This is a genomic window from Pseudomonas sp. MWU12-2037, assembly GCF_023242345.1.
Classification (GTDB): domain Bacteria; phylum Pseudomonadota; class Gammaproteobacteria; order Pseudomonadales; family Pseudomonadaceae; genus Aquipseudomonas; species Aquipseudomonas gingeri_D.
On sequence record NZ_JALLIZ010000013.1, the window covers coordinates 1 to 166669 of the forward strand.

General features: G+C 60.7%; 124 protein-coding genes, 1 tRNA gene and 3 pseudogenes. 78 read left to right on the plus strand and 50 right to left on the minus strand.

All coding sequences use genetic code 11. The features are described from left to right. The first annotated feature begins 73 nt into the window (after window positions 1–73). From M5B42_RS21840 to leuD, 11 genes are all read left to right on the plus strand, one after another. The gene (locus tag M5B42_RS21840; RefSeq protein ID WP_248746977.1) at window positions 74–6376 is read left to right on the plus strand and encodes a DUF637 domain-containing protein; all 6303 of its coding nucleotides are present in this window, start codon (window positions 74–76) and stop codon (window positions 6374–6376) included. 15 nt (window positions 6377–6391) lie between these two features. Then, window positions 6392–6631 (plus strand): hypothetical protein, encoded by a 240-nt coding sequence (locus tag M5B42_RS21845; protein ID WP_177145925.1) that lies wholly within the window; start codon window positions 6392–6394, stop codon window positions 6629–6631. A gap of 163 nt (window positions 6632–6794) precedes the next feature. Continuing rightward, the gene (locus M5B42_RS21850; protein ID WP_248746978.1) at window positions 6795–7319 is read left to right on the plus strand and encodes a hypothetical protein; all 525 of its coding nucleotides are present in this window, start codon (window positions 6795–6797) and stop codon (window positions 7317–7319) included. 242 nt (window positions 7320–7561) lie between these two features. Next, the gene (locus tag M5B42_RS21855; RefSeq protein WP_248746979.1) at window positions 7562–7864 is read left to right on the plus strand and encodes a hypothetical protein; all 303 of its coding nucleotides are present in this window, start codon (window positions 7562–7564) and stop codon (window positions 7862–7864) included. A 1020-nt stretch (window positions 7865–8884) separates the two neighbouring features. Continuing rightward, complete coding sequence (locus M5B42_RS21860; RefSeq protein WP_177101895.1) at window positions 8885–9568, plus strand: CsgG/HfaB family protein; 684 nt, start codon at window positions 8885–8887, stop codon at window positions 9566–9568. Between the two features lie 36 nt (window positions 9569–9604). Continuing rightward, window positions 9605–9976 (plus strand): DUF4810 domain-containing protein, encoded by a 372-nt coding sequence (locus tag M5B42_RS21865; RefSeq protein ID WP_103494755.1) that lies wholly within the window; start codon window positions 9605–9607, stop codon window positions 9974–9976. Next, window positions 9973–10632, plus strand: a complete 660-nt coding sequence (locus tag M5B42_RS21870) for a DUF799 domain-containing protein (RefSeq protein ID WP_177101898.1) — start codon at window positions 9973–9975, stop codon at window positions 10630–10632. The genes M5B42_RS21865 and M5B42_RS21870 overlap by 4 nt, the downstream gene beginning before the upstream one ends. A gap of 220 nt (window positions 10633–10852) precedes the next feature. After that, window positions 10853–11617, plus strand: coding sequence for an SDR family oxidoreductase (locus M5B42_RS21875; protein WP_103494757.1), 765 nt, complete (start codon window positions 10853–10855; stop codon window positions 11615–11617). Window positions 11618–11867: 250 nt separating this feature from the next. Continuing rightward, window positions 11868–12368: a hypothetical protein gene (locus M5B42_RS21880; RefSeq protein WP_152740272.1), complete on the plus strand. Its 501-nt coding sequence runs from the start codon at window positions 11868–11870 to the stop codon at window positions 12366–12368. A 198-nt stretch (window positions 12369–12566) separates the two neighbouring features. Then, window positions 12567–13988 (plus strand): 3-isopropylmalate dehydratase large subunit, encoded by a 1422-nt coding sequence (gene leuC / locus M5B42_RS21885; protein ID WP_177101902.1) that lies wholly within the window; start codon window positions 12567–12569, stop codon window positions 13986–13988. Continuing rightward, on the plus strand, window positions 13985–14599 hold the full coding sequence (gene leuD, locus M5B42_RS21890; protein WP_103494761.1) for a 3-isopropylmalate dehydratase small subunit: 615 nt from the start codon (window positions 13985–13987) through the stop codon (window positions 14597–14599). Before leuC ends, leuD begins: the two co-directional genes overlap by 4 nt. A gap of 67 nt (window positions 14600–14666) precedes the next feature. Here the strand turns inward: leuD and M5B42_RS21895 are convergent, their stop codons facing one another. The 5 genes from M5B42_RS21895 to M5B42_RS21915 form a co-directional block, all read right to left on the minus strand. Further along, window positions 14667–15581, minus strand: coding sequence for a LysR substrate-binding domain-containing protein (locus M5B42_RS21895; RefSeq protein WP_248746980.1), 915 nt, complete (start codon window positions 15579–15581; stop codon window positions 14667–14669). Window positions 15582–15652: 71 nt separating this feature from the next. Further along, the gene (locus tag M5B42_RS21900; RefSeq protein ID WP_248746981.1) at window positions 15653–16966 is read right to left on the minus strand and encodes a dicarboxylate/amino acid:cation symporter; all 1314 of its coding nucleotides are present in this window, start codon (window positions 16964–16966) and stop codon (window positions 15653–15655) included. 102 nt (window positions 16967–17068) lie between these two features. Then, on the minus strand, window positions 17069–17944 hold the full coding sequence (locus M5B42_RS21905) for an alpha/beta hydrolase (RefSeq protein WP_177101906.1): 876 nt from the start codon (window positions 17942–17944) through the stop codon (window positions 17069–17071). 198 nt (window positions 17945–18142) lie between these two features. Further along, window positions 18143–19084, minus strand: a complete 942-nt coding sequence (locus tag M5B42_RS21910) for a DUF3829 domain-containing protein (protein WP_248746982.1) — start codon at window positions 19082–19084, stop codon at window positions 18143–18145. Then, window positions 19084–20721: a J domain-containing protein gene (locus M5B42_RS21915; RefSeq protein WP_248746983.1), complete on the minus strand. Its 1638-nt coding sequence runs from the start codon at window positions 20719–20721 to the stop codon at window positions 19084–19086. The genes M5B42_RS21910 and M5B42_RS21915 overlap by 1 nt, the downstream gene beginning before the upstream one ends. Window positions 20722–20957: 236 nt before the next feature. On the opposite strand from M5B42_RS21915, the gene M5B42_RS21920 reads away from it, so the two are divergent. The 6 genes from M5B42_RS21920 to M5B42_RS21945 all read left to right on the plus strand — a co-directional run bounded on the left by M5B42_RS21920 (window position 20958) and on the right by M5B42_RS21945 (window position 27779). Further along, window positions 20958–21974, plus strand: coding sequence for an AraC family transcriptional regulator (locus M5B42_RS21920; protein ID WP_248746984.1), 1017 nt, complete (start codon window positions 20958–20960; stop codon window positions 21972–21974). 128 nt (window positions 21975–22102) lie between these two features. Then, window positions 22103–23749 (plus strand): AMP-binding protein, encoded by a 1647-nt coding sequence (locus M5B42_RS21925; protein ID WP_248746985.1) that lies wholly within the window; start codon window positions 22103–22105, stop codon window positions 23747–23749. Between the two features lie 135 nt (window positions 23750–23884). Next, window positions 23885–24652 (plus strand): SDR family NAD(P)-dependent oxidoreductase, encoded by a 768-nt coding sequence (locus tag M5B42_RS21930; RefSeq protein ID WP_248746986.1) that lies wholly within the window; start codon window positions 23885–23887, stop codon window positions 24650–24652. An 11-nt stretch (window positions 24653–24663) separates the two neighbouring features. Beyond that, complete coding sequence (locus tag M5B42_RS21935; RefSeq protein ID WP_103494770.1) at window positions 24664–25854, plus strand: acetyl-CoA C-acyltransferase; 1191 nt, start codon at window positions 24664–24666, stop codon at window positions 25852–25854. Window positions 25855–25862: 8 nt separating this feature from the next. Beyond that, entirely contained in the window at window positions 25863–26990 is a 1128-nt protein-coding gene (locus M5B42_RS21940; RefSeq protein WP_248746987.1) for an acyl-CoA dehydrogenase, read from the plus strand. 15 nt (window positions 26991–27005) lie between these two features. Continuing rightward, entirely contained in the window at window positions 27006–27779 is a 774-nt protein-coding gene (locus M5B42_RS21945) for an enoyl-CoA hydratase (protein WP_248746988.1), read from the plus strand. Between the two features lie 76 nt (window positions 27780–27855). On the opposite strand, the gene M5B42_RS21950 is transcribed toward M5B42_RS21945, so the two are convergent. Together M5B42_RS21950 and M5B42_RS21955 are read right to left on the minus strand one after the other, a co-directional pair. Further along, entirely contained in the window at window positions 27856–29007 is a 1152-nt protein-coding gene (locus tag M5B42_RS21950) for an acyl-CoA dehydrogenase family protein (RefSeq protein WP_248746989.1), read from the minus strand. 3 nt (window positions 29008–29010) lie between these two features. Beyond that, a complete protein-coding gene (locus tag M5B42_RS21955; protein WP_248746990.1) occupies window positions 29011–30117 on the minus strand; it encodes an enoyl-CoA hydratase/isomerase family protein in 1107 nt (368 codons plus the stop codon). Between the two features lie 279 nt (window positions 30118–30396). Between M5B42_RS21955 and M5B42_RS21960 the strand changes: the two genes are divergently transcribed. From M5B42_RS21960 to M5B42_RS21975, 4 genes are all read left to right on the plus strand, one after another. Next, window positions 30397–30876, plus strand: a complete 480-nt coding sequence (locus tag M5B42_RS21960) for an Lrp/AsnC family transcriptional regulator (protein ID WP_103494775.1) — start codon at window positions 30397–30399, stop codon at window positions 30874–30876. Window positions 30877–31132: 256 nt separating this feature from the next. Continuing rightward, window positions 31133–32416: a hypothetical protein gene (locus M5B42_RS21965; protein WP_248746991.1), complete on the plus strand. Its 1284-nt coding sequence runs from the start codon at window positions 31133–31135 to the stop codon at window positions 32414–32416. Between the two features lie 111 nt (window positions 32417–32527). Further along, window positions 32528–33031, plus strand: coding sequence for a hypothetical protein (locus M5B42_RS21970; protein WP_152740282.1), 504 nt, complete (start codon window positions 32528–32530; stop codon window positions 33029–33031). Window positions 33032–33129: 98 nt separating this feature from the next. Continuing rightward, complete coding sequence (locus M5B42_RS21975; RefSeq protein WP_248746992.1) at window positions 33130–34641, plus strand: tyrosinase family protein; 1512 nt, start codon at window positions 33130–33132, stop codon at window positions 34639–34641. A 41-nt stretch (window positions 34642–34682) separates the two neighbouring features. Here the strand turns inward: M5B42_RS21975 and M5B42_RS21980 are convergent, their stop codons facing one another. The 10 genes from M5B42_RS21980 to M5B42_RS22025 form a co-directional block, all read right to left on the minus strand. After that, window positions 34683–36638, minus strand: coding sequence for an acetoacetate--CoA ligase (locus tag M5B42_RS21980; protein ID WP_248746993.1), 1956 nt, complete (start codon window positions 36636–36638; stop codon window positions 34683–34685). 163 nt (window positions 36639–36801) lie between these two features. Then, a complete protein-coding gene (gene hbdH, locus M5B42_RS21985) occupies window positions 36802–37572 on the minus strand; it encodes a 3-hydroxybutyrate dehydrogenase (protein ID WP_248746994.1) in 771 nt (256 codons plus the stop codon). Window positions 37573–37582: 10 nt separating this feature from the next. Further along, the gene (locus M5B42_RS21990) at window positions 37583–38974 is read right to left on the minus strand and encodes a GntP family permease (protein WP_248746995.1); all 1392 of its coding nucleotides are present in this window, start codon (window positions 38972–38974) and stop codon (window positions 37583–37585) included. 298 nt (window positions 38975–39272) lie between these two features. Further along, window positions 39273–40688 (minus strand): sigma 54-interacting transcriptional regulator, encoded by a 1416-nt coding sequence (locus tag M5B42_RS21995; RefSeq protein ID WP_248746996.1) that lies wholly within the window; start codon window positions 40686–40688, stop codon window positions 39273–39275. Between the two features lie 35 nt (window positions 40689–40723). Further along, window positions 40724–42304, minus strand: coding sequence for an ABC transporter ATP-binding protein (locus M5B42_RS22000; RefSeq protein WP_248746997.1), 1581 nt, complete (start codon window positions 42302–42304; stop codon window positions 40724–40726). A gap of 14 nt (window positions 42305–42318) precedes the next feature. Beyond that, window positions 42319–43341, minus strand: a complete 1023-nt coding sequence (locus M5B42_RS22005) for an ABC transporter permease (RefSeq protein WP_248746998.1) — start codon at window positions 43339–43341, stop codon at window positions 42319–42321. Beyond that, window positions 43341–44408, minus strand: coding sequence for a microcin C ABC transporter permease YejB (locus M5B42_RS22010; protein ID WP_248746999.1), 1068 nt, complete (start codon window positions 44406–44408; stop codon window positions 43341–43343). Before M5B42_RS22010 ends, M5B42_RS22005 begins: the two co-directional genes overlap by 1 nt. After that, complete coding sequence (locus M5B42_RS22015) at window positions 44408–46273, minus strand: extracellular solute-binding protein (RefSeq protein ID WP_248747000.1); 1866 nt, start codon at window positions 46271–46273, stop codon at window positions 44408–44410. Before M5B42_RS22015 ends, M5B42_RS22010 begins: the two co-directional genes overlap by 1 nt. A gap of 87 nt (window positions 46274–46360) precedes the next feature. After that, a complete protein-coding gene (locus M5B42_RS22020) occupies window positions 46361–46642 on the minus strand; it encodes a peptidylprolyl isomerase (RefSeq protein WP_100939307.1) in 282 nt (93 codons plus the stop codon). A gap of 197 nt (window positions 46643–46839) precedes the next feature. Then, window positions 46840–47931, minus strand: coding sequence for a 3-deoxy-7-phosphoheptulonate synthase (locus tag M5B42_RS22025; protein ID WP_248747001.1), 1092 nt, complete (start codon window positions 47929–47931; stop codon window positions 46840–46842). Window positions 47932–48560: 629 nt separating this feature from the next. On the opposite strand from M5B42_RS22025, the gene M5B42_RS22030 reads away from it, so the two are divergent. Both M5B42_RS22030 and M5B42_RS22035 read left to right on the plus strand, forming a co-directional pair. Further along, entirely contained in the window at window positions 48561–49319 is a 759-nt protein-coding gene (locus M5B42_RS22030; RefSeq protein WP_248747002.1) for a carbon-nitrogen hydrolase family protein, read from the plus strand. Further along, a complete protein-coding gene (locus M5B42_RS22035) occupies window positions 49316–49774 on the plus strand; it encodes a GNAT family N-acetyltransferase (RefSeq protein ID WP_248747003.1) in 459 nt (152 codons plus the stop codon). Before M5B42_RS22030 ends, M5B42_RS22035 begins: the two co-directional genes overlap by 4 nt. Before the next feature lie 66 nt (window positions 49775–49840). Here M5B42_RS22035 and M5B42_RS22040 read toward each other — a convergent pair whose 3' ends face one another. After that, window positions 49841–50062 carry a DNA-binding protein gene (locus M5B42_RS22040; RefSeq protein ID WP_103495327.1) on the minus strand — a complete coding sequence of 74 codons (222 nt, stop codon included), beginning with the start codon at window positions 50060–50062 and terminating at the stop codon, window positions 49841–49843. A gap of 81 nt (window positions 50063–50143) precedes the next feature. On the opposite strand from M5B42_RS22040, the gene M5B42_RS22045 reads away from it, so the two are divergent. The 6 genes from M5B42_RS22045 to M5B42_RS22070 all read left to right on the plus strand — a co-directional run bounded on the left by M5B42_RS22045 (window position 50144) and on the right by M5B42_RS22070 (window position 54374). Further along, window positions 50144–50509 carry a helix-turn-helix transcriptional regulator gene (locus M5B42_RS22045; protein WP_103495340.1) on the plus strand — a complete coding sequence of 122 codons (366 nt, stop codon included), beginning with the start codon at window positions 50144–50146 and terminating at the stop codon, window positions 50507–50509. Between the two features lie 151 nt (window positions 50510–50660). Further along, a complete protein-coding gene (gene uvrY / locus M5B42_RS22050) occupies window positions 50661–51299 on the plus strand; it encodes a UvrY/SirA/GacA family response regulator transcription factor (protein WP_100939313.1) in 639 nt (212 codons plus the stop codon). Window positions 51300–51301: 2 nt separating this feature from the next. Next, the gene (gene uvrC / locus M5B42_RS22055; protein WP_248747004.1) at window positions 51302–53125 is read left to right on the plus strand and encodes an excinuclease ABC subunit UvrC; all 1824 of its coding nucleotides are present in this window, start codon (window positions 51302–51304) and stop codon (window positions 53123–53125) included. A 32-nt stretch (window positions 53126–53157) separates the two neighbouring features. Next, window positions 53158–53727, plus strand: coding sequence for a CDP-diacylglycerol--glycerol-3-phosphate 3-phosphatidyltransferase (gene pgsA, locus M5B42_RS22060; protein WP_103495325.1), 570 nt, complete (start codon window positions 53158–53160; stop codon window positions 53725–53727). A gap of 63 nt (window positions 53728–53790) precedes the next feature. Continuing rightward, a tRNA-Gly gene (locus M5B42_RS22065) sits at window positions 53791–53866 on the plus strand. Between the two features lie 214 nt (window positions 53867–54080). Next, a complete protein-coding gene (locus M5B42_RS22070; protein WP_248747005.1) occupies window positions 54081–54374 on the plus strand; it encodes an Arm DNA-binding domain-containing protein in 294 nt (97 codons plus the stop codon). Between the two features lie 187 nt (window positions 54375–54561). Here M5B42_RS22070 and M5B42_RS22075 read toward each other — a convergent pair whose 3' ends face one another. The 3 genes and pseudogenes from M5B42_RS22075 to M5B42_RS22085 form a co-directional block, all read right to left on the minus strand. Beyond that, window positions 54562–54918, minus strand: a complete 357-nt coding sequence (locus M5B42_RS22075) for a type II toxin-antitoxin system RelE/ParE family toxin (protein ID WP_248747006.1) — start codon at window positions 54916–54918, stop codon at window positions 54562–54564. A gap of 2 nt (window positions 54919–54920) precedes the next feature. After that, window positions 54921–55211, minus strand: coding sequence for a type II toxin-antitoxin system ParD family antitoxin (locus M5B42_RS22080; protein ID WP_248747007.1), 291 nt, complete (start codon window positions 55209–55211; stop codon window positions 54921–54923). A 61-nt stretch (window positions 55212–55272) separates the two neighbouring features. Then, window positions 55273–55446: pseudogene (locus M5B42_RS22085) on the minus strand (IS3 family transposase); the annotation flags it as partial. A gap of 911 nt (window positions 55447–56357) precedes the next feature. Here M5B42_RS22085 and M5B42_RS22090 point away from each other — a divergent pair. The 8 genes from M5B42_RS22090 (at window position 56358) to M5B42_RS22125 (ending at window position 74989) form a co-directional block, all read left to right on the plus strand. After that, complete coding sequence (locus M5B42_RS22090) at window positions 56358–57524, plus strand: hypothetical protein (protein ID WP_248747008.1); 1167 nt, start codon at window positions 56358–56360, stop codon at window positions 57522–57524. 33 nt (window positions 57525–57557) lie between these two features. Continuing rightward, the gene (locus tag M5B42_RS22095; RefSeq protein ID WP_248747009.1) at window positions 57558–58514 is read left to right on the plus strand and encodes a hypothetical protein; all 957 of its coding nucleotides are present in this window, start codon (window positions 57558–57560) and stop codon (window positions 58512–58514) included. Between the two features lie 80 nt (window positions 58515–58594). Next, window positions 58595–59986 carry a hypothetical protein gene (locus M5B42_RS22100; protein WP_248747010.1) on the plus strand — a complete coding sequence of 464 codons (1392 nt, stop codon included), beginning with the start codon at window positions 58595–58597 and terminating at the stop codon, window positions 59984–59986. Window positions 59987–59999: 13 nt separating this feature from the next. After that, window positions 60000–64499, plus strand: a complete 4500-nt coding sequence (locus tag M5B42_RS22105) for a DUF6603 domain-containing protein (protein ID WP_248747011.1) — start codon at window positions 60000–60002, stop codon at window positions 64497–64499. A gap of 23 nt (window positions 64500–64522) precedes the next feature. Further along, the gene (locus tag M5B42_RS22110) at window positions 64523–66997 is read left to right on the plus strand and encodes a hypothetical protein (protein ID WP_248747012.1); all 2475 of its coding nucleotides are present in this window, start codon (window positions 64523–64525) and stop codon (window positions 66995–66997) included. Continuing rightward, window positions 66997–71304 carry a hypothetical protein gene (locus tag M5B42_RS22115; RefSeq protein WP_248747013.1) on the plus strand — a complete coding sequence of 1436 codons (4308 nt, stop codon included), beginning with the start codon at window positions 66997–66999 and terminating at the stop codon, window positions 71302–71304. The genes M5B42_RS22110 and M5B42_RS22115 overlap by 1 nt, the downstream gene beginning before the upstream one ends. Before the next feature lie 28 nt (window positions 71305–71332). Further along, complete coding sequence (locus M5B42_RS22120) at window positions 71333–73657, plus strand: hypothetical protein (protein ID WP_248747014.1); 2325 nt, start codon at window positions 71333–71335, stop codon at window positions 73655–73657. Between the two features lie 786 nt (window positions 73658–74443). After that, a complete protein-coding gene (locus M5B42_RS22125; RefSeq protein WP_248747015.1) occupies window positions 74444–74989 on the plus strand; it encodes a hypothetical protein in 546 nt (181 codons plus the stop codon). Window positions 74990–75144: 155 nt separating this feature from the next. Here the strand turns inward: M5B42_RS22125 and M5B42_RS22130 are convergent. Further along, window positions 75145–75345, minus strand: a pseudogene (locus M5B42_RS22130) (DUF4400 domain-containing protein); the annotation flags it as partial. Window positions 75346–75605: 260 nt separating this feature from the next. Further along, window positions 75606–76061 carry an Hsp20 family protein gene (locus M5B42_RS22135; RefSeq protein WP_248747016.1) on the minus strand — a complete coding sequence of 152 codons (456 nt, stop codon included), beginning with the start codon at window positions 76059–76061 and terminating at the stop codon, window positions 75606–75608. A gap of 503 nt (window positions 76062–76564) precedes the next feature. Between M5B42_RS22135 and M5B42_RS22140 the strand changes: the two genes are divergently transcribed. Beyond that, window positions 76565–77182, plus strand: coding sequence for a TetR/AcrR family transcriptional regulator (locus M5B42_RS22140; protein ID WP_248747017.1), 618 nt, complete (start codon window positions 76565–76567; stop codon window positions 77180–77182). 219 nt (window positions 77183–77401) lie between these two features. On the opposite strand, the gene M5B42_RS22145 is transcribed toward M5B42_RS22140, so the two are convergent. Together M5B42_RS22145 and M5B42_RS22150 are read right to left on the minus strand one after the other, a co-directional pair. Beyond that, the gene (locus M5B42_RS22145; protein ID WP_248747018.1) at window positions 77402–78187 is read right to left on the minus strand and encodes an SDR family oxidoreductase; all 786 of its coding nucleotides are present in this window, start codon (window positions 78185–78187) and stop codon (window positions 77402–77404) included. Between the two features lie 65 nt (window positions 78188–78252). Continuing rightward, window positions 78253–79713 (minus strand): efflux transporter outer membrane subunit, encoded by a 1461-nt coding sequence (locus tag M5B42_RS22150; protein WP_248747019.1) that lies wholly within the window; start codon window positions 79711–79713, stop codon window positions 78253–78255. 224 nt (window positions 79714–79937) lie between these two features. Here M5B42_RS22150 and M5B42_RS22155 point away from each other — a divergent pair, with 224 nt between their 5' ends. Further along, window positions 79938–81047 carry an efflux RND transporter periplasmic adaptor subunit gene (locus M5B42_RS22155; RefSeq protein ID WP_248747020.1) on the plus strand — a complete coding sequence of 370 codons (1110 nt, stop codon included), beginning with the start codon at window positions 79938–79940 and terminating at the stop codon, window positions 81045–81047. Further along, window positions 81044–84106, plus strand: a complete 3063-nt coding sequence (locus M5B42_RS22160; RefSeq protein WP_248747021.1) for an efflux RND transporter permease subunit — start codon at window positions 81044–81046, stop codon at window positions 84104–84106. The genes M5B42_RS22155 and M5B42_RS22160 overlap by 4 nt, the downstream gene beginning before the upstream one ends. A gap of 104 nt (window positions 84107–84210) precedes the next feature. On the opposite strand, the gene M5B42_RS22165 is transcribed toward M5B42_RS22160, so the two are convergent. Genes M5B42_RS22165 through M5B42_RS22175 form a run of 3 tightly spaced genes read right to left on the minus strand, consistent with a single transcriptional unit; the run spans window position 84211 to window position 87257 of the window. Then, window positions 84211–84561, minus strand: coding sequence for a RidA family protein (locus M5B42_RS22165; protein ID WP_248747022.1), 351 nt, complete (start codon window positions 84559–84561; stop codon window positions 84211–84213). A 28-nt stretch (window positions 84562–84589) separates the two neighbouring features. Continuing rightward, window positions 84590–85834, minus strand: a complete 1245-nt coding sequence (locus M5B42_RS22170) for an FAD-dependent oxidoreductase (RefSeq protein ID WP_248747023.1) — start codon at window positions 85832–85834, stop codon at window positions 84590–84592. Window positions 85835–85838: 4 nt separating this feature from the next. Beyond that, entirely contained in the window at window positions 85839–87257 is a 1419-nt protein-coding gene (locus M5B42_RS22175) for a PLP-dependent aminotransferase family protein (RefSeq protein ID WP_103497295.1), read from the minus strand. A gap of 445 nt (window positions 87258–87702) precedes the next feature. Between M5B42_RS22175 and M5B42_RS22180 the strand changes: the two genes are divergently transcribed. Genes M5B42_RS22180 through M5B42_RS22195 form a run of 4 tightly spaced genes read left to right on the plus strand, consistent with a single transcriptional unit; the run spans window position 87703 to window position 90826 of the window. Beyond that, window positions 87703–88668 (plus strand): transporter substrate-binding domain-containing protein, encoded by a 966-nt coding sequence (locus M5B42_RS22180; RefSeq protein ID WP_248747024.1) that lies wholly within the window; start codon window positions 87703–87705, stop codon window positions 88666–88668. Window positions 88669–88716: 48 nt separating this feature from the next. After that, window positions 88717–89493 (plus strand): amino acid ABC transporter ATP-binding protein, encoded by a 777-nt coding sequence (locus M5B42_RS22185; RefSeq protein WP_248747025.1) that lies wholly within the window; start codon window positions 88717–88719, stop codon window positions 89491–89493. Window positions 89494–89496: 3 nt separating this feature from the next. Continuing rightward, window positions 89497–90177 carry an amino acid ABC transporter permease gene (locus M5B42_RS22190; RefSeq protein ID WP_103497292.1) on the plus strand — a complete coding sequence of 227 codons (681 nt, stop codon included), beginning with the start codon at window positions 89497–89499 and terminating at the stop codon, window positions 90175–90177. Between the two features lies 1 nt (window position 90178). After that, window positions 90179–90826 carry an amino acid ABC transporter permease gene (locus tag M5B42_RS22195; protein WP_248747026.1) on the plus strand — a complete coding sequence of 216 codons (648 nt, stop codon included), beginning with the start codon at window positions 90179–90181 and terminating at the stop codon, window positions 90824–90826. 66 nt (window positions 90827–90892) lie between these two features. Here the strand turns inward: M5B42_RS22195 and M5B42_RS22200 are convergent, their stop codons facing one another. Next, window positions 90893–91807 carry a LysR family transcriptional regulator gene (locus M5B42_RS22200; protein ID WP_103497290.1) on the minus strand — a complete coding sequence of 305 codons (915 nt, stop codon included), beginning with the start codon at window positions 91805–91807 and terminating at the stop codon, window positions 90893–90895. A gap of 109 nt (window positions 91808–91916) precedes the next feature. Here M5B42_RS22200 and M5B42_RS22205 point away from each other — a divergent pair, with 109 nt between their 5' ends. The 4 genes from M5B42_RS22205 to M5B42_RS22220 all read left to right on the plus strand — a co-directional run bounded on the left by M5B42_RS22205 (window position 91917) and on the right by M5B42_RS22220 (window position 95534). Then, on the plus strand, window positions 91917–92729 hold the full coding sequence (locus M5B42_RS22205) for a phytanoyl-CoA dioxygenase family protein (RefSeq protein WP_248747027.1): 813 nt from the start codon (window positions 91917–91919) through the stop codon (window positions 92727–92729). Window positions 92730–92816: 87 nt separating this feature from the next. Then, the gene (locus M5B42_RS22210; RefSeq protein ID WP_248747028.1) at window positions 92817–93785 is read left to right on the plus strand and encodes an ABC transporter substrate-binding protein; all 969 of its coding nucleotides are present in this window, start codon (window positions 92817–92819) and stop codon (window positions 93783–93785) included. Window positions 93786–93855: 70 nt separating this feature from the next. Then, a complete protein-coding gene (locus M5B42_RS22215) occupies window positions 93856–94707 on the plus strand; it encodes a proline/glycine betaine ABC transporter permease (RefSeq protein ID WP_248747029.1) in 852 nt (283 codons plus the stop codon). After that, window positions 94704–95534 (plus strand): glycine betaine/L-proline ABC transporter ATP-binding protein, encoded by an 831-nt coding sequence (locus M5B42_RS22220; protein WP_248747030.1) that lies wholly within the window; start codon window positions 94704–94706, stop codon window positions 95532–95534. The genes M5B42_RS22215 and M5B42_RS22220 overlap by 4 nt, the downstream gene beginning before the upstream one ends. A gap of 104 nt (window positions 95535–95638) precedes the next feature. Here M5B42_RS22220 and M5B42_RS22225 read toward each other — a convergent pair whose 3' ends face one another. Together M5B42_RS22225 and M5B42_RS22230 are read right to left on the minus strand one after the other, a co-directional pair. After that, window positions 95639–96361, minus strand: a complete 723-nt coding sequence (locus M5B42_RS22225) for a FadR/GntR family transcriptional regulator (protein ID WP_100943707.1) — start codon at window positions 96359–96361, stop codon at window positions 95639–95641. Window positions 96362–96408: 47 nt separating this feature from the next. Further along, complete coding sequence (locus tag M5B42_RS22230) at window positions 96409–98145, minus strand: IlvD/Edd family dehydratase (RefSeq protein ID WP_103499736.1); 1737 nt, start codon at window positions 98143–98145, stop codon at window positions 96409–96411. A gap of 191 nt (window positions 98146–98336) precedes the next feature. Here M5B42_RS22230 and M5B42_RS22235 point away from each other — a divergent pair, with 191 nt between their 5' ends. From M5B42_RS22235 to araH, 6 genes are all read left to right on the plus strand, one after another. After that, on the plus strand, window positions 98337–99659 hold the full coding sequence (locus tag M5B42_RS22235; protein ID WP_152740330.1) for an MFS transporter: 1323 nt from the start codon (window positions 98337–98339) through the stop codon (window positions 99657–99659). Between the two features lie 21 nt (window positions 99660–99680). Continuing rightward, a complete protein-coding gene (araD1, locus tag M5B42_RS22240) occupies window positions 99681–100673 on the plus strand; it encodes an AraD1 family protein (protein ID WP_248747031.1) in 993 nt (330 codons plus the stop codon). A gap of 10 nt (window positions 100674–100683) precedes the next feature. After that, the gene (locus M5B42_RS22245) at window positions 100684–102264 is read left to right on the plus strand and encodes an aldehyde dehydrogenase (NADP(+)) (protein WP_248747032.1); all 1581 of its coding nucleotides are present in this window, start codon (window positions 100684–100686) and stop codon (window positions 102262–102264) included. 80 nt (window positions 102265–102344) lie between these two features. Beyond that, window positions 102345–103349 (plus strand): substrate-binding domain-containing protein, encoded by a 1005-nt coding sequence (locus M5B42_RS22250; RefSeq protein WP_103499732.1) that lies wholly within the window; start codon window positions 102345–102347, stop codon window positions 103347–103349. Between the two features lie 63 nt (window positions 103350–103412). After that, window positions 103413–104954, plus strand: a complete 1542-nt coding sequence (araG, locus tag M5B42_RS22255; RefSeq protein ID WP_247263053.1) for an L-arabinose ABC transporter ATP-binding protein AraG — start codon at window positions 103413–103415, stop codon at window positions 104952–104954. A 9-nt stretch (window positions 104955–104963) separates the two neighbouring features. Further along, a complete protein-coding gene (gene araH / locus M5B42_RS22260) occupies window positions 104964–105932 on the plus strand; it encodes an L-arabinose ABC transporter permease AraH (protein WP_152740335.1) in 969 nt (322 codons plus the stop codon). Between the two features lie 189 nt (window positions 105933–106121). Here the strand turns inward: araH and M5B42_RS22265 are convergent, their stop codons facing one another. Then, the gene (locus M5B42_RS22265) at window positions 106122–107270 is read right to left on the minus strand and encodes an aldose epimerase family protein (RefSeq protein WP_248747033.1); all 1149 of its coding nucleotides are present in this window, start codon (window positions 107268–107270) and stop codon (window positions 106122–106124) included. A gap of 139 nt (window positions 107271–107409) precedes the next feature. Between M5B42_RS22265 and M5B42_RS22270 the strand changes: the two genes are divergently transcribed. Further along, window positions 107410–108192, plus strand: a complete 783-nt coding sequence (locus M5B42_RS22270) for an SDR family oxidoreductase (RefSeq protein WP_103494901.1) — start codon at window positions 107410–107412, stop codon at window positions 108190–108192. Here M5B42_RS22270 and M5B42_RS22275 read toward each other — a convergent pair. Next, window positions 108189–108293: pseudogene (locus tag M5B42_RS22275) on the minus strand (type I glyceraldehyde-3-phosphate dehydrogenase); the annotation flags it as partial. The gene M5B42_RS22270 and the pseudogene M5B42_RS22275 overlap by 4 nt on opposite strands. Before the next feature lie 127 nt (window positions 108294–108420). On the opposite strand from M5B42_RS22275, the gene M5B42_RS22280 reads away from it, so the two are divergent. The 13 genes from M5B42_RS22280 (at window position 108421) to M5B42_RS22340 (ending at window position 124496) form a co-directional block, all read left to right on the plus strand. Continuing rightward, window positions 108421–108747, plus strand: a complete 327-nt coding sequence (locus M5B42_RS22280) for a hypothetical protein (protein WP_177100641.1) — start codon at window positions 108421–108423, stop codon at window positions 108745–108747. 758 nt (window positions 108748–109505) lie between these two features. Then, complete coding sequence (locus tag M5B42_RS22285) at window positions 109506–111953, plus strand: TonB-dependent receptor (protein WP_248747034.1); 2448 nt, start codon at window positions 109506–109508, stop codon at window positions 111951–111953. 74 nt (window positions 111954–112027) lie between these two features. Next, complete coding sequence (locus M5B42_RS22290; protein ID WP_152740340.1) at window positions 112028–112999, plus strand: amino acid ABC transporter permease; 972 nt, start codon at window positions 112028–112030, stop codon at window positions 112997–112999. After that, on the plus strand, window positions 112992–113777 hold the full coding sequence (locus tag M5B42_RS22295; RefSeq protein WP_248747035.1) for an amino acid ABC transporter ATP-binding protein: 786 nt from the start codon (window positions 112992–112994) through the stop codon (window positions 113775–113777). The genes M5B42_RS22290 and M5B42_RS22295 overlap by 8 nt, the downstream gene beginning before the upstream one ends. Window positions 113778–113806: 29 nt before the next feature. Continuing rightward, on the plus strand, window positions 113807–114754 hold the full coding sequence (locus tag M5B42_RS22300; protein ID WP_248747036.1) for an ABC transporter substrate-binding protein: 948 nt from the start codon (window positions 113807–113809) through the stop codon (window positions 114752–114754). 22 nt (window positions 114755–114776) lie between these two features. Further along, window positions 114777–116360: an FAD-dependent oxidoreductase gene (locus tag M5B42_RS22305; RefSeq protein ID WP_248747037.1), complete on the plus strand. Its 1584-nt coding sequence runs from the start codon at window positions 114777–114779 to the stop codon at window positions 116358–116360. A gap of 23 nt (window positions 116361–116383) precedes the next feature. Then, window positions 116384–116818, plus strand: coding sequence for a RidA family protein (locus M5B42_RS22310; protein WP_248747038.1), 435 nt, complete (start codon window positions 116384–116386; stop codon window positions 116816–116818). Between the two features lie 232 nt (window positions 116819–117050). After that, window positions 117051–117989 (plus strand): aliphatic sulfonate ABC transporter substrate-binding protein, encoded by a 939-nt coding sequence (locus M5B42_RS22315; RefSeq protein ID WP_248747064.1) that lies wholly within the window; start codon window positions 117051–117053, stop codon window positions 117987–117989. Continuing rightward, window positions 117986–119311: an LLM class flavin-dependent oxidoreductase gene (locus M5B42_RS22320; protein ID WP_248747039.1), complete on the plus strand. Its 1326-nt coding sequence runs from the start codon at window positions 117986–117988 to the stop codon at window positions 119309–119311. Before M5B42_RS22315 ends, M5B42_RS22320 begins: the two co-directional genes overlap by 4 nt. A gap of 29 nt (window positions 119312–119340) precedes the next feature. Further along, entirely contained in the window at window positions 119341–120414 is a 1074-nt protein-coding gene (locus tag M5B42_RS22325; RefSeq protein ID WP_248747040.1) for an ABC transporter substrate-binding protein, read from the plus strand. Further along, window positions 120401–121399 (plus strand): ABC transporter permease subunit, encoded by a 999-nt coding sequence (locus M5B42_RS22330; RefSeq protein ID WP_248747041.1) that lies wholly within the window; start codon window positions 120401–120403, stop codon window positions 121397–121399. The genes M5B42_RS22325 and M5B42_RS22330 overlap by 14 nt, the downstream gene beginning before the upstream one ends. Continuing rightward, window positions 121393–122187 (plus strand): ABC transporter ATP-binding protein, encoded by a 795-nt coding sequence (locus M5B42_RS22335; protein ID WP_248747042.1) that lies wholly within the window; start codon window positions 121393–121395, stop codon window positions 122185–122187. The genes M5B42_RS22330 and M5B42_RS22335 overlap by 7 nt, the downstream gene beginning before the upstream one ends. Window positions 122188–122222: 35 nt before the next feature. Further along, complete coding sequence (locus M5B42_RS22340; RefSeq protein WP_248747043.1) at window positions 122223–124496, plus strand: molybdopterin guanine dinucleotide-containing S/N-oxide reductase; 2274 nt, start codon at window positions 122223–122225, stop codon at window positions 124494–124496. Between the two features lie 2 nt (window positions 124497–124498). Here M5B42_RS22340 and M5B42_RS22345 read toward each other — a convergent pair whose 3' ends face one another. The 8 genes from M5B42_RS22345 to M5B42_RS22380 form a co-directional block, all read right to left on the minus strand. After that, a complete protein-coding gene (locus tag M5B42_RS22345) occupies window positions 124499–126631 on the minus strand; it encodes a TonB-dependent receptor (RefSeq protein ID WP_248747044.1) in 2133 nt (710 codons plus the stop codon). Between the two features lie 415 nt (window positions 126632–127046). After that, entirely contained in the window at window positions 127047–128006 is a 960-nt protein-coding gene (locus tag M5B42_RS22350; protein ID WP_248747045.1) for a D-isomer specific 2-hydroxyacid dehydrogenase family protein, read from the minus strand. Continuing rightward, on the minus strand, window positions 128003–129190 hold the full coding sequence (locus M5B42_RS22355) for an acyl-CoA dehydrogenase family protein (protein WP_248747046.1): 1188 nt from the start codon (window positions 129188–129190) through the stop codon (window positions 128003–128005). Before M5B42_RS22355 ends, M5B42_RS22350 begins: the two co-directional genes overlap by 4 nt. 27 nt (window positions 129191–129217) lie before the next feature. Beyond that, window positions 129218–130222 (minus strand): ABC transporter substrate-binding protein, encoded by a 1005-nt coding sequence (locus tag M5B42_RS22360; RefSeq protein WP_103498426.1) that lies wholly within the window; start codon window positions 130220–130222, stop codon window positions 129218–129220. Window positions 130223–130224: 2 nt separating this feature from the next. Then, window positions 130225–131571, minus strand: a complete 1347-nt coding sequence (locus tag M5B42_RS22365) for an LLM class flavin-dependent oxidoreductase (RefSeq protein ID WP_152740770.1) — start codon at window positions 131569–131571, stop codon at window positions 130225–130227. A gap of 28 nt (window positions 131572–131599) precedes the next feature. Next, on the minus strand, window positions 131600–132568 hold the full coding sequence (locus M5B42_RS22370) for an ABC transporter substrate-binding protein (protein WP_248747047.1): 969 nt from the start codon (window positions 132566–132568) through the stop codon (window positions 131600–131602). A gap of 127 nt (window positions 132569–132695) precedes the next feature. Then, complete coding sequence (locus M5B42_RS22375) at window positions 132696–134279, minus strand: rhodanese homology domain-containing protein (protein ID WP_248747048.1); 1584 nt, start codon at window positions 134277–134279, stop codon at window positions 132696–132698. Next, window positions 134276–134884, minus strand: a complete 609-nt coding sequence (locus tag M5B42_RS22380; RefSeq protein ID WP_103498422.1) for a cysteine dioxygenase — start codon at window positions 134882–134884, stop codon at window positions 134276–134278. Before M5B42_RS22380 ends, M5B42_RS22375 begins: the two co-directional genes overlap by 4 nt. Window positions 134885–135102: 218 nt before the next feature. Between M5B42_RS22380 and M5B42_RS22385 the strand changes: the two genes are divergently transcribed. Together M5B42_RS22385 and M5B42_RS22390 are read left to right on the plus strand one after the other, a co-directional pair. Further along, a complete protein-coding gene (locus tag M5B42_RS22385; RefSeq protein ID WP_248747049.1) occupies window positions 135103–136008 on the plus strand; it encodes a LysR family transcriptional regulator in 906 nt (301 codons plus the stop codon). A 120-nt stretch (window positions 136009–136128) separates the two neighbouring features. After that, complete coding sequence (locus M5B42_RS22390) at window positions 136129–136923, plus strand: class II aldolase/adducin family protein (RefSeq protein WP_248747050.1); 795 nt, start codon at window positions 136129–136131, stop codon at window positions 136921–136923. A gap of 110 nt (window positions 136924–137033) precedes the next feature. Here M5B42_RS22390 and M5B42_RS22395 read toward each other — a convergent pair whose 3' ends face one another. Beyond that, complete coding sequence (locus M5B42_RS22395; protein WP_248747051.1) at window positions 137034–138122, minus strand: LLM class flavin-dependent oxidoreductase; 1089 nt, start codon at window positions 138120–138122, stop codon at window positions 137034–137036. Window positions 138123–138452: 330 nt separating this feature from the next. Between M5B42_RS22395 and M5B42_RS22400 the strand changes: the two genes are divergently transcribed. The 5 genes from M5B42_RS22400 to M5B42_RS22420 all read left to right on the plus strand — a co-directional run bounded on the left by M5B42_RS22400 (window position 138453) and on the right by M5B42_RS22420 (window position 145673). Next, on the plus strand, window positions 138453–139325 hold the full coding sequence (locus M5B42_RS22400; RefSeq protein ID WP_248747052.1) for an ABC transporter permease: 873 nt from the start codon (window positions 138453–138455) through the stop codon (window positions 139323–139325). Between the two features lies 1 nt (window position 139326). Next, the gene (locus M5B42_RS22405) at window positions 139327–140100 is read left to right on the plus strand and encodes an ABC transporter ATP-binding protein (RefSeq protein WP_152740776.1); all 774 of its coding nucleotides are present in this window, start codon (window positions 139327–139329) and stop codon (window positions 140098–140100) included. Beyond that, the gene (locus M5B42_RS22410) at window positions 140093–141109 is read left to right on the plus strand and encodes an ABC transporter substrate-binding protein (protein WP_248747053.1); all 1017 of its coding nucleotides are present in this window, start codon (window positions 140093–140095) and stop codon (window positions 141107–141109) included. The genes M5B42_RS22405 and M5B42_RS22410 overlap by 8 nt, the downstream gene beginning before the upstream one ends. A 383-nt stretch (window positions 141110–141492) precedes the next feature. Then, entirely contained in the window at window positions 141493–144423 is a 2931-nt protein-coding gene (locus M5B42_RS22415) for an EAL domain-containing protein (RefSeq protein WP_248747054.1), read from the plus strand. Window positions 144424–144536: 113 nt separating this feature from the next. Beyond that, a complete protein-coding gene (locus tag M5B42_RS22420; protein WP_248747055.1) occupies window positions 144537–145673 on the plus strand; it encodes an alpha/beta hydrolase in 1137 nt (378 codons plus the stop codon). A gap of 108 nt (window positions 145674–145781) precedes the next feature. On the opposite strand, the gene M5B42_RS22425 is transcribed toward M5B42_RS22420, so the two are convergent. The 4 genes from M5B42_RS22425 to M5B42_RS22440 all read right to left on the minus strand — a co-directional run bounded on the left by M5B42_RS22425 (window position 145782) and on the right by M5B42_RS22440 (window position 158595). Further along, window positions 145782–146939 carry an FAD-dependent monooxygenase gene (locus M5B42_RS22425; protein WP_248747056.1) on the minus strand — a complete coding sequence of 386 codons (1158 nt, stop codon included), beginning with the start codon at window positions 146937–146939 and terminating at the stop codon, window positions 145782–145784. Further along, window positions 146936–157522 (minus strand): non-ribosomal peptide synthetase, encoded by a 10587-nt coding sequence (locus M5B42_RS22430; protein WP_248747057.1) that lies wholly within the window; start codon window positions 157520–157522, stop codon window positions 146936–146938. Before M5B42_RS22430 ends, M5B42_RS22425 begins: the two co-directional genes overlap by 4 nt. Before the next feature lie 326 nt (window positions 157523–157848). Next, window positions 157849–158061, minus strand: coding sequence for a hypothetical protein (locus tag M5B42_RS22435; RefSeq protein WP_248747065.1), 213 nt, complete (start codon window positions 158059–158061; stop codon window positions 157849–157851). 72 nt (window positions 158062–158133) lie between these two features. After that, complete coding sequence (locus M5B42_RS22440; RefSeq protein ID WP_103498164.1) at window positions 158134–158595, minus strand: Lrp/AsnC family transcriptional regulator; 462 nt, start codon at window positions 158593–158595, stop codon at window positions 158134–158136. Between the two features lie 93 nt (window positions 158596–158688). Here M5B42_RS22440 and M5B42_RS22445 point away from each other — a divergent pair, with 93 nt between their 5' ends. From M5B42_RS22445 to glgP, 3 genes are all read left to right on the plus strand, one after another. Next, entirely contained in the window at window positions 158689–159297 is a 609-nt protein-coding gene (locus M5B42_RS22445) for a LysE family translocator (protein WP_248747059.1), read from the plus strand. 152 nt (window positions 159298–159449) lie between these two features. Further along, window positions 159450–160352, plus strand: coding sequence for a DUF808 domain-containing protein (locus M5B42_RS22450; protein ID WP_103498166.1), 903 nt, complete (start codon window positions 159450–159452; stop codon window positions 160350–160352). A gap of 168 nt (window positions 160353–160520) precedes the next feature. Further along, window positions 160521–163022 carry an alpha-glucan family phosphorylase gene (gene glgP / locus M5B42_RS22455; RefSeq protein WP_248747060.1) on the plus strand — a complete coding sequence of 834 codons (2502 nt, stop codon included), beginning with the start codon at window positions 160521–160523 and terminating at the stop codon, window positions 163020–163022. A 7-nt stretch (window positions 163023–163029) separates the two neighbouring features. Here glgP and M5B42_RS22460 read toward each other — a convergent pair whose 3' ends face one another. From M5B42_RS22460 to M5B42_RS22475, 4 genes are read right to left on the minus strand one after another with little or no spacing between them, the layout of a single operon-like run. Beyond that, window positions 163030–163908 (minus strand): F0F1 ATP synthase subunit gamma, encoded by an 879-nt coding sequence (locus tag M5B42_RS22460; protein WP_248747061.1) that lies wholly within the window; start codon window positions 163906–163908, stop codon window positions 163030–163032. After that, the gene (locus M5B42_RS22465) at window positions 163905–165452 is read right to left on the minus strand and encodes an alternate F1F0 ATPase, F1 subunit alpha (RefSeq protein ID WP_248747062.1); all 1548 of its coding nucleotides are present in this window, start codon (window positions 165450–165452) and stop codon (window positions 163905–163907) included. Before M5B42_RS22465 ends, M5B42_RS22460 begins: the two co-directional genes overlap by 4 nt. Beyond that, window positions 165442–166245, minus strand: coding sequence for a F0F1 ATP synthase subunit B (locus M5B42_RS22470; protein WP_248747063.1), 804 nt, complete (start codon window positions 166243–166245; stop codon window positions 165442–165444). Before M5B42_RS22470 ends, M5B42_RS22465 begins: the two co-directional genes overlap by 11 nt. A gap of 3 nt (window positions 166246–166248) precedes the next feature. Continuing rightward, window positions 166249–166530: a F0F1 ATP synthase subunit C gene (locus tag M5B42_RS22475; protein WP_100943204.1), complete on the minus strand. Its 282-nt coding sequence runs from the start codon at window positions 166528–166530 to the stop codon at window positions 166249–166251. Window positions 166531–166669: the final 139 nt, after the last annotated feature.

Genomic DNA, 166669 nt, shown 5'->3' on the forward strand with positions numbered 1-166669 from the left:
TGGTGGTCTTGTCAGTGCCAATGACAAGCTGCTGATCACCTCGACCGGGGTGGTACAGAACGGCAATGGCGGTTTGATCGCCAGCCGTAACGGCGACCTGCAACTGAGCGCCGCCAGCCTTGGCAACGGCAAGGGCTCGTTGCAAGGCAAGGGCGCGGTCAGCCTCGACGTCAGTGGCGATATCGACAACCAGAGCGGCAAGGTGATCGCCCAGGACGGCGACCTGTTCATCAAGGCGACCAACCTCGACAGCCGTGGTGGTCTGCTGTCGAGCATCAGTGGTGCACTGACAACCCGAGTCGTTGGTGTACTGAAAAACGGCTACGACCTGAACAACAACCGCCAGGGCGGCCTGATTCAGGCCCCGCGCCTGGACCTGCAAGCCTGGGGCGGACTCGATAACTACGGTGGCCGCATCGCCGCGCTAACGGGTGATGCGCTGGTCGATACCGGGGCAGGGGACTTCGACAACCGCAATGGCGCGATCCATGCCAATGGGCTGGTCCGGGTCTCGGGCAACAACTTCGATAACAGTGGTGATAACGACGGCCAGATCTCCGGTCGCCAGATCAATATGAAGCTCGCGGGCGCCCTGAACAACCGTTTGGGCATTATCGAGAGCGACAGCACTCTTTCGATCACTGCCGCCAGCCTGGATAACCAGACCGGCCAGCTACGTGCACTGGGCGGCAGCGGCAAGACCGAATTCCAGATCGGCGGGTTGTTTGACAACAGCAACGGCAAGCTGGAAACCGCCAACAGCGATCTGACCCTGGGCGTCGGCAGTTTCATGAACCAGGGTGGCAGCGTGCTGCACACCGGTACCGGCATCTTCGACACCGCCACGGTCAATCTCATCAGGGCCGGCGGTAGCTTGGTGACCCGTGGTGGCCTGACCTTGACGGCCGATGACTGGACCAACAGCAGTGTGATCCAGGTCGGGCGGCTGACGGTCAATGTCAAGAACCTGACCCAGACCGGCAGCGGGCAACTGCTTGCCACAGACAGCTTCACCGGCACTGGCGTCAACTGGAGCAATGATGGGTTGATTGCCAGCGATGGCGCGGCCAGTTTGACCCTGAGTGGCAACTACAGCGGTAACGGACGTTACACCAGCCTGAGTACTTTGGGGCTGAGTGCTGCGCAGGTGAGCTTGGGCAACACCGCCAGTATTGCCGGTGGTGGCAATACCACGATCAATGTCGGCGGTCAGTTGAATAACTACGGCCGCATCACATCGGCTGGCGGCTTGAGCGTCAATGCCGGCTCAATCAATAACTACGGAACCTTGGGTAGCAACGGCAACCTGTTGCTGAGCGCGCCCACCCTGTTGAACCAGGGCGGCCTGATCTTCAGCGGCGGCGACATGGCGTTGCAGGTCAACAGTTTCACCAACCATTCGGCCCAGCTCTACAGCTTTGGCGCGGTCAGTATCGACGGCTATGGCGGTGCGGCGCAGGCGACCGAGGTCATCAATATCTCCGGGGCGATGGAAAGCACCGGCAAGTTCAGCATCAATGCCGCCAACTTCGAGAACCGCACTGAGAGTTTCAGTATGGGGCGCACGTTGGTCTCGGGTGCCATCGCCTACAACTGCACCAAATGCTGGGGGCACGACTATATTTTCAGCACCGTCGTTCGTGAGGTTTACGAAGGGCAGGACAACGACACCAGTGCCTCCGCGTCGCTTTCGGCGGGCAGCGACTTTGTTTTTCGCGGTGGCAACTTTCTCAATAGCAAAAGCACCATCAGTGCCGGCGGCAATATTTCCATCCAGGCTGACAACCTGAAAAACGTCGGTGCGGTTGGCGGTACCATCGAACGAACCCGTAGCTATCAGGAAATAGAGCTCTGGCGTGGGTTCACCGTGCCATTCTTCGGTGAGGTGATTGCTTACAACCAAAGAAACAATCCCGACTTTCCGAACATCTACTACATCAATGGCTCCGGTGGCCTGAGTATCGCGATCCCGGAGAACTATCGCCATCGTGAAGGTGGGCGCGACGGTGAGACCATTGAGGAAGTCCGGTTCAAGGATTCTGTCACCGGCCAAGTAGTGACCGGCGTTGATTTCAGTTATGCATACCAGCAGATCCCAACTTCTCAGTATGACCGTAACAACCTGGCGCCGTTGCCTGATCGACTGCAATCCCTGGTTTTGCTCAGCGACGTCGAAGTCGCCAAGGATGGCGCCGGCTCGGGCCGCAGTGCCGTTATCCAGGCGGCTGGCAATGTCTCGATCAGCGCAACCCAGGATCTGAACAATAGCGTTATTCACCAGGACTACGGGTTCAGTGCGGGGGCCAATAAGGTCCAGGGTACCCAGGTGGCGGGCACAGGTGCGCCTGTTGCGGTCCGACTCAATGCTCAACTACCTCCGGACCTTGCCCAGCAGCAGGTGAACCCGCTCGCACTGCCGGGCTTCAGCTTGCCCACCGGGCAGAACGGTCTATTCCGCTTGAGCGGGCAGAGTGGTTCCGCTCAGCAAGGCGCCGTAGTGCCGGGCTGGAGCGTCGTGGGCACCTCCATCGGTATCGCCCAGCGTCAGGCAGGTACAACGGATGTTCAAGCACGTAGCGTCCCGCTATCCAGTGCTGATGGCGCGGTTGCCGCCAGCGGTGGCCAGAGCCTGGCACGTGTCCAGGGCTTGCCGGATACCTCGGGCAAGACCAGTCCGCAGAAGTACCTGATCGAAACCAACCCGGTGTTGACCGACCTCAAGCAGTTTATGAGCTCGGACTACCTGTTGGCTGGTTTGGGCTACAAGCCCGATGAAAGCGCCAAGCGCCTGGGCGATGGTTTCTATGAGCAGAAGCTGATTCAGCAGGCAGTGGTTGCGCGTACCGGGCAACGCTTTATCGACGGCCAGAGCTCGGATGAAAAGCTGTTCAAGTACCTGATGGACAACGCCATCAGCAGTAAGCAGCAGCTCAATCTGTCGGTTGGCGTGAGCTTGACTGCGCAGCAGGTCGCGGCCCTGACCCACGACATCGTCTGGATGGAAACGCAGGTCGTCAACGGTGAAGAAGTATTGGTGCCGGTGCTCTACCTGGCCCAGGCCACCAATCGCCTGGCGCCAAATGGCGCTTTGATTCAAGGCGCGGATGTCACCCTGATCGCCGGGGCTAATCTGGAAAACAGCGGGACTTTGCGTGCCAGCGACAACCTGTCGGCGGTGGCGGGCAAGGATCTGCTTAACACCGGCTTGGTTGAAGCGAGCAATCGTCTGGATGCATTGGCGAGTAACAACATCGTCAACAAGTCGGGCGGGATCATTGCCGGGCGCGATGTGGGTGTGACGGCCGTCACCGGCGATGTGCTCAACCAGCGCGATGTCACCGGTATCAACCAGGCTGCGGGTTTTGTCAGCACACACCGCGAATTGCTCGACAACGCCGCGCGTATCGAAGCGGCGAACAATCTTACCGTGAAGGCTGGGCGTGACGTCAGCAACAGCGGCAGTGTGCTGCGGAGCGGTGCTGATACTTCGATCAGTGCTGGGCGCGATATCAATATCGCGGCGACTGAGAGTCACACATCCACGAACTATGGCCGGGGGGCGAACGATAGTTCCGTTACCCAGACGGCGTCGACAGTCAATGCGGGGCGTGACCTGCAAATGACGGCTGGACGGGATCTCACGGTTGTCGCCGGTCAGATCGATGCCAAGCGCGATATCTCCATGGCAGCGACCGAGAACCTGACGCTGACCTCGGCGGCGGATGAGAGTCATTACTTATCCAAAAGCAGAAAGGAAACCACTCAGCGTGACCATGTCGCTCAGGTAGCAACGACTGTCCAGGCTGGGGGGGATGTCAATCTCAGTGCGGGTAAGGATCTGGGGCTGATCGCAAGCAAGGTCTCTGCGGGTAATGAGGCCTATCTGGTGGCGGGTGACAAGCTGGATCTGCTGTCCGCGCAAAACAGCGACTACTCGCTGTATGACATGAAGAAAAAGGGTAGTTGGGGCCGCAAGAAAACCCAGCACGATGAGGTCACCCAGGTGACCAATGTCGGGAGCGAGATCAAGACGGGGGGCGATCTGACGCTCAAAAGTGGCGACTCCCAACACTATCAGGTGGCCAAGCTTGAAAGTGGCAAGGATCTGACCATCGAGAGCGGTGGGGCTATTACCTTCGAAGGGCAGAAGGATCTTCATCAGGAGAGTCACGAGAAGAGCAACAACAATGCTTTCTGGGTTTCCTCCAAAGGCAGCGGCAAGACCGATGAAACCTTGCGTCAGACCCAGATGGTGGCCGCTGGCAACATCACTATCAAGGCTGTCGAAGGGCTGAAGATCGACCTCAAGCAGGTCAACCAGCAGTCAGTCAGCCAGACCATCGATGCGATGGTCAAGGCTGATCCGAAAATGGCCTGGCTCAAGGACGCCGAGAAGCGCGGTGACGTGGATTGGCACCTGGTGAAGGAGATTCACGACTCCTACAAATACAGTAACTCGGGTCTTGGGCCGGCTTCGCAGTTGATCATTGCTATTGTCATGGCGGCTGTTGTCGGGCCTGCCGCAATGGGGGCGATGGGCACCGCGACCTCGGCGGCGGTCAGCGCAGGGACGATCAGCGCAAGTACTGCGGGAGCTCTATCCGCAGCCGCGGGCGCTATAGCCACCGGTGCTGCAACAAACGCGGCCACCAGTTTTATCAACAATGGCGGAAACCTGGGCGCGGTATTCAAGGATGTCACCTCATCCGATGCCCTCAAGGGATATGTCATCTCGGGGCTGACGGCTGGGCTGACCGCGAAGTACTTCGATGGTTGGACGGGGACCAAGACTGATCCGATAACAGGGAAAATTATTGGTCCTCCTCTCAATACGTGGACGGGTGTTGGGCAATTTGCTGCGAACCAGACTCTGCAATCCAGCACCTCAACGTTGTTGAGTAAAGCCCTGGGGCAGGGCGGCGATATGGGCGATGCTCTACAGGGGGCGTTGTTCAATACCTTGGCGGCCGCCAGTTTTAAAGCTGTGGGTGATTACACGCTTGGCAAATACGCTGATGGCACGCCGCAGAAAGTAGTCATTCATGCGATGGTCGGTGGGCTATTGGCAGAGGCCACGGGTGGTGATTTCAAGACTGGTGCACTGGCCGCAGGGGCCAACGAGCTTCTGATCAATCATCTGAGCGATCTGGTTCACGGTGACAAAGGTCTATTGACCATGTCGTCGCAGATCGTGGGCGTCCTGGCGGCGGCAGGTCAAAGTGACACTGATGCCAGCAAGATGGAGAAAGGGGCCTGGATTGCAAAAAATGCAAGCCAGTACAACCGGCAGTTGCACGCGGATGAAGACAAATGGATTCGTGAGAACGCCAAGGCGTTTGCTGCCAGTCAGCACATCAGTGAGCAGGAAGCGACTGAACGGTTGAGCCAGCAGGCGTTGAAGGATGTCGATTATCTGTGGCGTGCTCTCTTGAGCGATGGCACTGATAACGACGCCGCGAAATTCTTGGCGAACAGCGGCAAGACGTTTACCAACGACTTGGGTGAGCAGCAGGCGTTGTTTACCGCAAAAGGCCAGCAGTTGTTCCGGCCCGAGATGTTTGCGGACACGGCTGATCCGCAGTTCTATCGCCAGTTCGTACAAAGCGGTATCAGCCGTCCCTTGAGCGAAGGTCTGATCAAGGAGATGAAGGACTCGGGTGTCGACCTGAAGAATGGTGCGGTGGATCTGGCCAGGTTTGCGGCTCAGAACCCAGGAACTGTGGTTCCTGGTATTTGGGAGGGCGTCAAAGGTGCGATCACCGGTATCCCTGATGGATTCAAGGACAGTGGCCATGCCATCGGCGAAGGGGCTGCGGCCATGTTCAATGATGACATTGCGGCCAAGCTCAACGCGATTTATGGGGTTGATGTCTCCACTGCTCAACAGGCTCTTTTCTTCATGCGTACTGTCGCAGCGGTGTCAGGCGCCGGTGCTACTGGAAAGGCAGGAGCTAAAGTTGCTGAGAAGGTCAGTGAGGCTGTTGGTAAAAAACTCGACGACATTCTTAAGGATGCGAGAGCTTTAAAAATACCGTCAAAGCTGCCTGAAAATCTAGATGGGCTTGCTAATCCTAAGGATATTAGATTTACTCAGGATAGTATAAAAAATATGTTCAAGGATGATAATTCTTTGCAGTCAACCATTGATGGTTTGAAGTCGGGGGCGATATCTCCAAACGATCTCCCACCAATTCGGGTTTTCGAAAAAGATGGATTGGTATATAGTTTGGATAATCGGAGGTTGCTCGCTGCTTCCCAAGCTAATGTGCCAATTAGAATTATCCCTGCAACGGCGGAAGAAATTACTAAAGAAGGGTGGAAGATGACGACGCCGAATGAGGGTAAAATTATTTGTGTTAGAGGTGTTTGTCAGTGAGATTAGAGGTGGGGCATGATAGATAAGATAGAGACGAAAGAAGATTTTGCAGAGTTTATTGGTAAGCTTAGGAGTGAGCTGTTGAATGCTCCTGAGGAGTGGGAAAATACGACGTTGGAAAGGTTTCTTGAATCAATGGAAGCATGGATAAAAGCTATAGATATGTATTCGAAAAATACAGGTGATACTGAGGTGCTGGTTCCTAGCTGGAATACGTTTGCGAAAATATTTTGTGCGGCGAAAATTTATGAGTAGATGGTTGTGGAGGTTGAGTCTGGAATTGTTGTTGAGTTGAAAAGTGGAGATCCGAAGAAGGGGTAAGGTTAATGAAGCGTCATTCAAATCTGTCCCCTTTTTATTCAAAAGCCTTTGAAGGAAGTGTTCCATAGTCGGTTCTTAATAGCTTAGGGTTGAACTGATGAATATTTGTCAGGGTAGTATTTCCAAGCAGTCGTTGAATCTGTTCGCTTCGGATATTGGTTCCGGGGAGTTCTTTTCATACGTAGGAAACTTGGTATCATTGGAGCAGGCAATTTCTGTTCTGGGTTTGCTTTCTCCTGACTTTATTGAGATTGATGGTCACGTTTTTTGGCTGCCTAACGCTCAACAATACGACCCGAAAAAATTTCCTTTGAAGGGGCTGGTCGAGGCTGGAATTGGTGTTTTGAAACAAAGTGAATCGAGTAGAGACGTCGAACGGTACAGAAATATTTTTTCAATAAATCAGTTTTTTTCAAAGTGGGAAGATGCGCCGGGTCGCCCCGTATTTAAGGTTGGCCTATCGGAAGAAGATTATCGTCTTTGTCATATATTTGCCGAACAGGTCATCAAGTATTGGAGGAACGCATTATCAGACTGCTTTCCGGAGAAGGTGTTTCAGTTTGAAATTGCTGATGATCTTCTCGATGAATATGGGGTTTGTCTGACATTTTGGCAGACTTAGCTGTAACCTCCCTTACGGTATCAGCTTGGCATCTAGGAAAAGGTGACACCCATTAGCCGGTCTCGAGTCAAAGCAGCGTTGAATGATCCTAATCAAACTGTGGGGCAGACGACAATAAAATTTAATCGGGTAGATCCTGGTTCGACGAGACCATGATACCATGGAGTTGACTCATACTATAGATGGAAAACTAAGACTTTATTCTTTGAGAATGAGGCTAATAAAATTCCTGGGGGTATTGAATGATTAGTAAAGATCTTGAGTTGGTGAAAGAGATTTTTGCTTTGGTTGAGTGCGGGATTGTGAATGGCTATGACTCTTTTCGTTATGAAGTTGAAGTTGGTGAGGGTTATATGGAAGCCGAGCTTACCGTTGAGAGTAATGGTGTTGAGGTGACAAATGCCGAAACCGATTTCAATGGTTCGGTTCTATATGGTTTGGTAAAAAAACTAAAGAACAGTGCAAAGGAATGCGGCGAGGACTGGACTTCGTTTGTGATTTCTTATAAGCGTGGTGAAAAGGTTGTGACTAACTTTAAATATTAAAGGAGAATGTGGGTGATGGCGCTTACTTAAAAGCTAAGTGCTTGAGTCGAAAGCAGAAAGTGAAGCAGGCAGGTCTTCGATAGAAGGGGCCGCTGAGCCCAACATGCCCACTTTTTCTTATAGCAATAAGTTGAAATATCGAGTGGCGTTCACGAAACGGGGGAGGCTTGCTCCCCGTCCCGGACCCGATGTGGTATCAGCCACTGACATCTGTCATACGTTTATCCAGCACCGAATCCACCCACAGTTGCGCCATTTATCGCATAACTCCCTAGTTTGATTGGAGCCGCCGCTGATCGCGACTAAACGATGGGGTGGCGGCCGCGCGCAGGTTAGTCGACCGGAAACTAGGGAACCGGCGCACCCTAAGGTGCCCTGCGCACGACCACCATAAAGTGCAGGCGATAAAAAAGCGCCCGTCTCAAGGTTGGCGCTGTGCGCCGTAGTTTCGCGGGCGACTAAACCCGATCACTGATGAGCAGTGACAAGGAGGAGACTAGCCAGCGGAATAGGCAGGCGCAAGCGAGTTGGATTTTCTAGGAAATTTCACTCAAGGGAAAGAGAGTTATCTTGGTTGGATAACCCGATCGCAGCCTCACTTACCTCTCCACATAAAAAGCTTGCGGAATATATCGTCGATATTCGGCGCAGAGGGCCTTGCGCGGCTTGTGCGCTTGGCCCGTATTCAGCCTTCCGATTTCTTGACGCGCTATTGTCACCACCTTATGATGCGGCCATTAAATTGATATCAAATGTTTCAAGGAATGAACATGTGTGTTTTCACCCTCGGGATGAGGTCCCCCGCGGCCATGCCGTGCCGTTACCCGAGTCTCTTCGTTTCTTCGAAATCTCCCCGTCCAAAACCCTGGAGCGCTTTCCGCAGCCTCCGGTGATAACCCCTTGACGATCACAGGTCCGGCTTTGCCCACGGTGAAGGTCGTTGCCTTGCTGTTCGCCTGAAATTTTTGTCCGCCCGTTTCCCAATATCCCCAGGTCCGATTTTCCCCAGGAGTGTGCTGCATGAAAAAAATCTCACAGGTCGCCATTTTCGGGATGGCAGCGATCACGCTGACCTCCATCGGTGGTTGTGCCACCGAGAGTTCCCGAGCCTTGCCGGTGCAGCAAGTGGAAACCGCCAACCAGGCCTACGCCGGTGTGCGTACCCCCATCGCTGTCGGCAAGTTCGATAACCGTTCCAGCTATATGCGCGGGATCTTTTCCGATGGTGTCGACCGTCTCGGCGGCCAGGCCAAGACCATCCTGATCACCCATTTGCAGCAGACCAACCGCTTCAGCGTGCTGGACCGCGACAACCTGGCGGAGATCCAGCAGGAAGCGAACATCAAGTCCCAGTCGCAGAAACTCAAGGGCGCGGATTTTGTGGTCACCGGCGACGTCACCGAGTTCGGCCGCAAGGAAACCGGCGATCGCCAGTTGTTCGGCATTCTCGGGCGCGGCAAGACCCAGGTGGCCTACGCCAAGGTCGCTCTGAATATCGTCAATATCGTCACCTCGGAAGTGGTGTATTCCAGCCAGGGCGCGGGTGAGTACGCGCTGTCCAACCGCGAAGTCATCGGTTTCGGCGGGACTGCCAGCTACGACTCGACCCTCAACGGCAAGGTCCTGGACCTGGCCATGCGTGAAGCCGTGAACAAGATGGTTCAGGCGATCGACAGCGGCACCTGGAAACCGGGCCGGCCATAAGTACCTCTACAACAAAAACAGGGAGCTTCACGCGTCATGGGTAAAAAGTTCGGTTTGCTAGGTTACATCGCGGCAATAGCAGCAGGCGGCGCCTTGTTGGCGGGCTGCGCTCCGCAGGTCAAGACGCTGTATCAGTGGGAAGGCTATCAGCCTCAGGTTTACCAGTACTTCAACGGTGAGGCCAAGGAGGCGCAAGTCGAGGCCCTGGAAGCCGACTTGCAGAAGATCAAGGCCACCAATCGAGCCGCGCCACCGGGTTATCACGCCCACCTGGGCATGCTCTACGGCAGCCTTGGCAAGGACGACCAGATGGTGCAGCAGTTCCAGACCGAGAAAGCATTGTTCCCTGAATCGACGGCTTACATGGACTTTTTGTTGAGCAACGCCAAGAAGGGGATCAAGCAATGAATTCGCGTTTTCTGAGTGCTCTGGCCGCTCTGCTGCTGGTGAGTCTGCTGGGTGGTTGCGCAGCCCCCAAGACGGTGGATTATTCGGCCTACAAGCAGGCTCGCCCAAGGACGATCCTGGTATTGCCACCCCTGAACGAATCTCCGGATATCAAGGCCACCTACAGCCTGTTGTCCCAGGTGACATTTCCGCTGGCGGAAGCCGGTTATTACGTCATGCCGGTGGCGCTGGTGGATGAAACTTTCCAGCAGAACGGCCTGAACACGCCAACCGATATCCACAACACTTCGCCGGCAAAGCTGAAGGAAATCTTCGGCGCGGATGCGGCCTTGTACATCACGGTGACCCAGTACGGTACGCAGTACCGGGTGATCAGCAGCGCGACCATCGTGACGGCCAGTGCCAGGCTGGTGGACCTCAAGACCGGGACCGCGCTCTGGACCGGTAGCGCCACGGCTTCCAGCGAGGAGGGGAATAATAACAGTGGCGGCGGTCTGGTCGGTGCGTTGATCACCGCAGCGGTCAAGCAGATCATCAACAGTGCCAACGACGTCAGCCATCCCATTGCCGGGATCACCAGCCAGCGGCTGTTGTCCGCCGGGCATCCGGCAGGTTTGTTGTATGGACCGCGCTCGCCGAAGTACGGCACGGACTGAGGCCAGCGGTAAATAAGGGGGCACGATTCAAGCCTGGCTTGGTCGTGCACAATGGTGCGCTGAAAGGCTCGAACTGCCCCCTTTTTAACATTTTGATCCTTATCGGGAGGGCGACAAGATGAAAGAGATCGCTGAATGTGACAGCAAGAAACGGATAGGTCGCAGAGCGCCGCGTCACTAGGCTGAGGTTCCGAAATGGAATTGATGCAAGGCTTGGAAAATGAAACAGTTATCAGGAAAAGTGGCAATTGTAACGGGTGCGAGTTCAGGCATTGGCTACGAGACGGCAAAGTTATTCGCGAAGGAGGGCGCGAAAGTCGTCGTAACGGCGCGCCGTCAAGTCGAGTTGGACTCACTTGTCGCCGAGATTGAAAATGGCGGAGGCGAAGCGATTGCCGTCGCAGGAAACATCAAAGACGAGAAACTCGCGCAAACATTGGTGGCGATCGCCGTCGGTCGTTTTGGCGGGCTCGATATTGCCTTCAACAACGCCGGTTCGACAGGGGAGAGTGCATCGGTTCCCGACATTTCAGCTGATGCCTGGAATGCCATTCTCGATACAAACCTGACCAGTGCGTTCCTGGGTGCGAAATATCAGATCCCAGCGATGCTAAAGCGCGGCGGCGGTTCCATCATATTTACATCGACCTTCGTTGGCCATACCGCCGGCTTCCCGGGAATGGGAGCCTATGCGGCCAGCAAGGCCGGGCTGATCGGCCTGATGCAAGTGATCGCTGTCGAGTATGGTTTGCATGGCATCCGAGCCAATGCCCTTCTACCGGGAGGCACGGATACTCCTATGGGACGCGCCGCCACCAATACCCCGCAAGCCCGTGCCTTCGTCGAAGGACTACATGCGCTAAAGCGCCTGGCACTGCCAGAGGAGATTGCGCGATCAGCGCTCTACCTCGCCTCTGCAGCATCGAGTTTCACCACGGGATCGAGTTTGATGGTCGATGGTGGCGTTTCCATTAATCGGACGTAATCAGCGCTTCCTGTTTCCACGGGCGCCTGCCGAGGTCCAGGCGTCCGTTGACGGTCTCAGGCCTCCCCACAATTCCAATACATCTTTTCGATGGGCGATCTGTAACAAAGATTGTATATTTGTACATTCATGTTACATGACTAAAATCATCTCTTTTCTCCCTCTTTGACAGGACACTGCATATGCTCGCCTTGAAAGGACCTCAGCAGCACGGCGACACCACCCGCGCCCGTATGGCCGGAGGTCGGGCATGAGCGGCGGATCAGTAGTCGCCTGGGCCACGGCGCTCAGCACCCGGGTCTTTGAGCGCAAGGCCTCCGATGCGAAGAACGCCAACCTGCAGGAAATCAAGAACAAGCAGGTGCTCAACAACATCCCGAGGGACCCGACCGCCCTCGACACCACGAAGATGCAGAAGGACAAGCTGCAGTCGCAGTTCCAGGGCTTCGACCCGAAATCGGTCACCCCGGATCAACTGGCCAAGTACAGCAGCATCCTCCAGGAAAATGGCCTGATCAGCGCCACCACCGCCGGCTTGCTGTCCAGCGCCGGGGCGAAAGGCAAGTCGGGCGAGAAATTCAATGCGCTGGACTATTTCGCCAGCCAGATCAGCACGCTGCAAAGCGGCAGCTCGAACGACCAGTTCTCCAACCATATGATCCCGGAATACAAGAAGGCGATTAACGTGCTGCTGAACCTGCAGCAGTTCGCCAGTTCCGGCGCCAGCATGTCGATCAATACGAAAGTCTGAAACCCTTGCGGTATTGATGGCCGTCTTCGTCGGCCAGGCGCTTGCACAACGCAAGCGCCGATCAAACACGATCCATGTTCCCAGCCATCACCCTCCCGCCATTGATGGTCCGTTCCCGCCGCCTATGATGACGGTGACGCCTGTCGGCCTGCCCGTGATCCGACAGCCTCGCGTACTTTCATTTCTGCGAGCGCCACCATGACTCAAACAAGAACCCTCTACGACAAGCACATCGATTCCCATACGGTGTGTCGCCTCGATGACCAGGGCCATGTCCTGCTGTATATCGACCGTCAGGTCATCAACGAATACACCAGCCCGCAAGCCTTCAGCGGCCTGCGCGAAGCCAGGCGCGGTGTCTGGCGCGCGGAAACCGCGCTGGCCGTGGTCGACCATGTCAACCCCACCGCGCCCAAGCGCGTCGCCGCCATGCCGGACGCCGGCGGTGCCCGCCAGGTCTCGTACCTGGCCGAAAACTGCGCCGACTTCGGTATCGAACTGTTCGATGTCCTCGACAAACGCCAGGGTATCGAGCATGTGATTGCTCCGGAGCAGGGGTTTATCCTGCCGGGCATGGTGGTCGCCGCCGGTGACAGCCACACCACCACCTATGGGGCCCTGGGGGCGTTCGGCTTCGGTATCGGTACTTCGGAGATCGAACATCTGCTGGCGTCGCAGACGCTGGTCTATAAGCGCCTGAAAACGATGCGAGTGACGGTCAGCGGCGAACTGGCGCCGGGCCTGACGTCCAAGGACGTGATCATGGCGCTGATCGGCAAGATCGGCGCTTCCGGGGCCACCGGTTATGCCATCGAGTTCCGCGGCTCGACCATTGATGCCCTGAGCGTCGAGGCGCGCATGACCATCTGCAATATGGCGGTGGAGGCGGGCGCGCGAGGGGCCTTTATGGCGCCCGACGAGAAAGTCTTCGCCTACCTCAAGGACAAACCCCGGGCACCCAAGGGCGCACTGTGGGAGCAGGCCGTGACCCGTTGGCGGGAGCTGCACACGGATGCCGGCGCGCAGTTCGACCGTGAAGTCGAACTGGATGCCAGCGCGCTGGAACCCATGGTCACCTGGGGCACCAGCCCGGACCAGGCCGCGCCCATCGGGGCGAACGTGCCGGACCCGCAAGATATCAGCGACCTGATCCTGCGCCAGGACATGCGCCGCGCCCTGAATTACATGGGGTTGGAAGCCGGCATGCCGCTGAACGAGATCGTGATCAGCCATGCGTTTATCGGTTCCTGCACCAATGCGCGGATCGAGGACCTGCGTGACGCGGCCCGTGTGGTGCGTGGTCAACACGTGGCCAAGCATGTGCGGGCGATGATCGTGCCGGGCTCGACCCAGGTGCGTGATCAGGCCGAGGCCGAAGGTTTGGCGGCGGTGTTTATCGACGCCGGCTTCGAGTGGCGGCAATCGGGTTGCTCGATGTGCCTGGCGATGAACGATGACGTGCTGGAGCCGGGCGACCGCTGCGCCTCCAGCACCAACCGCAATTTCGAAGGGCGCCAGGGTGCCGGGGCTCGTACGCATTTGATGAGCCCTGCGATGGTGGCCGCGGCAGCCATTGCCGGACATCTGACCGATATTCGCCATCTGGAGCCAAGGCCATGAGCATGCAGCCGTTTTCCCAAGTCACCGGCAAGGCCGCGCCGATGCTGGCGGCCAATATCGACACCGATGTGATCATGCCCAAGCAGTTCCTCAAGGGGATCGATCGCAACGGGTTGGACCGTGGTTTGTTCTTCGACCTGCGGGTGTTGCCGTCGGGTGAACCCAATCCTGAGTTCGTGCTGAATCAGCCGGCCTGGAAAGGTGCCAGCTTCATGGTGGTGGGGCCGAACTTCGGTTGCGGTTCCAGCCGTGAACATGCGGTGTGGGGTTTGAAGCAAGTGGGGATCCGGGCATTGATCGGCAGCAGTTTCGCCGGGATTTTCTACGATAACTGCCAGCGCAACGGGGTGCTGTTGATCACCCTGGACGAGGCGACGGCGCAGCGCCTGGGGCAGGTGGTGAGCCAGCCGCAGAGTGCCGAGATCACCATTGACCTTGAGAGTCAGCAGATCCGTTTGCAGGATGGCAGTGTGATCGAGTTCCAGATCGATACGTTGCGCAAGACGGCATTGATGCTGGGGTTGGATGCCATTGGCAGCACCTTGCAGCGCAGTGAGGAGATCAGGGCGTTCGAGCGGGCGCATTTGCAGGCCAATCCCTGGTTGAGCTGAGCCGGGGCCGGTTCACCGATTCAGGGGACTCATCACATGAGATTCATGTGGTGAGTCCCGACGGCAGCTAGATCGACAGCTGTCGAAAATGCTCCTGCAAGAACTCCACACACACCCGCAATTTCCCCGAATACGCCAGCCGTGTCGGGTACACCGCCCAGACATTCGCGCTCTGGGTGTAGTCGTGCAGCACCCGCACCAGTCGCCCCTGTTCCAGCAGCGGTTTGACGTCCCACAGCGAGCGCAGCAGGATGCCGCGTCCGTCCAGTGCCCATTGCAAGACAATCTCGCCGCTGTTGGACGACAACGGGCCGCGCACCCGCACGCTGTCCTGGCTGCCGTCGCGCTCCATATTCCAGATACCGAAGGCGTTGTCACGCTCCTTGAGCACCAGGCAATCGTGTTGCTCCAGGTCGCTCAACTGCTGCGGTGTGCCACGCCGTTCCAGGTAGGCCGGTGCCGCGCAGAGTACCCGGCGATTGCTCACCAGGCGCCGGCCGATATGCTGGCCGGGAATATCGTCGCCCACGCGGATCTCCAGGTCGAAACCTTCGCTGACGATGTCCACCACGCGGTCGAACAGGTCCAGGCGGATTTCCAGGTCCGGGTAACGCTCTGCCAGAAGCGACAGCGCCGGAGCCACATGATTGCGCCCGAAACCGAAGCTGCTGCACAGGTGCAGGCGGCCGCTGGGGCTGTCGTGGGCTTCGGAGAGTTCATCGTTGAGTTGCTGGAAATCTTCGAGAATACGCACGGCCCAGCGTTGCACTCGCTCGCCGTCCTCGGTCAGGGCGATACGTCGGCTGGTGCGGTGCAGCAGGCGGGTGGCGAGGGTGGTTTCGAGGATCTGGATACGTTTGCTGACGTAGGCGGGCGACAGTCCCAGTTCATCGGCGGCGGCGGCAAAGCCGGCCTTGCGGATAACGGTGAGGAATACGCGCAGGTCTTCGGGCAGGGGCACGGTGTCTTTCTTTTGGCTCATGGGAAAAGCAACGAACGCTGGCGGCAGGAGCCGCCAGAATAGCATTGGATGGCAAGTCGGCTTCTACAGGGCTATGCGCTCTGTTTGGCGGCATCGGCAGCCGCCTGGGCTTCGAGGGCCTTGCGCCCACGCTTGAGGGCGATCGGCGCCATCTTGCTGCGGTCCAGTTCGCCTTCCCAGGCGGCCACCACCAGCGAGGCGACGGCGTTGCCGATGATATTGGTCAGGGAGCGACACTCGGCCATAAAGCGGTCCACCCCGAGGATCAGCACCATCGCCGCCACCGGTACGGTCGGCACCACCGCCAGGCTCGCGGCCAGGGCGACAAACCCCGCACCGACCACCGCACCGGCGCCCTTGGAGGTGAGCATCGTCACCGCCAGCAGGGTCAGTTGCTGCTCCAGGGTCAGGTCGATATTGGTCGCCTGGGCCAGGAACATGACCGCCAGGGTCATGTAGATATTGGTGCCGTCGAGGTTGAAGGTGTAGCCGGTGGGCACCACGATACCCACCACGCCCTTGGAGCAACCCAGGCTTTCCAGCTTCTGGATCAGCTGCGGCAGGGCCGACTCCGACGAACTGGTGCCGAGCACGATCAGCAGTTCCGACTTGATGTAGCCCAGCAGGCGGAAGATGCTGAAACCGGCATAACGGGCGATGCTGCCCAGTACGCAGGTAATGAAGATGAAGGCGGTCAGGTAGAAGGTGCCGACCAGCTTCATCAGCGGCAGCAGCGAGCCCAGGCCGTATTTGCCGATGGTGAAGGCCATCGCGCCGAACGCGCCGATCGGTGCCACCCGGGCAATCATACCGACAATACGGAAGAACACCTCGCTGGCCTGGTGGATCACGCCGACCAGCGGACGGGCCTTTTCACCGACCATCACCAGCGCCAGGCCGAACAGGATCGAGACGAACAGCACCGGCAGGATCTCGCCCTGGGAGAAGGCGTCGAAGAAGGTGGTGGGGATCACATGCAGCAGGAAGCCGGTGATGCCTTCGCCATGCTGGGCCTGGCCGACAAAGTTGGCGATGGCCGAGGTGTCGAGGGTTTTTACGTCGACGTTGAAACCCGAGCCGGGATGCAGGGCATGGGCCGCCACCAGGCCGATCGCCAGGGCGAAGGTGGAGACGATTTCGAAATACAGCAGGGCCTTGCCGCCAACCCGCCCGACCTGTTTCACGTCGTGCATGCTGGTGATACCGGAGACCACGGTGCAGAAGATGATCGGGCCGATGATCATCTTGATCAGTTTGATGAAACCGTCGCCCAGGGGCTTGAGGTCGATGCCGGTCTGCGGCCAGTGGTTGCCGATCAGCACCCCCAGCACGATGGCGATGACCACCTGGATATACAGGGTTCCCAGCAGTTTGCGGATTGTCATTGTTATTATCTCGTCACAGTTTTTGGGCAAGCCGATCCCGTCCTGGGTCGTTGGCGGCGGCCCAGGGGGAAGGGGTGGATCAGGTTCTTTGCGTCAGGCTGTTCAGCGCAGGAAGGTCAGGACTTCGCCGAGCAGCTGTTCCGGGATTTCTTCAGCCAGGTAGTGCCCGCCGGGCAGGGCCTTGCCGCGTACGTCGGTAGCCACCTGCTGCCATTCGTGCAGCGGATTGAAGCAGCGACCGACAGTGCCTTCGGCGCCCCAGAGCGCCAGCAGCGGCATATTCAACTGGCGTCCGGCCTCGAGGTCGGCGCGGTCGTGTTCCAGGTCGACGGTGGCGCTGGCGCGGTAGTCTTCGCAGATGCCCCGGGCGCTACCGGGCAGGCTGATGCAGCGCAGGTATTCGCTGAAGGCTTCGCCGGTAAAGGGCTTGAGGCCGGCACTGCGGCTGCCCATCACGCTGCGCAGGTATTGTTCCGGGTTGGCTTCGATCAGGGTTTCCGGCAGCGGTGCCGGACGGATCAGGAAGAACCAATGCCAGTAGGCGCGGGCAAAGGCTTCGTCGGTCTGGGTGTACATCGACAGGGTCGGGGCGATATCCAGCAACACCATGCGTTGCACCACCTGGGGATGGTCGAGGGCCAGGCGATGGGCAACGCGGGCGCCGCGGTCGTGGGCGAGGACCGAGAACTCGCTGAAACCCAGGGAGTCCATCAGGGCCACGCCGTCGCGACCCATCTCGCGCTTGGAGTAGTTGAGGTGCTGTTCGTCGGCTGCTGGCCGGGCGCTGTCGCCATAGCCGCGCAGGTCGGCGGCGACCACGGTGAAGTGCTTGGCCAAGTCGCCTGCGATCTTGTGCCAGATGACATGCGTCTGCGGGTGGCCGTGCAGCAGGAGCAGGCCCGGTCCGCTGCCGCCGATGCGGTAGGCAATGTCCACACCGTTGACGTGGCGCTGGTCTTTCTGGAATCCGGCGAACATGGAGTGACTCCTTATGATTGTTGCGTACATCCTAAGACCCACAGCGCACGGGGCAAGGCGCAAAGCGTGGTGCACTTGTTCATGAAGTGTGTTGTTGGACCGGTTCATGTCATTGCGGGGCGATGATTTCCGGCTTTCATCCGAGGCGCCGCCACGCCGCCCGTCGCCTTGGTTGCTCTGGCGGTTTCGAACCGAGGGTTAGAAATCGATGTCCGCCTGTTTGTTGTAGCGGTCCAGCAGGACATCGTAGCGGTGGGTCACGTTCCAGAAATCGTCGCTTAGCACTTGCGGTTCGGCGTGATTGCGCCAGTCCGTCGCCAGTTGCTCCAGGGCGGCCTGGTAACGCTGTGCGGGCTGTTCCAGCGAGGACCACAGATCATGAACCGGGCCTTTGCGTTGATTGGTGGGGAGGCTGTCGCGATAGGTCTCGCCCGCTTGTCTGGCCTGGCGCACAGTCTCGGTGGTAGCGCTCAATAGGGGCAGGTCCAACTGCTGGCTATTGGCGGCTTCGGTCAGGCGGTTGACACTCTGCCGGGCCTGAATCATGTAGTTCAACAGGTGCCAGTGAAGGTCACGGCCCAATCGCAACTCCAACTGTTTGAGCTGTTTCGGGCGTAGCGCGAGATCGAGCCATTCGAGTTCGTGGCGCAGCGCATTGGAGGCCGGTAGAAACGCTTCGATCCTGCCATCATAGTAGTCGTCATGGAAGCTCCATCCCAGTTTAGCGCTCGCCGGAGAGGCGCGTTGTAGCTCCTGGTGACGTTCCAGTACATCGGCGAGTGTCGAGGTATAGCGATCCACCAGCGGCGTTATCTGCTGCGTACCTTTGAGCAGGCCGGCCTTTAAGGCGATGGCCGGCTTGCAGATGTCATGTCGTACCGCGTTGAGATCATGGCGTTGCAAGTAGAGGAAGTCACCGCTGTTGTTGGCGGCCTGAGGTACTCGGTCGAGCCGCCAGGGCACGTCGGCAACGTTGATGCATTTGATCAAGGGGCGCAGCGCATTGGCCTCGGCAATTTCCTCGCTGCTTTGGCGATCGAGCCAGAGGCCGAAGCGGCTCTGCTGCTGTTCGGTACCGATGGTCACATAGATCAGGCAGGTCAGCACCACGCCGAGGGTAAGAAACCAGCGCATGTCCATCAGTGGCGCTCCTTGCCGTACCATTGTTCCCGGGTCGCCGGTGGGCGGCAGTCTTCGACGCTGGCCGGTATTCGACTGCACAGGCGTTCGGGCCAAGGCTGCAGGCCCTGGTTGCGCCCGGCGACGGTCAGGCCGTGAGCGGCATACAGGGCCAGGGTGGCCAGTGAGATGATCAGGATCAGGCTCCAGGCCAGCCACCAGGAAGTCGGGTGGGCCGAGGTTGTTTTCGGCGCGGCGCGGCTTTTCTTGGGGCGGTCGAGCCAGGCCATCCCCAGCATCGCGCCACCGTAGGCAAGCAGAGGGATGATGCCGAGCCAGGTGCCAATGATGCCTGCCACCAGCCAGCAAGGCAGCAGCTCACGCAACACCAGTGGCGGTGGGCGGCGCGGGCTGAGTCTTGTCGAAAGACGCTGGCTCAGGCGTTGGTCGAGCGTCCAGAGGGTGTCGGCGATACCAGGCCAGTACAACAACAGGATGCCGTTCAGCCCGCACAGCAGCAGCGACCAGAGCGCAATGGCGCTGGCGGTTTCGTTCAGCTCGTTGCCCGGCAGCAGATGGCGCTGCACCGCCGCTACGCCGCAGGCCAGCATCACGGCGGCGAAGCCGAGCCAACCGGTGCCAGGGGACTCCCATTCGCGCCAGAAAAAGGCATCGGCGCCGGGCAGCAGGCTTTGCAGTCGTGGATGGTTGGCCTGTATCGATCGGGCCAGTTGATGGCAGGCCTGCCAGTCTTCTTTATGGAAGCGGCGAGAGAAGTCGCGGCGTTGGGCCAGTGTCATATCGGCAAACAACAGCTGCGCTACCCGGTTGTCGGGGGTGTCCGGTGGCAGGCCGAGACGGTGTTGCTGGTTGGACAGGAAAGTTTCGCTGCGGCTGCGCTCCAGCAGGCGTGTCCAGTAGGGTTCCGGGCAGTTTGGCGTTAGACTGCCGCTGTTCCAGTGATTGAGCTTGCAGACGGTGTTGAACAGCTTGGCCGACCAGAACGGGCTTTCCAGCAGCAACTTCGCCAGCAGCTCGTTGAGGCGCGCTCGCCGCTCCAGGCTCTTGAGCCAACCGAGCTGCTCCAGGTTGGAGTATTCGCGCCAGAATCCTTCGACATCCCCGCGCCCAAGCAGGCCCGCCAGGGGCTCTTCCAGGCTCTTGAACAGACGCTGATCGAGTTCGAGCAATGCTTGTTTCGGCAAGTCGGCGCGTTGCCAGGGGCTCAGCCACTGGAAATGCTCCAGCCCCCAGTGGGCGAGGGCCTGGAAGTCCTGCCCGGGCTCCAGGCTGCGCAGCAGCAGTTGTTCTTCGAACTCGCGCTGAGAGTAATAGAGGGTCGCCCGGGCAAAACGCTCGTCGAGCAAGGCCGGGGTGATGCCTTCGAGCAATTCTCTGGCAACCCGTTGTGCAGCGGTGGGGCCAGAGGGGAGGATAGGCAGGCCGGTTTCGGTAGAACGTAGGACCGCTTCGACGACAGGCGCCGGCTCCCACGCCTGCGGGTTCCAGTCGAGGGCCTGCTCGTAGGCTTCGCGTAGCCGCTGGAAGCCCTCCGGGTCGTCGTCCGGGCGGGTCTGTTTGAGCAGGGTCGCGTATTGGCGTTTGATGCTGCGGGTATCGGCGTCCGCTGACAGCCCGAGAATCTCCCAGCAACTCATCGAGCGGACACCGAGCCTGGTCTCGACGCAGGAAAGTTGCCGCTGTGCGACGCTGTTACCACGACCATATCGAATAAAACTCCCTGGAAATGCGACTCCGTACTGGCGACGAATCATAACAACGCCGAGTCTATCGACGCTACGGCGGGTTTTATGAAGGGATCACGCTGGCTTTTTGCTCGGTGCTGCCTAAGATGGCCGTCAAAAGGATCAGCACAGGGCTTGAGTGACGGCCAATGTCGGAAAAAGACACCATCTCCATCCATCTGGTGCACGAGGCACTGTTGCAGAGTTGCGCTCCCGGTGCGGACACCGTGCAGGTGCTGGACAAGGTCGGGATCGACTCGACGCTGCTGGAACAGCCTGAGGCCCGGGTGCCAGCCAGTGACTATGCGCGTTTGTGGCGCCTGTTGGCGCGGCGCAACGATGACGAATTCTTCGGCATGGACCCGCGCAAGCTGCGCGCCGGCAGTTTCGCCTACCTGTGCCGCGCCGGCATGGCGCAGCCGACGGTGACGGCCGGGCTGGACTCGGTGCTGGATTTCCTGTCGTTGATGCTTGAACGTCTGCCGGCTCAACTGGTGCGCCAGCAAAGCCTGGCGGAAATCGTCCTGCTGGAGCCGGAAGGCGAGGGGCGACGGCCGTTTACCTATTTCGCCTACTGGATGATCGTCCACGGCGTGGCCTGCTGGCTGGCCGGGCGGCGTATCCCGATCCTGGCCATCGAGCTGCGCTGCGCCGAACCGGATTACTGCGAGGACTATCGGGTGATGTTTTCCGAGAACCTGCGTTTTGACCGGCCGCGCACCCGGATGATCTTTTCCGCCGACTGCCTGGACCTGCCGATCAAGCGCAGTGCCGAGGAACTGCAACGCTTCCTGGCGCTGGCGCCGGCCAATATCCTGGTCAAGTACCGCGATGCCCAGAGCCTGGCCAGTCGGATCAAGCAGGGCCTGCGCCAACAGCCGGCTGAAGACTGGCCGGAAACCGAAGGGCTGGCCGTGCAATTGTGCATGTCGGCCTCGACCCTGCGCCGGCGGCTGGCGGAAGAAGGGCAGACTTACCAGGGCCTCAAGGACAGCGTGCGCAAGGAATGGGCGATTGCCTGGCTGGCGGAGCCGTCGATCAGCTTCGCCGAGATCGCCACCCGGCTGGGCTTCGCCGACGCCAGTTCGTTCTACAAGGCCTTTCGCAAATGGTCCGGGTCCAACCCGGGGCATTACCGCAGCCTGATCCTCAACGAGGTGCACTAGGCCGCTTATTGGCCAAACCAGTCAATCAGGTTGAAAGCTTTGACCATTGTCCCAAGTCCCTGACAGCGCGACTATTTCCAGGATTTTTCTACGGTTCCTTCCAATAACAAGACCGAGAGATTCTGGACATGCGCGACTATCAGACTGCCACTGCGGACTTCGATTATCAGCAAGCGGCCCAAGCGGGCCTGAAAGGGACTTTGACGGCGCTCAACGCCTGTGTCGAATGCTGCGACCGGTATGCCTTGCCAGGGCGCATCGCGCTGTTCTGGGAAGGCCGCGACGGCAGCAGTGCGATCTACACGTTCAGTGAATTACAGGACAAGGCCGCGCGTTTCGCCAATTTCCTGCTGACCCAGGGCGTGCGACGTGGCGACAAGGTTGCCGCGCTGTTGCCGCGCAATGTCGAACTCTTGATCACGCTGTTCGCCACCTGGCGCATCGGCGCCGTCTACCAGCCGCTGTTTACCGCTTTTGGCCCCAAGTCCATCGAGCACCGCCTGGGCGGCTCCGGGGCCAAGCTGGTGGTTACCGACGCTGCCAACCGCGACAAACTCAGCGAAGTCGCCGATTGCCCGGCTATTGTCACGGTCGGCGGCCCCAAGGGGCAGGGCATCGTGCGTGGTGATTTCAGCTTCTGGGCCGAACTGGACAACTACCCGGCTTACTGCGAACCGGTGCTGCTCACCGGCGAAGACCCATTTCTGCTGATGTTCACCTCGGGCACCACCGGCCCGGCGAAACCCCTGGAGGTGCCGCTCAAGGCGATCATCGCGTTCCAGAACTACACCCGCGATGCGGTCGGCCTGCGTCCTGAAGATGCGTTCTGGAATGTCGCCGATCCGGGTTGGGCCTACGGCCTGTATTTCGGCATCACCGGGCCGCTGGGCATGGGTCACCCGATCACCTTCTACGATGGCCCGTTCACGGTGGAAAGCACCTGCCGGATCATCGAGAAATACGGCATCACCAACCTCACCGGATCACCTACCGCCTACCGGTTGCTGATTGCCGCCGGCGAAGCGTTCGCCAGCAAGGTCAAGGGCCGCCTGCGGGTGGTCAGCAGCGCCGGCGAGCCGCTGAACCCGGAGGTGATCCGCTGGTTCGCCGATAATCTGGGGGTGACCATTCTCGACCATTACGGCCAGACCGAAATGGGCATGGTGCTGTGCAATCACCACGGCCTTGAGCATCCGGTGCATATCGGCTCGGCGGGGTTCGCGTCGCCCGGGCATCGCATCGTGGTGCTGGACGAGCAGCAGCGCGAGTTGGATGTCGGGCAGCCGGGAATTCTCGCGCTGGATCGTTCCCAATCGCCGATGTTCTGGTTCAACGGCTACCAGGGGTTCGAGACCAAGGCTTTCGTTGGCCAGTACTACCTCAGCGGTGACACCGTGGAACTGAATCCGGACGGCAGCATCAGCTTTGTCGGGCGTAGCGATGATGTGATTACCACTTCGGGCTATCGGGTCGGCCCGTTCGATGTCGAAAGCGCCCTGGTGGAGCACCCGGCGGTGGTGGAGGCGGCGGTGGTCGGCAAGCCTTGCCCGGAGCGCACCGAGGTGGTGAAGGCCTTTGTCGTGCTCAGTGCGCGCTACCGTGCCGAGCCGCAGCTGGCCGAGGAGTTGCGCCTGCATGTGCGCAAGCGCCTGGCGGCCCATGCCTATCCACGGGAAATCGAATTCGTCGACGAGCTGCCCAAGACCCCGAGCGGCAAGTTGCAGCGTTTTATCTTGCGCAATCAGGAAATCGCCAAGGCCCAGGCCGCGACCTGAATACAAGAACCCCTTGTGGGAGCTGGCTTGCCAGCGATGGCGGCCGGACAGGCGATGCAGGGCTTACGGGCCTCATCGCCGGCAAGCCGGCTCCCACAGGAGAGCTTATTTACGGTTTTAACGAAGGACACTGCAATGGACATTCAAGACAAGGCTTTCATGGTCAGCGGCGGGGCTTCCGGCCTCGGTGCGGCCACCGCTGAAATGCTGGTGGCCGCCGGCGCCAGGGTGATGCTGGTGGACCTCAATGCCGAGGCCGTCGCCGCCCAGGCAAAAAAGCTCGGTGCGCAAGCCCGTAGCGTGGTCGCGGACATCACCCTGGAAGCCCAGGCCCAGGCGGCGGTACAGGCTGCGGTCGAGGCTTTCGGCGGCTTGCATGGCCTGGTCAACTGCGCCGGTATCGTGCGCGGCGAGAAGATCCTCGGCAAGAACGGCCCGCACCTGCTGGAAAGCTTCAGCCAGGTGATCAATGTCAACCTGATCGGCAGCTTCAACCTGCTGCGCCTGGCTGCCGCGGCCATTGCCGAAACCGAGGCGAATGCCGACGGCGAGCGCGGGGTGATCATCAATACTGCCTCCGCCGCCGCCTATGACGGCCAGATCGGTCAAGCCGCCTACGCCGCGTCCAAGGGCGCCATTGTCAGCCTGACCCTGCCGGCGGCCCGTGAACTGGCACGTTTCGGCATCCGCGTCATGACCATCGCCCCAGGCATTTTCGAAACCCCGATGATGGCCGGCATGACCCCGGAAGTCCGCGCTTCGCTCGCGGCCGGCGTGCCGTTCCCGCCGCGCCTGGGCAAGCCCGGCGAGTATGCCGCACTGGTACGGCATATCATTGAAAACAGCATGCTCAATGGCGAGGTGATCCGTCTCGACGGTGCCTTGCGCATGGCCGCGAAATAGGAGAAACGATCATGACCAGCAACGATCCCATTGTTATCGTCAGTGCCGTACGCACCCCCATGGGCGGCTTCCAGGGCGACTTGAAAAGCCTCAGCGCGCCGCAACTGGGCGCCGCCGCGATCCGTGCCGCCGTCGAGCGCGCGGAACTGGCGTCGGACGAAGTCGAGCACGTGCTGTTCGGCTGCGTGCTGTCCGCCGGTCTCGGCCAGGCTCCGGCTCGCCAGGCGGCCCTCGGCGCCGGGCTGGACAAGTCGACCCGCTGCACCACCCTGAACAAGATGTGCGGTTCCGGCATGGAGGCGACCATCCTCGCCCACGACATGCTGGTGGCCGGCAGCGCCGAGGTGGTGGTGGCCGGCGGCATGGAAAGCATGTCCAACGCGCCGTACCTGCTGGACCGTGCCCGTAGCGGCTACCGCATGGGCCACGGCCAGGTGCTCGACCATATGTTCCTCGACGGACTGGAAGATGCCTACGACAAGGGTCGCCTGATGGGCACCTTCGCCGAGGACTGCGCCGAGACCCACGGTTTCAGCCGTGAAACCCAGGACGCCTTTGCCGTGGCCTCACTGACCCGTGCGCAAGCCGCGATCAGCGAGGGCCGTTTCCGCGCGGAAATCGTGCCGCTGACGGTTACCGTGGGCAAGGAGCAGCGGCTGATCAGCGACGACGAACAGCCGCCCAAGGCCAAGCTGGACAAGATCGCCAGCCTGAAGCCGGCGTTCCGTCCGGGCGGTACGGTCACGGCGGCGAACTCCAGTTCGATTTCCGACGGCGCGGCGGCGTTGGTGCTGATGCGTCAGTCCGAAGCGCAGAAACGTGGTCTCACGCCCTTGGCTGTGATTCGCGGGCATGCGGCGTTCGCTGATACCCCCGGGCTGTTCCCGGTGGCGCCGGTGGGTGCGATCCAGAAATTGATGAAAAAAACCGGCTGGTCCCTGGATCAGGTCGATCGCTTTGAAATCAACGAAGCCTTCGCCGTGGTCACCCTGGTGACCATGCAGAAGCTGGAACTGCACCACGACAAGGTCAACGTTCACGGCGGCGCCTGTGCCCTGGGCCATCCGATCGGTGCGTCCGGCGCGCGGATTCTGGTGAGCCTGCTCTCGGCCCTGCGCCAGAACGGCCTGAAGCGCGGGGTCGCGGCCATTTGCATCGGCGGCGGTGAAGCCACGGCCATGGCCGTCGAGTGCCTGTACTAGGAGTTCCCATGCTACCCACCGATGAACAACAACAGATCGCCGAAGCGGCTCGGGATTTTTCCCAGGAACGCCTGAAACCCTTCGCCGCCGAATGGGACCGCGAGCACCGCTTTCCGAAGGAGGCCATAGGCGAAATGGCCGGGTTGGGCTTTTTCGGCATGCTGGTCCCGGAGCAGTGGGGCGGCTGCGACACCGGCTACCTGGCCTATGCCATGGCCCTGGAAGAAATCGCCGCCGGCGACGGTGCCTGCTCGACCATCATGAGCGTGCACAATTCGGTCGGCTGCGTGCCGATCCTCAAGTTCGGTACCGAGGAACAGAAAGCCCGTTTCCTGCCACCACTGGCCAGCGGTGCCATGCTCGGTGCCTTCGCCCTGACCGAGCCGCAAGCGGGCTCCGATGCCAGCGGCCTGAAGACTCGCGCCAGGCTTGAGGGCGACCACTACGTGCTCAACGGCTGCAAGCAGTTCATCACCTCCGGGCAGAACGCCGGGGTGGTGATCGTCTTCGCCGTGACCGATCCGGCCGCGGGCAAGCGTGGTATCAGTGCCTTTATCGTGCCTACAGACTCGCCGGGCTATATCGTCGCCCGGGTCGAGGACAAGCTCGGCCAGCATGCCTCCGACACCTGCCAGATTCTTTTCGAAGACGTGAAGGTGCCCGTGGCCAATCGCCTGGGCGAGGAGGGCGAGGGGTACCGTATCGCCCTGGCCAATCTGGAAGGTGGCCGGGTCGGTATCGCCGCGCAATCGGTGGGCATGGCCCGGGCTGCCTTCGAGGCCGCCCGGGACTATGCCCGCGAGCGGGAAAGTTTCGGCAAGGCGCTGGTCGAGCACCAGGCCGTGGCCTTCCGCCTGGCGGACATGGCCACCCAGATCGCCGTGGCCCGGCAGATGGTGCATTACGCCGCCGCCCTGCGTGACAGCGGCAAGCCGGCGCTGGTGGAGGCCTCCATGGCCAAGCTGTTCGCCTCGGAAATGGCCGAGAAGGTCTGCTCCCAAGCCTTGCAAACCCTGGGTGGCTATGGCTATTTGAGCGACTTCCCGCTGGAGCGGATCTACCGTGACGTGCGGGTCTGCCAGATTTACGAAGGCACCAGTGACATTCAGCGCATGGTCATTTCGCGCAACCTGTGATCAAGGAATCTATCGATGAGTTATGAAACCATTCTGCTGGACATCAAGGACCGTGTCGGCCTGATTACCCTGAACCGCCCCCAGGCGCTCAACGCCCTGAACGCGCAGATCGTCAGCGAGCTGAACCAGGCGCTGGACACCCTGGAAGCCGATCCGAACATCGGTTGCATCGTCCTGACCGGCTCGAAAAAAGCCTTTGCGGCGGGTGCCGATATCAAGGAAATGGCCGAGCTGACCTACCCGCAGATCTACCTCGACGACCTGTTCAGCGACAGCGACCGGGTGGCCAACCGGCGCAAGCCGATTATCGCCGCGGTGTCCGGTTTTGCCCTGGGCGGCGGTTGCGAACTGGCCCTGATGTGCGACTTTATCCTGGCCGCTGACAACGCCAAGTTCGGCCAGCCGGAAATCAACCTCGGCGTGCTGCCGGGCATGGGCGGTACCCAGCGCCTGACCCGCGCGGTGGGCAAGGCCAAGGCCATGGACATGTGCCTGACCGGGCGCTTTATCGATGCGGTGGAAGCCGAACGTTGCGGGATCGTGGCGCGGATCGTGCCGACCGATGAACTGCTTGAGGAAGCGCTGAAGGTCGCGGCGCTGATTGCCAGCAAATCGGTGCCGATCAGCATGATGGTCAAGGAAAGCGTCAACCGCGCCTTCGAGGTCAGCCTGTCGGAAGGTGTGCGTTTCGAGCGCCGGGTATTCCACGCGGCGTTCGCCACCCAGGATCAGAAGGAAGGCATGGCGGCGTTTATCGCCAAGCGTGAGGCGCAGTTCAAGGACAGTTGAGTCGCAGGATGATTGGGTAGGGTGGATGAGTGTGGCGAGCGGGCTTGCCCGCTCGCCATAAGGCCGTGCTCTGCAGTTACACCAGGTAGTGCTTCAGTTCCCGTGCGATCAGCATCCGCTGAATCTCACTGGACCCTTCATAGATCTGGGTGATCCGCGCATCCCGGTAATAGCGCTCCACCGGATAATCTTCCAGATATCCGTACCCACCATGAATCTGCATGGCCGAGGAGCAGACCTTCTCGGCCATTTCCGAGGCGAACAGCTTGGCCTGTGAAGCTTCCGACAAACAGGGTTGCCCGGCACTGCGCAGGCGCGCCGCGTGCAGGATCAGCAGGCGTGAGGCATTGATCCGGGTGTGCATGTCGGCCAGCAGGTTGGCGATGCTCTGGTGCTCGATAATCGGCTTGTCGAACTGTACCCGTTCCCGGGCATAGGCCAGCGCCGCTTCGAATGCGGCCCGGGCAATGCCCAGCGCCTGGGCGGCGATACCGATACGACCGCCTTCCAGGTTCGACAGGGCAATGGCCAGGCCCTTGCCGCGTTCGCCCAGCAGGTTGGCTTCAGGCACGCGGCATTGGTTGAGGGTCACCGCGCAGGTATCGGAGGCGCGGATGCCCATCTTGTGTTCGGTACGATCGACGATAAAGCCCGGCGTATCGGTGGGCACCAAAAACGCCGAGAGGCCTTTCTTGCCCAACTCAGGATCAGTGACGGCAAATACAATCGCCAGCTCGGCGCGCTTGCCGTTGCTGACAAACTGTTTTGCGCCATTGATCACCCACTCGCCGTCCTTCAGTTCGGCACGGGTTCGCAGGTTGTGGGCCTCGGAGCCGGCCTGGGGTTCGGTGAGGCAGAAACAGCCGATGGCCTGGCCGGTGGCGAGGCGTTCCAGCCAGGTTTCTTTCTGGGCCTGGCTGCCGTAGTTGAGGACCGGTCCGCAGCCCACCGAGTTGTGAATGCTCATCAGGGCGCCGGTGGCACCGTCACCGGCGGAAATTTCTTCCACGGCCAGGGCGTAGGCCACGTAGTCGACATAGGTGCCGCCCCATTCCTCGGGCACCACCATGCCCAGCAGGCCCAACTCGCCCATCTTGGCGACCAGGCCGTCGTCGATCCAGCCGGCTTTTTCCCAGGCCTGGGCATGGGGCGCGATTTCACCACGGGCGAAGTCCCGGGCCATGTCGCGGATCATCACTTGTTCTTCGCTCAGTTCGATATCGTGCATGGTTCAGTTCCCGCTCGTCTCGAAGTCATGGAAAAAGCTGGCGACTTGTTCGGCATCCAGTTCGCGCAAGGTCGGTGGGTTCCAGCGGGGGGACTTGTCCTTGTCGATCAGCAGGGCGCGCACGCCTTCCATCAGGTCGCCACGGTCGAACCACTGGCGATCCAGGTGCAGTTCCAGGGCGAAACAGTCCTCCAGGCTCAGGTGGCGGCCACGGCGGAGCATTTCCAGGGTGACGGCCATGGCCAGGGGAGAGCGGCTCTCCAGCAGGTCGGCGGTTTCCCGAGCCCATTCATGGCTGTCGGCGACGGTCACTTCGCGCAGTTGCTCAACCATGCTCGGGACATCCGGCAGGGCGAAGAAGTGGTCGATGGCCGGGCGCAACGCGTCGAGCGGCGCATCGGGCAGGGTTTGCACGGCGAGTTTGGCCAGCAGGCCCTGGAGGTCCTTGAGCGGTGTTTCGTGCCACTGCAAGCGGTCGAGGCGTTCGTCCAGTTGGGCCAGTTTGTCGCTGGTCAGGTACCAGTCGGCCAGGTCGCAGTAGAGGGCGTCGGCGGCGCGGATCTGTACGCCGGCGACCCCCAGGTAGATGCCCAGTTCGCCGGGAATACGCGGCAGGAAATGACTGCCGCCGACATCCGGGAAATAGCCGATGGCGACTTCCGGCATGGCCAGGCGACTGCGCTCGGTGACCACCCGCAGGTCGGTGCCTTGTACCAGGCCCATGCCGCCACCGAGGACAAAGCCGTCCATCAGCGCCAGCACCGGTTTGCGGTAGCGGTGGATCGCCAGGTCCAGGGCGTACTCCTCGACGAAGAAATCTTCGTGCAGGCGCCCGCCGCTCTGGTAGCTGTCATACAGCGAACGGATATCGCCGCCGGCACAGAAGGCCCGCTCACCGGCACCGCGCAAGACCACCGCGTTCACCTCGGGGTCGTGGGCCCAGGCGTCGAGCTGCTGCTGCAGGGCGCGGATCATGTCCAGGGTCAGGGCGTTGAGGCCGGCGGGGCGGTTGAGGGTCAGGTGACCGATATGGTTGCGCACGTCGGCCAGGACATCGGCGCCGGTGGTGTCGAGGTCCGGGGTGGCGGAGGATGAAACCCGAGCAGTCATTGCTAACTCCCTGCTTTTATTGTCTTTTTTTGATGTGTTCGGCGGGCGAACGATACCCGATCGTAGCAGTGCAAATTTGCCGTGTACAACCCGAATATTCGCAGGTCGAATCTGCGTTTTTGCCTGGATCGATTCGGTGTGCAGATGCCGCCCCTAGACCTTAGTCGTGCCTGGGCTTCAACGCGAACAAGGCCGTACAATGCGCGGATGCAGGACCCCGCGCAAAGCAGACGACTGCAAGCGTTTCTCTCTGACCGTTTGAAGTGAGGCAAGCCATTTATGGCGGATGTTCGTGACCTGTCGATCATTCTGGATCGTATCGACCAGGCAATTATCGAGGTGCTGCGCCACGATGGGCGTATCACCTACCAGAAGCTCTCCGAACGTGTGCACCTGACCCCCCGACCTTGCCTGGAACGGGTGCGCAAGCTGGAGCAGTTGGGTGTGATCCGCGGCTATGGGGCGATTATCGACGAGAAGAAACTCTCGGCGGGGTTGTCGCTGCTGGTGCTGGTGGCGTTGTCGAACCAGAGCGGGCGGGCGGCGCAGAAGGCCTTCGAGGCCAAGACCCGAGACTGCCCTCAGGTGCTGGAGTGTCACTTGATCAGCGGTGCGTTCGACTACAGCCTGCGCATGCGTTGCCGCGACATGGAGCATTATCGGGTCCTGACGGAAACCTGGCTGGAAGACCCGGAGCTGCATATCGACAAATTGGTCAGTCATCCCGAGTTGGCCATGGTCAAGACTTCGATGGAATAGCGGGTGGTGCCTGGCGGGGGATTGCGTCGAAAAACCTGTCGATCAACCGTCATCTGCCAACCCTGTTCTTGGCCTGAAAATGTTTCGGATGCCCAGGGGAATGAAAAAGGGCTGCAAAGTCAGTGTTCTGGCTCGGAAAAGCGGTAGAACTGTCATTTCTGACAGTTGTGGGGCGCGGCGATGAACGATTGAATAGCCGGCAGCCCCACCTGCCGGCACGGTATGGAAGGGCGCCACTCCCAGGGAGGACCCGCTCATGATACTGGAGGGACTGCGAGGCTATCGACTTGGCCCGGCGGGCGAAGCGGATTCGACGTTTGGGCAGTCGGGTACGGTCAGGTTGCAGTTCCCCGGTTGTCTGTCGAGCCTGGCCAATGACGTAGTGGCCTGTGCCGATGGCAAGGTCCTGGTGGCACTCAAAGTGGGTTTTGCCGACGGTTGCCGTTTTGGTCTGGCCCGCCTGCATGAGGATGGTGCGCCGGACGCTTCCTTCGGTGACGGCGGTTTTGTCTGCGGTAGCTTCCAAGCCGGTATCGAGGCCATGGCCAGTAGCGTGCAGTTGCTCGCCGATGGACGCATCCTGCTGTTCGGCCTGCACTACCTGGACGACGAGCATACCTTGCCGGGCGTGGCGCGGTTTGACGCCGATGGACGCCTGGATCCGACCTTCGGCGACCAGGGCGTGAAGGTGCTGCGCTTGCCCGGCGGCCTCGCCGAGGGCCCGCGGGACGGCTGGTTACCACCAGGCCTGCCGGGCGTCGAGGCCTGCGCGGGCGTGGTGCAGGAGGACGGCAAGATCCTGCTGATCGCCAACCACACCTACACCTTCGCCGACTATGTCGGATTATTGATCCGTCTTCAGCCCGACGGCACCCTGGACCCGGCGTTCAACGGGCGGGGGTTTGTCGTGGTGCGGCATTTGTTGATGAACTCCTGGCTGAGCTGCGTCCGGGTCCAGGTCGACGGCAAGATCCTGGTGGGTGGCTCGGTGGGCTTTCCCCAGTTGGGACTGATGGTGCGCTACGAGGCCGACGGTCGTCTCGATCATGACTTTGGCGACCTGGGGTTTCTCTCGTTCGGCTTTGCCGGGGCCAGCTCCCTGGTAACAAACCTGGCGGTTGGCAATGAAGGGCGACTGCTCTGTGTCGGTAACCGTTTCAATCCCATGCGCGGTGCCTTGCAGGGGTTCAGCGCCCAAGGCGGCATGGACTTCGGTTTTAATGATACGGATGCGGCGATGCTTGAGCTCGATACCCCGGGCAGTCTTTGGGCCGACCTCGTGGTCCAGGCCGACGGATCGATTCTGGTGGCGGGCTCGACGCTGATGGGCTTTGGCTCGTACTTTGTACTGGCGCGTTACCTGGCCGACGGCCAACTGGACCGGGACTTCGCCGGTGGGCGCGGCTGGGTGCGCACGAGCCTGGGCCACAGCCTGGACACTGTCACCAGCCTGGCGGTGCAGGACGATGGGCGGATCCTGGTGGCCGGCCATTCGTTGTTCGGCAGTTTCAGGGCAGTGGTGTTGCGTTACCGGGGCTGATGGGCCTGCACGGGCACACGACCGTTGGGCTGCCGGATCGCTGCGCGGGCATGGGGGTGCCATAGTAAAGAGCAGCGGATGTAAAAAAACGCTCTGTTTTGGAAGGTGGGTATGTGGCGTTTCAGCCTGTTGTTTGGTGTGATCCTCGCGTTGTCTTCTACGGCTTGGGCGGACGATATGCTCTATGACGTTGTGCAGCCGGTCGAACTCGGCGTCGGAAGGACGCAGGTCGAATTGCAGGCATCGACGCCCACTGATCAAGGGTTGGCGTCCTGGATGGGGCGAGGGCCGTTGGTCCTGGCCTTGTCCGGTATCTGGGCGGCCGAGGCGCCGGCGGTCGCCTATCATCTCTACCTTGATTTGCCGCGGGACAGCATTCCCGGCGTTGATGATCCCGGCTACCTGGGGGGGCTGAATTTTTACGACACCCCCGACCGCTACGTGGCCGAGAATCCCAAACGGCTCAGCTTTCTGCTCGACCAGGCGCTGGTCCGCTTGCGCGATGCCGGGCGGTTGACGCAGCCGCCTACCTTGACCTTCATTCCTGTGCGCCCCGAAGAGCCGGGCTATTCGCCGCGGGTCGAGCATATTTCGATCATCATGACATCTGACTGATGTAAAGGTTCCCACTTTTCTGGAGGAAAACCCCTTCGCTGCTACTCTGAGCGTGCTGTTGATTGTGGAGATCAATTCGTACGGCTCAAGGAGTGAATATGACTGTCAGTCGAAGGAAGGTGCTGAAAGCAGGGCTGGTGGGCGGTGGGATGGCGATGCTGCCGTTCGGTCTTATGAAAAACGCCTGGGCGGCCCCAGGCAAGACCCTGGTGCGTTACAACGTGCTGTCCCAGGAAGGGCAGAAGATGTTGGCGATTTATGCCGATGCCGTGAAGAAGATGATGGCCAAGGATCCGAGGGATCCGCTGTCCTGGACCTTCCAGTGGTACACCCATGCCATGCCCGGCGATCGACCCAAGGCGGAGACCATCGAGAAGATGTACGGCCCCGGTAGCAGTCCGAACAAGGAGTTGGCGAAGGCCATGTGGTGGACCTGCGAGCCCCACGCCAGCAAGGGTGTCAATTCCAATGCCTTTCTGCCGTGGCACCGTATGTATGTGGTGTATTTCGAGCAGATTATCCGCGCTGTTTCGGGCCGGCCCGATTTCACACTGCCGTACTGGGACTATACCGGTCCCTACAGCGCCAGCGGCAACAACTACAGTGTCATGCCCAAGCAGTTTCTGCTGGAGAAGGACCCCGTCTGGGGGCCCCTGTATCGTCCCGATCGCAACCCGGGGTCGAATGCGGGTAAACCCGTGGTCGATGCGGGTAACCCGCTCGACTTGTCCTGCATGAAATGGCCCAACTACGCTGACAAGGGTACGGTGGCGGGGTTCTGTTCCAACATCAATGGCAACCCCCACGGCGCCCTGCATGGTGATGTCGGCAATCAGAAAGGCATGGGCCAGGTCCCTTGGGCGGCGAACGATCCGATTTTCTGGCTGCACCATGCCAATATCGACCGTATCTGGGCCAGTTGGAACAAGAGCGGCGGAAAGAACCCCAATGACAGTGCCTTCCTGAACGAGACCTGGGTCTTTGCCGATGGGGCGGGCAAGGGCATCAAGGTCAAGGTGTCGGAAGTGCTCGACACGACGACCCTGGCCTATCCCTACGTTTATGCGGAGTATGCCGAGCGTCCCAAGGGCAGCCTGCCGTTTCCCTCCGCTCAGAAAAACTTCCAGCTGCGTGCCGAGAGTGTCGCACCTGGCGCCACGGCCAAGGCGATCGCCTTGGGTGGAAAGGCCACCAGCGTGGCCTTGCAGGTGCCCGTCGCCGTCAATGCGCTCAAGCAATCCTTTGGTGCGCAGCTCAAGGCGCTGCCTTCCAACAGTGTCTACGCCTTGTCGTTCGATGCCATCGACGCGAACGGAGAGCCAGGCAACAACTACCTGGTCTATCTGGGGTTGCCGGCCGGGGCCGCGCCGACACCGGAGTATCTGGTGGGCGGCATCAGTATGTTCGGGGTGGGTATGCAGGGCATGCATGGCGGGCATCATGCCTCTTCCACGCGTGTAAGCTTCCTGGTCGGCGAGCGCATACACGGGCTGCTCGCCGCAGGGGGACTGGAGGCCGCGCCCACGGTGACCCTGGTGCCCATCGGTGAGCCAAATCCGGGCACCGAGCCGACGATTGGCAGCATCACATTGCAGTCCCTGGCGGTCTAGCACGTTGGCAGGAGCCGGTCAGCCGGCTCCTGTCGTATGCGTCAGGACTGGAGCTCCGTCCTATCTCTGAACTGCTCCAGCGCCTCGGGATTGGCCAGGGCGTCGGTGTTTTTCACCGCCAACCCGTGCACTACGTTACGCACCGCCAGTTCCACGATCTTGCCGCTGAGGGTGCGCGGAATGTCCGTGACCGCGAGGATCTTCGCCGGCACATGCCGGGGCGTGGTGTTGGCGCGGATCACCTGGCGGATCTGTTGCTCCAGGGCCTCGTCCAGTTCGACGCCCTCGCGCAGACGGACGAACAGCACCACCCGCACATCGCTCTGCCATTGCTGGCCGATGGCGATGCTCTCCAGCACCGGTTCAACCTTTTCCACCTGCCGATAGATTTCCGCGGTGCCGATGCGCACGCCGCCGGGGTTGAGCACGGCGTCGGAGCGACCATGGATCACCATCCCGCCGTCGGCGAATTCTTCAGCATAGTCGCCCTGGGCCCAGACTCCGGGAAACTGGCTGAAATAGGAGGCCTTGAGCTTCTCGCCCCGGGGGTCGTTCCACAAACCCACCGGTATGGCCGGAAAGTGCCGGGTGCAGACCAGCTCGCCTTTGGCATCGAGCACCGGCTGGCCGTTGTCGTCCCAGACCTCCACCGCCATGCCCAGGCTCTTGCTCTGCATCCGGCCACGCACCACGGGCAGTGTCGGGTTTCCGCTGACGAAGCAGGAAACGATATCGGTGCCGCCGGACATGGAGGACAGGCAGAGCTCCTCCTTGATCTGGCGATAGACGTAGTCGTAGCTGCGCAGCGACAACGGTGAGCCGGTGCACAGCAGGGTTTTCAAACTGTCCAGCCGATGGCTCTGGCGTGGTACGAGCCCGGCGTCCTCCAGGGCGGCGAGGTATTTGGGGCTGGTGCCGAAGGCACTGATGCCTTCGCTGTCGATCAGGTCCAGCAGGCGTTGCGGGCGGGGGTGGAACGGCGAGCCGTCGTAGAGCACCAGGGTGGCGCCGACCGCGAGGCCCGAGACCAGCCAGTTCCACATCATCCAGCCACAGGTGGTGTAGTAGAACAGGCAGTCGTCACGGCCCAGGTCGACATGCAGGCCGTGCTCCTTGAGGTGTTGCAGCAAAACCCCGCCGGTGCTGTGAACGATGCACTTGGGCACCCCGGTGGTGCCGCTGGAATAGAGGATGTAGAGCGGATGAGCAAACGGCACGGGAGTGAATTCGGGATCGCCGCCGGCCTGGTAGAAGTTGTTCCATAGCGCCACGTTGGCCTGGGTGCGGAAGTCTTCGGCGCGCGCTTCGGGACGGGCGTAAGGGACGATCACCAGTTGCTGCAAGCCGGGCAGGCGTTCGAGGATTTCGTTGAGCTTGGCGGTCTGGTCGATCAGCTTGCCGGCATAACGATAGCCGGCGCAGGTGATCAGCACCTTGGGTTCGATCTGGCCGAAGCGGTCGATCACGCCCTGGGTGCCGAAGTCCGGCGAGGAGCAGGACCAGATCGCCCCGAGGCTGGTGGTGGCGAGCATGCCCACCAGGGTTTGCCAGGTGTTGGGCATGCAGGCGGCGACCCGGTCGCCGAGGCCGACACCGGCGGCCCGCAGGCTTTTTTGCAAACCCGCGACCTGGGCGGCGAGTTCGCCGTGGGTCAGGGTCTCCCGGCGTCCGTCTTCGCTGACGGCGACCACGGCCAGGTGTTCGTCGCGGCGGCGCAGCAGGTGTTCGGCGAAGTTCAGGGTGGCCCCGGGGAACCACTGGGCGCTGGGCATCTGCGGGCCTTCGTGCAGTACCGCGCTGGCCGGGCTGTGGAATTCGACGTCGAAGAAGTCGACGATGGCCTGCCAGAAGTCCTCCCGGCGCTCGATGCTGAAGCGGTGCAGGGCGGGGTAGTCGTCCAGTTGCAGGTCGTGGCGATGATTGACGAAGCGCCGGAACGCTTCGATCCGGGTCTTGCTGACACGCTCGGCGTCGGGGCGCCAGAGGACTTCGGCCATGGTCTTTACCTTGTTTTTTTCGAACCGGTCTTTGGCAGCGCACGATCATTGTGGGAGCTGAGCTTGCTCGCGAAGGGGGCCGCGAGAACGCCAAAAGCTTCGCGGGCAAGCCCTGCTCCTACAGGTGTGGTGGTGTTTTCGAGAGCGGGTGTCAGGCAATCAACTATTGTGCCAACCAGCCACCATCGATATTCCACGCCGCGCCGCGCACCTGGCTACCGGCCTCGCTGCACAGGAACAGCACCAGCTCGCCCAGGTGCGCCGGGGTGACAAACTCCAGCGACGGCTGTTTCTCCGCCAGCAGATCGTGTTGCGCCTGTTGCGGATCGACCCCGCCGGCGGCACGGTCGTCGATCTGTTTCTGCACCAGCGGGGTGAGCACCCAGCCCGGGCAGATGGCATTGCAGGTGACATTACTCGTGGCGGTTTCCAGGCCCACCACCTTGGTCAGGCCGATCACCCCGTGCTTGGCCGCGACATAGGCGGCCTTGCCCACGGAACCGACCTGCCCATGCACCGAGGCGATATTGACGATCCGCCCCCAGCCCTTGGCGCGCATCCCCGGCAGCGCCAGGCGTGTACTGTGGAACACCGACGACAGGTTGATGGCGATAATCGCATCCCAGCGCTCCACCGGGAACTCTTCCACGGTGGCGACATGCTGGATGCCGGCATTGTTGACCAGGATATCCACCCCGCCGAACTCGCGCTCGGCGTAGGCGAACATCTCGGCGATCTGCGCCGGGTCGCTGACATCGGCCGGGTGATGGCCGACCCGGCCACCAAACTGCTGGACCTCGGCGATGATCGCGCCGGCATCACCGAAGCCGTTGAGCACCACGTCAGCCCCGGCCCGGGCCAGGCCCAGGGCGATACCCAGGCCGATGCCGCTGGTGGATCCGGTGACCAGGGCGGTTTTACCTTTGAGACTCATAGTCGATTCCTCACACGATGCCGGTGGCATAGAAGGTGGCGATCACCACGAAGACCGCCACGGTCTTGATCAGGGTAATGCAGAAAATATCTTTATAGGCTTCCCGGTGGGTCAGCCCGGTGACGGCCAGCAGGGTGATCACCGCGCCGTTATGGGGCAGGGTGTCCATGCCGCCGCTGGCCATGGCCGCGACCCGGTGCAGGACTTCCAGCGGGATATTCGCGGCATGGGCGGCGCTGATAAAACTGTCGGACATCGCCGCCAGGGCGATGCTCATGCCGCCGGAAGCCGAGCCGGTGATCCCGGCCAGCAGGGTGACGGTAATGGCTTCGTTGACCAGTGGATTGGGAATGCTCTTGAGCCAGTCGGCCAGCACCAGGAAACCCGGCAGCGAGGCGATGACCGCGCCGAAACCGTATTCCGAGGCGGTGTTCATCGCCGCCAGCAGGGCACCGCTCACCGCGCTTTTACTGCCTTCGGCGAGCTTGCCGCGAATGGTCCGGAAGCCGAAGATCAAGACCATGATGATGCCCACCAACAGAGCGGCCTGCACCGCCCAGATGGCGGTGATCTTGGCGATATCGGTCTGTACCGGCGTGGCCATGCCCGCCAGGCTGAGGGTGTGGGTCTTGCCGTACCAGAGCGGAATCCACTGGGTGAACAGCAGGTTCATGATGCCCACCAGCAACAGTGGCGAGAGGGCGATCCAGGGGTTGGGCAGGCGGATGTCCTCGGCGGTTTCCGGCTCGTTGCGCAGTTCGGTGCCGTAGCCTTCGCCGGCGCGCTGGGCCTTGTTGCGCTGGCGTTGAAGGAACAGCATGCCGGCGCAGAACACGAAGATCGTGCCGATCAGCCCCAGCCAGGGCGCGGCCCAGGCAGTGGTATTGAAGAAGGTGCTGGGAATGATGTTCTGGATCTGTGGCGTGCCGGGCAGGGCATCCATGGTGAAGGAGAACGCGCCGAGGGCAATGGTCGCCGGCATCAGGCGCTTGGGGATATTGCTCTGGCGGAACATCTCGGCGGCGAAGGGGTAGACCGCGAACACCACCACGAACAGCGAGACGCCGCCGTAGGTGAGCAGGGCGCAGACCAGCACGATCACCAGCATCGCCTGGCGGGTGCCGAACAGGCGGATGGCGGCGGCGACGATGGAGCGCGAGAAACCGGACAGCTCGATCAGCTTGCCGAATACGGCACCAAGCAGGAAGACCGGGAAGTAGAGTTTGACGAAACCGACCATCTTTTCCATGAACACCCCGGTAAAGGCGGGGGCGACGGCGGAAGGGTCGGTGAGCAGGACGGCGCCGAGGGCGGCGATGGGGGCAAACAGGATGACGCTGTAGCCACGGTAGGCGGCCAGCATCAGTAATGCCAGCGCCGCGAGGGCGATGATCACACTCATGGTGTGTCTCCAAATTGTTATTTTTGTAGGTTAGGTCTGAATCTCCTGTGGGGTTTGCGAGTTTTGTGCCATTTATTCAAGCTATTGAAATATATGGGGTTTTTAGTTTTTTTAGTGAGGGAGGTGGACTTTTGTCTCTATAGTGAGACGTTGGTGTGTTTGAGGGCCCCTTCGCTGGCAAGCCAGGCTCCTACAGGAGGGCGTCGAACACCCCTCTGAGGTACAACAAAATACTGTAGGAGCTTGGCTTGCCAGCGATAGAGTGCAGGGCACTCTCGCTAATGAGATGGATATCTCTCTATTGAGACTCGACAATCCCCAACGCCACCATCTTCTTGTACAGCGTCGACCGCCCCAGCCCCAATCGCTTTGCCGCCTCCACGACCTTTCCGGCACACTGCGCCAACGTCGCTTCAATCAATTGCCGATCAAAACGCTCCCGGGCCGCGCTGAACGTCTCGTTGCCCAGCGGCTCCATGGTCCGCTCCGGCGGCCGCTCCAACGGTTTGAACGTACCAATCGCCCCACGAATATCCGCCGCACCCAACACCTGTGCGTCACTCAACAGCGCCGCCCGCTCCAGCACATTGCGCAACTCGCGGACATTCCCCGGCCAGGCGTGCCGGCCCAGCAACTCCAGGGCCTCGGCCGCCAGCTCATGATGGCTGCGCAACTCTTCGAGAATCGCCTCGCTCAACGCCGGCAAATCTTCCAGACGCTCACGCAAAGGCGGCACCTGAATCGGCAGGACATTGAGCCGGTAATACAAATCCGCGCGAAACTCACCGCGCTGGATCGCCGCCTCAAGGTCAGTGGAGGTAGCGGCGATCACCCGCACATCGCTGCGCAGCACCTCGTTGGAACCCACCGGCTCGAACTCCTTCTCCTGCAACACCCGCAACAACTTGCTTTGCAGGGGCAGCGGCATATCACCGATCTCATCGAGAAACAGCGTGCCGCCCTGGGCGATCTGCAGCTTGCCGGGACGGCCCTTGCGATCCGCGCCGGTAAAGGCCCCTGGCGCGGTGCCAAAGAACTCGGCCTCCAGCAAGGTCTCCGGAATCGCCGCGCTGTTGATGCTGACAAAGGCCTTGTGCGCCCGTGGCGAAGCACTGTGGATGGCCTGGGCGAGCAGTTCCTTGCCGGTGCCGGTTTCCCCCAGCAGCAGGACCGGTGAGTCGCTGCTGGCGCCACGCCGGGCCCGGCGCTTGACCTCCAGGCTCGCGGCGCTGGTGCCGATAAAATGGGCAAAGTTGTATTTGGTCTGCCGCGAGCGCAGCAGCGAGCGTGTTGAAGCCAACTCGGCCTGCATGCCCTGGTAGCGCTTGAGCACGGGCGACAGGCTATGCAGCTCGTCGAACAGGGCGAAGCCGATGGCGCCGATCACCGTCCCGGCGGCATCGTGGATCGGCAGGCGCATGACCACCAGAGGCTCCTTGGGGGTGTCCTGCAGATCCAGCAGGATCGGTTGGCCGGTGCGCACCACCTCGCGCAGCAGGCTGCTCGGGATCACGCTTTCGCAAGCGCGGCCGATGGCTTCGCTGGCATTGGCCAGGCCGAAACGCCGGGCATAACGCTCGTTCATCCAGACGATATTGGCATCGCGGTCGACGATCACCGTGCCTTCGCTGGATTGCTCGATGATTTCGAACAGCGAACGAATCGCGAGCAGGCGAACCTGCTGGTAGTCCTTGAGGCTTTCGGTGTCGGTCATGGCAGGTTCGTCCATTGCCGGCGGGCGGCGATCGATCAGGTCGGGGTCAGCAGCGTAGCGGCGAGCAGTTCCCGAGTATAGGGATGCTGCGGCGCATCGAACACTGCGCAGGTGGCGCCGCGTTCGACCACCTGACCGTCCTTGATCACGATCAGGTCGTGGGCGAGGGCGCGTACCACCGACAGGTCGTGACTGATGAACAGGTAGGTCAGGCCGTGTTTTTCCTGGAGATCGCGGAGCAGGGCGACCACCTGTTTCTGCACCGTGCGGTCCAGCGCCGAGGTCGGTTCGTCCAGCAGGATCAGCGCCGGCTTGAGCACCAGGGCGCGGGCAATGGCGATGCGCTGGCGCTGGCCACCGGAAAACTCATGGGGGTAGCGGTGACGGCTTTGCGGATCGAGGCCGACTTCTTCCAGCGCACGGATCACCAGGGCGTCGCATTCAGCGGGGGTGTTGGCGCAGTGCACCTCCAGGCCCTCGCTGATGATCTGCGCCACCGACATGCGTGGGCTGAGGCTGCCGAACGGATCCTGGAAGACCACCTGCATCTGTTTGCGCCAGGGCCGCAGTTGCTTCTGGTTCAGTCCGTCGAGGGCCGTGCCCTGGAAACGGATGCTGCCCTTGGAATCCAGCAGACGCAGGATCGCCTGGCCGAGGGTCGACTTGCCGGAGCCGGACTCGCCGACAATGCCCAGGGTCTTGCCGCGCTGCACACTGAGACTGATGCCGTCCACCGCCTGCAGGTATTCCTTGCGTCGGAACAGTCCGCCGCCGACCTGGAAGCGCACGCGCATGCCCTCGGCCTGCAACACCACCTCGTTGTCGTCCAGCGGCAGTGGCTGGCCCGCCGGCTCGGCGTCCAGCAGCACGCGGCTGTAGGGATGCGCGGGGTGGCTGAACAGGGTTTCGCAGTCCGCCTGCTCGACAATTTCCCCAGCCTTCATCACGCAGACCCGCTGGGCGATGCTGCGCACCAGGTTGAGGTCGTGGCTGATCAGCAGCAGCGACATGCCCAGGCGCTGTTGCAGGGATTTGAGCAGCAGCAGGATCTTGCGCTGCACCGTCACGTCGAGGGCGGTGGTCGGTTCGTCGGCGATCAGCAGCTCCGGCTCGCAGGCCAGGGCCATGGCAATCATCACCCGCTGGCGTTGGCCGCCGGAGAGTTGATGGGGATAGGCCTTGAGACGTTCCCGGGGTTTCTGGATGCCCACCAGTTCCAGCAGTTCGAGAATCCGTGCCTGGGCCGCCTTGCCGCCCATGCCCTTGTGCAGCAGCAGGGTTTCGCCGATCTGCTTTTCCACGCTGTGCAACGGGTTGAGGGAGGTCATCGGCTCCTGGAAGATCATCGCGATGCGGTCGCCACGGATGCTGCGCAAGGTGCCATCATCGGCCCCCAGCAGTTCCTGGCCGCGATAACGCACGCTGCCGTCGGCCTGGCAGCCGCTGCGTGGCAGCAGTTGCAGGATCGAGTGCGCGGTGACCGATTTGCCCGAGCCGGACTCGCCCACCAGGGCCAGGCATTCGCCGGCGCGGATATCCAGGCACAGGTTGCGCACCGCCGGCTGGCCGTTGAAGGCAACATTGAGCTGGCGGATTTCAATCAGGTTGTCGGTCATCGCGGGCGCCTGGTTCATGAGCGGGGGTCGAAGGCATCGCGTAGCGCCTCGCCGATAAACACCAGCAGCGAGAGGATCAGCGCCAGGGTGAAGAAGGCGGTGAAACCGAGCCAGGGTGCTTGCAGGTTCTGTTTGCCCTGGCCGATCAATTCGCCCAGGGAGGCGCTGCCGGCAGGCATGCCGAAGCCGAGGAAATCCAGGGCCGTCAGGGTCGAAATCGCCCCGGTGAGGATAAACGGCAGGTAGCTCAGGGTGGCGTTCATGGCATTGGGCAGGATATGCCGCAGGATGATCTTGCGGTCGGTCAGGCCCAGGGCCCGGGCGGCCTTGACGTATTCCAGGTTGCGCCCACGGAGGAATTCGGCACGCACCACGTCCACCAGGGCCAGCCAGGAAAACAGCGCCATGATGCCGAGCAACCACCAGAAATTCGGTTCGACGAAGCCGGACAGGATGATCAGCAGGTACAGCACCGGCAGGCCCGACCAGACTTCCAGCAGGCGCTGGCCGAGCAAGTCGATCCAGCCGCCGTAGTAACCCTGCAGGGCACCGGCGGCAATGCCGATCAGGGCGCTGACGGCGGTCAGGGCAAGGGCGAAGAGAATCGACACCCGGGCACCGAAGATCACCCGCGCGAGCACGTCCCGGGCCTGGTCGTCGGTGCCTAGCCAGTTCACCGTGGTGGGTGGGCTGGGGGCCGGTTTGTTGAGGTCATAGTTGGGCGTGTCGGCACTGAAGGGGATCGGCGGGAACAGCATCCAGCCGCCATCCTTGGTGATCAGCTGGCGTACGTAGTCGCTGCGATAGTCGGCCTGGAAGGGCAGCTGGCCGCCGAATTCCTGTTCGGTGTGGCGCTTGAACACCGGGAAATACAGTGAACCCTGGTAGTTGAGCACCAGCGGCTTGTCGTTGGCGATCAGCTCGCCCCCCAGGCTCAGGACGAACAGCGCGGCGAACAGCCACAGCGACCACCAGCCCCGGCGATTGGCCTTGAAGCGGTCGAGCCGACGCCGGCTCACGGGCGAGAGTCTGAACATCAGGCGTTCCTCGCGGCGAAGTCGATACGCGGGTCGACCAGGGTGTAGCAGAGGTCGCCGACCAGTTTTATCAGCAGGCCGAACAGGGTGAAGATAAACAGCGAACCGAACACCACCGGATAGTCCCGCGACACCGCCGCTTCGTAGCTCATGCGGCCGAGGCCGTCGAGGGAGAAAATCACCTCGATCAGCAAGGAGCCGGCGAAGAACACGCTGATAAAGGCCTGGGGAATACCCGAGACCACCAGCAACATCGCGTTGCGGAACACATGGCCGTAGAGCACCCGGCGTTCGCTCAGGCCCTTGGCCCGAGCCGTGACCACGTACTGGCGGGTGATCTCATTGAGAAAGGAGTTCTTGGTCAGGATGGTCAGGGTGGCGAAGCCGCCGATCACCAGCGAAGTGACCGGCAACACCAGGTGCCAGAAGTAGTCGGCGACCTTGCCCAGGGTCGACAGCTGGTCGAAGTTTTCCGATACCAGTCCACGCACCGGGAACCAGTTCAGCGAGGTGCCGCCGGCGAAGGCGACGATCAACAGCATGGCGAACAGGAACGCCGGCATGGCGTAGCCGATGACGATGGCGGTGCTGCTCCAGACATCGAAGCGGCTGCCGTGGCGGGTCGCCTTGCGGATGCCCAGGGGAATCGACACCAGGTAGGTGATCAGCGTGGCCCAGAGCCCCAGGGAAATGGTCACCGGCATTTTTTCCAGGATCAGGTCGGTGACCTGGGCGCCGCGAAAGAAGCTCTTGCCGAAGTCCAGGCTGGCGTAGTGCTTGAGCATCAGCCAGAAGCGCTCGGGGGCCGGTTTGTCGAAACCGTACTGGCGCTCGATATCGGCGATCAGCTTGGGGTCCAGGCCACGGCTGGCCCGCGAGGCGCTTTGCACCGCATCGCCGCCACCGCCGAGGGCGCCGGCACCCGCGCCGCCGATGCCCTGCAAGCGGGCGATGGCCTGTTCCACCGGGCCGCCGGGCGCGGCCTGGACGATGACGAAGTTGACCAGCAGGATCATCATCAGCGTCGGAATGATCAGCAGCAAGCGCCGCAGGGTGTACGCCAGCATCAGTGCTGTCCTCCGGAACTGCCGCGCTTGATCAGCTCGGCGGTCATCTGTTCGTTGGTCAGCGGGGTCGTGCTGACTTCCCACCAGGTTTCCACGGCGGGGTCATTGCTGGCCTGCTGCTTGGGGTAACCGAAACGGTTCCACCAGACCGTCGAGGTGCCCGGCGGGTAATAGTTGGGAATCCAGTAGTAGTTCCATTGCAGCACCCGGTCCAGGGCATGGGCGTAGCTGAGCATCTGCGCCTGGGTATCGGCTTTGATCAGGCCGTTGATCAAGGTGTCCACGGCCGGGTTCTTCAGGGCCATGAAGTTGCTCGAGCCGGGGTCGTTGGCCGCCGCGGAGCCGAAGTAGTTGTACAGCTCGATGCCCGGCGAGGTGGTGACCGGGTAGCCGCTGACGATCATGTCGTAGTCGCGGGCCTTGAGGCGGTTGACGTACTGCGAGGCGTCGATGCGGCGGATATCCATGCGGATGCCGATCTGCGCCAGGTTGCGTTTATACGGCAACAGCAATCGCTCGATACCGTTCTGCGCGTTGAGAAAGGTGAAGGTCAGCGGTTCGCCCTGGGCGTTGACCAGGCGGTCGCCGTCGGGTTTCCAGCCGGCCTGTTCCAACAGGGCCAGGGCCTTTAGCTGTTTGTCCCGCAGATTGCCGCTGGCGTCGGTTTTCGGCGCTTCGAAGACCTGGGTGAAGACTTCGTCGGGAATCTGTCCGCGCAGCGGTTCGAGGATCGCCAGTTCCGCCTTGTCGGGCAACTGCCGCGCGGCCAGGGCGGTGTTGGAGAAGAAGCTCTGCTGGCGGATGTACATGTTGCGCATCATCTGCCGGTTGCTCCACTCGAAGTCCCAGAGCATGGCCAGGGCTTCGCGCACGCGGCGGTCCTGGAACATCGGCTTTTGCAGGTTGAACAGATAGCCCTGCGCGGCTTGCGGCGCTTCCTGGGCCAGGTGGGCCTTTTGCAGGCGGCCGTCGGTGAGGGCCGGGCTGTCGTAGCCGATGGAATAGCCGGTGGCGGAAAACTCGCGATTGTAGTCATAGGCGCCGCCGCGCAGGACCTGGCGGGCGACATCGGTGTCGCCGAAGTATTCGAGGGAGAAACGGTCGAAGTTGTAGAGGCCGCGGCTGACCGGCAGGTCCTTGCCCCACCAGTCGGGGTTGCGCTCGAAGGTGATGCTGCGCCCGGAGTCGATCTTGCTCACCTTGTAGGGGCCGCTGCCCAGGGGGGCTTCGTAGCCGCCGCCGTTGGCGAAGTCACGGGTTTTCCACCAGTGTTCCGGCAGCACCGGCAGGCTGGCGATATCCAGTGGCAGCGAGCGGTTGTCGTTGTTCTTGAAGTCGAAGCGGACCTGGGTCGGTGACTCGACCTCGACGTCTTTCACCGCTTCGAACTGCATGCGGTAGCTGAGGCTGCCCTGGGTCATCAGCAGGTTGTAGGTGTAGCGCACGTCTTCGGCGGTGATCGGCGTGCCGTCGGCGAAACGGGCCTTGGGGTTCAGGTAGAAGCGCAGGGACAGGCCGTCATCGCTGCGCTGCATTTTTTCCGCCACCAGGCCATAGACGGTGTAGGGCTCGTCGAGGGAACGCACGGCCAATGGCGAGTAGATCCAGCCGTCGACCTGGGTGACGCCGGTGCCTTTGTCGACATAGGGCAGGATATGGTCGTACTGGCCGATCTCGATAGCCGAGCGGCGCAGGCTGCCGCCTTTGGGCGCGCGGGGGTTGGCATAGTTGAAATGGCTGAAGCCGGCGGGGTATTTGGCCGGTTCGCCGTAGACGGTCAGCGCGTGCTGTGGCGGGGCGGCGTTGGCGGACAAGCCGGGAAGCAGGGTCAGGGCGGTAAGTAGCAGGGATAGGGCCAGTCGCATCTTCAGCCTTAGAAGCCGGTTCGGAGTATCAGCAGGAACATGCACCATGGCGAGGGGGCAAGCCCCTCGCCACAGGAGCGGGCAGGATCAGTCCTGACGACTGGTCACTTCCAGCAGGTGGTAACCGAACTGGGTTTTCACCGGGCCTTGCACGGTATTGACCGGGGCGCTGAAGACCACGGTGTCGAACTCCTTGACCATCTGGCCCGGACCGAACGAGCCCAGGTTGCCGCCGTCGCGGCTGGACGGGCAGGTGGAGTTCGCTTTGGCGATCTCGGCGAAATCGGCGCCGCCTTCGATCTGGGCCTTGAGTTCGTTGCACTTGGCTTCGCTGGCAACCAGGATGTGACGGGCAGTGGCTTTGGCCATGGGGTGATGCTCCTTTCTAGAAAGTGTCGAGATTACCGGAATCAGGCCAGATTTTCCTGGCAAAAGTTCCCGGCGGCGCGGTGTGTCGGATGAACCGCGTTATCGTTCATCGCCAGCAAGCCGGCTCCCACAACGGATCGCGTACTTCCGACGTATGCGATCATTGTGGGAGCTGGCTTGCCGGCGATGGCGGTCTCTCAGGCGCCGACAACCTCCGCTACCTGCGGCTCACGCAGCCGTTCGGCCGCCCCACGCAGTAATTCTTCGGTCGCGTCCCAGCCCAGGCAGCCATCGGTGATCGAAACGCCGTAGCGCAGGTTCGGGCTCAGTGCCTGGCAGCCTTCGAACAAATGACTCTCAATCATCATCCCGACCAGCGAACGATCGCCCCGCAAACGCTGCTCCAGCACATCGGCGAACACCGCCGGCTGGCGCAGCGGGTCCTTTCCGCTGTTGGCGTGGCTGCAATCGACCATGATCCGCGGCGCAATCGACTGCTTGGTCAGGCCGGCCCTTACCTGCGCCACACTATGGGCGTCGTAGTTCGGCCCGCGATGGCCGCCGCGCAGCACCAGGTGCGTATCCGGGTTGCCCGCCGTCTGGATGATCGCCGGGTGGCCCTGGCTGTCGACGCCGAAATGCCGATGGGCATGGGCCGCCGAACGCATCGCATCCGCCGCGATACCGACACTGCCGTCGGTGCCATTCTTGAACCCCACCGGCATCGCCAAACCGCTGGCCATTTCCCGGTGGATCTGCGACTCCGTGGTCCGCGCGCCAATGGCGACCCAGCTCAGCAGGTCATCGACATAACCGGCGGCCATGGGTTGCAGCAGTTCGGTGGCAATCGGCAGGCCCAGGCGCAGCATCTCGCGCATCAGTTCGCGGGACAGCGCCAGGCCGCCGGCCATGTCATCGCTACCATCCAGGTGCGGGTCGTAGGCCAGGCCTTTCCAGCCCACCGTGGTCCGGGGTTTCTCGATGTAGGCGCGCATCACCAGCAGCATCTGGTCGCTGACCTCGCTCGCCAGGTCGGCCAGCCGGCCGGCGTATTCCAGGGCCGATTGCGGATCATGGATCGAGCAGGGGCCGACGATCACCAGCAGGCGTGGGTCTTCACCGTTGAGGATGGCGCGCACGGCGCGGCGGTGGCGCTCGACCTGTTCGCCGAGGCTGGCATTGAGGGGCAGGTGCTGCTTGAGTTGCAACGCGCTGGGCAGGCGTTGGGTCAACGGCTCGTTGGCCGATGGCAGGACGGAGGACGGCAGGGCGCAGAGAGAAGAATTCATGTTCGGGCTTCCTGGGCTGGCGGCGGGTGCTTCCCGCGCGCGGCCCTACTGGGGTGTTCGACAATCAGCCGGACTGGCTGTGAGTGTGTGCGTGCCACCTGTGCGTGACCGTTCGGAGGCGGCGTGCTGTCCCGAGCGGAGGTTGCTAAATCGCCAGGCGCCGGTGATGTCGTAGCGGTAATAGGTGGAGTCGTTCATGTCGGTATTCCTTGATTTAAAAAGTCGGTTGCAAAATGTGGGAGCCTGAAAAAACAAAACCCCCGGTCGGGAGGCCGACCGGGGGTTGAGAATTCTCTGGTAGGCGACCCCTGTATTCAGTGGGCGCCGGTTGGGTATCAGGCGCGCCAGTGGCTAAACCAATACCCAAAATAAAAGCTTACGCGGGTGCCGACCGTGCTCATCCGGGCAGCCGAAACCGAGCGCGAGGCGCTGGCGGTGTGGCGATGGGCGGATTGAGTCAGGTGCATGGTGCAACTCCGTGTGAATGTCGCCGAGCTTACTAGAGCGGTATCGCCCTGTTCAATCAGAAAATTCTATGAGAGCCCGCGAGCAGGCTCTATCGCTTAAATACGCCAGGTGTTTATGACACACTCGACGGATATTTCCGATCTGATTGTCAGGACTGAATCATGAGCGTGTTTACCCTTGCCGCCGCCCAAGCCGTTTCGATTGCCGGAGATCTGCAGGCCAATATCGCTCGACACCTGGTGTTCATGCGCCAGGCCGCGGAGCGTGGCGTGGCGTTTCTGCTGTTCCCCGAATTGTCGTTGACCGGCTATGAACGCGGCCTCGCGGCCGAGTTGGCGATTACCCCGGACGACCCGGTACTGGCACCGTTGCGCGAGCTGGCCCGAGAGCTGAAGCTGGTGACCGTAGTAGGTATGCCGATACGCCTGTTCGCCGACGGCCCGGTGCTGATCGGGGCACTGACATTCGGTGCCGACGGTTCCTTGCAGGTCTACAGCAAGCAGCATCTACACGATGGTGAAGAAGTCGCATTTACCCCTGGAAGCGGCGGTGAGCTGTTGACAATCGTCGATGAGCGCATCGCTCTGGCGGTTTGTGCTGACTTTTCCCACGCTAGTCATCCGCTACAGGCCGCGCAATCTGCGGCTAACCTTTACGCCGCCAGTGTATTGATCACTGAGAACGGTTATGGACCCGATACGGCCTTGTTGCAGGGCTATGCCCGGGACCACGGCATGGCGGTGTTGATGGCCAACCATGGCGGTATGACGGGCGGCTGGCAGTCGGCGGGGCGGAGCGCGCTCTGGGCGGCTGGCGGGCAGCGGGTGGTGGTGACAGAGGGGGAAGGGGATGTGTTGGTGATCGGACGACGTGTCGCCGGCCAATGGTCCGGGGAGGTGGTGTCGGTGACGGGCTTGTGAGCGGGCACTGGCGTTTTCGCCCGGCCTTGGGCGCGGACCTGGCATTCGCCCGGGAGCTCACGCGCCAGAACATGATGGCTTACTACTGTGAGTACGATCTGCTTTGGTTGGACGAAGCCTTTGACCAGGCCTGGGCCGGGCGCCAGAACGAGCTGTTGTGTGATGGCGAGCAGGTGCTGGGTTTTGTCAGCTTCAGTCGCGATGCCCGGGCGTTGTACATCCGTGAGTTACAGCTGATCGAGGCGGGCCGAGGCCAGGGCCTGGGCGGTTGGCTGATCCAGCAGGCACGGGAAATCGCCTTCAGAGAGGGGCGTCGTGAGTTACGCCTGACCGTGTTCAAGAGCAACCCCGCGCAGCGGCTGTATCTGCGTCAGGGCCTGGCTGTAGTCGGTGAGGACGAGTGCTTTTTGCGCATGAGTCTCACTGCTTCAAGACCGGCGTCTGGTAATTACTGACGATAGTTTGAGAATTGTCCTATATATCGCCACACGAGGCGCATACTGGGCTTAAGAAGTCGGGAATTACTCACTCGACTTGTCGGTGTCGGATGGGATGATTCCATCCTTCATGCCCAATAGGACCGCGACCTTATGGGCTTCCCCACGCCGTCCCTTTTTTCGCCCAGCGAGCACTTGATAGGTGGTTGCCGGGTCGACGCCATGCTCGCGCGCAAACTCCTGAACCGATTTTCCTTGGTGTTCCAGCCAAGCCTTGGCTTGTGCAGCGGTGCGAATACCGGGCATAGTTCAAAACCGTTCAAATGTGTTTAATGCTTGTTGAGTATATCACCCCTAAGGGTGTTTAAAATGGGATCTTACATCCAAATGAGTGGAATTGGTTCGCGATTGCGGCAAGAGAGAGAGCGGCTGGGTTTGTCGCAGAAGGCTTTTGGTGAAATCGGAGGCGTTGAGGCCAACGCACAGGGCAAATACGAAAGCGGTGATCGGGCACCGAAGGCCGACTATTTGTCCCGTGTGGCCGCACGGGGCGTCGATGTGCTTTACGTCCTGACCGGGCAACCGACACCGATGCAACTGGACAACCTCAGCCAGGTAGAAGAAAAAGTATTGGGCAACTATCGGGTGCTGCAAAAGGAAGATCAGGACGCGATCCATCGACTGACCACTACCTTGGCTGAAACCGCCGGGCCTTATGGGCCAAACGGCCGTGCAGGCTCCAGTGACTCCTGAGTCATTTCATTTCTGACGAAACGCGCTTGCCGTCCGGCAAGCGCTTATAGCGCGTTGATACTCTTATGTGACGCTTGTAACTAGGTCAGGCCCGTGGTTTTTTGCTAAGGTGGTCAATAACCTGATAAGACCAAATTCGTGAGGTGTCTGCTTGATTAGGGTGCTAGTAGTCGATGACCATGATCTTGTGCGTACAGGCATTACGCGGATGTTGGCGGATATCGACGGTCTGCAGGTCGTGGGACAGGCGGAATCGGGAGAGGAGGCGTTGCTCAAGACGCGGGAGCTCAAACCCGATGTCGTCCTGATGGACGTCAAGATGCCTGGCATCGGCGGTTTGGAGGCCACGCGCAAATTGCTGCGCAGTCATCCCGACATCAAAGTGGTGGCGGTGACCGTCTGTGAAGAAGATCCGTTCCCGACCCGCTTGTTGCAGGCCGGAGCAGCCGGTTACCTGACCAAGGGCGCGGGCCTGGCGGAAATGGTCCAGGCGATTCGCCTGGTGTTTTCCGGGCAACGCTACATCAGCCCGCAGATTGCCCAGCAGTTGGCGCTCAAGTCGTTCCAGCCGGCCAGTGACTCGCCGTTTGACGCCTTGTCCGAGCGTGAAATCCAGATTGCGTTGATGATCGTCGGCTGCCAGAAAGTCCAGATCATCTCCGACAAACTGTGCCTGTCGCCGAAAACCGTGAATACCTACCGCTATCGGATTTTCGAGAAGCTGTCGGTCAGCAGTGATGTCGAGTTGACGCTTCTGGCGGTTCGCCACGGCATGGTCGATGCCGGCTGACAATGACTGACCTGTTCGATTCCAGTGCCTTCCTGTCGACCTGCAGTGGCCGCCCCGGCGTCTACCGCATGTTCGACGGCGACGCGCGCCTGCTTTATGTGGGCAAAGCCAAGAACCTGAAGAAGCGTCTGGCCAGTTACTTCCGCAAGACCGGCCTGGCGCCGAAGACGGCGGCATTGGTGGGGCGTATCGCCCAGGTGGAAACCACCATCACCGCCAATGAAACCGAGGCGCTGCTGCTGGAACAGACGCTGATCAAGGAGTGGCGGCCGCCCTACAACATCCTGCTGCGCGACGATAAATCCTATCCCTATGTTTTTCTCTCGGACGGCGACTACCCGCGGCTGAGCATTCATCGTGGGGCCAAGAAAGCCAAGGGCAAGTATTTCGGGCCTTACCCGAGCGCCGGGGCGATTCGTGAAAGCCTGAGCCTGCTGCAAAAGACCTTTCTAGTCCGCCAGTGCGAGGACAGCTACTACAAGAACCGCACCCGGCCCTGCCTGCAATACCAGATCAAGCGCTGCAAGGCGCCGTGTGTCGGGTTTGTGGAGCCCGAGGTGTATGCCGAGGATGTACGCCACTCGGTGATGTTCCTCGAAGGGCGCAGCAATGCCCTGACCGACGAATTGAACGCCGGCATGGAACAGGCGGCCAGCACCCTCGATTTCGAGCGGGCGGCGGAGCTGCGGGACCAGATCTCGTTGCTGCGCCGGGTTCAGGATCAGCAGAGCATGGAAGGGGGCACCGGCGATGTTGACGTGGTCGCGGCCTTTATCAACCCGGGCGGTGCCTGCGTGCACTTGATCAGCGTGCGCGGCGGGCGAGTGCTGGGCAGCAAGAACTTCTTCCCGCAGGTTGGTATCGAGGAAGATGTGTCCGAAGTGCTGATGGCGTTTCTTGGCCAGTACTTTATCGGCAGTCCCGAGCGCGACCTGCCGAGTGAACTGATCGTCAACGTGGTCCACGAAGACTTCCCGACCCTGATCGCCGCGATTGATGGGCTGCGCGGCCGAGAATTGGCCATCAGCCATCGGGTGCGCGGTACACGGGCGCGCTGGCAGCAATTGGCGGTGACCAATGCCGAACAGGCCCTGGGTGCGCGCCTGGCGGATCGTCAGCATATGGCCGCACGCTTCGAGGCCCTGGCCGAAGTGCTGAACCTGGACGAGCCGCCGCAGCGCCTGGAGTGTTATGACATCAGTCACTCCAGTGGCGAAGCGACGGTCGCATCCTGCGTGGTATTCGGCCCGGAAGGCCCGATCAAATCCGATTATCGCCGTTACAATATCGAAGGCGTTACGGCCGGCGACGATTACGCGGCGATGCACCAGGCGCTGACCCGGCGTTTCAGCAAGATCAAGGATGGCGAGGGCAAGTTGCCGGACATCCTCCTGGTGGACGGTGGCAAGGGCCAGTTGTCCATGGCGCGCGATGTGCTCGATGAGCTATCGGTACCGGACCTGATCCTGCTCGGCGTGGCCAAGGGGGCGACGCGCAAGGCCGGTTTCGAGACCTTGTACCTTAACGACGCGGCCCATGAATTCACCTTGAAAGGTGATTCGCCGGCCCTGCATTTGATCCAGCAGATCCGCGACGAAGCCCACCGTTTTGCTATTACCGGGCATCGGGCGCGGCGCGGCAAGACCCGCCGAACCTCAACCCTGGAAGGGGTGGCGGGGGTGGGGCCGAAGCGTCGCCGTGAACTATTGAAACATTTTGGTGGATTGCAGGAGCTGTCCCGTGCCAGCATCGACGAGATCGCCAAAGCACCCGGGATCAGTAAAAAGCTCGCTGAGTCGATTTATGCAAGCCTGCACAGCGAGTAGAATGCCTTTCAACCTCGTAGCCAGTTGTGCCGATGAATATCCCTAATCTGATCACCGTTCTACGCGTCGTACTCATTCCGATTTTCATTTTGCTGTTTTACCTGCCTTACCAGTGGAGCTACACGGCGGCCAGTTCGGTGTTTGCCTTTGCGGCGGCGACGGATTGGCTGGACGGCTACCTGGCCCGTCGCCTGGAGCAGAGCACGCCGTTCGGCGCGTTTCTCGACCCGGTAGCGGACAAGCTGATGGTGGCCGTGGCGCTGGTCTTGCTGGTGCAGGAGCATGGCAACCTGTGGTTGACCTTGCCGGCGGCGGTGATCATCGGTCGTGAGATCGTGGTCTCGGCCCTGCGCGAGTGGATGGCTGAAATCGGGGAGCGGGCGCAGGTCGCCGTTTCCAACATGGGCAAATGGAAAACCGCGGCGCAGATGCTGGCGTTGGTGATCCTGCTGGCCAACCCGTCGGACTTCAGCTTCTGGGTGCTGGTGGGCTATACCTTGCTGATGGCGGCGGCGGTGCTGACCCTGTGGTCGATGCTGCAGTATCTGCGGGCGGCGTGGCCGCATTTGAAGTTCAATTCGGAAAATCCTGAAAAGAAATAAAACTATTTTGAATCAAGGGGTTGACGGGGTGCGTAGATTCTATAGAATGCGCATCACCAATACGCGGGAATAGCTCAGTTGGTAGAGCACGACCTTGCCAAGGTCGGGGTCGCGAGTTCGAGTCTCGTTTCCCGCTCCAATTATTTTCCTATAGGCTTCCATTGAAGTATGTAGGAACCCAAAAAAGAGGCTTCGGCCTCTTTTTTCGTTCCAGTAATTTCTTCTAGAAAGTATTAGCAGCTACGATTTTTTAGTACATTAATTCGGCGCTTGGTAGATCACTTTTTTGTGGGACTGACCTCTCTAGAAACCGTACAAATCTCCTCTAATTCAAACGAGATGGAGATTGTACGATGGCTCTGACCGATTCGGCTGTCCGGCACGCCAAACCCTGTGCCAAGGACTACACTCTCGCTGATTACGACGGCCTCGCCCTTTTCGTGAATACGAAAGGCGCCAAGTGCTGGCACTTCCGCTTTTCCTGGGAGAATAAGCAGCCCCGTATTTCTACCTATCCTGAAATTAGCCTACGAGATGCTCGCGTTCTATGTGATGTTGCGAGGGCACTGGTCGCTAGGGGCATAGATTCGCGTGTCCATCGGCAGCTGGGGCGTGATGCTAGGCGCCTAGCCACGGAAAACGCCTAAGAAGCGGTTGTTCAGCATTGAAAGTGGAACGCAACGTTGAAAGCCGTGTTTCTGGCCGTGGGTCTCGATATTCCGGTCGGACCCAGAACCTCTCACTTCAATTGGCCGCCAAGTCGGCTGACAGCGAGGGAGCGGGGGCTTACCTTCGCTGTTCATGGTCAGTTAAGCCGTTGGGCCAGGTCGGTGATCAGTCGTTGGGCAGGTGCAGTTGCACTTCCATGGCGTCATGCAGGAGTCTGGCGACTTCGATCACGTCGTCGCTTGCCACGCGATAAAACATGATGTGGCGTGGGCTTTTGACCATTCCATGGGGGTGTATCGCTTGCTGGCGTGAAAAGATAAGGTGATAGCTGCGAAGGCCCGGTGCAAGCTCATCACGGTCGTGGCTGCCAATGCGATAAAGCGTGTCGGCAATCGCTTGCAGCGCAGCGAGGATCAGCGCCTGATACCGTCGGCGTGCGTGATCGCCGAACTGCGTCTGGGAGAGCTTGAGGACGTCGACAATGTCGGCGCGCGCCGCGTTGGAAATCCGATATTGCGGCACGCTCAGAGTTTCTCGCGCGCGGGGAGGGTTGCCTCCAGGCTCAAGCCCTCGAGGTAGTGCTCTAGATCCCCTTCGTTCACCTGAGTAAAGCGCCCGTATTCAAGGTCCATGATGCCGATCGAGGTCGCCTGACGCAGGGCCTCAATTTTGGCGGTATCTTCGGCGACGCGTTGCTTCAATAGCCGTAAGCCTTCTCGCATCACTTCGCTGGCATTCTGATAACGACCGGACTGCACCAGCTCCTGGATAACCTGTTCCTGGTGATGGGTGAGCACAACGTTTCGCGTCGCCATAATGAGCTCCAGTTCTGAGCAAGCCGGCGTTTTTCAAGGTAGTTGTCGCGTCACCGTCTAACTATGCCGCTCTTTTCTCGACCTGCGGCTCCCGATCAGGGTTCAACAGCACCGTACCCATCGGCTCCCAGTTTCGCGTCTGTCCAGACCAGCGTTCCGGGCTTTTCTCCCGGGCTTGCTCGTACAGCTCATGACGCCGAGCCAGGATCTGATGATCCTGGCCACGGTGCCGTTCCTATCCTGACACCGGGGGAAGCAGGTTCTTTCGGGTATTGGCATATTATGCCAAGTTGCCCGCGGGCACATTGTTTCGGATTTGTATCCGACGAACTGGGTCGTACGGGGGCACCCTTCGTGCCGAACAACGCGTGCTTGCTTCGGATGCGCACAGAGTCCAAAAAGGGTGATGCACGCGGGATGTTGGTCGATGCAACACACATAAGTTATATGCAAGCAGGAGGAGTTTTCAGATGAAGCAGAGACCTCGGATCCAGCCTAGCGTCGTGTGTTGCGTGTGCTCTTGGCACCTCTCGATCCGGCTATTGCAGTAAGGCGATGCAAAAGGCCATGGTTATGCGGCACGATGCGTCCGACTCATTCAGTAACCGGGGCTAGTCGAGCCGATTTTGCAAGCCCATTCCTCCTCCCTGTCGATTGTTATCCTCAGCGAGACATGTTCAGACGACCGGCGGTAGCAAACTAGGCCGAAAAAAATTAGACAGGGTGATGGCTCGTTGCTATACCCATTCAGCGGATACACCCGCCACACCGGTTATGGGAGGTTCAGACACCCCAACCGGGCATGAAAAGTTCTGATCTAGCATTCCAGCGTTAAGCAGTCGAGATTTTCAATCGCAATGGTTCTCTGCCACTCTGGCCGAGAGTTCGGATCGCTGACCTAGGCCAAGGAGGCCGATGATGCGTTTGCCAATGATTCGCTCGAACTCATTTCCCTTCCTGCAACACCTGTCGAACGCCGACCGGCGCACGCTCGCCGTTCGTGTCGAACGCTACCCAATACCTCGATACCCGTAGACCGTTGCAAGTCACCTGATGTGATGTTGCATGGATATAAGGTTTAACCAGCGCATCCATCTAAGTTGTCATTATTCCGACTATCACTTTTATAAAATGTGAGGCCTCATCATGGCTGTCAAAAATGATTTTCTGATTCGAAATAATCTGAGTGACACTGGTAAATTACCGCGCTCGGGGAGCTGGACCGGGAGCCCCGATATCCTGGTCGCTGGCCAAAGTGCGCTGACGACCCAGGAAATGGTTTCGAAGTATGGCCAGGCTTACGATCAGGACGTAAAAGAGTTCTTCAGCAATAACTTTTATGTCCGCGCGAAAAACGTCAGTGCCGCAAATGTCTCCCAAAACATTTATTTGTTTCAGGTGCCGCAGAATCTCTTCCTGGCGCCGAATGTCTGGTACAACCAAGACAGCCTGATGAACTATAACTCCGTCGTTCAGGATCCCAACAATCCGAAAAAAACCATTGAAGTGCGGCAGAACTATCAAACCCTCACTGCCGGGCCAGGGGAAGTGGTTGCCACCAATGCGTTCACCTGGAAGCCGCAAACCACCGAGCACCATTGCCTGATAGCGGTCGTCGCGGACAGTTTCGATGCGGTCAATGCGCAGTTCCCGCCGGGCATCAATTCCAGCGTCGATCAATACGCGGCGTGGATCTACGCCAACCGCAACCTGGGCTGGCACAACGTGAATATCCAGGCGGTCTCGGCATCGGATGTTTATGAGCAGCAGATCAGCATGAACCAGACTTGGGATGACGCGCTGTTCACCTGCTCTATCCAGATAACCAATGTGCCGGTCGGGGCGGTCGTCGGTTTCTCGTCAAACAACAACACCAAATGGGGCGACTCCATTGCCGTGGGGGACACCTCCGTACCGCAAAAACCCGGTGCTCCAGACCCCAACATCAACCCCAACTTTATCGTCGGCACCAATGTGAAAATCCAGGGTGGTTATGCCGGCAAAGTCACCTTCTATGTCAACTTCAAAGGCAAGCCAAAGCCTGCAAACTTCACCATGCAGTTTGTTGTGACCAATGCGCCTGAACTGTCGGCTGCAGTGCGTGCCAGCATCAGTGACTTGCTGGATGGGGATCAGAACCTGGAGAACCATTACAAGCGTTGCAACTTCGATGAACACAGCGTGTTTGTGGACTCGAAAAACGGCGAGCGGTACCTGGGCTACGAAGGCTACAGGACACTCCTGGATGTAGAGCCCACGCTGGTGACTATTGTCGGCTCCAATGGCGTTGTTCCCAACGGCGGTTTCCGTTAGGCCGAAACCTTTTCTTTTAAGGAGGAATGCAACATGTCTAATGACTACAACTGGCTATTCGTGCGTAACAACCTGGCCCAGACATCGCCAGGCAAGACGCCGCCGAACGACGCCTCGCCGGACCTCATCACCCGTAGTGCGCCTGCCAGCCCCGCGGACCTCAGCAGTTTCGTGGAGTGCTACGACCAGGGCTTTTCGCAGGCTGTCGATTATCACGGCACCAACTACGTTTATGTCCGGGCCAAAAACCTGAGTACGGATGTCACTAAGACGGCCGTCGGCAGCGTTCAGCTGTGGTATTGCAGCGCGGATAACATCAACAAGAAGCTGCAATGGGTCCGGTTGAACACCCAGGACCAGAGCAACGTTGTCAGCATCAACGCGCCAGGGCAGGGGGTGGCCGTCACCGACACGCCGTTCCTGTTCAGCAACGTGTCGCCACCCGTACAAGGTGCGCCGTACAACCTGATCGCCTTCATTACCGACGCCAACCATCCTGCACCTGCCGGCAGCGCGTTCATACCGCTGCAAGAGGCGATCGTGGAAGCGGGTAATGCGGCCTACGTTGCGCTGGCGATCCCGCCCAAACCGCCGACTCCTGCCACAGGCTTCGGCTGGTCGAGCACGGTTGCACTGAATAACGCCAACCCGGTGGATGTGACTGTGGCGTTGTCATCTTCCAAGTTTGATCCGGATGCCGAAATGTATTTCATCTTCGACACCCCGGATGCCAACGGCGAGATCATCTCGATCGGTAAGTCCCCGCTGGTCACAGGGCGAGTCTTTGCCACCAGTGCGACGTTGCCGGCCAACTACGTCAGCAAAGTCACCGCCTATTACAACGCCAAGGTTCCCGTCAGCGGCCAGCTCAGCGCAGATTTCGCGCTGCAGGTGATTCAGTCTCCCCCGCAGGGTGGCGGAGTACAGCCGTCGAAAGTGCTCGAGCAGTTCAAGGTATCGCTGACGCAACTCCTTGCTGTTGCCAAGTAAGGCCCTAGCCCAGCGCAGGGGACCGCGCAGTCGGTCTCCTGCAACAGCCACTCACTTGGACAACCGGGTCAGGAGTATTTATGGCGATTACCCTGCGCGTGAAAAGCAACTATGGCGGCAACCTGGTCAGTCAAAAATATCAGCCCATTGAAACCCCGGTACTCGAAGATACCGACCAGAGCGATTGCCTGGAGTTGGTCAACGACAGGATCGATGCATTGCGCGACGCGGGGAAGCTACCCCGGGCGCTGGACTTCTACACCAATGGCACCTCGGCCGCGATTCTACTCGCCGAAGACAATGCTGCGTCCCTGCCGCCGCTGGTCGTCATTTCAAGCAACCGCAGCGACTGGATTGCCTCAGGTTTCACGCGCGGTGCGGATCTTCTGCAAGACCTGGGGCAGACGCACTTCGCCAATGTGTCGGACCTGCAAGCCTTCAATTCACGTACCCGGCAAAACCCCAGTGGCCAAACCGTGCCGGACACGCGCCCGGTGCCGGCCTGGTATTACCCGGGGCGGGTCAATGATGCCAATCGGCGCATCTACGTCATTGTTCACGTTCTCGAATACCCGAAGTACTGGAAAGTCTTGCACACCGTTCCCAACCTGCATGTCATCGGTTGGTCGTTCCATAACGATTCCGGCTGGCTGCTGGGTGGGAACTATCCCTACGTCGGTTTCGGCGCCAGCCGTTACGCGGCCATCGAGTTTTGCAAATGGCTGCGGCGCAGCTCCAACAATCGCTGGAACTACGCCTGGCTGGTGGATGACAACGTCTATCACCTTAATGCCTTCCGGGGGCTGGCGGCCGCCGAAGGCGCGATGCTCGCCCGCGGTTTCATCGGGATGGGCTTTGGCAGCGAAACGGCCACCGACACCACCGACAGCATCATTGCCGATCGCCAGGCGCATCGACGGTTACTGGGCAGCCCGGGTGGGGACTACCTGAACTCGGTGTTCAGGAAAGACCGGATACTCCAGCAGGCGGTGCTGTGGAACATCGACTGGCTGGACCAGAACAACCTGAACTTCAGCCCGTATTTCATCGCCTCGGCCGAGGACACCAGCCTCACCAACTACCTCGACATCAAGGGGCACGCCTTTGGCATCACCACTGAGTCGACCATCCTCAAGCAGACGAACAGCTATTTCGACAGCGACGAGAAGGGCAAGGTCCTCAACAGCATCCGTTACAACTACGAACGCTGGTATGCGATCAGTGAAGGCACTAAGAGCGTCATCAATCAGGGCGCAGCCGCCACGCCTGTCTCGCTGAAGGACTTCATCGTCAACAGCGTGTTCCCCGTTTCGCAGATCGCTTCGCAGGCCGGGAATGCAGAAGCCCGCAACCGTGCCATCTGCCAGGCCGCGGAATCGATCATCGCTGTCGGGGTGAAGAAGGCCGGCTTTACCCCCGACAAGTTGTTCCAGCCCAACGGCAATAACCAACAAGTGACCAATATCACTTGAGCAGGAGTCGACCGTGGATATCAATAAACTGGCAAGCGACCTACGCAAGCAGGTAGCGGACAACGGTAAGGTGGTGCTCGACAACCTCCTGCTGAGCGATGAGCAGGTAGCGGACATCGCCACCGCGTTCTTGTTGGAAAAAGGTACCAAGCTGACGGTCGAGGGCCTGCAGAGCAGCGATGTCAGCGGGCCCGACCAAGGCGTCGTGCGGGTCAACACCGGGACCGCTGCGCTGCTCAAGGTCAGTGAAGTCGGCGTCCAACTGAGCTTTACCGCCAGTGATGACAAGGTGGCTGTACTTATCGATGCAACCTTGCCGCCGGGCTGGGGGCTTGCCTCCAGCTTTCCGGGGATGACGTTCTTCCCCTTCGGACTGTTGAAGCCGGCCAACCCGCGCTTCGTCTATACCTCGCTGGCACAGGCGACCTATCGCTGGTCAAAGGACGACGCGACTTCCATTTGCCTGGCCAAAGGACAGAACTTCCTGTCCACGATCGGGCTGGAGAACATCAGCGGTGTTGGCGCGATTCTCGGCGATCTGGTGGGCAATACGCCGTACAAGTTCTATGGGCCGTTTGCTCCGGCCGCAGATGCGCCGTACCCGGCCGGGCGGCTTGACGCCCCGGTTTCCGATGGCGTGTTTTTCATCGGGGTAGGGGACTGGCGGTTGAGCCTGGCTGCGCCAGCAGTCGGGGTGAGCGTCAGCGAGAAGGGCGATGATCCCCAGCAGATCGGCTTTACCGTCTCCTCGCTGTTCGACGGCAAACTCGACTGCGGCGTGGAGATCACCCAGAGCCTCGATTCGCTGGTGATTTTCGCGCAACCGGCACCGGGTGCAACGTTCAGCGCGTCGGACCTGATCAAGAGCCTGCCGGGCGGGCAACACTACGACGATTACATTCCACCGGTGCTCAGCAAGGTGTTCGAGAACATCAGCTTGACGTTCTATCGCATGGTGCTGGCGAACAAATCGGCACCGGTCAGTTCGGTCACGCTCGCCATCCATACAGAGGCGCCCTGGACACTGATACCCAGCGTGCTGTCGCTGGAGTCGCTGACGCTGATGGTCAGGCTGACCGAGCCCGCCGGGCCGAAGCCCACGACTAATGTCGAGATCCGGGCCTCGGCGCAGTTCCTGCCAACGATCTTCAACACCACGTTCGACTTTTCGATCTCGCTCGTCAAACAGGCGGCCGCTTGGAATATCGACCTGATCAGCGGGCAGATGACCGACAGCGTGTCGCTGGGCAGTATCGTCAAGGGTGTGGTCAGTGCGTCGGTGCCGGTGCCCGATGCGCTGAGCACCATCGTGTTCGACAGTTTCGGCGTGACAGTGGCAGGAGGCGAAAGCAATTATGCCTACACGGTGTTCGGGGTTGCCCGCACGGCGTTCACGCTCCTGGACACCAGCGTCGATGCGCAGATGTCGGTGCTGTTCAAAAAGACCGGTACGGAGGCATCGGTAGCGCTGACGGGCAGCTTCGTGATCGGGCAGCAGAACTTCAGTTTCGCCCTGACGTTCGATTCCGGCACCCAGCCCGGCCTGAAGATCCAGGCGAACTGGAAAGCCCAGGACAACGACTACCTGCAGTTCGAAGATATCGCCGGGGCGCTGGGTTTCTCCATTCCCGCCATTCCCGCGGAACTTGACCTGGCCCTGTCGCAGGCGAGCTTCGTCTATGACATGAGCAACAACACCGTGCTGCTGTCGGCGACTTCGGCCCATTACGGCACAGGCACTTTCGTGGCGCTGAAATCCCTGGACCCGAAAACCGGGACCAGTACCTCGAACTACGTGTTCCAGATGCTGCTCGGCTTTGAAGCGTCGCTGGCCGATCTGCCGCTCGTGGGCAAGATCTTCACCGACGATAATCTGGGCAGCATCAAGAACGTGCAGGCGCTGTTCGCCGCATCGCCCCTCAGCGCCGATGAGGTGCAAAAGCTCAACGCCTTGCTGACGCAGGCACAGGTGCCGTGCCGCTTGCCGTTACCTAAGGATGCCAAAGGCTCGACCACGGTCATTGCGGCAGGCTTCAACTTTGCCGCCGACATCGAACTGGGCGGCGTAGCGTTGCCGCTCTCGGCCGGTGGCGATACCGCACCAGTGAGCACGCAGACGGCGGCGGCCGTAGCGGCGAAGCCACCGGCGGGCAATGCCGCCTGGTTGACGGTGGGAAAATCCATCGGCCCGGTGTCTCTCGCCCGCGTCGGAGTACGTTACGAAGATGGCCGCGTTTGGCTGCTGATCGATGCCGGGTTCAGCCTGGCGATGTTGTCCTTCGATCTGCAGGGCCTGGGGCTCGGCTTTAAGATCCCTGATAGCAAGGGCTCAGATCTGGACATCTCGGCCCAACTGGATGGCATGAGCCTGGCGTTGCAGACCGGTCCGCTGAGCATCGCCGGTGGCTTCCTGCGCTTTGACAAAGACTACCTGGGGGAAGCGCGGGTCAATGTGGCGACGTTCTCGCTCACGGCCATCGGCGGCTATGCGCCCGATGAAAGCTCCTTCTTTATCTTCGTTCGGCTCCAGCAACCGCTGGGTGGGCCACCGTTTTTCTTCGTGACGGGGCTGGCTGGCGGTTTTGGCATCAACCGTAGCCTGGGGCTGCCGAGCATCGACCAACTGACCAGCTACCCGTTGCTGCCACAGAACAACAAGCTTCCGGAAAACAGCTTTCCCATCACCCTGGGTACGAGCAATCCTGGGCAAGTGTTGCAACAAACGCTGGTCAAGACTGCCGCGTACATTCATCCGCAGGCGGGCGAGTACTGGGTGGCGGCGGGCATCGATTTCACCTCGTTCGAAATGGTCGACGCCACCGCTTTGCTCACGGTGTCCTTCGGCGTTTCGCTGGAAGTGGCGCTGCTCGGGATCTGTCGAGTGACGGTGCCCAAGGGGGCGCCCAAGCCCATCGTCTACCTCGAAGTAGCGCTGGAGGCGCGTTTCGAGTCCAGCAGCGGCCTGATCGCCGTCGATGGCCGTCTGACCCCGGCGTCGTTCATCTACGCCGGGCTCTGCCACGTCAGTGGCGGGTTTGCGTTCTACACCTGGTTCGCCGGGGAGCACTCCGGGGAGTTTCTGGTCTCGATGGGCGGCTACAGCCCGCGGTTCAAGAAACCGGACTATTTCCCGACCGTGCCGCGCTTGCAGATGGTCTATGAAACCGGGCCGCTGGTGCTCAAGGGCGAATGCTACTTCGCGCTGCTCTCGCACACGCTGATGGCGGGCTTCACGGTCCAGGCCACTTGGGAATCGGGCCCGATCAGCGCCTGGTTCAGTGTGGGAATCGATTTTCTGCTGGGCTGGCGGCCGTTCCATTACGAAGCGGACGCCTATATTCACCTGGGCGCCTCGTTCAAGGCCAACCTGCTGTTTGTCACCGTCAAAATCACCATTCACGTTGGTGTCGACCTGAACATCTGGGGCCCCGAGTTCGGCGGTGTAGCCACGATTGACCTGGACATCATCAGCTTCAGCGTGCGCTTCGGCAGCGGCAGGGCCAAACCCGATCCCGTTACCTGGGAAGACTTCAAAACTTCGTTCCTGCCGGCGGCAAATGGCGACACAAAACGCCTGGAGATGTTCAGCCGCACCGACGCCGACAAGGCCGGTGACGTGCGGCCAACCCAACTGGTCAGGGGCATGGTCCAGCAGGGGTTGATCAGCGACCTCAAGGCCAAGGACAGCACGGCCTTCTTCGACTGGGTGCTCGACCCCAACCATTTCGGCATCGCCTCGAGCATGGTCATTCCCAGCAAGACGGCGCGGTTCAATGACTTCAAGGTCAATACGCCGTTCACCCCGGCGGGTGCGTTCACCTATGTCGGTAGCGGCACGGCCCCTGCGATGCCTACGCCCCATGGCGCGAATGACGATGGCGCGGGCTGGGCCGATGATTTCGGTGTGCTGCCCATGGCGCTGAAGGCCAGCCAGTTCATCGTCGACCATCAGTTGCAATTAACTCGCCTGCCGGCCGGCGAGGACTACACCAAACCTGAAAACTACAGCGTGCCGGTCAACGAAGTGGCGGTCGGCATCGCCTTGCAGAACGCCCAGTCGGCCCTGTGGGCCGCGCAGGACCCGGGGGTCAACGGGGCGCGGATGATCGCCAACACCCTGAGTGGCCTGGAACTCTCGCCAATGATCCGTCACCCGGCAATCACAGCGGACGCGGACCTTTGGGCGCTGCTTTTTGACACCACGAAGAAGATGCTCTGGCTGCTCGATACACCGACCGTCGCCACCAGCGACAGCTTCGCCGCCGTCATCAGCGAGGAGGGCACTGTGCTGACCTACACCCGTGCGACCGCCAGCATCCGCAACGTCGACTTCGAACTGGCCGACCTGGCGGCGGCAGCGGTCGACGCCGAACGCAAGAAGATGGTCGATAGCCTCGACTCGCTCGGTTTCAACTTTGACAGCGCCACACTCGATGTCAGCCGTCTGGCCCGTTACCCGCTCTGGGACTGGCCGCTGATTCGTGTGCTCGGCGAGGAAACGAGTGCAATTTGATCACTACGTGTTGGAGATAAGCAGTGACTGATAATCGAGAACACCCCATTCAAGGGACGGTCAAATTTATCCAGCACAACCTGCCCGGGCTGGAGGCGGGCGAGTACCAGTTCACGGTCTCCCAGCGCGTCTCGCAGGAGCAGCAGCACTACGCCAATCAGTATCACTTTGCGGTGCAGGCGCCACGTTTCACCCTCGACAGCAACGATATCCAGGCTGTGTTCCCGCCTGACCAGACCCAGGGCGAATACACCGATACGTTGGCGCATGTAGTGTTTACCAAGCAGACGTTGCCCTGGATGCGCCGCCCGAGCCTTGCTGAACCGGTGGTCAGCTTTCCCGACCAAGAGCACGATCACGATGTGCCCACCTGGATGGCTGTGCTGATCTTCGACGAAGATGACGAGCTGGCTTTCAAGCAACAGGGGTTCAGTGCCAGCCCGAGCGCCGGCAAGCTGCGCGACCTGTTCTTCAAGCGTCCGCAGACGCAGGTCGCGCAGGGCTATTCGTACTTCTACGCCGCTGCAGACCTGGACAGTTCAAGCGACGCGGCACGGCTGGAGAAGTATCTGGATTACGGCCAGCACGCGGACGATGCCTGCAACTACATTGATGTCCCATTGGGGTTGTTCTGGAGCGTTGCGCCGTCACTGGACGACTTGAAAATGATGGCCCACGTGCGCAATGTCGAGATCATCCGCAAGGCGACACAGAACGGCGTCCCGGCCTCGCGCAACGACCTTTCGAAAGTGCCGGGTACTTCCAACTTCGCCATCGTCACCGGTAGCCGCCTGCCGCAAACCGGCAAGCGTTGTATCGCACACCTGGTGTCGCTGGAGGCCATGGAACCGTTCCTGCCGATCGACCCGGCCACTTCGGACAACGGTAGCGAAGTCAGCCGGCCGCGTTCCGTGCAGGCCCCGAACGAACCGGGGTTTGCCATCGATGACAAAGGCTTCATGCGCCTGGTCTCGCTGAGGAGTTGGTCCTTCACCTCGATCGGTACGGGCAAGCGCTTCGAGCAGTTGCTGCTCGAACTCAAGCCGAAGAACCCGCTGGCAGGTCAGGCAACGCCTTCGACTGTCGCCGCCAACTTTGCCCTGGGCTTGCCGGTCGCGGTGGTGGAAGAGGGCGACACGGACGAAACCCGGCGGGCCAAGAATGCGCTGCAAATGGGCTATATGGCGCTCGAGCACCACACCCGCGATGCGGGCAATACCGTGTCGTGGTACCGCGGACCGCTGACGCCGTATCAGATCAAGACCAACACCGTGCCGCCGACCTGGACCTCCGCCGATGCCGCGACCCAGTACGACCCCGACACCGGGCTGTTCGATATCTCCTATGCGGCGGCATGGCAAATGGGCCAGTTGTTGGCCTTGCAGAACAAGCATTTCTCGGTGCTGCTCTACAATTGGCGCCGGAACAACCTGCGCGATGTCGTGGCGCAGATGGAGGCCATCGTGCTGCAGCAGTCACTTGATGAAATCCAGCAGCAATTGCAAAGCGACGCGCTGATCTATCCCTTGCTCAAGCCCTTCCTGCCAACCCCCGACGCACTTCTGGCCACTGGCAACCTGGCTGTTGCTCGCGCCGGACGGGTCAGGCACCAGCGGGAGGTGCTCTCGGACGCGACGCAGTTGCTCGCCATCGGCGACGCCCGGTTCAGCGTGCCGCTGGAGATCTACACCTGGCTGGCCAAGCTCAAGCTGCTCGATGGCGTCCCGTTCAACTACCTGGTGCCGGACGAGCGCATGCTGCCGCCAGAGTCGATACGCTTCTTCTATCTGGACGAGAACTGGATCCAGAGCTTGCTCGACGGTGCGCTGAGTATCGGCCGGGCCGTGACCGGCAATGCCGCCGACCCGTCCATCGCCCACGATGTCGCGATCAAGGCCAGGGTGAATTTGCACACCACCCGGCAAGCCTCGATCAGCCGCAGCATCGCGCTGGGGTTGAAAGACCAGGCTCAGGAAAAAACCGACATGGACGTGGTGAGCGGTTTCATCCTGCGCTCGGACGTGGTGCAGGGCTGGCCGGGGCTTGAAGTGAACGCCTATACCCCGGACGGCAAGGCGATGGACATTGTGCGCTTCGAGCGGTTGGCCCCCGGCGTGCTGTTGTGCCTGTTTGACCTCGACGGTCAGACGCTGGGCTCGGTGGACATCCATGAGCCCGCCGAAGGCTTGCACTTTGGCGTCGCGGCTACTGAGCCCAAAGCCATCAACCTGCGCTACAACTTCACTAACGCCACCCAAACGAATACAGCGGGCGAGCAGGTGCCTGGCGTGTTCCAGAGCGTACCGTTCCGGGATGCGAACGTGCAGCGGCTGCTGCGCCTTTACCGGCTGTCAAAGAACCTGCACGACCCCAAGTACGGCGATTACATCCAGGGTATCTACAGCGGCTTCGACCATCTGCCGTCCTCCGAATTTGCCTTGCAAATGGTCAAGGGTGTCGGTCTCGTTTCGTTCGACCTCAGCGCAGGATCTGAATAATGACCTTGATAATCCCCATCAATGTACAGGCACTGCGGGTCAGCCCGAACGACGCGAGCCTGGTGACCAAAAGCACTGAGCTGTTTTCCGGCGGCACGACCGCCTATGAGGGGCTGCCCTGGCGCGAACCGGGCCGTAACGGCGCCATCGTGCATACCGGCACCTGGACCAAGGCCAACGTCAGCAGCAACACCTACAACCCGCTGAGCCAGAACGTGATCGAGCAACTCAAGGAAGGCATCCACCTGCACTGGGCGCTGCCCGACACCATAGCCCAAGGGCGCCAGGCACCGGACGGCACGGTGGACTACCCGCCGGCACCCAACCGCTGGCTGGTGACGCGCATCCTCCAGGGGCAGCAGGGCACGCAAGTGAAACAGTGGGTGGTCGAGAGCGACTACCTGATGACGCCCGAGGAGTACGTCTCGGACTATTACCCGTTCAGCCAGCGCACCAGCATTTCCCTGCCGGTGGGTTGGGATGTACCACCTGGCTACGACATCGCCGGCAATGGTGGCGCCGCTTATTACCCGCCGTCGCGGCGCATGGGCCGGGTGTTCGAGCTGCAAAACTGGCAACCGGAGCCGGACTTGCCCGGTACCGCCCTGACGGATGTGCGCCACCTGTCAGCGTTCGTCCTGTCGGGTAGCAACTTCATGGCGCCTGGGCAAAGCCTGGGTGCGATCAGCGCGTTGGGCAACAGCGGGCCGACGTTCAGCGCCTATTACCCGGACTGTGCCAGCGCATTCGGCTTCCACGACACATTCCAGGATATAGGGCAGGGGTTCGACCTGGGCAATGCGCGTTTCGAGGTGTCGTACCAGGTCAGCGGCTGGCACAGCAGTGCGGCGGACGACCCCTTGCAGAGTGCAGCTTTCGAACAGGAGCTCGCCCAGGCCCGTGTCGACAACGGCAAGGCACCGCTCGACGAGCAACTGACCCCGGAGCAACTGCTCGCCCAGGTGGTGGAAGGGTTTTACCTGTGGCAGTACACGCCCATGTCCGCGCAGCTTCCCTCGCGCTGTGTCTACACGGCGCAGGTGGCGAACGTCCCTTGGAATACCACCGGTCAGAACCCGGTGCTCCCCAATGCGAAGCCGGGATTTCCCAAGTGCTACCTGGCACCCGTGACCGACCGCGACGAATCAGTGCGAGCCGCCATGGGCAGTTCTAGTTCGTCGGCATTGGCCGCGCTGATCAAGGAGCAATGGCGCAACAGAAAACCCCAGGACCCCGAGGGCCAGCTTGACGGCGCCGGCCAGGAGATCGAAGACAACCTGGAGTTTCTCCTGGATGCGCTGCAGATGGGTTTGCTGGAGCGGCTTGGCAGCTCGTTGACGCTGGTGCAGCTTGAGCAGGAAGTGCATCAGAACGGCTTCGGCGCCCTGCAATCGGGGCGCATCTGGATGATTCGGCAGAAGCAGACCGGTAGCGGCTCGCAGTACGCCGCGCCACAGGCGGTGCTGCCTGAGGATCACAATCGGTTGGGCGATAAGCTCAATGCACTCAACTTGTACCAGCAGCGCCTGGATGCGTTGCTCAATATCATCGTGTCCTGCCGTCAGCAGATCTTCATGGATTGGTACAAATACATCACCGGTCTCTACGACGATACCGGCTCGGTGCCTTTCGACGTCACGCAACTGAACACTTACCTGGCCCAGCAGATCCTCGATTTGTGGGCCAAGTTCGAGGCTGCCTTCGGCAAGGCTGCCGCCGCGTCCCCGGCCACCCAAAACATTCCGGTGTTTTACTGCGGGCCACAGAACTTTCTCAGTCAGGCCGCCGACGGCAGCTACGTCAGCAAGGCGTCGGCGCAAAGTCTGGTTGGGCAACTGGTGACGCAGGCCAATACGTTGGTGAGCCTGCTTGCCACCACCTACAGCCAGTTCGAATTGCAGGCCACCAACGCCGCGCGCTTCTGGCAGCCCAACGAGCCGGTGCTGGTGGTGACCGGCGACACGCTGCAACCGGCCCGACGCAACGGTAACGTCAAGCGCCTGCCGTGCCGGCTTGGCGCTCAACTGCTGAGCCAGGTCAGCGCCAATACCAGCGGCGCCAGCCTGACGGCCGCCGCCCTGCAAAGCGCGTTGACGCTCGGTGTGCCCAAGGTCAATCCGGCCGGCAGTCCTGAAGCGCGCGACCTGCAGCCGATTCTCGATGACCTGAGCCGTCTGCTGGGGGAAAAGTGCCTGCTCGACCCGTTGCTGGTGTCGCAGATCGCCGGGGCGCTCAAAGGGACGCCACAGACGGAAGTTGTGGCCGCACAGCAAGCGCTCGTCGCGCAGATCCAGCAAGCCTGGACGGAAAACGCGGCGGCCCCGTGGAAAACCCTGCCGATCATCGAAAACCCCAGCGAAACCAGCAACGGCCTCACGCTCACCTGGAGTGGGCAAGCACCGCAGGGGCTGGCGCTCAACCATGCGCTCGATTGGCAGGACCCGTTCCTGCCGCTGTTCCTGGTCTGGGAGGCGACCTACGTGCCTTTCGAGCACAGCACGAGCGGATCGCAGGACTATGAGGCCAGCTATATCACCGAGCAGTTCCAGCTGGATGAACGCGAGATCGAACTGGTCTTCGGCAAGGCCCCGCCGCAACCGGCCAAGGGTCGGGTGAAGCTGACCGACAGCATCCTGTTGTCGTCCAAGGTGGCCGAGCCGCTGATCGAACAGTTGCGCCGCTACCTGCAACACAACGACAACCCCGACCTGCAGGCGATCGTGCAGTACCTGGTGGACAAACCGCTGCTGGCGCAAGGGCTGGGCGGGGTCAATGCCGGGTTCATCACCCGTGCGGCGGGCTTGCAGCTCAATCCGTTCAACCCGTTCTACGACGAGGAGTCGACGCCGACAGCGTTGGTCGACAGCTTTGACAACACGCAGTACGTCAACAGCCTGACCCATTTCGTGGCTTGGGCGGCGGGCGAGCAGACCGGGCAGGTGCCGATCAGCCAGGAGAGTCTGTACAACCTAATGCGCGCCGGCTATTTCACCCTGTCGAAACTGCAACTTGTCGATGTGTTCGGGCGCAAACGCCTGCTGGTCGACACCGAGCAGTTCGAGGACAGCAAGAAGGTCTCGGTGTCCTGGCAGATGCAGGCGCCCGACGGTGTCACAGGTAAAGGCTACTTGGCGCCTCGCATTGCCCAGCCCAGTCGTTTGCTGTTCCGCTGGCTGAGTGCCGGGAACGACGAAGTGCAGATGAACCCGGTGCCCTCGACCTCCCCACTGTGTGGTTGGATCGTGCCGAACTACCTGGAAAACGCGCTGATGCTGTTCACCGGCACCGGCGAGGTATTGGGTTCACTTGGGGTGTTCGGTGCGCAGCAGACCGCTGCCTGGCATTCGGCGCCTGGTAACGCCGCCCGTTCGATGCAGGAAGACCTCGCCGACGCCAACCCGCACCTTGTGAAGTTGGCCACGTTCATCCTGGGTAAACCCAGGTCATTTTTTGCCACCTTGCTTGGCACCATCGAAAATGCGCACACCTACATCCTGCCAGACGACAAACAGGCTGCTCAGGCACAAGCAGTGCTGATGGGCCAGCCGCTGGCCTTGGTGCGCGCTGGCTTGCGTTGCGAGGTGCAGGGGCTGCCGGCGTTCGTGACCAGCAGCGACGAACTGGCGCGTTTGTTACCCGGCCAGAACGACAAGACTTATGACTGGACGCAACGCGACAGTGCCGACATACGCGGCATCGATATCCCGGTGCGCCTGGGCGATCGCGACCACCTCGAGGATGGACTGGTGGCGTACCTGCTCGACAGCGACATACCGTACACCACCCTCTATGCACCTGCAGCCCCCAGCCCGGGAGTTGCGGGGATCGAGCGGCCGACGGCGCAGACCATCACCCTGAATCTGCACGCCAACATTGATCCGCCGACACAACCTTACGCCGATGCCAAGGCGCAGATTGCCGATCTGCGAGATGTACGCATCCCCGCGCAGAAAACCCTGAGCCTGCTGGTCGACCCTCGGGCGATGGTGCATGCCACAACGGGCCTGTTGCCGGTGAAGGCCATCGGCATCCCACCGGACATCACGGCGGCGGCGCTGCGCAACATCGAAATGACCTTTTTTACCCATCCGATCCTGCGCAGCCAGCAGCGATTGAGCCTGCCGGTACCGCCGGAGTCGGGATTCGTCTGGGAATGGACCACTAGCGTGTTGCGGGACGGCAAGCAGGTTCCGCAGGACGAGCCGTTACCGGCCAGTCAGGTGGGGGATCGGGCCGCGTTTTCCTATACACCGCAAACGGCCGAGGACGGCTGGCTCAAGCTGACGCCTGCGCCGCAAACCAAGTAGATACCGGGTAAACCAAAGGAGCCATGACATGGCTGTCAGCGCGACATTTTTGAACGACTCGACTCAAAAGCCCGAAATCTACATCGGGCGCTCGGACCTGGGTAGCTACACGCTAACGCTGCGTAGCCCCTCGACGCTCACGGCCGTTGATATTCGCCTGCAGTTCCCCGGCACCATGTTCAATGCCTCGGATGTGGCGCAGATCAAGGTGCTCACTACCGGCTGGACAGCGACAGTGCAGGGCAACATGCTGGTGCTCAAGGGGAGCCAGCTAATCGAGGCGGACGGCACTCTCGTCATCAAGCTTGGCAGTGTTGTTTCAAGCCTCACCAGTCAGACCAACGCCGATCTCGGTGTACGCGTAAACGGGCAGAACATCTCGCCGCCGTACAAGATCTTCCTGCTGCGTTACCCCGAGTTTGCCGGCGATCTGCGCCAGAACATGACCGTGCAACTGTTGCCTGACAGCAGCGTTTATGTCACCCCGCTGGACAACGTCACCATCGAAAACCTGCTGGTGTTGCAGTTAACCAACCTCAAGCCCAGCGAGGACCTGGTCACCAAACCCTGGGTGGACACGCCGACCGTACTGCTGTCCTTCGTCTATGGTGACAGCATCGGGGCGCTGACCCCGTCGGACCCCAAAGACCCGTTCTCGGCCTGGAACATCAAGGCGTCGGTCGAGGCCACGTATCACGATGGCCATCAGACCTACGAATGGGATGCGACCAACCCCGATTCGGGTGCCGGTGCCAACGACCCGGTCTGGACGCTCAAACCGGTCAACACTAACCGGGCCGTGCTGGGGCCCGCCAGCGGCGCGACGGCCGCTTTTGTCGTTGAGAAAATCACCACCCAGGCGCCTCGCGGGGCAACGTTGGCCTACCTGCAATACAGCGACTTCCCAGGTTATGACGATGGCTACTTCACCCTGGTGCTGCAAAAGCGCGAGCCGACGCCGAACATCATCTTTTTCAATGCCGTCCCTTCCAATCTGGCCAGCCTGGGGGACGAGGTCACTTTGCGTTGGCAGTGCTTCGACGTGCAGCAGGTCAAGCTGCAGTTCGGCGATACGACCCTCGACAGCGCAAAGGGGCAGATCGGCACTGGGGTGAGCAGCATTGCCCAGTACAAGATCAAGCTCGACACCACGACCCAGTTCACGCTCAATGCCTACAAGACCCTCAATGCAGCCTCCCCGGATTTCACCACACAGTTCACTGTGAATGTGCCGCCGGTGGCGCTGGATGCCTTTGCCGCCACTGCCTACAGCGGCACGCTGCCGGCCAAGGTGAACCTGACCTGGCAGACCCGCGCCGCCTTGTCGGCGGTCATCCGCGCACCAGGGCAAAGCGATTACGTGATTCCCCGGGGTGACCTTGTTTCGGGCAGTTATCCAGTGTTTCCGCAGAAGCCGATCACCTACACCCTGACCGTGCAAGGGCAGGGTGGACCATTGAGCAAATCCCTGGACCTGTTCTTCCTGAACCGGGGTTGGAACACCTTTGATAGCGGTACTGACTTTAAAGCGCTCAGTGGGGCCGTCCTGCTGGGTAACGCCAATACCTTGTGGCTGTTTTCGCCAGACACGGCCAAAGCGATCTTCAACACGCGCGACGGGCAGACCTGGACCCAGGTCGCGGGGTTCGGCGAGAGTTTTCCGGCGCGTTCGAATGCCGGCGGCGTGTACTGGAAGGGCAAGTTTTGGCTGATGGGTGGGGACACCGGAGCGCAGCGTCTGAATGACATATGGAGCAGCAGTGACGGCATGCAATGGACCCAGGTGACCGCGAATGCGGCCTGGCCCGGACGCAGTGATTTCGGCTGCGTGGTGTTCAAGGACAAACTGTGGGTGCTAGGGGGCTCTGACCAGAGCTATCAGCTTCTCAATGATCTGTGGTGCTCAAGCGACGGCAGCAACTGGCAAAAGGTCGGTACGGCCGGCTGGACGCCGCGTTCGCGGTTTGGGATCGCTGCATCGGACACCACCCTGTATGTCGTTGGCGGACAGACCGATATCAACACGGTCAGCAATGATGTGTGGACCAGCAGCCAGGGGAACACGTGGGAAGAGCAGCCGCCGCTGCCGGCGTCGGCTCGCTCGTCTCCGACCGTGTTCACCAGTGACGGCGGCGTGTTTGTCCTGGGCGGGGTCGCGCCGGATGGCTCGGCGTTGGGGGATCTCAATTGTTATTCGGACAATAGCTGGAGTGTGCTGCCGGGCTTGGCCTGGAGTGTATCGCGCCCGGGTTCCACATTGTTTCGCGGTGGCTTGTGGATTGCAGGTGGGACCACCGGGACCCATACCCCGAGTGCCGGGCCAAACAAGACGGTGTATGCGTTGATGCTCTAGGCTGGCTTTGCCGCCAGCCAACTGACCGAGCTGACAACAGCTGCCTGGGGCGCGGCGGGCAGATGGAGTTTCGTTTACATCAGCGATAGCCGTTCCATAGACAGGGCAGGCGATTGCATGCTGCCAAGCGGGCACCAAAATTCTCCATCGTTAAGCCATAGCCGTAGGCGGCAACTCCAATTGCTTTTTGGGTGTGAACCGATCGCGCGAACGCCGCAAAACTTCGGATATTCTCAATCAGCACAATAGCCGTTGGGTGAGCTGGCCCAGCGGTGAGGATGCAGAGTTCACCGCCTGGATGTCCTTTAGTGGTCCAGATTCCCTTCGTTCACCTGAATAAGGCGCCTGTGCTCAAGATTCAGGATGTCGATCAAGGTCGCCTGAATTCAGGGCCTCAATGCAATAGCTTTGATTTAAGCGTAGTTAATCAGGACGTATGAGTTTCCCTGCCGTACAAAGGAGCAAGAGGTGCAACTCCCTGTCCAGTGAACCCGAGTCGAGCAGCCGATACGATCGTAGAAGCAGCATCCGCAACTACTTTCACACCTGGAGTTGATGAACTGGTTACTTTTGAAATTGCCCCGTTATCTAGTTCGACACCGAAGGTTGATGTTTCGAATCAGCCGGGTTCGTAAGAAATGTATTTAATATTTAGTGGGTCAACACCTCGGTTTGTATGATTTTCAAAACGACCTGACCGGTTGATTGTAAGCCGCCGGCAAACCCATCTTCCCCCGCCCTTTAAGCGCTGACAGGGTGTCCACTGCGACGCGGAGGTGATACATCATGACCCTCTCGCGTCAAGTTCTTTGGGAACATTATTTATCTATCCTTCAAAGAAATCCTACACTGTTTCTTTCTATGCTTGCATTTATTAAATATGGGACGTTGTTCTTAAGCCTAGAAGATAAGATTCTGACGTCGATAGATACCATGATGGATTATGTTAATGGCTCGTGGGTGCTAATTGAAGACTTTCCTATTAGTCCCTTTGGTTCCGATTACTCAGTTGCGACGATTGGAAGGCTCATGGAGGACAGAGCGTCTAATCGGTTGAGTGCTAAGTTTAAGGTTGAGTGTTTGTATACTCCCACAGCGACGAAAGAAAATCTGATCCGGGATGTGCGTCGTTGGTTTATGCCTCTGATGACCTGCATGGGGGGCTTAATAAGGCCGGGTGGTGGTGAAATGACATTTTATACCAACAGTGGAGGATACTTCTTGATAGATCCTGTTTATGGGGAGTTGCAAGACAGTGTGAGTTATCTTTCCTTCAAAGCATGGAATGGAGAGGATGCCGTCTATTCAGAGTCGGACTTGGCTCGTATTTAGTCGGCAAAAACACTGATTTATTTAATGCTCATCCGAACGATACACTGGGTGCCTTGATTTATCTGAGGGTGTTTGAAAAAGTCAGTGTTTTTTTAAGTTTTCAGCGGGGGCGTCAGGGGCTTGGGTATTTTGTCGTTGAGGTAGGGCAGAAGGATCTAAACATACTTCTTGAAAACCCCCACTGTTACATTCACGGCCACTCCCAACATCAACGTTGCCGGCAGCAGGATCCAGAGAGGGTGAATACTTATCGGCAACGTCAAGTAGGCCACCCAAGGTAACACCGCCAACGGCAGAATCGTGGCCCGTTCCCGATGGTAGAGAAAACTTGACTCTCGCCCGGCTTGCCGTGTCTCTTCGACAAATCCAAATATAGGCGGCAGAATGTCTATAGAGCGGCTATTCGGTTGGCTTAAGCACTGGCGCAATTTGACATTTCCGCACTTTAAATGGGGCGTTAAAGGTCTGCTGTATACAAGGATACGAACACCGTGGCATCTGTAATAGGCCGCAAGATGTATTGCCGGAACGCTTACAAATGAGGTGGTCTCTCGCACTGAAAACAGGGGTTTGGTCGCAAAAAAAGGCGCTCCGAAGAGCGCCTAATTTACTGCTATCAGTTGAGTTGTTTCAGATCGGACTTCCCCGAGCTATCGATGTTGATGCGCCGGGGCTTGGCTTCCTCCGGTACAACTCGCAGCAGATCTATGCTCAATAATCCATTGGTCAACGATGCATTTTGAACCTCTATGTGATCCGCCAAACGGAAGGACAGTCGAAACGCACGTTGCGCGATTCCCTGATGCAGGTAGATCGCCTCCTTATCGTTTTCTCGTTTGCCTCCAGCGATGGTCAAAACTTCCTTCTCTACTTGAAGATCCAGATCCTCCTCAGACAAACCCGCCACAGCTATGACGATTCGATAGTGATCATCGCCATGCTTCTCGACGTTATGAGGTGGATAGGTAGTCGAGGCCGCCTCGCTGCGAAGCGCGGATTCGAAAAGGTCGTTGAAACGATCGAAGCCTACGGACTGACGGAACAGTGGGGCTAACGAAAAGGTAGTAGCCATTGCTAAATCTCCTGAGTTTTCTCCAAGTGATTTATGCCGCGACCCGGTTTCGGCATCGCGTACAAAATATATAGCTACGTCAGAAAAACGATTCAAGAACAGCCAAAATGATTTTTTGTTCTAAAATGTCAGGGTCGCTAAAAAGATTATTTATATGCGTATGGATCATTCCGAAAGCGCGGATCAATACCCCGGCGAGTTTCTCCGGCGCTTCAAGGGATCGTGATCGGCAGGGCGGAGTTTTTCAAGGTCGTTGTCGCGTCACCGTGTAACTAGGGTGCTCTTTTCTCGACCGGCTGTTGCCGATCCGGGTTCAACAGTACCGTGCCCATCGGCTCTTGGTTTCGTGTCTGTCCAGACCAGCGTTAGTGGCTCGTAACTGGGGTTGAAGGCATCCAGTAGATTGCGTAGACGCAGTCATATCCTCAGAATGATTTTTTCGTGACGATATTACAATTCGGTCACTGGTTGTCAGCCGCCTTTGAGGTGAGTAAGCTGTTTGCATGAACCAGCCAATACCAGCACCCAGCGTCCGTGGTCCAGTGGACCATGAGATCCGAGACCAGATTGTCGCGGCGGCCAACGAACATTTCAGTCAATATGGTTACGGCAAGACCACTGTGTCCGACCTGGCCAAGGCCATCGGGTTCTCCAAGGCTTACATCTACAAGTTTTTTGATTCCAAGCAGGCGATCGGCGAAGCCATTTGCAAAAATTGTCTGACGCAAATCGTTGCCGCCGTGGAGAAGGCCATCAATGTCGATGGTATTTCGCCAACGGAGCGCTTTAGACGTTTGGTCAAGACCCTGGTGGCCACGAGCGCGGACTTGTTCTTCAATGACCGAAAGCTCTACGACATTGCCGCGTTTTCTGCCTCGGAGCGCTGGCCAAGCTCGGAGGTCTATGACGCACAAATCAAAAGCTTTGTGTTGCAAATCGTACGAGAGGGGCGAGAACTCGGTGAGTTCGAGCGCAGAACGCCACTGGACGAGACGGTAGATGCGATACATCTGGCACTACGGCCTTTCGTCAATCCGTTGCTGTTGCAGTACAACCTCGATCTCATCGAGGACGCCCCCACGCTCACCTCCAACCTCATCTTGCGTAGCCTCATGCCCTGAGCTTCGGCTGAGGACTCATATCATTCCAATGTAACGACGCATTCCCCCCTTGCGATCCCCCCCTCAATGAAAGGTGTTCATTTGCCTGGATTGTGACTATTTAAATAAATAGTCACGTGAATAAGTATGGCGCTTCCGTTCTTGAGCGATCGCCATGATTCGGAGTCGCCGCAGGCCTTCGTTTTTCTCCAGGTCAGGTCTTTGGGTTTTATGTGCCTTTCAGGCGCCCATGATGCGTGCCATGAGACCTTGGTGAAACCGACGCGGCGTGGCCCAGATCAGGACGGTCATAGCCTTGTTGCCAAAGCCCGGCACGACACTCAATCGTCCGGCTTGCAGTGCCCGAATGCCTGCGCGGACCACGGGTTGTGGCTGCATCATGACCATTTTCAAGGCTGGCGTAATCGTTTGCCTGGCGCTTTGTGCAAACCCGGTATCCGACATCCCCGGACAGAGTGCCGTCACGATGATGCCGTCGCTTTTGAGTTCACGATGCAACGCATCAGAGAAGCGCAGCACGTAAGCTTTAGCGGCAGAGTAAACGGCAAAATTCTTCACGCCTTGAAAAGACAGCAGGCTGGCGACCATCAGGATGTGTCCACGCTTGCGGGCTCGCATGTCTAGCGCGAAGACGTGAGTCAGGGCCGTCAGACTGGCGATATCCAGATCAATCATGGCCAGGGAACGATCCAGGGGCTGATCCAGAAAAGGCCCTTGCAATCCATGTCCCGCATTGTTGATGAGCACATCGACCACTATTTTGCGCTCGCTCAGCCGCTGATGCAGTTCGATGACCGCGGGGATCGACGACAGGTCTACTTGCTCGACGATCACATCGATGGCGAAACGCTGGCGCAACTGCGCTGATAACGCTTCGAGCTTATCCAGCCTGCGTGCTACCAGGACAAGCGATTTCCCCTGCGCGGCATATTGTCGGGCAAACTCCTCGCCAAACCCGCTTGAAGCGCCTGTGATGAGTACCCAGGAATGTTCGTTTGGTTTCATATCGCTGATCTCGGGTTGTTGAGCCAATAGAGGAGGGGCATGAAGAACTGCCAGGTCTGATCAGTTCAGCGACTGGCCACCGGTTTGGTTTCTGGCGGTTGCCAGCCACCCCCCAGGGCCCTGAATGCAGCGACCGCCGCCCGTGCCGATTCCGTTCGCGCTTGCGCCCTGGCATCGGAGGCTTGCAGCAGTGTCCCGTCGGCAGTCAGAACATCGATCAGGCTGGCCGTGCCTTTCTGATAGGCAATGAACGACGACTGCTGAGCCTGTGCCAACGACGCTTCGCCCCGGGTGAGGGTGGTTGTCTGGGCCTCTCGATTCACCAGTGCGGAGAATGCATTCTCAACGTCCTCGGTGGCGCGCAGTACGGACTGGCGATATGCGGCGAGGGCTTCGGCTTCCTGTCCCTTGGCTTGATCGATTTGGGCGTTGATGCGGCCAAAGTCGAAGAGTCTCCAGCGCAGACCCAATGTGCCCGCCGACTGGCTGGCGCCGTTGCTGAAAAGATTGCCGCCGGATACGGAGGTGGCGCTGCCCAGCAATGCGCTGAGGGAGAATTTGGGGTAGTACTCGGCAACTGCCTCTGCGATGCGCGCATTGGAGGCCGCGAGGTGGCGTTCGGCCACGATGAGGTCTGGCCTGCGGCGCAGCAAATCGGCCGGTGTTCCCGTGCCCTTTATCTGCGGCGCGAGAGGAATGTTTCCCGCGTTTGCCAGTTGCGTGCGATGCGTGCCGGGCGGGGTGCCTAACATGATATCCAATGCATTCATTGCGGCATCCAGGCCAGTCTGCAGAGCCGGCACTGTCGCTTGGACCTGGGCCAGCGTGCCCTCGGTCTGGCGAACCTGATAGCTGGCGGCGAGGCCCTTGCTGTAGAGCAGTTGGACCTTCTCCAGCAGTTCCTGCTGCGTTTTGACCTGTTGGTTCGCAATGTTCAGGCGGGCCTGCAATCCTCGGACGGTGATGTAGATATCGGCGGTCTGCGCCGAAACCGCCAGCCTTGTGGCTGCGGCGCCCGCCTCGGAAGCTTGGTACTCGGCCAATGCTGCTTCGCGTCCACGACGCAGGCCACCAAAGAGGTCCAACTCCCAGCTGGCACCGAGGTTGAGTTCGTAAGCACTTCCGTACCGATCATAGCCAGGCGTTGAATTCAGCACCTGGCCGAGCGGGGTTTCGACTGATTGGTGGGCGCGCGCAGCCTGGCCGCTGATATTGCCCGAGGGTAGTAAAGCGGCATTGGCCGAACCCAGGCCCGCCCGCGCCTGCGCGACTCGCGCCGAGGCCTGCGCCAGGTCCAGGTTCTGCTCGAGTGCCTTGGCGACGAACTCGGTCAGCGCCGGATCATCAAAGCCTTCCCACCAGTCCACGAGATTGGCGGGCATCGCCGCGGGTCGCTGTTCGACAAGGGGCTGGCCCAGGAAACGGTCCGGAAGCGGAGCGTCCGGACGGTGGTAGTCCGGACCGACCGCGCAACCTGCTATCAAGCTGGCGCTCACCAAAAGAGCTACGGGGCGCAAAGAAGGCATTGAGATTCCTTGAGTCGAAAATGAATTGTGACTATATTTCATAATGGTCACTAATTGTCAATTGACGCCCATGGACTAAATAATCTGGACGGGATACAGAAGGCGTTGATGCATTTGGCCCCGCTGATGTTGCGCAGTTTGGCACTCTGAATGTGACCATTGACAGTAATGGTCACTAGTCTGAGAATATGGCTCCAGTCCTATTCCATTCAGTAAGGGTACCCATGCACCGGCTTCGACCTATCACCATTGCCGCTTGCTTGTTGCCTCTCGTCCTGGCGGCGTGTGGCGATTCATCCACCGCCCAAGATCCGCGCACGCTTGCGCCCCTGGTCAGGGTCTCTGAGGTTCAGGGTTCGTCCGACACCGCGCGATCTTTCACCGGCGTCGTGGCGGCTCGTGTCCAGAGTGATCTGGGGTTCCGGGTGTCAGGCAAGGTACTTGAGCGTCTGGTTGATACCGGTCAGGCCGTCAAACGTGGTCAGCCGCTCATGCGTCTCGACCCCATCGACTTGGGGTTGCAAGCACGAGCGCAGCAGGAAGCGGTCGCTGCCGCCAAAGCCCGAGCCAAACAGACCGCGGATGACGAGGCTCGCTATCGTGATCTGGTTGTCGCCGGTGCCATTTCCGCCTCGGGCTACGACCAGATCAAAGCCGCAGCCGATACCGCGAAGGCGCAACTGAGCGCCGCGCAAGCCCAGGCTGACGTGGCCCGTAATGCGTCGGGCTATGCCGTGCTGCTCGCGGACGCCGACGGTGTTGTGATGGAGACGCTCGCCGAGCCAGGGCAGGTGATCAGCCCTGGGCAAATCGTGATTCGACTGGCGCGGGCCGGGCAGCGCGAAGCCATCGTGCAGTTGCCGGAGACGTTGCGTCCGGCCACCGGGTCCACCGCGCAGGCGACGCTCTATGGCAATACTTCGGGGACGGTCACCGCGAAGCTGAGGCTGCTTTCCGACTCGGCGGATCGTATGACACGCACCTTTGAGGCGCGGTATGTATTGGAGGGCGCGCTGGCCAATGCGCCGCTGGGTTCGACCGTCACCCTTCGAATCGCCGAAGGCTCTGCGCAAGGGCCGGTCCTGCAAGTTCCGATCGCTGCCGTCTATGATCCGGGCAAGGGAACGGGTGTGTGGGTCATTGCCGGCGAACCGGCGAAAGTCAGCTGGCGACCTGTTCAGGTCCTGGGCTTGAGCGACGACGCCGCCCGAATAGCCGGTGATCTCAAGGTTGGCGAGCGCATTGTCGGGCTGGGCGCACATCTACTGCACGATGGCGAGGAAGTGCGGTTGACCCAACAGGGTGATGTGAAGGTTGCCGGGGGCCGTCAATGAGCCTCAATTTATCGGCGCTCGCCGTTCGCGAGCGCTCTATCACGGTGTTTCTGATCTTCCTGATTGCTGTCGCGGGCACGCTGGCGTTCTTCCAGCTGGGGCGTGCGGAGGACCCGCCGTTCACGGTCAAGCAATTGACCGTCATCACGGCATGGCCGGGCGCGACGGCCCAGGAGATGCAGGATCAGGTCGCAGAACCCTTGGAAAAGCGCCTGCAAGAGTTGAAATGGTACGACCGCACGGAAACCTACACCCGCCCGGGACTGGCTTTCACCATGGTGTCGTTGGTCGATCGCACGCCGCCTTCGCAAGTACAGGAGGAGTTCTATCAGGCGCGCAAGAAACTCGACGATGAGGCCGCGAGACTGCCGGCGGGTGTTATCGGGCCGATGGTCAACGACGAGTTTTCCGATGTGACATTCGCGCTGTTCGCCCTCAAAGCCAAAGGCGAACCGCAGCGTCTATTGGTGCGTGATGCTGAGTCGTTGCGCCAGCGCCTGTTGCACGTGGCGGGCGTGAAAAAGGTCAACATCATCGGCGAGCAGGCTGAACGCATCTTTGTTTCCTTCTCCCATGACCGGCTGGCCACATTGGGTGTCTCGCCCCAGGATATCTTCGCCGCGCTGAACAGCCAGAACCTGCTCACGCCCGCTGGTTCGATCGAAACCAAAGGGCCGCAGGTCGTCCTGCGGGTGGAGGGTGCCTTCGATAAACTGGCGAACATTCGTGACACCCCCCTTGCGATTCAAGGCCGCGCGCTCAAGCTCTCGGACGTCGCGACAGTCGAGCGCGGATATGAAGATCCGGCCACCTTCCTGGTGCGCAATAACGGCGAAGAGGCGCTGTTGCTGGGTGTCGTGATGCGTGAAGGCTGGAACGGCCTGGACCTGGGCAAGGCCCTGGACGCGGAAACGGCCAAGATCAATGAAGGCATGCCACTGGGCATGACGCTCACCAAGGTCACCGATCAATCGGTAAATATCGACTCGGCGGTCGGCGAGTTCATGGTCAAGTTCTTCGTCGCGCTGCTGGTGGTGATGCTTGTCTGCTTTCTCAGCATGGGCTGGCGGGTCGGTGTGGTGGTCGCGGCGGCTGTGCCGTTGACGTTGGCCGTGGTGTTTGTAGTGATGGCGGCCACCGGAAAGAACTTCGACCGTATTACCCTCGGTTCGCTGATCCTGGCACTCGGGCTGCTGGTGGACGATGCCATCATCGCCATCGAAATGATGGTGGTGAAAATGGAGGAGGGCTACGACCGGATCAAGGCCTCCGCGTATGCCTGGAGCCATACGGCCGCACCGATGCTGTCCGGTACGCTGGTGACGGCTATCGGCTTTATGCCCAATGGCTTCGCACAATCGACTGCCGGCGAGTACACCAGCAACATGTTCTGGATCGTCGGCATTGCCCTGATTGCTTCCTGGGTGGTCGCCGTGGCCTTTACCCCGTATTTGGGCGTGAAGCTGTTGCCGGACATCAAGAAAGTCGAGGGTGGTCACGGGGCCATCTACAACACGCCTCATTACAACCGCTTTCGCCGGATTCTGACCCGCGTCATCGCCCGCAAATGGTGGGTGGCCGGCACTGTGATCGGTACCTTTGTCGTGGCCATTCTCGGCATGGGCCTGGTCAAGAAACAGTTCTTCCCGACCTCGGACCGCCCAGAGGTGCTGATCGAAGTGCAAATGCCGTATGGCACCTCAATCGAGCAGACTAGTGCCACCACCGCCAAAATTGAGGCTTGGCTGCAAAAGCAGGCTGAGGCAAAAATCGTCACGGCGTATGTCGGGCAAGGTGCGCCACGTTTCTATCTGGCCATGGCGCCGGAACTCCCCGATCCGTCTTTCGCGAAGATTGTGGTGCTGACGGATAGCCAGGAGGCGCGCGAGGTACTCAAGTTCCGTCTCCGCGAGGCTGCGGCGGAGGGACTTGCCCCAGAGGCGCGTGTCAGGGTGACTCAGCTTGTTTTTGGGCCGTACTCGCCATTCCCTGTTGCCTACCGGGTGATGGGGCCTGACCCGTCGAAATTGCGTGAGATCGCAGACCAGGTCGAGAGTGTCATGCAGGCGAGCCCGCTGATGCGGACCGTCAATACCGACTGGGGGGCGCTGACGCCAACGTTGCATTTCAGCCTGGACCAGGATCGCCTGCAGGCGGTAGGCCTGACGTCAAATGCCGTCGCCCAGCAGTTACAGTTCCTGCTCACGGGGGCGCCGATCACGGCGGTTCGCGAGGACATCCGTTCGGTGCAGGTGGTCGGTCGCGCCGCGGGTGATATTCGGCTCGATCCCGCCAAGATAGAAGGTTTTACCCTGGTGGGCGCGGCGGGGCAGCGTATTCCGCTGTCCCAGGTCGGAGAGGTTGATGTGCGCATGGAGGAGCCGATCCTGCGGCGACGTGATCGTACCCCGACCATTACCGTGCGCGGCGACATTGCCGAAGACTTGCAGCCGCCAGACGTATCGAGCGCGATCCTCAAGGAACTGCAACCGATCATTGACAGCCTCCCTGACGGCTATCGAATCGAGCAGGCGGGGGCGATCGAGGAGTCGGGAAAGGCGGGCAAAGCGATCGTGCCGCTGGTCCCGATCATGGTCGCCCTGACGTTGCTGATAATCATCGTTCAGGTACGATCGATCTCGGCCATGATCATGGTGTTCCTCACTGCGCCGCTTGGGCTGATCGGCGTGGTACCCACCTTGCTGGTTTTCAACCAGCCGTTTGGTATCAACGCCCTGGTCGGCCTGATCGCCCTTTCGGGCATCCTGATGCGCAATACGCTGATCCTGATCGGACAGATCCATCACAACGGGCAAGACGGGCTGGTTCCTTTCCATGCGGTGATCGAAGCCACCGTGCAGCGGGCCCGTCCAGTATTACTGACGGCATTGGCGGCCATCCTGGCGTTCATCCCTCTGACGCACTCGGTCTTCTGGGGGACGTTGGCCTACACCCTGATCGGAGGCACGTTCGGTGGCACCATCATGACGCTGGTGTTCCTGCCGGCGATGTATTCCATCTGGTTCAAGATCTGTCCCGATAATGAGAGGGGCCAATGATTGATCTCGAAGGTCAAAAACAAATCGTAGTCACGGGCGCCGATGCAATTGTATCGAATCGCTCGTCGACGACGCTCGTGCCATGTAAGGGGGACGTGCATTGATCAGCCTATGGCTGCACAGACAATAATTTCCACCAGCAGCCGCGGATCCGCCAGTTTCGCCTCGCCACAGGCGCGGGCGGGGGCGTGGCCGGTTGGAACCCAGCTATCCCAGACGGTATTCATGGCTTCGAAGTCGGCCATGTCCGCGAGCCAGATGGTGACTTGCAGCAATTGTTCTCGCGTTGAACCCGCCTCCTTCAGCAAGGCATCAACGCGCGCAAGCGCGTCGCGGGTCTGCTCGGTGACATCGTGCCGGGGGTCGCCGACTTGTCCGGCCAGATACAGGGTGTTGCCGTGGATGACGATCTGGCTCATGCGTGGGTTGGTGTGTTTGCGTTCGATGGTTTGCATCAATTGCTCTCCTGCGAAATGGCGGCGCTCAGAAACGTCGCACCGAAAAACGTTCAAGCCATTGCGGCGTTTTGCCGGCAATGCAGTCCGCGACCAACTCTCCGGTCGCGCCGGCGAGGGTCAGGCCCAGGTGTTGGTGGCCGAAGGCGTAGATCAATCGAGGTTCGTTCGGTGAGGGCCCGATGACCGGCAACGAGTCAGGCAGCGACGGCCGGAATCCAAGCCATTTCCGAGCGACAGGTTCTGTCAGTCCCATGACTCGGCGCACATGCCGCTCCAGATAATCAAACCGCTTGGGATTGGCCGGGTCGTTGATCGAACCGAGCTCGACCGTACCCGCGACCCTCAACCGTCCGGCCATGGGCGTCATGTAGAACGCACTTTCCACCGGGCAGCATGGACGGTTGAGCAGGGTGTCTTGCAGATCAAACTCAATGTGATAACCGCGCTCGGTATCCAGCGGAATGTGATCGCCGACCTGGCGCGCCAGCGCCGCGGACCAGGCGCCGCCACACAGCACCACCCGGTCGGCGCGATAGGACTGGCCTTCGGCGCTGAGCAGATGCAGGCCGTCGCTGTGCCTTTGCAGGCCGGTGATCGTTGCCTGATGCAACGCCCCTTCAGCCACCAACGGTGCCGCCAGCGCTTCAATGAAGGCACGCGGGTCATCCATGTGGGACGACTCGGGAAACAGGATACCGGCCACCGACTTGCCCGCCAGGGCCGGTTCCAGCTGTTCGACATCGGTAGCGTTCAGTACCTGCTGTGCGATACCCAGCGAGCGGCGCAATTCGATGGCGGCCTGGGCGCCGGCAAAACCTTGTTCAGTGCCGTAGGCATAGAGGCAGCCGTTGTGACGCAGATGCTGGTCGGCCTCTGGGCAGTCAGCCAGCAATGGCGCATAACCGCTGTAGGTGTGTTGCAGTATTTTGCTCAGGGCCAGTGTGTTGGCTTCACAGCGCGAGGCGCGACATTCATTGAGAAACCGCAACAGCCAGGGCATCAGCCGGGGCAGGCGTGCCCAGTTGATGACGAAGGGCGAGTCCGGCGAAAACAGCAACGACGGGATCGCCTTCAGCAACGATGGCTGGGCAATGGGCATCACGCCGTAGGGCGCGAGGGTGCCGGCATTGCCGTAAGAGGCCCCGGAGGCGATCGCGTCGCGCTCGAGCAACAACACCCGGTAGCCCTGGCGACGTAGCCAGAGTGCGCTCGCAACCCCGACGACACCGGCACCGACAACGGCAATTTCGCAATGGACTGGCTGTGTCATGTCCTCAGATCCGGTTGTGCATGTAGAGATGACCCTGGCGCGCCAGTTGGCTGATCACTCCCAGGGCCTTGACCAGATGCTCGCGCGACAGGGCCGCGGAGATATTGATGCGCACGGCTTGCGGCGACAGTTCCGGACGCAGGGTGAAGGCTCCACCGGCCAGTAGCACGACACCGCGGTCCTGGCACAGCCGGGCGAAACGCGAGCCGGTCCAGGGTTCCGGCAGCACTAGCCAGGCATGGGTGCCGGTAGCGCTGTGCTGGAATTCCAGGCCTTCAAGATGAGTCGCCAACAGTGCCTGGCGGATCCGCAATTCTTCGCGCTGCTCCGAGACCAGCTGTTCGGCGTGGCCATCCTCGATCAATTGGGTCGCGATCAGTGCCGTCAGTGGCGAGGTGCTCCAGCAATCGATGCGTTGCATGGCGGCAATGTCTTGCACCAACGGCTGGGGCGCCATGACAAAACCCATGCGCAGCCCGGGGGCGATGCATTTGGAGAGGGCTGAAATATAAATCGTCCGCTCAGGCATCAGTGAGGCGAAGGAGGGCGGCGATTGATCCAGCAGGGGCCGATAGACATCGTCCTCGATCACCAGCAGGTTGGTTTCGCGAATCACCGCGGCCAGTGCCTCGCGGCGCTCGGCATCCAGGGTAATGGCGGTCGGGTTATGGATCGAAGGCACCAGAAACAGCAGTCGTGGCTGATGTTCGGCGCAAGCCAGGCGCAAGGCTTCGGGTGACATGCCGCGCGCGTCGGCGTCGACGCCGACCAGAATCAGGCCCAGCGAGCGGCACAAGGCGTTGATGCCTTGGTAGGTCACGCTGTCGGCCAGCACGGTGTCACCGCTGTTGGTCAGGCTGCGCAGGGTATTGGCGATGCCATGTTGAGCGCCCTCGACTATCAGCATCTGCCCGGCCTCGGCGTGTACGCCGGTGTGGCGTAGCCACTGCGCGGCGGCTTCACGGGCCCAGAGCGGGCCTTCGGACGGGTGATAGTCCTTCATGTCGCTAAAGCGTGGATCGCTGGAGAGACGCGGTAGTAACTGCGCCAGTACCCGATTGAAGCCATCGGTGGCCGGCCGGTTGACGCTGAGGTCCACGGTGCCCGGGTCGTTGCTCGGCGCCGACTGGAACTGTGCGGCCGGATGCCGCGGCAGGGCGACTTGGGTGCCACGCCCCGGCCGGCTTTCGACCAGGCCTTTCTGCTGCAGCACGGCCATGGCCTTGGTCACCGTGGTGATGTTCAGCCCCAGTGCGCTGGCGAACTCGCGATGCGGCGGCAGGCGCTCGCCCGGCTTGAGCTTGCCGTGGCGGATCGCTTCAGCCAGTGAGTCGGCCAATTGGGCGTAAAGGGTTTCCGCTTTGTCACGCTGCAAGGCCGCGCTGGCCTTGAGTTCGTCCAGCAGTTGTTCGAATTGACTCATGGTGCTTTATCCCTGCTTGTCATGCTTGTAGCAAGACAATAAGCAAATTTGTATTGCTTTTTATCCGATACAAGTCCTGTTGACAAGCGAAAAAACCGTGATTAGTGTGTGAGTTGTAATGCTTGTCATGCATCACAATAAGAGAAAATGGCTGTCACTCCCAACGCAGTGGGGTATGCACATGGTGATCGACATGTTCCAGCCGGGCTCGTCCCGACAACCACCGGCCGTTCAGCTCGTTGCTGGGCGGCACAGAGTATGCAGGAGCCACGGCGGCGGCGCGACCGAGCTGCGAAATGTGGCGGTTGGCGTGGTTGCCCTAAGCTGTGGTGAGCGTGATTACGGGTGTTTTGGGTGATGCAACCCAGGACGATCGAACCATGGATGGCGTTTGAATTGTACGGCTTGTAATGGTCCAGAATAATCATTAACCAATAGGTGATCTATGTCCGACTTCAAATTCGACACCCTGGGACTCTCTCGGCGCGGGCTGCTCAAAGCCGCCGGCTACGGTTCACTGGCGGCCTTGGTGGGCAGTGCGATGACCCCGATGTCCTTCGCCTTCGCCGCTGGGAAACCGATCAAGACCGTACGTCCCGGCTACCTGACGGCCGCGTGTCTCGGCGACATGCCCTTGGGCGCGTTGCGCGAAGGCGTTCCGGTCGGCACCGACCTGGAGTTGCTGAAGATCATTGCCGATCGCCTCGAACTCAAGCTCGATGTACTGACCATGGGCTTCCCGGCGGTGGTCGAAGCCGTCAGGTCGGGACGTGCCGACTGGTTCGGTGGCAATTTCGCCTGGAACCCGATGCGCTCGAAGATCCTGCTGTTGACCGACCCGGTGTTCTACACCGGTGCCTACGTGATCATGCGCGACAGCGAGCCGTTCGAGACGTCTATCACCGTGAACGATGTCAAAGGCCGCACCATCGGTGCCATCACCGGTTATTTCACCATCCCCGACATGAAGAAAATCGACGGTGTGAAAGAGGTCAAGCTCTATGACAACACCGACTCCTGCCTGCGTGACGTGCGGGCCGGGCGCCTGGATTTTGCCGTGCTGGACGCTCCGACCATCGACTACATGATCCTTCAGGACCCCAGCCTCAAGCTCAAACAGATCCCCATGTCCTACGATGAAAAATTCCCCAGCCTGACCGCCAAGTTCGAGGCGATCTGGGGCGTTCATCCGCAGAACCAGGACTTGTTCGATGGCGTGAACCAGGGCCTGCGCTGGCTCAAGAGTACCGATCAGATCAAGCCGGTCCTTGCCAAGTACGGGATCAAGAACCCCGACTACCTTGCGCCTCCCGCCAAGGATCCGCGCATCGGTGTCGACCGGGACGAGAAGGGCAACCTTATCGGGCCGTTCGAGCACCCGCCGCGGGATTTCAGCCAGTCCTTCGCCTGAATCGACGTCACGATCACGCTTGGCCTCATCCACTCACGGACATTACACATGGCTGAATCAACCCCACTGGTGCGGATCGAGGGACTCTACAAGTCCTTCGGTAGCCTGGACGTTCTCAAAGGTATCGACCTCGATGTACAGCAGGGTCAGAAGATTTCGCTTATCGGGCCCAGCGGGTCGGGCAAGACCACCCTGCTGCGCTGCGTCAACTACCTCGAAGAACCGACCCGAGGTGATATTTACATCGATAACGAACTGATCGGCCAGCGTCTGGTGGGCACACGGAAAGTGCCTATGAGCGATAAGGAGCTGGCGCGCATGCGCACCGAGATCGGCATGGTGTTCCAGCGCTTCAACCTGTTTCCGCACCTCTCGGTCCTGGAAAACATCATCCTCGGGCCGCTCAAGGTGCAACAGCGCAGTCGCGCGGAAGCGGTGGAGCTGGCCGAAGACCTGCTGAACAAGGTGGGCATGTTCGCCAAGCGTGATGTCTATCCGGAACAGCTCTCGGGCGGGCAACAGCAGCGCATTGCAATCGCCCGGGCGCTGGCGATGCGGCCCAAGTTGATGCTGTTCGACGAGGCGACCTCGGCGCTGGACCCGGAACTGGTGGGTGAAGTACTGACCGTCATGCGCAAGCTGGCGGAAGAGGGCATGACGATGATCATCGTCACCCACGAAATGCATTTCGCCGAAAGTGTCTCCGATCAGGTGATCTTCATGGCCGACGGTAACATTGTCGAGCAGGGGCCGCCCCGGCAGATTTTTCGCGAGAGCCAGGTCGAACGCACCCGTTCCTTTATCCGTGCCGTGCAGGAGCATTGATCGATGCTCGATTCGACTGCACTGCACAAAGCCATCGAGATGCTGCCGTACTTTTTGAAGGTGCTGGGCATCGGCGCGCTGACCACCGTCGGCTTGACCGCCGCGGCGTTCGTCGTGGCAACGTTGCTGGGCTTTTGCCTGGCATTGATGCGGCTCTCGCGCAGCCGGGTCTTGAGTTTGCTGGCGAGCCTGTACCTGGAGGTGTTTCGCAACATACCGATCCTGACCCAGCTGTTCATCCTCTACTTCGGGCTGACGTACATCGGCATCACGCTGCCGGCGATCGGGGCGGCGATCATCGGTTTTGGCCTGAACGGTGCGGCGATCCTGTCGGAAGTGTTCCGTTCAAGCATCCGCACGATCGACCGTGGGCAAAGCGAAGCAGCGTTTTCCATCGGCATGACCCGCGCACTGGCGATGCGCATCATCGTATTGCCCCAGGCATTCAAGGTCGCCATTCCGGGGATGGCCAACTTCGCCATCGGCCTGCTCAAGGACACGTCCCTGGCATCGGCGGCGGCGGTGCCGGAGCTGACGTTCAAGGCGCGGATGCTGGTCAGTGAAACCTACCAGACCAATCAGATCTACTTTCTGCTGGCGATCATCTACCTGGTGTTGAGCCTGGTACTTTCCCACTGGGCGGCGAGAACCGAACGGCGACTCAAAGTCGTGAAGGAGAATTGATATGGGTTATGGCGAGTTGTGGGAAGCAACCCATGTCGAGTTGTTGGCTGCGGCCTGGGCCACGCTGCAGTTGGCGTTTGGCGCGCTGGTCATCGGTTTGATCGTCGGCCTGCTGGTGGCGCTGGCGAGACTCTCGAGCAATCGGCCATTGCGCCGTGCGGCGCTGATCTACATCGAGGTGTTTCGCGGCACCCCGGCGCTGGTGCAACTGTTCATCGTCTACTTCAGCCTGACCGAAGTCGGCGTTCAATTCAGCTCTTTCCAGGCGGCCATGATCGGCTTGGGGCTGAATGCGGCGGCTTATCTGTCGGAGATTTACCGTTCGGGCCTGGAGGCGGTGCCCAAGGGGCAGGTGGAAGCGGCGAAGGCGATTGGCATGCCTCATCTCAAGGTATTGCGCTGGGTCGTGTTGCCCCAGGCCATTCGTATCGTGCTGGCGCCCATCGGCAACGTGGCGATCTCGTTGTTGAAGGACACGTCCGTGGCATCGCTGATCGCGGCGCCGGACTTGATGCTGCGGGCCCAGGACTTGAGTAGCGTGTACTTCATGCCGCTGGAGATCTACATCCTCGTGGGCGCGATTTATTTTGCCCTGTGTTACCCGCTATCGCTGGGGGTGCGCTTACTGGAGCGCAAGTCGCGGCATTGAGCCAATGGCTTGTCCGGCTTTTATCCGGACAAGCCGCGCTGGATGCGGATACACCCCGCGCAATGGTCAATTTGACGCAAACGGCAGTCGCTCCGCGAACCAGGCCACCGCTTGGAGCTTGAACACTTCGGCCGGTGGCGTTAAAGGGTAGCGCTGATCATAGGCCAGGACGATGCGCTGGGCCGGCAATTCTTCCCGTATCGGGCGACAGACCAGGGGCTGGCCGTCGTAGCTACGGTCGCCGTAGGGGCGGGTGTAGGTCAGCGCCACGCCGAACCCGTTGGCCACCAGGCTGCGTTGGAATTCGAAGCTGTGGGTCCGTTGGACGCTTGCGGGGGAGAGCCCATGGAAGCTGAACAGATCCAGCACATGCTGCCAGCTATGGATCTGATCCGTCACCACCAGGTTGCATTCGCTCAGCGCCGCCAGACTCACCCGGGACTGGTTTGCCAGCGGGTGGTCGGCCGGCAACAGGGCATGGGCGGTCAACTGGCACAGCTCCACGCATTCCATGTGGGCCGGCAACCCGAGATCGTATGTCAGCGCCAACTCCAGGGCGCCTTCGGCAAGGCGCTTGCCCAGGTATTCGAAGCTGCCTTCGCGCATATCGACAGTGACCTGGGGGTAGTCGCGCTGGAGGTGCCGCAGGATCTGCGGCAGGCAGTACGGAGCCAGGTCCGCGTAACAGCCCAGCACCAGTTCCCCGGCAAAATCACTGCTATTGCTGCCGATATCCGCAAAGCTCCGCGCTTCGGCCAGGACGCGTTTTGCCTGGGCCATCACCGTGCGGCCGAAGGGGGTGAGGGACACGCCGAGCCCACGCTGGCGAACAAACAGCGGCTGGCCGAATAGCACCTCGAGTTCGGTAATGGCCGTGGAAATCGAGGGCTGGGAAACGTGCAGCTCTTCGGCCGCCAGCGTGAGATTGCCGTGCTTGGCCGCGGCGAGCGCGTAGCGGAGTTGTCGCAGGGTGAACTTCATAAGTTTTTCTTGGGAGATAAATCAATACTTATTATTTTATCATTGTTGTGTGCCGTGAAATATTTGTCCAGCGCCCACATTTATTTCCTCCTTCAAGGAGTTTCAGGTCATGGCACACAGCGCATTCACCCTTGACGAAAAAGATATCGAAGCGTTCCAGCGCGATGGCGCGGTTTGCCTGCGCGGTATTTTCACTGATTGGATCGAGACGATTGCCACCGGTATCGAACGCAACCTGGCGGAGCCTGGCGTTTACGCCAGCCACTACGTGGAGAAGGACGACAAACCGGGTGGTTTTTTTGATGACTATTGCAATTGGCAGCGGATTCCAGAGTTTCGCGCAACGGTGGAGCAGTCTCCTGCCGCCGCTATTGCCGCGGCCGTCATGCGTTCGCGTTCGGCGCAGTTCTTCCATGACCATGTGCTGGTCAAGGAGCCGGGGGCGCAGAAAGCCACGCCCTGGCATCAAGACATCCCCTATTACTTTGTCGAAGGACAGCAGAGCGTCAGTTTCTGGATCCCGGTGGACCCGGTGCGCGAGTCGACTCTGCGCCTGCTGGCCGGCTCGCACCGCTGGGAAAAAGGCATAAAACCCGTCCACTGGGCCGATCAAAGCGATTTTTACCGGGATGCGGATGGATACCGCGAGGCGCCCGATCCAGATAAGGAAGAGGGCCTGCAGGTTCTCGAGTGGGAGATGCAGCCCGGCGATGCGGTGCTGTTCGATTTTCGCACCGTGCATGGCGCCAGGGGCAATGCCTCGGCGCAGCGTCGACGGGTGCTGTCGCTGCGTTGGCTGGGCGACGATATCCGTTATTTCGAGCGTCCAGGACGGACCTCTCCACCGTATCCAGGGCATGCGATGCAGACCGGTCAGAGACTGCGCGAAGATTGGTTCCCGACGATACATCAAGGCGTTTGAGCTTCACGTTGAAAACCGATGTTCGCCACTGCGATGGCGAACACTTGCACTGCCATAACCCTGTTCTCTGTGTTGGAGCGTGCGATTGTGAAAATCAAAAAAAACCTTACCGCCACACTGATTTCCCTCGGCCTGTTGGCCGGTAGTGCTGCAAGCCAGGCCGCCAGTTGGTGCGAGTCGGGTAAACCGGTGAAATTCGCCGGGCTCAATTGGGAGAGCGGCATGTTGCTCACCGAGGTGTTGCAGATCGTGCTCAAGGACGGCTACGGCTGTGCAATCGACACCTTGCCGGGCAACTCCATCACCATGGAGAGCGCCTTGGGCAGCAACGACATCCAAGTGTTGTCTGAAGAGTGGGTCGGTCGCAGCGAAGTCTGGAACAAGGCGGCAGCGGCCGGCAGGGTCGTCGGTGTCGGCGCACCGATCGTTGGCGCCACCGAAGGCTGGTACGTGCCACGTTATGTGGTCGAAGGCGACGCCAGGCGCAACCTCAAGTCCAAGGCGCCCGGGCTGAAGAACATCGCCGACCTGGGTCAATACGCTGTGTTGTTCAAGGACCCGGAAGAGCCAAGCAAAGGCCGCTTCTACAACTGCCCGGCCGGCTGGACCTGTGAGCTGGAAAACAGCGAGATGCTGAAAAGCTACGGTCTGGAAGCGAGCTACACGAATTTCCGCCCGGGTACCGGCCCGGCGCTGGATGCCGCCGTGCTGTCGAGCTACAAGCGCGGCGAGCCGATCCTCTTCTACTACTGGTCGCCAACGCCGTTGATGGGGCAGGTCGACCTGGTCAAGCTGGAGGAGAAGTCGGGTGTCGACAAAAAGATCAGCATCCAGGTGGGGCTGTCCAAGGCTTTCCATGACCAGGCACCAGAACTGGTCGCGGTGCTGGAAAAGGTCAATCTGCCGATCGACCTGCTGAACCTGAACCTGGCCCGGATGACCAAGGAGCATATCGATTCTCCCAAGTTGGCGAAGATCTTCTTCAAGGAACACCCTGAGATTTGGCAGGCTTGGGTCAGCGCTGACGCTGCCAAGAAAATCAACGCGGCTCTGTAGGTCGACGATCTCCCGGCTAACCGCAAGGCTGGCCGGGAAGCTTGCCACAACCACTTGATCGAGGGTTCCAATGTTTCCCGAGCGTTTCACATTTTCCATCGCCGACTGGGTCAACCTTTGGGTCGATGCACTGGTGACCAACTACGGCGATGTGTTCCGCCAGATCTCCGACACCCTGTTGTGGGCCATCGTCAATCTCGAGGGCCTGCTGCGCCTGGCGCCCTGGTGGCTGATGCTGGCCATTGTCGGCGGTATCGCCTGGCACGCCACCCGCAAGCTGGTCACCACCACCGTTATCGTCGGCCTGCTGTTTCTGGTGGGGGCCGTCGGCCTGTGGGACAAGCTGATGCAGACCCTGGCCCTGATGCTGGTGGCCACCCTGATCTCGGTGCTGATCGGAATTCCCCTGGGAATTCTCTCGGCGCGCAGCAACCGCCTGCGTTCGGTGCTGATGCCGCTGTTGGACATCATGCAGACCATGCCCAGCTTCGTGTACCTGATCCCGGTGCTGATGCTGTTCGGCCTGGGCAAGGTCCCGGCGATTTTCGCCACGGTGATCTACGCCGCGCCGCCGCTGATCCGCCTGACCGACCTGGGCATCCGCCAGGTCGACGGCGAAGTCATGGAAGCGATCAACGCCTTTGGCGCCAACCGCTGGCAGCAGCTGTTCGGCGTGCAACTGCCGTTGGCCCTGCCGAGCATCATGGCCGGGATCAACCAGACCACCATGATGGCCTTGTCGATGGTGGTGATCGCCTCGATGATCGGCGCCCGTGGCTTGGGTGAGGATGTGCTGGTCGGGATTCAAACCCTCAATGTCGGACGCGGCCTGGAAGCGGGCCTGGCGATCGTGATTCTCGCGGTGGTGATCGACCGCATTACCCAGGCCTATGGTCGGCCACGGCATGAGGTGAGCAAATGAGCATGGCATCGATGAACAAGATCGAAGTGAAAAACGTCTGCAAGATCTACGGTGCCCGCGCTGAAGATGCGTTGAACATGATCCGCCGGAAGAAGACCAAGGATCAGGTCCTGGCCGAAACCGGCTGCGTGGTCGGGGTCAATGACCTGTCGCTGTCCATTGGCAGTGGCGAGATTTTTGTGATCATGGGACTGTCCGGTTCGGGGAAGTCGACCCTGGTGCGTCACTTCAACCGCCTGATCGACCCGACCTCCGGCGCGATCCTGGTCAATGGCGAAGACATCATGCAATACAACATGGACGCCTTGCGCCAATTCCGTCGGCACAAGATCAGCATGGTGTTCCAGAGCTTCGGCCTGCTGCCGCACCACACCGTGCTGGATAACGTCGCCTACGGCCTGAAAGTCCGTGGCGAGAGCACGGCAATGTGCTCCGAGCGTGCGCTGCACTGGATCGCTGCCGTGGGGCTCAAGGGCTACGAAAACAAATACCCGCATCAACTGTCTGGCGGCATGCGTCAGCGGGTCGGTCTGGCTCGGGCCCTGGCCGCCGACACGGATATCATCCTGATGGATGAAGCTTTCAGCGCCCTCGATCCGCTGATCCGCGCCGAGATGCAGGACCAGTTGCTGGAGCTGCAAGAAAGCCTGCAAAAAACCATTGTTTTCATCACCCATGACCTCGACGAGGCCGTGCGCATCGGCAATCACATCGCTATCCTGAAGGATGGCCGGTTGATCCAGGTGGGTACCCCGAAGGAAATTCTCTACTCGCCTGCCGACGAATATGTCGATCGTTTCGTCCAGCGGCGTGTGGTCACTTTATAAAATGATCGACGACTCAGCGCTTATAACCTGGCAGGGCAAAGGAGCGGCCTAGCCCGTCGGTATGACTCGCGGCGGTGCCCGGCATCGTCCCCCTGCAAGCAAGACTATAGCGGCGTCAGCACATTCATCACCGTATCCAGTGCCACGCGCGTATCGTCCAGTTGCACCAGCGACGCATGCCGGGCGCCGAGGGCGTCACGGTTCTTGATCGCGGTGAGGATCGCCTTGTGCCGGGGCAGGCTGAGGCGCTGGATATCGGGGCGGCGGTTGGTGATGCTGATGGATTCGCGCAGCGGCAACGACAGCATGTTGCACATATAGGCGAGCAAATCATTGCGCGTGGCGTCGGCAATGGCCCGGTGGAAGTCCAGGTCGGCCTGCAGCAGCGCTTCGTGGGTCTGCGCCGTCTCCATGCCCCGGTAGGCATTTTCGATGGTGGTGATGTCTTCGTCGGTCGCGGTGGACGCGGCCATGGCGGCAATTTCCGGTTCGAGAATGCGGCGTACACCCGCCAGGGTGTTGAAAAACTCGCTATGGGGCGTGGACTGCATCAGCCAGGACAGCACGTCGGGGTCGAGCAAGTGCCATTTCACGCGAGGCCGTACCACCGCCCCCACCCGTGGCTTGGAATACACCAGGCCCTTGGCGCTGAGTACGCGGGTCGCCTCACGCAACACCGAGCGGCTGACTTTGTACTCTTCGCAGAGCGTGGCTTCCATGGGCAGTCTTTCTTCCGGCTTGAAGCGTCCGGAAACGATGTGCATGCCCAAATCCTGAACGATTTGGGCATGCATGCTCTTACGCGGCTTGGGCGACTGCTGATCCATAACGAGGAGGTTGCTCTGGCTAAATACCGTGCATCATACCATTGCAATTAGTGGGAATGACGCGGGACTTCCGCCCCACGGCAACCCACCAGGAAATCGAAGTCGCAACCCTGGTCCGCCTGCAGCACATGATCGATATACAGCTGGCGATAGCCGCCGACGAGCAACGGCTGTGGCGGCTTCAGGTCCGCCATGCGCGCGGCCAGCTCGGCGTCCGGGATGTCCAGGTGCAGGCGGCCGTTGGCGCAGTCGAGCTCGATCCAGTCGCCTTCGCGTACCGTGGCCAAGGGCCCGCCGGCCGCGGCTTCCGGTGCCACGTGCAAGACCACCGTGCCATAGGCCGTGCCGCTCATGCGCGCATCGGAAATCCGCACCATGTCGGTCACCCCTTGGGCCAGCAGCTTGGCCGGCAAGCCCATGTTGCCGACTTCCGCCATGCCCGGATAACCCTTGGGCCCGCAGTTCTTCATCACCAGGATCGAATGGGCATCGACGTCCAGTTCCGGGTCGTTGATCCGCGCCTTGTACATGTCGAAGTTCTCGAACACCACCGCGCGGCCACGATGCTGCATCAGTTCCGGGCTGGCCGCCGAAGGCTTGAGCACCGCCCCCAGTGGCGCCAGGTTGCCGCGCAGTACGCAGATGCCGCCGTCTGCGCGGATCGGGTTGGCGAGGGTACGGATCACTTCGTCCTGGCCGTAGATCGGCGCGTCTTTGGTGTTGTCGCCAAGGGACCTGCCGTTGACGGTCAGGGCGTTGGGGTGCGGGATCAGGTTGGCTTCACCGAGGCGGCGCAGCACCGCCGGCAGGCCTCCGGCATAGTAGAACTCCTCCATCAGGAAACGCCCCGACGGTTGCAGGTCGACGATGGTCGGTATGCCGCGACCCATGCGGGTCCAGTCGTCCAGGTCGAGCTCGACGCCGATGCGTCCGGCGATGGCTTTCAAGTGAATCACGGCGTTGGTCGAGCCGCCGATGGCTGCATTCACGCGGATCGCGTTTTCAAAGGCTTCCCTGGTGAGGATTTTCGACAGCTTCAAGTCCTCGCGCACCATCTCCACCGCGCGCATGCCGGACATATGTGCCAGCACATAACGGCGCGCATCCACCGCCGGAATCGCCGCGTTGTGGGGCAGGGAAGTGCCCAGTGCTTCAGCCATGCAGGCCATGGTCGACGCGGTGCCCATGGTGTTGCAGGTGCCCGCCGAACGCGACATGCCGCCTTCGGCCGCGAGGAAGTCATCCAGGGTAATGGTGCCGGCCTTGACCTGTTCGCTGAGCTGCCAGACCACGGTGCCCGAGCCGATGTCCTGGCCCTTGTGCTTGCCGTTCAGCATCGGCCCGCCGGTGACCACGATGGCGGGGACGTCGCAACTGGCCGCGCCCATCAGCAGCGCCGGAGTGGTCTTGTCACAGCCGGTCAGCAGCACCACGCCGTCGATTGGGTTGCCGCGAATGGCTTCCTCCACATCCATGCTCGCCAGGTTGCGGGTGAGCATGGCGGTGGGGCGCAGGTTCGATTCGCCGTTGGAGAACACCGGGAACTCCACGGGAAAGCCGCCGGCCTCGATCACCCCACGTTTGACGTGCTCGGCAATCTGACGGAAATGCGCGTTGCAAGGGGTCAGTTCCGACCAGGTGTTGCAGATCCCGATGATCGGCTTGCCGTGGAACTGATGGTCGGCAATGCCCTGATTCTTCATCCAACTGCGGTACATGAAGCCGTTTTTATCGGCGGTACCAAACCACTGGGCGGAGCGTAGGGCGGGCTTTTTATCAGACATGACGACTTCTCTTATTGTATGACTATATGTTCTTTATGTAGTTAACCATAGGCGCAAAATCTTCTGTTTGGAAGCATTGTTTAGTAAATAGTACTACTATATAGTCGTTTTCAGATGAGGTGCGACCCTGGCGGATTTCCGCGAGAGGCGTCCCCCGAGCTTCTATAAAAATAACAATCGGAGATCGATCCATGAGCCAGGAACCGCGGCTTATACGTCGTATCACGCTGAAACTGATCCCCTTCCTGATCCTGCTGTACCTGATCGCCTATGTGGATCGCTCGGCCGTGGGTTTCGCCAAGTTGCACATGGGCGCCGACGTTGGCATCGGTGACGCGGCGTATGGCCTGGGGGCTGGTCTGTTCTTTATTGGCTACTTTCTGTTTGAAATTCCGAGCAACCTGATGCTTGACCGCTTCGGCGCACGGCGCTGGTTCGCGCGGATCATGGTGACCTGGGGCGCCATCACCCTCGGCACGGCGTTTGTCCAAGGGCCGTACAGTTTCCATCTGATGCGCTTTTTGCTCGGCGCGGCGGAAGCCGGGTTTTTCCCGGGGGTGCTCTACTACATCACCCAATGGTTCCCGGTACGCCATCGCGGCAAGATCCTCGGGCTGTTTATCCTGTCCCAACCCATCGCGATGATGATCACCGGCCCTGTCTCAGGCGGCCTGTTGGGGATGGACGGCCTTCTTGGCCTGCACGGCTGGCAGTGGCTGTTCATCGTCATCGGCACACCGGCGCTTCTGCTGACCTGGCCGGTGTTGCGCTATCTGCCGGACGGCCCGAAGCAGGTCAAATGGATGAGCGAGGACGAAAAAACCTGGTTGGCCGGTGAGCTGAACAAGGACTTGCAGGCCTATGGCCAGACCCGCCACGGCAACCCGCTGCACGCCCTGAAAGACCACCGCCTGTTGCTGCTGGCGTTGTTTTACCTGCCGGTGACGCTGAGCATTTACGGCCTGGGCCTGTGGCTGCCGACCTTGATCAAGCAGTTTGGCGGCAGTGACCTGACCACTGGTTTCGTTTCAGCGGTGCCCTATATCTTCGGCATCATCGGGCTGTTGATCATTCCCCGCAGTTCCGATCGCTTGAATGATCGTTACGGTCACCTGGCGGTGCTTTACGTGTTGGGTGCGGCCGGCCTGTTCCTCAGCGCCTGGCTGAATGTGCCGGTGCTGCAACTGGCGGCGCTGTGCCTGGTGGCGTTCGCGCTGTTTTCCTGCACGGCGGTGTTCTGGACGCTACCGGGGCGGTTTTTCGCCGGTGCCAGCGCGGCGGCGGGCATTGCGTTGATCAACTCGGTGGGCAACCTGGGCGGCTATATCGGCCCATTCGTGATCGGTGCGCTCAAGGAGTACACCGGCAACCTGGCCTCCGGGTTGTATTTCCTTTCCGGGGTGATGGTGTTCGGGCTGCTGCTGACCGGCGTGGTCTACCGCGCGCTGGAGCGCAAGCACCTGCTGCCGGCCGACTCTTTCGCTGCCAGCGCCCGCAGCGCCACGCGTACTTAATCGACTATCAGGAGAAGACACATGCGTTTGGTTCAGTTCGAATTGCGTAACGGTGAGCGTCGGGTAGGCGTGGTTGAAGGCAGCACCTTGCGCGAAGTACGAAGCGCGCACAGCGTGCGCGAGCTGGCGCTGGCCGCCATCGAGGCGGGCGTCAATTTGCAGCAGCAGGTGCAAAGCCTCGGCTTGGGTGACAGCCATGACTACGCCGCGCTGTTGGCTGACCTGAAAGTCCTGCCTCCGTTGGATCACCCGGACCCGGCCCATATGTTGGTCAGTGGCACCGGATTGACTCACCTGGGCAGTGCCTCGGCGCGGGACAAGATGCATCAGCAGGCCGGTGATGACAGTGCGATGACCGACACCATGCGCATTTTCAAATGGGGCGTGGAGGGCGGTAAGCCGGCGTCCGGACAGGCGGGCGTACAACCGGAATGGTTCTACAAGGGCGATGGCAGCATCGTGGTGCGTCCCGGCCAGTCGTTCCCGGTGCCGCCGTTTGCCGAAGACGCCGGCGAGGAGCCGGAGATCAGCGGCCTGTATGTCATCGGCCCTGATCGCAAGCCTTATCGCCTGGGGTTTGCGGTGGGCAACGAATTCTCCGATCACGTAATGGAGCGCAAGAATTACCTGTACCTGGCCCACTCCAAGTTGCGCAGTTGCAGCTATGGTCCGGAGCTGCGGGTGGGGGAGTTGCCCCGGCACCTGGCCGGCACCAGCCGTATCCTGCGCAACGGTGTGGTGATCTGGGAAAACGAATTCCTCAGTGGCGAGGCCAACATGTGCCATAGCCTGGAAAACCTCGAATACCACCATTTCAAGTACAGCCAGTTCCTCACGCCCGGCGATGTGCATATCCACTTCTTCGGCACCGCGACCCTGTCATTCGCCGACGGTATACGTACCCAGCCAGGCGATGTGTTCGAGATCAGCCAGGCCGAATTCGGCGCGCCGTTGATCAATGCTGTCGGCAACGTCGACGCGGTGTTCGAGCCCGGTAACGTCGTCACTCTTTAAGGAAATCACCATGACCCGGTTTTCAGGCCACAACTATATCGGCGGCCAGCGCAGCGCCAACGGCACCGTCAAGTTGCACAGTGTCGATGCCAGCAGCGGTGCGGTCTTGCCCCATGATTTCTACCAGGCAACCGCGCAAGAAGTCGATGCCGCCGCCAAGGCTGCCGCGGCGGCTTACCCGGCTTACCGCGCCTTGAGTGCGCAGCGTCGCGCGAAATTCCTGGAGGCGGTGGCCGACGAGCTGGACGCGCTGGGGGATGATTTCGTCGAGCTGGTCTGCCGCGAAACCGCGTTGCCCGCCGCCCGTATCAAAGGCGAGCGCGGTCGTACCAGCGGGCAGATGCGCCTGTTTGCCACGGTGCTGCGTCGCGGTGATTTCTACGCTGCGCGCATCGACAGTGCATTGCCTGATCGCCAACCTTTGCCGCGTCCGGACCTGCGCCAATATCGCATCGGTCTGGGGCCGGTGGCGGTGTTTGGCGCCAGCAACTTCCCCCTGGCGTTTTCCACGGCGGGCGGTGACACCGCTGCGGCACTGGCGGCGGGATGTCCGGTGGTGTTCAAGGCCCATGGCGGTCATATGGCGACGGCCGAGCAGGTCGCCGATGCAATCATTCGTGCGGCACAGGCCACCGGTATGCCGGAGGGTGTGTTCAATATGATCTTCGGTGACTGGGTCGGTGAAGCGCTGGTCAAGCACCCGGCGATCCAGGCGGTGGGCTTCACCGGCTCGCTCAAGGGCGGACGCGCCTTGTGCGACATGGCGGCGGCACGTCCACAACCGATCCCGGTGTTTGCCGAGATGTCGAGTATCAACCCGGTCATCGTTTTGCCCCAGGCGCTGCATGTGCGAGCGGAAACGGTCGCCCGCGACCTGACCGCTTCGGTGGTGCAGGGCTGCGGTCAGTTCTGTACCAACCCCGGCCTGGTGATGGGTATTGCCTCGCCGGCGTTCACCGCGTTCACCCAGCAGGTCGCGCGGCTGATGGCCGATCAACCGGCGCAAACCATGCTCAATGCCGGCACCTTGAGCAGTTATGGCAAGGGCTTGGAAAAACTGCTGGCTCACCCAGGCATCCAACACTTGGCCGGTAGCGCTCAAGCGGGTAATCAGGCGCAGCCACAGCTTTTCAAGGCCGATGTCCAGTTACTGATCGACGGTGATGAGGTGCTGCAGGAAGAAGTCTTCGGCCCGACCACCGTGTTCGTCGAAGTCGCCGACCAGGCGCAACTCAGCGCTGCCCTGGACGGCCTGCACGGCCAACTCACGGCGACGATCATTGGCGAGGCGGCTGACCTTGAACAGTTCGCCGAGCTGACGCCCTTGCTGGAACAGAAAGTCGGCCGGATCTTGCTCAACGGCTACCCGACCGGTGTCGAGGTCTGCGATTCGATGGTCCACGGCGGTCCATATCCGGCGACGTCCGATGCCCGGGGCACCTCGGTCGGGACCCTGGCCATCGACCGTTTCCTGCGCCCGGTGTGTTTCCAGAATTACCCCGATGACCTGCTGCCCGACGCGTTGAAAAACGCCAACCCGTTGCGCATTCAGCGGCTGGTGGACGGCATGCCATCGCGCGACCCGCTGTAACGCGCGCACCGATTTGCCGGATAAGGTCCGGCTTCACCGCTGTACTACGTACTCTCAAAAAAACAACAAGGAGTCATCGTATGAATAGTCGTCGTGGTATCCGTTCCCTGTGCTGCGCCGCCGTGGCGGTCTCGGCCATGAGCTTGAGCGGGCTGTTGCTGGCCGCTGAAGAAGTGAAGATCGGCTTCCTGGTCAAACAGCCCGAAGAACCCTGGTTCCAGACCGAGTGGGCGTTCGCCGAAAAAGCCGGCAAGGACCTGGGCTTCACGGTGATCAAAATCGCTGTGCCGGATGGCGAGAAAACCCTGTCGGCCATCGACAGCCTGGCCGCCAACGGCGCCAAGGGTTTTGTCATCTGCCCACCGGACGTGTCCCTCGGCCCGGCCATCGTGGCCAAGGCCAAGGCCAACGGTATGAAAGTGATCGCCGTGGATGATCGCTTCGTCGACGCCAAGGGCGGTTTCATGGAGGACGTGCCGTACCTGGGCATGGCCGCGTTCGAAGTGGGACAGAAGCAGGGCGCCGCCATGGCCGCCGAAGCGAAAAAACGCGGCTGGGACTGGAAAGACACCTACGCGGTGATCACCACCTATAACGAACTCGACACCGGTAAGAAGCGCACCGACGGCTCGATGAAATCCCTGGAAGAAGCCGGCATTCCCAAAGACCATGTCCTGACTGCGGCCCTCAAGACCCTGGACGTCCCCGGCAGCATGGACGCCACCAACTCGGCCCTGGTCAAGCTGCCCCGTGGCGCGAAAAACCTGATCATCGGCGGCATGAACGACAACACCGTGCTCGGCGGCGTACGCGCCACTGAAAGTGCCGGGTTTGCCGCGGCCAACGTGATCGGTATCGGCATCAACGGCACCGACGCCATCGGCGAATTGAAGAAAGCCAACAGCGGTTTCTTCGGGTCGATGCTGCCTAGCCCGCACATCGAGGGCTATAAAACCGCGCAAATGATGTACGAGTGGGTCACTGCCGGCAAGGAACCGCCGAAATACACCGCGATGGACGAAGTGACGCTGATCACCCGTGACAACTTCAAGCCGGAACTGGAAAAGATCGGCCTGTGGAAATAAGGCGGTTCGCTTTCCTTGGCGGCCCTGGTAGCCGGGCCGTCTGATGGCTGTGATGAGGTGGTTATGCACGCGCAACTGAACGAACGACACACTGCTGGTGCCAGCCTGTGCTTCAGCGGCATCGGCAAGACCTTTCCCGGGGTCAAGGCGCTCGATGACATCAGCTTTACCGCCCATCCGGGTCAGGTACATGCCCTGATGGGCGAGAACGGCGCGGGCAAGTCGACGCTGCTCAAGATCCTCGGCGGCGCCTACATCCCCAACAGCGGCACCCTGCGCATCGGCGAGCGGACCATGGCGTTCAAATGCGCCGCCGACAGCATTGCCAGCGGCGTCGCGGTGATCCACCAGGAATTGCACCTGGTGCCGGAAATGACCGTCGCGGAAAACCTGTTCCTCGGGCATCTGCCCGCGCGTTTCGGTGTGGTCAACCGCCGTCTGCTGCGTCAGCAGGCGCTTGCCTGTCTCAAGGGCCTGGCCGATGAGATCGACCCCCAGGAGAAGCTCGGTCGTCTGTCCCTGGGCCAGCGCCAATTGGTGGAAATCGCCAAGGCACTGTCCCGTGGCGCCCACGTGATTGCATTCGACGAGCCCACCAGCAGCCTGTCCGCACGGGAAATCGATCGTTTGATGGCGATCATCGGGCGCCTGCGGGACGAGGGCAAAGTGGTGCTGTACGTGTCCCATCGCATGGAAGAGGTGTTCCGCATCTGCGATGCGGTGACGGTGTTCAAGGACGGGCGCTACGTGCGCACGTTCGAGGACATGGGCACGCTGACCCACGATCAACTTGTCACCTGCATGGTCGGTCGCGATATCGAAGACATCTACGACTACCGTCCACGGGAGCACGGCGCGGTGGCCCTCAAGGTCGACGGCCTGCTGGGACCGGGCTTGCGCGAGCCGGTCAGCTTCCAGGTGCACAAAGGCGAGATTCTCGGCCTGTTCGGGCTGGTCGGCGCGGGACGCACCGAGCTGCTGCGTTTGCTCAGCGGGTTGGCGCGCAGTAGCGCCGGGCATCTGGAACTGTATGGGCAAAAGCTGCTGTTGCGTTCACCGCGCAATGCCATTGCCGGTGGCGTGCTGCTGTGCCCTGAAGATCGCAAGAAGGAGGGCATCATTGCGCTGTCGAGCGTGGCTGAAAACATCAATATCAGTGCCCGTGGCGCGCATTCGGGCTTCGGCTGGTTGTTGCGCGACAACTGGGAGAAGAGCAACGCCGACAAGCAGATCAAGGCGCTGAAAGTCAAAACCCCCAACGCTGAGCAGAAGATCATGTACCTGTCCGGTGGCAACCAGCAGAAGGCCATTTTGGGCCGCTGGCTGTCGATGCCGATGAAAGTACTGCTGCTCGATGAGCCGACCCGGGGCATCGATATCGGGGCCAAGGCCGAGATCTACCAGATCATCCATAACCTGGCCGCCAGCGGTATCGCGGTGATCGTGGTGTCCAGCGACCTGATGGAGGTCATGGGCATTTCCGACCGCATCCTGGTGCTGTGCGAAGGCGCGCTGCGTGGCGAGCAACGCCGCGAACACGCCACTGAATCCAACCTGCTGCAACTGGCTTTGCCGCGCCAACGCGCCGACGGCCAGGCGAACTGAGAGGTAACTATGACCAGCCAAGACCAAGCGCTGCCGATGGCGCGCAAACCCCTGGACCTGCGCAGCCTGCTCGACAATTGGGCGATGTTGCTGGCGGCGGTGGGGATCTTCCTGCTCTGCGCCTTGCTTATCGACAACTTCCTCTCGCCGCTGAACATGCGCGGCTTGGGGCTGGCGATTTCCACCACCGGGATTGCCGCCTGCACCATGCTGTATTGCCTGGCGTCCGGGCATTTCGATTTGTCCGTGGGCTCGGTGATTGCCTGCGCCGGCGTGGTGGCGGCCATTGTGATGCGCGACACCGACAGCGTGCTGCTCGGCGTCGGCGCGGCGCTGCTGATGGGCCTGATCGTCGGACTGATCAATGGCATCGTGATCGCCAAGCTACGGGTCAACGCCCTGATCACCACCTTGGCGACCATGCAGATCGTGCGCGGCCTGGCTTATATCTTTGCCGATGGCAAGGCGGTCGGGGTGTCCCAGGATCAGTTCTTTATCTTCGGCAACGGCCAACTGCTGGGCGTACCGGTGCCGATCCTGATCACCCTGGTCTGCTTCCTGTTCTTCGGCTGGTTGCTCAACTACACCACCTATGGCCGCAACACCATGGCTATCGGCGGCAACCCGGAAGCTGCGTTGCTGGCCGGGGTCAATGTCGATCGCACCAAGATCATCATCTTTGCCGTGCATGGTCTGATCGGCGCCCTGGCGGGGGTGGTCCTGGCCTCGCGCATGACTTCCGGCCAGCCGATGATCGGCCAGGGTTTTGAACTGACGGTGATCTCTGCCTGTGTGCTGGGTGGGGTGTCGTTGAGCGGCGGTATCGGCATGATCCGTCACGTGATTGCCGGGGTGCTGATTCTGGCGATCATCGAGAATGCGATGAACCTGAAGAACATCGACACCTTCTACCAATATGTGATCCGTGGTTCGATCCTGCTGATGGCCGTGGTGATCGACCGTATGAAACAACGTTGAGAGCGATGATGCTTAGCGGTTGGTAACGCTCCAATCTCCAATGTAGGAGCTGTCGAGCTTTAGCGAGGCTGCGAAAGCGGCAGTACAGTCAACATGGATTTGGCTGACCCACCACTTTCGCAGCCTCGCTAAAGCTCGACAGCTCCTACAGGTTCAGGTGCAGGTTCAGGTTCAGGTGCGGGTACAGGCTCAGTCGGCGGAGAACTTCAGCACCGTCTTCTGGGTATAAGTCTGACCCGGGTCCAAGCGTGCTGAAGCGAAGTTCGGCTGGTTGGGCGCATCGGGAAAGTGCTGGGTTTCCAGGGTAAACGCACCCCAATGGTTGTAGGTCTTGCCCGCCTTGCCCTTGACCGAACCATCGAGGAAATTGCTGGTGTAGAACTGCACACCGGGCTCGCTGGTGTAGAGCTGCAAGCGGCGTCCGGACGCCGGGTCGCGCACGTCGGCGGCCAGTTTGCCGACGTCACCCTGGGTGTCCAGTGCCCAGTTGAAGTCGAAGCCACCCTGTTTCGGTTCGGCGAATTTGAGCTGGGCGTGATCGTCCTTGATGTGTTCGCCAATGGCGGTGGGTTTCAGGAAGTCCATGGGCGTGCCCGCGACAGGGGCCAGTTCGCCGGTGGGAATCAAGGTGCTGTTGACCGGCGTGTAGTGGCTGGCGTGCAGGGTGGCGAGCTGTTTGAGCACATCGCCGTTACCGGCACCGGCAAGGTTGAAGTAGCTGTGGTTGGTGAGGTTCAGCACCGTGGGTTTGTCGGTGCTGGCTTTGTAGTCGATGTGCAGCTCGTTCTTGTCGTTGAGACTGTAAGTGACCTCGGTGGTCAGGTTGCCGGGAAAGCCCATTTCACCGTCTTTGGACAGGTAGGTCAGGGTGACACCGACCGAATCCTTGTTCTTGACGGGCCTGGCTTTCCACACGTGTTTGTCGAAGCCTTGGGCGCCGCCATGCAGCGAGTTCGGGCCGTCGTTGAGCGGGACCTGGTAGCGCTTGCCGTCCAATTCGAAGGTGCCGCCCGCCAGGCGATTGCCAAAGCGGCCGATGGTGGCGCCGAAGAACGCCGTGCCGCCCTGATAGCCCTGGACAGTGTCAAAGCCCAACACCACGTCGTCGAACTTGCCGTGCTTGTCCGGCACCTTCAATGACTGCAGCACGCCGCCGTAGGTGATGACCGTGGCTTGCACGCCATGGCTGTTGCGCAACACGTATTGCTCGACGGCGGTGCCGTCGTTGGTTTTGCCGAAGGGTTTATGTTCGCTGGAGAGGCCGTCCGCCTGGGCACAGAGGCTGGTCATCACCAGCGAGAGGCCGATGCCGGAAAGCAGGTGTCTGGATTGCCGCATGACTGAGCTACCTTTTATTGTTTTTGATTAAATAGTTAGACTATTGTCTTTTTAAAGCGGAAAAGACGGTTTATTTATAGACAATGCCTCGACATTTGCAATATAAAATAAGACTAAATAAGAGCGGAGTGACCGTCACATGAATACCCAACACCCATCTGGCCGCCCAGCGTCATACCCGGATCTGCAAGATAAAACCGTGCTGATTTCCGGCGGCGCTTCGGGCATTGGTGAATCCATGGTCCGTGCCTTTGCGCGCCAGGGTGCCAACGTCGCTTTCGTCGACCGGGCACAAGCTCAGGGCGAACGCCTGGAGGCGCTGTTGCGTGCCGAGGGTCACAGCGTCGAGTTCGGTCATTGCGATATCACCGACGAGATCGCCTACAAAGCCGCCATAGGCCGTTTCGCCCAGACCCTGGGGCCAATCAATGTGCTGGTGAACAATGCCGCCAATGACGTTCGCCACACCCTGGATGAAGTTGATTCGAACACCTTCGACAGGCTGATCTCCGTCAATCTCAAGCACGCCTTTTTTGCCGCCAAGGCCGTGGTACCGATGATGAAGGAAATCGGGAGCGGTTCGATTATCAACCTGGGCTCCGTGGGCTGGATGATGGCTTCCAGTGGATACCCGGTGTACGCCGCCAGCAAGGCTGCCGCCCATGGCATGACCCGAGCCCTGGCCCGTGAACTGGGGCCCAGTCGCATCCGTGTGAATACCCTCGTGCCGGGCTGGGTGATGACCGAAAAACAACTGACGATGTGGGTGGATGACGCGGCCAGGGAACTGATCGCCCGCAGCCAGTGCCTGCCGGGCAGTGTCGAGCCTGAGCATATCGCCAATATGGCGTTGTTCTTGGCGTCGGATGTGTCGGCGATGTGTTCCGCGCAGAACTTTATCGTGGATGGGGGATGGGTTTAAGCCAGCCCAACCATCCTGGCCAGTTCGACGGTACGATTGGCATAGCCCCATTCGTTGTCGTACCAGGCATAGACTCTGACTTGAGTACCATTGATGACCATAGCCCCATGCGGCCATTGGTACTGTCATGAAGTCAATGAGTTCTGTTTTACACCGATTGCAGCGCATCGCGGCCAAGACTGATAAAATCCATTAGCTTCCTAAGTAAATGACCATGAGACGCCCATAATGAGTAATGAGCTGAGCGAGGAGGAGATGCGCCTGGCGCTATTTGGCCCCTCCAGCCCAAGCAGCGATCCTTTACCAACGCCTGAACCTGAACCCGTGTTCGTACCCGCTTCTGCGCCAACCCCCAAGCCTCGAGGTGTTGCGAAAGCACTCTCGCCAAAGCTGCGAGTCACGCTGCGTGCGACCAAGCAGTTCGGCGGTGACGTCGAGGTGCTGACCTATGATGCCAATACCCTGAGCACCTTCATCGCTGAGCAGGAGGCCAAGGCCGAGGCCAAAAAGAAGAAGTTCCGGTATTTCGAGTTGGTGTCGATCAAGCCCATCTAGCGGCTGTGATTCGGCTCACCGGATAGCTAGCGTCGGTGGAGTTCGTTGCCCGTGAAAATGATAGGTGTCCTACTGCGCCGAAGGGAAGCTATCGTCGGGGGCGGAACGGTGAATTCAGTGTGCTCGGCATTTACGGTGTACGACCACGTCCAACGGTAACTAGCGTTCGTTCATCAGCCAATGATCGGCGTCTTCCTGGCCGGTCTTCTGACCCTTAAAATATCATTTTTTAGAATTAAGATGTTTATTTTATATTAAAATTAATAATATTAGTTTATAGCTAAATAGAATTATATTTTTGATATTGATTCCGTTATGTTTGGCCCCTACAACCTACCCCTAACCTCGGATGGTACCAATCGTGATCGAGATTCTGCGTACCATGCCGCAGAGCGCAGCTCGGACCCACCTCCGAACCTGCGTGGCATGACAGGGTGATCTACCGCTGATCCCTGGAGCAGAGTCGTTGGAAGGGAATTCGACGTATGTTGCTCATTCAATCCTGTGATGTGATTTTTTCCTCCCGTCTTGTCCCTGACAGACGCTACGCAATACTGCGGCCCCCTCCTGGTTTTCCTCCCGGCGCATAGCTTGGTCTCCCGAGTGCCACGCCCCATCGCGCAGGTTTTCCAGCGCTTGTAATGGGCGCTCGGCACCCATCGGAAAAACGCGTATGCCGCGCTGTCCTGACGACAGCGTGAATACCCGACTTCGCGATTTGGATGCATCGCCAATGATGGCGACCCGTTGGAGTGGATATGAAACGAGTCATACAACATGCCTGGGAGTCGACTTCAGCCTTGCGGCTCAGTCCGGCAGTCGTGGCCATGGGGAGCATGTTGCTGTCAGGAGGAATCCAGGCCCAGGAGGCCTCGAATCAGGATGATCGGACCTTGTCCACCGTGGTGGTCACCGGTAACCGGGGGGGCGAACAGCGCACGGTGACCAGCAGTCCGGTGCCGATCGATGTGGTCAGCGCCAAGCAATTGCAGAGCACCGGCAAGCCCGGCTTGATGGAAGCCTTGAGTGCGCTGATTCCATCCTTGACCCTGCCGGAAAAAACCGGCTGGGACGCCAGTGGCATGGCTCGCGCGCCCAACCTGCGGGGCTTGAGCGCCGCTGAAGTGTTGGTACTGGTCAACGGCAAGCGCCGCCACACCAGCGCGACCTTGAACATCAACGGTATCAACACCGGTGCGGCGCCGGCGGACCTGGATTTCATCCCCATCAGTGCCATCGATCATGTCGAAGTGCTGCGCGATGGCGCCGCCGCCCAGTACGGCTCCGACGCCATTGCCGGGGTCATCAACGTCATCCTCAAGGCCGACACCAGCGGCACCTCGGTGAGCAATGCCGGCATCGGCTATGACGGCAAGAAGCAGACCGTCCAGCAAAGCCTCAACAAGGGCTTCGAGATAGGTGACGGCGGCATCGTGCAACTGGCCCTGGATGTGCGCAGCCAGAACGATGACAACAAGGCCAGCGCCAATGGCTATAGCTACGAGCAGGCCTATGGTCTGGCGGGCAAGTCCACCTATGGTGGGTACGGCACACCCAAGATCAATCTGCAGACCCTGGGATACAACGCCGAGTTGCCGATTGACGACCGGTTCAGTCTGTATTCCTTCACCACCTATTCGCACCGCAAGGCCGAGCAGGGGCAGAACTTCCGCTTGCCGACCATCACCAACACGATTACCACCGGCCCCAATGGTTATCCGGCGGGGTATGTGCCGACCTGGTACATCGATGAAGACGATTTCCAGGCGGCGTTCGGTGGCAAGGGCAAAGTCGGCCAGTGGGACTGGGACCTGTCCACCACCTATGGGCGCAACGCGGCGGAGCAGGGGACCTGGGACAACCAGAACCCGTCCCTGGGTGAGGCGACACCCAACAGCTTCAAGTCCGGCACCTGGATTTCCACCGAACTGACCACCAACCTGGATTTCAAGCGCGGCTTCGATATCGGCCTGAAAAAGCCACTGGACCTGTCCTACGGCTTTGAGCATCGACGCGACGGCTACGAAGTGAAGACCGGGGACTGGGCTTCCTATGCCGACGGTGGTTACTGCGTTGCACCTGGCAACTGCGCCTCTTCCGGAGCCCAGGTCACCAACGGCATCTCCCCGGACGAAGCCGGCAGTGCGTCGCGCAACAGCCTCGCCAGCTATGTCGATGTGGGCTTCAACCCGGTTCCGGATTGGTACGTGGGCACGGCGCTGCGCTATGAGCATTACAACGAAGGGGTAGGCGCGACCCGCAGCGGCAAGCTGACCACACGTTATGATTTCACCCCGCAGTTCGCCGTGCGCGCGACCGTGAGCAATGGCTTCCGTGCGCCGTCCCTGGCCAACAGTTTGTTCAGTGCCCGCTCGACCACCTACGGTGTGGTGGATGGTGTCTATCAGTCGATCAATTACGGCGTGCTGCCGGTGGGCTCGGCCGCCGCCAGGGCCTTGGGTGCCGAAAACCTCAAGCCCGAGCGATCCACCAACTTCAGCCTCGGGTTCACCCTGACACCCAGCGATCGCCTGAGCCTGACGGCCGATGCCTATGTGATCAACCTGCGCGACCGCATCACCCTGACCAATACCTTGCTGGGGAGTGAAGTCACCCAGGTGCTGCTCAACAACGGTATCAACTCGACCTCCGGCGGGCAGTACTTCATCAATGGTGCCGACACCCGCACCAAGGGCGTGGACCTGGTCGGCAATTACAGCCAGGACCTGGGTCGGTTCGGTTCCCTGAAGTGGACCGCGGCGTTCAACTGGAACCAGACCCGGATCCTCGACTACAAGGCCTCCACCTCGATCCTCGGCACGCCCTATGAACTGATGGATCGCCAGGCGCGCAACCTGATCACCGACATCCAACCCAAGACCAAACTCATTCTGGGGGGCGACTGGAGCGTCGACCGCTTCAACCTCAACCTGGCTTTGACCCGTTACGGCTCCTACAAGGAGGTCAATGACGCCAACGACCGCTCCCTGGATCGGGTGTATGGCGCCAAATGGATTGCCGATCTGGACCTGGGCTACAACCTCAGCAAAGCGCTGAACATCGCCATCGGGGCCAAGAACCTGTTTGACACCTACCCCAAGAAACAGGGGGTGCCCAGCAGCACCATGGTCAGCAGCTACGGCACTTACTCACCCTTCGGTTTTACCGGCGGCTACTACTACACCCGCCTGACCTACGCCTTTTAAGGCTACCGCCGCCGACACTGTTCGGTCCCCCTGGAAAAACACCCTGATGTGTTATTGCGTGCGAGGAATAGATCATGCCCATTGTTGCCAAACCCTTTGACCTCATCGATGAGGTGAATGCCTACCCGGTTCGCAAGAGCCGTGCACCGACTGCGATCAAGGCCTTGCGGGTGGTGCCGTCCCGTCATCCCTGGCGCTGGGCCGGATCGGTGTTCGCCGTGCTGGTGCTGTTTGCCATCGGGCATTCCCTGGCCACCAATCCTCGCTGGGAATGGGGGGTGTTTGGCCAATGGTTCTTCTCGGCATCGGTGCTGCGAGGCCTGGCGCAGACGCTGTTGCTGACCCTGTTGAGCACGGTGTTCAGCATCCTCCTCGGCACCGCGCTGGCGCTGGCACGCCTGTCCGGCTCGCCGTTGCTGGCGGCGTTGGCCTGGGGGTATATCTGGTTTTTCCGCTCGATGCCGGCGTTGCTGGTACTGATCATCCTGTACAACTTCGCCTATCTGTACGACCACATTGTGCTGGGCGTGCCGTTCACTGACCTGGTGTTTGCCCAGTGGTCGACGGTCGATGTGCTCAGCCAATTTACCGTGGCGGTACTGGGCTTGAGCCTGATGCAGGGTGCCTATGCGGCGGAGATCATTCGTGGCGGCCTGATCGGTGTGGACGCCGGCCAGCATGAAGCCGCCGCGGCGCTGGGATTGCCGGCGTCGCGGCGGGTTTTCCGGATCATCCTGCCCCAGGCGCTGCGTTCGATCCTGCCTTCGGGTTTCAACGAAATCATCGGCCTGGTCAAGGGCACTTCCATCGTTTACGTGCTGGCCCTGCCGGAGCTGTTCTACACCGTGCAGGTGATCTACAACCGCACCCAGGCGGTGATCCCGTTGTTGATCGTCGCCACGGTCTGGTACCTGATCATCACCACCGTACTCACCAGTGCCCAGTACTACGTCGAGCGGCACTTTGCCCGCGGCACGGCGCGGGTCTTGCCGCCGACGCCATTGCAGCGGATGCGCCACTGGCTCAAGGAGCAATCCCATGGCTGAGGCCGCCATCCAGGTGCCCGCCGGGCGCATCCAGATCCAGGGCGTAGGCAAGCGCTTCGGCAATCAGCAGGTGCTCAAGGACATCGACCTGAGCATCGAGCCGGGCCGGGTCACGGTGATCCTGGGGCCTTCCGGCTCCGGCAAATCAACGCTGCTGCGCACCATCAACCACTTGGAGAAAATCGACAGCGGCCACATCACCATCGACGGTGAATACGTCGGCTATCGACGCAAGGGCGACCTGCTCTACGAACTCAAGGAACGGGAGGTTCTCAAGCGTCGGGTCGAGGTCGGCTTCGTGTTCCAGAGCTTCAACCTGTTCCCGCATCTCACGGCCTGGGAAAACATCGCCGAAGCACCGCTGGCCCACAAACGCTGGAGCAAGGCCCAGGCCCGGGCCAAGGCCGGGGAACTGCTGGCCAGGGTTGGCCTGGCGGATAAAGCCGATGCTTATCCGCGCCAGCTTTCCGGAGGCCAGCAGCAGCGGGTCGCCATCGCCCGGGCCCTGGCCCTGGATCCCAAGGTCCTGCTGTTCGATGAACCGACCTCAGCCCTCGACCCGGAACTGGTGGGTGAGGTGCTGGACGTGATCAAGGGGCTGACCCGGTTGGGCGTCACCCTGGTCATCGTCACCCACGAGATTGGATTTGCCCGGGAAGTGGCGGATCACGTGGTGTTTCTCTGCGATGGCCAATTGATCGAACAAGGGCCGCCGGAACAGATCTTTCGTCAGCCCCGTCATCCACGCACCATCGCCTTCCTCGGCAAGGTGCTGTGAATTTTCCCGTGTTAAAGGAGTAACTGCCCATGTTGGTAAAGACTGCCCGTGTGACCTTATTGGCGCTTGCCGTCAGCCTCGCCCTGCCGGTATTGGCCGCTGAAAGCGCCAGTGTGCCGACTGTGCAAAAGGTTGATCTGAGTCCCGACCGCCAGCGCATCCATGCCCCGCGCAACGAGGCGGCCATCGCGCAAATCCCCCCGGGCTTCAAGTTCGCCCAGCCCGGCAAGTTTACCGTGGCCGTGTCGGGGGTGGCCGGGCCGCCCCTGGCGCTGCTGGCCAATGACGATAAAACCACGATCGGCAGCGAGGCCGACACCGCACAGTTGGTGGCCGACAGCCTGGGCCTGCAATTGAACGTGGTGCAGACCAGTTGGGAGGATTGGCCCCTGGGCGTCAGTTCGGGTAAATACGACGCGGTGATCAGCAACGTGACCGTGACCGAGGCCCGCAAGAAGCGCTTCGACTTCGCGACCTATCGCCAGGACGTCCTGGGTTTCTACGTCAAGACCACCAGCAAGATCACCTCCCTCAAGGAGGCCCGGGACATCGCCGGGCTGAAGATCATCGTCGGCTCCGGCACCAATCAGGAAAAAGTCCTGCTGGCCTGGAACGAGGCCAACGAAAAGGCCGGTATCGCACCGGCGCTGTTGCAGTACTTCGATGATCAAGCCGCGGCGCAGCTGGCGGTGCAGTCGGGACGCAGCGACGCCCTTTTTGGCCCCAATTCGTTGTTTGCCTATTCGGCGGCGATCACCGGCGGCATCAAGCTGGTGGGCATCGTCAACGGTGGCTGGCCACTGCGGGCCGATATCGCCGTGACCACCCGCAAGGACAATGGACTGGTCCAGCCGATCCACACCGCCCTGGAAGGCGCGATTGCCGGCGGTCAATACGAACAGGTGCTCCAGCGTTGGGGCCTGGATGTGGAGCGCATCGACAAGTCACTGATCAACCCACCCGGCTTGCCGGATTGAAACCTTCAGGGGAGTAATGAACATGGGACTGACTCGACGTGAAGCGCTTTCCAGCATCGCCGCCGTGGGAGGCGAGAAAGCGCTCAGGGATGCGCTTGCCATATTGGGATTGGGGCCGTCGTCGCACCGACGGCCGCAACCCTTGAAGCTGCAAAAGGACCTGGGGCAGGGCACCCGTGTGCTGGTGCTCGGCGCCGGGATTGCCGGGTTGGTGACTGCCCTGGAACTGACCCGGGCCGGGTTCAAGGTGCAAGTGCTGGAAGCCCGTGACCGTGTGGGGGGCCGTACTTGGACCCTACGCAACGGTGATCGGGTCGACTACAAGGATGGGCGCACGCAGACCGTGGCCTTTGACCCGGGCCTGTATTTCAACGCAGGCCCGGCGCGGATTCCCAGTCAACATCGGACCTTGCTCGATTACTGCAGTGAACTGGGCGTGCCGCTGGAAGTATTGGTCAACAGCAGCCATGGCGCTCAGGTGCGCCCGGACCTGCAACAGCCGGCGTTCACCGTCGGCCAGGCGGTCAACGATGCCCGTGGGCATCTGTCGGGGTTATTGGCCACGGCGGTGCGCCGTGATGCCCTGGACGATGTGTTGAGCGCCGAGGAACGTAGCCGCCTGCTGGCGTTCCTGCAGGTCTATGGTGATCTGTCACAGGAGCTGGCTTTCGAAGGCAGCATTCGCTCCGGCCACCTCGAATCGCCCCGGCATCCCGGGGCATTGCCCGCTCGCCCGACCCCGGTGGCCCTGGAGCGACTGCTGCATCCGGAGCTCTGGGGCGCGTTGCTGCACACTGAGTTTCCCGAGTTCTCGGCCACCATGTTTCAGCCGGTGGGCGGGATGGATCGCATCACCGATGCCTTCTACCTGCGCCTGACCGAACAGGTGCAACTGGGTGCCCAGGTGCGCCGTATCCGTCAGCTTGAGGACGGCGTGGCGGTGACCTATCACGATCAGCACAGTGGCCGCGAACAGGTGGTGCGTGCCGACTATCTGGTGTCGACCTTGCCGCTGCCACTGCTGGCCAGACTGGACACCGACTTCAGCGATCCGGTGAAGGCGGCGCTGCTCAGCACCCGCAGTGATCAGGCAACCAAGGTGGCCTGGCAATCCCCGCGCTTCTGGGAAACCGATTACCGCACCTACGGCGGGTTGTCCTGGATCGAACACCCGGCGCGGGTGCTGTGGTACCCCAGCAACGACCTGAATACCCGCGAGGGACTGTTGGTGGCCGGCTATGTCACAGGTCCTGGTGCCGATGCCTTCGGCGAGCAGCCCCTTGAGGCGCAATACGCGACCTCCCGGGAGGCGGTCGAGCTGCTGCACCCGGGGTACTCCCGGCAACTGCGTCACCCTCTGGCGGTGTCCTGGGAGCAGATCCCCTACAGCGAAGGCCCATGGCTGCAACGCGAACACTTTCCCGCCGAGGCCAGCGCCCTGCTGGAAGAACCCCATGGCCGGGTGTATTTCGCCGGCGACGGCCTGGTGCAAAGCGGTGTCGGCATCTGGCAGGAGTCGGCCGCCAATTCGGCGCGCCATGTGGTCGGGCAGTTGGCCGAGCGAATCATCCAGCAGCGACAGACAGCGGCCCTGGCCGCGTCATAAGCATTCATTGAAGGAGAAACAAGATGAGCAGCAGCATTCAACGTACCAGCGTCGGCGATTTCCCTATCTCGCAAACCGTGACCGTGCCGGCCTCCGCCGGCCTGGTGTTCGTCAGTGGCACCTTGCCGGACCTCGCTGACCCGCAAGCCCCGGCGGGTACTCCGGCGGCCTATGGCAATACCCAGGTGCAGACCGTTTCAGTGTTCAACAAGCTGCGCAAGATCCTCCAGCAACAAGATCTGGACCTGGGGGATATCGTGCAGTTGCGAGTGTTCCTGGTAGGCGCCGAGGAGACGGGCGGCAAGCTCGATTTTGCCGGGCTGCAAGCTGGGTATACGCAGTTTTTCGGCACCCGCGAGCAGCCCAACAAACCGGCGCGCACGGCCTTGCAAGTGGTGGCCCTGCCATTGCCCGGCGCCCTGGTGGAAGTCGAGGCGATAGCGGCCAGGACGGCTTGATCGTTCGCCCTATAACCCAAATCGCATTGGCTCGGAGCAAGTCGGGACTCGTGTCTCTGCGCTCAGGGCCATGCGTTGAAAGCGGAATAACCATAGAATTATATGATTCTTTCATAATTAATCATCATCAATATAATCAAATCGTCTTTAAAGCCAGCTTTGAGCCTCGTCGGATGCCACACGACTGACTCGGTTTTTCTCTCCGTCTCGCCGACCCCTACCAAGGCCTTTCATCAAGTTGAAAAAACTCATCATTGCCGCCAGCCTGTTGCTCGTCACAGCCGTGGCTCATGCCCAGCAAACCCTCGATATCAGCTACCAGCGCTCCTCGACGCTGTGGATACTGCTCAAGCAAAACGGCCAGTTGGAAGAGCGCTTGAAGCCTTTGGGTTTTACCGTCAACTGGCATGAGTTCAGCACCGGCCTGCTCAGTTCCATGAACGCGGGCAGTGTCGATTTGCATGCCGATGTGGCGGATGCCTTCGCGCTGTTCACCCAGGCCGCCGATGCACCGCTGACCTACTACGCCCGGGAACAACCGTCGCCCGGCGCCCAGGCGATCATCGTTCAGGAGAACTCACCGATCCACGCCGTCGCTGATCTGAAAGGCAAGACCGTCGCGGTCTCCAAAGGCTCGGGCAGTAACTACCTGCTGATTTCGGCGTTGAAAAAAGCCGGACTGAGCCTCACGGACATCACTGTGCGTTATCTGGAAGCACCGGATGGGGGCGCGGCATTTGCCAACGGCAGTGTCGATGCCTGGGCGATTTGGGACCCGTTCCTCGCCACCCAGCAGTTGGATCATCATGTTCGGACGCTGGCCGACGGCAGTGATGGCCTGGCGGATTACAATCGCTTCTACCTGGCGGGCAGCTCATTCGCCAAGGCCCATCCCGAAGTGCTGAAAATTACCTTCGATACCCTGCGCGAGACCGGAAAGTGGGTCAAAGCCCACCCGCAAGAGGCCGCACGGATCCTCGGCCCGCTGTGGGGCAATATCGCCCCGGCCACCGTGGAGTTGGCCAACAGCCGCCGCAGCTACGACATCATCCCTGTGAAGGTCGAAGAACTGGCCGAGCAGCAACGGATCGCCGACACCTACTACGCCGCCAAGCTGACGCCCAAGCCGTTGAAGGTGGGGGATATCAGCGTCTGGACACCGCAGCCATGAGTCGTCAAATCCACTTGTCCGCGTTCCTGCTGACGGGGCCGGTCATCCACAGCCATGCGGTGTGGCGGCATCCGGAAACTGTCGGCAATTACCTGGACCCCGAGTACTACGCTCGGGTGGCCAAGGTGGTGGAAGAAGGCTTGTTCGACTTCCTGTTCTTCGCCGATCGCCTGGCGGTGGGCGACCAGATGGGGGGCTCCCGGGACTTGGCCCTGCGCTACGGTGCCCAGGATGCCACCCGCTTGGACCCGTTGCCGATCCTCTCCTATCTGGTAGGCCAGACCCGCAAACTGGGCCTGGGGGCGACCCGTTCCACGACCTACTACGAACCGGCCCATATCGCCCGGGAATTCGCCACCCTCGATCACCTGTCCAAGGGCCGTGCCGCCTGGAACATTGTCACCTCCATGAATGACAGCGAAGGGCGGCTGTTCGGCAAGGACAGGCACCTGGAGCATGACCTGCGTTACAACCGTGCCGACGAGTTTGTCGAAGTGGCCCTTAAGCTCTGGAGCAGTTGGGGGGCGGATGCCCTCAAGCTGGATCGCGAAAGCGGGGTGCTGGCCGATCCGTCGCGGATTCGCTCGGTGCAGCATCGCGGCGAGTGGTTCAAGGTTGAAGGTCCATTGAATATCCCGCGCACGCCCCAGGGCCGCCCGGTACTGATCCAGGCCGGTTCATCCGGGCGTGGCCGACGTTTCGGCGCTCGCTGGGCTGAGGCGATCTTCACGATCCACCCGCACCTGAGCGCCATGCGTGCCTTTCGCGATGACGTGCGGGCCCAGGTGGTGCAACAAGGCCGTGACGCCGATGGCTGCAAGGTGCTGACGGCGGTGATGCCGTTCATTGGCGGCAGCGAAGCCGAAGCCCGGGCCAAACGCGATCGGCACAACGCGCTGGCCCGGCCGGAGCTGGGGCTGGTGACGTTGGCCTCGCAGTTGAATGTCGACCTGTCGCCATTTCCGCTGTCGGCGACGTTGGCCGAGATTGCCCAATTACCGTTGATACACCCGGCGGCCGCCGAAAAACTGCTGATGCAAGGTGCCGACACCACCCTGGAACAACTGGGTCGGATCTTCGCCAGCAGCGTGCGCGTGCCGCAGCCGGTGGGCACCGGTGAGCAGATCGCCGATCAATTGGCCGAACTGTTCCTTGGCGAAGGCTGCGACGGTTTCGTGATTTCGCCGGGCTATCTACCAGGCTCGTTCAGCGAATTCGTGGAAAGCGTGATTCCCCATCTGCAACGCAAAGGGTTGTTCCGTCGTGCTTATGAAGGCTCGACATTGCGTGAGCATCTGGGGCTCGGCGAACTGAAAGATTGAGCTCCTCCATTAACCAAAGGGATATTTGAATGGCCGTTTCCGAACGATTGACCCGTCGTCATTTACTGGGCCTGGCCAGCGTTGTCCTGGCGAGCCCGCTGCTGATGTCGTTGCCGCGCGCGAGTCGGGCTGCCGACGAACACGCTGGACACGCTGTCGATACCGCAGCCGAGCCCGCGGGTACCGGTGATTTCATCCGCCTGGACACCCCCCGGGCACTAAAGCTGGCGGTCAATCTGAATGCGGTATGCCTGGCGCCGGTGGTCATCGCTCACGGACAGGGCTTTTTCAAGAAGCACAACCTCGATGTCGAGTTGGTCAACTTTGGCAACTCCACCGAAGTACTGCTTGAAGCCATCGCCACGGGTAAGGCGGATGCCGGCGTCGGCATGGCGTTGCGCTGGCTCAAGGCGCTGGAGCAGGGCTTTGACGTCAAACTCACCGCGGGTACTCACGGGGGGGGCCTGCGTTTGCTCAGCGCGGTCAATGGCGACATGCATACGATCGAGGACCTCAAAGGCAAAACCATTGGCGTCACCGACATGGCCAGCCCGGACCGCAATTTCTTCTCGATCCTGCTGAAAAAACACGGCATCGATCCGGTGCGCGATGTGCAGTGGCAGCTGTACCCGGCGGATCTGCTGGGCACGGCGCTGGAGCGTGGCGAAGTGCAGGCGGTCAGCGGCAGTGACCCGTTCATGTACCGTCTGATCAATACCGGCAAAGCCCGGGAACTGTCCACCAACCTGGTCGAAGAATACGCCAACCTCAGTTGTTGCGTCGTTGGCGTTACCGGCAAGCTGGTGCGTGAAGAAAAGCGCGTGGCGGCGGCCCTGACCCAGGCGATTCTTGAAGCTCACGATTACTCGGTAAAAAATCCCCGGGCCGTGGCCAAAGGCTTCCAGGCCTACGCGCTGAATACCTCCGTCGAAGAGGTGGAGGCGATTCTGCACGACCATACCCATGGTCATCATGCTGTTGGGGAGTTGCTGACAACAGAAATCACCACCTACGTCAGCGACTTGAAAACCGTGGAAGTCATTAGCCAGGGGACCGACGCCCGAGGGTTCGCCAAGGAGATCACCGCCGATGTCTTCAGCTGAAACGACAACGCTGAGCGGGTCGTCGGCGCGGCGGCGCTTCAAGGTCTGGCGCCAGGGAGCGATGGCGGTGGCGGCATGGGTGGCGGTTGCGCTGCTGGTCAGCTATTGGCCCAACGCCACGCGCCTGTGGCCGATGACCCAGGGGTTGGCGAATCTGTGCCTGGCGGTGGCGGCCCTGATCGGTTTGCTGGGCATCGTCGGTCATTGGTCGGTAAAGGTTGCCGCGCGCGTTCGGGCTGCGGGAGCCTGGTTGATTATATTGCCGATTCTGTTGGGGATCTGGGAGCTGCTGACGGCCAAGTCGGGTCTGCTGCCGGTGCCATTCTTCGCACCGCCGCAAGCCCTGCTCGCGGTGTACGTCGAAGACTGGCCGCGCCTGACCGACAGTCTGCTGCATTCGGCGCTGTTGCTGGGGAGCGGAGTCGCGCTGGGCGCTGCGAGCGGTTTTGTGGCCGGGGTGGCCATCGGTTGGTCGAGTCATATCGGCTACTGGCTGCATCCGGTCTTGCGCATTCTCGGGCCTGTTCCTTCGACGGCGTTGTTGCCACTGTGCTTCTTTTTGTTTCCCTCCAGTTGGAGTGCCAGTGTGTTTCTTATCGCCCTGGCCACCTGGTTTCCAGTGACGGTGCTGACGTGGTCGGGCGTTGCCAGCGTCGATAAAGCCTATTACGACGTGGCACGGACCTTGGGTGCGAAGCCGGGCTTTCTGATTTTCAAAGTGGCGATCCCGGCGGCCTTGCCCCACGTGTTCGTTGGATTGTTCATGGGGCTGGGCGCTTCATTCTCGACCCTGGTGGTCGCGGAAATGATGGGCGTCAAATCCGGCATCGGCTGGTACTTGCAATGGGCTCAGGGTTGGGCCGCCTACGCCAATATGTACGCGGCGCTGTTGGTCATGGCACTGGCCTGCTCGGGCTTGATCTCCGCGCTGTTCCTGATCCGCGACCGGTTGTTGGCCTGGCAGAAAGGAGCGATGAAATGGTAACGCCGGCACCGGCAATAACGGTTTCTGCTCCAGCAGGGTTAGCCCTGAACATTGACAACCTGAGTCATGGTTTTGCCCTGGACGGCCAGCACTTGCCGGTACTGAAGCGGGTTTCCCTGCAGGTGGCGCCCGGCGAGTTTGTCGCCTTGCTCGGCCCTTCGGGCTGCGGCAAGTCCACGTTGTTACGGCTGGTGGCTGGGCTGGAGTCGGCCAACTCGGGTACTTTGCTGGCCGATGGTGTGCCTATTACCGGCCCGGATCCCAGTCGGGTTGTAGTGTTCCAGGACCCGACGCTGTACCCGTGGCGACGAGTATGGGAGAACGTCTCCCTTGGTCTGCAAGCCCAGGGCATCCTTAAAACCCATTTCGCCAAGGTCGATGTCGCACTGGAAAAAGTCGGCCTCGGTCAGTTCGCCCGGGCTTATCCCCGGCAGTTATCCGGCGGCATGGCCCAGCGTGTCGCATTGGCCCGGGCGCTGGTCAACGAGCCGCGCCTGCTGATTCTGGACGAGCCGTTGGGCAAGCTGGATTCGTTGACCCGCATCATCATGCAAAAAGAACTGATCGACTTGTGGCAGCGCCAGGGCTACTCCGCACTGCTGGTCACCCACGATGTCGAAGAAGCCTTGCTATTGGCCAATCGAGTGATCGTCTTCAGTGACCGACCGGGAACGATCAAGGCACAACTGACCATCGAGCGGCCTTATCCGCGGCATCGCGACGATCCTTACCTGGTGGACCTGCGCCGCCAGATTATGGGCTTGCTCGGGTTGGGCGAGAGTTGGTAGTCGGTATCTGAAAAGGTTCGGGAGTTCATCGCACCATGGGGCTTACTTCACTGCATTGGGGGGCGTACCACCCGCAGGTGGTCGACGGAAAACTGGAGGCGATGGTGCCGGTGGCGTGGGACCCGGATCCGTCGCCCATCGGAGCCTCAATTCCCGAAGCCATGACTTCGCCGACACGGATCATGCGGCCTGCCGTGCGTCGCAGTTATCTCGCTGACCCCGGCGCTCATCCAGAGCTGCGGGGTCAGGAGCCTTTCGTCGAAGTGTCGTGGGATATCGCGTTGGCGCTGGTTGCCGGGGAACTGAAGAGAGTCAAAGCCGAGCACGGCAACCAGGCGATTTTTGGTGGTAGTTATGGTTGGGGCAGCGCCGGGCGCTTCCATCACGCGCAGAGTCAGTTACACCGTTTTCTCAATCTGTTCGGCGGCTATGTGTTCAGCATGGACAGCTACAGCCTGGGGGCCGGGCGGGTATTGATGCCGCACATCGTCGGCAATATGGATTGGCTGCTGGCGGCGCACACGTCATGGAAGAACCTGGCGCAACACTGCGAATTGTTCGTCGCTTTCGGTGGCCTGCCGGCGAAAAACGCCCAGACCAGCCCGGGGGGTGCCAGCGAGCATCTATTGACCCGCGCACTGGAGGCGATGTCCGAGGCCGGTGTGCAGTTCGTCAATGTCAGTCCCTTGCGCGACGATCTGACTGGGCCGACAAACAATCAATGGCTGCCGGTTCGCCCCGGTAGCGATACCGCGCTGATGATGGCGTTGTCCTACGTACTGGTCAGCGAAGGTTTGCACAACGAGCACTTCATCCGGCGCTACACCGTGGGCTACGCGCGATTTCGCGAGTATCTGCTCGGCCATGTCGACGGCCAGCCCAAAGACCCGCAGTGGGCGCAGGCACTGACAGATATTCCGGCGCAGCAGATCATCGAACTGGCACGACACATGGCCAGTAAACGCACCATGATCAATATTGCTTATTCCCTGCAACGTTCGGTGCACGGCGAGCAACCGTTCTGGATGACGGTAACCCTGGCAGCGCTGCTCGGGCAGATCGGCCTGCCAGGAGGTGGTTTCGGACTGGGCTATGGCTGTATGAATAACACGGGTAGCGGGCGCAAGGCCTTTTCCGGGCCGCGATTTTCCCAAGGGGTCAATCCAGTCAAGGATTTCATTCCGGTAGCGCGGGTGACAGACATGCTGCTCAACCCGGGCGCGCCCTTTGATTACAACGGCAAGACCTTGCATTACCCGGATATCCGCCTGGTCTATTGGGCGGGCGGTAACATCTTCCACCATCACCAGGATCTCAACCGGTTGCTGGTCGCCTGGAGGCGGCCGGAAACCATCGTCGTTCATGAACAGTTCTGGACCGCCCAGGCCAAGTACGCGGATATCGTGTTACCGGCCACCACGGCACTGGAGCGCAACGATATTGGCAGCTCCGCATCGGACCGCTTCATGATCGCGATGCAGCAGGCTATCGAACCCGTGGGCGAATCCCGGGATGACTATTCGATCCTGGCGGATATCGCCGAACTCCTGGGATTCGGCGAAACCTTTACCGAGGGTCGCGATGCCGAGGCGTGGCTACGTTTTACCTATGACGAATCCCGCGGCAGGGCGCGGGAACAGGGGATTGAGCTGCCGGACTACGACCGGTTCTGGCAAGACGGGCTGTTTGAAATCGCCTACCCCGAGACCGATACGGTATTGCTCAAATCCTTCCGCGAAGACCCGGACGCAAACCCGCTGCCGACGCCTTCGGGGCGGATCGAAATCTTTTCCGAACGCATTGCCAGCTTCGGCTACGCCGATTGCCCCGGTCATCCTGTGTGGTTGGACAAGCCGTTGGCGCAGTTCCCGTTGCAGCTGTTGTCGAACCAACCGAAAACCCGCCTGCACAGTCAATACGATCACGGCACCTACAGCCGGTCTTCGAAAATCCGGCAGCGTGAGCCGTTGACCCTGAATATTGCCGATGCGTGCGCTCGGGGCATTGTCGATGGTGACGTGGTCAAGGTGTTCAACGAGCGCGGCGCTTTTCTGGCCGGGGTGATTGTCTCGGATGGAATCCGCCCGGGTGTCGTGCAGATCGCCACTGGGGCTTGGTTCGACCCGTTGGTGAAGGGTGAGCCAAACAGTCTGGATAAACATGGCAACCCGAACATGATCACGGCCGATGTCGGCTCTTCGAGCCTGTCGCAGGGTTGCTCGGCGCAAACTGCCTCCGTGGAGGTCCGGAAGTGGGATCAGGCGTTGCCGCCTGTATCGGCTTTCGAACCACCGTCGATGATTGGATGAGATCAGAGATCGTAGCGTACCGACAACAACAGGGTTCGCGGGTCGTTGATCGAGTAGTAGCGAGCACCGCTGGAGGGCACATAACCGACCGCTTGCGGGTAGGCCCGGTCGAGCAGGTTCTTCACCGACAGCGTGGTGGTCCAGTGACCGTCGCCGCTGACATAGCTGGTGTGGGCGTTCCAGAAGGTTTGTGTCGGGATTTCCTGGATATCATCGTTCAGCGCATTGGCGTAGGACTTGGTCTGGAATTGCGCGTCGGTGCCGGCCTGCAAGGTGCCGGGCAGGCCGATCGGGATGGTGTAGTTGAGGCCGACGCTGGCGTTCCAGCGGGGCGAGTACACCAACTGCTTGCCGTCGGCATTGACGCCGGCGCCGCCGGCATTTGCGAAGTCGTCGTACTTGCTTTGCAGGTAGCCGAGGTTGGCGGTCAGTTGCAGGTCGCTGCTCAGTGCGGTCAGGGTTTCCAGCTCGACGCCGTAGGTGTGGGCCCGACCGACGTTGGTCCGCAGGCTCACGCCCAGCGCCGGGTCGTAGGCGTTGGTCTGCAGGTCCTTGTAGTCGTTGTAGAACAGGGCGACGTTGGCCCGCAGGCGTTGGTCGAAGAAGTCTCCCTTGAAGCCGGTTTCCCAGGTGGTGACGTCCTCCGGGGAGAAGGCCTGTTCGGCGGCGGCCAGGGTCGGTGCGCGGTTGTCATAGCCACCGGCCTTGAAACCTTTGGCGACGTAGGCGTACTGGTTCAGATGCGCGGTCCAGGCGTATTCGAAGCCGAGTTTCGGGCTGGTGGATTGCCAGGACTGGCTCACATTGGCGGTGAAGTTGGTGCCGGTGATCTGCCGGTTGGTATTGATGGCGTAGTTGGTGTAGTCGAAGTTCTTGTGTTCATGGGTAGAGCGTAGCCCGGCGATCAGCGACAGCCGGGGCGTGATCTTGTAACTGCCCTGGCCGTACAAGGCGTAGCTTTCGGTGTCGGTGGTGCTGTACTGGCCCTGGCCGATCACCTGGTTGCGCGCAATCGAGTAGGTCAGGCTGTCACGGTCGGCTTCGAATTTTTCACGGTACAGGTACAGGCCGGTGCTGAAGCTGAAATCGTCGTAGTTGCCGTTGAGCTGGAATTCCTGGGTGCCATAGTTCTGGTTATAGGTGATCAGGTTCTGCTGAATCAGCGCGGCCTGTCCCGAGTTGTCATAGTCCACGGGTTGGTTGAACGCGGAGTAGGCGGTCACCGACTTGAAGTTCAAGTGGTCATCGATCGTATAGATGGCGCGCAGTACCGAACTGCCCTGATCGAGACGGTTCTTCGGATCGAGGCTGCTGTAGCTGGTGAATTTGTCGAAGTGGCCGTTGGCATCAAAGGGGGTGTAGCTGGTGGTGTCGCCACGGTCGAAGGTGCCGGCCAGGGTCAGTTGCACGTCCCACGGCGAATCAATGGGATTGAAGCGCAGCTTGCCGCGGTAGGACTGGATATCGATGTTGTTCACGTCCTTGCCGCGGGTCGGATCGGAAACGGTGCCGTCCCGGCTCAGGCGAATCGCCGAAAAACTCCCGAACAAGGCGTTGTCCACCAACGGGCCGCTGATCAGCAGGCGGGCGTTCTGCGCGTCGTAGTTGCCGGCGCCGAGTTCGAAGAAACCCCGGGTTTCCTGGGTCGGGTCGCGGGTGATCACCCGGATCGCTCCCGCGCTGCTGTTACGTCCATAGAGCGTGCCCTGGGGGCCGCGCAAGACTTCGACACGTTCGACGTCGTTGAAGTCGAGCATCGAGGAAATAGCCCGCGGGATATACAGGTCATCGGCGTAGACCGCGACGGCGGACTCCTGGATCGGATCGGTCTCGCCGATGCCGCGAATGCCGTAGGTCTGCGCGCTATAGGAGATCGACTGGTGGCTCAAGGTCAGGTTCGGTACTTGCCCGGAAAGGTCGCGGATGCTTTTGATCTGCTTGTCCTCAAGGGCTTTTTCGTCGAATGCGGAGATCGCCAGCGGGGTCTTTTGCAAGTCCTCGGCGTGGTGTTCGGCCGTGACCGTGACAACGGGGAGGGCTCCCTCCTTGGTGTCTTCGTCGGCGTGGGCCGACAATCCGAACAGAGCCAACGATATGGCCAGCGTCAGACGGTTTGAAGTGAAGATGTCGTGCATGGTGAACCCCTGGTGTGTAGAAGTGACGTTGGCGTCGTTATGTTTTTTTGGGCAAAGCGTTGCCGGGGCCATGATCCGAAAGCCATGGCTGTGGCGGTTTGAGTCGGTTTCAGGTTTGGGTGTGGCGGTTGACCGTGGAGTGGTGTCGGCCGGAAAAAACGCGCAGTTCCGTGGGCCTCCACCTGGTCAGGGGTCGGTGATGGTTGTAACAGTATTTGTATAGTAAGCGGCTGTAAAAGTCCGATTAGTTATAAGTTAATTATAAAAAAATGGCATTAAGTTTGTAATTTAGATGCGTAACTCTGATGTTGTTGTGGGGCAATCAAAACGCAATCGCGGGCAAGCCACGCTCCCACAGGGGATGGATAACCCGTGGAAACGCGACTTGCCCGCGATGACAAACGATGGGGAGTGCCTAGTACCCGCGCTGCACGTTCGCCAGGTTCTCTGGTGTCAGGCCGTTGAGGACGCGCTCGAGATTGGCGAGGAAACTGTCGGCAATTTCGTGACCACTGTTGCTGGAAATCGCCGACGTATGGGGTGATAGACGAACCCGTGGATGGGCGTAGAACGGATGTCCGTCCGGCAGCGGTTCGGGCTCGGTGACGTCCAGCGAGGCGAGGCCGATCGTTCCGTTCTCCAGTGCTTCAAGCAACGCTCCCTGGTCAAGCAGGCCACCACGCGCGATGTTGATCAGATGCAGGCCGGGCCTGGCGCTGGCGAGCACGGCAGTGTTGACGATATGCCGGGTCGCGCCGGTCAGGGGGGCGGCCAGCACCAGGTGATCGGCGCGGGCAAACAGGTCATGGATATCCCGCGCGGCCTCGACACCTTCCACCTCGAAGGGCGTCTGGCTCTGACGCAACGCCAGCACCTTGATGCCCAGGGCGTGGGCCTTGGCCGCGAGGCTGCGACCGATGGCACCAAAGCCGAGAATCCCCAGGGTGGTGCCCTTGAGCGGTGTCAGCGCAGTGAAATTCCACTGTGAGTCATGCACCCAGATGTCCGGTAGACTCTTGGCGGCGGCGAAGATCGCGGCCAGGGCGAATTCGGCGATGTTCTCGGCGGCGCTGCCCCGTGACGTACTCACCGGTGGGCCGTCGAAGAACCATTTGGGGTAGAAGTCGATACCGGAAGACACCACCTGAATCCATTTCAACCCATAGGGCCAGCCCGGCGGTGGGGTGTCCGGCGCCAGGTAGCCGCGTACATTGATCGGCCGCGCCAGCAGGATACTGACCTCGGGTGCCAGGTCGCTGGGTACCCCGGTCGGGACGCCGACAAGGCGCACGCCCGGGTGCGCTTGGGCGAGGCGCTGGCGGACCACCTCGTTGAGGTCTTCATCCAATTGGCTGGCAATCACAAGCTGGCTCATGGGCGTTCCTTTGGCTGGCGCTGGGCGAAGACGGTTTTGCCGACACCTTGCAGCACGGCATCGTTCTGCGGCGTGTGAACGCGACTGCAGAGCACGTCGCGGTAATGCCGTTGCAAGGGGTTGTGGCGTGACAGGCCGGGATTGCCGGACGCCTCGATGGCCAGTTCGACGGCACGGATGGCGTTGCCGGTGACCAGGAATTTCAGTTGCGCGGCGTTGCTCGTGGACGTGTGTCCCTCAGCCGCGGCATCGAGCAGACTGCGGTTGGCGAACAGCAAGGTGTCGATATGCCCGACGGTTTCCTGGAAGCGCGGCAGGGTCGAGAGTGCCGCGCCGAGGTTGGAGGGCTTGCGTTGTTCCAGCCAGCCCACCAGCCAGTCCCGAGCCGCTTGGGCAACGGCGTCGTAGACCGATGAAAGCAGTACCGACATCCACAGGAAGCCGTCGCCATCCAGCTCGGGTTGCGGTGCGCTCCAGGGGCTGACGCTGACGGCGTGATCCAGCGGCACCAGGACATTGTCGAATACCACCTCGTGGCTGCAGGTGGCGCGCATGCCCAGATGGTCCCAATCCTCGATGATGCTGATGCCGGGCGTGTCCTTGTGCACCAGCCAGGCACCGACCAGCGGGTCTTCATCGTTGCTGCGGGCCCAGACGCTGAACCAGGTCAGACCGTGGCTGCCGGTGGAGTAGATCTTGCGCCCGCTGATCCGCCAGCCGGCAGAGGTGCGGCGCGCGATGGTCGCCGGCAGGCCGCCACGGGCTGGCGTACCGAGGTCCGGTTCGACGCGCAAGGCGTTGATCAGCGCCCCCTTGCTCACCGCGTCCTCGGCCACCTGCGTGCGCAAGGCCGGAGGCCAGGTTTTGCTGTCCTGCAAACGGGTGTGTTGCAGGTACTGCATCACCAGGATCAAGGCGGTGGAGGGCTCGCCCTTGGCAATGGCGCTGATGGCCTTGCGCGCCTGGGCCAGGTTGGCGCCGCCACCGCCCAGGGCCTTGGGCACGGTCAGGGCCACCAGGCCGTGTTCGTGCAACAGCTTGAAATTGTCATGGGGGAAGGCGCCGCTTTCGTCGTAAAGATGAGCGGTGGCGGCCAACTGACTGCTGATGCGTTCCAGCAAGGCTTCGAAATTGGCCACTGCCACCGAGCGCAGCAGTGGCGTTTGTTGAGAGGAAAGGCTCATGGTCGGCTCACTCGATCAAAATAGTGTTTATATCGGCAGCAACTTGAACTGCCGATCCCACAACGGGCTGACATCCAACCGCTGGCTCAATACCCCGGCGCTGAAAAACAGATCCGCCACTTCTTGCTGCGAAGCGATGGCCTGCTCATTCACTTCGATCAGCTTGTAGGGCTGGCTGCGGCTGTTGTACATGTCGAGGAACACCGCTTTATCCACCCCCAGTAGTTGCGCCGATTTCACGGCCCAGGGCTCGGGGTTGTTGTTCATCCACTCCAGGGTGCGCGCTTCGCGCTGCAGGTAGTCCTGGATCGCCTGTTTGCGCAGAGGGTCCTCCAGAGCGGCGGGGCGGGCCGCGATCAGGTAGTTGCCCGAGAGGTAGCCCAGGGCGGTTTTCAGCACCCGGGCGCCACTGCGAAATTTCGCCAATTGGATAAACACGCCGTAGATCACCCAGGCGTCCAGCTGGCCGCTCTGGAACGCGCTGAAACCATCTTGTGGGGTGAGCGCCACGGCGGTGATGTCGTTCAAGGTCAGCCCTTGTTCCTTCAGGGCCTTGATCAAAAAGTAGTGGGACGTGGTGGAGCGTACATAGCCCACCCGCTTGCCCTTCAGTTGCTCGACGGATTCCAGTTTCGAGTCCTTGGGGATCAGGATCACCTGGTTGTTCACGTCGCCTTGAAGGACGGCGATCAGCTTGGGCTCGCGATGGCTCTGGATCGAGAAGATCGGCGGGATTTCACTCATGCCGCCGATGTCCAGGCTGCCTGAAGCCAAGGCCTCGACAATCAGGTTGCCGCCGGCAAATTCCGCATAGTCGACTTTGTAGGGGGTATCGGAGGTGCCGGCATCGTCGGTGAAATAGGAGTCCTGGCCACGGTAGCTGGCGACGGCGAGGGTCAGCTCCGAAAGTTTTGCCGTGGCCCCCAGCGCCCGTGGCACCAGGGTCGACAACCCCAGTGCGGCCAAGGCTACGGAGCTGGCGGTCAGGAAACCGCGACGATTGAGCTGTCCCTGGATGATCGTGTTCATCATGGTCAGGCCAGTGCCTCCTGTTGCGCTTCGGATTCAAGGGCGAGGCTATGGCGATTGGCCGGGACCTCCAGGCCGAGGTTGTCGCGCAGGGTGACGCCGCTGTATTCGCTGCGAAACAGACCACGTTGCTGCAACACGGGCACCACCTGTTCGGTGAAGGACTGCAAGCCATCCGGCAGTAGCGAGTTGATAATGAAACCGTCGGCCGCGCCCGCTTCGAACCAGGTCTGGATCGCGTCGGCGACCTGCTCCGGGGTGCCGACGAAATCACGTTTGGGGCGCGAAAAGCGCAGCGCCACTTCCCGCAACGTCAGGCCTTCGTCCCGGGCCAGCTGTTTGATGCGGTCAGAGCCGCCTTTCTGGCTGTTGGAGCCCAGGTCGCCCAATTCGGGGAACGGCGCGTCCAGTGGATATTGGCTGAAATCATGGTCGTTGAACGGCCGACCCAGGGCTACGATGGCATCCTCGACGGTCACCAGTTCCACGGCTTGTTGATAGCGGCTTTCCACCTCGGCTTCATCGCGGCCGACAATCGGCCGGATGCCCGGCAGGATCGACAGCTGATCGGCATCTCGGCCAAAACCACGGGCGCGCTTTTTCAGGTCCTGGGCATAGGCACGGGCTTCGTCGAAGTTCTCGGCGTGGACAAAAATCGCATCGGCATTCTCGGCGGCAAAGTTACGCCCGGCCTCGGAGGTGCCGGCCTGGAAAATCACCGGTTGGCCCTGGCGGGAACGGGCGATGTTCAGCGGGCCCTTGACCGAGAAAAACTCACCCTTGTGTTCCAGGGCATGCAGCTTGCCGGGGGTGAAGAACTCGCCGCTTTGCTTGTTATAGGCGAAGGCATCGTCCTCCCAGGAGTCCCACAGGCCCTTGACCACTTCCACGTGCTCCTTGGCGATGCGATAGCGCACGGCATGGGGCGGATGCTCGGCCTTGCCGAAGTTGTCGGCGGTGCCGCTGAGCCAGGAGGTCACCACGTTCCAGCCGGCGCGGCCGCCACTGATATGGTCAAGGGAGGCAAACTGGCGTGCCACCTGGAAGGGTTCGGTGTAGCTGACGGTCACGGTCGCCACCAGGCCGATGTGCGACGTCAGCGCCGCCAGGGCCGAAAGGATGGTCAGCGGTTCGAAGCGGTTGAGGTAGTGGGGGCTGGATTTTTCATGGATATGCAGGCTGTCGGCAATGAACACGAAGTCGAACTTCGCGCCTTCCGCCAGTTGTGTCTGCTGCTTGTAGAAACCGAAGTTGACACTGGCGTTGGGCTGGGCCTGCGGATGGCGCCATTCGCCCCAGCCATGGCCGACGCCATGGACCATCGCACCGAGTTTCAGTTGGCGTTTGCTCATGTTCTCACTCCTTTAGCGGGACGGCTGTTTATCGAGAAGCTTGGGTAAAGGGGGCACGCTGGGCGTTGAAGCTCTTGTCGAAGCCTTGGGAGACGTCGATGTGTCGGGTGAGAAGCCCTTCTTCCTGGTAGATGTCAGCGGTGGTTTGCAGGCCGCTGATCACCGCGTCGTCGATCGCCACCGGTTGCATATGGGTGGCCTTGGCCACGGCTATATGCACCGCCAGGGGCAGGCCGGTGACCTTGGCCAGGGCGGCGGCATAGGCTTCGGGATGGGCATTGCTCCAGCGATAGGCGCGATCGACCCGGGCGACGAAGTCGTCCAGTTGCTGGCGCTTGCCGGCAATGGCCTGGCTGGTGGCCGCGAGGTACAAGTGGTTGGTCAGCAGGCTGTCACCACTGACCAGGACCTTGGCCTGGCTCTGGGTGGTGGCGATGGTGGTGTAGGGATCCCAGGTCGCCCAGGCGTCGGCGCTGCCGTTGTCCAGCAGCAGGCGCGACTCGCTGGGTAGCAGGTAGATGAATTGCACGTCCTGGGTGCTCAGGCCGACACTGCGCAGCGCCTTGATCGCCAGGAAGTGGCCGATGGAGCCGCGGGTGGTGACGATACGCTTGCCCTTGAGATCAGCGGCAGTGTTCAGCGGCGAATCCTTCAGCGTGAGCATGGCCGTGGTGTAGCGCCCCTCGGCGTGGATGATGCTCACCACCTTCAGCGGCGCACCGGCACCGAGGGCGAAGACATAGGGTGCATCGCCCAAGGCGCCGATATCCACGGCACCGGCATTCAGTGCTTCACCCAGCGGGGCGGCGGCGGGGAACTCGGAAAACTGGATCTCGTAGGGCACGTCGGCCAGTTCGCCGGAGACCTCCAGCAGCACTTTGATCGTCGACTTTTGATTGGCCACCAACAGCGGTTGCAGGTCGGCGGCGTGGCTCGCCGCGCCGAACGCGAGGGCGCTGGCGAGCAGCAGGTGCTTGAACGGTTGGGTAAAGCGCATGACAGCGTGCTCCAGGCGAAGCTTGATGTTTCGTGTCACCTCCGCCTGGAGAAAGGGGTCGGGTTGAATTCAATGTGTGGTATGGCAAACGGCGCTGCCCGGCATGCGGTGCAGAAGCCTGGGGGACTCAGATCACGAAAAAGCCATGGGTGCCGTCGCGGGCCAGTTGCTCCACCAGGCCGAACTCCCAGTCCAGGTAGGCCTGCATGGCTTCCCTTGGGTTGTCGGTGCCTTCATAGGGGCGGCGATAGCGGTCGATGCGCGGCGAGGCGAGGTGACTCTCGCCTTCTTCCAGCGGCAGTTGTGCGGCAATCCAGCTGGCGGTGCCGTCTTGCAGCAGGAACACCTGCTTGCCGGTCAGGGCCTCGACTTCGGCCACCGCCAGGCGCGCCAGTTGGCTGCTGCCACAGGTCAGTACATAGCGCTGCGTCGCCGGCACCTTGGCCAGGGCTTGCGGCAATTGCCCGCGCAGGGCCCACCAGGCACCGGGAATGTGGCGTTTGACGTAGTTGGCGCTGCTGGTGAAGTCGAGTACGGCGGTGTCGCCGTGGGTCAACCACTCGGCCAGGGTCTGCGGGCTGATGACTTCGGCCTGCCGAGGCGCCGGGACCGGTGCCTGCCACGGGCCTTGCTCGCTGAAATGAGCCGGTTGCAGGTCATCCAGCACATGCACTTCCCAACCCAACTGGGCGAGCCAGGAGGCGGACATATTGGCCCTTACACCGTCGTCATCGGCCAGCACCAGGCGCGCACCGCGCACGCTGGCGACATGATCGGTTTCCTGCACCAGTTGGCCGCCCGGCGTCGAGCGGGCGCCGGGCAGGTGACCGGCGTCGTATTCTTCCGGGGTGCGTACGTCGAACAGGTAGGTGGTGCGCGCCGCTTGCTGCTGCCAGCCTTGCAGGTCGGCCAGGGTGGCGCGGCCCACGCGGGCCTTGTCGGCAACGCGGCGAGCTTCCTGGGCGGCGACCTGGCGATGTTCTTCCGAGGTGGGGGCGAAGCGTCGCGACTGACCGTGCTGCAGCGTCTGGCCGGCGAGGGTCCAGCCGATGGTGCCGTTGCGCAGGGCGAATACCCGATTGGCGATGCCGGCATTGATCAGCGACTGGGTGCCGATGATGCTGCGGGTGCGCCCGGCGCAGTTGACGATTATATGGGTGGCCGGATCCGGCGCCAGCTCGCGGGCGCGCAACACCAGCTCGGCGCCGGGGACGCTGATGCCAGTGGGAATACTCATGGTCTGGTACTCATCAAAACGCCGGGCATCGAGCACCACCACATCGGCCTCGCTGTCGAGCAGCGCCTGGACTTCTTCCGCCGCCAGGGACGGGGTGTGGCGGCGGCTTTCCACCAGCTCGCCGAAGGCCTTGCTGGGCACGTTGACGTCGATAAACAGCTCGCCACCGGCGCGGCGCCAACCATCAAGACCGCCCGCCAGCAGGCTGACCCGGGTATAGCCGAGCGCCTGCAAGCGCTCGGCGGCGATCTTCGCCAGGCCTTCGCCGTTGTCGTAGACCGTCACCTGGGTATCGCGGCGGGGGATGCGCGAGTAAACCTCCAGTTCCAGTTTGGACAGCGGGATATTGGCGGCGAACAGAGGGTGGGATTCGGCGAAAGGTGCTTCCTCGCGTACATCGACGAGGGCGACTTCTTCATGGTCCAACAGGGCCTGGCGAATCTGGGCGAAGGTGCGGTTCGATACAGTGCTCATTGGGCAGGGCTCTCTTTGGACAAATCCCAGATGTTCGGGAGAAAGGCGTTGGAATAACCGGAAATAAACAATTTCTCGCTGCCGTCGGGCTGATACACCGCACGGCGCACGGCACCGATATTGGCACCGTAGACATGGATGCTGATGGACACCTGGTCAGCAAAGGCATTGCTGACTTGATGGATGTCACCGATCTTCGGCGAGACGGCCTCGACCTGGCCCGGTTCCAGCCGGATCGGTTTGCCCTCGGCGCTCAACGTGCCGTCGGTGTTGCGTTCGAACCCTTGGGAATACTCGGCGCCGCGCAGCATGCCGATCAGCCCCCACACCCGATGATCATGAATCGGCGTGCTTTGCCCTGGCCCCCACACGAAACTGACGATGCTGAAACGCTGCCGCGAATCGGCATGCAGCAGAAATTGCTGATAGCGCTCGGGGCTGGGCTGGGCAAATTCGTCCGGCAGCCAGTCATCATGGCTGACCAGTTGCGCCAACAGCTTGCCGCCGCGGTGCAGCAGATCGCCTTCGCGAGGGTTGCCGTCGATCAATTCCGCCAGGGCGCCTATGAATGCTCTGAGTCTCTCCGGGTGTCGGGCCTGGGTCATGGCAGTTCCATCGTGGGTGATTCGTGGTGATGGGTTATCTAAGCATAATGTTTATAGTTAATATGCTATTTTTTAATGATTAGGTTATAGCTGAAAGTAATTTAGAACCGGTTTGACTGGCATTAGGCGTTATCGATAGGTGGGTGGGCTATCCAGGCGTCGTTTATCTCACTATGCTTTTCACACATCTTAATGACTGTTCTCTATGTGCGGGCCAAATGAAAATTGACGATATCGATGCCTTTGTCGAAGTGATTCGTTGCCAGTCCATCAGCCATGCCGCCGAGTCGTTGCAACTGACCCAGCCGGCGATCACCCGCCGCGTGCAGAACTTCGAGCAGGCGCTCGGAGTGGAGTTGTTCGACCGTAACACCAAGCCTCTCAAGCCTACGCTGATCGGAACCCGGGTGTATGAACAGTGCCGTATGATCCTGCGGGAGATGGATGCATTGCGCGAGTTGGTGGCCACCGATGCACCGCCCACCGGGTTGTTGCGCCTGGGCGTGCCGCAAACCATCGGTGACGTGGTGCTGCTGGACGCCCTCAAGCACCTGCGCACCGAATACCCCGATCTGCGCGCCCAGGTGGCCACGGGCTGGGGCAGCCAGTTGGTCGGCAAGATCGAGCGCGGTGAACTGGACGCGGCGGCGGCGCTGTTTCCGGCGGGCAAGATCTTCCCGGACAACATCATCGGTGAATCCATCGGCAAGATGGAACTGGTGGTGGTGTGCGCCAAGGCCCAGTTGCCCAAGCGCCCGTGCAAGCTGGCGGATGTCTACCAGAACGGCTGGATTCTCAATCCCGATGGCTGCGGCTTCCGGGCCGGGCTGCAACGCACCCTGTCGGACCAGGGCCTGGCCTTGCGGGTCAACCTGGAAACCTTCGGTACCGAGTTGCAGTTAGGCTTGGTGGCTGACGGCCTGGGGCTGGGCCTGGTGCCGCGGCCGTTGCTGGAACGCAGCGTCCATCGCGAGCAACTGGCGGTCATGCCCCTCAAGGATTTCAAGCCGGTGATGGACCTGTGGCTGATCTACCCGCACTTCCTCGGCAACCTGCAAGGGCCGGTGGATGCCTTTGGCAAACGGGTGGCGGCGTCGTTGCACAAAGTCAGAAACGCCGCATGATTGCGCTGCTGGATATGAAAAAAAATAATAATTAGCTTAGATTAAAATGTGCTTTTTATTATTTTTTTCCATCCCATAGGCTTGCCTGGAAGTCCTTAAGGCCATCCAGGAAGTTTTGCCATGAGCAGCGTCAGTCCGTTATCCAGCGTTTCGAACAATGTCCGACTGCGAGTCACTGCAGAAGAGTGGGAGGTCCGTGTCAAGCTGGCTGCGGCCTATCGGCTGGCGGCCTTGTACAAGTGGACCGATCACATCTACACCCATTTCTCAGCCCGGGTGCCGGGACCCGAGGAGCATTTCCTGATCAATGCCTTCGGCCTGCTGTTCGATGAAATCAGCGCCTCCAACCTGGTCAAGGTCGACATCGATGGCACCCTCGTCGACGACCCGACCGGGCTGGGCATCAACTACGCCGGTTATGTGATCCACAGCGCCATCCATGCTGCTCGTCCCGACCTGCAAGCGGTGTTGCACACCCATACCCGCGACGGCATTGCGGTGTCTGCGCAGAAGAGTGGGTTGTTGCCGATTTCCCAACACTCCATCGGCTTTTCCGGGCGGGTGGCTTACCACGGCTATGAGGGCGTGGCCCTGGACCTGGATGAGCGTGAGCGCCTGGTGGCGGACCTGGGGGACAAGAGCGTGATGATCCTGCGCAACCATGGCTTGTTGACGGCGGGGATCAGTGTCGAGCATGCGTTCCAGCAACTGCAGGGCCTGGAGCGGGCGTGCAATATTCAGATCGCGGCGCAGGCGGCGGGGAATGCCGAACTGATCTTTCCGCCGGCCGAGGTGGTGGCCAAGGTTGAGAAGCAGGCCGAGGTGTTCAAGAGCGGAGAAGGGCCGGGGGTGGCGCGGCATTGGAATGCGTTGATTCGGCAGCTGGAACGTACCGATACCGACTACAAGCATTGATCGGTCATGGGTGAGTTGATGCCCACCCTTCCCGAGAGGGAAAGGTGGGTTTTGCAAGGGGATCAACCCGAGTACAAAAGGTCGAACCCGACGCTTTCAAAAAGGCCGCTCTATGCGACCTTTTCAGCCGCTTGCCGCTCGCGTTCCGCCACCAACTGGCGGGTCAGGGGGATCAGGCGCTTGCCATAGTCGATGGCATCATTGAGGGGGTCGAAGCCGCGAATCAGGAAGGTGGTGATACCGAGGTCGTAATAGTCGAGCAGGGCCTCTGCCACTTGTTCCGCCGTGCCCACCAGTGACGTCGAATTACCCTGTGCCCCCAGCAGTCCGGCAATCCCGGTCCACAAGCGTTTATCCAGCCTCGAACCCTGGGCCGCCGCCGCCAGCAGGCGACGAGACCCTTCGTTCGGTGGTTCGCGCCGGACAAAACCGTTCTGCTCGGCCAGGGCGGTAGCCTGTTGCAGGATCTGCTCCGCACGCTGCCACGCCAACTCCTCGGTTTCGGCCAGGATCGGCCGCAACGACAAACTGAAGCGAATCGTCCGTCCGTGTTTGGCGGCTTCAGCCCGTACCCGGGCCACCACTTCCCGCACTTGCTCGTAGGTTTCCCCCCATAGCGCATACACGTCCGCATGCTTGCCGGCCACGGCGATCGCAGCCGCTGAAGAACCACCAAAGTACAACGGGATATGCGGCTGTTGCGGCGACTTCACCGTCGAATAGGCACCCTCGACCTGGTAGTAGATGCCTTCATGGGCAAAGGGTTTCTCGCTGGTCCATTCCTGGCGCACCACGCTCAGGTATTCATCCGTGCGGGCGTAGCGTTCGTCCTTGTCGATATGGCTGCCGTCGGCCCGAAGTTCGCGATCGTCGCCGCCAGTGATGATGTGAACGGCGGTACGCCCGCCGTTGAACACGTCCAGGGTGGCGAACTGTCGAGCGGCCAGGGTCGGCTGGGCAAAACCGGGCCGATGGGCAATCAGGAACTGCAGTTTTTTGGTCACGCTGGCCGCGTGGGAGGCAATGAGCGTGCTGTCCGGGCTGTTGGAGTGGAAGGCTACCAGGGCACGGTCGAAGCCGGCCGCTTCGTGGGCGCGAGCGACGGTTTCCACGTAGTCGGGTTGCAAGGTCGGGCCACTGCGGGGATGGATCTCCGAAGCGTGGTGGCCGCCGATGTAGCCGATAAATTCAATGCTCATGCTCAGTTCCTTGTGGGTAGGGGCGCTCTGTAGGGGTCGAAAGTAGGGGGCGGGGGCGGGGCTGTAAAATGCCGTTTTGTTCTAAGTTAATTATTAATTTGTAGAATTTTAAGAAATTATATTTATCAGAAATGTGCATTTTGTTGGTCGAGGTCGGTGTGGGCGGCGAGGCTGGCTTTATTATGCAAATAATTTATTGTTTTGATTTTATGTCTTATTTTTAATCATATTAGGTTATTCCCAAAAAGAATTTCACTGAGGTTTTTTATGCGACTAGCATGAAGCTGCAACGGCGCTCCTGGCCGTGTTTTTTGTGAGGACGGAAGCCCGATGAATGAAAAACCCCTGAATGCCAGCTCGTTTTCCATCGACAAGGCGGCTCGCTTCCAGGGCGAGCCTGAAGGTGTGTCACGACTGGTGCCCCCCTGGTTGCGCAACTGGCGCACCCCCGAGGTGTTATTGCGGTTGGTCAGCCCGATCGTGTTGCTGCTGGTATGGGAGTTGGCCTCCGAGCTGGGGCTGATCCCGCAACGGATCATCGCCGCGCCGTCGCAGATCGGCGGTACCTTGTGGGTGATGATCGTTTCCGGCGAGTTGGGCAAGCACCTGCTGGTATCCCTGCAACGGGCGCTGCTGGGGCTGGGGATTGGCGTCAGCATCGGTGTGGCGGCGGCGCTGATCACCGGTCTGTCCAAGCGTGGCGAGGTGATCCTCGATTCGCCGATGCAGATGCTGCGCACCATTCCCTCCCTGGCCCTGGTGCCGTTGTTCATCCTCTGGTTCGGCATCGGCGAGTTCACCAAGATCGCGCTGATCGTCACCGGCACCACCTTCCCGGTCTACCTCAACCTGTTTTCCGGTATCCGCAACATCGACCCCAAGTTGATCGAGGCCGCCAACACCCTGGGGCTCAATCGCCGCGAGTTGATCTGGCATGTGATCCTGCCGGGTTCGTTGCCTTCTTTTTTTGTCGGCCTGCGCTATTCCCTGGGGATTTCCTGGCTGGCCCTGGTGTTCGTCGAGCAAATCAACACCACCGCCGGTATCGGCTTCCTGGCCAGCGATGCGCGGGACTTCATGCGCACCGACGTGATTGTGATTTGCCTGTTGATCTACAGCGTCCTCGGCCTGCTGATCGATGGGCTGATCCGCACCCTGGAACGTTTCGCCCTGGCCTGGCGCCCATCTTTCGTGAGGAACTGACATGTCGAATATCGAATCCTTGGCGGCACCGGTACAGTTGCGCAATGTGGTGCGCCAGTTCGGTCAGCAACGGGTCATCGACGGCCTGGACCTGGACATCGCCCCTGGCGAGTTTGTCGCCCTGCTGGGCGCCAGCGGCTCCGGCAAGACCACCTTGCTGCGCAGCCTGGCCGGGCTGGACAGCATCGACAGCGGCCAGTTGCGCGTGCCCAAGGCCCGGGCGGCCGTGTTTCAGGAGCCGCGGCTGATGCCCTGGAAGCGGGCCTGGAAAAACGTGATCCTCGGACTGCGCATTCCCGATGCCAGGGAACGCGCGGTGCAGGCGTTGACGGAGGTAGGGCTGGCCCATCGACTGGACGCCTACCCGGCGACGCTCTCCGGTGGGGAGGCCCAGCGCGTGGCGTTGGCCCGTGGTCTGGTGCGCGAACCCAAGCTGCTGTTGCTGGATGAACCTTTCGCCGCGCTGGACGCCTTGACCCGGATCAAGATGCATCGGCTGATTATCGAACTGTGGCGCAAGCATACGCCGGCCGTGCTGCTGGTCACCCACGACGTTGACGAAGCGATTTTGCTGGCCGACCGCGTGATCGTCCTGGCCCATGGCAAGATTGCCGAGCAACTGACCATCGATCTGCCTCGGGCGCGGGACACGGGTCAGGACGGCTTCCAGGCGATCCGGGCACGCTTGCTGAGTCTTCTCGGGGTTGAAGTGGACGTCCCGGCGGCGGTGGGGCAAGCGGCTGCCAGTGGCGTGCGGCGGTTTGCCCATGGTTGAGTTGAGACTGTTGATGCTGGTGGCGGCCGCGTTGTTGCTGGGGGGCTGTGATAAAGCGGCCGAGGCCCCGAAAACCCATTCTGATTTATCGGGTGTGACCTTGATCCTGGGTGATCAGGCCAAGGGTTTGCGCACGGTGGTAGAAGCGGCCCACGCCCTGGAAGGCATCGACTACAAGGTTGAATGGGCCAACTTCCAGGGTGCCGCGCCGCTGTTCGAAGCCTTGCGCGCCGGCGCGGTGGACCTGGGCCCGGCCGGTGACACGCCGGTACTGGCCGCGGCCACGGGGGGCACGGCCTTGCGTATCGTTGCCGTACGCCGCAGCCAATCCCGGGGCATTGCGATCCTGGTGCCACCCGATTCACCGATTCACACCGTCGCGGACCTGAAAGGGCACAATGTGGTGGTCTCGTCCGCCCGTGGCAGCATTTCCCAGTACCTGCTGATTCGTGCCCTGGCCAATGCCGGAGTGGATGAGAAAGACGTCAAGGTCGGTTTTGTCCTGCCCACGGATGCGTTACCCGCCTTCAATGCCGGGAAGATCGAAGCCTGGGCCACCTTCGGCGTCTATCAGGCATTTGCCGAGCAGAAAGGCGCCAGGGTGCTGATCAGCGGGGAGGGGATCAATACCGGGCTGACCTTTATCACCGCGTCCGATGAAGTGCTTGCCGATCCCCTCAAGCGCAGGGCGTTGGGCGATGTGTTGCAGCGTTTCGCCAAGGCTTTTGAATGGGCGCAGAAAAATCCCGAGGAATACGCGCGGGTGTTTGCCAAGGCCAATGATATTCCCCTTGAGGTTTCTCAGTTGCTGCGCCGTTGGGGGGATGAGTCGTTGTTGCCGGTAGAGGCGAGGGATCTGCAGGCGTTGCAGCAGGTGGATGATCTTTTCGTCGAGAAGAAGATCTTTCCCCATCGGGTCGAGGTGGAGAAATTCACCGATGCGCAGGTGTTTTCGAATGAGTCGGTGGCGCTGAGTCGATCGACATCGACAGCCACAAATCCCAACTGATCGTTCTGAAGACGGACTCACGGGCGCCGATACAATCTGCGTCCGCGTCTAATGGAAGCGCTGGCCCGAGGCCTCGCCCTGGAGTTGGCGCCGATACGGGTCAACACGCTGTCACCCGGTCCGATCAATCCCCCCATTTTCACTGAAGCGCTGGGCGCCAGGCTGGTCTGAGCGGCCCAACCGGCCAGCTCTGAAAAAGCTCATGCCGGACGGTCATTCTCATAACGAACCAATAGAGGCAATATGCTATCTGCGTGGGGGCGCTTCAGCCACGGTTGGCACCCAAACGAATAAACGTTTGAAACAAGCGCTATAAGCTTTACTTGGAAGGCACATTGCTAGTAATCAGTAAGTGTCTTCAATTTTTGGCTCAGGGAGCGCAGATGAGTGTTCGTCCATTGACCGACTCCCCGCTGCAATCGAACGATTGCGATATTGTCGCTTCTCAACTAAAAGGGACCCCGGGTACGGTTGGCATGGCCTACGTTGGCAACGAGGACAGGATCGAAGACTTGCTGGACTCAGCGCGCAACTGGGCCCATACCACTGCCTGGGTGGTTTACCGCGCCGGAGAGCAAATGCACCGGGTCGGGCAGGGCGACCCCTCGCTGCAGTGGCCCTCGAGCGTCGCCCATGAAGCGTTTGACGCCTTTTGCCTGACCCGCCGGTTGCACCGCTGGCCGACGGGCAGAGGCGAAAACGTGCTGGGCTGGCTGCTCGCGCCCGTCAAGGACGCCGCGGAACCGGCGCTCGCCGAGTTTGCCCAGCGCCTGGGCATTGAGGTACAGACCAATACCCTGGCCCGTGCGCAGGTCACTCAGCGTGTGTTGTATGAGATTACCTACCTGGCCAGTTCAACCCGCGACCGTTCGGTGTTTCTGGTGGGGGTTCACCAGTTGCTGGCCAGCCTGATCGACGCCGAGAACTTCTACCTCGCGCTGTATGACCCGCTCAGTGGCAAGATCGACTACCCGTACTACGTCGACATTATCGACGTGGACGCCCTTGAAGCCGAGAACTACGAATACCTTGACCCTGGGCACCTGTCCTTGACCGGCCAGGTGTTGACCACCGGCCAGCCACTGCTGATCGACTCCGCCGGCATTCTCGCGGCCCAGGCCGAGGGCCGTTTCCACTGCGTGGGTGATCGTCCCGAGTTCTGGATGGGCGCACCCTTGAAAAATGCCTCGGATGAAGTGTTTGGCATGCTGGCGATGCAGGTCTACGACGTGGCCCGTATCTACAGTGCCGAAGACCGCGCGCTGTTTCTGGTGGTGGCCCGCCACGTGGCCATGGCATTGGACCGGATCCTGCACCGGGCGGACCTGGAAGAGACGGTGATGCGTCGTACCCTGGAGCTGTCGGCACTCAACGATGCCTTGAGGCAGGAGGTGCTTGATCGCGAGCGCGCCGAACACCTGCAGAGCGCGTTGTTCCAGATAGCCGAACTGTCGAGCCAGCCGGGCGACATGGCCGAGTTGTTTCAAACCCTGCATGGCATCGTCGGCGAGTTGCTGTTCGCGCAGAACTTCTACATTGCGCTGTTCGACGACGCGACTGGCGAAGTGACCTTTCCTTACTATGTCGATGAGCGACTGACCACCCACCCGGTGGCCCGGCGCGGGCGCCGGGGCTTGACCGAGTACGTTATCCGCCAGCGTCGACCCTGCCTGATCGATGCCGGCGAGTCCGAGCGCTTATCGGCGAGCGGTGAAACCGAAAGGGCCCATGAGTCTGTCCGCGCCTACTCCTGGCTGGGCATTCCCTTGTTCGATGGCGATGTGGTGCGGGGCGTGCTTGCCGTACAGAGCTACACCTCGCAGGTGTGCTACACCCTGCGTGACCAGGAGTTGCTGACGTTCGTGTCGCGACACATCGACACCGCGCTGTCGCGCCGCACGGCCGCCGAAGCGATCCACGCTGCCAACCTCATGCTCGAAGCCCGGGTGCAGAACCGCACCCGCGAACTCGATCATGCCAATGCCAAGCTGCAACACGAAAACTCCCACGATGCGCTGACCGGGCTAGCCAACCGTACCTACCTGCAACAGCGCCTCAACCAGGCCTGGTCACGGTTCGATAGCGAAGGCGGGCACCTGGCGGTGATGTTCATCGACCTCGACCGTTTCAAGATGGTCAATGACAGCCTCGGCCATCATTTCGGCGATCTGCTGCTGATGCAGGCCGCCGACCGTTTGCGCGGTTGCCTGCGTGACTCCGACATGCTGGCGCGCCTGGGCGGTGATGAGTTTTCGGTACTGGCTCCCGAGGCGCCGCTGGACAGGGTGATCGACATTGCCGAACGGATCCTGGTGGCGTTTGACCTGCCGTTTTTCATCAATGGCCATGAAGTCTTTTCGTCCTGCAGTATCGGTATTGTCAGCGCCGACAGCCAGTTCCATCAGGAGCCGGCCGACCTGCTGCGCGATGCCGATGCGGCGATGTACCGGGTCAAGAGCGCCGGGCGCGACAGCTACGCGGTGTTCAACCAGGAAGTACGCCGCGAAGTCTCGGACCAGGTCGAGCGTGAAGGGGCCTTGCGCAACGCCCTCAAGCGCACTGACGAACTGCTGCCGTATTTCCAGCCGATTGTCAGCGTCGAAAGCGGTGAGCTGCTGGCCCTTGAAGCGCTGGTCCGCTGGCATCAGCCGGGCGGGCGGGTGGTCGCGCCGGGCGAGTTTCTGCCGGACTTCGAGGGATTGCGCCTGATCGGTCGACTGGACCTGTACATGCTGAGCAGCATTGCCGTGATCCTCGCCCAGCCCCAGCACGCCCATTGGCCACCGGTACACGTCAATTGCTCGAGCTACAGCATGACGCGCCCGGACTTCGCCAGCGATGTGCTTGCACTGCTGGCGCGGCACCAGGTCTCGCCGTCGCGGATCTGCCTGGAACTGACCGAAGGTGCCCTGGTGGCGGAGCCGGCGCTGGCTCGACGCACCATGCAACAGCTGGCCGACAACGGCATGTCGGTGGTGCTCGATGACTTCGGTGCGGGCTTTTCATCCCTGAGCTACGTGCATCAATACCGTTTCAGCGGCTTGAAGATCGACAAGTCGTTCATCCTCGAACTGACCAGCAGTGCCCGCAGTCGCGCGATTGTCCGGGCGATTGTGCGGATGGCCGAATCCCTGGACCTGAACGTGGTGGCCGAAGGGGTCGAGGACGCCGAGACGCTCGAATTGCTGCGTGAAATGGGCGCGGGACAGGCCCAAGGTTACTATTTTGCCAAACCGATGGGGTTGCAGGCGTTGATGGGGTGTTTTTCTGGCAGCGGATCGGTTCTTGGCTGGAGCGGCAGCGCAGACGCGTAACCCCCAGCTTCTCCCGCCACCCTTTACCCATTCTTTACCTGCCCTTGTGTCTCGTTCGCCAGAGGCTCGGTTACGCTGCTCACCATCTTGATCTTGACGACTTTGTGAATCGAATGAACCTTCAACCTCGTTACTGGCTAGCGGTGGGCGCCTTAGTGGGCAGCCTGGGATTGATCTCTGGTTGCGCGGGCGATCCGCCAGACCCGCGAATCGAATTCACCGAGCTGGTCAATAAAGACCTGGCCAGCGCCTATCAACCGTCCCACAACGAAACAACCGGTTGGGGCGCCATCTGGCAACTCGATCAGCAATCGGTGGATGTGGCCTGGTTGGCGCCGGCTACCCATGAGCGCCTGCCGTTGATTATCTACTTGCCGGGGTTGGGTGAGCCGGCCTCGGGCGGTGTGGAGTGGCGCAAGGCTTGGGCGCAAGCCGGTTATGCGGTGCTGTCTGTTCAAGGGCACGCCTATGATCAGTCGATTTTTGCCTCGGCGCAGGCGTTGGATGGCGACTTCCGTGGCGTGGCGAGCACTCATTACACCGCCGCCGCCTTGCGCGACAGGCTGTCCACCTTGCAGAAAGTCCTGACTGAGGTTCGGGCCCGGGCCGCGAAAGGCGACGCACAACTGGCGGCCATCGACTGGGACCAGGTCGTGGTGGCCGGCTTTGATTTAGGGGCACAGACCGCTGAGGCACTGGCCGGGGCGCTGGAACCTGGCGCTACGTCGGGCGTCGCGATTCAGCCCAAGGCGGTATTGCTGCTCAGCCCTTATGTGGAAGCCGGCGCCCGGCCAGAGGTGTTCGCCCAGATGTCGGCGCCCGTGCTGTCGATGACCGGTCAGGAGGATGAAGATCCGTTCAACTGGGTCAGTTCCTATCGCCAGCGACAGGTGCTGGGCGAGTCGGTGACGATGGCCGGCAGCGTTCAGTTGGAGCTGAACAAAGCGACGCACAAGACCTTGTCCGGTACCGAACTGTTCAACCGACCGTCGAAAAAAGCCGACAAGGGCAGCGACCCGTCCGGCGATGCTCCCAAGAGTAGAGGGCACAAGCACGGTGGCGCCAAGCCCGGCGGTGGCGTCCATAGTTCGATGGTGGGCGAACCGGCCCCGGATCCCAAGCAAGTGGCCGCGATTCAGGCAATCGGTGTGGCGTTTCTCGATAGCCGCATCAAACACAATCCCGCGGCCACCGAATGGTTGCTGAAAGGCGCGCCAGGTTGGCTGGAGGGGGCGGGGCGGTTGAAGTAGTCATGGCCGGATCTTGGTGCGCTAGCAGATCGGTCTACTCGTGAGTCATGGCGGGGTTTTCCCTACAGCAACTCCCCGCAGATTTAACGGATGGGCGATGTCATTCGTTCAGCAGAGCTTGAACGACAGGATGTCGATATTCTTCTTGTGCAGGCTGCTCTTGGGCGTCAGGCGCATGTACCAGTCGCGAAGCCAGCAGGCCATGCTCGACTCGGCCTGTTCGATGCCGCTCATGAAGCGCGCGGCGTTGACGATTCCGTTGGTGCGGGGGTGCCGATACGCCTCGTACTCCGCCAGCGCGGTGCGCAGGTCAGACGTTCTTGCCAGTCGATCAGCCAGTACTACCGCGTCTTCGATAGCCTGCGCCGCCCCTTGACCCAGGCTCGGCAACATCGGATGAGCCGCGTCGCCCAACAGCGCCACATGCCCGTCGCAGAACTGCTCCACGGGCTGGCGATCCCGGGCATGCATTTTCAATATGACATCGTCGGGCGTCGCCTCGATCGCGGCACGGACTTCCGGTGCCCAGCCGGCATAGGCGTCGAGTACTTCCTGTTTGTTGATGCTCAAGGCGTCGTGCGAGGCGTTTTCATGGTTACAGGTCCCCCACCAATAAGCATGGCCGTCGCCCACGCTGCAAAGCCCGAAGCGCTTGCCGCGGCCCCAGTAGTGCGCCACGTAGCCTTCAGTCATGACCGGGTGACTGAACGGCGTTACCGCCAGCCAGGCGATATAGCCTGAGGATCGTATGGGCGTCTCGCCCAACATCTGTCGGCGGATAACCGAGTTGAGACCGTCGGCGCCAATCAGCAGGTCAGCCTCGTCGGTACTGCCGTCTTCGAAGCGCACCGTCACGCCATTGGCGTGGTTGGTATAACCCGTGCAGCGCACACCCGTTACCAGCGTGTCGGGGGCGAGCTGCTGCGCCAGCGCACGCAGCAGCAAGGGCCGCTGGATACTGATACTGGGGTAGCCCAGCTGCTCGCCTATCTCATGAATGGGGATGCTGGTGATGGGCTCGCCACCCGGTTTCTTGAAAAAGAACTGGCGGATCTCCTGGCCAGCCTGTTCGACCGGAGCATGGGCACCGATCGAATGCAGCGCCGCCATGGCATTGGCCATGATGGACAAGCCGGTGCCGCCGGTGCGCAGCGTTTGAGCCGCTTCGAAGACCTTGACCTGCCATCCCGCGCGTTGCAGTGCGATGCCCGCGGTCAGGCCGCCGACACCGGCGCCTGCCACGATAGCTTTCCTGGGTTCTGTCATGCTGTTTTCACCTGTTGCAAGCCATTCAAGTCTGACGGAGCTGTCAATCCGGCTCCGTTGCCCGCGTTTCCTGTCAGGGCCGCGTCCATGTGTAACTTGATGAATTTGCCAACCCGCTGGATATGGGGTTCGCGCATCATCGTCAGGTGATCGCCTTCCACGCCAATGCGCTGTACCCGAGGAGAAACAGAGCGCCATCCGCGGTACGGATCGCTAAAGGCGGTGCCCACCAGTTCGTGGGGGCCTTGCAGTACTTCGGGCAGCTCTACATCCGCCGCGAATAGGGTCACGGGCAAGTCCCGTGGCGGGAAACGGTACTCCAGCATCCCTTGCCAGTTGGCATGGAATACTCGGAACAGTTGGTCCAGTGTCGCCACGGTAAAGGTTTCGTCGAAAATGCCCTGATCGATGCCGTGCTGTCGGATCACCGCGAAGGCTTGCGAATCGCTCATCGAGGAAAAGTCCAGGGCCTGATAGTCGTATTCCTTCTGGCCGTCGCCGCTGAGCAATTCCCACATGAACCAGTTGATGAACTCGGAGCGTTCGACCTGCACCTGGTCTTGACTGATACGCACGATGGTGTCGAGCAGGAACACGTTATGCACAACCCGCCCGCGACGCTGCAACTCGCTCGCCAGCTCATACGCCACGACGCCGCCATACGACCAGCCACCGATATTCAGCGCCCCGTGCGGTACGACCTGCTCGATGGCATCTGCGTAATACTTCGCCTGGCCGTGTACCGATGGGATCGGCTCTCGGGCGTCCCAGGTTCCCGGCGCCTGCAGCGCAAGAAGATTAACCTGATCCTTGAGGACGCGCGCCAGGGCGGCATAGCACAGCACGTGGCCGCCTATAGGGTGGACGAGAAACACCGGTGGCTTGCCAGGCGCGTTCTTGAAGTCCACCAGCGCGCCAGTAGCGGAGTGTCCGGTTTCGCTCCTTTGCAGCACTTGGGCGAATTCGGCGATGGTCGGGGCCTGGATGAAGTCGGACAGTGATGGCTCCAGACCTTGATGCATGACCAGCTTCGCTACCAGTTGCACCGCTTTGAGCGAGTTGCCGCCCACCTCGAAGAAGTTGTCATGGACACTGATCTCCTCCAGGCCCAAGGCTTCCTGCCAATAAGCCTGCAACAAGTCTTCAGTGGCATTTCGGGGCCCGGTGAAGGGCCGCAGCAGAGTGTTTTGAATCTCGACCTTTTGCAGTTGCCGGCGGTCGATCTTGCCGGTGGGACCCAGTGGCAGTTGCTCAATGCTGATCAGCGTGTTCGGCACCATGTAATCGGGCAATGCAAGGCGCATCTCTGCCTTGAGTTGATCCAGATCCAGCATGCGCCCCGGCATCGTCTGGACAAAACCCACCAGATAACGGCTGCCATCGTTTGCAGGCTTGTCGATAACGGCGACTTGCCGGATGTCGGCGCCGAATCGGGCGGAGCCCAGCATGGCCACCTCGATCTCGCCCAGCTCGACGCGGTAGCCGCGAATCTTGACCTGGGCATCACCGCGGCCTTGATAGACCAGATCACCCCAGGGCAGGTAAAACCCGATGTCCCCGGTTTCATATAGCCTGCGGGTCTGGCCCTCCAGTTGCCGATAGACAAAACGTTCGTCGGTCAGATCGGATCGATCCCAGTAGCCATTCGCCAGGCAAGGACCTTCGATAAACAGTCCGCCTATGACGCCGACCTGGCAGGCATTACCTGCCGCATCTAGAACATGCAGGCGTACCCCGTCTACAGGCGTACCGATCGACGGCATGCTCGGCCAGGTTTCGCTGGCACCTTCAAGCTTCAGGCGCGTGACCACATGCGACTCGGTTGGCCCGTAGTGATTTTCCACCTGACACTCTTCGAGGCCGGCAATCAGGTCACGGATCTCACTGGTGATCTTCAACTGCTCACCGGCCACGTTGATCCGACGCAGCGATACCGGGCGAATCCCCAACTGCATGGCCACTTCGGCCAGTCCCTGAAAGGCGACGTAGGGCAGGAACAGACGGTTGATCCGCTGCGCGCAGATCAACTTCAACAATTTGATGAAGTCATAGCGCAATGCTTCTTCGATCATCACCAGTTCAGCGCCGCAGGACAGGGTCGAGAGAATTTCCTGGAACGATACGTCGAACGAGATGGATGAATATTGCAGTGTTTTCAACGAGACGGCCGGGTCGATGCCCTGCGCCTGCTCGCGGTTCTGCCAGAGGATCAGATTGCTCAAGGCGCGGTGTGGCATGGCCACACCTTTGGGACGGCCTGTCGAACCCGACGTATACAGTACGTAAGCATTGTCGTCGGCCTCGATGCCCGCAGCGAGCAGGGCAACCCGCTCATGGCAGCGCTCCGCATCGTTGTCGAACCCGGCGACCACGCTGTCCCAGTGCCGCTTGTGTACGTGCTCCGTCAGCGATGTCAGCCGCTTTTCAGACGCGTCGGCGAACAGTACCAGGCTTGGCTGCGAATCTTCGAGAATCAGCCGGATGCGATCATCCGGGAAGTTCAGGTCAATCGGTACATACGCGGCGCCAGACTGTATGACACCGAGCAAGGCCACGATCAGATCAGGCGAGCGGGGCATCATGAGCGCAACCCGGTCTCCCTGGCCTATTTTGTGCCGGTGCAGCCAGCTTGTCGTCTGCGCACTGGCGTCTCTCAGCTGGCGGTACGATAGCCGGGTCCCGCCGAAACTCACGGCGGTTTGTTGGTCATGGCGGGCAAAGCTGTCCAGCAACAGACTCGCCAGATTGTCATGAGCCGATGTGGCGGCCGGGGCTGGCGTGGTCTGCTCGAGAACAGCTGACCATGCCGGTACGCAGGGGCTGGCCTCTGGCGCATCCATCATCAATGCCAGTGTGCGCAACAGGTATTCGGTATAAGCCTGGACCTGGCTTTCAGCGACGCGGGCAGTGCGGTAGTCCATCTTCAAAATCAACGAGCCGTTGCCCGGATGGCGACCCATGGTGGTCAGCAGGTCATAGTTGCTGGCTTCGGTCGTTTCCCAGTCAATGAGGACTCCATCGTCCTGGGCCAGCATGTCATTGAGCACATAAAAATCGACATAGTTGAACACCACGTTCAAGGTTACGTCGGTTTCGCGGTGGATCAGCGCGAACGGATAGCGCCGATGAGTGAACACCTGTTGTTCCTGGGCAATCGATTGGCGGACCAGCTCAAGCCAGCTCTGGCCCAGGGTGTTGAAACGCACGGGCAGGGTGTTGAGAAACAGCCCCAGAATCGAGGCCGCATCCTCAAACTCTGGCCGACCGTGGCTGATGATGCCGCACAGCACTTCTTTCTGGTTGGACATGATGGCTTGTGCAAAGCCGTGAGCCGTCAGCAAGACCGAGCGCAACGGCAGATCCTGCGCTCTGCAGAACGCCTCGAGCCGGGCCAGGTCAGCCGCCGGCATTTCACGGTAGGCCGAGCGGTGCGCTATAGGGTCCGGTGCGACCGCATGGACCCAACTGGTCATCGACGCGGCAGGCGCCTCGCGCAGGTATTCGTTCCAGAACAGACGATGCTCATCCGTCATCACAGCCTCCTGCTCCAGGGCAATGAAGTCGGCGGGCGTGGTGGTCAGGGCGGGCAAAGCGTCTGCCCCCGGCGCCGAGGTGTAGAGTGTGATCAGGTCACGCATCAGGGTGGCGACGCTCCAACCGTCGAGAATGGCGTGGTGAAAGCTGAACACCAGGTCAATGTCGTCCGCCGCGACGAATACGCCGAACTGATACAGGGGAGCCTGATGCCAATCCTGACGATGGCGCTTGCGCTCTTCAACGTAAGTGGAAACCGCCTGTGCCCGCTCGGCAGGGCTCAGAGAGGTGACGTCAACGACTTGCACCGGCGACACGACCGTGGAATGCACACGAGCCATGGGCGTTGCGCTGTGGCTTAGATCAAAGGACATGCGCAAGGCCGGATGACGCCGGATCAATGCGTTGCACGCCCGGCTCCATGCCGCGGCATCCCAGCGCAGGCGTAGCCGGTAGCGAAAGATGTCGTGATAGATCGCCGAGTCCGGGTGCATCATCGAGTGATAGATCATTCCGACCTGAAGCTGCGAAGCCGCGAACACCTCATCGAACACGCCCTCGCTGGCCAAGCGGATGTCTTCTGAAACTTGGGCAAAAGGCTTCACATGTTCTACGGGCTGCCATTGCGATGAGGGTGCCTGCTGCGCGTTCACAAGCCGAGCCAATTGAGCGATGGTCGGGTTCTGGTAAATCTGTGTCAGCGTGAACGCCATGCCTTGCTCACGGGCCTTGATCTGTAGATGGATGACCTTCAGGGAATCGCCGCCGAGCATGAAATAGTTGTCATGGACGCCCAGTACGTCTCGTTTCAGGTTGTCTTTCCAGAGCTGCGCCAGCGCCTGTTCCAGTGCCGTGCACGGCGCTGTCGTGTCGGTGCTGCCCAGGGTCTGTACGGGTTCGGGCAAGGCCTTGCGGTCCAGTTTGCCGTTTGCATTGAGCGGGAAGTGCTCCAGCTGAACAAAATACCTCGGCACCATGTAGTCGGGGACGTGCTGGCGCAGATGCTCCTGCAGCGCCTGCGCTGAAAGCTCGTTTCCGCTGGCGCTGACCAGGTAGCCGATCAGATAGGTATCACCTCCGGTTTCCTGGCGAGCGATCACCACCACATCCCTGACACCTTCGCAGGCCAGCAGATGCGCTTCGATCTCACCCAGCTCGATGCGCAGGCCGCGGATCTTCACCTGGAAGTCATTACGGCCCAGGTACTCGACAGTGCCGTCGGCCAGCCAACGGCCCAGGTCGCCGGTCCTGTAGAGGCGGGCATTCGGGTCGTCGCTGAACGGGTCGGTGAGGAAACGCTCAGCCGTCAGTTGTGCACGGTTCAGATAACCGCGTGCCACTTGAACCCCACCGATGTAAATCTCTCCCGCGACCCCCAGGGGGACGGGCTGCTGATGGGCATCGAGCAGGTAAATACGGGTGTTGGCAACCGGTTTGCCGATCGGCGTACTGTCGGGTGTGTCGGGGCCCGAGCAGTCCCAGGCGGTGACGTCGATGGCCGCTTCGGTCGGGCCGTACAGGTTGTGCAGCGCGATGTCCGGCAGTTGCGCCTTGAAGCGGCGAACCAGATGCCCGGGCAACGCTTCACCGCTGCACAGCACGCGCCGCAGGTCACTGAAGCCCTGGTTGTCGCCATACTCCAGAAAGACATCGAGCATCGAAGGCACAAAGTGCATCAGGGTAATGCCGTGTTCACGGATGACTTGAGCGATATAGGCCGGATCCTGATGACCGCCTGGCCGTGCCATGTGTAACTGGGCACCGGCCAGCAGGGGCAGGAAAAATTCCCAGACCGACACGTCGAAGCCGAAGGGGGTCTTTTGCAGGACACGGTCGGTTTCATTCACCCTGTAGTGGTCTTGCGCCCAAAGCAGGCGATTGACCACGCCACGGTGCTCGTTCATCACGCCCTTGGGCGTGCCGGTGGAGCCGGAGGTGTACAGCACGTAGGCCAGATGAGCCGAGGTCAGGTCCTGCACGTGTGGGTTGGCAACCGATTGACCCGGAAATGACTGACGGTCCAGATCAATCACCGGCACCGAAACGTTCGACTGTAGACTCAATGTCGCGCGTTGAGCCAAGACCGCAGCGGGAGCACTGTCCTGCAGCATGTAGGCAATCCGGTCCGCAGGATAAGTCGGATCCAGCGGTACATAACTGCCGCCTGCTTTCAGGATCGCCAGTAAACCAATGACCATCGACTCGCTACGTTCGGCGCAGATCGCCACACGACCATCCGGTTTTACCCCGATATCGAGCAAGTGATGCGCCAGTTGGTTGGCCCGGTTATTCAGCTCGCGATAACTCAGGCGGATATCGCCATGCACCACAGCGACCGCTTGCGGCGTGCGCTCGACCTGGGCTTCGAACAACCCGTGGAGTGTCTGCTCCAACGGGTAATCGAATCGAGTGGCGTTGAACTCGACCATCAGTTGCTGGCGCTCCCGCTCCGGCAGGATCGAGAGGCTGTGCAAGGGCGCCTGAGGTGCCTGTTCAAGTGCTTCGACCAGGCTTTCCAGCGCGGCCTGCACGTAATTGCAGACACGCTGCGCACCGATCTCGACAACGGTCTGGGCGTTGAGTATGAAGTCCTCCCCCAGGTCGTCCACGTTCAATGTCAACAGGTAGTTACTGCGTTCCTCGACGTTCAATACTTGAATGCCTGCCCATACTGCACCGGCTTCCTTGCTCAAGGCTTCGCTGTCAGTGTGTCGGTAGTTGAGCAGGGCGCTGAACAGGGGCAGGTCGCTCGGCACAGCGCTGCAGCGCTGCGCCAGTGCCAGCGAGGCATGCTCATGTTCGAGGAGTGCGGACAGCTGTGCATGAGTGGCTTGAACGCTGGCCTGAGCCCCCTGATGACCCACGTCGATGCGCATCGGCAAGGTGTTGATGAACATGCCCAGCGCCCGGTCTGTGCCCGCCGAGCCGCTCATGCGACCGATCAGGACGGTGCCGAAGACAACGACATCGCGTCCTGAAAAGCGTCCGACGACCTGGGCCCAGGCCAGGTGCATCAGGCTGGCTGCACTGACCCCGGACAGCCGGGCCTGCTTGCGCAGGCGTTGGCTCAAGGTGTTATCAATACGGTGATGCACTTCTTCGATCCCGCTCCCGTCGCCTTGCACATCGTGCAGGTCGAACGGCAGGGTCGGCTCGTCGATGTCGCCGAGCAGGTTGCGGAAGAAGGCTTCATGGGCTTCGAGGCTGACGCCCAGACGGGCCTGAGCCACGTAGTTGCGGTACGGCACCGAGGCCGGCAGGTCATGGCCTTCACCCAGCATCAGCGCCTGTATTTCGTCACGCATCACTTCCAGGGCGGTGTGGTCGAGCACCAGGTGATGGCACAGCAGCAGCGAGACGATACGCTGCCGGGGGGCATCGTAGGCACTGACCAGCCGCATCAACGGTGCCTGTCGCAGATCCAGGCGATAGTGCCGCGGGTCATAGCGGTGCTGCAGTTGCGTGGAGATATCGCCTTGAGCCGGATCAAGGTCAAGGGTTTCGGTGGCCAGGGTGGCCTGACGCCACACCACTTGCACTGATTCATCCAGTCCTTCCCAGAGCAGGGCGGTGCGAAGGATATCGTGGCGCTGGATCAGCCGTTGCAGTGCCTGGCTGAATGCGTCCAGGCAGGCTTGATCCTGGAAGGCAAAGACTGATTTCAGGACATAGGGATCACCGCGCTCAGCGCGCAGGTGGTGGTAAAGAATACCTTCCTGCAGCGGCGCCAGGGCATAGATGTCCTGCACGTTGGCCACGCCCCCGGGCACGGAGGCCACGATGCGATCGATAGCGTCCTGGGTCAGGTCCGCCAATGGCAGCATGTCCGGGGTAATGCGTTTGCAGTCCTCGGGGATCAGATTGGCAGGTGCCACGACTTCCGTGCCGCCGCCCACGGCAGCGGCCAGGGCGGCCAGGGTCGGCTGGCTGAACAGCACGCGAACATCAGCCCTCAGGCCGATCTGACGCATGTGCTCTATCAGCTTGACGGCCAACAATGAATGCCCGCCCAGCTCGAAGAAGTGGTCATGGCGACCCACCTGATCGATGCCCAGCAGTTCTTGCCAGATAGCGGCGATAGCGGTTTCGGTGTCGCCGATGGGCGCCTCGTATGCGCGGCTGACCAGCGATGATTGACCGGGAGCGGGCAGGGCGTTGCGATCCAGCTTGCCGTTTGAGGTCAGCGGCAGAGATTCAAGGCGCGTGTAGGCAGCAGGTACCATGTAGTCCGGCAGTTGCGCCTGCAAATGTTTGCGCAGTATGTCGGGGCTCACTTCAGCATCAGCGGTGAAGTAGGCCACCAGACGCTTGTCGCCCGGCACGTCTTCACGGGCCATGATCACAGCTTCTTTTACCGCCTCGTGCCCGGCCAGACGGGCTTCGATTTCACCCAGTTCGATACGGAAACCACGGATCTTGACCTGATCGTCATTACGCCCCAGGTACTCGAGGCTGCCGTCAGCAGACCAGCGTACCAGATCGCCAGTGCGGTACAGCCGGGCACCGGGCTGTTCGCTGAACGGGTTGGCGAGAAAGCGCTCTTCATTCAGTTCGGGACGATTCAGGTAGCCACGCGCCACCCCGGCGCCACCGACATACAACTCACCGGCCACGCCCAGAGGCACGGGCTCGCGGCGGGCGTCGAGCACATATAGCTGCAAATCCGCTATTCGTTGGCCAATCGGGCTGACGCCCGTTCGCTCGGCATCGGCGGCTTGCAAGGGGTAATACGTCACATGCACCGTGGTTTCGGTGATGCCGTACATGTTCACCAATTGCGTCCCGGCGTTGCCTGACCTTGTGTACCAGGGCTTGAGGATTGCGGTGTCCAGCGCTTCGCCGCCAAAGATCACTTGACGCAACGAGTGCGCCTGCTGGCTGTCAGCCTGTGCGGCGATCAGTTGGCGGAAGGCGGAAGGGGTCTGGCTGAGCACCGTGATCCCGGCGTCGCAGATCAGCGCATAGCATTCCTGCGGTGAGCGGCTGACCATTTGCGGGACGATCAGCAGCTGCCCGCCGTGAACCAGCGCGCCCCAGATTTCCCAGACCGAGAAGTCGAAAGCAAACGAGTGGAACAGTGCCCAGACGTCATCTGCGCTGAAGCCAAACCACTGGTCGGTGGCCGAGAACAGGCGGGCCACGTTGCGATGCTCGACCTGCACGCCTTTTGGCAAACCGGTGGAACCTGAGGTGTAGATCACGTAGGCCAGATGCGAAGAGTCCAGTCCCGGCACGTGCGGATTCTGGACGGATTGCACCTGCAAAGCGGCATCGTCCAGATGGATGACGGGCAGTGAACCGAGCGACAGCATGTCCGCTGTCGCGGCCTGTACCAGTACCGCGGCCGGTGAGCTGTTTTGCAGCAGATAGGCCAGACGTTCAGCGGGGTAGGCAGGGTCCAGCGGCACATAACCTGCGCCCGCCTTGAGAATCCCCAACAGACCGATAATCATCTGTGGCCCACGTTCGACGCAGATGGCGACCCGATCATCCGGGCCGATGCCCAGATTGATCAAATGATGCGCCAGTTGGTTGGCTTCGCGGTTCAGTTCCGAGTAAGTCAGCGCCTTGCCGTTGTGGTCGCTGACGGCGCAGGCGTCCGGTTGGCGTTCTGCCTGTTGCTCGAAGCGGGTGTGAATGAGTCCGTCCTGAGGGTACAGGTGTTCAGGGGCGTTGAATGTCTGCAGCACCTGTTGCCGTTCGGCCATCGGCATGATCGGAAAGTGCGAAACCGGTGTGTCTTGTCGTTCGATCACGTGGGTGAGCATTGAAAGAATGCGTGTTTGAATCTGCTGCACTTCTTCCAGCGTGAAAAACGCCGTATTGAAGTTGAAGTCCAGATAAACGTCTTCGCTCGGATTATAGTCACACACGAAAATCGCCAGCGGCAGGCGCTCATACCCGCTGTACTGGGGGAATACTTCGATCGGGCTGTCCCCGAATACCACATCTCCGTCGAGACTCTCAAACGACAGTGACAGGTCAAACAGTTGCCGACGGCCCGCCTGGCCCAGTTTCAAAATCCGGTTAAGTTCTGCTATCGGAAAGCGTTGATGTCGGTAGCTGCGGCGCAACTTGGCGGAAGTCGTCTGCATCAGTTCCAGAAACGAAGCCTGGGGGGCCACTTCGAGACGGATGGGATTCAGAGAAGAAAACATGCCCGCCGTGTTCTTCTGGTAAGCCGTTGTCCGGTTGTGGACCGGCATGCCGATCACGATGGAGTCGACGCCGGTGGTACGGCAGAAGTAAGTGCCGATGATGCTCATGAAAATATGGGGGAGTGACAGGCCCTTACCGCTTGCAAACCGCGCAAGTTCATTGAACAGAACCCGGGGAATCATCATCTGGCTCAGCGCGCTGGGCGCTAGGCGGTTGTCGGCAACCGCAATACGCGGCTGCAGCAAAGGGGGCGGCAGCTCGGCATACAGCTCTTTCCAGAAAGTCTTGTCACGTTCGAAGCGGGTCGATTCCAGATAGGCTCGATCCTCTGCGAGAAACGAGAGATAAGAGTTCCCTTGAGCTGGATTGTGATCGTCACGCAGCAGGCCGTTATAAGCATCCGCGACAGCATGAACGAGTAAATAGACCGTGACGCCATCACCTATAAGGTGGTGGTAGCGATGCTGGCAGTAATACCGACCCGGCCCGCAGCGCACGAGCCTGGCTTCCCAAAGCACCTCGCCCAGCAGGCTGAACGGTTGACGGAAAGCCTCTTGCAGGTACGCCTTCACATGTTCCTCGGAGGCCTGTTCGCCAGAAAACTCGACAACGCTCAGCTTCGCCTTGACGTAAGGCATTACGCGTTGACGTACATTCCCGCCCTGCACGCTGAGAACCAGGCGCAAGGACTCATGGCGATCCACGACCAACTGGAACGCTTTCTCGAACAGTGGAATATCCAGTTCACCCTTGATCTCAAGGACCATGCCGATGTTGTAGTAGGGCAGCTCTGGGTTTGCGATCTGGTCAAACCAGACGCCTTGTTGAGGGGAAGTGAGTTCAAAGCCTGGACTTTCATTGTCGAACATTGGCAAGTCAGCGGAGGTCATATTGGCGCCTGCATTCAAGTCACTTAAGCTCGTCAACAGCCAATGAATCGGCCGTGAAAAGTCAGGAAATAGGAGAGGATCGGTATGTGCAATTGACGGTCTGTTTGTTCGGTAATCACAGCGAGTTGACCATGATGGCATTGTGGTCTCAGGCTGGCTTCAGCAGTTGATATCATTCACGTAAAGTACCAGCGGGTGAGTAACGAAGTCACTGGGCTCCAAAGCGCAGGCGCAGCCATAACTGGAAATGATCAACTTGATATTATTAGACGTTTACAGGGGGGATAAATCTGCACCGGGAAACGGGGACATGCTGCATAGTTGATTCAGCAGAAATGGCGGAACTTGATACGGGTATCTATATTCACCGTATTTCTGCCTTCCAAGTCTGGCATCCACTTACGCTGGAGGCTCACTATTGCAGCAGGAATTAGACTCGCCGCTTTCTTGCGCAGTAATTCCTTACTTTTGCCGTCGTGCCCTATAAGATGAAAGGTACTTTTTCCACTATCCAGGCCGAGCAAATCCAAGTTGTCCATGAGCGGTCTCCACGAAATAAGTGAGAACCCCGGTAAGTTTGGATTTGGCGGGGCTCCCGTGCGGGGATGACCTTAAGCCCGCTCGTTCTTCGACGAGTCCATGACGATGTAGCTGGTGATCGACGATACATGAGGCAAGGTACCGAGAACGTCGGTATGAAACGTCTTGTACGCCTTGATATCCGCAACCTCTACGCGCAGCAGGTACTCGATGGCGCCCGTGATGGTGTGGCATTCCACGACTTCCGGAGCGCCAGCGATGGCGCGCTCGAAGGCCTGAAGGCTTTCCTTGGTGTGATTGGAAAGGCCTACGGTGATGTACACCACAAAGCCAGCCCCCAGGCGGGATCTATCGATAACGGCCCGGTATCCGGTGATGATACCGGCAGATTCCAGGTCCTGTACCCGCCTCAAGCAAGCAGAGGGGGACAGACCGACCCGTTCAGCCAGTTTCACATTGGTTTGGCGCGCGTCCTTGGCAAGCTCGGACAATATTCTTTCGTCAATTCGGTCTAAAGCTGTTGTTTGTTGCATGGATCTGATTTTTGCTCGTGAGTTCACAAGAAAATTCTGTGATTTAAGCAATAGAATATTCCGCTTCATGGGCTTGATACAACAGATGAATATATGAGCGATATGGCGTTTCTTTTCCCTTTTCTGCTTTTCGCCATCGTGATGACAGGCACGCCGGGCCCGAATAATGCGATGGTCCTCGTATCGGGTGCCCGGGTAGGGGTCTGGCGCACGATGCCCCTCGTGTGGGGCATCGTGGCGGGTGTGGCGCTCCAGATGGTGATATTGGGCCTGGGCCTCGGAGCGGTGTTCGAGGCCATTCCGGGGTTCCACACCGCGTTGAGCATCGTGGGGGCGACCTACATCTTATGGCTCGCGTGGAAGATTGCCTCCAGCGGTCCGTTGGTGATCGGCGATGAGGAGCGCTCGCCCATGGGTTTTTTCGGCGGGGTGGTTTTCCAGTGGATCAATCCCAAGGCGTGGGCCATATCGATCAGTGCGGCAGCCACCTATATTCCCCTCGAGAACCATCTTGTGAACGTGTTCTTGACCGCTGCGCTGCTGGCGGTCGTGTCTACTCCCTGTGTCGGGATCTGGGCGGTCGGCGGTGTGGTATTTCGACGTTTCCTGATGCGAGCGAATGTGGCGTTGGTCTTCAATATCGTCATGGCGCTTGTCTTGTTAGGCGCTACCCTGCCAGCCATTGTGCGTCTAACCCATTGATTGCCTGGAGCGTCGATCAAGGCGATGGCGCGCGCTTCTCAGCAGTCGGATTCCGTTTCCTGTAGCGCTATTGAAGAAAGAGCGCTTCATCACGCCCCTGAACCTTATACTTGGCCCGCCGTCCAGGCAGGTTAGGTTCAGGAGTTGAAACCATGGCAGGTAGCAGTTTTTTCGCGTTGTTCGATGACATCGCAACCTTGTTGGACGACATATCGGTGATGAGCAAGGTCGCCGTGAAGAAAACCGCCAGTGTTCTGACGGATGATCTGGCGGTGAACGCGGAGAAGGTGGTTGAGCTCAAGGCGGATCGTGAGCTGCCAGTGGTGTGGGCCGTGTGCAAGGGCTCCCTGGTCAACAAGGCGATTCTTGTCCCGCTGGCGCTGGGGCTCAATTACCTGGCCCCTGCGCTGGTCCATTGGTTGCTGGTGATTGGCGGGATCTACCTCTGCTATGAAGGTATCGAGTCGCTTATCGAGAAGTTGAGTCCCCATGGCGGCCAGGATGAAGCACGAAAGGTAAAGAGGCTCAATGAAGCCGAGGCAAAGGTCTACGAGGCGAAGAAGGTGAAAGGCGCCATCGTGACCGACTTTGTCCTGAGCGCCGAGATCGTGGTGATCACCCTCAATGTCGTGGCTGAGGCGCCTTTCGTGCAGCAGTTGATAACACTTGTGTTGATCTCCTTGCTGGTGACGTTTGGTGTGTACGGGCTGGTGGCTGGCATCGTTCGGCTGGATGACCTCGGACTGCGGCTGCGCAAGATCACCCACCCCGGTCATTTCTCGGCAATGCTTCGCCGGATGGGCGGCTGGCTGATATCGGCCGCGCCCAAGCTGATGAAACTGCTGTCGTGGGTGGGCACCATCGCCATGTTTTTTGTCGGAGGGGCGTTCATTGCGGAAGCGGTCCACGGTGGACCTGAATGGATCGTCAAGCCGGCCATCAAGCATTGGCTGGAGAACTATTTGATCCAGGCCACCGTGGGACTGATCGCCGGGGCCATTGCAGTCGCAGTGGCCTGGACGGCAAGACGGCTGAGTCATCGGGTACTAGGGTAGGCCCTTGACCCGCAGGTGACGTGCAGGGCGGCTCAAACCCTCGAGCCGCTCATGGGATCCATTCGACTTGATGTAGATCAAGCCGGAAAGTCCTCCGACTCCGATAGTGTGCGCTCGTGCTTGCACTCCATCAGTGCCTGGCAACGACTATTGCATTGAGGTGTCGATGTGTACGCGTTCTCGCCACGGGAGTTGCCGGAGCAACTCTTCATATTGACCGAGCTTGCGCTCAACCTGCGCTGGACCTGGAATCACGCACTCGACGGTCTCTGGGAAGCGATCGATCCAATGCTATGGGAGCGTACCCATAACCCCTGGATGATTCTGCAGAACGCGTCGCCGCAGCGTTTTGAGGCGCTCTGTCGGGATACCTCGTTCTCGCAGACACTCACACAGGCCATCGAAGAGCACCGGCGTTATCTCGGTGAGCCGGGCTGGTATGCACAGCAGTCGGCGCCCGCCGATTCGGCGCGGATCGCATACTTCAGCATGGAGTTTGGCCTGAGCGAGGCCTTTCCACTCTACGCCGGCGGACTCGGTGTACTGGCCGGGGATTATCTCAAGACGGCCAGCGACCTGGGCGCCCCGGTAGTCGGAGTGGGCTTGCTCTACCAGGAAGGTTATTTCCGGCAAAGTATCGACTCGGCCGGTCGACAGCATGAGGCCTATCCCTACAACGACCCGACCAGCCTGCCGATCCAGCCGGCTATTGGCAGCGACGGCGCCTGGCTGAAAGTCGCGCTGCAACTTCCGGGGCGCACGTTGCATTTGCGGGTGTGGCAGGCCATCGTCGGACGTACACGCCTGTATCTGCTGGACAGTAACGATCTGCTCAATGGCGCCGGCGACCGCGGGATCACCTCCAAATTGTACGGCGGCGGTTCGCAAATGCGCTTGCTCCAGGAAGTGGTGCTCGGCATCGGCGGCTGGACGGTACTCGAAGCCCTGGGGATCGACGTGGACGTGTGCCACCTGAACGAGGGGCATGCCGCACTGCTGGTGCTGGAGCGGGCCCGCTGCTTCATGCACAAGATGGGCGTTTCGTTCCGGGAAGCCTGGTGGGCGACGCGTGCCGGGAATGTCTTCACCACGCATACGCCGGTGGCGGCGGGTTTTGATGTCTTCCCCGCCGCGCTGATCGGCAAGTACGCGCGTCCCTACCTCGAAGACTGTGATCTTTCATTGCGCGAACTGCTGGCATTGGGTCGGCGTGATCCGCTGGATGACGACGAGCCGTTCAACATGGCTTTTCTCGCCTTGCGTGGCTGCGCCCAGTGCAATGGGGTGAGTCGCCTGCATGGTGAGGTCAGCCGTCGTCTGTTCAGCGATCTGTATCCACGCTGGCCGTTTCAGGAAGTACCCGTGGGGCATGTGACCAACGGCGTCCATGTGCCTTCCTGGGACTCGGTCTGGTCCGATCACCTGTGGACCACCTGCTGCGGCAAGGAGCGTTGGCTCGGTAGCGTGGAGTCGCTCCCCGGGCCGCTTTCCGACAGCGACGACCAGGCCCTGTGGACCATGGCCGGCGAGCAACGCCTTGATCTGGTGAAGTACGCGCGTCAGCGTCTGGCCTGGCATCTTGGGCAGCGTGGCGAGTCCGTGCAGCAGGTTGAAGAGGCCGCGCAGGTGCTCGATCCCAATTGCCTCACGCTCGGTTTCGCCCGGCGCTTCACTGACTACAAGCGCCCGAATCTGCTGCTGCATGACCCGGATCGCCTGACGCGTCTGCTCACCGATGAGCAGCGTCCGGTCCAGCTGATCATCGCGGGTAAGGCCCATCCCGATGATGAGCAGGGCAAGCAATTGATCCAGGCCTGGATGGATTTCGTTCATCGTCCTGGTCTGCGCCGGCACGTGGTGTTCCTGGAGGATTACGACCTCGAACTGGCCCAGCATCTGGTACAGGGCGTCGATGTCTGGATCAATACACCACGACGCCCCTGGGAAGCCTGCGGTACCAGCGGCATGAAGGTGTTGGTCAATGGCGGATTGAACCTGTCCGAACGCGACGGCTGGTGGGCGGAGGCCTACCAGCCCGATTGCGGTTGGGCCATCGGCACTGACGGGCCCAGCGACGATGTGGTCGATGCCGAGTGCCTGTACCGCTTGCTCGAGGACGCAGTCGTGCCGTCCTTCTACACCCGCGACACCCAGGGCATTCCCCGTGCCTGGGTGCAACGCATGCGGGCCAGCATGTCGCAACTGGGGCCGCAATTCAGCAGTAACCGCATGCTGCTCGAATACCTGGAGCGTTTTTACCAACCGGCGATTCAGGCGTTCCGACGCCGCCGCGAGGACCAGGCCGGGCTCGCCCGGGGGCTTCAGGCGTGGCAGAAGGCGCTGAGCGCGGGGTGGGACAACATACATTTTGGTACGCTCGATGCACATCGCGACGGCGATCAGCTACATATCAGCGTGCCTGTCTATCTGGGGGCGATCGCCCCGGAATGGGTAAAGGTGGAGCTCTGTGCCGCCTTGCGCAACGAGTCCCCGGCGCTGTGCCTGCCGATGACCGCCAGCGGCCCGATTCCCGGCGCCGTCCACGGTTATATCTTTTCCCTCTCGATGGCTGTCACGCGACCCCTGGAGGATTACACCCCACGGGTTCGCGCCTGGCACCCGGAGGCCTTTCTGCCGGCGGAAAATGCGCTGATCGCCTGGCAGCGTTGAGGCCTGGTCAGTGGTCATAGGCCTCGAAGCCGGAGACCACATCGAACAGCTCTTCGTCGATGCTGTCCTGGCGCAGTCGGTGAAAATCGTCCCCCAGGGTTTTCAGCAGTTCGCCGATGTTTTTCTCCGCCCGCTGCATGGCCGCCAGACGGCTGGCATTTTCGCTGGCCAATGACTCCGCGCAGCTACGGAACAGCGAGACAAACAGATACTCGCGAATAAACGCGAGCGAAACCTGCTCGCCGTTTTGCTGTACTTCGGGAAGGTTATTGGTGGGCCAGGGCCTGCTGGCCAGCTGGCGTTGCCAGGCATCGTCCAATGGCAGCATGCGCTGGCTGACCGATTCGTAGAGTGCCCCAGGTTTTGGCCTGTTGTGAAAAAGGTAGACCTGGCCGATTTCGCCCCTTTCACGCTGGCTTTCAAGCTCAAGCAGAATCTGGCTGACCAGGGGTGTGATCTCGACGATAGCGTTCGGCAGGATAAAGCGGCTGGAAGTGTTCAATGGGCTGTCGGCAAGGCGTGATTGGATACGCTCGCCCACCACCCAGAGCATTTTTCTGTTTGGCAGTGGATCCAGTGTTTCAAGCACAAACTCGGCGAGCGCATCGTTGAACTGGCCGACCAGTCCCTGATCGGAGCCGAACACCACCGCGCAGACCGTCCCCGGGTCCTGCTGTTTGCGCTGGTCCAAAGCGCCGGATTGGCGCTGGCGGAAACAGGCCAGCAGGCCGAGTTGCACCGTTCGGTCATAGTCCTCCAGCGAGCGCACGGCGTTCTCATATTGACTGATGTTCGACGCCGCCATCGCTTTCATCGTGCGCACCACGGATTCGAGATCGCCGGCACTGGCGATCTTGCGCCGCAGGCTGGCGCCGGTGTCGCTCATGACGACACCGGGTTATCGGGCGTCGCCAGAAATTGCGCCACGGCCTGCCTGGCGAGTTCGGTCATCAGCTGTTTGTCGGCATCGCTCAGTTTATCGGTGCCTGCCAGGCTCGCGCCGAGCGCGGCGGGAAGCGTGGCGGCTGCGGCCCGGACGGCCTGCTCGGCATCCGCCATCCGGGTCAGCGGTACCGGATCGAACAGTCCCGCGGTCAAGGCCAGTAAAACGGTGATTTGCACGGAGGTCGACAGGGGGGAGAACTCCTGCTGCTTGAGGCAGGCGCGAATACGCCGGCCATGCTCGATCAGCTTGCGGGTGGCCTCATCGAGGCGGGCGCCAAAGCGGGCGAAGGTCTCGAGTTCCTCGAACTGGGCGTAGGCCAGTTTCAGGTCGCCGGCGACGGCCCGGTAGGCCGCGCTTTGCGCCTTGCCACCGACCCGTGAAACCGACTTGCCGACGTCCACCGCCGGCAGTACCCCGAGTTCAAACAGTGTCGGCGACAGATAGATCTGGCCGTCGGTGATGGAAATCAGATTGGTCGGAATATAAGCGGAAATGTCCTGGGCGGCGGTTTCGATGATCGGCAAGGCGGTCAGCGAACCCCCGCCGAGTTCCGGACGCAGATGGGTGCTGCGTTCGAGCAGACGCGAATGGATATAGAAAATATCGCCAGGAAAGGCTTCACGCCCAGGGGGCCGGCGCAGCAGCAGTGACAGCTCTCGATAGGCTTGCGCGTGCTGGGTCAGGTCGTCGTAGACCACCAGCACGTCGCGGCCCTGTTCCATGAAGTACTCGGCAATGCTGGTTGCGGCGTAGGGGGCGATATAGGCCAGCCCGGGGGCGTTGTTGCCCTCGCTGACGATCACCACGGTGTAGGGCAGGGCGCCCTTTTCCCGTAGCGTGTCGATAAGTTTGGCGACGCCGGAAGCACGTTGGCCAATGGCGCAATAGACACAAATGACGTTCTTTTCGCGCTGATTGATGATGGTATCGAGCGCAATGGTCGTCTTGCCGGTCTGCCGATCGCCGAGAATCAGTTCCCGTTGCCCACGCCCGACCGGAATCAGCGCATCGATCACTTTGATGCCGGTTTGCAGCGGCACGCTGACCGGAGCCCGGTCCATGATCGGCGCGGCCGGTCGTTCCAGCGGCAGGCGCGGTCCTGGCGGTAGCGGCGCGAGGTCATCCAGGGGGCGTCCTGTCGGATCGATGGTACGTCCCAGCAGTGCCTCCCCGACCGGCACATCGACGACATGCCCGCCACGCTCGACCGGGTCGCCGGCCTGCAGCTCCCAGTAGTCGCCGAGCAGGACCACGCCGATTTCATCTTCGTCGATATTGAAGGCGATGCCCTTGATCCCGTGCGGAAATATCAGCACCTCCTCGAAACCGACACCGGGCAGGCCGCTCACCTTGGCGATCCCCGGAGCGACGCTGCGCACCTGCCCGATCTCTCGGGGGGCCAGCGGCGGCACAAACGCCTCGGTCGCTTCCCGTATGCGGGCAAAGGTCTGCTCCAGGACATTCTCCAGCCGTTCATCGGGCATGGGGGGCTTCCTTGTCGGAGAGAACCTTGGCCGGGGTATTGACCGCCAGCAGATCGCCGACGCTGCTTTCCAACTCCGTCAGGTAGTGCGCGATGCTCCACGCCACCTTTTGTCCGTCGGTGCACAGCTCGATGCCGCTGACCAGCTCCGGAGCCGTTTCGAAACGGGCCTGGGTGGCGCTTCCGAGCAGTGCCTGGAGTTCCGCTTCGAGGCTGGCGCGATGCGCCGCCGATAGCTCGAAGGTGCTACGCACGACTATCGGCAGGGCCTTGTTCCGCAGGGCGCCGGCCAGCTTTTGCTTTTCATCTGAACCCAGGGTCCGCAGGCGCTCCATGAAAGTGGCGAGCATTTGCTCTTCCAGCGTCACGCCGGCCAAATCGCTCAATGCCTTGCGCGCAATGCTGAAGACCTCCTGTTGCGTACGGCGAAAGATTGCCTGGTGCAGGGCCTGGGCCTCACTGCGCAGGCTGTCCTGTTGCCGGGCGCCCAGGTTGATGGCTTCCTGGCGTGCGGCATCCAGCAGACGCTGGCGCTCGCTGTTCGCCGCGTCGGTTGCCTGGCTGAGCAATGCCGCGCGTTCCCTGTCGAAGTCGGCGTTCTTGCGCTGGAATGCTTCACGCTCCTGTCCGGCCTCGGCTTTTTTCGCATCGGCGTCCGCCAGTTCCCTGGCGATACGCTGTTCACGGGCGTCGATGGCGTTGAGTATCGGACGATAGAGAAAGCGCTTGAGCAACCAGACCAGAATCAGGAAGTTGAGGATCTGTGCGCCGACAGTGAACCAGTCGATAAGCATGATCTACTTTCCAGCGACCTGGGCGATGGCGTGGCTCCAGAATGGATTGGCGAAAATCAGGATCATCGAGACGACGAAGCAATAGATGGCCACCGATTCGACCATCGCCAGGCCGACAAACAGGGTGCGGGTAATGGTGGCCGATGCGTCGGGTTGTTGCGCCAGGGCGCTGAGCGCGGTGGCCACCGCGCGACCTTCGCCGAGCGCCGGGCCGATACTGCCGATGGCGATGGTCAGGCCCGAGGTAATGATCGAAGCCACTGCGATAATTGTCATGCTGTCCATGGTCACGCCTTCCGGGGGGGGGGGGGGGGGGGGGGGGTGGGGGGGGGGGGGGGGGTTCGGGGGGTTTTGGGGGGGGGGGTTGCCGGGGGGTTGAACACCCCCCCCAGGATGCTGAAAATGAGGGCCTGGACCAGGCCGG

Coding starts and splice junctions, on each gene's coding strand:
- M5B42_RS21845 (WP_177145925.1), top strand. CDS start 6,392: ATGATAGATAAGATAGAGACGAAAGAAGATTTTGCAGAGTTTATTGGT.
- M5B42_RS21850 (WP_248746978.1), top strand. CDS start 6,795: ATGAATATTTGTCAGGGTAGTATTTCCAAGCAGTCGTTGAATCTGTTC.
- M5B42_RS21855 (WP_248746979.1), top strand. CDS start 7,562: ATGATTAGTAAAGATCTTGAGTTGGTGAAAGAGATTTTTGCTTTGGTT.
- M5B42_RS21860 (WP_177101895.1), top strand. CDS start 8,885: ATGAAAAAAATCTCACAGGTCGCCATTTTCGGGATGGCAGCGATCACG.
- M5B42_RS21865 (WP_103494755.1), top strand. CDS start 9,605: ATGGGTAAAAAGTTCGGTTTGCTAGGTTACATCGCGGCAATAGCAGCA.
- M5B42_RS21870 (WP_177101898.1), top strand. CDS start 9,973: ATGAATTCGCGTTTTCTGAGTGCTCTGGCCGCTCTGCTGCTGGTGAGT.
- M5B42_RS21875 (WP_103494757.1), top strand. CDS start 10,853: ATGAAACAGTTATCAGGAAAAGTGGCAATTGTAACGGGTGCGAGTTCA.
- M5B42_RS21880 (WP_152740272.1), top strand. CDS start 11,868: ATGAGCGGCGGATCAGTAGTCGCCTGGGCCACGGCGCTCAGCACCCGG.
- leuC (WP_177101902.1), top strand. CDS start 12,567: ATGACTCAAACAAGAACCCTCTACGACAAGCACATCGATTCCCATACG.
- leuD (WP_103494761.1), top strand. CDS start 13,985: ATGAGCATGCAGCCGTTTTCCCAAGTCACCGGCAAGGCCGCGCCGATG.
- M5B42_RS21895 (WP_248746980.1), bottom strand. CDS start 15,581: ATGAGCCAAAAGAAAGACACCGTGCCCCTGCCCGAAGACCTGCGCGTA.
- M5B42_RS21900 (WP_248746981.1), bottom strand. CDS start 16,966: ATGACAATCCGCAAACTGCTGGGAACCCTGTATATCCAGGTGGTCATC.
- M5B42_RS21905 (WP_177101906.1), bottom strand. CDS start 17,944: ATGTTCGCCGGATTCCAGAAAGACCAGCGCCACGTCAACGGTGTGGAC.
- M5B42_RS21910 (WP_248746982.1), bottom strand. CDS start 19,084: ATGGACATGCGCTGGTTTCTTACCCTCGGCGTGGTGCTGACCTGCCTG.
- M5B42_RS21915 (WP_248746983.1), bottom strand. CDS start 20,721: ATGAGTTGCTGGGAGATTCTCGGGCTGTCAGCGGACGCCGATACCCGC.
- M5B42_RS21920 (WP_248746984.1), top strand. CDS start 20,958: ATGTCGGAAAAAGACACCATCTCCATCCATCTGGTGCACGAGGCACTG.
- M5B42_RS21925 (WP_248746985.1), top strand. CDS start 22,103: ATGCGCGACTATCAGACTGCCACTGCGGACTTCGATTATCAGCAAGCG.
- M5B42_RS21930 (WP_248746986.1), top strand. CDS start 23,885: ATGGACATTCAAGACAAGGCTTTCATGGTCAGCGGCGGGGCTTCCGGC.
- M5B42_RS21935 (WP_103494770.1), top strand. CDS start 24,664: ATGACCAGCAACGATCCCATTGTTATCGTCAGTGCCGTACGCACCCCC.
- M5B42_RS21940 (WP_248746987.1), top strand. CDS start 25,863: ATGCTACCCACCGATGAACAACAACAGATCGCCGAAGCGGCTCGGGAT.
- M5B42_RS21945 (WP_248746988.1), top strand. CDS start 27,006: ATGAGTTATGAAACCATTCTGCTGGACATCAAGGACCGTGTCGGCCTG.
- M5B42_RS21950 (WP_248746989.1), bottom strand. CDS start 29,007: ATGCACGATATCGAACTGAGCGAAGAACAAGTGATGATCCGCGACATG.
- M5B42_RS21955 (WP_248746990.1), bottom strand. CDS start 30,117: ATGACTGCTCGGGTTTCATCCTCCGCCACCCCGGACCTCGACACCACC.
- M5B42_RS21960 (WP_103494775.1), top strand. CDS start 30,397: ATGGCGGATGTTCGTGACCTGTCGATCATTCTGGATCGTATCGACCAG.
- M5B42_RS21965 (WP_248746991.1), top strand. CDS start 31,133: ATGATACTGGAGGGACTGCGAGGCTATCGACTTGGCCCGGCGGGCGAA.
- M5B42_RS21970 (WP_152740282.1), top strand. CDS start 32,528: ATGTGGCGTTTCAGCCTGTTGTTTGGTGTGATCCTCGCGTTGTCTTCT.
- M5B42_RS21975 (WP_248746992.1), top strand. CDS start 33,130: ATGACTGTCAGTCGAAGGAAGGTGCTGAAAGCAGGGCTGGTGGGCGGT.
- M5B42_RS21980 (WP_248746993.1), bottom strand. CDS start 36,638: ATGGCCGAAGTCCTCTGGCGCCCCGACGCCGAGCGTGTCAGCAAGACC.
- hbdH (WP_248746994.1), bottom strand. CDS start 37,572: ATGAGTCTCAAAGGTAAAACCGCCCTGGTCACCGGATCCACCAGCGGC.
- M5B42_RS21990 (WP_248746995.1), bottom strand. CDS start 38,974: ATGAGTGTGATCATCGCCCTCGCGGCGCTGGCATTACTGATGCTGGCC.
- M5B42_RS21995 (WP_248746996.1), bottom strand. CDS start 40,688: ATGACCGACACCGAAAGCCTCAAGGACTACCAGCAGGTTCGCCTGCTC.
- M5B42_RS22000 (WP_248746997.1), bottom strand. CDS start 42,304: ATGACCGACAACCTGATTGAAATCCGCCAGCTCAATGTTGCCTTCAAC.
- M5B42_RS22005 (WP_248746998.1), bottom strand. CDS start 43,341: ATGTTCAGACTCTCGCCCGTGAGCCGGCGTCGGCTCGACCGCTTCAAG.
- M5B42_RS22010 (WP_248746999.1), bottom strand. CDS start 44,408: ATGCTGGCGTACACCCTGCGGCGCTTGCTGCTGATCATTCCGACGCTG.
- M5B42_RS22015 (WP_248747000.1), bottom strand. CDS start 46,273: ATGCGACTGGCCCTATCCCTGCTACTTACCGCCCTGACCCTGCTTCCC.
- M5B42_RS22020 (WP_100939307.1), bottom strand. CDS start 46,642: ATGGCCAAAGCCACTGCCCGTCACATCCTGGTTGCCAGCGAAGCCAAG.
- M5B42_RS22025 (WP_248747001.1), bottom strand. CDS start 47,931: ATGAATTCTTCTCTCTGCGCCCTGCCGTCCTCCGTCCTGCCATCGGCC.
- M5B42_RS22030 (WP_248747002.1), top strand. CDS start 48,561: ATGAGCGTGTTTACCCTTGCCGCCGCCCAAGCCGTTTCGATTGCCGGA.
- M5B42_RS22040 (WP_103495327.1), bottom strand. CDS start 50,062: ATGCCCGGTATTCGCACCGCTGCACAAGCCAAGGCTTGGCTGGAACAC.
- M5B42_RS22045 (WP_103495340.1), top strand. CDS start 50,144: ATGAGTGGAATTGGTTCGCGATTGCGGCAAGAGAGAGAGCGGCTGGGT.
- uvrC (WP_248747004.1), top strand. CDS start 51,302: ATGACTGACCTGTTCGATTCCAGTGCCTTCCTGTCGACCTGCAGTGGC.
- pgsA (WP_103495325.1), top strand. CDS start 53,158: ATGAATATCCCTAATCTGATCACCGTTCTACGCGTCGTACTCATTCCG.
- M5B42_RS22070 (WP_248747005.1), top strand. CDS start 54,081: ATGGCTCTGACCGATTCGGCTGTCCGGCACGCCAAACCCTGTGCCAAG.
- M5B42_RS22080 (WP_248747007.1), bottom strand. CDS start 55,211: ATGGCGACGCGAAACGTTGTGCTCACCCATCACCAGGAACAGGTTATC.
- M5B42_RS22090 (WP_248747008.1), top strand. CDS start 56,358: ATGGCTGTCAAAAATGATTTTCTGATTCGAAATAATCTGAGTGACACT.
- M5B42_RS22095 (WP_248747009.1), top strand. CDS start 57,558: ATGTCTAATGACTACAACTGGCTATTCGTGCGTAACAACCTGGCCCAG.
- M5B42_RS22100 (WP_248747010.1), top strand. CDS start 58,595: ATGGCGATTACCCTGCGCGTGAAAAGCAACTATGGCGGCAACCTGGTC.
- M5B42_RS22115 (WP_248747013.1), top strand. CDS start 66,997: ATGACCTTGATAATCCCCATCAATGTACAGGCACTGCGGGTCAGCCCG.
- M5B42_RS22120 (WP_248747014.1), top strand. CDS start 71,333: ATGGCTGTCAGCGCGACATTTTTGAACGACTCGACTCAAAAGCCCGAA.
- M5B42_RS22125 (WP_248747015.1), top strand. CDS start 74,444: ATGACCCTCTCGCGTCAAGTTCTTTGGGAACATTATTTATCTATCCTT.
- M5B42_RS22135 (WP_248747016.1), bottom strand. CDS start 76,061: ATGGCTACTACCTTTTCGTTAGCCCCACTGTTCCGTCAGTCCGTAGGC.
- M5B42_RS22140 (WP_248747017.1), top strand. CDS start 76,565: ATGAACCAGCCAATACCAGCACCCAGCGTCCGTGGTCCAGTGGACCAT.
- M5B42_RS22145 (WP_248747018.1), bottom strand. CDS start 78,187: ATGAAACCAAACGAACATTCCTGGGTACTCATCACAGGCGCTTCAAGC.
- M5B42_RS22150 (WP_248747019.1), bottom strand. CDS start 79,713: ATGCCTTCTTTGCGCCCCGTAGCTCTTTTGGTGAGCGCCAGCTTGATA.
- M5B42_RS22155 (WP_248747020.1), top strand. CDS start 79,938: ATGCACCGGCTTCGACCTATCACCATTGCCGCTTGCTTGTTGCCTCTC.
- M5B42_RS22160 (WP_248747021.1), top strand. CDS start 81,044: ATGAGCCTCAATTTATCGGCGCTCGCCGTTCGCGAGCGCTCTATCACG.
- M5B42_RS22165 (WP_248747022.1), bottom strand. CDS start 84,561: ATGCAAACCATCGAACGCAAACACACCAACCCACGCATGAGCCAGATC.
- M5B42_RS22170 (WP_248747023.1), bottom strand. CDS start 85,834: ATGACACAGCCAGTCCATTGCGAAATTGCCGTTGTCGGTGCCGGTGTC.
- M5B42_RS22175 (WP_103497295.1), bottom strand. CDS start 87,257: ATGAGTCAATTCGAACAACTGCTGGACGAACTCAAGGCCAGCGCGGCC.
- M5B42_RS22180 (WP_248747024.1), top strand. CDS start 87,703: ATGTCCGACTTCAAATTCGACACCCTGGGACTCTCTCGGCGCGGGCTG.
- M5B42_RS22185 (WP_248747025.1), top strand. CDS start 88,717: ATGGCTGAATCAACCCCACTGGTGCGGATCGAGGGACTCTACAAGTCC.
- M5B42_RS22190 (WP_103497292.1), top strand. CDS start 89,497: ATGCTCGATTCGACTGCACTGCACAAAGCCATCGAGATGCTGCCGTAC.
- M5B42_RS22195 (WP_248747026.1), top strand. CDS start 90,179: ATGGGTTATGGCGAGTTGTGGGAAGCAACCCATGTCGAGTTGTTGGCT.
- M5B42_RS22200 (WP_103497290.1), bottom strand. CDS start 91,807: ATGAAGTTCACCCTGCGACAACTCCGCTACGCGCTCGCCGCGGCCAAG.
- M5B42_RS22205 (WP_248747027.1), top strand. CDS start 91,917: ATGGCACACAGCGCATTCACCCTTGACGAAAAAGATATCGAAGCGTTC.
- M5B42_RS22215 (WP_248747029.1), top strand. CDS start 93,856: ATGTTTCCCGAGCGTTTCACATTTTCCATCGCCGACTGGGTCAACCTT.
- M5B42_RS22220 (WP_248747030.1), top strand. CDS start 94,704: ATGAGCATGGCATCGATGAACAAGATCGAAGTGAAAAACGTCTGCAAG.
- M5B42_RS22225 (WP_100943707.1), bottom strand. CDS start 96,361: ATGGATCAGCAGTCGCCCAAGCCGCGTAAGAGCATGCATGCCCAAATC.
- M5B42_RS22230 (WP_103499736.1), bottom strand. CDS start 98,145: ATGTCTGATAAAAAGCCCGCCCTACGCTCCGCCCAGTGGTTTGGTACC.
- M5B42_RS22235 (WP_152740330.1), top strand. CDS start 98,337: ATGAGCCAGGAACCGCGGCTTATACGTCGTATCACGCTGAAACTGATC.
- araD1 (WP_248747031.1), top strand. CDS start 99,681: ATGCGTTTGGTTCAGTTCGAATTGCGTAACGGTGAGCGTCGGGTAGGC.
- M5B42_RS22245 (WP_248747032.1), top strand. CDS start 100,684: ATGACCCGGTTTTCAGGCCACAACTATATCGGCGGCCAGCGCAGCGCC.
- M5B42_RS22250 (WP_103499732.1), top strand. CDS start 102,345: ATGAATAGTCGTCGTGGTATCCGTTCCCTGTGCTGCGCCGCCGTGGCG.
- araG (WP_247263053.1), top strand. CDS start 103,413: ATGCACGCGCAACTGAACGAACGACACACTGCTGGTGCCAGCCTGTGC.
- araH (WP_152740335.1), top strand. CDS start 104,964: ATGACCAGCCAAGACCAAGCGCTGCCGATGGCGCGCAAACCCCTGGAC.
- M5B42_RS22265 (WP_248747033.1), bottom strand. CDS start 107,270: ATGCGGCAATCCAGACACCTGCTTTCCGGCATCGGCCTCTCGCTGGTG.
- M5B42_RS22270 (WP_103494901.1), top strand. CDS start 107,410: ATGAATACCCAACACCCATCTGGCCGCCCAGCGTCATACCCGGATCTG.
- M5B42_RS22280 (WP_177100641.1), top strand. CDS start 108,421: ATGAGTAATGAGCTGAGCGAGGAGGAGATGCGCCTGGCGCTATTTGGC.
- M5B42_RS22285 (WP_248747034.1), top strand. CDS start 109,506: ATGAAACGAGTCATACAACATGCCTGGGAGTCGACTTCAGCCTTGCGG.
- M5B42_RS22290 (WP_152740340.1), top strand. CDS start 112,028: ATGCCCATTGTTGCCAAACCCTTTGACCTCATCGATGAGGTGAATGCC.
- M5B42_RS22295 (WP_248747035.1), top strand. CDS start 112,992: ATGGCTGAGGCCGCCATCCAGGTGCCCGCCGGGCGCATCCAGATCCAG.
- M5B42_RS22300 (WP_248747036.1), top strand. CDS start 113,807: ATGTTGGTAAAGACTGCCCGTGTGACCTTATTGGCGCTTGCCGTCAGC.
- M5B42_RS22305 (WP_248747037.1), top strand. CDS start 114,777: ATGGGACTGACTCGACGTGAAGCGCTTTCCAGCATCGCCGCCGTGGGA.
- M5B42_RS22310 (WP_248747038.1), top strand. CDS start 116,384: ATGAGCAGCAGCATTCAACGTACCAGCGTCGGCGATTTCCCTATCTCG.
- M5B42_RS22320 (WP_248747039.1), top strand. CDS start 117,986: ATGAGTCGTCAAATCCACTTGTCCGCGTTCCTGCTGACGGGGCCGGTC.
- M5B42_RS22325 (WP_248747040.1), top strand. CDS start 119,341: ATGGCCGTTTCCGAACGATTGACCCGTCGTCATTTACTGGGCCTGGCC.
- M5B42_RS22330 (WP_248747041.1), top strand. CDS start 120,401: ATGTCTTCAGCTGAAACGACAACGCTGAGCGGGTCGTCGGCGCGGCGG.
- M5B42_RS22335 (WP_248747042.1), top strand. CDS start 121,393: ATGGTAACGCCGGCACCGGCAATAACGGTTTCTGCTCCAGCAGGGTTA.
- M5B42_RS22340 (WP_248747043.1), top strand. CDS start 122,223: ATGGGGCTTACTTCACTGCATTGGGGGGCGTACCACCCGCAGGTGGTC.
- M5B42_RS22345 (WP_248747044.1), bottom strand. CDS start 126,631: ATGCACGACATCTTCACTTCAAACCGTCTGACGCTGGCCATATCGTTG.
- M5B42_RS22350 (WP_248747045.1), bottom strand. CDS start 128,006: ATGAGCCAGCTTGTGATTGCCAGCCAATTGGATGAAGACCTCAACGAG.
- M5B42_RS22355 (WP_248747046.1), bottom strand. CDS start 129,190: ATGAGCCTTTCCTCTCAACAAACGCCACTGCTGCGCTCGGTGGCAGTG.
- M5B42_RS22360 (WP_103498426.1), bottom strand. CDS start 130,222: ATGATGAACACGATCATCCAGGGACAGCTCAATCGTCGCGGTTTCCTG.
- M5B42_RS22365 (WP_152740770.1), bottom strand. CDS start 131,571: ATGAGCAAACGCCAACTGAAACTCGGTGCGATGGTCCATGGCGTCGGC.
- M5B42_RS22370 (WP_248747047.1), bottom strand. CDS start 132,568: ATGCGCTTTACCCAACCGTTCAAGCACCTGCTGCTCGCCAGCGCCCTC.
- M5B42_RS22375 (WP_248747048.1), bottom strand. CDS start 134,279: ATGAGCACTGTATCGAACCGCACCTTCGCCCAGATTCGCCAGGCCCTG.
- M5B42_RS22380 (WP_103498422.1), bottom strand. CDS start 134,884: ATGACCCAGGCCCGACACCCGGAGAGACTCAGAGCATTCATAGGCGCC.
- M5B42_RS22385 (WP_248747049.1), top strand. CDS start 135,103: ATGAAAATTGACGATATCGATGCCTTTGTCGAAGTGATTCGTTGCCAG.
- M5B42_RS22390 (WP_248747050.1), top strand. CDS start 136,129: ATGAGCAGCGTCAGTCCGTTATCCAGCGTTTCGAACAATGTCCGACTG.
- M5B42_RS22395 (WP_248747051.1), bottom strand. CDS start 138,122: ATGAGCATTGAATTTATCGGCTACATCGGCGGCCACCACGCTTCGGAG.
- M5B42_RS22400 (WP_248747052.1), top strand. CDS start 138,453: ATGAATGAAAAACCCCTGAATGCCAGCTCGTTTTCCATCGACAAGGCG.
- M5B42_RS22405 (WP_152740776.1), top strand. CDS start 139,327: ATGTCGAATATCGAATCCTTGGCGGCACCGGTACAGTTGCGCAATGTG.
- M5B42_RS22410 (WP_248747053.1), top strand. CDS start 140,093: ATGGTTGAGTTGAGACTGTTGATGCTGGTGGCGGCCGCGTTGTTGCTG.
- M5B42_RS22415 (WP_248747054.1), top strand. CDS start 141,493: ATGAGTGTTCGTCCATTGACCGACTCCCCGCTGCAATCGAACGATTGC.
- M5B42_RS22420 (WP_248747055.1), top strand. CDS start 144,537: ATGAACCTTCAACCTCGTTACTGGCTAGCGGTGGGCGCCTTAGTGGGC.
- M5B42_RS22425 (WP_248747056.1), bottom strand. CDS start 146,939: ATGACAGAACCCAGGAAAGCTATCGTGGCAGGCGCCGGTGTCGGCGGC.
- M5B42_RS22430 (WP_248747057.1), bottom strand. CDS start 157,522: ATGACCTCCGCTGACTTGCCAATGTTCGACAATGAAAGTCCAGGCTTT.
- M5B42_RS22435 (WP_248747065.1), bottom strand. CDS start 158,061: ATGGACAACTTGGATTTGCTCGGCCTGGATAGTGGAAAAAGTACCTTT.
- M5B42_RS22440 (WP_103498164.1), bottom strand. CDS start 158,595: ATGCAACAAACAACAGCTTTAGACCGAATTGACGAAAGAATATTGTCC.
- M5B42_RS22445 (WP_248747059.1), top strand. CDS start 158,689: ATGAGCGATATGGCGTTTCTTTTCCCTTTTCTGCTTTTCGCCATCGTG.
- M5B42_RS22450 (WP_103498166.1), top strand. CDS start 159,450: ATGGCAGGTAGCAGTTTTTTCGCGTTGTTCGATGACATCGCAACCTTG.
- M5B42_RS22460 (WP_248747061.1), bottom strand. CDS start 163,908: ATGAGCGACACCGGCGCCAGCCTGCGGCGCAAGATCGCCAGTGCCGGC.
- M5B42_RS22465 (WP_248747062.1), bottom strand. CDS start 165,452: ATGCCCGATGAACGGCTGGAGAATGTCCTGGAGCAGACCTTTGCCCGC.
- M5B42_RS22470 (WP_248747063.1), bottom strand. CDS start 166,245: ATGCTTATCGACTGGTTCACTGTCGGCGCACAGATCCTCAACTTCCTG.
- M5B42_RS22475 (WP_100943204.1), bottom strand. CDS start 166,530: ATGGACAGCATGACAATTATCGCAGTGGCTTCGATCATTACCTCGGGC.